The organism is Bacillus sp. ISL-7 (assembly GCF_018613065.1).
In genome coordinates this window covers 1-230,686 of the sequence record NZ_JAGGQW010000031.1, presented here as the reverse complement: position 1 = coordinate 230,686, position 230,686 = coordinate 1, and the positions used below count along the sequence as shown (strand labels likewise).

Here is a 230,686-nt window from a genome sequence, read left to right as displayed (position 1 = left end):
ACATTGGAAAGAATTTATCCGCCTCTGTCACTTTGCCAATTGTAGGAATTGGAGCAGCATCCGTTAAAACAGCGATGGAATTTGAAGCCCAAATGGACAGAGTAGGAGCAATTGCAGGTGCTACATCGGAAGATATGGATAGTCTCTCTAAAACTGCTCTTGATTTAGGTGCGAACACGTCAAAATCAGCATCAGAAGTAGCTTTAGGTATGGAAAATATGGCTGCTATGGGCTTTACAGCGAATGAAGTCATTGGGGCAATGCCTGGTGTCATTGCTGCTGCCGAAGCATCCGGGTCAGATATGGCTCAAACTGCAGATGTAATGGCGTCCTCGCTCAATATCTTTAGTTTAAAAGCAACTGACGCCACTAAGGTAGCCGACATTTTAGCGAAAACAGCTAACATATCAGCTGCGAGTTTAACAGATATGCAGTACGCATTAAAGTATGCGGGTCCACCAGCTGCAGCTCTAGGTATGTCATTAGAAGAAACGTCAGCAGCCATTGGTATTATGACCAATGCCGGGATGGATGGTTCTTCAGCTGGCACGACCTTGAGAGGCGCACTTTTAGGACTCTTAGATCCATCTGAAGAAAACTCTAAGCGAATGGAAAAAATGGGAGTTGCAATAACTGATTCTAAAGGAAATTTCGTTGGACTTTCTAAGTTAATTCAGAATTTAACAGAATCAATGGACGGCCAAACTGAAACGCAAAAGGCGGCAACTATATCGGCTCTGGTCGGAAAAGAAGCAGTATCAGGGATGCTGTCACTCATGAAAGCTGGGCCCTCAACAATCGACAAAATGACCAAATCATTAGAGGATAGCGGAGGGGCATCTAAAGAAGCGGCGGCTAAAATGAAAGACAATTTAAAAGGTGCCATAGATGAATTAGGCGGAACGATTGAAACAGCGGCAATAACTATTGGTACTACACTTAAACCGGCTGTATTAAAAATGTCCTCCACTATTCAGGGTTTAGTTGACAAGTTCCAGAAACTAACGCCTGAAGGTCAGAAAACAATACTTACTATCGCGGGGATTGCGGCGGCGGTTGGTCCTGTATTAGTCATAACTGGCACTCTCGTTAGTTCAGTAGGAACAATTGTAACAGCTTTTGGGGCGGCATCTACAGCCATTGCGGGCGCAGGAGGGTTAGTTGGAGCACTTACAGCACTTGCTGGACCTGTTGGTCTAACCATTGCTGGTGTAGGTCTTGTTACAGGAGCAGTGTTAGCTTTTAAAAATGGTGCCAAGGAATCTACCAATGTAAATCTTGATCATACAAAATCACTCATCGATCAGCAACAATCTCTTGAAACATTAACCGGAAAATACCAGGAATTACGCGATAAAAACAACCTCTCAAACTATGAATTATTACGGTTTCGGGACATTCAAAGCGAATTAAAAACAGCGAAATCCGCAGAAGAAATAGGGAAATTAAAAGATGAAGCGGAACATCTAAGAGAAAAATCAGGATTGTCGAATGCGCAGTTATCTGAAATGCTTAATCTTAATGATAAATTGATAGAAAAAGCTCCAACGGTAGGGCAAGCTTTTTCCGATCAAGGGAATAAAATCCTCACGAATGCGGACGATCTCCACCAGGCAAATAATAAATTAAGAGAAAATATTCAGTTAGAATTAGAACTGCAAAAAACAAAAGCGGAAGCGAAATTAGATCAAAATATTCGCAATCAATCAAACGATATTGAAGAGCTGAATAAAAAGGTTATTGAATTAAATAACGCAAAAATAGAAGCAGCGGCTAAAGAATACCAACTAGAAGCATTGAAAAAACAACAACAGAATGCCTATGCGGCAGGTCAAAAAGAAATTGCAGACGGAATGAATTTTCAAATACAAAATCTCCAACAAGAAGTAAATATTCAAAATGGCAACGTGGATGCGGTAGCTTCGGAAGTACAAGAAAAACAAAAAGCGGTTGAAAAAACAACCGAACAAATTACCAAAACTCAAGCCCTTTTTGATGAAATGATTAATCTTCAGTTAGCACAAGCAGGAATTAACACAAAAGGTCAAGAAGGCATTAGCCAATTAGACCAGGCGATTAAGAAAACAGTGGACCGTAAAGCTGAGTTACTAAGAATCCAAAGTAAATATGGCGATTTGGATGGAGCACAAAAGAAAGAATTACAAAACCTTGACGGATCTCTTGATAAATACCGAACTGCTAAAAAGTCAATCCAAGAAATACAAAGTGAACAGAAAACAGTTAATAAAAAAATCGATGATGGAACGATTAAGGCTGGCGAAATGTCTGAGGTTCTTTCTGCGTCAGAAGTGAAAAATATTAAATTTACTGGCGACGGATATAGTGAAGCGAAAATTATCAGTAACGAAGCAAATGCAAATGCAAAAAAAGAAATAAATGCCACTGATTATGGAAAAACGCATGCTATCCACCAGGAGGCGGGTAAAGGTGCCAGCAAGACTATCAGTATTGGCGCATCCATTTCCAATTCTTTTAAAAGTGCAGTTAAAGCATTTGAAAAAATGTCAGGGATTAATATTCCGGGCTTTGCAAGGGGCACAAGAAACGCACCGGGAGGGCTTGCTTGGGTTGGGGAAAATGGTCCTGAATTAACGTACCTCCCAAGGGGCGCAAAGGTTATTCCTAATCGGCAATCGGAGCAACTATTACGAAGTTGGAACATTCCAATGCTGGCAAATGGTGGCGAGGCTCTTGCTTCAGGCATCGCTCTAGTTGGCGAACGGGGAAGAGAGCTTGTGGATATGCGCGGGGCAAGAACAACTTCATTACCTAAAACTGTTCAGGACAATAACGGTTTACAGCCATTAGTCAATGCGATTGAAAAATTAGCGAGCCGGGACGTTAGCGTGATAATAAATGGTCGAGAGTTTGTAAGAGCAACCATTGACGATATTAGTAACGCACTTGATATATTGAGAGTAAGGGAAAATCGAATGGGGGGAGTAACGTGAGAACAGCATCATTAGGTGGTTTTCAAATTAGTGATTATTTTCGCATTCAAAAAGTTCACCGAAGCATTCTCCCTCCCCGCGAAATATCTTTGCTTTCCATTCCTGCTCGGCACGGAGCGTATTTTACAGGCGCAAGATACGGATTTAGGCAAATAAGTATAGATCTCACTGTCATCGCGAAAACAGCAACGGAGTACATGGATACAATAAGATTTTTAGCATATTGCCTAGATATCGAAAAACCTACGGAACTAATTATTTCTGATGAACCTAACAAACTGAATTATGCTATCTTGTCCGGGAACACCGATATGATAAATAATCTTATGAGAGTCGGTACTGGCACTCTTAATTTTCTTTGCCCTGACCCGTTTGCCTATAGCACTGAAGTAAAAACAATTGAACCAAGTGCAAATATGTTTCTATTTCATAATAAAGGTACGACCAAGACGTTTCCTAAATTCAACGTTAATTTTCAAAACGATGCGACTTTTGTTTCGTTCACAAGTCCTGACGGAATTATCCTCATTGGAAATCCGAACGACCCAGACCAAATCGTGCTGCCAAAAACGCAATACATCTTAAACGATATGATGACGAGTACTAGTGGATGGGCAAATGCCGGTGCGGTGCTCGATAGCGGAAGATTAAATTCAGGATCGGTTATCTCCGTAAATGATGGCATACAAGCATCGAGTTACGGCACAGGTACAGCGGGAGCGAAGACGTGGCATGGTCCAGCGGTTCGAAAGGATTTATCCCAATTAGTCCAGGACTTTGAAGTAAAAGCCCGAATTGATTTTACATCCGAAGATGGGACATCGAAACTAGACGGTGACAGGACGGGACGACTCGAAATTTATCTCTTTAACCAGTCGGGCGGTAAAATTGGGAAAATGGTTATGCGTGATTCATATACCCAATACGAATTTAACATTCCTGAAATCTTCATTGGTAATACAACGTTTCTGGAGAGTGAACCGAAAGCCCCAGCGGGCAAAAAGGTCACGCAAAGAAAATATACCACGCATACGGTGAAAAAAGGTGAAACCTGGGCAAGTATCGCTAAACAGCATGATATGAGTCCGGAAATATTGGCGGCAAATAATCGAATGCGGATCACCGACTCATTAAAAGTGGGTAAAAAGTTAACCGTGTATGATGGCACAAAATCAAAAATGGTCTACCCTACGCACGTCGGCACTTATAACGATTTTTACGGCGAGTTTGTCCTTTCACGCATTGGTGATAAATGGTATGCAGAAGTTTCCCGTGTGGTTAATAATAAGAAAAAAAATAAGATTAAAAAGACGTTTTATGATAAAGACGGAACCTTTACTACGTCGGCTCTTTCGTATGTCGTTATTCATTACGCACAATACGACACAACTCCCGTTGTTCAAAGGATGAGGGTGACAGACTTAAAAGTTCTAAAGCATAATACAGACACTGTGATCGATGTCCCTTCCATTTTTCAATCTGGGGATGAGTTGGAAGTGGATTTAACAGATAGCAGCGTATGGCTAAATGGAGAATCTTTATTACAAGAAGTGGACGTTGCCAGTACCTTTTTCCCTATTTCTGAAGGTATCACGCAAGTGAAGGTTAATACTGATGATCCTGCTGCCACCTTTACAGCTGAATTTACGGAAAGGTATTTGTAGGAGGTGCGGACGTGATTTTTTACATGGATAGGCATGAGCGAGTACAAGCGATATTCACAAACAATGGAAGCCCTGACTCTTGTCCTTATTACGATGACCTTTTAAAAGAAGACTTGGATACCGGAACATCTTCGTATGAGTTTCGTATACCATCCAACCACCCTAACGCTAATGAAGTAGTAGAGGGTGGTTTTATTGTGCGCAAAAATTTAGACGATGCGCTCGTCATGTTTACGGTAATGCGAATCGAGGATGCGCACTCGTTTACGAGTGATAAATATATTTACGCTGAAAACGCGGGTCTCGAATTACTTAATGATATTTTTCGACCTGCTACACATATGTCCAAGAATGTGAATCAAATACTGGATATCGTGCTTGCAGATACGAGATGGGTACGCGGAGACACGGAATATTTCGGGGTAGATAATTTTTATTTCGAAGACTATCAAACCGTTTTATCCGCCTTGCAGTACGTATCCGATAGATTTAACGGTGAGTTAAGTTTTCGTGTAAAAATGCAAAACAGCGAAATTGTTGGACGATATGTCGACCTTGTGCCGAAAAGAGGAACGGATACTAAAAAGCGGTTTACTTATAACAAGGATATCAGCTCTATCCGTCGAAAAGTCGATATGTCTAATTTAGTTACAGCTCTGATCGGAGTGGGTAAGGCAGACGCAAAAGGTCTTATCACCACATTTAAGAGTATATCGAAGAGTACGCCTTATAAACCGTTGAACCAAGATTGGGTTGGAGATCCCATCGCACAGCAAAGATATGGTATCAAAGGGAAACATCTTTTTGGAGTGTTTCAATATGATACGACAGATCCTAATACACTCCTAGATAAAACGTGGTCCGCATTGCAACAACGGAAGACACCTAAGATTTCGTATGAACTCGATGTGGCTTTGTTAGAAAGGTTAACGGGTGCGGAACATGAAAAAACGCGACTCGGAGATACTTTGTATGCGATAGACGAGACATTTTCCCCTGCTCTGTATTTAGATGCTCGTGTAAGATATTTGGAAACAAGCTTTAGCGACCCGTCCCGTGACAAATGTACGCTTGGTAACTTTAAGATAGCGAAGAGCAACATTACGAAAGATATGAGAGCCTTGCAGTCGAAATTACTATATAAAGAAGCACAATGGGACGATGTGTACGAACAAATATTCAAAGGTCCTCAACCGCCAGAACTTGTTAACTCTACATGGGCGGATGAAGATTTAAACCAAACTTGGGAAAGTGAGGTGTAAGAATGGGAACACCAACACCTAATTTACTTTTAAAGCAATGGCAAGCAACCGACACGAAGTTGCAAACATGGACAGATTACAATGAAACTCTAAATATACTAGACACCGAGATTACTACGATAAAAGCATATGAACAAAACGTGTTGTGGACAGGTGCGAGCTACCCGTCGGGGGCCCCAGCAGCTCCGGTCGTACCTACAAAGAAACTTTCTGAGTGCCGGAATGGGTGGATTATTTGTTGGTCTGATTATAATCCCGGTGAAGGAAGTAATGATTATGATTTTGTTACTAATGTTATTCCGAAATGGTACGGGGCGGCCATGAACGGGAAATCACACCTATTTACGATTCCAATCGGCCTTTCGTCCACCGAATACACGATAACGAACAAACGATTATATATTTATGATGATAAAATAGTGGGCCATGACGATAACTCAGCAGCGACTATCATCGCAAATGATGCCGTAATCCGTGCAATCCTAGAATGGTAATGGCGGTGATGGAATGAGTACCTGGGAAGATGATTTATATACGAATGTCTTGTGGTTAGATATCTCCGATCCTGCCGGCAGTGTATTGAAAAAGTTTAACGCAACCTTAAACGAATGGGTCCCGACAAGTGGAGCGTATTCGATAGCTGTAACAGATGAAAAGCTCGCTGCTTTAGAAGCACGAATTGAGGCTTTAGAATCTCCGTAAAGAACCGCTCATTGAGAAGGTTCTTTTTTTATTTTTAGGAAAGACAGGTGGTAAAATTGGCAAAAGAAAAAATATATAATGTCTTGCTAGATACGATGGCTTCTGTCCAAAATCCATCTTTTTCGATTAATACGAATGATTTAAAAACCGTTAAACTCAGTATCTTAATTAATCAAGACGGTGATCCGCTCGACCTGACAGATGCTACGGTGAGATTAGCGGTCAAAAAGCCGGACAGAAAAACAGTGCTGCAGGATGTAACCATTGTGGATCCTGTCGCTGGTAGTTGTGAGATCGTATTAGATACTCAGGCTTATGTCGTGGACGGGAGTTATACTGCTGAGGTGATGGTTTACTATACTACAGACACGGTATCTGTGACCAGCGGCTTTACCTACACAGCTAAAAAAGGAATATTAAGCGATGACACGATTGAAAGCACAAACGAGTGGCAATCCATTACCCAGGCGATTGCAGACAATGAGGCAATCTTAGAGGATTTGCGAACAAACGGTACTGGAGTAGACGCCCAAGCTAGGGCAGACATTGCAACTCATACGACGCAGTTGGCCGAAATTCCGAACCAAGCATATATAACTGATAAAGCAACAAAGACCGAATTAAATGCAGTAGCAAGTGGTTCTCCTAAAGGTGTCTATACAACTGTTACGGATTTACAAAATGCCTTCCCTACTGGTAACACGAATATTTATCTTGTTTTGGGGAATGTGAAAGAAGTTGATACATTAAGCGTCACTGCTTCTCCCACATCGGCAGGTAATGTAACTGTGACGTTAAATGGGGTTGCTGCGAATGTCGCTGTAACTTCAGGTGTTGCAGAAGTATCGAGTTTAACCGTGTCAGCAGTACCAACTACAACAGGAAACGTAACAGTTACATTGAATGGTGTGGCTACAACCATTTCACTTGATCCTGCTACAGATACAACAACAGATGCTGTTGCAACAAAGATTCGTAATACTGCATTTACTGGATGGACTACTGGTGGAACAGGTTCGACTGTTACTTTCACTGCAACAAGTGTTGGAATAAAAACGGATGCGACCTATAGCGCAGGAACTACTGGTGCTACTGGCACAATGTCTACTACTACCCAAGGGGTGGATGCTGATTCTACTACATCTATTGCAACAAAAATCAGAGGCACTTCATTTAGCGGATGGACAACTGGTGGTACAGGAACAACGGTAACATTTACTGCTACATCTGCAGGCGTTAAAACTACTCCATCATATTCTGCTGGCTCAACAGGGGTAACAGGAACAATGTCTGTAACTACAGCAGGAGTTAATGCAGATGGTCAATGGTATTATTGGAACGGTTCAGCATGGACAGCTGGTGGGGTTTACCAAAGTACGGTATTAGCCGATGGTAGCGTAACTTTGGATAAAACTAATTTTGCTCCAACCGATTCACAAAACACTTTTAACCCGTATACAGTAACAAATGGATATAGGTTAGACGTCAATGGAAACCCGTATGCAGACGCTGCGTACAGCTTATCAGATTTTATCCCAATCGTTAACGGTAAAACTTATGTAGTACAAACTAAAGGAAATCTATTGAGTAGAATCTGCGGTTATAACTCCTCTAAGGGATTTTTAAAGGTCGTAGTTACACCGTCTACACTTTATTTGGAATTTACAGCGGATTTCGATGGATTCATTCGTGTTCCTTGTAGCACTACAGATATATTACTTGTGCAAGTAGTCGACAAATCAATTTACAATGGTTTTGTTCCATATCAGCGATTAATTCCCGATTATGTTAAGTCGATTCCAAAAGACAATAGTGTAACACTTACTAAAATACCTAATTCAACAATCACTGCTGAAAAAACAACTTTTTTCGTTAAGGGTAAGAACCTTTTTAATCCAGCGACAAGAAAATTAGGAGTATTCGTTCAAGAGGCGAATGGTTCAGAAGCAGCATCATCTCTTTATGATACTTCAGATTATATTCCTGTAAGTGCTGGTGTCGCATACTCGTCCACAAAATGTAGAAAATTAGTTTTATATAATTCGAACAAAACTTTTGTATCTGGGTATGATGTGTCAAGTACTACAAAAACGGTAACCCCTACTGTAGATGGATATATGAGAGTTTCATTCCCGGTTGGGGACGTTCCAACATCACAAGTGGAAGTGGGATCAACAAATACCGCTTATGAACAATTTGGACATACAAGTGATCCGTTAAAGGGTCTTAGTTTAGTTGATAATTCAACCCCAGGGTCTAAACTAAAAGATAATGATGTTGATGGAACTAAAATTAAGGATTCTGCAATTTCAACTTCAAAAGTTAATTTCTTAATCCCAGGTAAAAATCTTTTCAATAAAGACATCCGAACAGTTGGAAACTATGTATCAGAGGTTACTGGGACTCTTGTGGTAAGTGCGAATTATGACACATCGGATTATATTCCTGTCACAGCTGGAACAACATATGCGTTTACTGCTGTGCGTAAAATTGTTTTCTATGATGCAAATAGAGTCTTTGTTCAAGGGATTGACGTAAGTAATAACTCGCCTCAAACAGCGACTCCAGCCCAAAACGGCTATATGCGTGTATCATTCAGTGGGGTTAACGTTCCTACATCACAAGCTGAAGTAGGGACCACACAAACGTCTTACGAACCATTTGGATTAAAGCCGAATTATAACCTTTTACTAAATGATAAAATCATATTTAAAAGATATCTAGAACAATCCGTTCAAGATTCTTTGAACAATGCAGATGCTTTAGCCGCTAGTGGCGGTTTTCAAATTATAAATATGGCTAATGTCGATAGAATTGGTTTTATCGGGGATAGTTATACTGAAAGCATTTATTCTGTCAAAGGTAAATCGTACATTAATAAATTGAGCCTGTTCTCAGACTATAACTTTGAAAACTTCGCTCAAAGTGGCGACACATACAGGGGTAATTTAGACAGAATCCGAAAGAAATCACCAATATATCATACGACCCTTAGTTGGCAGGATTTTAAACCAAAGTACGCGTTTTTAACAAGTTATACCAATGATTTAAAGTATATGGATAATGCACAATACGCTAATGATTTAAGAGCGATTGTTGAAACTGTGAAATCACTTGGGGCATTACCAATTATTGCTACTGAATATCACAGTACCTTTGGTGGTGGCATTCAAACATTGATGAGACAAATAGCAAGGGAGTATGATGCAGAATTTGTCGATATTATTCCGAAGGTTACACAATTAAGAGGTACTGATTACACAGACTTTTGGGGTGGCAGTCATCCTGGTACACGAAGTAATTCATTAGAAAGTGATAACCATGAAAAATATCTTCGCCAGCTACCGAGACCGAGACAAAGTTTGAAAGTATTTAGATTAAGAACGGGTCAAACTGTTTCAACCCTTGACGATTTGGTTTTCTTTACAAACACCGAAAGAGCAAAGAAATTCAAGGAAGTCGCAGTAGGTCATAATGCGTTAACTGATCCAAAATATGTTGATAAGGTTAATTCAGGTGCTTACTCAAGGGTAACTAGTGAATATTTAATGCTTCAAAATGGTGAAAATGTATCGTTCACCGATTATGTGTTAATTTCTGCTGTATTGCCTTCTACTGGATTAAAACTAAAAACATTACGGCTTTTATTAAACGATACTACCGTAAACGTTTATGTTAAAAACATTCTAGCTAGCCCGTATCCTAGTCCAACTTATTACCAACGATTTGATTTCACGGGTACACCGACAATAAATGTAGGAGACACTTATACTTCAAGTGATCCAGCATTTAGCGGAACAACATTTACGGTTTCACAAGTAAACGGAAATTCTATTCTAATGAGTCCGTACAAGGGTGGTACGAGTCAAGCTGGTACTTTAACAAAAGTAAGCGGTTCGGGTTCTGCTTCCATTTCTTATGGTTATACGGCTCCTGGATTCGATTCAAACTATCCTGTTGGAAAACAAAATGTAGGCCATTGGCAGCAAGTTTCATTGAGTAATGGAAAGTTTGATGTTCCAGCAAGTTTAATAGCTGATTGTGTGGATTATGATAAGGTTCACTTCTTAATTCAAAAGGCTGGTGCTTTCAATTTAAATAACATCAGTGTTGAATGGTCAGGAAAAGAAGATAAAGTATATAAGGTGAAAGATTTGAAACTAGAAGAACCTACAGGGGCAGAAAAATTAACGCAACCATTCACCGGGAATAGCTCCCAGCTTAGTTCCTGGACTGTTGACGGAACAGTTACACCTTATGTTCCTGCTGACAATAACTTACCGAGTGGTGCGGTAGGGTGTGTCGATATTACAACCTCAAATAAAGTAAAACAGGCGTTTACTTATTCTAATTCAGTTGACGATGTGGAGTGTGAAATCAAGGTATGGGCGAGATATTTCCCTGCGGTATCAGATCCAGCCGGAAGTACTTTTACCATTACGGAAGACAGTTACGATTATGCAGAATTGGCGGTAGATTTAATTCAAGGGACACAAGTGTTTACCATGAAAGACAGAGTAAATCTTCATTGGAAAGAAGTAACGTTTAGAGCATATTTACCTGCTGGAACAACTACTCAAACTATTAGAGTTTACTCCAACGATAATACAATACAACTTACTAAAGTATCTGTTAAACAGGTTTAGGTAATACACATTCGGAGAAAAGTGCGTCTTAACTGAGGCTGGTTAAAGCTAGTCTTTTTTTGTTTGCAAAAAAGATGTAAAATTGAGGAAAAGAAAAAGAACCTACATAAGGGCTGCTACCCTGTAGGTTCTTGATATAATAGGTGATTTGCTTATCCCTATTATATCAAATTTTAATTTAATATAGTAGGAGGATATTATGTCAATTGAAGTTAGTTATGTAGTTTTTTCCTTAGATGCGTATAACAAGGTGGGCATTGATTCATTGTTAGGTTATGTTATAGAATCTCCTCAGCCGAACATAGCACCAGTCAATGTGCCAGGACCTTTCACTTTTATAGTCAACATTATGTTGATTGGCTTAGAGGAAAATGAAGGATGTAGTTTAAGATTTATCATTGGTAAAGAAAATGAATTAGTAATTGATACAGGTGAAATGGTAATTCCAGCGGGTCAAAATATAGAAGATAATCATATCCCAAAAGAGTTAAAACCTCGTTTTATTAACTTTAAATTATATGATGTTCCTTTTCAATCAGAGGGGGAACACACATATAATGTAATAATTAACGGAGATGTAAAAAAGATAGGTAAATTTGGCGTATTCCAGATACCAAGAGGTGATATAAATGGTCAATAGAGAAAATGTAGTATTATTGTCCAATTTAACTGGTTCTGGATCTGCTAATAGACCTACTCCGAGCACAAATAGAAATGTTGAAACAAATACTGACGAAAGGGTGTCAAGAATGAATGAGAATGAACAAGTCACCCAAAGGGATCTTAACCATTTAGAAGAAAAAACAAATTTGAAATTAGAAAACCTTAAAACCGAAATAAAGGGCGAGATTACTAATTTAAATACAAGCATTGATGGAAAGTTTAACACTCTCGAACAGAAAATGGAAAGAATGTTTCTTCAGCAAAAAATAGATATTTCTACTGAAAGAAAAGAAAATATTAAGTGGATAGTTGGAACTGGTTTAGCCATTGTAGGTACAATAGCTGCTATTTTGGCTTTGTTTCCAAGTTTCAGATGATGGACACGATTTCTTAGTAAGACCATCTAGAGGAGATCCGGAAGAAGCGCTCATGATTATGAGCGCTTTTGTCGTATTAAATTGAAAACTATACCCTACTATCGGAATAGAGACGCTCCAATTATAATAATAGCTATTATGAAAAACACAACGTTAGTAATTGAATTAGGATCTTTTTGTCGGTTTTTCATGGTTTTCACCTCCAATCTATTTGAACTAGTAATATTATATTAGGGAAATGTTAATTTGAATGGGACAAGAGTCGTGCCAATTGTGAAAAGTCTCAGTATTACAGTGAAAATTGTTCAATTACCCTCTCTTTAAATAAAAAAGAAAAAGCGTCTAAATGACGCTTTAAGAAAGTGCTTGTGTAAATGAATAATATAATTTATTGAGGTACTGTATATTATGAAGGGTTGTCTTAGATAGCTATGGACAAACATGGAGTTATAGAAAAATATTTATGTCGTCTTTTTATCTACTCTTCTCTAAAAGTGGTTAGAAATGCTGATTTATCAACACTTTTGGATATATTGAACATGAGGAGAAAAAGACGCCGTAAATGAGAAATAAAAAAGGAGAGGGATATTTCATCCATCTCCTTACCTAATATGGAGGAAATTCTTAGGTGTATTTATAGTATGTGAAGTTATTGTAAATTTATGTAAATGATGAATAAAAATTAAAAAAGAGATTCCAGATTATTCTGAAGGCTCTTTTTTATATTCAATAATCTGATGGGACAAAGCAATCCATCAACAACTTTAGTTTATTCAAGCGTATCGGAATAACGAAAACAGCAAGCATTTAAAAGACATCATGTCATGTAGAGTCCTTTCCAGGGCTCTTTTTATTTTAAATCGAGAGGAAAGATGCTGAATGGATTTTCACTTACTTGCATTTCTGCCAAGAATCATTGTAACCATGCTACTTTTTTATTTTCTAGTGAAGGTGTTGGATTTCGTTTCCGGATTGTTAAAAACGTGGAAAGGGGTTGTAAAATACCAATCTCGTGTCATGCGCGATGGGATTATTCGTTGGATCGGAGAGTTAGTCGGAATAGTTTTTGTCCTGGCTATCGACTATGTATTAGGGCTCAACTACTACCTAACTGGCTTTACATTAGCTTTATTCATTTACAAAGAAGGTGGCAGCATCACCGAAAATTTGAAGGCAATTGAGGTTGATTTACCAAAGGAAGTAAGCGAGAAACTAAAAAGTTTTGATAAGGGAGAGGAAAAATAATGGTGTATGCTTTTGAAAAATTACCTCAGTTAGTGGACATGAGAGAAGGGCTCAAAGAAATTGGAGAATACAAAAATTATGGAGTGTCTACCAAAACTGTCCGGGTATGGCATCACTCTCTAACAAAAAAAGAGCTATCCGGTTCAACGGCTGAGGCTTTTGCTAATTATCATGTAAGCCTGGGCTGGCCGGGAGTAGGATATCATTTTATCATTGAGCCAAAGAATTTGGTCAGAGGTGCAGATGGAAAGGACCGAGCCAGAATCGTGTGGGCCCATGATCCCGGAGTCAGTTCCTATCATGTAGGAAACAGCAACAGGTTTTCACTGGGAATCTGTGTGGCGGGTGATTACAGATCAGAAAAGCTGGATGAGGCCACTTTGAAATCCATCTCTGAGCTTCATTTCGCTCTTGTTAAGGATGGCATAGGAAACGAGGACAAGTCTCACAGAGAAATGCCAGGATACAGCTGGAAAGAATGTTGTGTTTATGATTATCATGCTGCTACTGCCTACAAAGATCCTGCACCAGTGACAGCAAATCCGATTCCAGATCCACTGCCAGGAATGTACACCATCCAAGAGGGTGACACTTTCTGGAGCATTGCCGGCCGCGATGGGGCTCAGGGAGTGATAGTTGAGGATCTGATTACAGCAAATCCAGATGTGGATCCGACAAAACTTAAAGTGGGGCAAAAAATAAAATTAGGCAATGCGAAAAATGTATTTACTCGCAAACCAGAAGAACCTAAGAAGCCACAAGACCTTTACAGATTTCCAGTTCCTAATGGAAGCCTAAAGCCAGGAAGTAAAGGCAATGAAGTTAAACAGCTGCAAAGAGCATTAAATGCTGTTTATTTTAATTGTGGAAATGTAGACGGGATTTACGGTGATGGAACCGAGGACGCCATTAAACGTTTCCAAAAGGTTTACCTGCCATATGAAGTCGATGGAGTTTATGGACCAAATACTCGTAAAAAATTACAAGCAGTCCTTAAATCTAAAGGATATTAAAGTTTAAAAGCCCCCTAGCTCGATTGAGTAGGGGGCTTATTCCAATTTAAAAAGGCAAATTATCCTCGTTCATAACCTTCCGGATTATATCTCTTTCCAGATCCTTTACCAGTTGGGTGATGTCCTGGTCTCCATACACAATCACTTTTTCTAATTCTGCACGATGAGAGTTATCCTTCTGAATTTGCTTCCAAAACTCAATAGCAACTTGTTCAGGTTTTCTCCCTCTAAGAGGAAAGGATCCCGATTGTGTTATTCTATTTGAGCTCGATGTGTAATGTATTTCAATTAATATATTCATTTTCATCTTCCCACCCTCGTAATTAGGAATGGTTACTCACTTTCAACTCAGATAGCTGAGTATCTATTCTGTTTATTAACTGAGCAGTTTTATAATCCCGCTCATTTTTTTCTTTTAGTAGTTCGATAATCCTTGCAAATCCAATAAATAACAATCCAATTACGATTCCACCAAATAAAATCGACATAGCATAAGTAAATTGGACATTATAAATTTCTAGGGCAGCTTGGTAAGATGCCTGCGCCAATTCATTGTCCGGAATACTTTCGTATGCCTCTTTAGCGTTCTTATATGGCTCTTTATCAATTCCGAAATAGGATATGACTCCTAAAAGAAATCCTGCCACCATGAATATCCATCCTACAACATTTAGTATTTTATCAATTCGTTCTTTCATGATACTTCCCCCATTTATTTTGCTTTTTTTTGTATTACGATTATTTAGCGCAAAAGTTCCTCTTTATTTTTAATTGCCCAAATATCCTCTACTTTTAACCCCAATTCATTAGCAATTACTAAAGCGTAAGCTAATGTAGGCAATGATTCTCCCCTATATAAAGCGCTCAAGGTGGTTGCGCTCATTTTAAACTTTTTCACAAAATGACTTTGTTTAATTCCTCGCTCGTCTAAAATCTCTTTAAGTCGTGATTCTACTGCTATTTTCATTTATTTCACCTCGTGTATTAATTCTACATAAAAATAAATTTCCCTTTTTTATCAGCAGACAGGCAATTATATATCAGCATACACATAAGAATAGACTAACGAACAACGAAAGGGGGATACCGAATGGAACAACTTGGATTTAACGGTTTTGTTAAAGCGATATTTGATGGTTATCGCGAAGCAAAGAGTTATAATCACAATCCTTTCAACGACCTCGAAAAATCTCACCTACTATTTGATGTAGATGAATTAAATAATCTTTGTGACAAAGCAAAAAACAAAGAACAGCATGAAGTCATATTGGATCATATGTACCGTTTTGATGCAATTAGGGTCGATTATTACAAGAGAATTGAAAAGAAAATTATCGATTGTTACTGGGAGGGGTGAAATTGCAATCAATTAAATTCTTAGAGTACCTATTAACAGTAGCTACGCCAGCAGATGTGGAATGGATTGTTGCTCTTTTATTTGATTTAAGGAGGGATAACATTGAGTTTTTTTGATTCAATTATGTCTCACGAAGTTGCTAAACGGAAAGTGAAGGAAGAAGGATGGGACTCCTTTTTAAATAAGTTTCAACAAGAATATGAATCTTATAATCTCTATTCATGCTCAACTTATTGGTTTAATGCTGATGATCCGCATTACATTTGTAAGTTTAGGGGTACCGGGGGTGACATTGTGGTCGGATGGGAAGGAGTGCATGACAAATGAAAACTTGTAAAGATTGCGAAAAGGATCTAAATGATTATCATTTCACTAATAATGAGGATATTTGTGATTACTGTTGGGCAATGAGAGGTGGTATTTAGATGGAAATAAAGTTAACCATGTTTCCAGACTACGTCAATTGGGTTGAAGGATATGCAGATGGAACCTGGTTTCAAGCGAAGTTGTTTGATGAACCTTCACCATACGGAATTAACGAAGGAAGGGTAAGTAAGCTGCATATAGATGGTGGGATTAATTATGACCGCGGCTGGGACTCGGGTGAAGGTCATCCATTAGTTGGCCCTGTGGTTGATTTCTTGGAAACTACTCCTAACCGTTTTTACGGTCCTCAAGAAAGACTAACTATGACTGAAGCAATGAATCGCTATAAAAGAGAAAGGGGTTATTAAATGTTTAGTTTATTTTTCGGAGGTGTCGGCGTATTTATTGGGTATCAATTAGGCTGGGTTAAAGGTTATGACCAAAAGGATCAGGATGATAAAAGAATCGAGTATGAAATGAGTGATTTTTGGAAGGCAGTGAAAAAACATGGCATATGAAGTAATCCCTTTTAAAGTATTCATGGCGGGCCCCAGTGCAGCTGTCCTATCCGGTATAGATGGAGGCTTGATCTTCTTCTTAGGTCTAGGCTTGACTCTAATTATACTGATTGCTCTAGAAAAGCTTGGCGTGACCATTAATGAAACGCTTGTGCGGATGGTTAGTTACGGAGCTATGGGTATCGGGTTTGTGATGTTGTGCTGGAAGGTCATTCTGTTGGTGGGGTGATGTAAAGTATTTGCATCGGCATATGCTGATTTAAGTAAAATAAAGGTTTAATTCTTGTATAATGTCGTGCCGATTATTTGAAACTATTGGGTCCCTCCCCAATACTCCTTCGTCGTTTTTCGGGGCCCCTCCCAATTTTTGCCCAGCGGTAATTTTAAGGAGGTTAATTACAATGCTTGAATGGGCCATTGTTCCAGCTTTGATGGCAGGAGCTGCATTCATTCCTAAAGGTAAGCATAACGACCGGAAGAAAATTGAAATGATATTTAAGAATGTAGGTTATGGTATCCGAGATAAAAACGGTCAATTAAAAACCCCTCGTTACAAATCAAAAAAGCCCATATATGATGGAATAAAATTAATTGAATCTAAGTATGAAGGCAAATGCAAAGATTGTAATAACGAAGTAAAAATAGGGGTAGAGGTATATTGGGACCAAGGAGCCCAAACAGTCACACATAAAAAATGTTTTGATGCTTCAAAAGCAGTAAGACTTGGAACTGTTTATAAGTTTACTATATTACCAGGATTACCTGCTACCAACATGCAGAAAAAAGAAAAAGAAGCAAAAGTCTTTAGAGATGGCCTTCAAAAGCCTATAGAAATCGAGTTTAAACGAACCTTAAATATAAAAGTTTACGATGAGGAATTACCCACAATGTTCCCATATGCTAATGTCCCAAAAGATAAAAAGGGTTGGATCGTTCCAATTGGAAGAGCGGTTCATGGTATGGTGTGGCACAATTTAGACCACGTTCCACATATGACTGTGGCCGGAACTACTCGATTCGGTAAAACCGTTATGCTACGAATGCTGATGACGTATCTCATCGAAACCCATCCTGAGGACGTGGAATTTTACATTATTGATTTAAAAGGCGGGCTTGAATTTGGTCGATACGAATCAATAAAGCAGGTTAAAAAAGTAGCAGCTGATCCACTAGAAGCAGCATTATTATTAGATGAACTCGAAGAGCAATATCAAAAGGATTATGTATTTTTCCGTCAAAAGTTTTTCTCTAATATTGTAGATACAGGCATCAAAAAAAGAAGAATCATAATTGTCGATGAAGCTGCACAACTAGCACCTGAAAAGTGGATGCCAGAAAAGATGAAAAAACAACTTAATTATTGCCAGACTCAACTCGCAAAGATTGCTTATCTTACTGGGGCTTTAGGGTATCGTTTAATATTTGCAACCCAGTACCCAACAGCTGACACTTTACCACGCATGATTAAGCAGAATGCTGATGCAAAAGTCAGCTTTCGATTACCAAGCGGTTATGCTTCTGGAGTGGCCATAGATGATTACGGGGCTGAAGAATTGCCATCTGATGTAAAAGGAAGAGCCCTATTTAAAACCCATGAATTAAAAGAGTTACAGGTTCCATTTATCTCGCATGAGCAAATGTGGGGGATTTTGGAGAAGTACATGAAAGGGGTAAGTATTAATGAATCATCTAACTCAAGTGGAGAGGAAAAAGCTTCGTCAGGAACAGATATTATTAAGTTTGGAGGTAATGCGCTTCGCAACAAGGGAGCAAATACAAAAAAGACACAACCTAGGAAAAGACCGGAACACTCACAGGATCCTAAACGAAATGAAGGAGTATCTTCAAGTGAGAACTCACGAGGGCAGGAACATTTATTACCTAAGCGCAAAAGGAAGGGAGTTGGTCGGAAGCGACCAGGAGATGAAATGGAACCTACAGATAGACCATCATCTGATGAGAAATGACATGTATCTGTTTTATTACTCGCCTAAGGACTGGAGGGTTGAAGAACCTATTGAATTTAAATATAAGGACGGATTGACCTATGTGGATATCACCCTCATTCCAGATGCTACATTTACTCTAAAAGGAAATTACTATTTTTTAGAAGTTGACCGCACACAATCGATGGTTGAAAACAAAAAGAAAATTGAACTCTACTCTAAATTAAGCCCTCTAATCCAACAACAATTCGGACACTTACCCACACTCGTTTTCTATACTTTAACATCTCATCGTAAAGAAAAACTTAAGGAACTCTGTAAAGATTATGGTGTCACTTGTAGTGTATATACCAAAGAGGATATTAGATAAAAGGAGATGATTTTAATGTTTAAAGTGTTGATTGAAAAAGTGGAGTATAAACTATGCTCAAGGTGTGGAGTTCACAGAAAGCCGGAATCTTTTGTGGTAAAGAAACAGAAAAGAAAGTCTTGTAGCAGTTGTAGAGGGAATAAATAGTATAAAAAATAAACTCCTTTGATGTCATTCGCTACACCAAGGGCAGGAAGTCCTGCTCGAATCGCAACTGGAAGAAGGACGGCACCTAAAAGTGCAACAGCAGGGGAAGGCCAGAAGAACCAGGAAATAATCATCATTAGAATTCCTATTGTCCAATAGGCGAGAGTGGGGTTACGAATAAGTTTTCGAAAAGGTGAAATCATGACATCATTAATTCCGGTTACCGTTAATGTATTGCTCATCGCTACAATTATTGAAATAACAAGAATAGTAGATAATAATTCTGTAATGGCATAACTGAAACTGTTGAAAATACTACTTATCGAATGACTTAACGACCCGGTTGCTGTGATAGCAATTAGGAAAATACCGACGATACAAACAATGGATGTGTCCCTTCTCATTACCATAAACCCAATAATAAGAACAATAAAGGTCACATATATCCAATGAAGAGCAGTAAGCTCGACAATCATACAATTTCCTCCTTTCTTTCACCCAGGGGGGCTATAGCCCTGTTGGATGTAATACAGAATATGAATATTGCATCAAGTGGTGAGAGCTAAAAGTGAAAAAAATATTGGGAAGTCAGCCTGCAGATTTAACGAATTTTAAAACATAAAAACGACTTTTTTTTGACAGTTAATAGCGTTATCTATACACAAATAGGATTAATAGATATAGTAAATACAGTTTAGAAAGAATCAGTAAGTTTTAAATTCATGCTATATATATTAAAATGGACAACAGACATGTTTTCGAAAGGTGGACTACCCTAATGACAAGACCGATTAATGAAACATTTTTAAAAGCAGCCAGAGGTGAGAAAACTGACCATGTACCTGTATGGTATATGCGCCAAGCTGGTCGTTCACAACCAGAGTACAGAGAGATTAAAGAAAAGTATTCCTTATTTGAAATCACTCACCAGCCTGAGCTTTGTGCGTATGTAACGCGCTTGCCTGTTGAACAATATAACGTCGATGCAGCCATTTTATATAAAGATATAATGACACCCCTGCCAGCGATTGGCATGGAGGTAGAAATAAAAGGTGGGATTGGACCAGTTATTGACAATCCGATCCGTTCTTTAGCAGATGTTGAAAAACTTGGCGAAATTAATCCAGAAGAAGATGTTCCTTATGTATTGGACACCATTAAATTATTAACCCAAGAGCAATTATCCGTGCCATTAATCGGTTTTTCTGGTGCACCATTTACTTTGGCAAGTTATATGATCGAAGGCGGCCCTTCTAAAAACTATAATAAGACCAAAGCGTTTATGTACACCGAGCCAAAGGCATGGTTTGCACTTATGGAGAAACTTGCGGACATGATCATTACATATGTAAAGTCGCAAATTAAAGCTGGTGCAAGGGCCATCCAGATTTTTGATTCATGGGTGGGAGCACTCAATGTAGAGGATTATCGTTATTTCATTAAGCCAGTCATGAATCGTATCTTTACTTCATTAAAAGAGGAAAATGTTCCATTAATTATGTTCGGCGTTGGTGCTAGCCATCTTGCATTAGAATGGAATGACCTGCCACTTGATGTTGTAGGTTTAGATTGGCGTCTGCCAATTCACGAGGCAAGGGAAATGGGCATTCATAAAACCGTTCAAGGCAATCTTGACCCGGCTATTTTGTTAGCTCCATGGGAAGTAATCGAAGAAAGAGCGAAAGCAATATTAGACCAAGGAATGGCACAAGATGGTTACATCTTTAATTTGGGTCACGGTGTATTCCCTTCAGTTAACCCAGAAACGTTGAAAAAATTAACTTCCTTTGTCCATGAGTATTCAGCATCAAAACTCAGTCGTTAAGTTTCCATCTTAAGTCTTTAAATTGGTAAGCAGACCAATTTTTTGGCACAATAATATGGGCTGCTTGATAGTGGGTCATTTAGAGCACTCCAGCTTTTATTGGCCCCCAACCTAATCAGTCGTCCAACATTGAATACGGAAAAGCGAAGAGACTTGAAAATGAGGTGCGGACATGACAAGAAAGAAAATGGGTCTGCTGGTAATGGCATATGGTACCCCATATAACTTAGATGATTTAGAGGGGTACTATACACATATTCGCCACGGCCGGAAGCCAACTCCAGAAATGATTGAAGAGCTTCGCAGTCGGTATGAAGCCATTGGCGGGATCTCCCCTTTGGCAAAGATCACACTCGAGCAAGCAGAAAAACTCGAAGAACATCTAAACAAAATCCAACAAAATATAGAATTCAAAATGTATCTTGGTCTAAAACATATCCAGCCGTTTATTGAAGATGCTGTTCATCAAATGCATGCTGATGGAATCGAAGAGGCTGTAAGTATAGTTCTTGCTCCGCATTTTTCAACCTTTAGCATAAAATCCTATAATGGAAGAGCCCAAGAAGAAGCAGAAAAATTAGGCCGGCTAAAAATAAGAACAATTGAAAGCTGGTATCAGGAACCAAAGTTTATCGATTATTGGGCAGGAAAGATTAAAAAAATCTTTGACCAAATGCCTGAAGAAGAAAAGGCTGATGCTGTACTCATCATTTCAGCGCATAGTCTGCCAGAGAAGATTCTGCAGTTTGGGGATCCATATCCGAGTCAACTGAAAGAAACAGCTGACTTAATTGCTGAACAGGCAGGGGTAAAAAAATACGTTGTTGGGTGGCAAAGTGCTGGGCAAACTCCAGAGCCTTGGCTGGGTCCAGATGTTCAGGATTTAACAAGGGATTTATATAAAGAGCATCATTATAAGGCATTTGTCTTTGCACCTGTAGGGTTTGTATCTGAACACCTTGAAGTGCTTTATGATAATGATTTTGAATGTAGAAAAGTGACGGAAGAATTAGGTGTAAGCTATTATCGACCGGAAATGCCAAATGCAAAGGAAGAATTTATTGATGCATTGTCGACTGTTGTTCTTAAAATGACAGCTGAGTAAGATTCAGATTAGTGGAAGAAGGTGAGCGCCGTGGCGGAAGAAAAACAAAAGATTATCATCATTGGGGGAGGAATTGCTGGGCTCACATCAGCTTTTTATCTTCAAAAAGCAATTCAAGAACATAATCTCCCTTATGAAATTAAACTCATCGAAGCATCACACCGTCTCGGTGGCAAAATGCAAACCGTTGTCAGGGATGGATATACGATTGAGAGAGGTCCAGATTCATTTTTAGCACGAAAGACAAGTATGTCCAGGTTAGCTGCGGAAGTAGGGATGGATGATCAACTAGTCCATAATTCCACGGGAAAATCATTCGTTTTAGTTAACGAGAAACTTCACTCAATGCCCGGTGGTTCGATCATGGGAATTCCAACGGAAATAGGACCTTTTCTCACAACAGGTCTTTTTTCTATTCCTGGTAAACTAAGAGCTGCGGCAGATTTCATTTTACCTCGGTCCGAAAGCGGAAGAGACCAATCATTAGGAGAATTCTTCAGAAGAAGACTAGGCGATGAGGTTGTTGAAAATTTAATTGAACCATTATTATCTGGGATTTATGCCGGTGATATAGATCAATTAAGCCTCATGTCTACTTTCCCGCAATTCTATGAGGTAGAACAGAAATATAGAAGCCTGATCATTGGCATGAAAAAATCTACCCCTGCCCAACCCAGCAAACCTGAAAGTAAGGAAAAAGCTAAAGGAGCTTTCCTAACATTTAAAACGGGGCTTCAATCCTTTGCAGAAGGCATTGAAGCAAAATTGGATCCAATATCTATTTTAAAAGGACATCGTGTAGACAAAATCACCAAAGTTGAGAATAAGTATGAAGTTTATCTCAATAATGGGGAAACAATGGTGGCAGATAGCGTCATTGCAGCGACTCCTCATAAAATAACACAGGCGATGTTTGCAGAGTATAGTTTTTTTGATCCTTTGAAATCAGTCCCTTCTACATCAGTAGCAACAGTAGCTTTAGCATTTCCGGAAGAGGCAGTGAAAAATGACATCGATGGAACAGGTTTTGTTGTTTCAAGAAATAGTGATTATTCGATCACTGCATGTACTTGGACACATAAAAAATGGGATCATTCAACACCGAAAGGGAAAGTATTACTCCGCTGCTATGTTGGGAGGTCTGGAGATGAAACCATCGTAGACCTCTCTGATGACAGAATTATTAAGATTGTACTAGATGACTTGAAGAAAACGATGAACATCACAATGAATCCGGATTTTGCAATCATTTCACGGTGGAAAAATTCAATGCCCCAATATACAGTGGGACATAAACAACGTTTAGCTGACATTTTAAAGTATATGAAAACGGATCTACCTGGTGTATTTTTAGCAGGTTCTTCTTATGGTGGTGTTGGACTTCCGGATTGTATTGATCAAGGAGAGGCAGCTGTCAAAGACGTCCTGGAGTTTTTAACAGGAAAAGATTTTTCAACAGGAGCTGTTCATTGATAACAGCTTCTTTTTTCTGCTTGCAAACAGGCAGGAATCGTTGTATACTCTAAAAGTATTAAATGACCGAATTGTTCAAGTGGTCATAATTTAAGTAGGTTAATAGTCAATTTTAGGGTTGTCTATGGGATAGTCCTAATTTTTTAAACAAAAATGACTAAATGAACAAAATAGTCATAAATGAAAAAGGAGGGTCATAAGTGAAAAACATGCTATTTAAGGAGGAGCTCCTTGCTATTGTAAGAAATAAAAAAGTGTTAATCCCAATTATTGCTGTCATGTTTGTCCCCGTATTATATGCAGGAATGTTTTTATGGGCATTCTGGGATCCATACGCAAAACTTGATGAACTTCCAGTTGCCGTTGTCAACGAAGATGCGGGTGCAACACTCGATGGGACCCATTTGAAGCTTGGTGATGATTTAGTATCTAAGCTAAAGAAAAATAAACAATTTGGATTTGAGTTTGTCGATAAAAAAGAGGGCTACGATAACTTAAAAGAACAGAAATATTATATGGTTATCGAAATCCCGAAGGATTTTTCAAAAAATGCGACAACTTTATTGGATGAGCAACCGGAAAAGTTGGAATTGGTTTATACACCTAATGAAAGTTATAACTTCTTATCTGCGCAAATCGGCGGCACGGCCGCAGAAAAAATCAAAACAGCTGTTGCTGAAAAGGTAACTGAAACTTATGCTGAAACCATATTTGATAAAATCAGTGAGCTTGCCGATGGTGTTGTAAAGGCGAGCGATGGTGCAGTCCAGTTAAGTGATGGTTCTGTTGACCTTGAAAAAGGCTCAAAGGATTTAAATGAAGGACTTGCAACCCTTGCTGAAAAAACAAGTGAGTTTAACGGTGGAATGAAAGCAGCTGATGCCGGATCTGATAAGCTTGCAGTTGGTTCGAAGGATTTGTATAACGGACTTTCTACTTTAGCCAAAAAGTCGATTGAATTCGACTATGGTGTGAAAGCAGCAACTTCCGGCTCTAAACAAGTAGCCACAGGATCGAATGAGTTGAAAAAAGGGCTGGCAAAAGCTGATGCCAATCTTCCGTTGCTTATTGATGGAACGAAGGAGGTATCTACAGGTGCAGAACAATTAAAACGTGACCTTCCCGCAGGGATTGCTGCAGGAATTGAAAAAGAATTGACTGGAAGTGTTGGAGAACTTAATGCGGGTATTGATCAATTTCAATCACAGTTAACTAACACATTAGCATCCCAAATTGCGGATCAAACAATAACGCAACAAACAGAGAAAATGCAGAAACTAGCCCAAACCTTAATTGAGAACAAAGTGGATCCAGCACTTGTTCAAGGAATAATGGCTAATGAGAAAAATAATGCGCCAACGAAAGAACAGTTAGAGCAGCAAATTTTATCAGAACTTAACCCTAAAATGGAGGCTGGCTTTAACCAATTCAAAACAGGGGTAGATGAAAAATTAGCAGGTTCATCGAAGGGCTTAGAGGATAAAATTAAAGCACAAACAACTCCTTATTTTGATCAATTAATTGCCGGCATTGGCAAAGTCAATGGCGGTCAGCAGGAATTGCAAAAAGGGATCCATGATTTATATGCAGGTGCATCAAAATTAACAGATGGCACTAACAATCTTTCTGATGGGATGAGTCAATTGGCAGATGGTGCTGATAAAATTACCATGGGAACCGGACAATTAGCATCAGGTTCGGGAAATCTGAAAAAAGGGGCCGCGGATCTTACAAATGGTATGAATCAATTAACAGCGGGTGCGTCTGCCCTAACATCTGGAACGGGACAATTGGCAGATGGTTCCGGGAAGTTAAAAGACGGTACATCGAAACTTTCTAATGGGGCCAAGGAATTAGCAGATAAACTTTCAGAAGGTGGAAAAGAAGTTGCTAAGGTTCACTCAAATGAAAAGACTTATAATATGATGGCAGACCCGGTAAAGCTCGATAGTGAAAAAATTAATCATGTGCCAAACTATGGAACAGGATTTACACCATATTTCCTATCGTTAGGCTTGTTTGTGGGTGCACTTCTTCTCTCAATTGTCTTTCCACTTCGTGATACAGCGATTGCTCCGGCCAATGGATTTAACTGGTTTTCTAGTAAGTTTTCAATCATGGCTGGAATTGGAATTTTCCAAGCTATATTGGCAGATGTGATTCTTCTAGGAGGATTAGGTCTAGATGTACAAAGCTTACCAAAATTTATTCTTTTTTCAATAATAACCAGCTTAACGTTTATCGCGTTAATTCAGCTCCTTGTATCGGTATTTGCCGATGCTGGCCGCTTTATTGCGATTATTATCTTGATTTTACAATTAACTACCAGCGCCGGGACATTCCCGCTTGAGTTAATCCCGAACTTCTTACAGCATTTCAATGCCTATCTGCCGATGAGCTATTCGGTTCAAGGCTTTAAGGCCGTTATTTCAAGTGGCGATTACAGTTTCATGTGGCAAAATTTCATAATTCTAATAGGCTTTATGCTTACCTTCTCTATTGGGACCATCGCATACTTTACAATGAGATTTAATCACAAATATAAACACCAAATGAATAATTAATGAAAAACCAGCCGTTAAAAAAATGCGGCTGGTTTTTTGTACTATACTGAAAAGAAATCATTTTTTGAGTATATTAGGAATATAAACATTGAATTGGAGGAGTTTAATTTGAAACTTACGGTTATTGGTTTTTGGGGTGGATATCCGAAACAGAATGCGGCTAGTTCGGGTTATTTAATTGATCATGAGGGATTTCGGCTATTAATCGATTGTGGAAGCGGGGTGCTTTCTAAGCTCCAAAATATTATCCAGCCCGAAGAACTGGATGCTGTTTTACTTTCGCATTATCACCCAGATCACATTGCAGATATTGGTGTTTTGCAGCATGCAAGATTAATCCAAGGCTTTTTAGGAAAGAAGACCTCAACCCTACCTCTATATGGACATGATATGGATCCATATGAATTTAGCAAATTAACCTATAAAGAGATTACAAAAGGAGTAGCTTATAATCCTAGTGAGATTCTCACAGTTGGTCCATTTCAAGTTTCATTTCTAAAAACAGACCATCCAGTCCCTTGTTATGCAATGAGAATAGAGGCAGATGGAAAAGCAATCGTCTACACTGCTGACAGCTCCTTTAAGGATGAATTTATCGAGTTTAGTCGGAATGCGGATGTATTATTGTGTGAGTGCAACTTTTACGGGCATCAAAACGGTAAGTCGGCAGGACATATGAATAGTATCGACGCCGGAAAATTTGCGCAAAAAGCTGATGTTAAGCAATTAATTCTTACCCATTTGCCGCATTATGGCACAATATCTGATTTAATCACCGAGGCTGCCGGTGAATTTACTGGTATAATAATACTTGCAGAAGAATTTCAATCTATTTCACTATAAGAAGGGGAAGTAAACTATGTTATTCATCGATAATAAAGGGATCACCGATCCGCAGATAAATTTGGCAATCGAAGAATACGCACTGAAGAATCTTGATATTAATGAAACGTATTTATTATTTTACATAAATGAAGCTTCTATCATAATTGGAAAGAATCAAAATACAATTGAAGAAATTAATACGGAGTATGTGGAAGGTAATGGAATTAAAGTGGTCCGCAGGCTCTCAGGCGGTGGAGCGGTTTATCATGATCTTGGAAATTTAAACTTTAGTTTTATTACCAAGGATGACGGGGGAAGTTTTCATAACTTTCGTAAATTCACAGAGCCGGTCGTGGCAGCATTGAAAAAGTTAGGAGTAAATGCGGAATTAAGCGGCAGAAATGACTTGGAGGTTGGAGGTCGAAAAATCTCTGGTAATGCCCAATTTTCAACAAAGGGCAGAATGTTTAGCCATGGTACATTGATGCTTAATTCAGAAATCGAAAATGTGGTTTCAGCTTTAAAAGTAAAAAAAGATAAAATCGAATCAAAAGGAATTAAATCAGTCCGCAGCAGGGTTGCCAATATATCTGAGTTTCTTACTGAAAAGGTGGAAATTGATGAATTCCGGTCTTTATTGTTAAAGAATATTTTTGAAGGGCAAGATGAAATACCAGAATATGTTTTGACGGACGAGGATTGGGAAATGATTTACCAGCTATCAAAAGAACGCTATCGAAACTGGGAATGGAACTATGGGAAATCACCTAAGTTCAATCTACAGCACTCTCACCGCTTCCCAGTAGGTTCCATTGATGTCCGCCTTGAAGTTAATAAAGGTGTCATTGAAAATTGTAAAATCTACGGTGACTTTTTTGGTGTTGGTGAGGTAAGTGAAATTGAGGAGAAGTTAACAGGCACCCGCTATGGAAAAAATGAAATTGACAAGGCGCTTGCAGATATTGATACAACCCATTACTTTGGAAATGTTACGAAAGATGAGTTTTTAAACTTACTATACTAAGACCAGGGCACAGCGTTTATTACGCTGTGTTTTCCGTTTTGTGTGAATATTTAGTATTATACTTGAATAGATTACTTTCATTTAATATAATATATTTAGAAAATTGTAACAATTTTATGAATGAGCACTCATTCAACTTAGGGGGATAAATATGAATCTTTTATCACAGTTTGAAGAATCTGCGAAGAACTTTTCGACTAAACCGGCCTATTATTTTATGGACCAAGCATGTACTTATGCTGAATTGAATGGGGCCATTACGAAATTTGCATCGGGTCTTGAAAAATTAGGGGTGAAAAAGGGGGATCATATCGCATTATTGTTGGGTAACTCACCTCACTTTGTGATCAGCTTATATGGAGCTTTACGGTTAGGGGTAACTGTTATTCCCGTGAATCCCATTTATACTGCAGATGAGATTAGTTACATATTAAATAATGGCGATGTCAAAGTAGTGATCGCGCTTGACCTAGCTATCCCGTTAGTCGAAAAAGTGCATACTTTCCTGCCTAAAATTAAGAATTATATTTTTTGTGAAACGACCCCAAATAGCAGAATAGAGTCGAAAATTGAAAACCTCTCAGGCTCTTCAAAAATGAAATCGTTTACAGCGATCGTGGCTTCTGGAGAATTAAACTTTAAGGGACCAAATCTCGAAGACGATGATACAGCCATTATTCTTTATACCTCGGGTACAACTGGCAAACCAAAAGGTGCTATGTTAACCCATAATAATTTGTATAGTAATGCTAAAGATGTCAGCGAATATTTGAAAATGAATCCTGATGATAGAATAGTAACGGTTCTGCCGATGTTCCATGTTTTCTGCTTGACAGTCGCTTTAAATGCACCATTATTAAGTGGGGCGACACTATTAATTGCACCCAAATTTAGTCCAAAAGAAATTTTTGAACTTATCAAGAATAATCAGGCGACTGTTTTTGCTGGTGTCCCGACCATGTTTAATTTCCTCTTCCAATTTCCTGATGGTAATCCTGAAGACCTAAAATCCTTACGCTTATGTATTTCAGGAGGAGCTTCATTGCCTGTTGCCCTTTTAAAGAATTTTGAACAAAAGTTTAATGTTGTAGTATCTGAAGGTTATGGATTATCGGAGGCTTCACCTGTTACTTGCTTTAATCCGCTAGACCGCCCGCGCAAGCCTGGTTCCATTGGAACATCTATCCTGCGTGTCGAAAATAAAATTCTAAATGAGCTTGGTGAAGAAGTACCCGTTGGTGAGGTGGGTGAACTTATTGTTCGTGGTCCCAATGTAATGAAGGGGTATTATAAAATGGCAGAAGAGACGGCGGCGGCCATTCGGAATGGGTGGCTTCATACCGGTGACCTCGCTAGAATGGATGAAGATGGGTATTTTTACATTGTCGATCGAAAAAAGGATCTAATCCTTGTTGGCGGTTATAATGTCTACCCACGAGAAGTGGAGGAGGTTATTTATAACCATTTGGATGTTGTAGAGGTGGCTGTCCTCGGTGTTCCAGACCCAAATCTTGGTGAGGCTGTTAAAGCCTATGTTGTAAGTAAGAATCCAGGGCTAACGGCAGAACAATTACTCGATTATTGCAGGGAACACTTGGCCAAATATAAACTTCCATCTTCGATTGAATTTATCGAAGAACTTCCAAAGAATACAACTGGGAAAATATTAAGGAGGGCACTAAAGGAACAAGTAGCCAAAACTGTCAGTAACTAATTCTTAAATAGTTGGGCAGGTCACTTTTACAGTTCTAATTTGTCCTTTTTTAACTAAACTAAGTATAGAGAGTCTGTACACAAAGGAGGGACAAATCATGGCTAGAAAAATGGGTGTCTATGCGGTTATGGGCTACATTCTATATGGATTATTTTTTTATTGGTATTTATTCCATTTTGCCGCTACAAACCTGCCATTTGAATACGAAGGATCAAAGGCGGACCCGGCGACCTTTTTAAATGGCAGGGAACTTATGCTGAGCGAGGAGTATTCAAAAATAAGGAATTTATTATTTTTCCTATCTACTCCGTTTGAATGGCTTTTATATTTCTTAATTTTATTATTTGGTTTTTCCAAGACATTCAAGCGCTGGGCGGAAAACTCATCAAAGTATAAGCTGCTTCAAACAGCCATTTATCTTATTTGGTTATCGGTATTCGCTTATTTGGCGACATTTCCTCTAAGTTATATTAGTTTTTCATTATCAAAAACGTATAATATTTCAACTCAAACCTTTGCTTCCTGGATGAAGGATGAGTTGATTGACTTTTGGCTTAATTATGGGACATGGTTGATCATTGTCCCCGTATTATACTGGCTCATGAAGAAAAGTCAAAAGCGGTGGTGGCTATATGGATGGCTTTTATCGATTCCATTTACATTATTTATGATGTTTCTCCAGCCAGTTGTTATTGACCCGTTATACAATGACTTTTATCCATTAACAAATAAGGAATTGGAAACGAAGATACTGGCTTTGGCCGATAAGGCTGATATTCCAGCACAACATGTTTTTGAAGTGAATAAGTCAGAGGAAACGAATGCTTTAAATGCCTATGTTACAGGAATTGGCTCTAATGCTCGGATTGTCCTGTGGGATACTACCTTAAATAAATTAACAGATGATCAAATTTTATTTATCATGGCTCATGAAATGTGCCATTATGTCGAGAAACATATTTACTTTGGAATTGCAGGCTATTTGCTAATTTCGCTGCTCGGATTGTATTTGACCTATCGGATTATGAATTGGGCAACAAGACGCTGGGGCAAGGAGTTAAATATCTCAGACGTTAGAGATATCCGATCACTCCCATTATTTTTTATGATTCTTTCGATGCTCCTATTTGCTGCAAGTCCACTGACGAATTTTACTTCTCGTTATCAGGAAACTCGCGCTGACAAATATGCCATTGAGATGACCAAAAATCCAGAAGCAGCGATTACTTCTTTTCAGGAATTAACCCGCTCTGGATTAAGTCAAGTAAATCCACCGCTATTGGTGAAAATTTTCCGCTATACCCATCCTTCAATGCTTGATAGAATTTCGATGCTTGAAGATTATGAAGTTAAACATAGGAACAAATAAATACAATCCATGAGAAGGCTGAGACATTTTGATATGTCTACAGTCTTTTTTTTGTGTGTAAGAAATTTTCAAAACTTTTTTTACAAAAATATGTTATTTCATCAGACAAGCCTTCGGTCTCTTACATTTAATATATAAGACGTAAGATAAGGGGGTGATTATGATAAGCGAAATGACTAATACTCGTCCACCAGATGTTGTAGCAATCCTTTGGGAAGTAGTTACTAACAATGGCATTACAACTCGCAGAATTGTCGAAGCTGAAGTTGTTGGAACTGCAAATCCTTGCCAAAGACGCTTAGTACCGGGCCGCAGATTATCACGTGCTCGTGAGTGCCTTGTAGCAAATGGCTTTGACAGAGTGTTCCAAGAAAGATTTGGAGACTTTGGGGTTTCAATCTTCGTTCGTTCTTAATTACTGTCCTCTGATAATAGTTGTGATTTCCTTCGTTGTTTAGTTTCACAGCTACTAGAGATGATTGAAAAGTGCGGGTTTATCCTATTGTGGATAAATTCGCATTTTTTATTTATACAATAAAAAAGCCGTCAATCTATGACGGCTTTAACAAATTTCTACGTTCCAAATCGTTTGTTAATTTCATTGAGCTGTCCGGATAGAAGGAGGAATGACTTTTTGTCTTGACAATCAATGGCCACATCAATTTTCTGTAATAATTTTTCTTTTTCTACTTTTAGCTGAATTTCGGACAAAAGTATTTCGATGTATAAATCTTGGACGAAGTTCTCTTTCAGACGATTTCGCTTCATGGCTCCTAGTTTCATTAATTCCGTGTATGATTTTTCATTCATGAAAATCACCTCTGTTGCTTTTTAAAATTATATGGTTTTTTTTTGAAGAATATCATTAGTTTTTATAATTTTCTGATAAATATTTCTTTGACATGAATTTTGTGAATAAATTAGGAACAATTCAGAAAAGTGAGGGAATTAAAAACCAGTAGTGGTAAGATATGGTGGATAATAGGAAAAGGAGTTGAATGGGTTGAAGCATCCGGGGATCGAAGAATATGAGATAAATACGTGGACGATGTTTGTAGAACCGGTGACATATGGAGGGAAAATTTATTCACGTGCTGTAGAATTAGAAGATGAATTCTTGTCACCCTTTAAGCCATTGGATATCATCAAAAAAGGCTGCGTTTATTTTGGTGTTGATTACGAAAGCAGGAAAAAGGGAACAAGGCAACTTATTGGCTATTCTCGAAAAATCCCAATTGTTATTGAACCAACTAACCACATCTATTTTTTTCCTACCGTATCGCCGCTAACTCCTGAGTGTATATGGATTTCACTTGAGCATGTGGAGTGTTATCGTCGCGTATCCTCTAAGAAAACGATGATTATTTTCCGCAATAAGGAATCTCACGTTTTTCCAGTTCCAATTGGTACAATTGAAGGGCAAATGTTAAGAACCTCATTACTAAAAACAAAACTTTTGCAAAGAATAGAAAGTAATGGGAGAAAGTTATTTTATCAGCCAAACGGGCCCCAGTCGTTAAATGCCTTGGAAAGATCCCGTGAATATGATGCTGAATCCCATTCTAAAGACCCGAAATAAAGGGTTGAATTTTCTTAACTATTAACGGGACAGATGTTTTTTTAATAAATAGGCCTCCATTAATTCTTGGACTTTGTTGCGGATTCTTGGATTAAAGTAATTATGATTTTCTTCATAGCCTTTATAAATAAACCTGTATAACGTAAAAGCATCGTCCCGTTTTGTTTCAATCACCTGAAGTTTATTCTTTTTCATATATAGTTTTACCTCAGCAAGTTCCCTTTGGATCTCCTTCATCGTTTCCTCAATCAAATCCAAATATGGTTGTTTTAATTTAAACGGGCTATTTGCAACTACAGTTAAATCCCTGTTTAAGATAATTAGAACCATTGGTAAATACATAGCCTTTTCCATTATGTCTCGATCATCTTCGGGGATTCTGGTCATTTTTTCAGTCACACCTTTCCATATCAGTCGAACAAACGTTCTTCTTTATTTTACAAAAAAGAACCGTCAAAAGCAATAGGACTTTCCATTTACAAAAACTCGTCATTGGGCGAGTTTTATTTATTGAAATGTTTAGTTGATATATGAGAAAGTTTTTATTAATAGAAGGATATCTGATAGGGGAAAATGAATTAAATGAAGAAACCCTGAAAAAAAAAACAGGAGAATAAAAAACCTGGATGAATAGGTGATAAACAATGAGATCTGATAAATATCAAACCAAGAAAAAGAGAAGATGGCCATCCGTTTTACTTGTCTTCTTACTGCTAATAGGTGCAGGGGCAGGTTATGCTTATTATCAATACAAGCAGGGCGTTAACCAATCATTAAAAAAAATGAATAACAAAGCATCAAATGTTGTCTATGCTTTCGAAGGAAAAAAGGATCAGTATGGGGGGACAAATATCCTCGTGCTTGGTAGTGATGCTAGAGGAAAGGAAAAATCTCGGGCAGATACAATCATGATTGTTCATTATAATGAAGACAAAGGAACATTTAAACTAACTTCTATTATGAGGGACAGTTACCTTGAGATTCCGGGGCATGGACAGCATAAAGTTAACTCCGCATTCGCACGCGGTGGTCCGGAATTAATGAGACAAACGATTAAGCAAAATTTTGATATTGACCTCCAATACTATGTCATTGTGGACTTTCAAGGATTTGTGCAACTAATTGATGAAGCATTCCCCAATGGTGTAGAGATAGATGTGGAAAAGAAAATGTCAAAAAATATTGATGTCACTTTAGAACCAGGTCTGCAAAAATTAAATGGAGCAGAAATGCTCGGGTATGTCCGCTACCGTCATGATGCGATTGGGGATTTTGGAAGGGTAGAACGTCAACAAAAAGCGGTTAAGGCCATTGGGGACCAATTGATGGGCCTCCAAACGATTCCAAAACTCCCGAAGCTAATTGGAGTTGTCACGCCTTATGTGAATACAAATATGAGCACTTCCGACATAACATTTATGGCTAAAGATTTCTTTTCGAATGATCGAGGAAATATCGATACGTTACGGATTCCTGTTGAAAATAGCTATTCCGATGCTCGAATTTCAGGGGAGGGAGCCGTATTAGAGATCGATGTCGAAAAAAATAAAGAGGCACTCCATCAATTTATTACAAAGTAATCATAGGCACAGCTATTAGTAAAAATGAGGAGAAACCGGATGGATATTGAATCATTAAAAGCATGGTTTACACTTGAACATATTATGAGTCTTATTCAAGAATACCGAGCCCTTGGACCCATACCAGGCATATTGCTTATTGTCATTGAAGCATTCTTGCCATTTCTCCCATTGTTTTTATTTGTAATGGCTAATGCCAGTGCCTTTGGACTTTGGTTAGGATTTTTGTATTCATGGCTTGGAGCCTGTATCGGGGCAATGCTCGTATTTTCGCTTATTAGAAGGTATGGGCAAAAAAGGTTATTATCCTTTTTACCTAAGCACCCTCAAGTCCGTAAGCTAATGGACTGGGTAGATCGTCATGGGTTTGGCCCACTCTTTCTACTGCTTTGTTTTCCATTTACACCCTCGGCAGTTGTTAACATTGTCGCTGGTCTTTCCAAAATTCGATTTTCCCAATACATGCTGTCCGTGTGTATTGGGAAAATGGTGATGATTTTCACGATTAGTTTTGTTGGCTATGATATTCAGTCATTACTGACGAAGCCTCTTCGGACTGTTGTAGTTTTGCTTGTTATTTTCATTCTTTGGTATGTTGGTAAAAGAATTGAAGGCAGAATGAATAAGGGCAGGGAAACTGACCATAATGGTGAAATAGATAGAAATTATAAGCAGGAGAAACGGAGGAGCTTTAATGAAGATTGAATGGAAAAAGGAAGGCATGGAATGGGCGAAGGCTTTTGCGATTGGTATCATTATTTTTGCTTTTATTCGTACATTTTTCTTTTCAAATTATGTGGTAGAAGGCGAATCGATGATGCCGACGCTACAAGATGGTAACAAACTGGTAGTCAACAAGCTTGGTTATCAAGTCGGGGAATTGAACAGATTTGATGTCATCGTTTTTCATGCCAATGAAAAAGAGGACTTTGTCAAACGTATTATTGGGCTGCCAGGGGATAAAATTGAATATCGAGATGATCTATTGTATATAAATGGGCACAAGTATGAGGAGCCATTTTTAAATGTTTATAAACAAAAATCACCTGGAATCAGGATTACTGGAGATTTCAGTTTAAAGGAAATAACCGGTGAAAATATAGTTCCTGATGGGAAATTGTTTGTCCTTGGTGATAATCGATTAGGTAGTTGGGACAGCCGCCAATTCGGTTTTATCTCAGCTAGTCAAGTTGTCGGCAAAGTTGATTTACGTTATTGGCCATTAAATGAAATGGACGTCCATTTTTAGGTGAATAGTTTAAGGGAGGAGCACGATGATTAAATCGTGTTTTTTTCTGTCATAAAATTACCATTTCTGCCTCTAATCTGTTTTATGGCAATACAAACGTTTGTGCTTGTTTTATGATAGAATGGGAGTTATAAAGTTTATGAGTGGTTGTGGAAAGCGAGGTTTTTACATGTCATTAAGAATGGTAATCGGTCGGTCAGGAAGCGGAAAAACTGCTATGTTCCTTGATGAAATAAAGGGGCGGCTTGTGGAAAAACCAGATGGGACACCGATCATTTATATCGTTCCAGAGCAGATGACGTTTTTATCTGAATATCGCTTGGCAACTGACCCGGCAATTAGCGGAATGATTCGTGCCCAAGTCTATAGTTTTTCCCGCTTGGCGTGGCGTATCTTGCAAGAAACAGGCGGGATTAGCCGAACACATTTAAGTAGCGTCGGGATGAGTATGTTAATACGCAAAATCATCGATGAGCAAAAGGAACAACTAAAGCTTTTTCAGCGAGCTGCAGATAAGAATGGTTTTATCCAAAAGCTTGAGCAAATGATAACAGAATTTAAACGTTACTGTATTAGGCCAGAGGAGTTAATTCAAGGCTCATCCTTATCGGGTGAAGATACCAATGCCTTAAATGATAAACTTCAAGATTTAGAAATGATCTATAAAAAGTTTGAGGACGAAGTATTTGGTAAATATATCGATTCGGAGGATTACTTTCAACTCCTATCCGAGAAAGTATCCTTCTCTTCATATTTAAAAGATGCAGAAATATATATTGATGGTTTTTATAGTTTTTCACCGCAGGAATATCAAGTAATGATCGAATTGATGAAACATTGTAAAAACGTTTCAATTGCATTGACGACTGATCACCTCTCGATTAATTCTCCATCGGACGAGCTTGATCTGTTTCGCTTATCAGGTGAGACTAGTTATTCTCTCTATGATTTAGCTAAAGCTAATGGAATTGAAATCGAGCAGTCTGTTGTTCTAAAAGAACAAAGAAAATGGACAGAGCCGTCTTTAAGTCATTTTGAAGAAAAATTTGATGCCCGGCCTGCAGTATCATATGTTGGTGAGACAAAAATTAATATTTGCCAAGCCGTAAACCGTAGAGCTGAGATTGAAGGGATTGCAAGAGAGATTCTCCAATTAGTCAGGACAAAGGGATACCGGTACCGGGATATCGCTTTATTAATTCGAAATGGTGGGGACTATCATGAGATTGTTGAACCAGTTTTCGACGATTATCAGATTCCCTATTTTATTGACCAAAAAAGAACGATGCTGAACCATCCATTGATTGAATTCATTCGCTCAAGCCTTGAAGTCATTAATTCCTACTGGCGCTATGAGCCGGTGTTCAGAATGATCAAGACAGAATTGCTATATCCCCTGCAAGAAAAGCCAGCAAAAATGCGTGAGAAAATGGATAAACTAGAGAATTATTGTTTAGCTTACGGAATTAACGGAAGTAAATGGACGAAAAAAGAGCGTTGGAGCTATCGACGTATTCGAGGACTGGAATTAGAGGTAAACTCGCAAACAGACCTTGAAAAAGAAATGGAACAAGAGTTAAATGAATTAAAGCTTATGGTAACTGCACCCATTTTACGGTTATCAAGACGTTTGAAAAAAGCGGATTCAGGCCGAAAATTTTGTGAAGCCATCTATTTGCTGCTAGAGGAATTGGATGCCCCAACAAAGCTTGAAAAATGGAAAGCAGCTGCCGAAGAAAAAGGTAATCTTGTAAAAATGCGGGAGCATGAACAAGTATGGAATGCCGTGATTGATCTCCTGGACCAATACGTTGAAATTCTAGGGGAAGAGCAAGTCACATTAAAGGCGTTTGCTGCTGTTTTAGAGTCAGGATTTGAATCCTTACATTTTTCACTTATTCCGCCGGCACTTGATCAGGTACTGATTGGGGATTTAGAAAAATCAAGGCTAAATGAAATCAAAGTAGAATTCGTAGTTGGTGTTAATGAAGGAATTTTGCCTGCAAAAATATCTGATGAAGGAATCCTCTCTGATGAAGACAGGGAAATGCTCCTAGCAACAGGTGTCAAAATCGCACCAAGCAGCCGGACAAGTTTGCTGGATGAAAATTTTCTTGCTTATAAAGCTTTTACAGCACCATCAGAAGCCCTTTATGTTAGTTATCCACTTGCGAATGATGAAGGAAAAGCGTTAATTCCTTCTTCGTATATTAAGAGAATAAAAGATATGTTTCCTAATGCTAATGAGCTATTTTATGTGACAGACCCATCACAAGTTTCGGAGCCCAGTCAACTAGGCTTTATTTCAAATTTTACAACGACGTTATCTTTCCTTAATGCGCAGCTTCAATGGAAAATGCGAGGGTACCCCATTTCAAATTTATGGTGGGATGTATATAACTATTACCTTGGAAGTTCGGGAAAGGCCAAAGCTCAAAAAGTGTTTTCAAGCCTTTTTTATACAAATTCAGCCGTACAGCTCTCTAAAGACTCAGCGGATGAATTATATGGTGAGGCCATTCAAGCCAGTGTTTCTAGAATGGAATTATATAACTCCTGCGCATTTTCTCATTTCGCTCAGCATGGACTAAAGCTTCGTGACAGGCAAGTTTTTCGTTTGGAGGCTCCGGATATTGGGGAGCTGTTTCATGCGGCATTAAAGCAGATTGCAGATATTGTGAATGAACAAAACCTTTCTTGGGCCGAGCTATCGAGGAAACAATGTGAAACCCTTTCTAAGGAAGCGGTCAAGTCACTAGCCCCTAAACTGCAAAACGAAATATTGTTAAGCTCAGAGCGCCATCATTATATTAAACGGAAATTGGAGCAAATTATTACACGGGCTTCTGTCGTTTTAAGTGAGCATGCAAAGGTAAGTGGATTCTCACCGATTGGTTTGGAATTAGGCTTTGGACCCAATGGAAAACTGCCGCCACTAACATTTTTACTGAAAAATGGAAAGAGAATGGAATTGGCCGGAAGAATTGACAGAGTCGATCAGGCAAAAGCGGAAGACGACAGCGTCTTTTTACGAGTGATTGATTATAAATCAAGTGAAAAGGATGTCAATTTTAGCGAAGTATATTATGGACTTGCCCTGCAAATGTTAACCTACCTTGATATTGTCATGACCCATTCGAATGAATTGGTTGAGATGAAAGCTAGTCCTGCGGGTGTCCTCTATTTTCACGTCCATAATCCATTCATTAATACAACTAAAATGCTAACGATTGATGAAATTGAAAAGGAAATGATGAAAAAGTTTAAGATGAATGGATTAATGTTAAGCGATAAAAATGTGATCCGGCTTATGGATCAAACACTTGAATCTGGTGATTCGCATATTATTGCCGCAGGAATAAAAAAAGATGGAAATTTATCCAAAAAATCCAAGGTTGCCAGTTTATCGGAATTTGACGATTTGAAAACGTATGTCCGGAATTTATATCAGAAAACAGGTAACGCCATTATTGATGGTCAAATAGACATTGCTCCTTATAAATTAAAGGACAAAACACCTTGTACATTTTGTTCTTATAAATCAGTATGTCAATTTGATGAATCAATTGAAACGAATCAATTCCGGGTTCTCACACCACACTCGAAGGAAGATGTTTTAGAACTAATTAGGAAGGAGGTACGTCAACCTTGAGAAATTTCGTCATACCCCCTAAACCAGAAGACGTGACATGGACAGACGACCAATGGAAAGCAATTATGTCAAAGGATCGAGACATCCTAGTGGCAGCAGCAGCAGGTTCGGGAAAAACGGCTGTCCTAGTGGAAAGAATGATCCAAAAAATCCTGTCAAAAGAAGACCCGATGAATGTCGATGAATTATTGGTGGTGACCTTTACGAATGCATCTGCTGCAGAAATGCGCCATCGGATTGGGGAAGCATTAGAAAAAGCCATTGATGAAGACCCGTGGTCGCGCCATTTAAGAAAGCAACTGAGCTTATTAAATAAAGCATCGATTTCAACACTTCATTCCTTTTGTATGGAAGTGATTCGAAAGTATTATTTCTTAATCGATGTCGATCCTGGATTTCGAATTGCCGATGAAACAGAAGCACAATTAATCCGAGATGAAGTGATGGATGAGTTGTTTGAAGAAGAATACGGGAAAAAAGATAATGTGGCATTCTTCAACTTGGTCGATTCATTCACAAGTGATCGCAGTGATGCTGCATTAATGGATATTGTACGGTCGATATACGATTTTGCTCGCTCCAATCCCTTACCGGACCAATATTTAAAGTCAATCATTCGTATGTATGATGTTTCAGCTATTAATAATCTAGCCGAACTCTCCTTTATTCAGGCACTTCTTTTTGATATTGAGTTGCAACTAGAAGCTTCCAGAGAAATGATTAAGCGGGGATTAGAAGTAACAAAGCTCCCTGGCGGACCGGCACCGAGAGCTGAAAACTTTTTAGATGATTTAAAGATAATTGATACTCTTCTTCTTGCCAAGCAGGACTCATGGGAAACTCTATATCAAGCAATGCAGACCTGGTCTTTTTCACGGGCAAAGCAAGTGAAAGGTGACCACTATGATAAAGAGCTGACAGAGAAGGCCCAAAAACTTCGAGAAAAAGCGAAGAAAAAAATCCAAGATATCAAAGAAGAGCTATTTACGCGAAAGCCTGAAAGCTTTTTACGTGATATGGATGAGATGCGGCCGTTAATAGAAACGCTAGTTCATATTGTCAAAGAATTTTCTCTGCGGTTTGAAAAGGTAAAAAGAGAAAAAGGGCTTGTAGACTATGCAGATTTAGAGCATAACTGCCTTGCAATTTTGACAAAGGAAATCTCAGCAGAGGGAGAATTTCTTCCATCCGAGGCGGCACTCGCTTACCAAAGGCATTTTAAAGAGGTCTATTGCGATGAATATCAAGACACTAATATGGTCCAGGAAACCATCCTAAAGCTTGTAACTAAAAAGGATGAGTTGAATGGTAATATGTTTATGGTCGGAGATGTTAAGCAGTCGATTTATCGCTTTCGTTTGGCTGAGCCGAACCTTTTCTTAGGCAAGTATAATCGCTTTAAAGCCGACGGAGATTCTACGGGACTACGTATTGATCTAGCAAGAAATTTCCGAAGCCGAAAAGAAGTTCTCGATGCAACCAATTATTTATTTAAACAAATTATGGGGATTAAAGTTGGTGAAATCGAATACGATGAGGCGGCAGAGTTGCGTGCTGGCGCACCGTATCCAGACGATGAGCCCTATCCGGTAGAACTTTTGCTTATTGATCAAAATGCCCAGGATAATGGGTCGCCTGTAACGGAAGGCAAGACAGAGGTGTCAGAACTAGAAGAATTTGATGCTATCGGTCTTGAACAATCCCAACTCGAAGCGAGGATAATTGCTTCTAAAATAAAAGAGCTAGTAGCAAATGGAGCACCGGTATATACTACAAAAACCAAATCCAATCGGCCGTTTATGTATCGGGATACAGTTATCCTGCTCCGTTCAATGACTTGGGCTCCGCAAATTATCGAAGAGTTTAAGCAACAAGGGATTCCTATTTATGCTAATCTTTCAACGGGGTATTTTAATGCAACCGAAGTGGCAATTATGATTTCATTACTACGAGTTATTGATAATCCCTTCCAAGACATACCGCTTGCAGCTGTTTTACGCTCACCCATCGTTGGGTTGAACGAAGAAGAACTATCAATCATCCGCATTCATCAGAAGCGAGGTTCTTTTTGGGAGGCTGTTACCGCTTTTTGCAAGAGTAAAGAAGCCAAAAATACGGCCGAATTTTACGAAAAGCTGCGCCGCTTTTATGACTTTCTAACAGAGTGGCGCGGGGTGGCAAGACAGGGTTCGTTATCGGAGTTAATTTGGCAGCTCTACCGTGATACCCAGTTTTATGACTTTGTCAGCGGTTTACCAGGGGGAAAACAGCGCCAAGCTAATTTACGGGCATTATATGACAGAGCTAGACAATACGAACAAACATCGTTCCGTGGACTGTTCAGGTTTCTTCGTTTTATCGAGAGAATGATTGAAAGAGGGGACGATCTTGGTGCAGCAAGGGCACTTGGTGAGCAAGAAGACGTTGTTCGGATTATGACCATCCATAGTAGTAAAGGACTTGAATTTCCCGTTGTATTCATGGCGGGAATGGCACGGACTTTTAATATGGCTGATGTTCGGAAACCATATATGCTTGATAAAGAATACGGATTTGCATCTAAGTATGTAAATGCGGAAAAAAGGATTTCTTACCCATCCTTACCGCAAATTGCTTTTAAGCGAAAAAAGAAAATGGAGATGCTCGCGGAAGAAATGCGCGTGTTATATGTGGCGATGACAAGGGCGAAAGAAAAACTTTATTTAACGGCTACGCTTAAAGATGCGCAAAAAAAAATCGACCAATGGAATGAAGTTTCCTCCCATACAGAATGGTTGTTAAAGGATTATGAGCGGGCAGCGGTTTCAAGCTATATTGACTGGATTGGACCAGCGCTTGTTCGCCATCAGGACGCCAATGAACTAAGGCTTAGTGGTACGGGAAATGCCCTTGTTCCTGAGGAAATTACAAGTCATCCTTCTTCATGGAAAATTTCACTAATAAGTGCAGAAGAAATCAAAAAGACGGAATTAGAAATCGGAATGAATGAAGACCAATTTCTTGAAATGGTCCAAAAAGGGGAACATGTCCCAGCCACGTCGCCATTTGTTGAAGATATTAAGTCGCGCTTAGACTGGGAATATTCCTTCCCAAGTGCCGCAGCCCATCGCTCCAAGCAATCCGTTTCTGAAATGAAACGCCAAAGAGAAATGGCAGATGAACAAAGTGGGACGGACCTTGTGAACCATGTGAATCGCTATAAAAAGTCGATAGTTAAACGCCCGAAATTTATGCAGGAAAAGCAATTAAGTCCAGCTGAAAGGGGATCTGCCATGCATATGGTTATGCAGCACGTAGATTTAACCAATTCAGTTAGTCAAGAATCTCTCCAGGAACAGTTAACATGGATGGTAAACAACGAATTGTTAACCTCTGACCAAGCAGAGGTCATTGATAAAAATTTAATTGTTCAATTCTTTCATTCAGATTTAGGGATTAGATATTTTAACGCAAAAGCAATCAACAGAGAGGTTCCCTTTACCCTTTCCATGCCTGCTCGTGATGTGTACCCCACTTGGAAGGATGAAGAAGAATCTGTTTTTGTACAAGGGATCATTGACTGTGTCTTTGAGGAAGAAAACGGTCTTATTTTGGTCGATTATAAAACGGATCAAATTTCCGACAGGTATAAAGGTGGGTTTGACCAAGCAAAGTCCATACTTGAAGACCGTTACAAGATGCAAATTAACTTATATACAAGAGCAATTGAACAAATATGGAAAAGAAAGGTCACAGAAAAGTACTTGTTTTTCTTTGATGGAGCTCATATTTTGAAGGTTGAAAAAGATTAAACGAACAAAAAATGACATAGACCATTTAGGATGGTTTATGTCATTTTTTAATTATTCCCGACAATTGGCTGGTCAATTAACTTGGTATCAAGAACATTGGTTCCACTTAATCCGGAATTCGATACGATAAATCCACCAGTATTAAATGCACCTGAACCAGCATTTGTCTTTGAGGTGCTCTTAGGAGAGATATACACGGTATCTCCAAATTGCACTATACCTCCACTTACGTGAAGGATTTGGACAGGACCAATAATCGCTGGCATGACAAACATCCTTTTTAGTATATTCCCGGCATTTTCTCTTAAAGTAACTTATGCTTTTATCTTTGTCCCTGTTCTTCTACTACTTCTTCTTCTTCTTTTCTTTGAATAGGAAGTAACTGTCGAATATGCTTAACTCTAGCCTCCATAGAAACATGGCGGCTGTTCCCAACGTGTAAAAGGGAAGCTGATGATATCCCGATAATATCAATTTTACTTACCTTAATTAGTGGGTTTGGATTTTGACGGGAGTATGAAAAAGGTTCATTGATAGGTAGAAAAGGAATAGGTTCGGAAAAGACTCGATAAGAGGATAAATTCCCCTCATTTCCATAAAATACTTCAGCTTCCCTTTGGACAGCGATTGCTGTTGAAAGTCCATTAATGATACAGGAATCCCCTAGCTGTACCGTAGAGGAAAATGAGGCAATCCTAATATTAATAGTGTCTACACAAGAGGTTCTCTGCAACATGATGGTCACTCCGGTGATAGGGGAACAAACGGACCTATGATTAGCGATTCTGCAGGGGTATCAAAGGTTGAGGCCAATTGGATCGTTTCCGTATCTCCCACCATTACTAACGATGAGCTTGCCACCCCAGTGATTTTTATGTTTTGGACAAAGAGTTCTCGGTTATAAACCTCGAAGTTCATTCTGTTTTCATCCCTTTCATATTTTCAGGTAAATTGCTGAAAAAAACAAATACCCCATTTTGAATTTCCTTTTTTAATGCTTCAATAACTAAATCGTCCGAAGGCGCATTTTCAAAAGAGCGGCTGCCGGAGGAATGGGCGTTTATATGTTGTTCAATCCTGATAGGAAGCTGTTTAATGATGTCTTGTTTTATGAACGATAAATATTCATCATTCGGTTGAACGGTTAATTCCCTTTGGGCATTTTCAACTAATTGAGGTAAATCTGTTTCTAAATATCTGTAAATAGCTTCCTCGATTTTCATTGATCTTTGCATTTGATCCTTGGGTGATATTGGTGTTGTTAAGGATTGATTTTGTACTGCGAAGTCCTCGATTCCTGATAATTCTGATGGGTTTAGACCTATGTTTAATGTTCCTTCAAGAGTCTCAACTTTCAATTGATCAAATTTATATTCAATTTTATCAACATGGATGGCTTTTTTTTCATTTAATTGTTTGATATCTTCTTTCATTTTTTGGAGAGCGTTCTCTAAAGTTAGAATTCGCTGCTCCTGTGCTTGAATACACCTCTGCAGCCATTGAAGATATTGGGAATAATCCTGATACATGTAATCACCTCACAATTATTTCGCCAATAAGTTTATCGATTTCTATATGATAGGGAGCTTACCTATCTTGTTCTCTTACAGCAGCCTGTAATGGTACGGCTGGTGTCCCTAATAAAGAGCCTGAAGTTTTTGGTGCGGGTTGTGTAAATCCACCGGTATTATATAAATGAGATGTAGGTTTGATAATCCCCGCACTGCCTATTTGTAGGACGGAGGAATTGGTAATCCCGCCAATTTTAATAAAATTAATCTGAATGGACTGCTGGATATAGAAATTCATTTGAAAATCACCCATTCATTAAGCATTAAGTGCAATTCCTTGATCATATACATCTGGATCATTGGTATTCGTGGAACTAACATTATTATGGAGCCGTAAGCTATCCCCTGTGTTAAAGGAACCAGCACCGGAAAAGGTTTTTGCATTGGAAAATGGCATAATTTTATAAACATCTCCAATATGGAAAACAGAACTGCTGCCAAGTGTAATGACCTGTGCAACTCCAACAATCGCTGGCATTTTCAACACCCTTTTTTCATAGTATCTTCTACATCCTATGTATGGGCACAGGTAATGTGATTGATTCGCCCAAATATATTGGAAACCGAGGTCATTTAAGTTTATTTACACTTTTATTTATTTGTTTTTAGGGGTATGGATGAAAATAGTTCAATTAACCTATGGTTCACAATGCAAAATGATAAAATAGTAGGATATCCGATAAGGGTAAAACGTTCTATTATGTGATGATGAGATCAGTCGGAAAAATAAACACTGAGTCTCGATAAAGGCAAAGCTGATGAAAATCAGTGACGCAAAGCTACAGGGGCTAAGGTGCATTTGCACTAAGCCAGCCAGTTAACGAAAGATCAGGGTGTTTCAAAATAGATATTATATGTCTGCATAGGTTTTCTATGTATATATGGTTGTTCTATGAATTCTATCCCCCCTTTGGTAAAGGTGGGGCTATTTCTATTTCACGGAGGTGAAAATTGTTGAAGACACCTTTAATGGACGAGGAAAATGAAAAGGCGAAAAAAGCTAACAAACATCAGGAATTAAAGAATGTTCTTGATAAGAAAATTTTGCAAGAGTTAAAAGAGCAAGAAATTGAGGAAATCATTCCAAAGTTTGACGGAATGACAGTCGAAATAATAAAAGAAGATGAAGAATTCCGCGGGCAAATTGATCGAAAAAAAGTAGATGATGAGCTAATCAACGACCTAACTGGTTTCGGACCAATTAATTCCCTCCTTTTAGATGAAGATGTTTCAGAGGTAATGGTGAATGGACCCAACCAAGTTTACTGTGAACGAAAAGGGAAGTTGGTGTTAACGCCAGTTCAATTCCGAGACAATGAACATGTCATGAGTGTAATAGACAAAATCGTTGCCCCACAGGGACGAAGAATAGATGAAAGTTCTCCAATGGTAGATGCCAGGCTTCCGGATGGATCGCGTGTTAATGCAATCATTCCCCCCTTGGCATTAAATGGACCAACTATAACAATCAGGAAATTTTCAAAGGATCCCTACCAGATTGAAGATTTGATTAACTTAGGAACAGTCACAGAGGAAATGGCTATCTTTCTAGATGCTTGTGTGAAAGCACGGTTAAATATGTTTGTCAGCGGAGGAACAGGATCTGGCAAAACAACCACACTCAATGTTTTGTCAAATTTTATCCCAGATGATGAAAAAATCGTAACTATTGAGGATGTAGCCGAGATTCAATTAGGACAAGAGCATGTGATATCCCTAGAGTCACGTCCGCCCAATATAAAAGGTATAGGAGCCATCTCCATTAGAGATCTTGTCAGGAACTCACTACGGATGAGACCAGACCGCGTTATTATCGGGGAAGTACGTGGAGGAGAAGCGCTTGATATGCTGCAGGCAATGAATACGGGACATTATGGTTCATTGGCTACAGGGCACTCAAACAGTCCAAGAGATATGATTGCTCGGTTGGAAACAATGGTTCTTATATCTGGTGTAGATTTGCCGATAAAAGCACTACGTGAGCAAATTGCCGGGGCAATTGATGTGATTATACAGCAAACACGTTTAAAGGACGGAACAAGAAAAATTGTCAATATAACTGAGGTACAAGGGATGGAAGGAGAAATTATCGTTCTCCAAGATATCTTCTCTTTTAAACAAGAAGGACTTAACTCAGAAGGGAAAATAATCGGAAGGCTTGTACCGACCGGTGTCCGCCCTAAATTTTATGATCGTCTAGAGGCATCTGGAATTCAAATTCCGTCGTCCGTGTTTATAGACAATGAGGAGTGGCGGCAATGATTGGACTGCTCCTGATTTTTTTCTTATTAACGGCGATTATATTATTCTGGTCTATCTTTAAGGTGTTGTTTTTATCAGAAATTAAGGTTCAGGATCGAGTGCAGCATTACTTATCAATGAACGATGTAAAAAGAGAATGCCCGGGGAAAAGGAAGCAAAAAATTAGGACCAGCAATCATCCAATTTATTGATACTTTTAAAAATAGTTAAGGCTGATTCCATTTAATTAGGGTTCAGCCTTTTTTAATTCTTTTTATTTGTTCGGTTCATCTGTTTCTTTTAATATGGTAAGTGTGATTACTATAAATTGAGGTGAAAACATGAAATTTGTAACAGTAGAACGTAATCAAGAAACATTTGTTGGTTTATTAGACCAAGATGAATCAAAAGTCCTTTTACTAAATCCTGCTGAAGAAGCAAGGACAGGGAAGAGAAGTTTCCCATCTTCATTGCAGGAATGTATCGATTTAGGAGAAAGTTTTATCGAACAAGTCCAAGGTTTGCATGATTGGGTAATTAGTGGTGCGCATGCTGCATCTTTATATGTCTCCTTGGAGAAAGTTACCTTGCTAGCTCCTATTCCAAGACCAAACAAGAATATTTTCTGTGTAGGAAAAAATTATGCAGAGCATGCGATTGAAATGGGAAGTGAAGCAGATATCCCGGAACATGTAATGGTCTTTACGAAAGCCCCAACAACAGTTATTGGACCGAATGAAACAGTCCTAAACCATCAAGATGTAACGAATCAACTTGATTATGAAGGGGAGCTAGCTGTCGTCATCGGTAAAAAGGGAAGGGCGATAAAAAAAGAGGAGGCTCTCGACTACGTTTTTGGTTATACCATTCTGAATGATGTGACCGCACGAGACTTACAATCAAGACACAAGCAATTTTTCATTGGTAAAAGCTTAGATACTACCTGTCCGATGGGACCATGGATTGTCCATAAAAGTGTGATTGAAAATCCAAACCATTTACATATAGAAACAAGAGTAAATGGGGAAGTAAGACAGAACTCAAATACAAAGAATTTTATTTTTCCAATTGAGGAGGTTATCTCCGTTCTTTCAGCCGGAATGTCACTTGAACCAGGCGATATTATTGCGACCGGTACACCAGCAGGGGTGGGAAAAGGGTTTAAGCCTCCTAAATTTTTATCCCCTGGCGATCAGATGGAAGTCACCATTGAAAAAATCGGAACACTTAAAAATACCATTAAGCAATAGGCACTCTTTAAACACCTCAAAATAGTAGGGTAACATATCCATGTTTGTTACTAGATTGACTTACTTTTTTCGTTTTTATTAATGTTTTATGGTATGATAAGGTCGAAATAAATGAATTTCATTCATTAGGAGGTACTGTATTGATTCACGGTCATATCACTGCATGGGTTTTAGCTTTAATTTTATTTTTCGTTGCCATTTCCTTACATAAAAGTGGAAAAGCAAAAGGATTTAAAATTCTACAAATGATCTTACGAGTATTATACTTAGTTATAATAGCAACAGGTGTAGGACTTCTGTTTTCGGTTTACAGAATTGACGTGTGGTATATTTTAAAAGCGGTTGTAGGTCTATGGATAATCGGATTATTTGAAACGATCCTTGGACGTGTGGCTAATAACAGAAGAACTTCTGTATTCTGGATTCAGTTTATCATTGCATGGGTGCTTGTATTATACCTAGGCTTTGCAAAATTACCAATGTCATTTTTACACCCATAAACCTAATGTAACTAGTAAAGGCTGCCGAGCATATCGGCAGCCTTTTAAAATTTGCGAAAATGATAAACAACGTGACAACTGCTTAGTTTGGTTTTAATATTGAAATAAGTAGAGAGGAGAGATCCATATGCTCGTAAAAGTGTTTGCTAATCTCCGGCAAATATGCGGTGGGGTAACAGTAGCCGTTCAGCCTGATGGTGAACGGGTAATAGATGTACTTGATAAAATGATAGAAATGTTTCCACTATTAAAAGATGAAATCTTTACAACTGAAAAGGAACTGCTTCCATTTGTTCATGTCTATGTAAACGGAAGAAATATCATCCACCTTGATGACCTTCAGACTAAGGTAGAAGAAAAGGATCAATTTGCTCTTTTTCCGCCAGTTGCAGGGGGATGATATGGTTATTAGAGATTTAGAGTTTCGTGGTATTAGTATTGAACATCTTGGCATGTATTTTGAAGAACTTGGTGCTTTACAGAGAACAGATAGGTTCCCTTACGTCTATGAAGCGGATAACTGGAAGGGTCAAATACTCTCCGAAGAGGAAATTTCATTTACTTCAAGTTTTAAGGTGAATACCGTCCAAGTGCGTTTTTGTGCAAATGACGATCATGCTCTAGATGTGTTAATCAAAAATTACCGCTATAAAACAACCAGAATTGGCGGCTGATTAAGAATAGCGTTAGCGATGTCAAAAACCTACGTATTAAAAGAAAGCTTCTGCATAGGTGCAGAAGCTTTCTTAAAGTAATGTCTTAGACAGGTTGTTTTACTTCAGGATCGATAATTCCTAATTCACGAAGCTTTTCATCTGTTACGAGTCCGTCTTTCCAGCCGCGAACTTGATAATATTCTTCTAACATAATATCCATCCGGCTTACATGGCCCGCACTGTTTCCAGATGCCGGTTCTTCTGTAAATCGTTTTGGAAGGAAGTCATCTTCACGTGTATTAAAGCCCGCAAGGTTATTGTAATAACGTTCAAGATTATAGATTCTTTCCCCAGCCTTCATAACATCCTCAGCTGTTAGTTGAACTCCAGTCATTGCACTGTATTGCTCCGCATAATGCTCTGCGTTTTCCGAAAAGGATGAGAACTTACAAATATTCATAGAATCTGAGAATGCTAGCATATCTTGGAATACTTTTAGTAATTCGCCTTTTCCTTCTGGCTTTAAGCGGTCAGTTGGTTCAGGAATACCAGCAATTTCACTGGCTACAGTGTACCCACGAAGGTGACATGCACCGCGGTTACTTGTAGCGTAACCAAGTCCAATACCTTGAATGCCGCGAGGATCATAGGCAGGGATGGATTGGCCTTTAACAGACATTGATAATTCAGGTGCACCCCAAAGTGCAGTTGCACGTGCAGGCCCTTCAGCAAGTACGCCGCCAAATCCTTCACGGAAGGCGATTTTTTTGGTTAATTCAATCATAGAATCGGCGTCGCCCCAGATTAGTTCCTCGGTAATAATCCCTTTTTCAAAAGCTTCCATTGTAACGGAGAAACAATGTCCAAGTTCAATTGTATCAAGACCATATTCATTACAGCGGTCGATCATAAATGAAATCGCTTCTGCATCACTTAATAAACAGTTGGAGCCAAGTGACCAAGCGGATTCGAATTCAATGCTCTCTACTCGTGTTTTATACTTCCCATCTTTTACTTCTACTTCAATTTTACAACCAACCGGGCAGGCATGGCATGTCTTGTTAGCAACACGTAAATTAGTGTTGTAATATTCACCACTGTGTTTCTCGGCTTCATCCCAGTGTGTTAATTGGGAGTTCTTTGTTGGAAGCGCTCCCACTTCATTGATCAAGTTGGTTAATACATTTGTTCCATATACGGATAATCCGCCTTTATTAGGAGCCGTTAAGCCGCCATCAAGGATCGCCTTTACAGCTTTTTTATTGGCATCTTTGTAATTGGTATCTAATTTTGGTTGTGGCATATTGCCTTTTTGAGCGGCTTTGATAACAATTGCTTTTAATTTTTTATAGCCCGCAACAGCAGCTGTACCACCACGGCCTGCAGCACGGTCATGTTCATTAATAAATGCAGCAAAGCGGACGGTGTTTTCACCTGCTTGACCAATCGTCATAACACTTAGGTCTTCTTCACCGTGTTCGTCTTTCATTGCTTGAATAAAGGCTCGTGTGCTAGTTCCCCAAAGGTTTGAAGCGTCACGAAGCTCTGCTTTACCATCTTCAATAAATAGGTATACAGGCTTGTCACTTTTTCCTGAAAAAATAATATTATCCACGCCTGCCCATTTGAGACGCGCTGCAGTCCACCCGCCGATGTGTGAATCCGTTACAGTGCCAGTCAGCGGAGATTTAGTAACAACACAAAGACGTCCGCTCATCGAAGAACGTGAGCCTGTGACAGGGCCTGTCATAATACAAATGATATTTTCTGCTGATAATGGCTCGACTTCAGGGCCGTTATCTAAAACATACTTAACCCCTAGGCCACGACCACCTATGTACTTAACTGCATCATCTTGGTTGATTCCTCTGTAATCAACCACACCATTTGTTAAGTCGACTAATACTTCTTTGTTTTTAAAACCGCCTAGATTCAAAGTTTTTCCCCCTTCTTTCCCATATTAAAAAATATATACTAATCTCTTATAATATTAGATATTGTTATAAGAGATTCCTCCCAAATTATACTAAAACCCAATATTTATTATATCTCTTTTTCATTATTTTAAAAATTAAATTATTTATCAAAGACAATCAAAAATAATTTGGTAAGATAATAGTAATATAACTTTTTCTTTTGCGGTTCATGATTACAGTTTAACTTAGGAAAGAGGTGGATCATGAGTGATTTAGAACGCTATTCAAGACAGATTCTTTTTCAACAGATTGGGGAGTCAGGACAAATAAAATTGCAAAATAGCAAAGTGGCAATTGTCGGAGTTGGTGCACTTGGCACGGTAATCGCGAACCATCTGGTTCGTTCTGGGGTTGGCTATATAAGGTTAATTGATAGGGATTTGGTTGAACTATCAAATTTGCAGCGGCAGACACTTTTTGATGAAGAGGATGCAAGATTACAGCTCCCCAAGGTAATTGCTGCAAAAAAAAGATTAAATCGAATTAATTCTACTGTTACAGTCGATGCAGTAATCGCTGATTTAAACGTAGATAATGCGGAAGAATTATTAACGGATTTTAATTGTATCGTTGATGGCACTGATAATTTTATGACACGTTTTTTAATCAATGATGTGGCCGTAAAGTACGGAATTCCTTGGGTTCATGGTGCTGCTGTTAGTTCAAGAGGCATGTTTGCCTCGATAAAACCCGGAATTACCCCCTGCTACCGCTGTCTCTTTCCACATGTCCCAACTGGGACGGGGGAAACCTGCGATACAGTTGGCGTATTGTCACCATTGACGGATATTATCGGTTCCTTTCAAGTCATGGAAACAATGAAAATATTAATTGATGAAAAGACTACACCTAATCTAGAACAAATTGATATTTGGGATTATACCACCATGCAAATGGATTTTTCGGAGGGGAGAAATCCTAATTGTCCGACATGTGTGAATCATCAATTTGATTTTTTAGATCGATCCTCGGAACTTCAGGTGGCCTATACGACACTTTGTGGGCGTAATACAGTCCAAATCAATCCAAGAAATAATCGCGACTTAGATGTAAAAAAGTTGGCTGCGAATCTCAAGAAAAGTGGCAAAGTATCAGGAAATGACTACTTAATCCGTTTTACTCCTGATGAAGATATTTCTATTGTCGTATTTAAAGATGCACGTGTATTGATTCATGGTACAAATGATGTGGTCCAAGCAAAATTGCTTTATTCAAAATACATCGGGAACTAAATTGGTACCAAAAAAAAGGCCTGGGAGCTGCCCCAGCCTTTTTCTTATGATATCATTTTTTCGATCACTAATCGTTTTCCGGTATTTAATGTAAATTCAAATCGATCATTAACTTTTTCAAAGTAACAAAAGTGGTGCTGGACATTACAAATTTGCTCTTGATTATCGAAAACCAAAAAATTAACTCCATCCTTTCGATTTTCGTCCGATAAGAAGGATAAATGGTTGTAACAATAGATGCAATCGTAAATAGAAAAGTTTAAGGAGTTTAAAGTGGTCACAAATTGAAAAAAAGCATCATCATTGATTCCATCTAAAAGCCGCTCAAGTGAATAAATTAAATGTTTCCTAATTCTTACTAAATCATGGTTGCGAAGCATCGTTGCTTCGTTTCCAATTCGGACCTTTCCTGTTTCATACAATTTACCTTTCTTCCAACGATTCATTCGGAAGACTTCTATTTCTTGCTGAAGGTAATCATCTAACATTTCAGCTTCTTCTGTTTCCTCATCAAAAAAAATCCATTGTTCATTAATTTGTTCAACAGTTCCTTCTGTATATGCTCTTTCCTGAAAATCGTAAAGTCTCATTCGTTGTTGTCGATTCATTATTAACCTCCGTGCCCAGATGCTATCATATTCTTTTTAGACATCTTCATGAAATTTTATAACTGAAAGATAAAGTATTATCTTTTAAATCATATGAATTGTTGGCTTACTCCATCGACCTCCGCTTTTCTATTCGGACAATTAACCATTTCCCATGGGCTGAATACTATAAAAACATGAATTCATGTACAGCAGTTCTGTTAATGAGGAGTGTGATAGGAAATGTGTGGTATTACAGGCTGGATTAATTTTGATAAATCACTTAAGAACGAGGCGGGTACACTTACCAAAATGACAAATACACTGGCAAAAAGAGGACCTGATGAGACCAACATCTGGTCTGAGACACATGTCGCTTTTGGCCATAAGAGACTTATTGTTGTCGACCCTGAAGGGGGAAGGCAGCCAATGTCCAAACAAAAAGACGGCTTCGATTACACCATTTGCTACAATGGGGAATTATATAATACAGAAGATATCCGCAAAGTTCTCCATACTAAAGGGTATTCATTTAAAGGTCATTCTGATACAGAAGTTCTATTATCTGCCTATATAGAATGGGCGGAAGAGTGTGTAAATTACTTAAATGGGATTTATGCATTTGCCATCTGGGATCGTAAGAAGGAACAGCTGTTTATTAGTCGTGACCGCTTAGGGGTTAAACCATTATTTTTCAGAGAACACAAGAAGGGGCTTGTATTTGCTTCTGAAATCAAGGCTATTTTAGCCCATCCAGAAGTGAAAACAGAGATTGATCAAGAGGGGCTTGCTGAGATCTTTGGAATCGGCCCTTCCAGGTCACCGGGTTCTGGTGTTTTTAAAGGGATTAAAGAACTAAGACCAGCCCATGCATTAACATTTTCAAAAAATGGTTTGAAAATTTGGAGATATTGGAATGTAAAAAGTGGTGAACACAAGGATAATGTGGAAGAAACAGCAGAAAAGGTCCGTTATTTAGTCACCGATGCGGTAACAAGGCAGCTTGTTTCCGATGTTCCTCTAAGTACCTTTTTATCTGGCGGACTAGATTCTAGCATCATCACGGCCATTGCCGCAAAAGGATTCAAGGACCAAAATAAGGGGCAGTTACACACTTATTCAATCGATTATGAGGGTAATGACAAATTCTTTTCTTCAAATGAATTCCAGCCGGATGCTGATGGGAAATTTATTCAAATGATAACGGATAAATTTAATACAAAGCACCATAACAAAATTATTACTCAAAAGCAATTGGTCAATGATTTGGTGGAAGCTACACATGTCAGAGATCTTCCAGGGATGGCTGATGTGGATTCATCGTTACTGTGGTTTTGTAAGGAAATCAAACAGGATTTTGTTGTCAGCCTTTCAGGGGAATGTGCGGATGAAATTTTCGGGGGGTATCCTTGGTTCCATCGAAAACAAGACTTAGAACGTCCAGGATTTCCGTGGATGAGATCTGTATCTGAAAGACAAAATTTGTTGAAATCGCATTGGCAGGAAAAATTAAAATTAAATGACTATGTCATGGAAAAGTATTATCAAGCGGTCGCCGAAACCCCGAGGCTAGAGGGTGAAAGCGGGGAAGATTCTAAGCGCAGAGAATTATTTTATATTAATATGATTAATTTTATGACGACATTACTTGATCGGAAAGACCGAATGAGTATGGGCGCAAGCCTGGAAGTCAGAGTTCCCTTTGCTGATCACCGTCTTGTAGAATATGTATGGAATATCCCATGGGAGATGAAAATGTATCGAGGCAGGGAAAAAGGGATTCTTAGAAAAGCCTTTGAAGGTATATTACCAGAGGAAGTATTGTACCGGAAAAAAAGCCCTTATCCAAAAACACATAATCCTGCCTATACCATTGCCGTTCAAAAACTGGTGGAAAATATATTACAAGATAAATCCTCAGCATTGCATGAATTTTTTAATAAAGAACAGCTTGAGAGTATCGTCAAGTCTGGTGGAAATTCATTTCAAGAACCTTGGTTTGGGCAGTTGATGACAGGACCACAGTTATTGGCATATCTTGTGCAGCTCCACACATGGTTTAAAGATTACAATATTAACATAGTAAATTAAAAAGGAATTTCCGATAAAACGAAGAATTAAAATTTGGAATAAGGACTTGATTAGATTAAAATGGTGTAGGGAAGAGGATATCCTCTTCTTTTTTTAGAGGAGGATATAACTTTATGAAAAAAATTACTTTTATTTTAATGCTATTATTACTAAATTCATCATTTCCTGCAAATGCTGCTGTTGAAAAAGAAGAACGTTTGTGGCAGGATGAATCCGTTTATTCTATCATGGTAGATCGTTTTAACGACGGGGATAGAAAAAATGACATCGATGTTAATGCCAAAGACCCATTAGCATATAACGGCGGTGATATCCAAGGTATTATTGATAAATTGGATTACATCCATGATATGGGATTTACTTCGATTCGACTAACTCCGATAGTTGACAATGTGAAGAATGGCTACCATGGTTTTTGGGTGAATGATTTTTACAAAGTAGACGAGCATTTTGGCACAATTAAGACTTTCCAAACGCTTGTAAAAGAAGCGCATAAGCGAAAGATGAAGGTTATCATGGATTTTGTGACGAATAATGTAGCCGCGGACCATCCATGGTTAAGTGATACTAATAAGCAGGACTGGTTTCATGAAAAAAAGGATACCCTAGCTGGAAATGAAAATCAGAAGGAGCTTGAAATGGGCTGGTCGGAGGGCCTGCCTGACCTTAATCAGGACAACCCTGAAGTAAAAAAGTACTTAATTGATGCAGCAAAATGGTGGATTAATAAAACGGATATTGATGGTCTTAGTCTACCAGAAGTAAATTATGTTCCAGTAAGCTTTTGGACAGATTTTTCAACTGAAGTTAAGAAAGAAAACAAGGATTTCTTTCTGTTGGGAGTCATGTCAAAAAATACTTCAACTAATCTGAAAGAGTATGAAAGTGCTGGAATAGATAGTGTAGTTGATTACTCGTATAGCGAAAAGTTAAGAAAAACGTTTGCAGGTACGGATCAATCTTTCAGCACACTTTATTCGGATGCTGATAATGGTCTGAACTCCTTATTAAGGGCAAATTTTATGGATAATGAATATACGTCAAGATTTACGAGTGACATTGTGGCAAAGAAACAATTCCCTGGCTCACGCTGGAAAACTGCATTGGTTTATCTTTACACGACACCTGGAATCCCCTTCTTTTATTATGGAAGTGAAATTGCTTTAAATGGGGGAGAAATCCCGGATAACCGTGGGCAAATGAGCTTTCGAGCGGAAAAGGACCTGATTGATTATATTACCAAGGTGAGTGAATTAAGAAATCAGCTTCCATCGCTAACAAGAGGGACAATGGAAATGCTCTATGATCAAAAGGGAATGGCAGTTTATAAACGAGTTTATAAAGGTGAAACGTCAATAATTGCAATCAATAATTCGAGTAAATCCCAAAGTGTTACGTTAACAAATAGTCAAATTGAAGGTGGAAAAGAGCTGCGGGGCCTGTTGGCAGGAGATAAAGTTCAAAGTGAAGATAATAAATACATGATCATCCTTGATCGGGATAATTCAGAGGTATATGTTTTAGCTGAGAAAAGTGGCATCAAATTCTCATTAATTGCAAGCTTAGCCGTTGTATACCTGTTGTGTTTCTTATTTCTTTATAAAATAAGGAAACGAAGAAGATAAAATGTCGGGGAAATCCCCGACATTTTTTTAACTATTGATAATTTCTCCGCCATTTACATGTATCATTTGCCCGCTTACATAGGAGGAGTCATCTGAAGCCAGGAAAACATAGCTTGCGGCCAATTCAAATGGTTGTCCTGCTCTCCCCATTGGGGTAGTTGATCCGAAAGCTGCAACCTGGTCTGCGGGGAAAGTCGATGGAATGAGTGGTGTCCAAATGGGACCTGGAGCCACACCATTAACACGAATCCCTTGAGGTGCTAGAGACATCGCTAAAGAGCGGGTAAAGGAGACAACCGCACCTTTTGTAGCTGAATAGTCCAATAATTGTTCATTCCCCTTGTAAGCAGTAATCGAGGCAGTATTAATGATGGATGCCCCTTGTTTTAAAAAAGGCAGAACCATTTTAGTCATATAAAAAAAGGAGAAAATATTCGTTCGGAACGTTTTTTCCAATTGATCCGAAGTAATAGACAATAAGCTTTTTTGCGGATGTTGTTCCGCTGCATTGTTGACGAGTATATCTAAATGGCTAAACTCAGAATGAATCTTATTGACAGTCTCCTTACAAAAATCTTCATTGCCAATGTCACCCGAATAAAGAAGACATCTTCGACCCTCGGCTTCAATCATTTGTTTAGTTTCTTCTGCATCTTGATGCTCTTCTAAATAGACAATAGCAATGTCTGCACCTTCTTTGGCAAAATAAATTGCAACTGATTTTCCTATACCACTGTCGCCACCGGTAATAATCGCTGTTTTACCTGCTAATTTTCCTCCAGGCTTATAATTAGGATCAACTGAAATAGGCCGAGGATCCATTTCACTTTCTATGCCAGGTTGATGGTTCTGATGCTGAGGTGGAAAGATATTCTTTTGTTTATTTTGATTGTTGCTCATTTACTAAAACCTCCAAGTGTTTACTCACAATTAGTTTTAGTTAAATGGGTTAAATTATGAAAAATAAAGATAATAAAAAGCGAAAGGATTTTAAATCCTTCCGCCGTTTTGTTTTACCGATAATTAATAAACTGGACATCTACAGTTAAGTCCGCTTCGCGCACGAGGGAGATTATTTTTTGTAAATCATCGCGGTTTTTACCGCTAACACGAACTTGGTCGTCCTGTACCTGACTTTTTACCTTGACGCCACTATTTTTAATAATTGTATTGATTTTTTTTGCATTTTCTTTATCAATACCTTGAACAAGCTTGGCTCTTTGGCGAACAGTTCCACCTGATGCTTTTTCGACTTTCCCATAGTCAAGATTTCTAACGGGAACGCTTCGTTTCATCAATTTGCTAAATAAAACATCTTTAAGCTGGTCCATTTTATATTCATCATCTGAAATAAGAACAAGCTCTTCTTTTTCTTTATCAAGTGAGACTTCACTTTTACTGCCTTTAAAATCATAGCGAGTGCCAATTTCCTTCATGGTTTGGGCAATCGCATTTGAAACTTCAGATAAGTCTACTTGAGATACAATATCAAATGAGCTATCTTTTGACATAACAAAACCTCCATTTAATAACGATTTGTGAAACCCAGCCTGCTAAAGTTTCCCTTTATGGGTACATTATAGTAAAATATAGCAGTTGTAACAACTGCTTAGGAAAATTCTCCGAAAAAGAAAGAAGGAGTTATATATGTCTTTAAATGAACTTATTGGTCAAACAACCACATTAACAGTCGCCCGTAAAGCATCCTTTGGCTATTTTTTAACAGACGGTAATGAAGATGTTTTGCTGCATATAAATCAAGCCAATCAAGAATTAGAAGAAGAGGATCAGGTTGAGGTGTTTCTTTATGTTGATTCAGAAGGTCGAATCTCTGCATCAACCACAATTCCTGAGGTTGCGATTGGACGATATGCTTGGGTTAAAGTAACGGACATAAATCCCAGAATTGGCGTCTTTATCAATATAGGACTTCCAAAGGATATTTTGTTAGGAATCGATGATTTGCCTGTGCATAAGTCCGTATGGCCGAAGCCAGGAGATTTAGTCTACATAACTTTAAAGCTAAGCAGCAATTACCTTCTTTACGCGAAGCTTGCCAGTGACCAAGTAATTGAATCCATTTCCGTAAAAGCAACAAGAGAAAATTTTAATAAAAATGTGCAGGGACATATTTATCGCACAGCTAAAGTAGGCAGCTGGATCTATACAATAGAAGGGTTCAAAGGTTTCATTCATGAATCACAAAGACCAGAAGAGCCACGGATAGGTGAAAAGGTTGAGGGAAGGATTATTGACGTTAAGGAAGACGGAACAATTAATGTTTCTTTACTGGCAAGGAAAGAGGAATCACAGGATCTAGATGCGGAACGGATATATGAATATCTAATGAGCAGAAATGGAGCCATGCCCTATAACGATAAAAGCATGCCTGAAGATATTAAGGATCGTTTCGATTTGAGCAAAGGTGCCTTCAAGCGGGCACTTGGAAAGCTCATGAAAGAGGGCAGGGTATACCAAGAGGGCAACTGGACATATGTAAAGAAAGATTAATGTGTTTTTACATACTCTTTTCAAATTGACAGAAACTAAAGTGAATCTATTTGAAAGGGGTAAGGATATGCCACACACATCAGACAACGATAAAAAAGCAAAAGACAACAATGCCCTTCGCCATGAAAAGAATATGATGCGCGAAAAAAATCGTCAAGCTGGAAAAAATCAATACTCCAAGCTGACAGACCATAAATAGAAAAATGAGTGAGGTGCGCACCTCACTCATTTTTTTCTTATTAAGAAGGCATTTGATTTAAGAAAAAAATGGCGATTGTTCCTGCACCTGTATGTGACCCAACGGCAGAACCAATGGAAGAAATGAATACCTCTTTCGGATGGAATTCTTCTTTAATCAGTGCTTTCATTTCTAATGTAGTTTCTTCACAATCAGCTTGGCTAATCCCAATCACTTGGTCTTTCATATTTGCCCCGCGTTCCTTCATGATTTCGATGATACGGCGCATTACTTTTTTCTTCCCACGTATTTTTTCAATTGGAACAAGTTTTCCGGCTTCTACATTTAAGATGGGCTTAATGTTCAATAATCCGCCGAGGAAGGCAGATGCTTTTGATACTCGGCCACCCTTTGCTAAATAATCTAAATCTTCAACAGTAAAAAGATGTTCCATGTGTTGGCTTCTAAAAACAACATCTTCTAAGATTGTTTCTTTACCGACACCTTTCATGGCGAGTGATGCTGCTTCTATAACTACAAGACCAGATCCAAGCGATGCACATTTTGTATCGACAATTGTTAATTTAAAATTTGGATATTTTTCCTTCACTTGGTCAAGAATCATAACAGCGGTTGAATATGTACCAGATAATTCTGAAGAAAAAGCTATGTATATCCCATCTTCATCTTTTTCTGCCATTTCGGTAAATACTTCCTCAAACAGAAGTGGGGAGACTTGAGATGTTTTTGGAACAACACCATTACGGATTGCCTCATAGACGGTGTTTGGATCAATTGATTTTACATCTTCAAATTCTTTTCCATTAATCTCGACTTTTAAAGGAAATAAAGTAACATGATTCTCTTCATAAAAACTTTTTGGTAAATCGCATGCGCTATCAGCTAGTATTCTTACCTGCATGAAGCTCACCTGCTTTCAGGCTAATTTATAGTTTCAGTTTATCGGTTTCACCATAAAAATACAATTAGCAATCACGACAAAAGTATTAATGGACTGACAATCAAATAAAAAGGGGGAAATTGAAATGATATGGCTCCAGGCGCAAAAACTGGCAGTGGTGGCAGCGGGTTCATTGTTAGGTGCATTAGCAATGAATTTATTTTTAATACCTGCAAATATTTATTCAAGTGGATTTACTGGAATAGCGCAACTACTTTCAAAGGTGTTAAGTGACTATTCTCCTATCCATGTTTCACTAGGGTTCTTATTATTATTGCTGAATATTCCTGTGGCCATTTTAGGCTGGAAAAAGGTAGGGAAATCCTTTACCGTCTATAGCTTTATAAGTGTTGCCCTTTCCTCGTTGTTTTTAATACTAATTCCTATTAAACAAGTTTCGAATGATATTCTTCTAAATGCTGTTTTTGGTGGCGTTATCCAAGCTGTTGGCGTCGGGATTACGTTAAAATGGGGGGCTTCAACAGGCGGAGTAGATATCATTGCAATGGTTTTATCGAGAATGAAAGACAAGCCGATTGGACCCTATATGTTGGTTATAAATGGAGTGATTATTATAACAGCAGGATTTTTGTATGGCTGGGAGAAAGCACTTTATACACTTGTCACTTTATATACTTCGACTAGAGTGATTGACGCCATTCATACTAGACATGCAAAACTCACTGCAATAATTATTACCAAAAAGGCTGATGTCATGAAAAAGGCGATACAAGAAAAACTTGTAAGAGGAATCACGATTCTACCAGCAAAAGGTGCGTTCTCAAACGAAGCAAGAGAAATGTTGATGGTTGTTATTACCCGCTATGAGCTCTTTGATTTGGAAAGGATCCTTAAGGAAGTGGATCCCAATGCCTTTACAAATATCATTCAAACAACCAATATCTATGGATTTTTTCGCAAGGAATAGAGTTAAAAAGGAAAGCAGAAGCGCCTTGTTCAGGGGCGACAGGCATAAGACGAGCCGGCTTGAAGGTTGCTTTTTAACCTTCAGTACGGATTGGCTTATGACCCCGAGCCCCTAGGCTCTGTAGCTAGACAAAAAGAAAAGCGGAAGCGCCCTTAGGTGCCTCCGCTTTTCCTTTTAACTCATCTGTTCAAGCTCTTGTTGCATTTGTTGGAGCTGTGCTTGCTCTGCTACAGTCGAATTTGCATAAGCAGAACTTAATGCATTTTTAGCTTTCGCGACAGCAGAATCAAGATCAGCTGGGTCGGCAGACTTCGCCATCTCAACAAATCTTCGTGCTTCTTGGAACAATTGGTTTCCCATGTTATATTCCTCCAAGCGAGGATTCTTGCACATTGGACATCTTCTGAGCTTCCGCTTCAGCGTATGTCATGTGATAAGGAATACGTTCAGCATGCTTACTGACCGTATCCACTCCTTGCTGGACAAAGCGTTTTGATTTGTTTCGTTTACCCATTCGAATCCCTCCAATATGCTCATAGCTCATATTGAAACAGCAACGCTGCCTCAAAAAATAGTATGTACCAAAAGGGGGCGGTTCATTTAGGTAAACAATGGTGAAATGAGTGTTAATATTTTATATTTAACAAATCCGCCAAATATTGAGCAACACCATCTTCTTCGTTACTTAAAGTGACGTCATTAGCAATATTTTTCACACTGTCGATTCCATTTCCCATGGCAATTCCATGACCAGCATATTCAAGCATTTCAAGGTCGTTGTCTTCATCGCCAAACGCAATAATTCTATCAGCGGGAATACCATAATAATCAGAAGCCTTTTTTAACCCCACGGCCTTACTTAAGCCAACCTTTATAATTTCAACCACATGCCATGGAGCGGCCCAACTGCGATGATCGATAACTTCTGCATGGACAGCCGATAAGTGTTCGCGAATTATCTTTAATTGATCCGCCTCCGTATGAATTAATAAACTCGTGGGTGAATCATTTAGATAATTTGCCAGGTCTCCCGTAGTGATTTTTGGATTGCCAAAGTTGAAAATATCTAACAGCTTTTCATCATGGTAATGGAAGTAAACATCATCGATCACTTCGGCAATTATATTATGGAAGTGGAAACTTCTGCACGCTTCCACAATTTCTTTTGCAACCTTTATATCAAGAGGTTCATGATAAAATCCCCAGTCAGGTTTTCGAGGGTGATGCATAAATGCTCCATTGAAATTGACAATCGGAGTGTCCAAATCCAATTCCCGATAGTACATCTCACTGGAACGATAAGGCCTTCCTGTTGCAATCATAACGATATGACCTTGTTCTCTTGCTTTTTTAATAATTCCGTGTGTTTTTAATGATATCGTTTTATCATCTTTTAATAATGTCCCATCCAAATCTAATGCAATTAAGTGTCTATCTGTCATAATAACTCCTTCTAATTATAATTTTCATCGCTAATAAAGTGCGTCGCTTTAGGAAAAAATTTATATACATGTTACACTGCAATTATGAATTTAATACTTAGTGGAATTATTAATTCCTATATTTACTATGTTAACAATTTTATATCTAAACTGTAAAAAAATTCACACCAAATGATATAAAAAAACTATATACTTTTTTAAACTAAGTCTCAATCTTGGCATGCTTGATAATTTGCTATAATAGAGTGGGACAAAGATAATGAAGGAGTGGATCAAACATGAATGAAGAACTAAAAGAAAATATCATGGGTGCCTTAGAACTAGTAATCGACCCTGAACTAGGAGTAGATATTGTTAATTTAGGATTAGTATATAATGCTGAAATGGATGAAGAAGGAAACGTAACGATTACCATGACGTTAACTTCAATGGGCTGCCCACTTGCTGGAACAATTGTTGACCAGGTTAAACGGGCATTGGCCGACATTCCGGAAATCAAAGAAGTAGAAGTAAATATTGTTTTTAATCCTCCATGGAATAAAGAAATGATGTCACGTTATGCGAAAATCGCATTAGGAATTCGCTAAGCTTAATTAGAGGCTTTTGAACTCTCAGTAAAATAAGCGTATTTTTTAGAAACAGCAGATTTTCTGCTGTTTTTTTATTTCAAAATAAGAAAGTTGAAAATTTGAACTTAGATAACTGTCTAGCTCCAGCGCCCAGCGGCTAGTGTACTTCGCCCTTTTCCCTACGATAAGTCAACATCGGATCGCTAACGCCCTCCGTGTTTCCTTTATCTCAGACAAAGTGCTCCAGTCCATACGCAGCTAACCGGGCGCTTACGCTTTTCTTATTCTTCACGATTCAGACATATCTAGCTTACAGAATGTGAGATAGTTCACTTTTTTCAAATATAAACACCTTTATAATACAGATAAATAAGGCTGTTGGATTTGAATAGCCGTTATTAGGAGGCGTTTTATATGGCTATTAGCCGAGATTTTAATAAAGACCCTTTTATCGTAATATGGGAACTCACTAGAGCTTGTCAATTAAAGTGCCTGCACTGCCGTGCCGATGCACAGTATAAAAGGGATCCACGTGAACTATCTTTTGAAGAAGGAAAAAATCTAATTGATCAAATATATGAAATGAACAATCCGATGCTTGTTTTTACTGGCGGAGACCCGCTGATGAGAGAAGATGTTTTTGATATTGCGAAATATGCAGTTGAAAAAGGCGTACGGGTATCAATGACCCCAAGCGCGACATCAAATGTAACAAAGGAAGCAATTGAAAAAGCAAAAGAAGTTGGTCTTGCTCGCTGGGCATTTAGTATTGATGGTCCTAGGGCTGAGATTCATGACCATTTTAGAGGAACAGCTGGATCATTCGACCTTACCATGGAAAAAATAAAATATTTGCATGAAGTTGGATTACCCATTCAGATTAATACGGTGATTTCCCGTTACAATATTGACTATCTTGATGAAATGGCAAAAATGGTTGAAGATTTAGAATGTGTGTTATGGAGTGTCTTTTTCCTAGTGCCAACAGGAAGAGGTCAACAATCAGATATGATTTCTCCAGTTCAACATGAAAAAGTATTCAGATGGCTATATGATTTAAGTAAGCGCGTATCTTTTGATATCAAAACAACAGAAGCTATGCACTACAGACGTGTTGTGATTCAACAAAAAATGCGCGAAGCGAAGGAAACAACAGATGAGATTGAGTATTTAAGCGCATTAACAGAAAAAGGATTAACAGGCTCTATCGATGGTTTAGGACGAGCACCAAAAGGTGTTAATGATGGTAATGGTTTTGTTTTCATCTCCCATATTGGCGATGTATATCCAAGCGGACTATTACCCGTTAAAGCTGGTAATATTCGGGAAACGCCATTAGCTGAAATTTATCGTGAATCACCAATTTTCCAATCACTAAGAAACCCAGATCTTTTTAAAGGGAAATGTGGTGTCTGTGAATTCCGTTATGTTTGCGGGGGATCAAGGTCTAGAGCTTATGCAATGACTGGAGATTATCTAGAAAGCGAGCCATTCTGTGTTTATATTCCTAAATCATTATGGGAAAAGCAAGAACAGTAATTAAAACCGATAATAAAAGGCTACCTCATTAAAGTGAGACAGCCTTGCCTATATTGATAACTGCAATAAGTAAAGGCCAGCCTATTCGATACTGCAATAAACGGCAGAACAATTTTCACAGTCGATTTCATTTTTTAAGTATTGTAAATCCAATATTGAGATCTTTCCTTTTTTAACTGAAATGATTTTATCTTTCTTTAGTTCACTAAGTATACGGTTTGTACTCTCCCGCGAAGTACCGCAGAAGTTGGCAAGTTCTTGGTTAGTTAACGGCAGATCTATTAAGATTTCATTATCTTTTTGAATACCATAACTATTCGACATACGGATAAGAGTTGAGAAAAGGCACCTCGTTTTCCATTTAAAACGAGGTCGCGAAATTTTGTTTGTGTTTTCCGGAAATGATCACTCATCCATTTCATAAATTCAAAAGCCAGCTTACTGTTTTGGAAAATTTCACTTTCGATTATATCCTTTTTTATTGCTACGATTTCTCCTTCTTCAAGAACCATTGCACTTAATAAATATCTGGGGTTATCAGTAAATAGGGTTAATTCCCCGCATATATCATTTTCTCCACAAATTCTTAATGAAAGTTCACGGCCATCTGAAGTAATTTTACTGATTTTTAATCATGTTTATTTATTTTCTTTTTGAATTTTAGGTTAAATGAATAAAATCTGTAGAGGAAAATTTTTACCAAAACAGTTATTTATAGATTGTAAAACTTCTGCTAAGATAAGAATTGTATTTAAAAGTATTGTTATAGTGAATAAAGTAACAGTTTTTTTATCTAAAGACTGGTACACTGGATATCATTAGGTTCCTTAAAATAATGGAGTTGATATGGAATGGAAAAAACCATTATTAAAGATAAATTAAATAGACCATTGCATGACTTAAGAATTTCTGTGATTGATCGATGTAATTTCCGTTGCCAATACTGTATGCCAGCAGATCAATTTGGTCCTGATTTTGAGTTTCTTCCTAAAAGTGCTTTGCTATCCTATGAAGAGATCGAACGACTAGCGAAAATATTTGTTAGTTTGGGTGTGGAAAAAATTCGCCTAACTGGAGGAGAACCTCTTCTTCGAAGAGATATGCCTATTCTTGTTAAGAAGCTGTCAGCTATTGAGGGCTTACTTGATATCGGATTAACGACGAATGGTGTGCTCCTGCCGAAATTTGCCCAAGATTTAAAGGAAGCAGGACTCAAAAGAGTAAATGTCAGCCTTGATACCTTGAACGATGAATTGTTTGGCCAAATTAACGGGCGTGGGGTTGGAACTGGGCCAGTTTTGGAAGGCATTGAAGCAGCGAAACAAGCAGGTCTTGGGGTCAAAATTAATATGGTTGTCAAAAAAGGTTTGAATGATACTGAAATTATTCCAATGGCAGAGTACTGCAAGGAGAACAGTCTGGAGCTTCGCTATATAGAATTCATGGATGTTGGCTCCACGAACGGCTGGAAAATGGATGATGTTATTACAAAAAAACAGATATATTATTTGTTAAAAGAACAATTTGATCTTGAACCCGTTGACCCAGCCTATTACGGAGAAGTGGCAAAGGTGTACCGCTATAAAGATAAAGATGTGAATGTAGGATTTATCACATCTGTTTCGGAATCGTTTTGTTCTAGTTGCACTCGTTCTCGACTTTCAGCGAATGGTCAGATTTTTACTTGTTTATTTAATGGGAATGGGCATGATATCCGTAATTTTATGAGAAACGGTGCCTCTGACGCAGAAATCCGTGAGCGGGTGAGCGCCATTTGGAATGGACGAGATGACAGATATTCAGACGAACGAACAGCCGAAACGCACAAAAACCGTAAAAAAATAGAAATGTCCTATATTGGTGGTTAAACTCTCTTCCAGGAAGAGAGTTTCTTTGTACAAAAAAACAGGCCGCTTTAAGAAAAGCGGACTGTTGATTTTATTAAAGATACCTAGGAAATAGGATGTTGTTTTCAAGATGCACATGCATAAAGGTTAATCCTTCTAATGCTTCCAAGCGTGCATATACTAAACGGTACGTACCGCATGCATCCAGAGGTAGAGTGTAGTCAGAAGTTACTGCACGGATTTCTCTTAAAATTTCACCGGCATGGTCATGTTCCTTTTCTAATTCAACAATCATTGCAATTGCTTCTTCACGATTCTCCACGGTTCCATCCGCGAGCTGCTTAATTAATGGAAATACAACAGCTTCCTCTTTCGCCATATGCTCCATCAATTCTTTTTTGAATTCATAGAAGAGTTCGTAAACCTTTAGTAACTCTGGATGGATATCTCCATGGACACGTGAAACCTTCGTTACATAGGGACTTAGCATAGTTAGTTCCTCTTCAGATACACGATGGTAGTTGGAAATGACATGATCAATAATTGTAGTTGAATCAGAATTAGTCCAAACCTCAACATCTTTCTCGGTGTTTTCGTATTTTTCAAATACCTCTTTTAATTCATCTAACAAAGTTTCAAGGTTAAGCTTATTTTGAGCAACTGCTTCAGTTAACGGGATATTACCACCGCAGCAAAAATCGATTCGGTTCTTTTTGAAAACATCACTTGTTTTAGGTAATTCGTTAACAATATCTTTAATTAATGAATTGGCTGTAATTGTAAAACTCATCTTTAATTTCCTCCCAAAGTCCAAGATTAAATCTAACCTAAGCATAATGTAAAATAGAAAAAAACAAGGTGACCTAAATCACACATTCCCTATGATCTTATATTTTTTGGCAAGATTCTTTTATTTTGTGACATTTGATATGTTAGTTAGTTTTTAATAAGCTTATAATGTTGATTAGTCGATGACTATTAGTACATATCACAAGGGATAGATATTTGTTTAAGGCAGGAGCTGATTATTTTGTTCGAAAGAAGAAGACCGATTCCAATTGGAGAAGCGGTCAAAAGCATAATGGAATATCAATTACTTGGTGTGACCGAACAAGTTTCGATAAATGAAAGCTTTGGCCGCTTTTTATCGGAGGATTTGATCGCAACTAGCGATGTGCCCCATTTTGACCGTGCACCGTATGATGGCTTTGCTGTCAGGTCAATCGATACACGTGAGGCATCGCTATCCAATGTAGTTGAATTTGAAGTGGTCGATCACATCGGCGCGGGAATGGTTTCTACTAAAGTAATTGGGGAGCACCAAGCTGTTAGAATTATGACTGGCGCAATGATGCCAGTGGGAACAGATGCTGTCGTTATGTTTGAGGTGGCAAAGGCCTACGAAAAGAATGGAATCCCATATATGTCCATTAAACGCAGCTTTAAAAAGGGTGATAATGTTTCGTTCAGTGGTGAAGATGCCAAGCAGGGTGAAGTTTTGGTGAAAAAAGGAACATTGATAAATCCTGGAATTCAAGCAATGCTTGCAACGTTTGGATATGAACGAGTGTCCGTTGCGAAAAAGCCACGTATTGGTTTGTTTGCAACAGGGACAGAGCTTTTAGAAGTAAATGAAGCCTTGGTTCCAGGAAAAATTCGTAATAGTAATTCACATATGATTGCAGCCCAAATTGAAAGAGCGGGAGGCATTGTTCACTATTTTGGAAAGCTTCCTGATGAATTTGACACTTGCTTTGAAGCAGTTCAAAAAGCAATAAATGAAGTAGACTTATTAATTACCACCGGCGGGGTGTCAGTTGGGGACTTTGATTATCTGCCTGCTATCTATGAAAAGCTTGGGGCAGAGGTTTTCTTTAATAAAGTTGCCATGCGCCCTGGAAGTGTGACGACGGTTGCACAGCACAATGGGAAGCTTCTCTTTGGACTTTCGGGTAATCCTTCGGCTTGTTATGTAGGCTTTGAATTGTTTGCCCGTCCAATTATCCGTAGGTTGCTTTTTTCAGAAAAACCTCACCTTCGTAAAGAGCAAGCTCTTTTAGAAGTAGATTTTCCTAAAGCCAATCCATTTACAAGGTTTGTCCGAAGTTCTACATTTATAGATGCGGGAAGACTAAAGGCAACACCGAGTGGACTTGACAAGTCTAACATTATTATGAGCCTTTCTGGAGCGAATTCGTTGATGATTCTTCCAGGCGGAACTAGAGGCTTTACAGCCGGAAGTGAAGTGGATGTCCTCCTGCTTGAAGACCAGGTTGGCAGTGTGTGGCCTTGGTAAAGCCTGTTATCTTTCAGGTGGTTGGTTATCAAAATAGTGGTAAAACAACCATAACAGCCAAAATGATCGAAGACTTAGTAAAAAAAGGACTTAAAACAGTTACGATTAAGCATCATGGTCATGGAGGAAGGCTCGCAGCGCTACCGCAGAAAGATACAGAAAAACATCTAAATGCAGGTGCTCTTGCCTCGATTGTGGAAGGAGATGGAAGTTTAATGTTACAGGCTGACAATTTCTATCCATCACTAGAAGATCAGATTGAGTTAATGAAATTCTTTCATCCAGATGTAATATTAATCGAAGGCTATAAGTTTAAGTCCTTCCCGAAGTTACTCCTATTAAGAGATGAAAGTGACCTTACTTTGTTAGATACCGTAAGTAATGTTTCAGCTATTGTGTATTGGAAGGAAGTAATGCTAGAGCAAATCACATCAAGAATCAATGTGCCCAGCTTTCATATCAACGATGAAGGTGCATTAATCTGGACTGCGCAAGTACTTCAGGAGCTTGTTCATAATATTGATCAAAAAAGTTAATAAAATTGTCAAAGCTGTTACTTTTGTCACAGCTTGAAATATGGATATACTCTACAATACAAATTAGGGGATATAATGTTTGTTAAAATAGAATTATGGGTCTTTAATGGAAATACAGCAATCACTCATCAGATAACCGACCTAGAGATGATTGAAGTTACCTAGTAGATGAGATAGATTTGCTGTACTTCCATTTTAACCTAAACAAATTTGTCACAAAAAGAAGGCGGAGTCCTTCTTTTTTACTGTAATTATGTGATGTGTTTCACTTATTTTTCCGCTTAGCTGGCTTATATTTAGGTTAGTCAAGGAAGAGGAGTGAAAATAATGGAGTTATTTTTACCGAAACAACATGGTGCGTGGGCAATGCTAATCATCCCTTTTTGGCTTGGTGTCATTGGCAATTCAAATAATCTTATTAAAATAAAAAAATCGGTCGATATGACCGATTTTTTTGCTTTATTTTAAGTTGTTTGCCAGCAGCAATCCTAATCAACTTTACAGATTTCGGTTGGACAATCTTCACAATCAATTTCCCGTTTTAAATACTCTAAATCATGAATAGTAATTGTTCCTTTATCTATTGACAGGATACCGGCCTTACGTAAATCGCTCAACAAGCGATTTACTACTTCTCTTGATGTACCACAAAAATTGGCTAACTCTTGATTGGTTAATGGTAATTCAATTAATATTCCTTTATTGGTTTTAATTCCATAACTATTGGTAATTCGAATAAGTGTGGAATAAAGAGCCCCTTTTTTTCCATGAAGAACCAAATCACGAAACTTGGTTTGTGTTTTTCGATATTGTTGACTCATCCACTTAATGAATTCAAATGAAAGTGCCAGATTTTGCGAGAGTTTTTCTTCAAGCATGTCTTTCATAATAACGGCTACTTCACCACTCTCGACAACACGTGCACTTAATAAATATCTTGAAGAAGGGGAAAATAAGTTTAATTCACCAACAAAATCACCACGCGAGCACATTCTTAACGTAAGTTCTCTTCCGTCAGGGATGATCTTGCTGATTTGAAGAATGCCACTTTGAACAATATACAATTCATCGGCTACAGAGCCTTCTTGAAATAAAAAGGTACCTTTTTCAACTTTTTTTATATGGTGAACGGTATCAAAAAGATGGGACAGTGTTACCGGCATTTCTTTTACTGACTGCATACTCATAACCACCTTTAAAGGTACGAATTCAATGCTCATTTGATTTAAAAAAATGACAGTCAAGGTTTAATTTGCTAGATAATACTATAATTATATTGTTAACAAAGAATAATTAGCAACAAATGAGCAATAAGTTCATACAATCGTCAAAAGTTTGAAGAATCTTTGCGTATTTCTTAGGAAATAATGTCGACTAATAAGATAATTTGCAAAAAAATTCCAATAATGGGCCGCTAACAAAAAGGTAATAATAAAGATGTAGAAGAGAAGGAGGGAAAAAAATGGGCCAAAATCATCAGTTTAAATCAGGAAAAAAAGCACCTAATAATGGGGTGTATGTTGAAATCGGTGACACGGAAAGCAATGTTAATAATCCCAAAAAAATAAGGCTAAAAGCAGGGGATCCATTTCCTGAAACATCAAATGATGAACGTGTTTGGACATATCAGCGGAAACCATAAATAAATAAGGAAAAGGTCATCCATAGGGTGGCTTTTTCTTTTGCCTGCGCCTTGGCGTTTGTGGGCAATTTTTGCTGTTTTTCTTCTTTGCAAAAATTTACTTTTTATATTTGACGTTTTATAATAAAAGAAAAGGTCAAAATTGGTCAAAGAGGTGTGATGAAAAATGGATATGAATCGAATGACAGAAAGGTTACAAAAGGGGCTAATGGATGCTCAGTCGCTAGCTGTAAAAAAAAACCATCAAGAGATTGATGAACCCCATTTGTTTTTATGTTTAATGGATCAAGAAGATAGTCTCATTTCTTCTATATTAGAAAAGTCAGGTGTCCCTCCCGAAAAAATTAGAAAGAACCTTACTGCTGCTCTTGCTAAAAAACCAGAGGTTACGGGAAGCGGGGTTGAACAGGGAAAACTTTATATCACAGCCAAGCTGCAAAAAATTTTTGTCAGTGCCGAGGAGTTTGCCAAAAAGTTTTCTGATGAGTATTTATCGGTTGAACATATTCTGTTAGCTGCTGTCTACGCGAAGGATTCAGAAATGCGAAAGATTTTACAAAACGTTGGAATTCAACCAGACAAAGTTTTGCAAGCAATTAAAGAAATCAGGGGGAACCAAAGAGTGACATCACAAAATCCAGAAGCAGGATACGAAGCACTAAAAAAATATGGACGGGATCTTGTTGCTGAGGTTAAAGAAGGAAAAATGGATCCAGTAATTGGCCGTGATTCTGAAATCCGCAATGTAATTCGGATATTATCAAGGAAGACAAAGAATAATCCTGTTTTAATCGGTGAACCTGGTGTAGGGAAAACTGCAATTGTGGAAGGGTTGGCACAAAGGATAGTTAGGAAAGATGTACCGGAAGGACTCAAAGATAAAACAATTTTCTCATTGGATATGAGTGCACTAATTGCTGGAGCCAAGTTTAGAGGTGAGTTTGAAGAAAGATTGAAAGCAGTCCTAAATGAAATCAAAAAAAGTGAAGGACGAATATTGTTATTTATTGATGAAATTCACACGATCGTAGGAGCCGGTAAGACGGAAGGCGCGATGGATGCAGGTAATATGTTAAAACCAATGCTGGCCCGTGGTGAACTTCATTGTATTGGAGCAACTACTCTAGATGAGCACCGAAAATATATTGAAAAGGATCCAGCGCTTGAACGTAGATTTCAGCAGGTACTGGTTCAAGAACCAAACGTTGAAGATACCATTTCAATCTTAAGAGGGTTAAAAGAACGATATGAAGTGCATCACGGTGTTAAAATTCATGACCATGCCTTGGTTGCTGCAGCCACATTATCTGATCGTTATATCACCGATCGTTTTTTGCCTGATAAAGCAATTGATCTAGTCGATGAGGCTTGTGCGTTAATACGTACTGAAATAGATTCAATGCCTACCGAATTAGATGAAGTAACACGCAGGGTTATGCAATTGGAAATTGAAGAAGCTGCCTTAAGTAAAGAGGTTGATGAGGGGAGCAAGTTGAGGCTGGAGGCACTCCTAAAAGAACTAGCTGATTTAAAAGAAACAGCCAATGAAATGAAGGCGAAATGGCTTCAAGAGAAACAAAGTATACAGAAATTGCAGGAGAAAAGAGAACAACTGGAAAAACTTCGCAGGGAGCTTCAACAAGCTGAAGATAAATACGATTTAAACCGAGCGGCAGAGCTTCGCCACGGTCAAATTCCGTTAGCAGAAAAAGACCTAAAGGAACTCGAAAAAGCAACTGCTAAGGATGAACGTTTGCTTCGTGAAGAAGTTACTGGAGAAGAAATCTCCAATATCGTATCAAGATGGACAGGAATACCCCTTTCTAAGCTAGTAGAAGGGGAGAGAGAAAAGCTGTTAAAATTGGAATCCATCCTACACGAAAGAGTCATCGGCCAGAATGAGGCAGTAAATTTAGTGGCAGATGCAGTACTCAGGGCGCGTGCTGGAATTAAGGATCCTAATCGACCAATTGGATCATTTTTATTTTTAGGTCCGACAGGTGTTGGGAAAACGGAGCTAGCGAAAGCATTGGCCGAGTCTTTATTCGACAGTGAGGAACATATTATACGTATCGATATGTCTGAATATATGGAGAAGCATGCTGTGTCCCGCCTAATTGGAGCCCCTCCAGGCTATATTGGCTATGAAGAAGGCGGACAATTGACGGAAGCAGTAAGGAGAAGACCATATTCTGTTGTTTTAATGGATGAAATTGAAAAAGCTCATCCTGAGGTATTTAACATTCTCTTACAAGCGCTTGATGACGGAAGAATTACAGATTCAAAAGGGCGTGTCGTTGACTTTAAAAATACAGTTATTATAATGACTTCTAATATTGGCTCACATTTTTTACTAGAAAGAAGTGAAACCGAGGTTGAAATCTCTGAAGAGGTAAGGGAGAAAGTGATGAGTCAATTACGGGGACATTTCCGTCCTGAGTTCTTAAATCGAATCGATGAGACGATCCTCTTTAAGCCGCTATCATTGGATGAAATTAAGAATATCGTTGCCAAAATGATGAGAGAACTTCAAAATCGGTTAAAACATCAACAAATTGATATAATCATTAATGAGGAAGCAAAAGAATTCATTGCCGTAAATGGATTTGATCCAATTTATGGGGCAAGGCCTTTAAAACGATTTATTCAAAGAAACATTGAAACCAAGCTAGCCCGTGAAATTATCGCTGGCAAGTTACATGATCAGTCTAGAGTGGAAATAAATATTAACGACGGTGAGATTACTTTATCGGTTCATTAGATACCTATAGAAAAAGGTCATCCATTTGATAGGATGACCTTTTTCTTAATGTTTTGTTGCAGGCTCGTTAGGAATTATTGCAGCAGCAATGTAAATCAAGATTGTTACCCCAACTGAAGCAATAGCAGCAGGCATAAATTCATATTTAGCACCTGCAGTCATTGAACTCACTACATATGTAAGCATTTGCACTAAAAGAAATGACCAGAAAAAGGTCCAAAAAAATCGCACTATTTTTCACCTCTAACCTATTTTACATCTTCATTTATATTATCATATGATTCTGAAATGATAAAGTGAAACTTCCGCCAGTGGTAAGTAATACCACTCAGGCTATTCCGGCCATTTTCCGTTTTTAAAAGGGTAATTACTAATTTTCCAGCTGAGCTTAATAAAATAGGCTAACCCCCCTTTCATCTTTAATAAGGCGGCATACAATACTGTGAGGAAATATGTAAAAGGAGATTTATCTATGGAGAATCGTAATTTTCAGATGGATACCCAATGGAATATTATTCACTACCCTGAAAAGCCTACCGGATTTGGGATCTTAATAATTGGAGATGAAAGGCATTTTGTCGATGAAAGTAAATGCTTTTGGACACAAAATGAAGGAAGGTTAGCTATTGTTAACCAGCTTAAAGAAAAAGGGTACACCATTTTTTCCTCAAATCTATATGGGCGAAACTGGGGAAGCAATAATGCAGTTGAGCTTGCCGAGAGGTTATACCAGCATGTTATAAGAAGTGAAATATTAAATAACAAAATCCATATCTTAGCCGAAGGTATGGGGGCGCTGGTTGCCATAAGTTTAATGGAGAAAATGAAAGGGCGAATACGGTCAATTATTCTGCTCAACCCCATTATTTCCTTGAAAAACCATCTTGAACAAGAAAAGGAACATAAATTCTTTTATAAAAAGTTAATGAGGGAATTAGTAGTAGCACATCAAATGGACCAATATGTACTCGAAAACCATATTTTCAGTATGGATGATAAAATAAATCTTCAATTTGGATGTCCAGTTAAAATTATTCATGTCCTTTCAGGGGGGAAATCGTATAACCAATCTAAAGTGTATCACCAAATAATCAGTGACCCAGAAATAAACCCTACTTTCATTCTACCTGAAAAAAAACAACAGCTTGGCAATATGATGTTAAAGTTTTTCAACAACCATGAATCGATCCTCTAGGCTGGTCCTCCCCAAAAAGAAATAATTCCTTAGCGATACGCATAGGATTCATTAAGGTAAGTATGGGGAGGAATATTTTATGGACAAGGCAATTATATTTGGGATGTTTGACTTTGTTGGTTTTCACGTTGGCAAAAACCTGCTCAATAAAGGAATAGAGGTCAATGGCGTTCATATAGATGAGGTTGATAATATAGATTTTCTTGATGAAAAAAGACTTGAAGTCGGTAGAAATGCAAACTTTCTGGAAAAATCATTATTCGAGTTGGAGAATAGTCCTAGAGAAGACATGAGTAATACAAGGATTATATTTTCTATATATGACTTATTTATGCTTAAAAAGGAACAAATTTTACAAAATGAAGAGGTAACAAAGCCGATAATTCAGTATATAGAGGACAATAACAAACATGCGAATATCGTTTTTATTCTTCCGATTCAAATGCTTACCAGTACATTTAGGGGAAAAGAAATTGAGGGATTCCTAAGTAAGATAAACGGATTAGTAAAGAATACACAGATATTGTATTTACCTGCTATTTATGGTCCATGGCAGCCGTTAACTTTTTTGTTTCAAAAAGCTATTGTTTCTAAATATAAAACGACAGATATAACTCATGAAGAACGGGAATGGATAAACGATGTCATATTTGTTGATGATGCCATTAAATCAATTTTAGAAATCATAGAAAAAGGAAAACCTGGGAGTTATTTGATTGAAAGTGGAAGGGATGACCAATGGTTCAGGTGTGCTTCTTTCCTAAAAATCAATGAAAATCAGGCTCGGTTAAGTAACTTATCATCAATACAAGGTGATCTTCCAGTATTAAAAATAACAGTTAGAAAGGTAACCCCAATTACAGATTCTATCCTGGCACAAATGGAACATGTGCAGCGATTGTATGATAATCGTTTATAAGGCAATTGGCATACTGATTGAAAGAATCATGAAATATATGAACATAAAAAAAGATCCAGATGTGTTGTGGTTTTTAAAATTGTCTTTTCATTTATTTGTTGAAAGGTTAGAATAAAATTGGAAAAAGCAGTCATAGAATTATTTTCCTTTGTTCTATAAATTAATAATGTAAAGGAAACGTGTTATAGAAATGGCAACAGTACGAAGGAGATGCATGAAATGATAAACCGTTTCGGAATCATACTTTTATGCCTTTTTTTGCTTGGGGCCTGCGGAGAAACAAAACCTAGAGGTAAAATAAAAAAGGTTGGATTGTTAGTACCTGAAACGGTCAATGACCAAGTATGGGGGACGAAGGGCTTTAAAGGTTTGTTAAAGATACAGTCAAAATTTAATGTGGATGTGTTTTATAAAGAAGGAATGAATTCAGAAGCAGTTGTCGAACGTGCAGTAGAAGAGTTTGACCAAAAAGGGGTAAATCTAATATACGGCCATGGGTCTGAATATGCTGAATACTTTAATAATCTTTCTAAAGATTATCCTGAAATCCATTTTATTAGTTTTAATGGTGATGCTAAAAACAAAAACACAACTAGTCTGAATTTTAAAGCTCACGCGATGGGTTTTTTTGGAGGAATGGTTGCTGCACATATGTCAAAAACACAAAATGTCGGTGTTATAGCTGCCCATGAATGGCAGCCAGAGATTGAGGGCTTCTATCAAGGGGCTATGGCTGAAAATAAAAACACGAATGTTAGTATAGAATATGTTGGAAATTGGGATGATGAAATAAAAGCCGTTAGATTAGCAAATGACATGATGGAAAAGGGAATTGATGTGATTTATCCTGCTGGTGACGGGTTTAATGTGCCAGTAATAGAAACAGTAAAGGAACACGGCATGTATGTAATCGGTTATGTTTCTGACCAATCTGATTTAGGTGAATCTACGGTATTAACAAGTACCATACAGCAGGTAGATATTTTATATGAAAAAGTTGCAGATCTATACAATAAAGGGGAACTAAAAGCAGGTAACCTTTCCTATGATTTTCAAGACAATGTTATTTCACTTGGTAAATTTAGTCCCCATGTAAACAAAGAATTCATTCAGGAGATAAACAATCAAATTGAAGATTATAAAAAAACAGGAAACTTGCCAAAATGAAAAATTGAAGGAGTACATATGAACAGTCAAGATAAAACTTTTCAATTTATGCAGATCGCGATGAAATACTTACCAGAAGCAAAGGAACAATTGGACACGGCCGGTGTGGAATTATCAATGGAATTAATCGAGCCATTCATGAATCTTTTTACAAAGGTCATGCAAGAAGCATATGAACTCGGTCTAGCTGAAGGTCGAAAAGAACTATAAAAAGGAAGTAAGCTCTCGTAATAGGGGGCTTATTTATTTTTTTTGCTATGTTAAGGATTATTTGTTGATTTTACAGCCAAGTTTTATTGGAGAGAAGCGCCTGAAGTGTAAATCAACTGCAAAGTTTAATTAGCCATTTTTTTTAATGGAATATACTTATTCGGAGAGAGAAATAAGAAGAAACAGTTGCTTAAAATAGGCTTTATTTGATAAAATTAGTACCAAGTCATAATAATTGATATTAAACTTTAGGATATAGAGAATCTTGCGAAAAAAAAGGAGTTGGAACTTGTGAAAGCAGGTATTGTTGGGATTGGCAGGTATTTACCAGAGAAAATTGTCACCAATAAAGATTTAGAAAAAATAATGGATACCTCTGATGAATGGATTCGTACGATGACAGGTATCGAAGAAAGAAGAATTGCTGCCGATGATGTTAATACATCAGATATGGCATTTGAAGCAGCAAAACAGGCCATTCAAGATGCTGGAATTACCGCGGAAGAGATTGATTTAATTTTGGTAGCTACCGTTACACCTGATACACCTTTTCCATCGGTTGCCTGCAGAATTCAAGAAAGGCTGGGGGCAAAAAAGGCGGCAGCGATGGATGTCAGTGCAGCATGTGCTGGCTTCATGTACGGAATTGTGACAGCGAAACAATTCATTGAAACCGAAGTTTATAAATATGTCCTAGTCGTTGGCGTGGAAAAGCTTTCGAAAGTTACTGACTGGAGTGACCGCAATACGGCAGTATTGTTTGGGGACGGGGCTGGTGCCACCATAATTGGACCTGTTTCAGAAAATCGCGGAATCCTTTCCTTTGAGCTTGGAGCAGATGGGACTGGATCAAAACACCTTTACCAGGATGAATATATTATTATGAATGGTAGAGAAGTGTTCAAATTTGCTGTAAGGCAAATGGGGGAAAGCTGTATCAATGTTCTCGAAAAAGCAGGTTTAACAAAGGATGATGTTGATTTCCTTATTCCTCATCAGGCCAATATTCGTATTATGGAAGCATCTAGACAAAGATTAGAGCTGCCAGTCGAAAAAATGTCCAAAACGATTAATAAATATGGTAATACTTCTGCTGCATCGATTCCAATTTCGATTGTGGAAGATTTAGAAGAGGGAAGAATTAAAGATGATGACCTCATTGTCATGGTTGGCTTCGGCGGAGGCTTAACTTGGGGAGCAATTGCCATTAGATGGGGAAAATAAAGAGATTTTTTTTGATAAATAACCATACGAAACAAGATACGAAATGAAGGAGATAGATAAAATGGAAAAGCGCAGGGTCGTTGTAACAGGCGTAGGTGCAGTAACCCCACTTGGAAATGATGCTGAAACAACATGGAAGCACATATTAGAAGGTAAATCAGGGATTGGGCCATTGACAAGAGTTAATGCAGATGAATATCCTGCAAAAGTTGCCGCAGAATCTACTGATTTTAACCCAGAAGCCTTTATGGATAGAAAAGATGCACGCAAAATGGACCGTTTTACACAATTTGCAGTTGCATCGGCATTAATGGCAGTAAAAGATGCTAATTTAACTATTAATGAAGATAACTCCCATCGTGTTGGAGTATGGATTGGTTCTGGCATCGGCGGAATGGAAACATTTGAACAGCAATACGAAATATTTCAGAAGAGAGGCTACAAGCGTGTAAGCCCATTCTTTGTACCAATGTTGATTCCTGATATGGCAACAGGACAGGTTTCAATTATACTTGGGGCAAGAGGGTTCAATTCTTGTACAGTAACTGCCTGTGCAACAGGAACTAATTCCATAGGTGATGCCTTTAAAGTAATTCAACGCGGTGATGCAGATGCAATGGTGACCGGCGGAGCGGAAGCACCAATTACAAAAATGTCTGTCGCAGGCTTCTGCGCGAATACGGCTCTTTCAACAAATCCAGACCCGAAGACAGCTAGCAGACCATTCGATAAAAACCGCGATGGCTTTGTTATAGGTGAAGGTGCCGGGATCATTGTTCTGGAGGAACTTGATCATGCCTTAGCACGTGGTGCTAAAATCTATGCCGAAATTATTGGTTATGGGGCAACTGGTGATGCTTATCATATAACTGCACCAGCACCTGGTGGTGAAGGTGGTGCCCGTGCAATGAAAATGGCTATTAATGATGGCGGATTAAAACCTGAGGAAATTGATTATGTGAATGCGCACGGGACTAGTACTGAATATAATGACAAGTTTGAAACCCTTGCGGTAAAGGAAGTATTTGGCGAACATGCATATAAATTAGCAATCAGCTCAACTAAATCTATGACAGGACACCTTCTAGGTGCAGCAGGTGGTGTCGAAGCGATTTTCACTGTTTTAGCAATAAGAGACAGCATCCTTCCTCCAACAATGAATTATGAAACACCTGACCCTGAATGTGACTTAGATTATGTCGTCAATAAAGCACGTTCGAAAGAAATTAAAGCAGCCATGAGTAATTCGCTAGGCTTTGGCGGCCACAACGCAACGATTGTTTTCAAAAAATATGAATAAGTAAAAAATTCGGCCAGAGATATTTTCTGGTCGAATTTTTTTTGAGAAATAATACCTCAGAAATACATGAACCACTTTTGTTACGTTTAATAAACTGATCAGAGAGTGAGTGAAGTTAAATGGGGTGAAGTAATGGGAATCATTCGAACAGAGCAATGGTTAGAGGAGGAGATTGACAGACCCGTTAAGATTTGTAAAAGATTAGAGCCATATTTTAAAAAACAAACCGCAAAGGAAATTTATAATCAATTGATGGGTTTTGGGATGTATCGGCCGTCTAGGGCCGCAAGGAACAATCTTGTTCAGATGAAGGAACAAAAAGCATGGGATAAAGTAGAGCGTCTATTTAATAAATATAAACATAAATGGAATGGCCCTGACATACCAATTTTTCTCTTTCCAGTAGCACAGTCAGGAGGTTTTTTTATCAGAGAAGCTAAAAGCAAGGCTGGTGTTTCGTTCCCTGATAAAATGTTTCTTTTTCTCTCTACTTATGATGACCCAAAAGAAGTAGAGGCACTTTTGATTCATGAATACCACCACGTCTGCCGGCTTAGGTTGTTAGATAAAAGGCTGGAAGACTATACTTTGCTTGATTCCATTATCATAGAAGGACTGGCAGAATATGCAGTTTTAAAAAATTGTGGACGGGAATATTTAGCTCCATGGTGCCGTATTTATAAAGAAAAGGAGTTATTAAATTTTTGGGAGAAATATTTGAAAGAACAGCTAAACACAAAAAAACATGAAAAGAAACACGATGAATTACTTTATGGAGGAGGAAGACTGCCAAATCTATTAGGTTATGCTGCAGGATATCATTTGATTGAACATTTTTACAAAAACAATAATTATTCTACAAAACTATCTTTTATAAATCCTGCAATAAAATATCTAGAATACTATAATAAGACCTTCGAAAAAAGCCAGTGAAATAAGGCTTTTTTTAATGATGAAATAACATATATTAGAAATTGTGCAAAAAAATCTTGCAATTGTAACAATTCTGTAATAGAATTTTATTGAATATATAGAATAAACTGAATAATTAAAAAAAGTTGGAAGGTGTACTATGAGCGCAAAAAAATCGCTGCACAAAGAGGCACCATTGCTTGAAGTGAAAAATTTACAGACCGCTTTTGATATTGACGGAACTGATTATAATGCAGTAGAAAATGTTTCGTTCAATGTAATGCCAGGGGAAATTATCGGTATTGTTGGAGAATCTGGTTGTGGTAAGTCTGTTTTGAGCCTTTCGATTATGAAGTTACTCCCGAAAGGAAGTGGAAAAATAAAATCAGGTGAAGTCATTTTTGATGGAGTAAATCTTGAGAAAATGTCCGAATCACAAATCAATAAAATCCGTGGGAAAGACGTCTCCATGATTTTCCAAGAACCAATGACCTCATTAAATCCAGTCTTTACAATTGGATATCAACTCCAAGAAGTCCTTTTTAACCATACAAAGATTACTAAAAAAGAGGCTCGGTTAAAATCGATCGCCTTATTGAAAAGTGTTGGAATCTCCCGGCCAGAAAAACTCGTTGATGAGTATCCGCACCAATTATCAGGCGGGATGAGACAACGCGTCATGATCGCCATTGCCATTGCTTGTCAGCCTAGATTATTAATTGCTGATGAGCCAACCACTGCCCTCGATGTTACCGTTCAAGCCCAAATTCTCGAACTTTTAAAAGATATACAAGCCGTAAATGATATGTCTGTTATTTTGATTACACATGATTTGGGTGTAATTGCTGAAATGTGTGACGAAGTAATGGTGATGTATGCTGGAAGGATTGTAGAACGGACCGATGTGGATACACTTTTCCATAATCCTAAACATCCATATACAGGTTTGCTCTTAGGGGCAATCCCGAAATTGGATGGACAAGAAGAACGGTTAAGTTCGATTAAAGGTATCGTCCCATCGCTTATAAATATGCCGAAAACTGGCTGCCGATTTGCCCATCGATGTCCAAACGCCATGCCTGAATGCACTAAAATTACCCCTTTGCTTGAAGATGTTGAACAAGGCCATGAGGTTGCCTGTTTGCTCTTTGAAACTAGCAAGCCAAGGGAAGGGGTGAAAAAATGAGTACCATTTATATACATAAAAAGGAAGTCCATTCTTCCTCTCAATCTGAAAATCTATTAGAGATTAAAAATCTTAAAACCTATTACCCAGTCAAAGGTGGGTTCTTCAAGCGCACTATTGGAAATGTAAAAGCGGTAGATAATATCTCTTTTGAGATAAAAAAAGGAGAAACTCTTGGACTAGTAGGTGAATCCGGATGTGGCAAATCTACGGCAGGGAGAACCATTCTTCGTTTACTTAAACCAACGGGGGGACAAATTCTCTTTAATGGAAAAGACATTACCAAAGTAACTGGTAAATCACTTCGAGAGATTCGCAAAGATATGCAGATGGTCTTTCAGGATCCCTATGCTTCCTTGAATCCCATGCAAATGGTTGGAGATATAATTGCAGAACCCATTTATAATTTTTCAAAAAAAGATAAAGCTGAGTTAAAACGGGAAGTCATGGATTTGTTAGATAAAGTAGGCTTGCCGCCCGATGCCTATTACAAGTATGCCCACGAATTTTCTGGGGGACAGCGCCAAAGAATTGGAATAGCAAGAGCTCTAGCATTAAAACCCAAATTAATTATCGCCGATGAACCGGTTTCAGCACTAGACGTGTCCGTCCAATCACAGGTATTAAACCTGTTAAAGGACTTACAGGAAGAATTTGATCTTACTTTTCTTTTCATTGCGCATGACTTAAGTGTTGTTAAACACATGAGTGACCGAATAGGTGTTATGTACTTAGGGAATATGGTTGAGGTTTCGGATAAAGACAACCTATACGCTAAACCTCTCCATCCATATACACAGGCATTAATTTCAGCTATTCCAACTCCAGATCCCAGGGTGAAAAGGGAGCGGGTCATTTTAAAAGGTGATGTGCCAAGCCCTATCAGTCCTCCATCTGGATGCACATTCCATCCCCGCTGCCCAATGGCAATGGAGGAATGTTCTAAAAGTAAGCCAGTATTAAAGGAGGTGAAGCCCTCTCATCGAGTAGCTTGCCACCTTTACTAGAAAAGTGAAAGTGACTAGGGGCTGGAGCTAGTCTGTTGCAAAAGGATAAATATAAAACAATTAGGGGGGAAACAAATGAAGAAGAGAAGTATGCTTATGTTAGCAGCATTAATGCTGGTTCTGTCCGCATTTTTAGCAGCTTGCAGCGGCGGTGAAAAAGCGGGTACAAAGAAAAATGAAAATGAAGGTAAAAGCGGCGAAACAGCCGGAAAACCACAGGATGGCGGTACACTAGTCTATGCATTGGATTCAGCACCTGAAGGTAAATTCAACTACTCTTTTTATGGTACACAAACTGATGCATATGTAATTGATTTCTTTGATGAAAACTTAATTGATTATGATGAGAACCTAAAGGCACAACCACATATCGCCTCATGGAAAACAGCAGACAATAAAGTGTTTGACTTCGAAATCAAACAAGGTGTTAAATGGCACAACGGGGACGAATTATCAGTTAAGGACTGGGAATTCGCTTTGAAAGTTGTTGCTGACAAGGATTATGAAGGTCCGCGCTTTGATAACGTAAGAAACATTATGGGTGCACAAGATTATCATGATGGTAAAGCAAAGGAAATCGCTGGTATTAAAGTAGTCGACGATTACCACATTCAAATTACATTCGATAAGGCCCGTGTAAACAACTTGGATAATCTTTGGACATACCCTATGAACCGTACAGCATTTAAAGGAATTGCTGTAAAAGATATGATGGGGTCTGAACAGGTTCGTACAAAGCCAGTTGGTTTAGGACCATTTAAAGTTTCTAAAATTATCCCCGGTGAATCAGTTGAAATGGAGCGCTTTGATGATTACTTCGGAGGCAAACCGCATATCGAAAAAGTCGTTGTTAAAGTGATCGACCCATCTCTTTCTGTAGGAGAACTTAAAAACGGAACGCTTGATATGACTTCTTTCCATCCTAGTATTATTGATCAAGTTAAAGCGCTGGATAATGTAAACGCAGTAACTTATCCTGGCGTAAGCTATTACTATGTTGGTTTCAGATTAGGTACTTGGGATGGCGAGAAAAATGTCATGAACGAACCAAAATACCAAGAGAAAAAGCTTCGTGAAGCAATGTATTATGCAATCAATCGTGAGGAATGGGTTAAGGCGTTCTTCTTTGGTGTAGGTAAACCTGTGAACCGTCCAATCCCGACAAACCATTGGATTGCAGCACCTAATGAAGATTTAGAGCAATACAAATATGATCCGGAAAAAGCTAAATCACTATTAGATGAAGCAGGCTACAAAGACATTGATGGCGATGGATTCCGTGAAGATCCAAACGGTAAGAAATTCGTTGTAAACTTCAGCCACTATGCAACGGATAACCCAACTTTTGAATCTCGTGCCAAAGCAATGACTCAATATTGGGAAGCTGTTGGATTGAAAACTAAATTAACGATGACTGACGTAAATCTTTACTATGAAATGCTTGAAAAAGCGGACAAATCAATGGAAGTATTCTTCGGAGGCTGGTCAACTGGTGCAGATCCAGATCCAACGCCACTTTGGGGCTCAAAAGCACTTTGGAACTATCCACGCTGGGTAAATGCGGACAGTGATAAATTGTTGGATCAAGCACTTGATATCAGTGTTGTTGGAACAGATAACGAAAAACGTAAGGATCTTTATGTACAATGGCAAAAACTATTCATGCAAGATCTTCCCGTATTACCAATTGCTGAACTAGAAGAAACAATGGCTGTTAGCAAGCGAGTTCAGGAAGTTAAATTTGACGTATCTGGTATGAACCGTCCAAACGAATGGTGGATAAAACAATAGTACAGTTTTCTAAAAAGTTAATACAATTTGTTTTAAGGGCTTACTAATACTGACAACTCAATTTTGAACTTCAAATGGGAGAAGGCTTTGCTTCTCCCATTTGAACAAATTAGTCGAGATATACAGCTTGTGGTTACCAAAGCTTATAGACAAGGAGAATGCACATGTTGAAATATGCATTTCGTAGAATATTGGGAATGATTCCAATGTTACTCCTTACTTCCATAGTAGTGTTTTCCTTGGCAAAATTCATGCCGGGGGATTCTCTTAGTGGAGAGATTGATCCAAGAAATACAAATCCAGAATACATCGCAGAAATGCGTGAGAAATTGGGATACAATGATCCGATGCCTCAGCAGTATTTCCGTTGGATTAGTGGTTTCGTGGAGGGGGATTTTGGGAAATCAACACGATTCAAAATTGCTGTATCTGAGGTTATTGGAGAACGTCTCCCTAACACCATACTATTAGGCATTTCAGCTATCTTAATAACATACGTCCTTGCATTTTTTATGGGTTCATATGCAGGTCGAAAGCCGTATACCTTAATGGATAACCTAATAGGAGGATTAAACTACATAGGCTTGGCAATTCCATCCTTTATTGCAGGGGTATTCGCCATCTTTTTCTTTTCATTTAAGTTAGGCTGGTTTCCATCTAATGGCTCAGTAGACATTGGTGTTACAGATGGAACCTTAGAATGGTGGCTAAGCCGTTTTCACCATGTTTTTTTACCAGCTATCGTACTTGGATTATTAAGTACAGCAAGTTATACACAATTTTTACGTAACGATATTATTGAAAATAGTCGTAAAGATTATGTTCGTACTGCTCGTGCAAAAGGGACTCCGGAAAGTAAGATATACAATGTTCATATTTTAAGAAACTCAATTATCCCACTTATAACCTTTTTAGGCTTTGATATTGTTGCCATTATTAGTGGTGCTATTATCACCGAGACGATTTTTACATATCCAGGTCTTGGACAATTATTCCTGCAGTCTGTCGGGACAAGAGATTATCCAGTATTAATGACATTGACCATGTTTTTCTCTTTCTTAACACTTATCGGCAATTTAGTAGCGGATGTATTATATGGTGTTGTAGATCCGAGAATTAGGCTAGATTAGGGGGAGAAAAAATGAAAGTCGTAACACAATACGAAAAAAATGTTATCGTAACACCCCCGAAAAAAAGTTTATCTCCTTTTGCCATTGCTCGGAAGAAATTTGTAAAAAATAAATTAGCAATGGTCAGCTTTACCTTTTTATTAATTGTTACTATTGTTTCGATACTAGCTCCTTTTATTACCACTGCAGATATTACGAGAATTAATATTGGCCAAATGTCGTTAGAACCATCGGGTGATCATTGGCTTGGAACGGATAAAGCCGGGCGGGATGTTTTTACGAGATTACTCTATGGGGGCCGCATATCGTTATTAGTTGGAATGAGTTGTACATTATTTGTCATTTTACTTGGAACATTGATCGGCTCTATTTCAGGTTATTTTGGTGGAGCAGTAGATAGTATATTAATGAGATTTACTGATTTTATCTTAAACTTTCCATTTCTAGTATTTGTAATAGTCCTTAATGCCATTCTTTTTGGAAAAGTAAATGGGTTATGGGTATTAATCGGAACCATTAGCTTGTTAAGCTGGGGGGGAATCGCCCGGATTGTCCGTAGTAAAATCCTCGCTGAAAAAGAAAATGAATATATTACGGCAGCTATTTCAATTGGTTGTTCACCAGCCAAAGTAATTATGAAACATCTATTACCAAACATTTTATCTACTATTATCGTGCAAGCGACGATTACATTTGCGACAATGATTGTCGCTGAAACAGGATTAAGTTTTCTTGGCTTTGGTGTCCCTCAGGAAATTCCAAGTTGGGGAAATATGTTGAATTCGGCAAACGAGCCGGATGTTCTCCAATTTAAGCTTTGGATATGGGTACCGCCGGCATTAATTATAACGATTACTATTTTATCGATAAACTTTATCGGAGAAGGACTAAAGGATGCTTTCAATCCAAAATCAAAAAGATAAAATCTGCCATTAATGTGGTAGATTTTTTTGTTATTCTCTTCATTCTGGAATAACCAATATCATATACCCATATACATTAAGATATATAATAGGACAAGTGCTAAAAAATTAGGTCAATCATTGAAATTGGAGCAAAATATATATAAAGGAATAATTTAACTAAGGTCTGCCCATACTGATTTACAAACAGTTTCTTGAAGTGAGGGGTTGTAAAATGTTGTATCTTCATGATGTATGGGTAAATTGGTTTGAAGGGGAAGAAAACGGTTATAATGTATGTCACTTTCATGAATGGCGTAAGGATGACGGGGTGGAACTGTTAGATCAGGTACCACTGATAAAAGTTGAGCCTGTTTTGTTTAAGTACATTGAAAACGATTTGTCGGAATTACCTCAACAACTTCTAGATGATATTTATCAGAAAGCCTATTTAAGAAAAAACCATGAAAGAGTTCAACTTGACTATTGCTTCGTGGTAACGGATGGAATTGGGATCTTAGCAATTGATACCATAGGCTATAATATCCCGATTCGAAAAAGTCGGTTAATTCCTAGACAAGAGCAATTGGTGTACGAAATGATTGCCCAACACGAGGCTACTAAATATCATTTTTATGAGCAGGAAAAAATGAAGGACTATCATATTCTCTCACCTGAACCAGAACTAATGAGAGGTTTAACAAGAAAAGAGCGTCAATTAAAACAACTGTTATTTATGGCTTTAGATCAATTGCTCTCATCTAGTAATGAAGCAGAAGTTAGATATTGGTATACCGAATGGTGCCCGGAGCATTATTCAACCATTCAAGAATTAAATTTTGAAGCTGCATGGGAACAATTGTTTGAGGAAACAAAGTATGGGTGGTCTAAGCGACATGAGACATTTTGTGAAAATTTAATAAAAGGACAGCCGTTTTTTGAAAAGCTTTGGGAAATGGAGCACGGTCCGAAAGTAAATTAAAAGCCTGACCCAAAAGATATGTATTCCATATCTTTTGTGGGTCAGGCTTTTTGTTGTTATCTTTTTTTTCTACCAAGTCCCATTGCATTTTCCATTTTTTTAAGAGTTCTAGCTGCCACTAGATTTGCCTTTTCTGCACCTTCATCTAGAATCCGGTCGAGTTCTGATGATTCGAGTAAATCATAGTATTTTTCTTGGATAGGCTGAAAGAAATTTACGACGACATCTGCTAAATCGCCTTTAAAATCACCATATCCTTTCCCTTCATACATTCCTTCAATTTCTGTTATTGATTTACCACCTAGGATAGAATAAATCGATAATAAGTTAGATATACCAGGTTTGTTTAATTTATCGAATTTAACAATTCCTTCTGAATCGGTGACAGCACTCTTAATTTTCTTCTCAATCTGTTTCGGGTCATCTAATGGTGTAATAATTGCCTTTTTATTTGGATCTGATTTGCTCATTTTTTTTGTTGGTTCTTGCAATGACATAATTCTAGCACCAATTTTAGGAATACTAATCTCAGGGATAGTTAATATGTCCCTGTATTTTTTATTAAATCTTTCAGCTAAATCCCGTGTTAATTCTAAATGTTGCTTTTGATCTTCACCTACAGGTACAAGATTCGTGTTATATAAGAGGATATCTGCAGCCATGAGTGGCGGGTAAGTTAAAAGACTTGCCTGCACAGCCTCTTTACCAATAGATTTATCCTTAAATTGTGTCATTCTTTCAAGTTCACCAATATAGGCAACACATTGCATAATCCATCCTGCCTGTGCGTGAGCAGGGACCTCTGATTGGATAAATAAAGTAGCTTTTTCTGGATCAATTCCAACTGCTAGATACAATGCCGCTAAACTTCGAATATTTTTGCGAAGTGTTATTGGATCCTGTGGAACCGTAACGGCATGCTGGTCAACGATACAAAAGAAACAATTGTATTCGTTTTGCATTTCAACAAACTGTTTTAATGCCCCGATATAGTTACCAAGTGTTATTGTTCCACTCGGCTGAATACCAGAAAAAATCGTTTTCATGATTAATTTCCTCCTAAAAATATATAAAAAAAAACCATTCATCCCCATAAAACTAATAGGGACGAATGGTTCCGCGGTACCACCCTAAATTACTCAATAAAGAGTCACTCAATTCCACAATCATCCACAATGACGATCAGGAGTCCTTTTAACGCAAGGAAAACGTCAAATCCTACTTTTATATGTTCAGACAGAGGCTCCAAAGTCCATTCCGTATTTATTCGTGTTTGTTTACACCAGCCACAAACTCTCTGAAACGAAGGAAAATACGTACTACTCTTTATCATAGCCTGTTAAGCAACTATACAATTGTTCTTATTATAAATGAACTGTATATTTAATTTCAAGTCCGTAAAAAATAATATAGGCAACAGGAGATTAACATCAGTAGACCGTTAGCTAATCCATGAAATAGAAGGGGTGATGGATTGAATGTAATGAGCTCTGATAATGCAGGAATATCTTCCAACCTTCTATTGTTTTGCCCTCTTGAAAAAGCCAAATTAAATGATTTACCAATGGCATCGTAAAAGCCAGAATTTATCGTATAAAGTAGTAAGGATGTAAGAAGAAGCAGAGAAGAAACATAAAACGATATATCGATATAACTAAATAATGAAAATCCTTTTTTTGAAAATGAAGAAATTATTAGTATAAGCAACTGTGTTAGTGCCAATATTAAAAGTCTTTTCCTTAATCTGTAATTCACAGTATAACCTCCAAAACATAGATTTAATAAGGGTAGACACTTAATATTATACAAATAAATTATTATAAGTGTAAATTATAACACAGGAATTTGTAACGAATACGTAACGAATGTTTCAATCCTGTAAATAAAATTCTAAAAAATAATGTACAATTAATTTAAAATATGTATAATAGAGAATGTAGTAATTTTTCAGAATAATAGAAAAGGGAGGTCTACTAGTGAAGAAATCAAAACTTTCACTACTTTTAGTACTATCACTAGTTCTAAGCATGTTTCTAGCAGCATGTTCAGGCGGAGACAAGAATGAAGGCAAGGAAAAGAATGAAGGCAAAACTGGTGCTGATGAAACTGCTTTAGCTGATGAGCAAGTTCTAAATGTTCTTGAGTCTGCAGAAATTCCTTCTATGGACAGTGTAATGTCTCAAGACGCATTAAGTTTTACAACACTTAATGCAACAAACGAAGGTCTATATCGCTTAGATCCAGACCAAAAAGTTATCCCTGGCGTTGCTGAGGGTGCACCAACTTACAATGATGACAAAACTGTTATTACAATTAAATTAAAACAAGATACAAAATGGTCTAATGGTGACCCTGTTACTGCACATGACTTTGTGTTTGCATGGCAACGTGCAATTAATCCGAAAGTTGCTTCTCCATACGGTGCATACTTTATGGAAGGAAAAATCAAAAATGCATCTGAAATTGTTGCTGGTAAAGCAAAAGTGGAAGATTTAGGTATTAAAGCATTAGATGATTATACTGTCGAAATCACTTTAGTGAGAGCGCTTCCATACATCGAATCTTACCTAACATTCCCATTGTTCTACCCACAAAACAAAAAGTTTGTTGAAGCAGAAGGCACTAACTATGCGAAAGATGCTACTCACCTACTTTACAATGGTCCATTTAAAATGACTAAGTGGGATGGTCCTACTGGTACTGAGTGGGTATTAGAAAAGAATGCTGATTATGTAAATGCAAAAGACGTTACTTTAGAAAAAATTAACTTTAACGTTTCTAAAGATCCACAAGCATCTGCAAACGCATATACTGCTGGTGAAGCTGATATCACACCGAAGCTTGCACAAGCTGCAATCCTTTCTCAATTTGAAGGACAAAAAGATTTACTTCGCTACCAAGAGCCATCTATTTGGTGGTTAAAAATGAACGAAAAGAACAAAGCGTTGAAGAATGTTAATATCCGTAAAGCAATTGCTTTATCTGTTGACAAAAAAGCTTTAACAGAAGATGTATTAGCAAACGGATCTATCCCTGCTGATTTCCTAGTACCAAAAGGTTTCTCATTCTTAGACGGTAAAGATTTCCGTGATACTGCAGGAACTTACCTAAGTGCTAATAAAGAAGAAGCTAAAAAGCTTTGGGAACAAGGTCTTAAAGAAACTGGACTTAAAGAAGTTAAATTTACTTATGTAGGTCAAGATACTGAAACTTCAAAAGTAACTGACGCATTCATTAAAGATCAGTTAGAGAAAAACTTACCAGGATTAAAAATTACAATCGAAGCAGTTCCTTTCAAAATTCGTATCGCTCGTGAAGATGCTATGGATTATGATTTATTAATGGGTGGTTGGGGACCTGACTACGCTGACCCAATGACTTACATGGATCTATGGGTTACTAACGGCGGACAAAACCACATGAACTACAGCAATCCTGAATTTGATAAGTTAATTAAATCAGCTAGTGAAGAACTTGTAGCTAAGCCACAAGATCGTTGGAAAGCTCTTCAAGATGCAGAAAAAATCTTGTTAGAAGATGATGCGGCAATCGCACCACTTTACCAACGTTCAGTTAACCTTCTAATCAATCCTAAGGTTCAAGGTTTTGCTCACCATGCATTTGGTCCTGACTATAGTTACCAGTGGATTAAAATCACAAAATAGTAACTATAACTAATCAAATAAAAAGAGAGTATATTTACCAATATACTCTCTTTTTACCTGTATGAGAATTGTCGTAAGATGTCGAAAATTCAATTAATTAGGAGGTGTAGGCATGGTCAAATATATACTAAAACGTGTTGGCTATATGATTATTACACTTTTTGTCGTAACATCGCTTACCTTTTTCCTCATGAAGCTAATTCCAGGTAGTCCCTTTAATAATTTCGAAAAGCTATCTGAAGTTCAGCGTACTATTTTGCTAGATAAATATGGCTTGAATGACCCCCTGCCTGTTCAATATTTTAACTATATGGTGAGCTTGGTAAAAGGGGATTTAGGAGTTTCTTTCCAATTTGATAATACCCCTGTGACAGAACTTATTGCTAATCGACTTGGACCTTCTGCACAATTAGGTTTTCAAGCAATGGTTGTAGGTTCAATTTTAGGTATCTTATTAGGTGTAGTTGCAGCTCTAAAGCAAAACACTTGGATAGATTACGGTTCAACATTTATCGCAGTAGTTGGTAAATCTGTACCATCATTTATTTTTGCTGGATTAATGCAATATTTTATTTCGGTTAAATTAGGCTGGCTTCCGGTAATGTTATGGAAAGGACCTGAATATACAATCCTTCCTACTATTGCACTTGCGATGTTCCCAATCTCAATTGCAGCGCGTTTTATGCGTACTGAAATGGTTGAGGTTTTAGGAACTGATTATATTACTTTGGCGAGAGCTAAAGGTGCGAGCCGCTGGCAGATTAGCTTTAAGCATGCTTTGAGAAATGCCTTAATTCCTGTTGTAACTGTCTTAGGACCATTAGCTGTTAGCTTAATGACTGGGTCACTTGTTATTGAGCAAATTTTTGGAATCCCAGGAATTGGTGAGCAGTTCGTTAAATCGATTAATATGAATGATTATCCCGTTATTATGGGAACTAACATATTATTTGCTGTATTATTTATCGTAGTTATCTTAATTGTTGATATTCTTTATGGAATCATCGACCCACGTATTCGTGTATCGGGGGGGAAAACAAAATGAGCAACAAAGACATAACAATTTCAAAGGATATGTTTGCTCCTGTCCATATTGATCCATCAAAAAGTGAAAAAATTGCTAAACCAAGTTTAAATTTCTGGCAGGATTCATGGCTAAGAGTCCGGAAAAATAAAGGTGCTGTGGTCAGCATGATAATCCTGGTTATTATGATTATCATGGCCTTTGTTGGACCAATGATTACGCCATATTCCTACGATACGCAAAACACGAAACATAATAATTTGCCACCGCGAATTCAAGGTTTAGAGGATGTTCACTGGCTTCCGTTTGATGGTACCTTGTCAAGAAGAGATGGTATCGAATATAACGCTTATGAAGTTCGTAAGGTGGATGCCTATTATTGGTTTGGTACCGATAATTTAGGCCGAGACCAATTTGCACGTGTTTGGAAAGGTACACAAGTATCGTTATTTATCGCTTTTATGGCTGCGTTAATTGATATGGCTATTGGAGTTGCATATGGAGCCATCTCAGGTTATTTAGGTGGTCGTATAGATAGTGTAATGCAGAGGATCATAGAGGTTATAGTTGGTATACCGAACCTGATTGTTGTTGTATTGATGATTCTCGTGTTAAAACCCGGTATTATCCCAATTATTCTCGCCTTAACCATTACGGGATGGACAAGTATGGCCCGTGTGGTACGTGCGCAAGTATTAAAATTTAAAGGCCAAGAATTTGTTCTGGCAGCTAAAACCTTAGGTGCTTCAAATTCGTCTATTATTTTTAAACACATGATTCCGAATATGTTTGGTGTAATTATTATTAATACGATGTTTTCCATCCCGAATGCAATTTTCTTTGAAGCATTTCTAAGTTTTATCGGGTTAGGATTACAGGAACCTCATGCATCTTTAGGAACATTAGTCAATTCAGGATTTAAATCAATGATTGCTTTTCCGTATCAAATGATTATTCCTTCTATTATGATTGCATTAATCATGGTATGCTTCAACCTTGTTGCAGACGGATTACGTGATGCGTTGGATCCAAAAATGCGTGATTAGAAGGCAGGTGGATGTAAATGGAGAAAATTTTAGAAGTAAAAGATTTAAATATTTCATTTCATACTTTTTCGGGTGAAGTTAAAGCTATTCGTGGCGTAAGTTTTGATTTATATAATGGTGAAACCTTAGCCATTGTGGGTGAATCAGGTTCCGGTAAATCTGTAACAACCAAATCAATCATGCGTTTACTTCCTGAGCAAAATTCAGAAATTAAAAGCGGCCAGATTCTATTTGATGGCAAGGATTTAACAAAATTAAAAGATAAAGAAATGCAAAAAATCCGTGGAAAAGATATATCAATGATTTTTCAGGATCCGATGACTTCTTTAAATCCAACGATGAAAATTGGCAATCAGATTATGGAACCGCTTATCAAACACCAAAACATGAGCAGACACGCTGCAAAGGAAAGAGCAATTGAATTATTAAAGCTAGTTGGTATTCCTAAGGCAGAGTTACGTGTAGATCAATACCCGCATCAGTTCTCAGGTGGTATGAGGCAAAGGGTTGTTATCGCTATTGCTTTGGCATGTAACCCGAAAGTTCTCATTGCAGATGAACCGACAACAGCGCTTGACGTTACCATTCAAGCACAAATTCTTGAATTAATGAAAGATCTTCAAAAGAAAATCGATACATCGATTATCTTTATTACACATGATCTTGGTGTAGTTGCTAATGTAGCCGACCGTGTTGCTGTTATGTACGGAGGGAAAATAGTTGAAATTGGAACTGCTGATGAGATTTTCTATAATCCCAAGCATCCATATACATGGGGATTAATCAGTTCAATGCCTGATATGGACACCCAAGATGATGAACTATTCTCGATCCCGGGAACACCACCGGATTTATTAGATCCACCAAAAGGGGATGCGTTCGCGCCACGTAATCCATTTGTTATGAAAATTGATTTAGAGCAAGAGCCGCCTTTCTTTAAAGTTTCTGACACACATTATGCAGCAACATGGCTGTTACATCCTGATGCACCAAAGGTTAACCCACCTGAGGCTGTAAAAAGACGCCAAAATCAATTTGCAGGAAATACTCCAGTAGCTACTCTAGAGAAAACGAATCAAGGTCAATTCCCTGGAATAAAGGAGGGGAAATAAATGGCTCAAAGAGAAAAATTACTTGAGATTAAAAATTTAAAGCAATATTTTAATGAAGGTAAAGTGAACGAAGTAAAAGCAGTAGATAATGTCTCTTTTGATATATTTAAAGGTGAAGTAATGGGATTAGTAGGAGAGTCTGGTTGTGGTAAATCAACAACAGGTCGAACAATAATCCGTTTATACGATGCTACTGGCGGCGAAGTTTTATACGATGGAGTTAACGTCCACGGTAAAAAGTCTAAAAAACAATTAAAAGATTTTAATCGGAAAATGCAAATGATATTCCAAGATCCATATGCGTCATTAAATCCGAGATTAAAAATAGCTGATGTTATTGCCGAGGGAATTGATATCCATGGCTTGGCAAATTCAAAAAAAGATCGGATGGAGCAAGTATATGAGCTCTTAGAAACCGTTGGCTTGAATAGAGAGCATGCGAACCGCTATCCTCATGAATTTAGTGGTGGTCAGCGTCAGCGAATTGGTATTGCACGTGCCCTTGCTGTTCAACCAGAATTTATCATTGCTGATGAACCTATTTCAGCGTTGGATGTTTCTATCCAAGCGCAGGTTGTTAACTTAATGAAAAAACTTCAAAAAGAGAAAAACTTAACCTATCTCTTCATTGCCCATGATCTTTCAATGGTAAAATACATTAGTGATCGTATCGGTGTTATGTATTTTGGTAAAATGGTAGAACTTGCACCTGCCGATGAACTTTATAAAAATCCACTGCACCCGTATACACAATCACTTTTATCAGCGATTCCTGCTCCAGATCCAATCAGTGAACGGACACGGAAACGGAAATCATATGATCCAGCTAGTCATAACTACGAGCCTAATGAATCAGTTGAATTTAGAGAGGTGACTCCTGGTCACTTTGTTCTATGCTCGGAAAAAGAGTTCAAACAATACAAAGTACAATCTAAATAAAACAAAAAAAACGATCTCGCTGCGAGATCGTTTTTTTTTGTTTATTATTTCTTATTGCCCCCGACAGTTTTCCATCCAGTCTGGTATTTAGCACTTTCATCAACAAATTCACTTCGATTTTTACCACCAAACACTTTTTCACCAAAACTGTTTGTAATAACACCCATTAGGGCAGTAATTCCTACAATTAGTAAAGCAACAATAGTTAAATCCAATATGTATGCTCCCATAGTATTAACCCCCTTCATTATCAGCTGATTTGAATATTCGTAGCACGATATTAATATCCCTCCTTTATTGTAAAAGAACTTACCGTTTATTTAAAGTGGAAATTAAATAACTTTCGATTTGATTTTTAAAATAAATGAATGCGTTTTCACTGCAAATTTTTAATTGAGAATAGAATTTTGGTTTATCGTTTTTTGCCGTAGAGAAATAAAATTATTAAAGTAGTGAAAACAATTTATTTCTGGATGACAAACTCTTAATTACACATTATAGACGAACATTATAGGAAGAGGAATAATGATTATTGAAAAATTTCAAGATGAAATAATAAAAAAATATGAAACTTTTAGGAGAATTATTCGTCTAATATAGTGATACAACAAATTTTTGAATTGTTTTTCGTCTTACAATATTTTTTGAAAAAAAGATACCCTTTTAAGAAACAGTGGTGTATAATCAATGATATAAATTACTTATTTATAATGATTATTGAAAGATGATTTAACTTGATTATAATAAATTGGTTTAATAATTCAATATACGGGATATATCAATAAATAGACGCAAATAAAAGAGGAGTGTGAAGATCGAATGGTTACACTATACACTTCACCAAGTTGTACATCATGTAGGAAAGCCAAATCATGGTTAGAAGAACATGAAATACCATACACAGAGAGAAATATTTTCTCCGAACCATTAACAATGGAAGAGATAAAAGAAATACTTCGGATGACTGAAGATGGTACGGATGAAATTATTTCAACAAGATCAAAGACATTTCAAAAATTAGACGTTAACTTAGATGCAATGCCGCTTCAGGATTTATTTGGATTAATAAAAGAGAATCCTGGTCTCTTGCGCAGACCGATTATAATCGATGAAAAACGTTTACAAGTTGGATATAATGAGGATGAAATCAGACGATTCCTCCCAAGAAGAGTCCGAACGTTTCAGTTGCGCGAAGCACAGCGTATGGTTAATTAAATAAATAGGCCTTCTTTTTGGAGGTCTTTTTTTGTATATAAAAAATAATATCGTTGTGGTTTCTATTCCACTTTGCTACAATATAATGAAAATCTTAACTAAGTTGAATAGGTATTAACACGGTTTTTTAGATTTCAGCCTTTTTTATTTCCCTTATTAGTACTTTTAACATAAAATAAAAGTACACAAGTATTTACTTTTTTACACCCTTATGAAAATTTTTTTGAAATTAAGTAAATGCTAAGGCAGTATCTGCTTGGGGGTATTTAGTCCCTTCAATCTGGAAAACGGAAGGGAGAGGTTTTTAATGGAGATTGAACGCATTAATGAAAATACAGTGAAGTTTTACATTTCATATGGTGATATAGAGGAAAGAGGCTTTGACCGTGAAGAGATTTGGTACAATCGCGAACGTAGTGAAGAACTCTTTTGGGAAATGATGGATGAAGTCCATGATGAGGAAGAATTTGTTATTGAAGGTCCTCTTTGGATTCAAGTCCAAGCACTTGATAAAGGCTTAGAGGTTCTGGTTACCAAAGCACAGTTGTCAAAAGATGGAGAAAAGTTTGAACTCCCCATTCCTAATGAAAAAATAAAAGATTTTCCTGCTGATGATAAGATTGAAGATCTTTTGGATCATCATTTTAATCGCAATCATTCAGATGAGGAAGATATAATTCTTGAGGAAGAAACGTTAGAATTCCTCATTGGCTTTAAAGACTTTGAGGATGTTATTAGCTTATCTAATCGTTCAGGATTGGATGATTTAGTGACAATGCTGTATCATTTTGAAGGAAAATACTATTTATATATTGAATTTCCTGAAGACTTATTTGAAGAAGATGAAATTGACGATATATTAAGTATTTTGCTTGAGTACGGTTTTGAAACACAACTTACCATTCATCGTATTCAAGAATATGGTAAAGAAATAATTTCTGGAAATGTTTTTACTGAATTACGAAAACATTTTCGCTAATTAATGTACCGATTTCAATATTGAAATCGGTATTTTTAACATTAACTGTTTCCTGAAAAAACTCGGGTAGGTGAGGGCACTGAAAAACACAGTAAGGGTTATTATATTTTTGGCGGTATTATCCGTACTATTGTTTTTCTTTAAGGATCGATTAGCAAGTGGGATCTTTGGAGTCCTAAGTGTTTTGGTTACACTGTCAGTTATTTTTATTGGCTTTGTTATTTTCCTTGAGAACCGCCACCCAACTCAAACGATCACTTGGTTAGTAGTTCTAGGTAGCTTTCCTTTGGTTGGTTTTATTTTTTACCTCCTTTTTGGCCGAAATTATCGGAAAGAAAAGATGTTTAGGAAGAAGTATTTCTTAGATAAGCAAGCGTTTTTGACAGTTGAAGGTGAGGATGATCCAAGAAGTGATGAAAAGCTTAGCTTAATGGGGGAACACCAAGGTAAATTATTCAATTTGGCTCAAAAACTGGGGAATAGTCCAATTTCCTTTGATACCTCCACAAAAATCTTAACAAATGGAGAAGAAACATTTCACCATATCTTAGAACAACTAAAAAAAGCTAGGCATCATATCCATCTTGAATATTATATTGTTCGTCACGACCATATTGGTCAAGAAATTAAAAATATTCTTATTGAAAAGGCCCATCAAGGTGTAAAGATTCGTTTCTTATATGACGCAGTGGGTTCTTGGCAGTTGTCCAAGTCTTATATAAACGACCTAAGAAATGCAGGGATAGAAATGGTGATTTTCGGGCCTGTAAAACTGCCTTTTTTAAATAATAAATTTAATTTCCGTAATCATCGTAAAATGATCATAATAGATGGGACGATTGGATTTGTTGGCGGGCTCAATATTGGAGATGAATATTTAGGAAGAGATAAGAACATTGGTTTTTGGCGTGATACGCATTTAATGCTTCGTGGGGAAGCTGTTCGAACACTTCAGCTAATTTTTTTACAAGACTGGTATTACATGACTAATCACAGTTTCCTAACAGCCGAATACTTATCACCCCAAAATGATAATGAAAGTCACGGTGGTGTTCAACTCATCGCTGGAGGGCCTGATAACGAATGGAGTGTTATCAAAAATATCTTTTTCTCAATGATTGCAAGTGCGGAAAAATCAGTTTGGATTGCTTCACCGTATTTTATTCCAGATGAAGATATCTTTTCAGCAATAAAAGTTGCAGCACTAAGTGGTATAGACGTACGCCTCCTAGTACCCAATAAACCTGATAAACGGATCGTCTTTCATGCATCAAGATCTTATTTCCCAGAGCTTTTAGAAGCAGGCGTTAAGGTATATGAATACCAACGGGGCTTTATGCACAGTAAGATTGTTATCGTTGATCATGAACTAGCCTCGATTGGAACATCCAATATGGATATGAGGAGCTTCCATTTGAATTTTGAGGTAAATGCATTCTTATTCCGTACTAAAAGTACTCAGAAGCTAGTTGATGAATATATTAATGACCTTGAATATTCTAAACAGCTGGATAAAACAATTTTTCATGAAAGACATCTGGGTTTAAGAGTACTTGAATCAACAGCTCGGTTACTATCGCCCTTACTCTAAGAAGCCATGATAAAAAACTCGTCGAATTGGCGAGTTTTTTTTGCTATTAAAAGGAATTAATGATAATTATAGCGAATTATGATAGTTGAAGGAGGCGAGAAATAATTGTTAACAGCACAAACAAAAATTGGTGAAAAAATCTGTCTAGGGCTTGATTACAAAAAAGACACTCTTTTGGCCCTTCGCAGCAAAGAAGAATTTTTTTGCCCTATTTGTGGGGAAAGTGTTTTGCTAAAATTAGGAGATCAGCGGATTTTTCATTTTGCCCATAAGCAGGGGGGAGCTTGCCGTGATTTTTATGAAAGCGAATCGAATTACCACATGAAGGGAAAACGTCAACTCTATCAGTGGCTGATAAGACAAAAGATTCCTTCCGATTTAGAGTACTATGATAGGGATATTCAACAGCGACCTGATATCATGTTCAATTATAATGGAAAGAAATACGCGTTAGAGTTTCAATGCTCAACCATTCCAGAGAGCATTTTTATTAAGCGGACGAATTCATATCTTCAGAATGGGTACATTCCACTATGGATTCTTTCTAGCAACAAAATAATCATTAAAAAGAGGAATATCGTTGCATTGTCAAACTTTCAGTACTTATTTTTACGGACCACTACTTCTGGAAAGTTCTATATTCCATCATATTGCCCCGAAAAACAACAATTTCATTTGGTTGAATCAATCACTCCCTATTCCACAAAAAATGCCTTCGCTAATCATTCCTTTTATCCTATAAAAAAAATAGACTTAAGTGATTTATTGGAACCCAAAATGGGCAATGAGTTTAATCTATCAAGCTGGAATAGTGAAAATGAAAAATTTAATCTAAATTGGGCTCTTCATCCAGGGAATCAGCATAAATCTTTTTTTCATGAAATATATAACAAAAACCTTAATCTTTTCTTATTACCGCCAGAAATTGGTCTTCCCGTCCATCACGCACTACTTCTCCAAACACCACCGATCATTTGGCAAACGTATTTTTTATAGATATAATCGCCGACAAAAGCCCCGATGATTTAATATCCCTATATGAAATTAAATGCCATTTAAATAAGAGAATTAAGAAAAATGAAATCATTGTAAGAAATTTATCACAGCTTGAAAAAGTGAATCCGATATTAGCCATTTTCGATTACCTTTTACTGTTAGAGCAATTGGGTTTGATATCAAGAAAAGGAGATACTAGTTACCAATTGAAACGGAAGATATCGATTCCAAAGTCCAATCGAGAAAGAGAGGGAGCGAAGCTGATATTTTTTCAAAAATATCAGCGAATCCTTTTAAATAAATAAATGAAAATATGTATAAGGGCATACTATATAAAAGTGTAAATAGTTTCCTAGCTGCTAATTGTGAAAAGGAGTTTGAAAAGATAAGGAGAATATAATGTAATGATCATTTCTTTAAGTAGGGCGAATATAGAATGGAGGATGAAAGATGGCAAATGAAACTGCAGTAAAATCGCTGCCAGCACGAAGCGAAATCCCTGAACAAGATACATGGAAATTAGAAGATATTTTTTCGAGTGACCAGGAATGGGAAAAAGAGTTTCAAGAGGTAAAAGCTCAAATCCCAGGGATTAAAGAATTCGAAGGGAAATTAGGGGAAAGTGCAGAGACACTGTATCAAGCACTTCAGTTCCAAGACAAGCTGTTAGAACGAATTGGAAAGCTTTATACATATTCACATATGCGCTATGACCAAGACACGACGAACTCTTTTTACCAGGGCTTGGATGACAGAATGAAAAATCTATATTCACAAGCAGCCAGCCAGTTGGCTTATATTGTTCCAGAAGTTCTCTCGCAAGACGAGAGCAAAGTAACTAGCTTCTTAAATGAGAAACCAGAACTAAAATTATATGAGCATGCTCTAGCTGAAATTAATTTGCAAAGACCACATGTCCTAACAGCGGAGCAGGAAGCATTGCTAGCTGAAGCGAGTGAAGTGATGGATGCTTCTAGCAATACGTTTGGAATGTTAAACAATGCGGACCTTCAATTTCCATCTATCAAGGATGAAAATGGCGAAGAAGTAGAAATTACTCATGGCCGTTATATTCGCTTTTTAGAAAGCTCAGATCCTAGAGTAAGACACGATGCGTTTAAAGCCGTTTATAAAACGTATGGTGAATTTAAGAATACATTTTCAAGTACATTAAGTGGAAATGTGAAGAAGGATAATTTTAATGCACGTGTAAGAAAATATGATTCAGCTAGACATTCAGCCCTTTCCGCTAATAATATACCAGAGAGTGTTTATGATAACCTTGTAAATACGGTAACCGATCATCTTCATTTATTACATCGCTATGTAAAGCTTCGTAAAAAAGTGCTTGGGCTTGATGAGCTTCATATGTACGATTTATTTACTCCACTTGTGAAGGATGTAAAAATGGAAATTAAATACGATGAGGCTAAGGATTTAGTCATTAAAGGGTTAGCCCCATTAGGCGAGGAATATTCGAAAATATTAACAGAGGGCTTTGAAAATCGCTGGGTTGATGTGCATGAAAATAAAGGAAAGCGGAGTGGGGCTTATTCTTCAGGAGCATACGGTACACATCCGTATATTCTAATGAACTGGCAGGATAATGTAAATAATTTATTTACGCTTGCCCATGAATTTGGCCATTCTGTTCACAGTTACTATACACGGAAATCACAACCATATCCTTACGGTAACTATTCTATTTTCGTTGCTGAAGTGGCTTCAACCTGCAATGAAGCACTCCTAAATGACTACTTATTAAAAACAATTGATGATGAACAAAAACGAATATACTTACTCAATCATTATTTAGAAGGCTTTAGAGGCACCGTGTTCCGTCAAACCATGTTTGCGGAATTTGAACACATCATCCATCAAAAGGCACAAAATAACGAGGCATTAACAGCGGATGCATTAACGGAAAGCTATTACGAATTGAATAAAAAATATTTCGGTGATGAGGATATTGTGATTGATGAGGAAATCGGATTAGAATGGGCGAGAATTCCTCATTTTTATTACAATTATTATGTTTACCAGTATGCAACTGGTTTTAGTGCAGCCACTGCATTAAGCAAGCAAATTTTAGAAGAGGGCGAGCCAGCAGTCAAAAGATACATTGACTTTCTAAGTTCGGGAAGTTCAGATTATCCAATTGAAGTGCTGAAAAAAGCTGGTGTAGATATGACAAGTGCAGAGCCAATCAAAAATGCTTGTAAGGTATTTGAAGAGAAATTGAATGAATTAGAACAATTGTTATCAAAAGCATAAATAAAGGGGATGGTGCCTGTTGGCAGCCATCCCTTTTAAAATCCTCTGAATCGTTTTCTATCATTAAGGTAAAAAATGAAAATAAAAATGGATACAATCAATATTGGTGTACTAAGCAATAGAGGGAAGATCTTTAATAATGCGAGTACTTGGAGGAAAAAGGCAATCAAAATAAACAGTACCATAATAATGAAAGGGAATTTTCTCATCGAACATGGCCACCCTTTTAAAAAGTAGTTTTCATTCTTCGTACTATTATGTCTATTGTCCATTCCATGAAATTATGATATTTGACAATTATGTGAAATAAAGCACAAACTTATTGTCAGTATCTTTAACCCCATGCTATATTATATACGTGAAGTTGATCACAACAAACATATACCCCTTTGTTTGAACCGTGAAAAATTTCTCCCATCCCCTTTGTTCGTATAATAGAAAAATGCCTTGCAGTATAAAAGCTGCAAGGCATTTTCGTTTTTTTTATAGGATCTGTTAAATTTCAACTCCAATCAACTAGCTATAAAACCAACAATACCCCTTTAACATAGCCTTAAAATAAAAAAATGCCGTTTGCAAACGACATTTTCTATTCTTCGATATATCTCCAAAAGGTTCCATATTTAGCGGGGATTTGTTCAACCACTTGCTTTAATAGTAGTTTCTTCATCTCCCGCTCAATTTGTGAAATAGACATATTATAAACAACGGCAATTTCCTTTGAGGCAACAAATTTAAAAAATTTCATAAATGTTTCTAACGGAGGCGGGGGAGATTGCACTGGTTTTTCAGAGAGCATTTCCTCTAAAATTTGGACATATACCTCATATGGATAAGAACCAGTTATCTTAATTCCTTCATCCTCAACATTTTCATTGAAAAATACTAACGTAGGAATTTCTTGTACATCCATTTCAGATGTGATCTTCAAATCACATTGGAAGGCTTTCGCAGCACTTTCGGAATGGATATCATACATGAATTCCTCCACATCTAAACCTAAACTCTTAGCGCAATCCTTTAACACTTCAAGATTAGAAACATTTAGTTTCTCTAAAAACAAGCCCTCTTGTATTCTTCGCAGGAAACGAAGACCAGCACGTCTCCCTTGCAATTCAGCTGCTTTTAGAGCTATTGAAACTGTAAAAGGAGAATCGACGGGATTTTCTAACCATAGGCTTCCATCACATGACATTCCTGACCTGCTAGCAGTCTTTTCCCAAACTTGAGCGAGATTCTCAAAATTCTTTTTCTTACTCAAATTTAAATCGGCTAATCGACCACTCAAAATATGCTTAATTGAAAAATAACGGCCATATTCGATTTGAAGCTTCTTTAAAATGGGCTCTAATGCCCAACATTCCGGACATAATGGGTCAATAAACATATAAATCTCAATTGGTTTTTTCTCATTTCCGCCACATTGCTGCTTGGAGCCAGAAGATCTTGAACTATTCACGATCTTCACCTAAAACTTCGCCATCAGGCGTGTTAATCATGTGTTGGGCAGTAAGATGAAGTCTTGAATAAAATTCGTCCCTTATTGGACCATTTAAGCCAATTTTGTCCATTGCTTGAGTCATGCAAGATAACCATGCTTTCGCACGTGTTGGAGTAACTGGAAAAGGCAAATGGCGAGCACGCATCATTGGATGGCCATGTTCTTCTGTATACAATGCAGGGCCGCCTAAATATTGAGTTAAGAATTGCTTTTGTTTACGAGCAATTTCTGTAAATTGATTTGGGAATATTGGAGCAAGATCAGGATGTTGTGCAACAAGTCCATAAAAAGTGTCCACAAGATGGTGTAATGTATCTTCACCAATGGATTCAAATGGTGAAAGCTTTCTCTCAATCATGTTGACAACTCCTTTAAAGTATTATGTAGATTTATTTTAACAATGCCTATTTCATATCTCAAATTAATTGCTTTGAAAATGTGAATTTGTCACTCTGAACACATTATTAATGTGTACCAAGTGAGCAATTCTTAATAGAAGAAAGAGGCAGTAGTATGTTGGAAAAAATTCCAAATTGAAACTTCCCTTTAGCTAATTTAAAGAATTTAATCACGGTTTGTTAGTTCGTATTTTTTGCTATAGAAACGGCGGATTTTATTTTCTGTTTTTCGTGTAGGAATCTTAAATTGCTTAAGAAATTTAAGAAAAATTTTTTCTCCAACCTGATAGTTTTCAACCTCATATTCTAATTCATAATCCTCTTCAGTTAGATAAATACTATGGTCCAATACCAGTAAGCCTTGTTTGTAATTGAATTCTACTCTCTCCGTAATTAATGATCCAAAATATTTAATAGTTGAAAAAGAAATTTGGTAGTCCTCGATGAGACGCTGAATGATCCCTGTTGGAAGTCTCCCATGGTGAATGGCGGTAGAGGCTTCCTCTTCCCCTATTATCTGATTCGTCTCTAGCAGCCCTACAGATGCCGGCTGTTTTAAGGTCATTTCGTAGGCCCCGCCCTTTTTACGAATTCTTAGTGCAGAGTCTTTACCTTTTAAATCAAATTCAGGTGTATCAAAGTAGTGGTTTTCTTGTGAGAATATTTGGCTTTTGTCTATCTTGAAATACTTAAGAAGGCCTTCATATTCTAATCTTGTTAGCATATTTTTAAATTCAATTTCAATATTTTGTGTCATACCGTACTTCCTTTCAACTGAGTGTTTTCTTTATTATCTCACTTCCAACTTAAACATCAATCCTTGGGAGAAATGGATGAATTATGCTAAAATAGGTAGGTGAACAATGGAGGTATAGAGATGAAGAAAAATATTGCAATCCTAAAGGCATACATAAAAGAAGATAAACTAATGTTAGAAACAAATGAGCCAATTCTTGAATTGGTTCCTGGGGAACAGATTCTTGTAGATTCTGCCCAATACTCTTTCATTTACTTAATGGAAGATAAAAATGATTATACATATATCGTTTTACATGAACAAATCTGGCCGCTTTTAAAAAATGCACAGGAAAACAAGGTACCTGTCTGGGCTACCTTTAATGATGAGCAAAAAGAACTAATAAATTTTCATGATGAATTTGATTATCTCTTAACAAATATTAAAGGTAATAGTAATTATGGAAAAGAATTGGTTACAAAAGTAGAGGGTATTTTCTTAACTTAATTTGTTTTGAGGTGAAATCATGAAGCATTGGGACCAATTTTTAGCTCCATATAAACAGGCTGTTGCAGAATTAAAAGTAAAATTAAAGGGGATGAGAGGTCAATTTGAACTCGATGCTACTCATTCACCGATTGAATTTGTGACGGGGAGAGTCAAACCAATCGCAAGTATTCTTGACAAAGCGAATCAGAAAGGAATACCACTAGAAAGATTGGAAGAGGAAATGCAAGATATTGCAGGTATGCGTATTATGTGTCAGTTTGTCGATGACATTCATACAGTTGTCGATTTATTACGAAACCGGAATGATTTTGAAATCGTAGAGGATAGAGATTATATATCCCATAAAAAGACAAGCGGGTACCGGTCCTATCATGTTGTCATTAGCTACCCCGTTCAAACGATACATGGGGAAAAGAAAATCTTAGCGGAAATTCAAATACGAACTTTGGCAATGAATTTTTGGGCGACCATAGAACATACGCTAAGCTATAAGTATAAAGGTGTTTTTCCAAGTGATATTCAAATGCGTTTGAAAAGAGCAGCTGAAGCGGCATTTCGGTTGGATGAGGAAATGTCATTGATTCGTGGTGAAATTCAGGATGCTCAGGCCTTTTTTACAAGAAAGAAAGAATTAAAACAAGAAGAAAAGGATTAATTGTCATAACCGTCTTTTGAAAAGCCATTCAAGTCACAAGGAGCAAAAATACTATGAAATTTGCGATAACATCAAAAGGAGATCAAAAATCAAATATTTTAATGCACAAAATGAGGACCTATTTACTTGATTTTGATCTTGTGTACGATGAGGACCAACCAGATATAGTTGTTTCCATTGGTGGTGACGGGACACTCCTTTATGCCTTTCATCGCTATAGCAGCCGTTTGGATAAAACAGCCTTTGTAGGAATTCACACAGGCCATCTCGGCTTTTATGCAGATTGGATCCCAGATGAAATTGAGAAGCTAGTGATTGCGATTGCTAAAACACCCTATCAAGTCGTGGAATACCCATTGTTAGAAGTGATTATCCGTTACTCACATGCAGGGAAGGAATCAAGGTATCTTGCCTTAAATGAGTCAACTGTTAAAAGTGTCGAGGGGACACTCGTCATGGATGTGGAAATCCGCGGACAGCATTTCGAGCGGTTCCGTGGGGACGGCTTATGCGTTTCAACACCTTCGGGTAGTACCGCCTATAATAAGGCACTTGGAGGGGCGATTATCCATCCGTCGATTTCTGCACTCCAAGTGGCTGAGATGGCATCGATAAATAACAAAGTCTTTAGAACAATAGGCTCGCCGCTTATTCTCCCTGCACACCATACATGTATGCTTAAACCGGTAAATCGGTCTGATTTTCAAGTGACCATCGACCATCTGACCTTGCTTCATAAGGATGTAAAATCAATCCAATTTAGGGTGCCAGAAGAAAAAATTCGCTTTGCCCGTTTCCGGCCGTTTCCTTTTTGGAAAAGAGTTCATGATTCCTTTATTTCAGATTGACGAGAAGGGGCCATTATAATGACTTCCCCGTTTCAAATGAAGTGGAAAATTAGTGAAAGCGATAGTGGAAAACTTTTAAGAGAATTTTTAAAAAAGGAAGAGATTTCTCGAACGGCCTTAACGGATATTAAGTTCAAGGGCGGTAGTATCCAAGTAAATGGAGAAGAAGTAAATGTTCGATACAGGTTGGCATTTGGGGATGAAGTAATGGTTATTTTTCCCATGGAGAGTCCTAGCGAGGGACTAAAGGGCGAAGAAATCCCGTTAACGATTCTATATGAAGATAAGTATTTGTTGGTTGTTAATAAACCCGCAGGAATGAATACGATTCCGTCTCGAGAACACCCCGTAAACAGCTTGGCAAATGCTCTTGTAGGCTATTATCAGCGCAGTGGGATACAAGCAACAACGCACATTGTAACTCGGCTTGACAGGGATACTTCAGGGATTGTTCTAATTGCTAAGCATCGCCATGTCCATCACTTGTTCAGTTTGATGCAACGGGGCGGGCAGGTGAAAAGGACATATGAAGCTTTTGCTGGAGGCAGGATTTCACTAGATAGTGGCACGATTACAGCGCCCATTGGCCGCAAAGACGACAGCATTATTGAGCGGGAAGTTCGTGCGGATGGTCAATATGCCTGCACTCATTATCAAGTGATCGAGAAACATATTGCATTTACCTATTTGGAGCTCACACTTGAAACCGGACGAACCCATCAAATTAGAGTCCATATGTCTTATTTAAACCATCCTTTGCTTGGTGACGATTTGTATGGGGGAGACCGATCATTAATTGCTAGGCAGGCTCTTCATTGTAAAAGAATAAAATTTATTCATCCATTTTCAGGAGAGGAAATGATTTTTACTGCACCATTACCGAGGGATATGGGTGAAATTTTAGAGGCTGACTCGCTTTTATAGGAGGCAGCCTTTTTAATTTGAACGTGCGTGCGATCCCGCTTTTTCAATTTCAATCAAATTGCTTAAATTTTTCCTCTACATATGGCATAGTAGATTTAATCGAAACCAATTCCATTTCAGGATATCTTAAGGCGGTTAGGTTTCCTCCGAAGACTGCCCCAGTATCAATATTATAGGTATTATTGATGATTCTTGGCTCATTCACAGGAGTATGTCCGTAAACGATACATGCTTCACCGTGATACTCTTTGGCCCAATCTCTTCTTATCGGTGACCCGTCAGGGTGTTTTTTACCTGTTATATCGCCGTAAAGGACAAATTCTTTGACCTTAGCATGGGATTGTCCGATAAATTCCTGCTTAATCCCTGCATGGGCAATAATAAGCTTTTTGTTGTCTAATACTAAATATAATGGAGCCCTTTCATAAAGTTCGGTGAATTTTTTTCGAATGGATTGCTGCTCTTTTTTATATAATGATTCATATTCGGCAACTGTTGTTTCTAACCCGTGGGCAATCTGAACTTTGTTGCCAAGGAAGAAACGGTATAACTTATTACAATGATTCCCTGGTGTGTAATAGCCTGTTTTTTCTTTAATGACTAACTGCCATACAATTTCGATTACGTTAAGTGAAGCAGGTCCCCGATCTGTTAAATCACCGAGAAATCCCAGCACTCTATTATTGGGATGTCTTGGGATACCGTTCTCCCATTTATAACCAAGTGTAATGGTAAGTTCCTTTAATTCCGTTAAACACCCATGAATATCACCGATTATATCAATTTTCATAAATTCAACTCCCTTATATCGATATTTTTTGCCTAAGAGTTAGTTTTTATAAAAAGGATTCTAATCTAAAACTTTTTTGAGAGGAGTTACACGAATGGAGCAGCAGGTTTCAGTTATTTCTTTATTAATTGTTGTTACAATGGCATTTTTAACACCGATTCTTTTACATCGGTTTAAATTGAATTATATCCCTGTGGTCGTCGCTGAAATTATTATGGGATTGGTAATCGGTAAAAGCGGTTTTGATGTGGTTCATGAAGATATGTGGCTCTCAACCCTATCGACCTTAGGGTTTATTTTTCTCATGTTTTTAAGCGGACTTGAGATAGACTTCACGGCCTTTGCTGGGAGGAAATTGCGTAAAAAGCTTTCCAATGGAAAAAAAGAGCCCAATTCATTTGTAGTCGCGGGGCTAATCTTTGCAGGTATCTTTATTTTCTCCCTGGGTTTATCCTTTTTGTTTGTGATAGCAGGTTTTATTGAGAATGCCTTTTTAATGACGCTGATCATTTCGACCATATCATTGGGTGTTGTTGTGCCTACTTTGAAAGAGGCACATCTGATGAAAACCGTCATCGGACAAATTATCTTATTGGTTGCGGTTATAGCCGATTTAGTGACGATGATATTGCTTGCTGTCTTTGTATCGCTATATGAATCAGGACATGGAAATACGTGGCTGTTACTTATTTTGTTTGCCGCAGGTATCGTTCTTTATTTTCTTGGCAAAAGATTTAAAAATCGAACCTTTATAGAAACACTTTCAACAGGGACCGTTCAAATAGGGACGAGGGCCGTGTTTACACTGATCATCGTATTAGTAGGTCTTTCTGAAACAGTGGGTGCAGAAAACATCTTAGGAGCGTTTCTAGCAGGTGTCCTTGTTTCGTTGTTATCACCGAACCAAGAGCTTGTACATAAGCTAGACTCATTCGGGTATGGATTTTTGATTCCCATCTTTTTTGTAATGGTGGGAGTAAATCTTGATATTTGGTCCCTTTTTAATGAAAAAAAACTCTTATTAATGATACCGCTGCTATTACTGGGGCTGCTTTTATCAAAACTTATCCCCGTGTATATTTTGAAAATTTGGTATGAGTTGAAAACAGTCATTGCAGCGGGTTTTTTACTTACTTCAACACTTTCCCTAGTCATTGCAGCGGCGACAATAGGAGAAAGGTTAGAAATCATAACCCCGCAGATGAGTGGCACATTAATATTGGTTGCTGTAATTACGTCTATTATTACACCGATTGTTTTTAAAAAGTTATTCCCTAAAGAAGTGGTCGCTAATAAAAGGGTAAGCGTGGCATTCTTAGGTGCCAATCAGACCACATTGCCCGTCTCACGAGAATTAAAGTCAGGCTTGTATGATCCAATCTTGTATCATACTCAAATGGAGAAATCAGAAAAGCAAATTGCTAATTCTCTTTTTGACATAGTTGAAATTCCTGATTATTCCATTGAAACGTTGGAGAATACAAACGTCTTTCAATCAGAAGTTGTAGTGATTTCAACAGGTGATGAAAGAGTAAATGCAACACTTTCTGTAGCTTCGAAAGAAAAAGGAGTTTCTAGGGTCATTGCCCGAATAGAAAGTCCTGATTTAGAGGAAAGTTTACGGGAGCATAATATAGAAGTGTTTTCTGCGTTTATGTCAACCAAAGTATTACTCCGGGCATTAATTGAATCACCAACCTTGTTAAATATATTAACAAATCAGGAGACAGGACTTTATGAAATTGTTATGCTGAATAGGCAATTTGATGGGATGTCTTTACGGAGATTTCCTTTTACAGGAGATATCATATTTGTCCGAATTTTCCGTGGTAAGGATTCCATCGTCCCACATGGAGATACAGAGCTGCAAACGAATGACCGCTTGATTGTTACTGGATCGAAGGAATATGTGGATGAACTGAAAAGAGAGTTAGAATTCTGCGAAACCTGTTAAAGTATTTTTGAAAAAATGTTGTTTGATGTGTTGAACTTTTCATTTGTCGTAAATTAGTGTAAAATTAGTACCAAGTACTAATAACTCATGTAATAGTAGGAGGACTTTTTCAATATGAATCTTTCTTTATCTGGAAAAACTTATGTAGTAATGGGTGTTGCCAATAAACGCAGTATTGCATGGGGAATTGCCCGCTCATTGCACAATGCAGGAGCAAGATTAATTTTTACCTATGCAGGTGAAAGATTAGAAAGCAGTGTTCGTGAACTTGCTAATTCGTTAGAGGCTGAAGGTACACTTGTTTTACCGTGTGATGTTACACGCGATGAAGACGTTGCGAAGTGCTTTGCTGAAATCAAAGATTCAGTTGGGGCAATTCATGGGGTAGCACACTGCATCGCATTTGCTAATAAAGAAGAACTAAGTGGTGAGTATATGAACACTACTAGAGAGGGCTTCATGCTCGCTCATAATATCAGCTCATATTCCTTAACAGCCGTAGCGAAAGAAGCACGAGGATTGATGGTTGAAGGTGGAAGCATTGTCACGTTGACGTACTTAGGTGGAGAACGTGCAATCCAGAACTATAATGTTATGGGTGTAGCCAAAGCTTCTCTAGATGCTAGTGTTCGTTACTTATCCGCAGACCTTGGAAAAGATAACATACGTGTAAACTCAATTTCTGCAGGTCCAATTCGAACATTATCCGCAAAAGGAATAAGTGATTTTAATTCAATTTTAAAAGAAATTGAAGAAAGAGCTCCATTACGTAGAGCTACCACTCCAGAAGAAGTTGGAGACACTGCTTTGTTCCTTTTCAGTGATCTTTCACGAGGAATTACCGGCGAAAACATTCATGTTGATTCCGGATATCATATTCTATAAGGATGATGATGAAGGCCCGCATTTGATGCGGGCCTTTTTGCTTGCAGTAAATTTCTTATTTTCCTATGAACGCGTATGGGCCTCTAGCATAAATATAATGTGTAGGATTACGTAAATGGAGGTACAGAGCATGTCGGAAAAGAAAAGTAAAGGACCATTACTCTATATACACCAGCCGTTTGCAAGGACTCCTGCAACTAACATGCAGGACATTTATACGAGCAGACTGGAAGAAGAAGAGCTGATTGAGAAAGAAATGCTGTTAGAGGCTGAAAGCAAAAAGAAAATCTCTCTTTTAAAAAAGGAAATAGTTCAAGATCCAATAGGGACGGAAGGATCTAGATCAGATAATCCAGCAACAAAATCACCAACATCGATTCAGGAAAGACAGCGTTCTCCCTTTAACAGGGTGAAACCCTTTAAAGAAATGGATATTAAAGAACGATTGAATTATTTAATCAACTATCCAAAAGTCCTTCCGCCTCCACCATGCGTTTTTATTACCGAAGAAAAAAACTATCAGGGATACTTAACTGTGTACGATGGTGACGAAGTAACGATTCGATTTCATGATCAATCAACAAATACAGTGCCAGTCCAGGCACTTAAAGGGGTTATCTTGATTGGAATCAAAAAATAGAGACAACAAAAAAGCCAGCCGATTATACCGACTGGCAATATTTTTAATTGCAAATTCCTAAGTTAACATCCGCAATACATTGAACAGCGCAGAAGCATCTTAAGTCAACTGTTATGCAATCGTTACTTGCGCGGAAACGTTCAACTTGACAAACCTTATCGAGGTCAATACAACACTTATCTCCACCTGAAACTAAGTTTACTGGGGTGAAAGTTCCACCTTCACGGCGACCAGGTACTAATACACGAAGTGTAGCACAGCAGTTATCAAATACATCTTCGACACGGAAGTAGATGGATACACATGCATTGTTTTCGGTACTAAAGAAAGCGTGGAATGGTGAACCATCCGCAGTACTTAAAACAAACACTCGAGTATCAACTGGATCTCTCCTTGCTGGTGAAACCAATGTACCAAGTGGCTCATTGAAACAACTGGAACATTCAGGACATTCATCTTCTTCTACAGCATTATCTTGGATATCCTTAATTGCACGGACGACTTCGCAAACACAATTACCTTTATGAAAATCATGATCATTATTTCCACAACCCATTTATTTTTCCTCCTTAATCCGATATACATCTTACATTATTAACATATTTCACAAAGCACTTTTGGGTAACGGACAATAGCCTTGTTTGAGTAAATTAGGCGACAAAAATGTCTATGAAAGGAAGCATGGATACACAACATGAAAATAACTTTATTAAACCTGATTATTCTATCACTTGCGTCTTTTAGGCTAACAAGATTATTTGTTTTTGATAAAATAACCGAATTTATTAGGGGGCCTTTTTTCAATGAAATCAAAGAAGTAGATGAGTATGGTGAAATCGAGGTTTATTATTTACCAAAGGAAAAAGGGGTCAAAAAGTTCTTCGGTGAACTTCTTAGCTGTTATTGGTGTACAGGGATATGGACTTCTATAGGAGTTGTCGGTATATCACTTCTATATCCAATCGTTTCCTACCCTATTATATTAATTTTAGCGGTTGCTGGCATAGCATCAATATTGGAGTCAATTGTACAGTATTTTATCGAAAAATAAGGTGTTTGCTGAGACAAGACCTACATCTTAGTCATATTCTAATACTAGTAGGTATGAATTGATAGCAAGGGAGAGAGAATTAATGAGTCAGAAAAAAAGGAGAAACCAATATACAACCACAACACAAGGTACAGAAACAACACAAGATATAGAAACAACACAATCAACTCACACTTATCAACCGTCAAAATCCATAAAGCAAAAAGGTTCAGGTTGTGGCTGCGGAAAAAAAACTTCTAAATAGGCTTAAGGGGACTGCCAGATTGACTGGCAGTTTTTTTGTTTTACGAAGGAATAAAGATAAATTACTCTTAACTAGTCATAATTTTAGACAATATCGAAAAAACTACCTATAGTGATGGTTAAAAAACGGAATAAGGGATGGGAATCAAATGAAAGCTATTCATCATTGGGTATTATTCGCTTGTTTATTATTACTCTCCTCCTGTAGTCAAAATCCACAGGTTAAGGATAGTCAAATAGCCCTTATGAAAACAACGAATCCTAATCCGATCGTAACCGGGAAAAACATAAGTAAAAATCATGTGAAAGAAATTGAGCATGATGTAAGCGCGTTTCCAGAATTATATGATGTGGCCGTTATAAAAGGGAAAAAAGATACACTAGTGGTATATAAGGTTAAGCATATGCATCGTTTTAGAATGAAAAAAATTGAAAAAAACATCAACAAAATGCTTAAAGAAAAATATCCCAATGATAACTTTACCATTTCAAGTGACTACAAAATTTTCCTCGAAGCAGTGAGACTTGATGAGAGAATGAAAACCTCCTCTAAATTTTCTCATCAAAGGGCTGAAAAACGCTTTAACGACATTGTTAAAATGACGAAAGAAATGAAGTAAGAAAGGAAGAATGTAGATGCCAACGGAAAAGCAGAAAAACATGACGCCTCAGCAGCGCAATTACCAACAGCTTCAGCAGAAACATGAAATTAAAAGGCCTGTTTTGAAGAATTGTATTAAGGCATTTTTTGTTGGTGGACTTATATGTGTTATCGGCCAAGCCATCAGTTACTTTTATATTTACTTTTTTGATTTTACCGAACAGAGTGTAGGAAATCCGACCGTGGCAACAATGGTCTTTTTATCAATGTTACTCACTGGCTTCGGAATTTACGATCGTCTAGGACAATTTGCTGGTGCAGGAAGTGCTGTGCCCGTTACCGGCTTTGGTAATGCCGTAATCTCGGCATGTATCGAACATCGAACAGAAGGCTTTGTTTTAGGTGTAGGTGGAAATATGTTCAAGCTAGCAGGATCGGTCGTGCTCTTCGGTGTTTTCTCAGCTTTTGTTGTTGCGCTTGTTAAAACGCTGCTAGTGATTTGGGGGGTTTTGTAATTGCTAAAAGGGCATCAATCTTGGATATTTACAAATCGGCCAATGATCACAGCTACCGGGGTTACTGGTGGTCCATTTGAAGCCAATGGAAATTTAGCCAATGATTTCGATTTATTATATGAGGACTTATGGATGGGAAAGGAGTCTTATGAAAAAGCCCACCGTTTACTATTAGAAGAAGCAATTAAAACAGCTTTACAAAAAGGGAATGTTGAGAAAGAGCAGATTCAATTTTTATTTGCTGGAGACTTAATTAATCAAATTACGCCAACCAGTTTTGCGGCAAGGACAATGCAGATTCCATACTTTGGTCTGTTTGGGGCTTGCTCAACGTCCATGGAAGGGCTGGCCTTAGCCTCTTTTGTGGTAAATTACCAGGGAGCAAAATACGTACTTACGGGTGCTTCAAGCCATAATGCAGCAGTCGAAAAACAGTTTCGATACCCAACAGAGTATGGAGGTCAAAAGCCTCCGACTGCACAATGGACGGTAACAGGTGCAGGGGTAGCACTTGTGCAACCAAATGAATCTGGAAAGATGCACCCAGTAACAACTTCGGCAACGATTGGAAAAGTCATCGATATGGGATTAACCGATCCGTTTAATATGGGCGGCGCGATGGCACCAGCAGCAGCTGATACAATTATGGCCCATTTCCGCGATCTTCAATTAGAACCCTCATATTATGACTTGATTGTCACTGGTGACCTTGGCCGAGTTGGTCATGATACAGCTTTCGAGTTAATCAATAAGAGTGGACTTCAATTAGAACGAAAACAATTTCAGGATTGTGGTTTATTAATGTATAAGGATGATCAGCCTGTACAATCGGGGGGAAGCGGTGCGGGTTGCTCAGCCACAGCCTTGTATGGGCATTTCCTGAACCAAATGAAAAAAGGTACATATAAACGAATCTTAGTAGTTGCGACGGGGGCTCTGCTATCCCCGCTCAGCTTTCAGCAAAACGAATCGATACCATGTATTGCACATGCTGTAGCCATTGAAATGAATGGAGATAAGGGGTGATCCTATGCTAGCGATGTTTTTCTGGGCATTTGTTATTGGTGGGCTAATCTGTGTTCTAGGGCAGCTTTTATTTGATGTTGCCAAGCTTACACCTGGTCATACACTAAGTTTGCTCGTTGTCATTGGAGCTATATTAGATGGTTTTGGACTGTATGAGCCACTAGTTGACTTTGCAGGGGCAGGTGCTACCATTCCAATTACCAGTTTTGGAAATTCATTAGTCCATGGGGCACTTCAGGATGCAGAGAAACATGGGCTAATAGGAGTACTGACCGGGATGTTCCAAGTGACAAGTTCCGGTATCTCTGCAGCGATTATTTTCGGTTTTATTGGTGCACTCATTTTTAAACCTAAAGGGTAAATGAATCATTTTTAAAACTCAAATTACTGAAATAGATGTCGCGCCTACACACAGTATAAAGTAATTTCATATGTTATTAATGAGATTACAGAAGTGAGGTGACATTCTATGTGCTTTGGATATGGCGGCTACGGCTACGGTGGTGGATACGGGTACGGTTCAACTTTTGTGTTAATCGTCGTATTATTCATCCTTTTAATCATTGTTGGTGCAAGCTTCTATTAATAAACAGTAAGCTTGTATTAATAGAAAGGGTTGGCCAAAAAAAGTGGCCAGCCCTTTCTTTACTTGTTTAGCGTATGCGCTTAAGGGCTCGTACGCTTTTCCTATTTAATTCACCATTTTCCCTTTCCTTCATACAATAAAGTAGTTTATGAAGGAGCGTGATCTTTTACCATGGATAATGGATTTTTTAAAAACATTGAAAAGAAAACGGGCGTTAATATGAAAGATATCTTAGATTTAGCCAATTCATTACAAAATGCGAATTTTAAAGATGAAAAAACAGTCCGTAATGTAATTCGTCGGGTTTCTCAAATTGCCAATAAACCGGTAAATAAAGAAATGGAAGATCAAATTGTAAAATCAATCATTAACGATGGAAAGCAGCTTGACCTTAATACAATTTCGAATATGATCAATAAAAAGTAAAAGAAGAAGACCACTTTCCTAAGTTTTAGGAATCGGTCTTCTTCTTTTTAGTAAGAGAAACTAGGAACCTTGAGCGATTTGCTTTTTTCCCTCGTCTATTTTGCGGAATAGAAATAAACAGCTGCTCTTTTGCACGGGTCATCGCCACGTAAAATAGTCTTCTTTCTTCTTCGAGTGCAGTAAAGTCTCCATTTCGATAGGCTTCCAGGGCAAAATCATGCGGAAGGCTGCCATCGACTGAGCCGATCATATATACGGTATTGTATTCAAGGCCTTTTGAGCGGTGGATTGTACTTAGGTTGATTGCTTCATGAAAATGTTTACTCAAATTTTTGATTTCTTTGTTCATCGCCGACATATGCTCGGAATGAGCTAGAAATGCTTGAATTTTGTCGAAACTTTTTGCAGCTACCTTTAAATCCTTAAGATCGTCCGATCCTTTTTCAAGTTTATTCGATTCATTTCCGCGTTTTTTCAGAAAATCAAGAAAGCCGATATCTTTCTCAACCCTTTCAATCGCAGTGTGAGGTGAAGAATGCTTTAACCCTCGAATAATCGTGACAGCTTTTTTTAATTTCTTTTCCTGAAATGCATGGGCTGTCGTTAAGTGTGCGAGTGCCTCAAGAAGACTGCAGTCTTTTAGGATACTTTGTGCTTTTAATTCTTTTAGGACTGCCTGCTTTAAAAATAATAATGGTAAAATGTCTGACATTGCTTGCGTGTCATCTTCATTTAAACTCACCTTTAGAAATGCAAGGGCGCTTCTCACAATATAGCGTTCGTAAAAAGCCTCTGCATCCAAATCGATTTTAAAAGGAAGGTTGGAGCCAGCCAGTCTTTCAAACACCGCGCGAGAACCTGCATTGGTCCGATAAAGAATGGCAAAGTCTGAAGGATTTGCACCAAGTGAAATCCTCTCCTGTATATCGGTAATAATCATTGTTGCTTCTTCCTCTTCATCATAGGGGAAAAATAACTGTGGGAGTTTTTCTGATGAAAACTGTGCTTTCATTTTCTTTATTCTTCTCATTTTATTAGCTGCAATCATTTGATTAGCAGCCGAGACAATTTCATGAGACGATCGATAATTTTGATCAAGTGTGACCATTTTGGCATAGGGAAAATCTTTTTCAAATTCTAGCAAATAGCTTGGGTCACTACCCCGAAACGAATAGATCGCTTGATCATCGTCGCCAACGGCACAAACATTTTTATGTTTTCTGGATAAAAGTTTGATCAGCTCATACTGGACCTTATTAATATCCTGAAACTCGTCAATTAAAAAATAATGAAACCGATTTTGATATTGTTCAAGCAGGGAAGGGGTGGTGGTAAACAGTTGATAGCAGCCTATTAGCATATCGTCAAAATCAAACAGACCTTCTTTTCTCTTATAGTCTTCATATCTTTTATATAAAAAGACTGCTTTTTCTTCCCATTCGGTGGTGGGCTTTACTTCATCTGGCATCAGCAGAGAGTTTTTCCATAATCCGATTTGCTGAAGAGCTAAATCATAGGCAAATTCTTTTTCGGACAAGTCGAGTTCTTTGCCAGCTTCCTTCAGGATTTTGTCTCGCTGCCATTCTTTTTTTAGCAGCTTATTTGAAGACCAATTAATTGAATCATGGAACATTAGAATGCGATAAAAAATACTGTGAAAGGTTCCGGTAACAAGCTGATTGATTTTATCTCGTTTCATTAGCGGATAGGAAAGCAGACGGTTCTTCATTTCAGCAGCAGCTTTTGACGTGAATGTAACGAGCATGATTGTCCTAGGGTCGATGTGTTTGTCATCTAGCATAAACGCTGTTCGTGCTGTTAACACTCGAGTTTTGCCACTCCCTGCACCAGCAAGGACTAATAAGGAGCCTTCTGTCTCCATAACAGCAGCAGCCTGACTTCCATCAAGAACAACTCCACTGTCTGCAAGTTGCTGTAAATACGGTGAGCGCTCCTCATGCTTGTCACTAATTGTTTGTTTAAACGCAACCGTATATTCAATATTTATAGACTTTTTGAAAAGATCCACGCTTTGCGGGATCTGTGTAATGGTTCTACCCTTTGGGATGTTAAATCCGTTCACTTCGGAAGATTGTTGTGAATCTACTTTTTCCATTATTACAGTGGGTTCTGGGCAATGTATTTCAGGTGAATGTGTATGGAAAAAATGGGGGTTCTTCTGAATTCCTAAAAACAATCGAACGTTCCCTTTGCATACAGGGCAGCTCAGTTGACCATTTTTTCCGGCGAGAAATATTTTTTGATATTGATCCCTGCTTAATTGTTCAAGGACAATATTCTGATTTTGATAAATTGCTGTTTTCATAATTTTTACCCTCTATATCAAAAAATCAAGACATGTTCTATCATATCAAAACCTGAGGGTAACTAAAAGGGTTTCACCGACATTGCTGGAATTACCAAAAAGCACTTGCCGCATAAAGCGCCAAGTGCTTCCTTAATTTATATTTCTTTTACCATCGTTTTATGAGGAATTCCAGCATCCATAAATTCCTCTGAGACAATCTCATAACCAAGTCCTGCATAAAAGGGAATGGCATGTGTTTGAGCATTTAGCTTTAATTTATGAATATCTTTTTGAAGAGCATAGTTCTCGATTGCATTCATAATCGTTTTTCCTGCACCAGTTTTCCTTGCCTTGTTCAATACACAAATTCGTTCAACTTTTCCATAGCCATCAACGAAACGAAATCGACCGGCTCCTATTGTAGATCCTTCATCGTACATGACAAAGTGCTTTGCCTCGTCCTCGTAGGCGTCAATTTCCTCTTCGAGAGGGACATTTTGTTCCTCAACGAAAACGATTTTCCTAACTGAATAGGCATCTTCATGTTCTTTTTGATTTTCTACAATCTTGACTTTCACTTAAACTATTCCTTTCCAAGACGAAATGTTTCATAAACGGTCCAGGAACCATTTTCTAATTGATAAAGTAGATGGAAACGGTCAACCGTTTCTTCATGATTAATCTTAGTCATACGCAGTGATCCAAGAACATCAGAATGCTCATCATTAGATAGCTCTTGACCAATCGTGATATGCGGAACAAATGCATATTCTAAGTTTTGCTCCGTAAACTCTTGATTGACCTCATTATGCAAGGCGGAAAGTTCATCTGTCTTGTCTACTTTGAAATAAATAACATTATTTACAGGCTGAAAAGAGCTGATTTTTGAAGTCTTTAATGTAAATGCCTTATGGCTAGCAGCTACTCTCCGTAACTTTTCAGCGTATTCCTTTGCTTCTTCTTCAGACGCTTCAAATCCAGTTTTCAATGTTAGGTGAGGTGTAATTAAAGCATAATGCGGGTCATAACGTTTTCGATAGGAATTAGCTAAGTCCTGTAGTTTTTTTGATGGAAAAATAACAACTCCAAATTTCATACGTATACCTCCGTTTTGATGAACTGACCTTTTTTAACAAAAACAAAAAATTAACCTTCCTGATATTATAGCAAATTTTCAAAAAATATTAAACGACTTATCTTGATGTATATTCTAATAAGATTAAAATAGCATTTTAAGAGCCCGTCTTAAATCTGGCTGCCAGTAGGTCCAAGTATGATTCCCGTTAAATTCTTCATAAAAATATGTAATAGGTTTTTCTGAAATTATTTTTGAAAGCTTCCGGTTAGGGGTCAGGAAATCTTCAATTTTGCCATTCGTAGTCTGAACTTCAGTTTCTTGATTACCTATTACGTGATAGAGTTGTAAAAGCTGTCCATCCGAGAAGTTCTGGACCGAATTCAATACATTTTCATCCACATATGGAGATTGTAGAAGGACTTTTCCAAATGTATGAGGATATTGAAGGGCAGCCATTAACGAAACAGTTGCGCCCAGAGAATCTCCTATAAGCGCTCTGGTCAAGCCCATTTGATAAGTTGGAAGCTCTTGATCTAAAGACGGAACTAATTCATGGGCAAGAAAGCGAATGTATTGCTGATTCTGTTCGCCTTCAGGATGGTATTTCCTGCGGCGGTCCTCTACATTCCTATAGGGTACCCCAATAATAATTAAATTTTCAATTTCCTTTTCAAAAAGATACTCGTCTGTTAATCGGCGAATTCTGCCAAGTTGAAAATAATCCCTGCCATCCTGGGCAATCAGCAACGAATACTTATATAACGGTGAGAAATTTGCAGGGAGATAAACGAGAAGCTGTAAATCTTCTCCAAGCTCCCTGCTGTGAAAGGTAAGTTCTTTCATTGTGCCTTTTGGAAATTCCATGCAATGATTCCCCCAATAATTCGATCTTTACCACTGCATTATAACAAAACTAAAGTGGAAATGCTTTTAAAGATAGTTGGGAAGAATGATATGTGAATGTAGGTAAGAGAAGGATTAGTGAAGGTAGCGTTGTTTGGTGCGAGAATCAGGCATAATCGATAATATATTTTCCCGTTTAAAGGTGCGCATTTGTTTGCGCAGCAAACAATACGCACGAATGTATTCGTCGTGAACTTCCTTCACAATCAACTTCCGTTGTGAAAGTTCTTGGTTGTCGGCTAAATAAATCATTTCTAATGGAATATTTTCCTCGATTGAACGGATGAAAAGCCCATCCATGTGAATCGCCCCTTTCTTTAACATATGTTATTATTATACCCAAACATTTGTTCTTTATTCAAAGTGAATGGAACGAATGTTCTTTTTTAGGGTTATAAGAGAAATGTAATTCATTGAATTTAATTAAACTATTGACATTACCGAAAAAATTTATATAATTAGAAATGTAGTTTAATTAAATATGACTTGTTAGCTCAGTGGGAGAGCACTTCCTTGACAGGGAAGGGGTCGTGGGTTCGAATCCCTCACAGGTCATCAAAAAATCCTAACATCTATATGGTGTTAGGACTTTTTTCATTTTCTGTAGTTTCTAATTTATATTTCATTTTCCGAGTTCTAAGACTGTTAACTTTAATAGTGTTGCGAAAGAAGCTGGTGTAGCTAAAGCTACTTGCATCTTTAAAATGAGTCTTTCTAAAACAATCAGTTTTGTTGTAGCAATAAAAGAACTTACTGCCTTTTTATATGCCTATTATTTTTTGCACTTTACAAAGATACTACCTAATCGTACAATAAAAAAGACCGAATGGTCTTACAAATTTCGTAAATCTTTTTCAAACGGAGGCAAATAGATTCATGGTTAATCGCAAGGGAGAACAGACTAAAGCCCTGATCTTAGAAAAAGCATCGAAACTTTTTAATAGCCAAGGATATAGGGCATCTTCTATTTCCGACATCATGCACGAGACTGGTCTTCGAAAAGGAGGGATTTATAACCATTTCGAAAATAAAGAGGAAATAATGTTGAGCGCTTTTTCCTTTTCCATTGACACGATGAGTCATTTTTTCTCTGAAGCAATGGCAGGCAAACAAGGATGCATGGAACGTCTTCTTTCCATTGTTTCCGTATTCGAGGGGATTGCTGAAAGAGAATTGTTCCCGGGAGGTTGCCCGATTATGAATGCTGCCATTGAGGCAGATGACGCAGACCCATTGCTTAAAGATAAAGTCCGTGAAGCAATGGATGGCTTGCTCGGAATGGTTCGTAATCTTGTTCAGGAAGGCATAAAGAAGGGTGAGGTTAAACCAGGAGTGGATCCCGAGTTTGTGGCGACCGTGTTTATCTCCACGCTGGAGGGGGCGCTAGCACTTAGCAAACTTTACAAGAACCAAGAGTACATGAAAAGAGCTGTGCATCATCTTAGATCGTTTCTTGCTCAGAACTGTGCCTAGCAGTCCTAAAAAAGAAGCAGGTGATGGCTTTTTTTTCACTCTAAAAGAGACCGATCGGTCTCTGTAACTATCTATAATACTTAGAAGGGGACGATACTACGAAATCTGACAAGGATGCTGTCATAGTGGATGTCGTCTGATCATCGATGAGCAAGAAGAAAGAAACTTTAAGTCTTGACCGTGCCGATAAGCTTTCCTTACAAGTTCCGTGAGCCTTGGTAAGAAAGCTTCACGACGGCGTACATTGCGATGCTACTGATACAGCGATGAGAACAGCCTACGCATCTACCCTCAGCGAAGGGGAGACATTCACAACGCTAGAACAAAAATCAATTTTACGAAGTCTGTATGAAATGCACGACTTCGAATGAGTGGGCAGGCCATCAAACAGGGTAGTACTAACGGATGGGCCTTAAATTGAACGACTAAGGAGTTGAGTGCCATGAAAAAGGTGACAATAAATGATCATCCTACCGTAAAACAATATTACAAGAAAAAGGAAATTATGCAGGGAACTGAAGGTGGGCGCATAGATACACAATGGTTGCGGAATTTATGTCTACATGCAGGAGCCGACGATGTTGGATTCGTCTCTATTGACCGAAACGAACTTGAGGACCAACGAAAAGAAATTTTAAATCTGTTTCCTGAAGCTAGGACGCTTATTAGTTTCGTCTGTAAAATGAACCGCGAGCCCTTGCGTTCGACAGCTCGATCCATTGCAAATACGGAATTTCATCATGTTGTCGATAACGTAACGCATATCGGACATGAAATCGTGAAAGAGCTTGAAGAGCAAGGCATCAAAGCATTGAATCCGCCAGCAGGATTCCCGATGGAGCAGGAAAGTACCGGAAAAGCATGGGTCATCTCGCATAAACCAATTGCGGTTGCGGCTGGACTCGGGCAAATCGGCATCCATAGAAATGTCATTCATCCCAAGTTCGGCAACTTTATTTTGTTAGGTACGATCCTTACAAATGCAGATATGACTTCGGAAAGTCAGCCCATTGATTATAATCCGTGTTTGGAGTGCAAATTGTGCGTAGCTGCCTGCCCGGTAGGAGCCATTGGCGCTGATGGTCATTTTAATTTCTCCGCCTGTTATACGCACAACTATAGAGAATTTTCCGGCGGCTTCACCGATTGGGTGGAGAAGATTACCGACAGCAAAAATTCTAAAGCATACAGGGACAAAGTAAATGATGGAGAAACAGCATCTATGTGGCAGAGCCTTTCTTTTGGGGCTAGCTATAAAGCGGCCTACTGTTTGTCCGTTTGTCCTGCTGGAGAAGATGTAATTGGTGAGTTTCTTGACGATCGTAAGAAATTTTTGAAGGACGTTGTCAAACCATTACAGGATAAAAGCGAAATGGTGTATGTTGTGCCGAATTCCGACGCTGAGGATCATGTCAAAAAGCGTTTTCCCCATAAACAAGTTCGGCCGGTAAGCAACGGCTTACGATCGAAATCAATCCGGGCGTTTTTGCAAGTGCTTCCTCATATGTTTCAAAGAAATCAAGCAAAAGATTTAGCTGCTACCTATCATTTTACATTTACTGGAGAAGAAAATGCTCAAGCAACGGTTAGCATTAAGAACAAGACCCTTACTGTGGAAAAGGGACATATCGGGGATGCAGATTTCCAACTTATTGCAGACAGTCAAACATGGATTCGGCTGTTAGCCAAAGAAACAGGGATATTATCAGCCATCATGTCTGGTAAAATTCGCACAAAAGGCCAGTTAAAGCTGTTCAAGGCTTTCAGCAAGTGCTTTCCGTCATAAAAGATGAGAAGATTTTAATAAAAGTGGGAAATAACATAAACATTTTGTTAGGTTCGATACATTATTTCTTTACCGATACAGTTCATAGAAAAATCTCTTAAAAAGCTGCCTCCTAATTTACTTTGTTTCTTAGCTGCCTACGACAGTTGTGTCTTTGAAATAAAGTCACGATGTTTATAAAAAAGTCACACTGTTTAGAATAAAGTTTGATAATTTACAAAGGTTTGATCAAAAATCCTGTATTGATATGCAGGATTTTTTTGTTCTGCAATCGGGCCAGATTCTTGAAGATTAATTTAAAAATGAGAAATTTCTAAATGATAAAGATTTAATTTTTATTTTGGTTATAATGACTGATGAGAAAGTTATCGATTTTTGAAGGACTGATTATCCATGGAAAGAATCATTTTATGGTCACTACTTATAATAGGAATCGCCTTATTCTTTTATAGTTTAAGAAAACCACCAATTAAAGATTTGATTTTAATTTTCTTATTGACCTCTTTTTTCTCAACATTTCTTGGTGTTCTTGTTGTTGAAAGAAAAATGATTGAATATCCAATAAGCTTTTTAAGTAACTATTTCAGTTCTAGCATTCTTTATGAAAATCTTTTATTTCCAGTTGTCTGTATTTACTTTTATCAAGCAACTTATTATTCAAGATATCCTAGCATTATTCTGAAATGTGCATTGTATACTTCTGTTTTAACGAGCATTGAGGTTCTTTTGGAAAGATATACTGATTTAATTGAATATCATACTTGGACATGGAAACACACGTTTATCAGTACCTTTTTTCTAATGATGTTTATCCGTATCCTTATAAAATTAATTAACAGACATGAAAGATAAATTGAAGACTATCCATAATAAAGACCGCTCATAAACCATAAGTCTTTAAGACGGATATATTAATAGGCTTTCAACGTTTTTTTTTTCATATTAAATAGGGACTAGATCCATTTTAATCATATTAGCCACGAAATTGCGTCTGTAGTATTGATTAACTATAAAGATGTTTAAAAACGCCAGTCATGTTACTCCATTGAAGGGCGCTTTTATAAAGTTCCACTGAGATTAACGTAAAAAGCAGAACTTTGGGGTCTGTGTAGCAATGGAACCAAATCATGCAATAAGCATTAGCAGACATTGATTTTAGGTGTTATTGGGCATTACTTCATTGGAGAGTAATGCTTTTTCTTATCTAGGTAATGGGCTTATTCGAAATAAAAAATCGTAAAGGTAAGATTGTGAATAATTGACTTAAAGTAACAGGGGCTTATTTTCAATAAGATCTTCCATAATCGAGGCGATTGTGGAACAACATGGGTAGAAAATGATCAAGTCGAATGGCGATGATGAATTTCATTCAGAAAACATGCACAACTTTGCATCCAGTAAATATGAGATCAGGCAACGCGAGAAAGCTATTCAAACATGATTCAATAAACAAAAAACGTACAGAAAGGTACGTTCAGATTGTCGAGAAAGGGTATTTTTCTCGGCAATTTTTTATTTTGATATCTTCTATGAGCAATAACTCCAAAGATTTTTCGGTCAGAAAGTCCCTTACAACTAGGCCTAGTGAGATAACCTGAATCTAGTGCTACAGCTTCTACCCTAAATCCAAATCGTTGGACATGACGGTCCAACCGTTTCAGATAAGGAACAGAATCATGAACATAACCAGGTGTAATATGTACATCCTTAATAATATTGAACTTCATGTCTGTAGTTCGGTGATCAAGATAACAGAACATTTACTGAGTTACACCTAATTATGGAATTTGACATGGAACGCGTTTCATAATTTACACTCATAATAAATAACAGAAAGCGAGGAGACAATTGAATGTTTGAATTAAATTTTACTTTGCTTTTTAATCTATATCGCAGCTTTCTATTGCTTAAAGTCATCTGAACAACGGATAAAAGTGGAACCAATCCAATCCTTTGATGATTATTTCATCGATTCTACTGTAAAAAAAACTTATACAACTAATCAAACCCAATTAAAAAATTAAGAAATTAAATTGAGACACAAATAAAAAGTAATTACCTAGAAGGTTTAAAAGCAAAATTTTTGTTCTGTATTGCTAATGCAAATAGCGGGGATGTTACAACCAAAACAACATTTTTCGAAAAAATTAGGTGAAATGTTCGAGCAACTAAAAGATTGAAATGTAAGTCGACCTGTGAACATCTAAAAATTGATGATGATTACTATCGTATTTTGGAAAAGGTGAGAACATGGCAAATATAAAAGACTTGGCCAAAATGGCTGGAGTTTCCAAAACCACTGTTTCCCGTGTATTAAATAATCACCCATATGTTAGTGAAGAAAAAAAGAATGCAGTTTTAGATGCTATTAAATTGACCAATTTTCATAAAAACATAAATGCTGTTCATTTAAGTAAGGGAAAAACACAGTTGATGGGAGTGGTTCTACCATTCTCCGATCATCCATATTTTGCTCAGTTATTAAAGGGAGTAGCAAAGCAAGCATTGGAAAATAACTATAAGTTGGTCTTATTTCAAACCGACTATATGGAAAGCAGGGAAAGGGAAGCTTTACAAATGTTGCAACAAAAACAGATTGATTCACTAATTATTTGTTCGAGATCCTGCGATTTGTCTGTTATTGAAGAGCATTTGCAATTTGGACAAATTGTATTATGTGAAATTATTAAAGGGAAAAAGTTTTCATCCACTTATGTTAACCACTACAAAATCTTTTTTTGTGCATTAGAATATTTGTATCATAAAGGTCATAGGAAAATTGGGTATTGTATAGGTAGAAAAGCAGGGACAAATAGCATTGATCGGGAGAAAGCATATAGGGATTTTGTTAAGAAATATAATTTGCATTTCCAGCCCAATTACATTATAGATGAGTGCCTCTATTTTGAAGACGGTGAAAAAGTCATTAAACGATTAAAAGAAATGGATACACCGCCATCGGCATTGTTGGTGACGAGCGATCAAGTTGCAGCTGGAATCGTTACCTTTTGTCAAACCCAGAATATATCTATTCCAGATGAACTTGCAATCATTAGATTCGATAATCAACCAATAGCTAAAATGATGAATATTACTACAATAGAAATCCCACTTGAAGAGATGGGTAAAAGCCTTTTCCTTCAAGCGGTAAATAGTGATATCTTAAATAAGGAAATATCGGTAAAACTAATTGAAAGAGGAACAGCTTAAGCGTATTCGTCTCTTTTTCTGGTTGTGATTTATTTGAAACAATTTAATTGCCTTTTGCGTGGGTTCATTGTTAAAAAAGCCACTTAAACAATATAAATGAAATTAAATTTAAAAAAATACACATTGAAAGTTGGAAGCAAAAATGACTCATAGAAGCATTATATTCTTTGATATAGATGGAACTTTGCTAACTCATGATAAAGAATTGCCTCTTTCAACGAAAGAATCAATTTTTAAATTAAAGGAACTTGGACATGAAATAGCAATTGCAACTGGGCGAGCTCCTTTTATGTTTGAGGATTTGCGAAAAGAATTGGATATTAATACATTTGTTAGTTATAACGGGCAATACGTAGTGTTAAAAGGAGAAGTGTTATATAAAAATCCATTAAAGATCTCTTCTCTTGAAAAGCTAACAGAAGCAGCTCTTCAAAATAATCATCCTGTAGTCTTTATGGATCACGAAGATATGAAGGCTAATGTTCCAGAGCATAGATACATAAAAGAAAGTATTGCTACATTAAAAATTAGCCGTTTTCCTACGCATGATCCGCATTATTACAAAGGACGCGAGCTGTTTCAAACTCTCCTTTTTTGTCCAGAAGGGGAGGAGAAACAATATGAACAGGAATTTCATGATTTTGATTTAGTAAGATGGCATCCTGTGTCAGTCGATGTAGTTCCAAAGGGAGGCTCAAAAGCCAAAGGTATTGAAAAAATAGTTGAAATACTAGGTATTCCAAAGGAACGCCAATATGCCTTTGGTGATGGGCTTAATGATATGGAAATGCTTTCCACTATAAGGAATAGTGTGGCAATGGGGAATGCCGAAGAAAAAGTAAAGTCAGTTGCAAAATATGTAACAACATCTGTTGAAGAAAATGGAATTTTCCAGGGGCTCCAAATGGTCGGCCTGTTATAACTTCATACCGATTAACTTTAAAGAACCGAAAAAAAATAAGTTTCTTTTCGAAACTTTATATTTTCGGTTTATTTCATATGCATAAGTAGTGCTAAAATATTTTTTGATTTTGGAGAATGTAACGGCAATCCTATGAAGCAATACAATTTAAGGATTCTTATGATAAAATAGATTTTTTTTATGGTTTTCTTTAAATTGTTTGGGTGTTTCACCGGTCATCTTTTTAAAAAGTAACGTAAAGTAATTTGTGTTATCGTAACCCATAATTATCGCAATTTCCCTTATTTTTAACTCGGTCGATACCAAAAGGTTCTTAGCTTCTCCGATTCGTCGATTAATCAAGTAATTAATAGGTGTGATTTGCATTTGTTCTTTGAATACATGGGAAAGGTAATACTTGTTTATATATAATGCATCAGCGATGTCCTCAAGTTTTATGTTTTTCTTATAATTTTTATCAATAAATTCTTTTATACGATAGGCGAGTGTATTGGATTCTTTAGTTTCATTCCTCAAATTTTGCAATTTAATAGCCCGGTGTATTAATGCGATTGAGGATGTGAGTAAACCTTGACATATTATTTCATAACCAGCTGCTTTAAGAGAGGATTCTTCAAATATATGTGAAAAGTAGAGTCCAATTAAATCAGAATATTTATTTTTTTGTATAATCGGTTCAAGATCAAAAGGTATAATACAAAGTTCCTGCAATTGATCAATAGCTAAATTGGAGATTCCACAAAAGTAAGTTACTAGAGGGTTGGATGGATTCGAATATTCTTCATGGATGACCCCTGCATTGTATATGAGAATATCCCCTTTTTTTGCAGTATAACTTTTATTATTAATAATAAAGGTTCCTTCTCCATCACAAATATAAATAATTTCACATAAATCATCATGCTTGTGGCTTGGAAAATTCCAATTGGGATTACCTCCGACCTGCCCTGCGTATGCAAGTACTGGGGGTTTCTTGAATTTTAAAGGTGTATCCAAATATTCCATTTCAAAATCTTTGTTGTTTGAGCTCTCCATAATCATCCCCCTTACTTATAAGTTTTTCCAGGATAATATTCTTTATAGCAAGATATTATAGTTTTTTTCTTCGTTGATAACAATATAGTAAAGATTTTTGGATTTTAAATTTTGTGGAATTGTTTTGCCTTTTTTTATTTTATATCAATATATTCATTTGCGAAATAGTTATTTTTATGTAATTTATTCTATACAATCCTTCTTTTTTAGAAGGTCGCTTTTTAATTAATCATATTAGTTAACCTTCAAGAGTTTAATAAATTACATTCAATAGCAAGATATTATAGTTTTTTTTCTAATTCAGCACGATAGTTAATTGTTTAAACACTATGGCAATAGTAATATTCTAAATAGTCAGATTACTGAAATAAAAGTAATATTGATAATAAATTTAGATAAAGGGGGAAATTTTTTAGGTGGAAAACAAAGATGTGTTCGCTCTTGAAATGAAAGGAATTTCCAAGTCATTCCCTGGTGTGAAAGCTCTTGATAATGTATCTCTTTTCGTGAAAAAGGGGACAGTCCATGCACTTATGGGAGAAAATGGTGCAGGAAAATCTACCCTTATGAAAATCCTTGCTGGAATTTATAAACCGGATAAGGGTGAGCTATTTCTAAAAGGGAACAAAGTGGGGTTTACCAATCCCCGTGATGCTTTACATTATGGAATCAGTATGATTCATCAGGAGTTAAGTTTTATTTCCGAACTAACCGTTGCGGATAATATCTTTCTTGGCAGAGAACCATGCTTGGGCAAGTCCAAGGTAATTAACAAGAAGGAACAGAGAGGAAGAGCTCTTAAACTTTTTAACCAATATAAGATTGATTTGGATCCAGATAAAAAAATGTCTGCTCTATCCGTCTCAGATAGACAAATGGTCGAAATTGTGAAAGCGATTTCGAATAATGCAGATGTAATCGTTATGGATGAACCAACTTCAGCAATCACAGAAAGAGAAGTTGAAAAACTGTTTGAAATTATTAAAATGCTATCATCCCAAGGGAAATCTATTATTTATATTTCTCACAAAATGGATGAAATTTTTAAAATTGCTGATGATATCACCGTTTTAAGAGATGGATGTTTTATCGATAGTAAACCATCCGCAGAGCTAAATCAGGATCAACTTATTTCCTTAATGGTGGGAAGAGAATTAAAGGATGTCTATCAATCAAAAACTGCCAAAAATGAAACCGTCTTCATGGGGGTAAAAAATCTTACTCGAAAAGGCAGTTTTGAAAATATCTCATTTAACGTCCACCAAGGAGAAGTGATTGGAATTGCAGGTCTCGTTGGCGCAGGACGAACGGAAGTGGTTGAAAGTATTTTTGGGGTTCACCCTCCTCATAGTGGAGAAATTTATATCAATCAAAAAAAGGTGGTCCATAAGCACCCAAAACAGGCTATCAACAACGGAATAGCATTAGTAACAGAGGATAGAAAACAAACAGGCTTAAATTTAACAGGTTCGGTAAGAGATAATATAACTTTAGTTAATTTACGAAAATTTGCTTTCTTCAAGAATATTATTTCTCAAAAAAAGGAAAATCGTGTGGTAGATGAACAAATCCAATCATTAAAAATAAAAACTCCCAACCGGAACGTGGCCGTTAAGAATCTAAGCGGAGGTAATCAGCAAAAGATTGTTATCTCTAAATGGCTTATTAATAACCCGGATATTTTAATATTGGATGAACCGACTAGGGGAATCGACATAGGTGCTAAAGCTGAAATCTATAAAATTATTTCCGATTTTGCAAGTAGTGGAAAGTCTGTCATTGTCATTTCCTCAGAGATGCCTGAACTGTTTGGAATCTGTGACCGTATCATTGTCATGAGTGAAGGGAAAATGACTGGAGAGTTTACCCGAAAGGAGTTTGATCAAGAAAAAATCATGGCGTGCTGTGCAGGAATTATGAAAGGAGAAAAAATCGGATGAATGTTCAAAAAGAAGAAGCAGCAAAATTTAGTATAATGGGCATGGTTAATTCGCAATCGGTAATAAAGTCAGGGAGTACAGGAAAGATTCTTGCTAAATACGGCATTTATATTGCTTTTGCAATCCTGTTTATAATCTTATCGATCTCCTCAGAATCGTTTTTAACCGCCACCAATATGATCAATATATTGCGGCAAGTATCGATTATAGGTATCGTAGCGATTGGAATGTCCTTCATTATCATTACCGGAGGGATTGACCTTTCTGTCGGTTCCATTATGGCGCTTTCAGCCGTTGTTGCTGCAAGCTTTGCACAAACTGACAGTCATTATTCTATTTTTATTCCAATTATAACTGGGATAACAGTTGGTTTAGCATGCGGCCTGATTAATGGTGTCTTAGTTGCAAAATGGAAGGTAGCACCCTTTATTGCTACGCTAGGAATGATGACCGCTGCTAGAGGACTTGCTATGGTTTATACGGATGGACGACCCGTTATAGGACTTAGCGATACTTTTAACAATATTGGAAGCGGATACCTATTAGGTCTCCCAATTCCCGTGATCGCTTTTGTGGTTATTGTCATTATCGGAATTTTTATGCTTAATTTTACGGTTTTCGGAAGGCATGTATTTGCGACTGGTGGAAACGAACAGTCTGCTAAACTATCAGGGATTCGCGTTACCTCCGTCAAAATTAGCGTGTACGCGATTGCAGGACTGTTAGCGGGAATCGGGGGGATGATTCTCTCATCTCGAATCATGTCAGGATCCCCGGTGTTAGGTCAGGGATATGAACTTGATGCCATTGCAGCAGTCGTTATTGGAGGAACAAGTCTTTTTGGCGGAGTAGGAAGCATTATTGGAACCGTCGTTGGGGTATTGATTATTGGAGTAATGAATAATGGCCTTGACTTACTGAATGTCTCCTCCTACTACCAGCAAATTTTAAAGGGAGCGATCATCGTTATAGCCGTTCTTCTAGATAAAAAGAATCACCATTAAAAAAATAAGACTATAGGAGTGAGTGTATGAAAAAGGTAAAAGTTATAGCTGCAGTTTTATTCATGATTCTTGGTATCTTAAGTGGTTGTTCTGGCAAAGCGGAAGAAAAAACAAGTGGAACTGAGAATGGGAAAATAAAGATTGGTGTTTTATACCAAAATTTACAAAATGAATATATTGTTGGTTTACAAGATTCAATTAGAAAACATGCTAAATCTTCAGGTATTGAATTAATAGAATCAGATGGAGAAGGTAAGGCTGAAAATCAAATCAGCCAAGTAGAAAACCTTATTAATCAGCAAGTGGATGCCATTATATTAAACCCGGCCGACAAGGATGGCAGTGCCGCAGTGGTTGAACAGGCTGTAGCAGCAAATATTCCTATTATTACGGTACTTGCAGTGGTATCTAATGAAGAAAAGGCAACAGCGCATGTTGGATCTGACGATGTAGAAGCCGGAATTATAGAAATGAATCATGTTGCCGAATTATTAGGTGGAAAAGGTACAATCGCCATTATCCATGGGCCTAACGGAAATTCCGCCGAGGTTAATAGAACTAAAGGAAATAAGGCGGTCTTAAAAGATCATCCTGATATAAAAGTGGCTGCGGAGCAAACAGCGAATTGGTCACGAGAGGAAGCACTTTCATTAACAGAAAACTGGTTACAATCGCAGAAGCTCGATGCGATTGTCGCACAAAATGATGAAATGGCATTAGGGGCAATAAAAGCATTAAGTGCAGCAGGAAAATTAAAGGATATAAAAGTCATTGGTATCGATGCCATTCCAGATGCTTTGAATTCCATTCAAGCAGGAGAGTTAACGGCAACTGTGTTCCAGGATGTGGATGCACAAGGGGAAATGTCGGTGGATGTAGCGGTTAAGGCGGCAAAGGGAGAGAAAGTAGAAATAAATAACATGATTCCTTTCCAATTGGTTACAAAAGAAAATCTCGACCAATTTAAAGGTAAATAACCATTTGAATGCATAAAAGAAGGAGGAATTTAAAATGAAGGAAGAAAAAATACTAAATAATATCCTTGAAATCGTAACCCCATTAAATGAACGTATGAATAATGAACCGTTGAGGGTATTGAGTGAAGAAGATTGGAAGTTTTGGAAAGAAAATGGTTACGCTATTATTCGTAATGCAGTTCCAAAGGATCATATCGATCGAATTGTAAAATTGATCTGGGAGTTTGAAGAAAAAGACCCTAATGATTCATCCACTTGGTACACTCGTCAAGGCCGTGAAATGGCAATGAAGGAACTAATGAACACCGGTATGGTGGAGTTATATAACCATCAGTATCTGTGGGATAACCGTATGTATGAAAAAATTTATAATGCATTTGTAGATATTTGGGGAACAGAAAAATTATGGGTGAGTATTGATCGATGTAATCTAAATCTTCCAATCAAACCAGGTCATGAATATAAAGGATTTATTCATTGGGATGTAGATACTTCTTTAGATCCGATTCCTGTGAATGTCCAAGGTGTTTTATCCTTAGTTGATACGGATGTAGATATGGGTGGATTCCAGTGTATTCCGGAACTTTACAGAACTTTTGATGAATGGGTGAATACTCAGTCTGCTGATCGAGACCCATATAAACCGGATACATCAGGCTTTACGCCAACAAAAGTAGTAACTAAAGCCGGGGATTTGTTAATTTTCAATAGTATGCAGCCACACGGAATTCGACCAAACTATTCTGAAAAAGCACGATTGGCACAATATATCTCCATGTTTCCAGCACAAGAAAATAATCAGGAATTAACAGAGGTGAGAATCCAATCCTGGCAAGAAAGGATTAAGCCTGAGGGAGAGGCATTCCCAGGAGACACACGAAATTGGGAACAAGTGAAATATGATAGAGCCCAACTTACCGAATTAGGTGAAAAGTTATTGGGCTTGAAAAATTGGTAAATCGGCAATAAATTTCTAATTTGTTGAAAGAAAAAGTTCCAATAGGAAAAGGATAAGCCGCGGAAAAAGAGGGTGTTCTAATAGGGGAGAGTTCCTTTTAGGGCATTCTTTTTTTTTTTTTTCTTTTAGCAATATATTATAGTTTGTTAAAAGGTGTAGCAATATATTGGATTTTTACAAAATATGAGAAAAAAGGTTGTTTTTAAAATAGATTTTCTATCTTTCCTTCCAAGTTCCTGACAACTATTCCATGATTAAACCTACTATTAACATTGCCACATACAAATGATCAATATTAAATAGCAATATATTATACTTTTTTTCTTAACTAAGCACGATAGTTTATAGTATTAACACAGTGAAAATATTATATTTAAATTGTTAGATTATTGAAAAACAAAACCAAATAAAAATCGTTTAAACCTGATAGGAGGAGTTTTATTATGACAAAAACAAAAGTAAATAATATTCTTGAGATTGATATTCCTTTGAATGAACGTCCTAACAATGAACCATTAAGAGTGTTAACGGAAGAGGAATTTAAATTTTGGAAAGAAAACGGATACGTTGTCGTTCGTAATGTTGTTCCTAAAGAAAATATTGATCGAACAGTGAATCTCATTTGGGAGTTTGAAGAAAAAGACCCTAATGATTCTTCTACTTGGTACAGAGCACCACTTCGTGAGCATCAAATGCCAGAATTACGTGGAGCTGGAATGGTAGAGTTATATAACCATCAATACTTCTGGGACAACCGTTCCTATCAAAAAGTATACGATACATTTGTAGATATTTGGGGAACTGAGAAATTATGGACTAGTATTGACAGATGTAACTTGAGCTTCCCTAATAAACCTGGAACATTTGAATTTGAAGGGTTCATCCACTGGGATGGTGATACTTCATTAGATCCGCTTCCAGTTAATATTCAGGGGATTCTTTTCTTAACAGATACGGATGTAGAAAATGGTGGATTGAATGTCATTCCTGAGTTATTTAGAGATTTTCCTGAGTGGGTAAAAACTCAACCTGCAGATAGAGATCCTTATCACCCAGATTATACAGGCTATACACCAACGCCTGTAACTTTGAAAGCAGGAGACTTGTTAATTTTCCATGTCATGCAACCACATGGTTTACGTAAAAATGTTTCGATCACACCAAATATTCATCAATACATTTCTATGTTCCCGGCACAGGAACACAATGAAGAATTAAAACAATGGAGAATTACACAATGGAGAGATAGAGAGATTCCAGAAGGAATTGCATTCCTAGGAGATCCTCGAAATTTGGAGAAAGAAAAATACAAACAAGCTGAACTTACTGAATTAGGTGAGAAATTATTGGGACTTAAAAAATGGTAAAGAGAATTTAAAAAATATTTACCGATTCTACTAATCTTAACAAGTTAGTGGAGTCGGTATAAGTTTTAATATAAGAAAACCTTTTATTTTCTTAATAGTAATAATAAATAACAATTACTTTTTAAACAAAGAAGAAAACGCCTTAACAAAGGAAAACTCATTCTTGTTGTTAATAAAACATAACCATTGTGAGGGGTTTTTGAATGATAACAGTCTGTGAAAACCATTTAAAAGAAGCGTTAAATTTTTTTAATGTACCACATGTACAGAAATTATCTCATAAATATTGGGAACATAGCTGTATTTTATGCTCCAAACCAGCTCACTTTAAATTATTTTCTATTTTGCCATTAGATAAGTCCTTATTATTAAAAACAAAAGATAAATCTGCTGTTTAGTGAACATTATTATATTTAGTTTATAACTTAAGACCCAGAAGGAGGTAACAATCATGTTGACTAAAATGACAGAATTTTTGAGAAATTTACCAAATAAAAAATGTGAAATCTGCGGTAAGGTAATCGAAGAACAATATGAAAGCTATGTCAATAAGTGTAATAAACATTCTTTGATTTTTGAGGGGTTTCTTAGTAGACCAACATTTGAAAGGAAGCAATGAAAACCACGTGACAACAACCAAAGGGGGCAAAAAATGAAGTTTGAAATGATTTCTAAGCAAAAAGGCGCGTTTAATTTAGAAAATTATAAGGAAACTTACGAGACGTTTGACTGGTCTCAAGCAGAAGAAAATTTTTCTTGGAACATAACTGGTCTTGTAAATATGGCTTATGAAGCAATCGATCGGCATGTCAACTCGGAGAAAAAGAATAAAATAGCCTTATATTTTTCTGATACAGACCGTATTGAGCAGTACACATTTCAAGATATGAAGAATTTTTCAAATCGAGCTGGGAATGTTCTCAAAGAGGCGTCAGGTGTAAAAAAAGGTGACAGGGTGTTTATTTTTATGCCGCGCTCCCCTGAATTCTATTTTGTGCTATTAGGAGCGATAAAATTAGGGGCAATTGTTGGTCCGTTATTCGAAGCGTTTATGGAAGAAGCTGTTCGCGATCGTTTGGAAGATAGTAAAGCAAAGGTTCTTGTGACGACACCTGAGCTTTTGGGGCGTGTCCCAATTAATGATTTGCCGGATTTAAAGCACGTTTTTATTGTTGGAAATGGTGTTAAAGAAGAAGGGCCTTTTATTGATTTTAACAAAAGAATGGAAACTGCTTACGAAAATTTGGAACTTCAGTGGATGGATCGAGAGGATGGCCTAGTCCTTCATTATACTTCAGGTTCAACCGGAAAACCAAAGGGAGTACTTCATGTTCACAATGCGATGGTCCAGCACATTCAAACAGCTAAATGGGTTTTGGATTTAAGAGATGATGATGTGTATTGGTGCACGGCAGATCCAGGCTGGGTAACAGGTACATCATACGGTGTATTTGCTCCTTGGTTAGTTGGTGCTACAAACGTAATCCGAGGCGGGCGCTTTAGCCCGGAAGAATGGTATCAAACAATCAAAAATTATGGCGTAACTGTCTGGTATAGTGCTCCTACTGCATTCCGTATGTTAATGGGAGCGGGTGATGGATTGGTAACAAAATTTGATTTGAGTTCACTTCGGCACATCTTAAGTGTTGGAGAACCATTAAATCCTGAAGTTATTTTTTGGGGAAAGAAAGTTTTTGATTTGCACATTCATGATACATGGTGGATGACAGAAACGGGAGCGCAGGTTATCTGCAATTATCCATCCATGGAAATTAAACCGGGATCTATGGGTAAACCAATACCGGGAGTTCAGGCAGCCGTAGTTGATGACCATGGAGAAGAATTACCGCCTTATCACATGGCGAATTTAGCCATTAAAAAAGGCTGGCCGTCTATGATGAGAGCTGTTTGGAACAACCAGGAGAAATATGATTCTTATTTCTTACCGAATAATTGGTATATATCAGGTGATTCAGCCTATATGGATGAAGATGGATATTTCTGGTTCCAAGGCCGAATTGATGATGTTATTATGACATCTGGCGAGCGGGTTGGACCGTTTGAAGTGGAAAGCAAGCTTGTTGAGCATCCTGCAGTAGCTGAAGCGGGCGTTATCGGAAAACCTGACCCTGTTCGCGGGGAGATAATTAAAGCCTTTATTGCTCTGAGAGAAGGCTATACCGCATCAGATGTGCTAAAAGACGAAATCAGGCAATTTGTAAAAAAAGGTCTTGCTGCCCACGCTGCACCAAGGGATATTGAATTTCTGAATACCCTACCAAAAACAAGAAGTGGAAAAATAATGAGGCGCGTTTTAAAAGCCTGGGAGCTAAATTTGCCAACTGGTGATTTATCAACAATGGAAGACTAGAAAACCAGATAAATAAATGAACATGAAATCTAACTTTCATGTTCATTTATTTATGCTTAAGTGGTTAACATTCTCATTTGTTCTTTCCAGTCAATTCGAGTTTTTACGCTAATAAACATTACACAGAAGTGTTGCTTTTTCATTAACATTATAAAATTTCTATCAAAAAGGGATGAATCAGTTTGTATGAAAAATGGTTAGTGGGTGTAGACCTAGGTGGAACTACTATTAAAATGGCGTTTATTAATCCAAATGGCGGGATTATTAATAAATGGGAAATTCCTACAAACAAAAGTGAAAAAGGGAAGCACATCCCAACCGATATAGCAATATCAATTGATCAACAATTAGAAGTATTGAAGCAAAACAAAAATAAGTTAATTGGCATAGGAATTGGAGCACCGGGTCCTGTAAATGTTCAAAACGGATCGATTGAAGTGGCTGTAAATTTAGGCTGGGACAACTTCCCTTTACGAGACATTTTAAAACAGGAAACCTCCTTGCCTGTAGTTGTTGAGAATGATGCAAATTTGGCAGCAATCGGTGAAATGTGGAAAGGTGCGGGTAATGGTGCTAAAAACCTGATATTTATAACCTTAGGAACTGGTGTTGGAGGTGGCATTATCGTCAATGGCAAGATCGTTCACGGTGAAAATGGAGCTGGTGGGGAAATAGGTCATATTACATCCATCCCAAGAGACGGCTTTCTTTGTAATTGTGGGAAAAAGGGATGCTTAGAAACGGTAGCATCTGCTACAGGAATTGTCCGTCTGGCTTTAGAAGAGCTCACTCATTCTGAAGAATTTAGTAAATTAAAAGATTATTATACTAAACATCAAACGGTTACGTCGAAGCAAATTTTTGATGCAGTAAATGAAGGTGATCAAACGGCAAAACGTATTATTCACCAAGTAACATTCCATTTAGGATTATCACTGGCAAATTTAGCTAACAGCTTAAATCCGAAAAAAATTGTTATTGGTGGCGGCGTTTCAAATGGGGGCGATAGCTTGATGATACCTTTGAAAGAGCAATTTGCTCAATTTGCTTTTCCGAAAGTTGCTCAAGGTGTGGAACTAGTTATTGCAACATTAGGTAATGATGCTGGTGTACTTGGCGGAGCCTGGCTGGCGAAAGAAACACTTTCAACAAAAAATGGTGGTGAATTGTTTGAAATCAAAGGAAGAAACTCTTGAAAATTTAAAAAAAGAATTGCTTCGAATTGGTTCAACTACTCAAAGGGATTATGATTTGTTGAAGAAAAAAGGGCAAGTGTATAGTACAACGATTTGCCGTAGGTTAAAACTATGTTGGCCTGAAGTTATCAAACAGACAGGTCTAAATATCTAAACAGGAAGAAAGATGCGGAGGTCTACCCATGAATAAATTAAAAGTTGGGATCATTGGTTGTGGGGCAATTGCCTTACAGAAACATCTGCCGGCCTTAATAAAGTTAAGTGATAAGGTAGAAGTAGTTGCATTTTGTAGTGGAAATGAAGAAAGTGCACGTAATGCTGCAGAAAAATTCAGTAAAAATGCAAGGATTTACACAGATTACCGAGAGTTAGTGGCAGATAGCAATATAGATGTAGTCCATGTGTGTACGCCTAATGTATTGCATGCTCCTATTACAGTTGCAGCTCTCGATGCAGGTAAGCATGTCATGTGTGAAAAACCGATGGCTACTAGCTCAAAGGAAGCAAAAGAAATGCTAGATGCTGCAAAGCGATCAGGAAAAAAAATAACTATTGCTTATCAAAATCGGTTTAGAGTAGATTCGCTATTATTAAAACAGGCTTGTGATAGAGGAGATTTAGGAGAAATCTATGTAGCAAAAGCTCATGCTGTTCGACGTCGTGGTGTTCCAACATGGGGAGCATTCATGAATAAAGAATTACAGGGAGGAGGGCCGTTAATCGATATCGGAACACATGCGCTTGATTTGACATTGTGGTGTATGAATAACTATGAAGTTGATACGGTTACGGGAGTTACTTTTAACAAATTAAAAAACCAAAATCAAGCAAATCTATTCGGACCATGGGATCCGAATAGATTCGACGTAGAAGAATCTGCTTTTGCTTTTATAAAAATGAAAAACGGAGCAACCATTTATTTAGAGACGGCTTGGTTACTGAATACTTTAGATGAGCGCGAAGCAATGACCACTTTGTCAGGAACTAAAGGCGGAGCAGAAATGAGGAGAAACAATTTAACAAATAAACACGAATTAGTCTTTAACGGTGAAATGTATGGGCAGCTTATTGAGACGAAATTACAAAATGCCGCAGAGATTTCTTACCACTCACCAAATGAAGAATCAGATGCGGATCGTGAACTTGGTCAATGGATTAATGCTATTCTTGAAGACAAGGAACCGGTTGTCACTCCTGAACAAGCATACCAGGTTACAAGAATACTTGAGGCTATTTATGAATCTGCAGCAACAAGCAAAACGATTGAATTCACGAATGAAGAAGAAGTTCTCACAACATAAAGGTATTAAATAAGTATTGAATCAAAAAACTAGAATCAAAAGTATAAATTAAAAAATATTCGTTAAAAGGAAAAAGGAAAGGCTGCCCGAAAAGGTCATTAATTATAGACCTTTTTAGACAGTCTTTTTTTTATCTACGAGAATGCTATTACGAGAGTGTTCTATATGTCAGGAAAAAATGTTAACCATTTAAAAAGGGACAACATTTTTGTTGGAAATCTTACTCGGATAGCAAGATGTTATAGTTTTTTTAGTGCTACAACAATATATTGAATTTTTGAATTGATAATTAAAATTTCTCCCTATTAATTTTTTATACTAAGTCTTCTTTATTTCTTGTGATGTTTATTTTGCCTTTTCTTCTGAATTTTTGAAATCTCCATGATAAATCCGATTTTTAACCTGATCATTTTTCAAATGAATAACATCAAATAGCAATATATTGTAGTTTTTTCATCAAATCAACACGATAGTTAATAGTATTAACACTATGACAATAGTATATTTAAATTGTCAGGTTACTTAAAAACAATAGTGAAACTGACAACAAAAGATTAACCTATTTATCAAAGATGCTACTGCGTGTATCATCTTGGCAGCATTAGTAAGCGTTTTGGTATAGGGTAAGTGGATTAATTTAATATACAACATAAAACATCTAACCCCGATAGAGGAGGATTTTAAAAATGGCTAAAACAAAAGTCAATAATATTCTGGAGATTGATATTCCATTGAATGAACGTCCTAACAACGAACCATTAAGAGTGTTAACGGAAGAGGAATTTAAATTTTGGAAAGAAAACGGATACGTAGTCGTTCCTAATGTTGTTCCAAAAGAGTATATAGATCGAACTGTTAACCTTATTTGGGATTTTGAAGAAAAAGACCCTACTGATCCTTCTACCTGGTACAGAGCACCACTTCGTGAGCATCTAATGCCAGAACTCCGTGGAGCCGGAATGGTGGAGTTATATAATCATCAATACTTCTGGGACAATCGTTCCTATCAAAAAGTATACGATGCGTTTGTAGATATTTGGGGAACAGAAAAATTATGGACAAGTATTGACAGATGTAACATGAGCTTCCCTAATAAACCAGGAACTTTTGAATTTGAAGGATTTATCCACTGGGATGGTGATACTTCATTAGATCCGCTTCCAGTAAATGTTCAGGGTATTCTTTTCTTAACAGATACGGATGTAGATAATGGTGGATTGAATGTCATTCCTGAGTTATTTAAAGATTTTCCTAAGTGGGTAAAAACTCAACCTGCAGATAGAGATCCATATCACCCAGATTTTACAGGCTATACACCAACACCAGTAACTTTGAAAGCGGGAGACTTGTTAATTTTCCATGTCATGCAACCTCATGGTTTACGTAAAAATGTTTCGAATACACCAAATATTCATCAATACATTTCTATGTTCCCGGCACAGGAAAACAATGAAGAATTAAAACAATGGAGAATTACACAAATGAGAGATAGAGAGATTCCAGAAGGAATTGCATTCCTGGGAGATCCTCGAAATTGGGAGAAAGAAAAATACCAACGAGCTGAACTTACTGAATTAGGTGAGAAATTATTGGGACTTAAAAAATGGTAAATTGGATTTTAAAATATATTAGCTAGAATATACCGATTCTGTAGAATCATAACAGAATCGGTATAAAAATATATTTTTGTTAGAAACAGCAATGCTAGGTTTTTCTAAAACAAAAAAGAAAACGCTTTAACTACTGGGAGTAAAACTAGAGACAAGTGGAGGTAATGAAAATGCTGATTAAAATGACAGAATTTTTTAAGAATTTACCTAGTAAAACTTGTACAAATTGTGGTAAGAAAATAGAAGAACAATTTGAATCTTATGTCAACACTTGTGATAATTGTTCAAAATCGTTTACTTTTGAGATGGTGTCAAAAAAGGAAGATTCGGCATTTTCAGTAGAGTGTCTTAATTCAAAAAGAATGAAATGCACAATGAGTTGTTTTCACAAGCAGGAAAGAGAGGCTAAGGCATCTGCATCCTGCCACATGAAAAATGTATACAGAGTCCATTGATCGAATTACTGCTGTACACAGTTCAGATAAGTTTTATTGGCAAAACCCTGGTAATTTTATTAATAGGAGTGAAAAATTTGCAACGTAATTCATATATAATTACACGTCTCTCAGCAATGATGTTTTTTCAATACTTTACCCTAGGTACATGGTTGGCTACTTTGGGTTATATTCTTAGTAAACATGGACTATCTTCTATAATTGGTACTGCGTACTCGATTGGTGGTATTGCAGCTATTATTTCTCCGATTTTCATAGGTATGATTTCGGACCGATTCTTTCCATCTCAAAAAATGTTAGGGATTGTTAATATTGTTGGAGGTATCTTGTTATGGTTTCTTCCGGTACAAATCTATTCAAATAATGGAACCGCCTTTTTATGGCTAATGTTTCTTTATATGTTGTGTTTTAATCCGACTTATTCCTTAACGAATAATATAAGTTTTCATAATGTTCAAAACCCAGTTAAAGCCTTTCCATTTATCCGTGTATGCGGAACTCTTGGGTTTATCGTTGCAAGCGTTTTAATTGGAAGCCTTGGTTTTTCAGGTAGCCCAGTTGCTCTACAAATCGGTGCTGTTATGTCAATTCTGCTTGGCCTATACAGTTTTACCTTGCCAAACACTCCGGCGCCTGGTAAAGGGAAACCGTTATCCCTAAGAGACATATTTTGTCTTGATGCACTGCAATTGTTAAAAAATCGTTACTATTTAGTATTTATATTATGTACAACAGTGCTTTTCCTAGATCATGCAACATACATGTCTTTTACCTCAGTATTTCTTGGTGATACTGGAGTGAAAGATGTTTCATCCGTTATGACAATTGGTCAAATATCTGAAGTGATATTTATGTTGTTACTTCCTTTTTTTTATCGCAAATTAGGATTCAAATGGATGTTTTTAGTTGGCATGCTCGCATGGGTATTACGGATGTCGTTATTTGCGTTTGGTGCACCTGAAGGAATCGTACCATTAATGTATATTGGTATTGCCTTACACGGATTATGTTGGGACTTTTTCTTTGTTTCAGGATACCTTTATACTGATGAAGTGGCAGATGAAAAAATAAAGGGTCAAGCGCAAGGATTAATTATTATGTTTACTCAGGGTATTGGTATGTTTGTAGGATCCTATTTTGCTGGAAATCTCTTTAATCAAACAGTCACGGAAACTGGAACCGCTTCTCTTGCTCAATGGCAAGCTTTCTGGACTTATCCGGCAGTAGTTGCGGCAATCGTCGCAGTAGTATTCTTCTTCCTCTTTAAGGATAAAAGACAATCTTCCGTAAATGGTGAGCTAAATAATGAACTAGAGCGTTTAAGGGCTTGACACAATCTAAATTTAAATGTTTTCAAAGAGGTACTCAAGCAGTACTTCTTTTTTTCGTTAAAAGGATGCATTTATATCATATTACAAAATAACAGGTCACACCTTTGGTCACATATTGGTCACGTAATAATTAAAATTGGTGGCAGACTGGTGGCAAAATCTATTACCCCTCTAAAATTCAACGAAATTTTTGCGGTTTACCTGCAAAAAAAACAAGGATGGTGCCAATAAATTTTGCATGTTGTTTCCACAAATAGTGAACAAATAGGTGTTTTTAATATTGGCACGGTAATTGCAAGTTTATAAGTGAAAATTAAAGATTTTCCTGTTAAAAGAAGTAGGTACGTTTATAATCATCTAAGGAGGCTTAACAATGAAAACAGGTACGGATCGTGTAAAAAGAGGTATGGCTGAAATGCAAAAGGGCGGCGTCATTATGGACGTTGTGAATGCTGAGCAAGCAAAAATAGCAGAGGAAGCAGGAGCGGTAGCTGTAATGGCATTGGAGCGCGTTCCTTCTGATATCCGTGCAAGTGGCGGAGTAGCAAGAATGGCAGATCCACGAATTACTGAAGAAGTTATGAATGCGGTGTCTATTCCAGTTATGGCAAAAGCACGTATCGGACACATCGTAGAAGCCCGAGTACTTGAAGCAATGGGTGTTGATTATATTGATGAGAGTGAAGTTTTAACACCAGCAGATGAAGAGTATCATCTAAATAAAAATGATTACACTGTTCCATTTGTTTGTGGTTGCCGTGATCTTGGCGAAGCAGCACGCCGTATAGGTGAAGGTGCATCCATGCTTCGTACAAAAGGAGAGCCGGGAACTGGTAATATCGTAGAAGCTGTTCGCCATATCCGTAAGGTAAATGCACAAGTACGTAAAGTCGCTACAATGAGTGAAGATGAATTGATGACAGAGGCTAAGCTACTTGGAGCTCCATATGAACTTCTTCTAGAGATTAAGCGTCACGGACGTCTACCTGTAGTAAACTTTGCAGCTGGTGGAGTAGCAACGCCTGCTGATGCTGCACTTATGATGCAATTAGGTGCTGATGGAGTATTTGTTGGTTCTGGAATCTTCAAATCTGATAACCCCGCAAAATTCGCTAAAGCTATCGTGGAAGCAACAACCCACTATAAGGACTATAAACTAATTGCAGAGATTTCAAAAAATCTTGGAATTGCAATGAAAGGTATTGAGATTTCAACTCTGTCTCCTGAAGCGCGAATGCAGGAACGTGGTTGGTAAAAAATTCAAATTTTTCTAGAAGGATTTTAACATACAGGGGAGAATAATCTATTTATTGTGTATAGGTCTAAAAAATAGTCGTAAGCTCTTTCTTGTTAGTGAAAGCGCTTTAACATTTTTGAAAATTTAAAATATTCACATTGACATTGTTTATTCTGACCCGTATACTCGTGTTAGAAACATGTTCAGTGGATTTTTGAAAGGTGGATTATAGCATGCAAACACTGGAAACAGTGATTGTTACAGGATATGCAAAAGCTCCACAGGGAACTTCCATGTATGAAATGTATAAGCATGCGGGAATTGTTCTCGAAGTGAATCTGAAAGATCATAAGATTATCGGAGCTGAATTCACATTCGTAACTGAACTAACTAAAAATTATTTTCAAAAACTGCTGATAGGATACTGTCTTGAAGACGGTGTCGAGCAGTTGATTAAACGAATTCAAAGTTTTTATTTTGCTCCATCCCAGCAAGCGATCATTGTGGCTCTACAAGCTGCAGTTCAACGTTACTGGGATAATGTGAAGCAAATGAATACATAACGTTTGGTTATAATAAAGTGGGAAGATGACCTCTTCCCATGGTCTTATTAAAACCGGGCAAACATGAACTCTTTGTAAGGAATGTTCGTTGGAACGACATTCTTTATAGAGATTTATGTTTTGCTCGGTTTTTTATTTTAACGAATTGTTACACCCACAAAAGTCGATGGAGAGGCAGGGATAAAAAAACATGAGCAAGCTGATTACATGCGAAGAAGCTGTAAAAAAGGTTAAAAGCGGCTCTCGAATTATGGTAGGTGGATTTGGACTTGTAGGAAGTCCGCTTAGTTTAATAGCCGCTTTGGCGCAAACGAAAGTGAAAGACTTAGAGATTATTAGTAATAACCTTGGTGAACCAGGCAGAGGTCTTGGAGTTTTAGTACGGCAAAAGCAAGTGAAAAAAGCGATAGGTTCGTATTTTACAAGCAACCCGGAGGTGGTTAAGGCTTATCAGGATAAGGAAATGGAAGTGGAGCTTCTCCCTCAGGGAACGATGTCTGAAGCCATTCGAGCGGGTGGTGGGGGACTAGGAGGGTTTTATACACCGGTCAGCGTAGGAACAAAAATCGCCGAAAACAAAGAAGAGCGTACCCTTAACGGTAAAAAATATGTGTTCCAAGAGCCGCTTAAAGCCAATTTTGCTTTAATTAAAGCGAAAAAAGCGGATCAATTAGGAAATCTCATCTACAACAAATCGGCAAGAAACTTCAATCCGATGATGGCAACAGCTGCGGATGTGGTTATTGCCGAGGTGGACGAGATTGTGGAGGTAGGCCAAATTTCTCCTGAAGAAATTGTGACTCCTCATTTATACGTTGATTTTATCGTTGTGAAGGGCGGGAACTAGCTTGAACGTGAAACAATACATTGCTGCAAGAGCGGCGAAGGAATTGAAGGATGGGGATATCGTCAATTTGGGGATAGGGATTCCAACGCTGGTGGCTGATTACATTCCATCAGATGTTAAAGTTTTTTTACACTCTGAAAACGGCATTCTTGGAGTAGGTCCTACGCCTGATCCAGAGCATATTGACCAAAATCTTGTCAATGCAGGAAAACTTCCTGTCACAGTATTGGAAGGGTCATCCTATTTTGATAGCGCTTCCTCTTTTGCAATGATTCGCGGCGGACATGTAAGCGTTTCGATTCTTGGTGTGCTGCAAATCGATGCAATTGGCCGGATCGCCAACTGGGCCGTCCCAGGAAAAAGTGTTCTTGGTGTAGGCGGGGCGATGGATTTATTGGAAGGCTCCAAAAAGGTAATCGTAACAACAATGCATACTTCTAACCAGGGAGAGTCAAAAATTGTCAAGGAATTAACCTATCCGATCACATCGGAACGAATAGTGGATTTAATTATTACCGATTTGGCGGTGTTCGCTGTAAAGGAAGATGGACTTCATCTTATTGAGCTGTCCCCTGGAACTTCCCTTGAGGAAGTTCAACAGAAAACGGACGCACCCTTTCAAATTGCTGAATCTTTCAATAGAGGCAAAGAGGTGACTGCATAGTGGTTGTAATCGTAAATGCGTTTCGGACTGCTATCGGAAGCTTCGGCGGATCACTGGCAGATACGCCTCCAGAAGAGCTCGTATCTCTCATCATGAAAAATAATCTTTCTGCTTCCGGATACGGTGCCAATATTGTCGATGAAGTCATCGTCGGCCAAACAAAGCAGAGTGCGCATGCTCCGAATATTGCAAGAGTCGCGGCATTACAGTCCCATTTTCCAGAATCGATTCCTGCTTATACTGTTCATCGTCAGTGTGGTTCGGGCATGCAGGCTGTCATTAACGGGGCGATGTCCATTTTGACTGGTCAGGCGGAAGTCGTTTTAGCAGGAGGCGTCGAAAATATGTCGCAAGCGCCTCATTATATGGTTGGCACTCGTTTCGGCCACAAGATGGGAGATATGACGCTGTATGATTCAAATACGGAAAGTCAGCCAAAATCGCAGCCGGAGGAGATATACGGCCGTTTCACGATGGGGCAAACAGCTGAGTGGCTGGCTGAAAAATATAACATTAGCCGCCGTGAACAAGATGAATTTGCCTTCACGAGTCAGCAAAAATCGAAACGTGCAATTGAATTGGGCCATTTTGAAGAAGAAATCATTCCTGTTCCGGTAAAGGAAGGGAAAAAGGGGATTAGACACTTTGCGATAGATGAGTACCCAAGATTGACGGACATTGAAAAGTTAGGAACATTAAGTTCTGTGTTTCAAAAGAATGGTACGGTAACTGCCGGAAACTCATCCGGAAGAAATGATGGCGCCTCGATGCTGCTGTTGATGTCGGAAGAAAAAGCGAAACAACTTGGAGTGGTTCCGATGGCAAGGATTCGTTCCTTTGCTGCAGCGGGTGTATCACCAAAAGAAATGGGAATTGGTCCGGTTCCTGCATCCCAAATTGCTTTGAAAAAAGCGGGTCTTCTTTTGGAGGATATCGATTTGATTGAATTAAATGAAGCATTTGCCGCTCAAAGTCTTGCTTGTTTAAAAGAATGGGACATAAAAGGAGATAAAGTGAATGTAAACGGAGGAGCGATTGCCTTAGGGCATCCACTTGGGTGCTCCGGTGCAAGAATCGTCACTACATTATGTCATGAGCTTGAAAAACAAAAGCGGCAATATGGCCTTGCAACGATTTGTGTGGCAGGAGGATTAGGAATGGCAATGGTGGTGGAAAGATGGATGGAATAAAAAAAGACTACGTGTTTCATCGTGATTTAAAAAAGGAGTACCCGATTATTACCCACGGTGAAGGGGTCTATCTCATAGATGAGAACGGGAAAAAATATTTGGATGCTTGCTCGGGAGCGGTTGCAGCCAACTTGGGCCATGGGATTAGTTCTATAGGAGAGGCCATGGCAGAACAAGCAAAAAAAGCAGCTTTCGTCCATACAATGCGCTTCGAGACGAAAGCGTTGCATGAACTGGCTGAAACAATCGGAAAAATGGCCCCCGGCCATTTAAATAAAGTGTATTTTACAACCGGAGGCTCCGAAGCAAATGAAAGTGCTTTGAAGCTGGCGAGGCAATATCATAGGGACGCCGGGAGACCCCAAAAACACATGGTGATCGGGCGATGGCAATCGTATCACGGAAACACCATCGGCTCTTTATCAGCAGGAGGAGACGTTAAAAGAAGGCATGCATACACTCCTAATCTTTTAAACTATGCCCATGTCTATTCTCCTTACTGCCACCGATGTCCATACGATCGTCAAAAAGATGATTGTCTCTCCAAACAAAACTGGACGTGTGTAACGGATATTGAAAGAACCATTTTAGAAATTGGTCCTGAGAACGTGTCGGCATTTATCGCCGAACCGATTGTCGGAAGCCAGCAAGGTGCTGTTCCACCGCCGCTGGGGTATTTTGAGAAAGTTCGAGAGCTGTGTGATCGTTACGAAATCGTCTTAATTATCGATGAAGTGATGACTGGATTTGGCCGTACTGGTACCAACTTTGCGACAGAACAGATTGGAATCGAACCTGATATCATCACGTTTGGAAAAGGGGTTTCGGCAGGATATGCTCCGCTGGCCGGAATGATTGTTCATGAACGGTTAATCGATGGACTCATTCAAAACAGTGACGGGAAATTTATTCACGGCTATACCTATAGCGGGCATCCTGTGGCAGTGGCAGCGGGTCTTGCTGCATTAGACGTATATGAGCGAGATATGGTGCTGGAAAACGTCAAAAAACAAGGGACCTACCTTTTCAACCGTCTTATGGAACTGAAGCAAAAACATTCTTATATATCTGATGTTCGGGGCAGAGGGCTTTTAATCGGTATGGAGCTTGTGAAGGATCGTGAGCAGGATCTATTGTTCAATCCAACTGAAAAAGCTGCTGAAAGATTGAATGGAATTGCGACGGAACTCGGTGCGGTTTTTTATCCCGGTTCCGGTTCAATTGACGGCACCATGGGGGAGCACTTTATCATCAGTCCTCCTTTAAATGTCACGAAAATAGAAATTGATGAAATTGTGAGAATACTAGATGAATCATTATCGATATTCCAGGGCCAATTTAGAAAGGATGAGGCATATGAAATTACAAAGTAAAACAAACGAAATTCAAGAAAAAGCACGAAAGCATTTATCACCGGTCATGACAAGGGTAACGGAGCTTGTCATTGAAAAAGCGCATGGCGCCAAATTTTGGACAACAGACGGAAAGGAATATATCGATTTTGTTTCAGGAGTGGCCGTCAATGCAGTCGGGCATACGAACGAAAAAATGGTGGAAGCCATTAAAAAGCAAGCTGAAAATTTGATTCATCTTGGATTGAACTATGGTTATTATGAAACGGCAGCGAATTTGGCAGAAAAGCTTGCTCAAATCACACCAGGAAATCTAGACACTGTCTTTTTCTCCAATTCGGGAGCTGAAGCTATCGACGGTGCACTTAAACTAGCAAAGGCGGCCACAGGGAGACCCGCCATCATTGCTTTTGAAGGATCGTTTCATGGCCGTACATTAGGAGCAACAGCGATTACGGCATCAAGCTCTAAATACCGCCGTTTTTATGAACCGATTTTAGGTGAGGTGTATCACGTTCCATATCCGTATCCCAGCCAGCTGAAAAACATTAGAGAAGAAGAAGCTGAAGAGTATTGTTTGAATCAGCTTCAAAAATTGTTCGATCTACGCGTGGATCCTTCACGTGTGGCGGCTATCATCATTGAACCGGTAATGGGTGAAGGCGGCTATTATCCGGCACCGCCAAGCTTTTTGCAGGAGTTAAGAAAGATTACAGAGGAACACGGCATTTTACTTATCTTTGATGAAGTACAAACAGGATTTGGCCGTACAGGCAAGATGTTCGCGGCAGAGCATGCGAATGTGACTCCTGATATTTTAGTACTGGCAAAAGCCCTTTCCGGCGGAATGCCTCTTGGTGCCATTGTAGCAAGTCGTGAGCTTCATGAAAAATGGCCGACGGCCGGTCATGGTTCGACATTTGGAGGAAATCCAGTTTCTTGTGCTGCGGCATTGGCAAACATTGAGGTTATTGAGGAAGAGAAGCTAGTAGAACGGAGTGCTAAACTCGGTGCCGAGATTGTCGGTCGACTTCATAATTCGGTAGGACATTTACCGGGCATTGTTGAAGTTCGAGGAGTCGGCATGATGATTGGTATTGAATTTGATTCGCAATCTGCTGCTTTCTTAGTACCGAAAATTAAATCGAAAGCACTGGAAAATGGATTGCTCATTATGAACTGCGGTGTAAGCGGGCAAACGATCCGATTAATGCTGCCTCTTAATATTCAAGAAGATGTACTAGATATAGGATTAACGATTTTAGAAGATGTGATAACAGAAACTATTTCCGGAAACTAATTTCGATTCCTCGGAATACCACGAAAAAGGAGGTCAAGTTTATGTCTAGTCAAATCAAAACAGATATTCTTCAGGGAGATCTTTATATAAATGGAAAATGGGTAAGTGCCCCCGATCAGTCCCACTTTGAAAGCTTAAATCCGGCAACGGGGGAACTTGTCGGCGTATGTGCTTCCGCCACAACAGAGCAAGTGCATGAGGCTGTTGCAAAAGCGAATGAAGCGTTTTCACAATGGAAGAACACTCCCATTCCAGAACGAGCGGCTTATTTAACGAAAGCAGCCCAATTGTTTGAAATACGAAAAGAGGAACTTGCTAGCGTTATGACAATGGAGATGGGCAAAGTGCTGCCAGAGTCTATAGGCGAAGTCGGAGTGGTCATCGCGACTGCTCAATATATGGCAGGCGAGGGACGACGCCTCTTTGGAGAAACGGTCCCTGCGGGCTTCCCAGACCGGAACGTACGCATGGTTCGTGAACCTCTTGGAGTTGCGGCGTGTATTACCCCCTGGAACTTCCCAGTTGCGCTTGCTTCCTACAAAATCTTTTCAGCTCTGATTGCTGGAAATACTGTCGTATGGAAGCCTGCTTCAGAGGTTGCGCTTTCGGCAAAGATTTTTGTAGAAGTGTTAGATGAAGCCGGATTTCCAGCAGGAGTTGTGAACTTAATTACCGGTTCAGGAAGAACAGTCGGTCAAACACTCGCAGAGCATTCAGATGTTAAAATCATTTCGTTTACGGGCTCAACAGAAGTCGGACAAAAGCTGGCTGAAATGAGCAGTAAAACATTAAAACGTATTTCATTGGAATTAGGCGGAAAAAATGCAGTGGTCGTCTTGAAGGATGCGGACTTGGACAAGGCGGCAGACGGAATCGTAAAATCAGCGTTTACGACAACTGGTCAGCGCTGTACAGCGGCAAGCCGAGTAATCGTCGAGCGTCCAGTAAAGAAACTGCTCATACAAAAAGTAGTCGAATTAACACAGTCTATGAAAATAGGAAATGGACTGGAAGAAGGGAAACAAGTGGGACCTCTCGTAAATGAAGACCAGCTTCATATAGTAGAAAAATATGTAAAAACAGCGATTGAAGAAGGTGGGAAAATTGTATCAGGCGGTCAGCGAGTTAAAGAATTAGGCGGCTATTATTATGAACCGACAATAATTGAAAATGTGAAACCGAATGATACCATTGCCCAGGAAGAAATATTTGGTCCTGTTCTTGCCATCATTGAAGTAGATTCATATGAGGAAGCCATGGAGGTAAATAACGGGACAATTTATGGGCTATCAACTTCTATTTATACAGCGAGCCTTCATTATGCGAACCGTGCTGCGAAGGAAGCAGTAAGCGGACTTGTCTATATTAATAACGGAACATCCAATGCCGAAATGGGAGTTGCATTTGGAGGCATGAAAATGTCCGGAAACGGTCACCGTGAAGTTTCCCATCATGCATTCGATGTCATGACAGAGTGGAAGTCCATCTATACAAACTATTGATAAGCTAATGTCTAATACGAAGGGAGGGAGAACATGCGAAATTATCGCATCGGTATTGCATTCTTTTACCATGAATCCCACAGTTTCAGCCCGATGAAAACTGAAATCGAACAGTTTCGAAATGAAGGCTACTTTATCGGCGATGAAATTTATGATGCCTATATTGGTACGAAAACGGAAGTGGGCGGGTTTTTGGATGTATTGAAACAGGAAGAGGATGTAGAAATCGTGCCGCTGCTTTGTGCGGCAGCGGTCCCATCGGGCGTAGTATCAACAGAAGCGTATTCCATCATCGAAGAGCAAATGCTCCAGTCAATCCGGGAGGCTGGAAGGCTGGACGGATTATTGCTTGCACTGCATGGAGCGATGGTAGTGGAGGACCTCTTTGATCCAGAAGAGCATTTACTAGGGAAAATTCGTGAGCATATCGGACAGACTGTCCCGATTGCGACGACCCTGGATATGCACGCCAATTTAAGCAGAAAAATGATTGATTACACACCGCTTCATTTTGGATTTAAAACATATCCGCATATTGATATGTACGAACAAGGCATTCATGCGGCAATCGCTTTGTTAAAACAATTAAAGGAAGGTGTGACTTACTACGCTTCTTTTGAAAAATTGCCGATGATGCCTCCCTCTATCAATATGAGAACTGCAGAAGGGCCGATGCACCAAATGATCGAGTGGGCGAAACAAGCCGAAGAGGAAGAAGGAATTCATCATGTGTCCGTATTTGGTGGCTTTCCTTACTCGGATATTCCCATGGTCGGTGCAAGTGTACTTGTTGTTTCGCTCGATCCGCAAAAAGGAAAAGAGACTGCTCAAAAGATGGCTTCCTTGTTCTGGAGTGTCAGAGAAGAATTTATCATGGATTTGCCCGGTGTAACAGAAGGTCTAGATTTGGCGATGTCGATTGATGATGACAAACCGGTAGTGCTGGTGGACATCTCGGATAATCCTTTAAGCTGCGGGAGCGGGGATACAACAGAGCTTCTTCGAAAAATGGTAGACATGAATATTCCTGACACACTGTTTGGAGGACTCTACGATCCCGAATCTATTGAGGCATGCCTTAATGCAGGAGTCGGACACAAGGTATCGTTATCCCTTGGTGGGAAAGTATCTCCAGAATTTGGGGAACCCGTTCAGGTCGAAGCAACGGTCGTGGCTCTATCAGACGGTATATTTCACAATTCTGGGCCCTTCAATCAGCATTTAAAAGTGGATTTAAAGGGAACGGCACACATTCGCGTTGGCGAGATGGATGTCCTACTTATTGGAAGGCCGATGTCAGCGAATGATCCGGAAATGTTTCGTCATATTGGCCTTGAGCCGCAGGCAAAGAGAATTCTTGGGTTAAAGGCTAAAAATCATTTTCGGGCAGCGTTTGAGCCGATTGTTGGCCGTATCATTTATTTGGATGCACCTGGTGTTGCTTCCAATCGGTTAACAACTTTTACGTATCGTTACATTCCTAAGCCAATTTGGCCGCTGGATGATATCCAATATGAAGAAGAACGGAGGGGGACAGAAAAATGGAAACATTGAACAAAACCTATTATGTCGAAGTACCAGCTTCATTGAATCCAGAACAGCTAAAAATGATGATGGAGCTTGAGCAAGATGCGTTTCCGGGATTAGGAGCAGTAGATGAACAAGCCCTTGTCCCGCTTACACGCTACGGGAAACTCATTCAATACCGGCAGCAAAATGATCCAAGGCCGGTTGCGATTTGTGAAGTGATGAGAGCTTACAATGATATTCATAAAGCCTACATTTTTGGGTTTTATGTCCGCTCCGACCAGCAAGGGAAAGGAATCGGGAAATTATTTTTACAGGAAATTTATCCGCTTCTAAAGCAAGATGGTTTTCGTAAGGTTTGCTTAACGGTCAGTACTAAAAACAAGGCAGCCGTCAAGTTATATGAAAAATTAGGGTTTGTCATAAAAGAAACGAGATTCGATGAATTTGGTGAAGGGGAAAATCGCTATTATATGGAATACCTCATTTCTTAATATAGTAATGATCAGAGGAAAATTCATCAAAAATGGTCAATAGAAAATAGGCTAATTTTAGGAGGAGTTTATGATGAGAAACAATTTATTCAAACCAAAAAGACATTGGAAAGAAATCGAGCTTTGGAAGGATGTTACCGAGGAGCAATGGAACGATTGGGTTTGGCAATTGACGAATACAATCAAAAATTTAGATGACTTAAAGAAAGTAGTTAACTTAACACCAGAAGAAGAGGAAGGGGTTTTAATCTCAACAAAAACAATCCCATTAAACATCACGCCATATTATGCATCGCTTATGGATCCTGATGATTCAAGATGTCCGGTTCGAATGCAGTCTGTTCCGATTTCTGCGGAATTGCATAAAACAAGATATGATTTAGAAGATCCCCTGCACGAAGATGAAGATTCACCAGTACCTGGGTTAACACATCGTTATCCTGATCGCGTGTTGTTCCTAGTAACAAACCAATGCTCCATGTACTGCCGTTACTGCACAAGAAGGCGCTTCTCCGGACAAATCGGAATGGGTGTACCAAAGAAACAGTTAGACACAGCGATTAATTATATCGCATCTAACCCACAGATTAGAGATGTGTTAATTTCCGGAGGAGACGGGCTCCTTATTAATGACAATATTTTAGAATATATTTTAAAGAATTTACGTGAGATTCCGCATGTAGAAATTATTCGAATCGGTACAAGAGCACCTGTCGTATTCCCACAGCGTATTACCGAAAATCTTTGTAATATCTTGAAAAAGTATCATCCAGTTTGGTTGAATACACATTTCAATACATCTATTGAAATTACGGAAGAATCGAAGCGTGCGTGTGAAATGCTTGCAAATGTTGGTGTACCTGTTGGTAACCAGGCTGTTATTTTAGCAGGCATTAACGACAGTGTACCGATCATGAAACAGCTTATGCATGACCTTGTTAAAATTCGCGTTCGTCCATATTATATTTACCAATGTGATTTATCTGAAGGGATTGGCCATTTCCGTGCACCAATCAGTAAAGGATTGGAAATTATGGAAGGACTTCGCGGCCATACATCGGGTTATGCCGTTCCAACATTTATTGTTGATGCCCCGGGTGGAGGCGGTAAAATTCCATTGCAGCCGAACTATATCATTTCTCAAAGTTCTAATAAAGTCGTATTGCGTAACTTTGAAGGTGTCATTACATCCTATCCAGAACCAACAAATTATCAGTCAGGCAGTGCAGAGGATTACTACAAAAAGGTTTATCCTGAAGTGTTTGAAAAGTTTGAAAGTAATGGTGTGCTATCCATTATTGATGATACGAAATTTAACCTTACACCTGAAGGATTAAAACGGCTAGATCGCCGCAAAACGTATAAGGAAAATATTGAGCATAGTTCATTAAAAGATAAACGTGACAAACGTGACGAGTTAAAAGAGAAAAAATTCCAATCACAAATGAAGAAATATGAAACAGTGGGAGCAAAGGAGGAATAATTTTGATTTGTCAATGGTGCGAATCTGACACAGCACGTGAAACGAGCAATAAAGTGTATTGGGAACTTCCAGATGGAACAAATGCAATCGAAATTAAGGACACTCCATCCATTCATTGCTTGGAATGCGGTATGACCTATCAAACAGATCATACGGTGAAAGAAATTGAGGATCATCTATTTTTAATTGATTGCTCAAAGCTCGAAAAAAGTATGACGTTTGAAACACTTATGGCCGCTCCACGCTTATTGAAGCGAAACTACTTTGATTTTTCGAAATAATTAGCCTAGCCATCTCTCATTTTTCAATATTAAGTGGGAGATGGCATATATTTTCTAAAAAGTTAGATAGATGCTAATAGATGAAGAATTAAGGAGGACAAGAATGGAAGCAATCAACATCTATAATAATGACCAAAATAATCAGAAACATCAGAATAATAAGGAAAGTAAAGAGCATATTAAACGCAATCTAAAGGCACGTCACATGACGATGATTGCTATTGGAGGGTCAATCGGGACAGGGTTATTTTTAGCGACAGGGGCGTCCATTCAAACAGCTGGACCTGGTGGAGCGTTAATAGCTTATGGAGCTATCGGCATCATGGTCTACTTTCTAATGACAAGTCTCGGAGAAATGGCTACCTTAATGCCGGTTTCGGGATCATTTTCAACATATGGGAGTCGTTTTGTCGATCCGGCATTTGGTTTTGCGCTTGGTTGGAATTATTGGTTCAACTGGGCTATTACACTGGCGGTTGAAATAGCTGCATCAGCAATTATTATGAAGTTCTGGTTTCCGGATGTACCAAGTATCATTTGGAGTGCACTGTTTTTAGGCTTAATCTTTTTATTGAATGCATTGTCGGTTAAAAGTTACGGAGAATCCGAGTATTGGTTCTCCTTAATAAAAGTAGTGACAATCATCGTTTTCATTGGAGTCGGTTTGCTTACCATTTTCGGTATTCTTGGAGGACAGTTTATCGGGTTTAAAAACTTTACTATAGGAGATGCTCCGGTTCATGGCGGCCTTTTGTCCATTTTAAGTATTTTTTTCATTGCAGGTTTTTCCTTTCAAGGAACGGAACTCGTGGGGATTGCTGCAGGAGAAAGTGAAGAGCCGGAGAAAAACGTACCAAAGGCGATTCGACAAGTATTTTGGCGAATTCTTCTATTCTATGTCGTTGCCATTGCTGTCATTGGCCTTATTATTCCTTATACAAGTCCAAACCTTTTAGGCAGGGATGTCGACAGCATCGCTGTCAGCCCTTTTACCCTTGTATTTGAGAAAGTGGGCATTGCATTTGCGGCATCTGTGATGAATGCGGTCATTTTGACATCGGTCTTATCGGCAGGGAGTTCCGGTTTATATGCGTCGACACGCATGCTTTGGTCCATGGCAAAGGACAGTCAGGCTCCTAAATTTTTACAAAAGGTAAATAATCGCGGGATTCCGATGAATGCCCTTGTTATCACGACGATTATCGGAGGCTTTGCCTTTTTAACGTCCATTTTTGGAGATCAAGTGTATACATGGTTACTAAATGCGTCAGGCTTGACTGGATTTATTGCATGGCTAGGAATTGCAGTCAGCCATTATCGTTTTAGAAAAGCATATATGGCCCAGGGCAGGGACATGAATGATTTGAAATTTAAAGCGAAATGGTTTCCGCTTGGTCCGATTCTTGCTTTTGCGATGTGTGTCTTTGTTATTTTCGGCCAAAACTATCAAGCTTTTCTAGCAAGTGAGATTGATTGGTATGGAATAGCCGTGTCGTATATTGGTTTACCGATCTTTTTGGCATTATGGCTTGGGTATAAACTTGTTCATAAATCGAAGGTCGTTCCACTAAAGGAATGTTCTTTTGATGAGATATCATCAAAATAGAAGGTATAGAGGATGGGTATAAATTCTATAAGGTGAATTAAAATGGAATAGCTATGGACCTGCCAAAAAGCACAAGCTAAACCTAGCTAGTGCTTTTTGACTAGTAGAGAACTCGCCATAAATAGAAGGTTGCATAGGATTCCCAATTTGCCCACGGGATTGATAATGCAAGGATTTCTTCTTTGGTCGGCTTTCTATCCATATTTAACAGCGTTTTTATCGCATTAATTAGACCGACATCATCGATCGGGAAGGCAGTCGGAAAACGAAGGCAGCGCATCAGCACATAATTGGCTGTCCATGGGCCAATCCCGCGTATTTTAATTAAGCTTTTTTCGACCTCTTTAAAATGACCGGATTCCATTAATTTTTCCTTGGATAATTCGCCGCTCGCCATTAATTTGGCAATTCCAATAATATATTCACTCTTTTTGACGGTCATTTTAATATCTGCGAGATCCTTAGGTGTGAGCTGTGCAATTCGTTCATAGGAAGGGAATATCCAATAATTTTTGCCATCCCATTCGATGGACTCACCAAATTTTTCAACGAATTGTCTCTTTAATGTGTAAGCAAATCCTAAGTTAATTTGCTGGCCTAAGACCCCCCAGCAAAGAGCTTCAAACAAATCGGGAATGCCGATAAGGCGTAATCCATAAAAGTCTTTTACGGTCATTTTAAGTAAGGGATCAGCTTTGGCAATTTCATAAAAGGGAGTTAAATCGTTATTGAGGTCAAACCATTCAGTAATATAACGCACCACTTCAGCAATCTGCCAAGGTGTACTAGGTTGTGTACCTCCTAAAAAATGAACATGCAACTGCATATTAACGAAGGCTTCTATCTGTACTAGGACTCGAGTCTCACCAATTGCTATCACTCTTCTAATGGTTTCATTTTCGACTTCATACATACATTCATTATTATTACGTTTTAGGTAGCCAAGGTTTGCTTTCATATCAAACGCTTCAGGCAATGGAATGACAATATCTTCATTAAATTCGTTAATTTCTTCCCCCAGTGTGTTGGACAATCTATCCTCCCCCTCCTTTTTCTATATTCTATTATTATCACAAAAGTATAAAAAATAATTTTTTTATTTTGCTTTTACATTCAAAAGTTTTTAATGATTCACGCAATTAAGTGTATATTGATTATGTAGTAATGTTAATCGCTTAATGAAAGAGAATCTAATTCTGAATGTGAGGAATCTTGGATGAAACCAAAAGTTATTGTCTATAAAAAAGTCGATTCTACTGTTTTAGAATATGTACGTGAAACTTGTGAAGTTATTTATTTTGAAAAATTAGATTCGCAATCACTTCCTAGCTTTTATCAAGAATTAAAGGATGCTGAAGGGATTCTAGGCTCTGGACTAAAAGTGGATGAAAAGTTTTTGGAGCTTGCGCCTCATCTAAAAATTGTCAGCAATATCTCAGTTGGCTACGATAATTTAGATATTCCCGAAATAACTAAGCGAAAAATTATGGCTACTAATACTCCAGAGGTTTTAAATGATAGTGTAGCCGATACCATTTTTGGTTTATTACTAGCAACCGCTAGAAGAATGCCGGAATTAAATCAGATGGTAAAGTCAGGAAAGTGGACATCGCAAGTGGGTGAGAATCTTTATGGAGTGGATGTGCATCATAAGACATTGGGAATTATCGGAATGGGAGGGATTGGATCAGCCATTGCCAAACGTGCGCATTTAGGCTTTGATATGCCCATTTTGTATCACAATCGCTCACGAAATTTAGAAGCTGAACAAACTTATCAAGCAACCTACTGTTCCCTTGAAGAAATTTGTCAGCACGCAGACTTCATTTGCTTAATGACGCCACTATCACCAAAGACAGTTAAGCTAATTGGAGAAAAGGAATTTAAACTAATGAAGAAATCTGCCATTTTTGTTAATGGTTCGCGTGGAGCAACTGTGGATGAAGATGCCTTGGTTCAGGCCCTTCAGAATGGGGATATCTTAGCTGCAGGGTTAGACGTCTTCGCGCAGGAACCAGTAAGTCCAGATCACCCACTTTTATCAATGGACAATGTAGTCACCCTGCCGCATATTGGGTCAGCTACCCACGAAACTCGTTTGAAAATGGCCAAACTTGCAGCGGAAAATCTAGTCTTTGGATTGCAGGGTAAACAGCCGCTTTCGTTAATTTATCAAGATGTTTTAACTGAGGTTCGCTAAATGAACATGCGTGAAGAATCTTCTTAAACAAAGGATTACGCCTGTTTTATTAACGCACGATTAAAACATAGAGTATGGAGTTTTTGTAGAAAGGACAAGAGAATAATACTAGAAGTTCCAAATGGAAATATCCAACAGCCATTTTCAGGTGCCTGACACCGGATTTTGTGAGATAATCGAAATGTAGTATGATAGAATTATCTTTGGTTTGTTTGGAAGACTTCTTAGGAGAGGATATTAGATGACCAATAATGAGATACCTTCTCTACAGAAGGATGGAAAAGTTACGATATTGAATCAACGAAATACATCTAACATAATGACTGATCTAAAGTTACTTTTTAAAGCAAATGTATTAATCGCAAATGTTTTGCCTGTCTTTGCAGGATTCTGGTTAGCCTTACATTTTACTAATACTTCTTTTACAGCACACCTGGATCTATTTTTCTTAACAATTTTCGGAAGTACAATGGTAATGGCTGGGGCCCTCGCGCTCAATAACTGGTACGATGTTGATATTGACACTGTAATGGATCGAACAAAGGGGCGTCCAACAGTAACGGGGAATATTTCTTTGAACGCAGTTTTAACAATAGGTATTGCTCTAAGTGTATTAGGTCAAATCCTTTTACTCTTTACGACCGTTGAAGCGGCGATATACTCCTTTGTCGGATGGTTTACTTATGTTTTTTTATATACCATGTGGTCAAAGCGGCGGTATACAATTAATACAGTAATTGGAAGTATTTCCGGTGCCGTTACACCTTTAATAGGATGGACAGCCATCGCACCTGGTTTTCAAAGAGTCCCAATGATCTTGTTTCTTATCTTGTTTATTTTTCAAATGCCGCATACCTTTGCGATTGCAGTAAAGAAATATAAAGAATATAAAGCAGCTGGAGTAGCCATGCTTCCCGTTGTTCGCGGATTGACTGTGACTAAACGGCAAATGGTGATCTATATTGCATGCTTATTTCCATTACCATTTTTATTAACGATGCTTGGAACTACATTTATGGTGATTGCTACATTGCTTAACGTTGGATGGTTGGTTGTGTGTATCAGAGGATTTTTTACTAAAGATGATTTAAAATGGGCACATGTGAATTTTCTATATTCCGTTAATTATATAACTATATTGTTTCTCTTGATGGTAATTGTTACATTGCCGGTGTTTAGTTAGTCGAGATCAAATGAAACTCAAACTATAGATAAGTGAAGGCTGTTCCGAGAGTATGCAAGTTATTTGCAAACTAATGGAGCAGCTTTTTTGTGTTTGAAAAAGGCAGTTCCTTTTGGGTGTTCACGAAAAAAGCTGAGCAAATGTGATACAGTTCACTTCGATGATAATCATTCCCATCAATTATTAAGGTATGAAATATAAAGGAGTTGATTTTCAGTGGGGGACACAAAAGTTAACAACAAAAAAAAGCATGGTGAAGGGCAAGAGGCACCATTAAAAGGAACATGGATTTCTGTAGGAGTGGTTGGGGTCGTAATTCTCGCTACGTATTTAATATTATATGGCCTTTATATGGCTAGAGTATAGGAGGGTATGAAAGATATGAAAATGCATCTTGATGAAAAAATATGGCTTACCTTGAATTTCGGTATGATCATGTTATTCATGCTTATTACTGGCTATCAAGCATTTGCCTTGGAAATGGGACCGCCGAGTAATAATGAACTAATTGATTCACAAAAGGTAGACCAAACAGCACTTTTTGTGAAAAGGCTAAAATACGAGTGTAATTTGGTACTTTTTACAAATGATAACTGTTGGAAAAGGAAACTTTTTTGAAATTGAAATATACTATAAGGGAAGGGACGTGATGATTTTGAAAAAAGGTTATATGGTGATTGGAATAATTGTAGCAGTGATTGTTATTTTTGGTGCAATGTTAATTTCCAGCTATAACTCTTTTGTCAATTTAGAGGAAAATGTGGACCAGTCCTATTCTCAAATTGAAAACCAACTGCAAAGAAGGCTGGATTTAATTCCGAACTTAGTAAATACAGTGAAGGGTTTTGCTTCGCATGAAAAAGAAGTGATTGCATCAATCTCAGATGCACGTGCAAGACTAGCGGGTGCGAATACGCCGCAGGCACAAGCCACAGCAAACGCAGACCTTTCAGGTGCGTTAAGCCGTCTACTTGTAGTCGTAGAAAATTATCCCGATCTTAAAGCAAATCAGCAGTTTACCCAATTAATGGATGAACTTGCAGGAACAGAAAACAGAATAGCTGTCGCACGTAAAGATTATAATGATCAAGTGGCGGTGTATAATAAAAAAGTAAAAAGATTCCCTGGGGCAATTATTGCAGGCATGACTGGCTTTGATGAAAAAGAATATTTTAAAGCGGACCCTAGTGCCAAAGAGGCTCCAAAAGTTGACTTTGGGGACGATCAATAATGAAAACAAAACGGATCTTCAGCCTTTTGTTGGTGTTTATCACTTTTTTTCTCTGTGCTGTGAATGCACAAGCTGAGGATGTCCAAATTCCGGCACCTGTTGGAGACATTTACGTACAGGATTTTGCCAATGTATTAAACGAAACAGAAAGAGCAGAATTAATCAATTTAGGCAGGAACATTGAAGACCAAACAACGGCACAAATTGCTGTTCTAACTGTGGGTACTATCGGGGATCGACCGATAGAAGAGTTTGCAAATGAAGCTTTTCGGCAATATGGAATCGGAAATAAACAGGAAAACAACGGTGTATTGCTCGTCTTATCCATGCAAGAACGCAAAGTAAGGATTGAAGTAGGCTATGGAATGGAAGGCAGAATTCCGGATGGAAAAGCAGGTCGAATTCTTGATGAATATGCCATTCCATTTTTAAAAAATCAACAGCCAAATCGAGCAATTGTTGAAACCTATAAAGCTTTAGCAAACGAAGTCCTCGCCGAGTATGGCAAAGAAGGAGACGTTAGTAAGCAGACACAGGCAACCGGTGAAAAAGGATTGGGTATTCCCGGCTGGTTAATGGTCATTGTTATTATAGGCGTTGTGTTTTTAGATTTTAAGTTTTTTGGAGGAACGCTCACCTACCTTCTCTTATCTATCATCTCCAGAGGTGGAGGCAGAGGAGGCGGTGGTAGTGGTAGTTCTAAAGGGGGCGGAGGAGGTTCATCCGGTGGCGGTGGTGCAGGCCGAGGATGGTGATACCCTTGCCAGAAAATCGAAAAACTGTTAGGAGACCATTCTCCTAACAGTTTTTTATATTCTATTAATTTTTATTAATAAATTCTTATGGTTCGTCAGTTATCGTTGCCATTTTTCGAGCCCTTAGAAACTTTATTACATTTAAAACAATCGTTTTTACTACGGCATAGAACGGTACTGCCAACACCATCCCTAAGATTCCAGCTAAATTTCCTGCAGCGAGTAAAACAATAATAATTGTCGCTGGATGGGTATCTAATGATTTTCCAAGGATGAGCGGAGATAAGACATTGCCTTCAACCTGCTGAGCAATAACGATAATCACGATAACCAATAAGGCTTTGGTAGGTGAATCAAAAAGAGCAACAATCACAGCAGGGGCACCGCCGAGAATTGGCCCGACATAAGGAATTATGTTGGTAAACGCTACTATTAAGGCCATAACTAGCGCAAATGGCAAATCAATAATTAAGTAACCAACAAAAGCAAGAGTTCCTACTGACAGGGCTACAATAACTTGTCCCTGAATATAGGAGGAAAGTGTTTCACCAGTCTCTTTCAACATTATTAACCCGGCATCTCTATATGTAGCAGGAAGGAATTTAGTGAGGGCCTTAGGGAACTTATGTCCATCCTTAAACATGTAGAATAATAAAAAAGGAACGGTCGCTAAAATGACCGCAATATTAGCAAACACACCGAGTATATTTGTAATGCCACCAGTAACCCTATCCGGTAAGGTGTTTGCGTAGGCAATCAGTTTTTGTTTACCTGTTTCCAAAAGGTCATTCTGCTCTTTCATGATCCATTTGAATTCAGAACTGCGTGATAGCTTATCAAAATACTGCAAGGTCTTGTTAGCATAATCAGGAAGTGCATTCGCAAGGGCGGTGAATTGCTCTGTGATGGCAGGGACCAAGCTGCCAATCGCTAATACCAGAATGCCAATAAACACGACATATATGATGAGGATGGCAAGAATTCTCGGCACTTTTTGACGCTGAAGAAAATTAACGATTGGATTTAGTAAGAAAAATAGAAATCCGGTAATAAGAATTGGGAAAAAAAGAGTAGAGAAAAAGATCCCAATCGGCATGAATAAAAATGAAATCTTTGTTGAGACAAAGATGATGGTTAAAATTAATAGGATCTGGATTAACCCGTATTGGAATTTTCTTTTTGACATTATGTTCCCCTTTTTCTTTTATTATAGCTAAAATTATATCAAAAACATGGAACAGAAGACAAATTCTAGAATTTTTCTCGGTGTCAGGCACCACTCAAAAAAAATGAAACTTTCGCCTCATTTTATCGTATACTTAATAGGAATATTTTACATATGTGGATTAGGGGTGTTAAACATGGAATTGCAAAAAGAAGTGAATACTTTGAATGAGAGTCCGAAGTTATTGGGAATGTTTACAAGTCCAGGTCTGCAGTTTGAGAGGATTAAGCAAAGCCCGAAAATATGGGTACCGCTTATTATTATTAGTTTTCTCTATGTGATCGGAATGTCCTTTATGGCACTTTCTTTGGATGCGGATACTTTAATTGAACAGGGAGTGCCAAAAGACCAGATAGATTTGGTGTTAACCATTACAAAAGTAACCGTTATGGTAACAGGTATCATTACGCCTATTTTTGGTGTGCTAATCAGCAGTGCGATACAATTAGCGATTGCAAGAATCGCTAGTTCAACGGTTTCTTTTAAACAATTATTTTCTATGAATACTTATATCATGATAATCGGTGCAGCAGGTCTAATTTTAAATATGGCAATTAGCTTTGCAATCGGTGGAAACCCAGAAATATATATTACTAGTTTAGCAGGGCTGCTGAATCAAGAAAAGGCAGGTGTCTTAGGTTCTATCGAGGTATTTGGGATTTGGTCAGTTGTATTAACTGCACTTGGACTGAATAAAACAGCACAATTTTCTAAAGGGCTTGCATGGACGATTGCAATCATATTCTTCCTAATTAGTATTGGCTTTGGTTTGATAGGAACTCTATTGCAAGGAGCGCCGAAGTTATAATGAAAAAGAAAACTTGGATTGCGCTAGGTGTAATTAGTTTGGTCATCATTATGATTTCTGTCAGTGTCTACCGGCAAGTTTTTGCAAAAGGACCTTCCGTTAAAACCGCAGAAATCAGCCAAGAGGAGATCTCCTCACTTTTGATGATTCCCGGTACCGTGAAACTTCCAGAGGAACAACTTGTGTATGCAACTCCTGATAAAGGGGAGATCAAGGAACTGCTAGTAAAAGAAGGTCAAACAGTAAAGAAAGGCACTGTCTTGGCCAAATTGCAGAACGCTCAACTAGAGCTTGAAATTGAGCAAAATAAATTATCGATCCAATCAGCTAACCTAAAAATAAGCCAAATTGATAAAAAAATAGAGCAGCTAGAAGAGAAAGAAAAAACGTTGAGTGAGCAGGTTGGAGTAGGTAAAAAAGAAGCGAAAAAACAGCTTGCCCCTGAATTTGAACAGCTTGAGATGGAAAAAGAGTTAGCGAATATAGAACTAAAACAAACAGAGGTTCAAAAAGACCTGATTAGCAAGCGCCGGGGTGACTTAGAGATTAAGAGTACAATGGATGGAATTGTTTTAGCAGCAAAAAAGCCAGTATCATCTTCGATCGAAGCAGCAAACGAGCCTATTATACATATCGGTAAGTTAGAAGGAATGACTGCATCGGGCCTTTTGTCTGAATACGATACACTAAAAGTTAGTGGTGGACAAAAAGTGATGATCCGATCGAATGCAGTTCCTGGAAAAGAGTGGCACGGTGTAATTACCAAGACTGCTATTTTGCCAGAGCAGAACCCAAGCAGTTTGCAAAATGGCACCCAGGCTGTACAGTATCCCGTAACTGTAAAAATTTCCGGTGATACCAAAACGTTAAAACCAGGTTTCCAAGTCATTATGGAGATTGAAACGGACAAAAAGACAGCGATGGTCCTGCCTCTCGATGCATTATTTGATGATGGAGATAAGCCATATGTGTATCTTGTAAAGGATGGAAAGGCCAATCAGCAGAATGTCAAAACAGGCATCACATCAGGAAAGAAAATTGAAATCCTTGAAGGTGTTTCAAAAGGAGACCAAGTTATCGTTAATGGACCCGACAATATTAAGGATGGGTTGGAAGTGACAATCAAATGATCCGGCTAGAATCCATCACAAGATCGTTTTTGCTTGGAAAAGAGAGCGTTCATGTCTTAAACGGTATCAGTCTCACGATTCGTGAAGGTGAATTTGCTGCCATTATGGGTCCATCAGGTTCTGGGAAATCAACCTTAATGAATATTATCGGCTGTTTGGATAAACCGACTGAGGGAGAGTATTACCTTGGCGGGGAAAATGTATCGCATTATCATGACAAAGAATTGGCGAGAGTTAGAAATCAATCGATTGGCTTCGTCTTTCAACAGTTCCATTTGCTGCCGCGCTTATCAGCTTTAAAAAATGTCGAACTGCCAATGATTTATGCTGGAATCTCAAAAAAAGAGCGACAGTCCCGTGCTGAAGAGGCACTAATAAAAGTAGGTCTTGCGGATCGAATGAACCATCTTCCCAATTCCCTATCTGGGGGACAAAAGCAACGTGTAGCTATTGCGAGAGCAATTGTCAATACACCAAAGTTGATATTAGCGGATGAGCCCACGGGTGCTCTTGATTCGAAGACAAGCAAGGACATTATGGAACAATTTAAGGAACTTAATGAGGAAGGTGTAACCATTATCGTCGTTACCCATGAATCAGAAGTGGCGGAATACGCGAACCGAACGATTATGGTTAGAGATGGAATGATTCAATCTCCTTCTATGGGTGTTGGGGGGCCGGCCCTATGAGTTTTATGGAAAATCTTTTTATGGCTTTAAGCTCACTTAAAGCCCATAAGATGCGAAGTATTCTAACGATGCTTGGAATTATTATTGGTGTGGGTGCTGTCATAATCGTGGTAGCAATCGGACAGGGCGGAGAGGCGATGCTTAAATCACAGATTACTGGTCCAGGGAATACTATTGAGATATTTTATCAGCCTTCTGATGAAGAAATGCGCGCAAACCCTAATGTATTTCAGCAAGCTCCATTCAAACAGGAAGATATCAGGGCGCTTGAACAAATTCCGGAAATTAATCGTGTGGTTGCATCAAGCACAAAATTGTCTACTTTTCGATTTCAAAAGGAAACAGAAGATGTGTCTACCACTGGTATAAATCAAGCTTTCATCCATTTAAATGAGTTGAAAGTAGCAGAGGGAAGAAATTTTTCAGCTTCTGATTTTCTGGGCGGGCGCCGTGTGGGGTTAGTCAGTAATAAATTGCAGGAGGAATTATTTAAAGGGAAAAATCCAGTCGGAGATATTGTTACGGTAGCCAATCAACCAATTGAAATCATTGGGGTTTTAGAAAAACCAACCGGTCTTTTTTCCTTTGGATCAATGGAGGTCTATCTACCTTTCCAAACATGGAAAACTATTTTCGGAAGCAGCGATTTTACCAAAGTAACCCTTCAAGCAGCGTCAGCTGAGCAACTGCAGGTTGCAGGTAAAAAGGCAACTAAGCTTTTAAATAATCTCCATAATACGGAAAAATCGTACCAAGTTATTAATATGGAAGAAATTGCTCAAGGAGTAGGGCAGATTACAAAAATCATGACTTTAATTATAGGGAGTATTGCCGGTATCTCTTTATTTGTTGGCGGGATTGGTGTCATGAATATCATGCTCGTTTCGGTGACAGAGAGAACAAGGGAAATAGGAATTCGTATGGCATTAGGCGCAACTCGAGGCCAGGTATTGACCCAATTTTTAATAGAATCGATGACACTTACCTTTATTGGCGGCATCCTCGGAATATTATTAGGCTGGGGAACGTCAACTATAGTGAGTTTCTTTGCTGGCTGGCCAGCCTTGGTGTCTTGGCAAGTAGTGTTAGGCGGCGTTTTGTTTTCGATGGTAATTGGTGTTGTGTTTGGACTGCTTCCAGCAAATAAAGCTTCAAAACTCGACCCGATTGACTCATTGAGATATGAATAAACAGGGTCTTTTAAGGATCTAGTACATAAAGTCTACACTCTTTGTAGGCTTTTTCCTTTGTAACTGAATAGTTAAAATATTTGCAGAAAATGGACTGTATGGTAAAATAATTATAGGAATATTCAGTTAATATAATAAAATTGTGGCTGAGTTAGAATAATAGATTAGAAGGAGTCGAGCAGAGCATGGAGAAAGTGAATGTAGAGAATAAAGGCTATTTTGGAGAGTTTGGCGGAAGTTTTGTACCAGAGGATTTACAACTAGTAATGAACGAATTAGAAGAGCAATTTTTCCGGTATAAAGATGACCCGGAATTTATTGAGGAATTCAAATATTACCTAAAAGAATATGTAGGCAGAGAGAATCCGTTAACATTTGCTGAAAATTTAACCAAGCAAAATCAAGGGGCAAAAATTTATCTGAAACGAGAAGATTTGAATCATACAGGGGCACACAAAATTAATAATGCAATTGGGCAGATTCTATTAGCAAAACGAATGGGTGCAAAGCGAATTATTGCTGAAACGGGAGCAGGCCAGCACGGTGTGGCAACTGCAACCGCATGTGCCATGTTTGGGATGGAATGTATTATTTATATGGGTAAACTAGATACGGAACGCCAAGCGCTCAACGTCTTTCGAATGGAATTATTAGGAGCCAAAGTTGTACCTGTTGATAAAGGGCAGGGCCGCTTAAAGGATGCCGTCGATGAAGCCTTGGGCGACTTGGTGCAAAACTATAAAAATACCTTCTATCTATTAGGTTCGGCCGTGGGTCCTCATCCTTATCCAACAATGGTCAAACACTTCCAAGCAATTATCAGTGAAGAATCGAAACGTCAGATCCTAGAAAAAGAAGGCAGGCTGCCAACAGCTGTAGTTGCCTGTGCAGGAGGCGGGAGCAATGCTATTGGTGCCTTTGCCCATTATATTGACGAAAATGATGTGCGCTTAATTGGAGTTGAACCAGCTGAGGCACCGACGATGACTGAAGGGGTCCCAGCTGTGATCCATGGCTTTAAATGTTTAACATTACTAGATGAGAAGGGCGAGCCTAAACCAACGTATTCGATTGCTGCAGGACTTGATTATCCTGGTGTCGGTCCTGAGCACAGCCATTTGAAAACCAGTGGGCGGGCCGAATATGTAACCGTAACCGGGCAAGAAGCACTCGAGGCGTTTCAGGTATTAAGCAAGACTGAAGGCATTATTCCTGCGTTAGAAAGTTCTCATGCTGTAGCATACGCCATTAAGTTGGCAAAAGAATTGGCAAACGACGATGTGCTGATTGTTAACTTATCTGGCCGTGGCGATAAAGATGTGGAGCAAGTATTTAAGATGTTAAAATAATTTAACGGCATTAAAATATTGACCTAAAAAAGAGTCGTTAGCAACAAGTGTGAATTTGTTGCAGCGGCTCTTTTTTTATTCATTTGAGCTATAAAGAATTTTTCTCTATAAATTGAATATAATTTTAGAACACATGTGACCGCACTTTGGATTCAAAAGGGGACAAATATGTATAGGAAAAAAATAAAATTCTATACTGATTTTAGCAGGTCAGGTGGATTCCCTTTTTATCAGCGGGTTTTTATTATTTTCTTGGGGGCATCTCTGGTCGCTATTTCCTTACAATTATTTTTGGTAGAAAATCATATTATTGACGGGGGGATTATTGGAATATGCATCCTTCTTTCACATATTACAAGTGAAGAAATAGGATTGTTTTTGTTGATATTAAATACTCCTTTTTTCCTAATTGCTTATCGATTTCTGGGTAGAAGATTTCTCATGCTAAGCCTATTTGCTATTCTTGTCCTATCAATTGAAACCTATTTATTAGAACCGTTTCCTGTCATAACTGATAGCCCGATTGTAGTGATTGTCCTTGGAGGTATTAGTTTAGGACTCGGAGTTGGAATAACCATTCGGTTTGGCGGATGTTTTGATGGGACAGAGGTGTTGGCCATTCTGTTTAGTAAACGTTCCCCTTTTTCAATAGGGCAAATTATTCTGTTATTTAATATATTCATCTTTGGAAGTTCGATTTTCATATTTGGTCTTAAAGAGGCATTTTACTCTTTAGCAACCTTTCTCATAGCCTATAAGACTATTGATATTTCTATTCAGGCTCATTAATTTAATAGTAGCCTTTTGTAAATCGTAGAAATAGACTTATAGGCATACTCACTTCTTTTAAACGTGAGATGAAGAGATTGCGAAGGTAAAAGCTTAATTGAGAGTAGGAAAACCTTATCTTACCATACCAAAATGCCCAGTCACCTATGTGACCGGGCATTTTTTAGGTAACTAGAGAGCTATTGTTTCTTTAAAAATTCTAGCACTCTTTCATTCACTAAGTCATAGGCTTCGGTTAAATAGATATGACCTGCACCTTGTATAGTCAAAAATTCAGCACTCGGAATTTTCTCTGCTAATGTTACCCCATTTTGGTAAGGGACCAATTTATCTTCGTCCCCATGGACCACCAATGTAGGAACCTTGATTTGGTCAATCTCGCTGTAAGTATCATGGGCTAAGCAGGCCTGGAGCTGAAGTATATAGGCATAGGGAAGAACAGGTATCTCTATTCTTTTTTGGATGTCCTCTGCAACTAATTCCCGCTGATTTTCGATAAATGCTTGACTGTAAAGGATTGGAGCCGTGGCCCATGCCATTTCTTCTGGTGTTGCAATAGAGGAGCCCCTTGAAAGCATTAACATCGAGACATCGGCACTAGGTTGTACATGATTTACTCCGCCTGAGGTTGTACAACCTAGAACAAGCGAACGGACCCGTGTGGGATACATAAGTGCTAATCTTTGTGCAATCATCCCCCCCATGGATATGCCATATACATGGGCTGAGTCAACACCGGCAGCATCCAAGACACACCTTGCATCTTCCGCCATTTTCTCGATAGAGTAGGGAGTATCTGGTTTGTCGCTGAGACCAGTACCGCGATTATCAAAAATAATTACCTTAAAATGCTCGCTTAAAGCAGGTAGAGTTCTAAACCAAGATTTTGAATTTAGTGACAACCCCATAATTAATAGTAAGGGTTCACCCTCACCATGAATCTCATAATAAAGATTAATTCCATTCCCGTTGGTTATTGGCATTCTAAAAAACTCCTCCTTTACATAGATAACGGTAAATTATATGATAATGTGCAATAGTAAAGAACATAGAAGAAGGGAGGAACCATCCTCCCCTTAACTTACTTTTGAGTGTTTTTTCAAAAAGTTGCGAAGAATCCTGTTAAAGGCATCCTTTTGCTCTAACTTTGCAATATGACCAGTATTCCTTATAATGACAAATTCAGAGTGTTGAATTTTTTTATGCATTAAAAGCTGCATCCATACAGGTATTACTGAATCATATTGCGACCCCATGATTAATGTTGGGACTTTAATTTTAGGAAGCAAATTTAAATTGTTGACTTCTAGCCCTCCTTTACCTCTCCAAGACCATGAATAAAGACCAAAGGTTCACCTTCACCAAAACGTAAGTAAGGAATTTTAGAGCAACTAATAGAGACCTCACTCAAATTTAACCCCTCCTATTGCCTTTTATCATAAATTGGGTTTCCACTATTTGTAAAGTGGCATTTTTTATAAAATTCAGAATAATACAAATGCGCTATTTTTACCTGTCCTCCACGGATGGACAAGTGTATTTCTTTGGTGCCTGACACCACACTAGGAAATTTCTAATATAAGTGGAATTTTTATAGGAGAATACTGCTTTTTATTTTTGAGTTTCATTTGGACGTTTTGAGGGTAGTTGGTTTAATGTTTTGGTTTTACATATTTCACCATTTGGACAATGTTGGAATAAAAAATATTCCGACAATTTTCGCTATATTTTTAGTATTTACAAAAATACCTAGATCACTAATGTTTAGTATTTTAGAGGCTCGTCTTTGGTCTTTCGAGGAAACATGGATATTTGTTGAATTTTGTCGAGAGTGGGAGGTTTACAAATTTTCACTTAACTACAATAATCGTAACTATATTAATATTTTAATGTTCCAACCATGTATTTTGCATTATACAGTCAATCTGGTCTAGAAGAATGTGGATTTGATGATTTGAACTACATAAGTTGTGGTGGTGCACCTCTTCCTGTTGAAACTGTAAAAACCTTTGAGAAGAAAAAAGGTGATCTATTAGTATTTTTTCCCAACTAAAATGGCTAAAGCCATCTTGGACTATACAGGTGAAAGAATACTTGAGAGAACACCAGCAGGCTGTTTTGGTTCTGATGATGATATAAAAGGACCTGCACTTTTCTTAGCTTCGGATGCTTCTAACTATGTATATGGTCATGTACTTGTCGTTGACGGAGGCACGACTGCCAGTGTACAGTAAAAGGTAGATACTGACTGGCAGTTAAGAGGGGTATAAATGAAGTACACCCATCAAGAAATGGATGCTTTTTATAAAAAGCTTGAAAAAAAATGGAATGAAGAAATCCATGCCCGTACCAACAAACGCAGCTTTACTTTAGCTTTTGGGAAGGCATTGGAAGTACATGTGAAACAGATAAGAATTCACAAAAGGTTAACAACTAGGTGGTTAAAGCATTTAGATCTTCCGAATAAGGATGAAATAAGTGCTATTTCTGTAAGAATCGTAGATTATGAGGAAAAATTAGATTTTTTTGATGATGCGATCTACGAGATTAAACAAAGCCAGTTGAAGAACAACACCCAGCTAAGAATGGTTCGGAAGTCATGTGAAGACCTACTATCCGTTTTAGAAATGGAAGTAAAGGATATCCACGACTGCAAGATAAAAAGCCTAGAATCAGAGCTTTTAGAATTAAAACAATTCTTTATTACAAATCATTTAAATTTGGAGGAGAATAACAATGACGAAAAAAACTGAAACTGTACTAGAAGTTGAAAACCAAGAAACTGTGGTAGATGGGGAAAAGGATTTAACAAGTCTAGACCTTGTATGGAACCTTGGCTTTAATGAATTGGATGCCTGGGCAGAGCGCTTTAACAAACAGGATGAACTTTTCTTAGAGACTGTAAAGAACTATGTGGAAAAGCTTAAACAGAATCAGGAAAATGCAATCACGATTGCTGCTCAATTTGGCATGGAACTTAAAAAATGGGAGAAAGCAGCACGCGAAGAATTACTTATGACCACAACTTCACTACAGAACTTTTTTCCAGTGAAATCCTATGAAGAAATTAACCAAGTAGTAGATGACATTCAAAATAAAACTGCAAATCTATTATTAACACCTACTCAAGCGTTAATAACTGGTCAATTGGAAGCACTGGATAAATATTTGGAAACGGTTGAACAATATATTGCTTATCGAAAAAATGGCAGAGAAAAATATATTGAGAGTGTAAAGAAAACTAGCAATGTTTTATTTGAAAATCAAAAAGTATTTGTGAACATGTTGACTAAACAAGTCAAAACAGCGATGCTGCCATTTCAAAATTATATGAAGGACGTAACCGAGCAAGCTAAATAATAACAATATAGGAGTGTAAGTAATGTCAGGTAAAAAACCTTACGATCCATATGAATCCCTTCATAAGTTAAGTTTATTGTGGGAAAAACAGATTAATGATTTTATCTATCTGTTGACTAATAACAAAGATTTCGTGAAAATGTCCAAATTTGGGACTGAAATTAATTCCCGTTTTCTGGAGGAATTAAAAATGAATCAAGAAGCACTTGCTAGTGTACTAAATTTGCCTACTAAAAATGATGTCTCTAATGTTGCGACTTTAACGATCCAAGCAGAAGAGAAAATTGAAGCACTTGAGGGACAAATTTGGGAACTTCAAGATTCCATGAAGACGCAAAGCAAAGAGATTGAGAGTGTTGTAGAAATTTCCAAAGAAATTATTAAACTGACAAAGCAGCTTAAAATGGAATTAGTAAAAACGAAAAAAGAGCAAATAGACACAAAAGAATTACATGCAGAACTTCAAGAAATGAAGTTTGAAATCATGAAATTAACAAATTTTAAAGAAGAATTTGAGACTTTAAAGGGTCTTATTCTTAAAGGCACAAGTACGGAACAAGAGTTAACTGGATCAGGCTCATCCAAATAAAAATGAATCGGAGGTATGACATTGTCAACTGAAACACCATTAATGGGGTTCATTCCTGAATTGGATTATCAGAAAGAAATGGAACGTTGGTCTAATGTCTATAAGATTTTGAGTGAACCTGAGCCTAAGACAGGTCAGACTCCAAGAACTGAAGTATGGAAAAAAAATAAATCAGTTTTATGGTATTATCCTGCAAAACAGAAGAAGTATGAGATTCCTTTGTTTTTCGTGTATTCGTTATTTAATAAACCCTACATTTTAGATATAGACCCAAAGACAAGTGTTATTAAGAACCTAACCGAAATGGGCTATGATGTGTATTTATTGGATTGGGGTATACCAGGCTATGAAGATAAAAAAATCGGTCTTGACACCTATATCGAGAAATATTTAAAAACAGCGGTGAAGAGGGCTATTCGCCATTCTGGAGTAGAAGATATTACATTAGTTGGCTACTGTTTAGGCGGGACGATTGCCTCTATCTATGCATCGATTGCAGAAGAACCAATAAAAAATTTAATTGTTGCAACCGTACCAATTGATTTCTCTACATTTATCGGACAAGATAAATGGGCTGAGGGCCTCAAAGAGGGAGATTTTAACATTGATGATTTCCTTGATGTTTATGGGGTGGTCCCGCCTAAATATGTTGAAATGATGTTTAGAGCTGTTGGATCACCAATTTATTTCACTAACTATACGATGCTTTTAAATCGAGCCCACGATCAGCGGTATGTGGATAAGTGGCGTCGAATGAATAAGTGGACTCTTGATCAGGTTCCTTTTACTGGGGAGGCTTATAAACAATTAGGTAATGACCTAATTAGGGATAACAAGCTTGTTAAAGGGGAATTAGTAGTTGGAAACAAAAAGGCAGATTTACGGAATATTGATGCCAATCTATTCGTTATTTCTGGCTCTAGAGACAATTTAGTTCTCGAAGAACAAAGTAAGCCAATTATGGATTTAGTATCTAGTAAGGATAAAACGTATCTTTGCGTTGAATCAGGCCATGTTGGACTTGCATTATCTGGCATGTTTGCGAGTATTGTTGATCAATGGGCATCCAGTCGCTCAAATCCGCTTTCAAAATGATTGTGTAATAAAGTTTGGTACAAGGAAATATATAATAAATATAGGCAATGAAGAAGAGGAAGGAGAATCCTTCCTCTCTAACTTGCCGTTTTATGTTTGTTCAAAAATGTCCGTAGAACTTCGTTAAATTCATCTTTCGCCTCTAACTTAACAATATGGCCAGTATTCCTGAAAATAACAAATTCTGAATGGCGAATTTGTTTATGCATCATACATTGAATCCATATAGGGGTGATTGAATCATACTGCCCGCCAATAATTAAGGTTGGAACTTTTATCTTAGGGAGTAAAGTTATATTATTTACTTTTAGACATGCCTCCATTGCTTTAAAGAAAAATTCTTTGTTAGGCTTGTAAAATTTTGAAAAGTTTTCAAAATTTTCCTTTGACCAAGAATAGAGGCAGACCTTTGCTGAACTTTCTGTTATAGCCTCAAGAGCTTTTTTTTCTGCGCGTAATTTCCTGAATTTTATAAATAGTTTGCCCAGTTCTCTTGGAGCATAATGTAAAGTGCTTACCAGCATTAAGGAACGGCACATTTCAGGCGCTTGACGATATATTTCTTGCGCTACCACTCCACCCATAGACAATCCACAAATGTGCGCGCTTTCAAATCCAAGCCCTTTCACTAAACTGATTACATCACGAGCAAAGTTTTCTATCGATATCTCCCCAGGTGATATATACTCTCCATGTCCGCGTAAATCAGGGATAATTAAGTCAAACTGGTTCGCAAATTCAAACTGATGTGACCAACCCTCCTTCACCTCACCAAGACCGTGAATAAATACTAACGGCTCACCAGCACCAAGACGCAAATAAGGAATCTCGGAGTAACTTTTGAATATTTTACTCAACCTTCATTCCTCCTAGTTGTTTTATACAACATATGTTCCCAATATTTGAACGGTGTAAACATATATATATAATTCTGATTATTTTATTATATAATTACTTGTGGGAAAATATTACATATGAGTGTAAAACACATATATATGTACAGGTTGTCTCCTTATTCTTAAAAGTGAGAAAACAAGAGGAGGGAAAGTAAAGGGTAACTAAAATGAAAAAATGTTGTCAGGTTTAAAGGAGTAAAGTTTTTAGTTAAAATGAATGCTGTAAGGGAGAAAAATTAAGCTGCTTTGAGTTATGATAGGTAGATAAGAGGATTTTAAGTGAAAATGAGGTTTCGTTCATGATAAAAAAGTATATGACATTTCAAAAAAATAATGGTATTGCACCGTATATTTGGACGATTCTAGGTATATTACCGTTTTACTTTATTTTTCAATCACCTTCCACAATTGAAATTGTTGTAGGAATTTTACTCACGCTGCTATTCTTTATCTTTTACCGAATTGCGTTTATTTCAAAAGGCTGGCCGGTTTATCTATGGACGTTGATCTTGATCGGTATTTCGATTACTGCGAACAGCCTATTCAATTATGTTTATTTTGCATTTTTCCTTGCCTACTTTATCGGCAATATTAAAGATAGGATTGCCTTTTTGACCTTGTATTTTATTCATTTGTTTAGTACATCGGTATCAATTAACTTCAGTATCGTCATGCATGAAAAATTATTTCTACAGCAATTGCCCTTTGTAATCATCATTTGGATTAGTGTGATCCTTCTTCCATTTAGTATCCATAACCGGAAGGAGAGGGGGCAACTTGAAGAAAAGCTAGTGGATGCGAATAAACGGATTTCGGAACTAGTCAAAATAGAAGAGCGCCAGCGGATTGCCCGGGACCTTCATGATACACTCGGTCAAAAGCTTTCACTCATTGGTTTGAAGTCAGATTTGGCACGAAAATTAATCTCGAAAGATCCTGATCAGGCACGGAATGAATTGAAGGATGTTCAGCAAACAGCTCGGACGGCATTAAGTGAAGTTAGAAAAATGGTTTCTTCGATGCGTGGGATCCGCTTGAAGGACGAAATCCTCCGTGTTGAACAAATCCTAAATGCTGCCCAAATAAATTTTGTGCGTGAAGGGGATTTTACACCATCAAATGTCTCGCTGTTAACGGAGAATATTTTAAGCATGTGTTTGAAAGAGGCCGTAAATAATGTCGTTAAACATAGTGAAGCTAAGTCATGCTCCATATCGATCGAACAAACGTTGAAGGAATTGGTAATAAGAGTTCAGGATGATGGTATCTTTAAGGGGGAGAAGGAAAAGTTAGCAGAAGGTCATGGGCTGATTGGTATGAAAGAACGGCTGGAATTTATTAATGGCAGTCTAGATATTTTGACAAAAGATGGAACAACGTTAATCATAAGTGTACCTAATGATGTCAAACCTGGTTTGGATAAGGAGGATAAAAAATGATTAAAATCGTGATTGCTGAAGACCAGCAAATGCTTTTAGGAGCCTTTGGTTCATTACTAAATTTAGAAGATGACATGGAAGTTGTTGGAAAGGCCTCAAACGGAGAAGAGGCCGTTGCGCTGGTGAAAAAGTTTCAACCTGATGTCTGTATTATGGATATTGAAATGCCTGGCAAGAGCGGATTGGAGGCGGCTGAAGAGTTGAAGGGTCTTGGCTGTAAAGTTATCATTTTAACCACCTTTGCCCGGACCGGTTACTTCCAACGGGCATTAAAAGCTGGTGTGAGCGGCTATTTGTTGAAGGATAGTCCTAGTGAAGAGTTGGCTAACTCCATCCGAAGTGTGATGTCAGGAAAACGAATTTATGCTCCAGAATTAATGGACGATGTATATGGAGAAGAAAACCCGTTAACTGACCGGGAAAAAGAGGTGCTAGAGCTTGTAGCTGACGGAAAAAATACGAAAGAAATCGCAGAAGTACTTAGCATCAAAACAGGAACTGTCAGAAATTACATCTCGATCATCCTCGACAAACTTGAAGTTAAAAATAGAATCGAAGCAATTACTCAATCTAAAGAAAAAGGCTGGTTCAAATAAAGAGTGTTTTTACGGTGTCAGGCACTGTAAAAACACTTTTTTTTTCGCATGATCTAAGTAGGTCACACTTGGGGAAGTGTAAATCCTAAATAAATGATTAAAATTTTCTTGAATTATAATCGGGTGCTAATTCCCTATTAAGGTTGCAAATAAGTTTTATTTTTTTGAAAAGTGTAGTTTACTATAATAGAAAGTAAATATAGGAAGTTTATTACAGAAAGGGATTGATTTTTTGATGGGAGAATCAATAAAAGATGAGATTGATGGCAGCAAGGTAATGCCCCGCTCCCAACGGTTATGGATGGCTGGTATCCTCGGTACGTTAGCAGCATTCGGTCCCTTGTCGATTGATATGTATTTACCTGCTCTTCCTGAGTTAGCAAAAGATTTTCACTCAAATCCGTCACTGGTTCAATTTAGTTTAACCTTTTTCTTGCTGGGATTAGCTTTTGGTCAGCTGTTTTCTGGTCCACTCAGTGATGTTTATGGGCGCCGTAAGCCGTTGCTTATTGGATTGATCACCTATTTTGTTGTTTCACTATTATGTGTGTTTAGTCCCTCGATTTGGGCATTTATTATTTTACGATTAATTCAAGGGCTCGCAGGTTCCGCTGGAATTGTTATTTCACGGGCGGTTGTTCGGGATTTATATTCAGGTTCAGAATTAACCAAATTCTTTGCGTTGCTTGCATTGGTTAATGGCCTCGCTCCGATTCTAGCACCTGTTGTGGGTGCACAGTTCTTAAAAATTGTACCTTGGCAAGGTATATTTATCGTCTTAAGTATAATCGGATTACTGATGTCCATTGTTGTATATTTCTGGCTTCCAGAAACACATCCTGAAGAAAAAAGGGCTGCAGGAGGGTTGAAAAATACATTTATTACCTTTAAAAACCTCATTTTAGATCGCAGTTTCATGGGATATGCTTTAGTACAAGGACTTGTTTTTGCTGCTATGTTTGCCTATATTTCAGGCTCACCTTTTGTGGTGCAGAATATATATGGCGGCTCTGCCCAAATGTTTAGTTTGATCTTTGCTATAAATGGAATTGGAATCATGATTGCTAGTCAAACGACAGGAAGGTTGGCTGGTCGAATACACGAGTCAAAACTGTTTGTTTTTGGAATCGGGATGTCTTTTTTCGGTGGAATTATACTGCTGCTTCTTTTGATTTTACATGCTGACTTACTAATTGTCTTACTGCCACTATTCTTTGTGGTAACCAGTGTCGGGGTGGTTAATACGGCAGGATTTTCCCTAGCTATGCAAAAACAAGGGAAGTCTGCAGGCAGTGCATCTGCTCTTTTAGGAGTCATGTCTCTTTCCTTTGGAGGAATTGTTGCTCCCCTTGTGGGATTAGGAGGAGAACATACAGCGATACCAATGGGAATTGTCATCTCTTGTGCTGGTGGGGGAGCGGTCCTTTTATACATGCTTCTTGTGCATAACAGAAACCAAACAAATTGAGGTTATAAGGGTAAGTAAATTTCGGCTTCAAATTCTACTGTAAAAACGGCAGCTACGCTTCAGCTGCCGTTTTGTAATTATCAATAAAGCCTTTAATATATTCAAATACTTCCAAAGGGCGCTCTTCTGGAAGGGCATGGCCAGTATCTTTTAACACAATCAGCTCAGAGTTGGTTAGGTCTTTATTTAGCTTTTCTCCTACATTAAGCGGCATCGATTTATCATGATCCCCCCAAAGTAATAAACAAGGTGTTTTGATTTGGTTTAGGATCTCAACGGGCAAGTCTCCCTCACGGTCACGAATCATTCTTGTAAGCGCGACGAAAATCTCATCTTCTAAAAAAGGCTGTAAGTACCCATTTATCATTTCTTCGTTGATAATGGCATGGTTAAATAGTGTGTCTTGAAGATTTTTTTTTACACCAGTCCGTGCAAACCAATATTTTACGAAGAGATGGAAATAGGGAAGGTAGCTAGTCAAGATTAAGGGCAATTTTGAGCGTTTAAGATAAGCTGAACTGCAGAGTAGAATGGCTGTGTCTGCTAGCTCTGGCATCATATGAAGGATATTTAATACAATTTGCCCACCCATGGAATGACCAATAAAGGTCATTTTTTTTAACCCCAAAGACTCCGTAAGTTTTATGACAGTTTGGGCTAAATTCTTGTAGGAATAGACATAACGGTTACATTTCGCACTTTTCCCAAATGGCGGAAGATCAACAGATAGTACCTGGTAGTCTTTCTTCAATAATGAGATCAAATGGCGAAATGTGAAGGTGGAAGAAAGGAACCCATGTAATAATACAAACGTTTTTTCCGATGTTTGATTTGGATAAAATTCATAGTATACATTAATGTTATTAACTGGTCGATAACCTGATAAGACTGTTTGTTCCATCTAAATCCCTCACCTGCTCCGTCAATAAAATAGATGAGTATAATGTTCCCCAAAAATCGATACATACACAAAAAAACTGCAGATAGCAAAACAGCCCAAACATAGTTCTAAAATAAAAATTTTCAAAAAGTTAGTACAAAAAACCTATACAAATCTGATAATACTTAAAATAAATGAATATTTTTGATGTGCGTCCATCCGTCGTGGACAAATGGGGAAAGTGTCTTTTTGCGGTGCCTGACACCAGCTTTTTGTGTTTTTGGTCATTTGGTAAAAATTTTTTTTTGATTTTCGAAATAAAGTGTTTGAATTTTTAGAAAACTCCTTGTATAATTAAAAAAAACGTAAGGAGTTGATTTCCATGGAAAAGAAATTACTTAATTCACCACAACATTCGGATGAAAATACAGATGCTGTAGTTGCTGAGATGTTTCTAAACAATGCCCTGCTAGAGTTTAAGAGGGAGAAAATCCGCAAGGAAATCGACCAAACATTACAACATGGGGATAAAGAATTATTCCTAAGGTTAACAGAAGAGCTAAAGAAAATTTCTTAAATCATTAACTAACTAATCCTATTACTATTAAAAAAGAAGCCCTATCCAACCATTGGATGGGCTTCTTTCTGTTTTCAGCCCAGCTATTGTCGTCATCAGCCTTGTTATCGTCATCGCCGCTATGTCTGTTTGGATGAGCTTCATCACTGTATTTCCTTGCATTATCAAGAAAGATATACAGTAGCTGCTTTAGTTTCTTTTCATCATAAGTAAGCCTCCAGAAAAATCAACTAATTTATTACCAAATTCCATAGCAAGTTCAAAAAATCCTTCATTAATGACTAAATAAAAGTTCTCTCTCCGTTGGTGTCAGTTAGCAATTCTTCAGTGGTGCCTGACACCCATTTCAAGTATGATATAAAAAGAAAAACAATTAGGGGTGGAATGTTTGCATCAACTTCATTTGTACAGTAAAAAAATTCCTTATTCTTATTCAAAATTTTTCAGTCAGTTTCGTGTACTTGCTGAGAATAGCACCCATCATGTGCTATTGGAAAGTGGGCGTGGCGGGCGTTACAGTATTGCTGCGTTCCAGCCTGAAACGATTATCAAAGGTAAGAATCGTATTCTTGAAATTCACAATGATAAGGGTTCTGAGAGGTTGGAAGGAAATCCGCTTCACTTATTGAAGGAATGGATGAGCCAGTATCATGTTGATAAAATAGAAGGTCTACCAAGTTTCCTCGGCGGTGCGATTGGTTACATAAGCTATGATCATGCTCGTAACATAGAAAAACTGCCTGAGATAGCAAAAGATGATTTAGAAATGCCGGAAATTTACTTTTTCATAGTAAAGGAATGGTTTATTTACGACCATGAACAAGAACTATTATGGCTGTTGATAGTGGCTGATAACGGTCAGAATATTGATAATCGGTTAGCATTTTGGGAACAACGCTGGCTTCATGAATCATCATCTAATCCACCTCATAAAGCAGATAAGATTGACTTGGATCAATTAGAGGTTTCGATGACAGAAGATGATTTTAAACAGGCAGTAACAAAAGTACAACAATATATTTCACAAGGTGATGTGTTCCAGGTGAACCTAGCAGTCCGCCAATCAAAACCGATTGAAGTTGAGGCACTTAAAGTGTATGAACAATTAAGATCCTTAAATCCATCTCCATATATGGCCTATCTTCATACACCAGACTTTCAGCTTGTAAGTGGATCACCAGAACTGCTTGTTAAAAAAAATGGACAAGAAGTAAGCACCCGACCCATCGCCGGCACTCGTTCAAGAGGTAAGAACCACGAAGAAGATATCAAACTGGCCAATGAATTAATTGAAAACGAAAAGGAACGAGCGGAACATGTAATGCTAGTGGATTTAGAGCGGAATGATCTTGGAAGGGTATGTAAGTACGGAACAGTTGAGGTCAATGAATTTATGGTCATTGAAAAATACTCACATGTGATGCACATCGTCTCCAATGTAAGAGGGGAATTGGCGGAAGACAAATCTAGCATTGATATTATAGATGCTGTTTTCCCCGGTGGAACCATTACAGGTGCGCCCAAAGTACGAACAATGGAGATAATAGAAGAGCTTGAGCCTGTCCAACGGGGAATTTATACGGGATCACTCGGTTGGATTGATTTTAGTGGTGATCTAGAATTAAACATTATCATCCGAACCATGCTCATTAAAGATGGAATGGCACATGTTCAAGCTGGTGCCGGGATTGTTATTGATTCTAATCCAAAGCATGAATACAAAGAGTCTATGAAAAAAGCAGCTGCATTATGGAAGGCAAAAGAAATGGCAGAGGAGTAAGCAAAAATGATTTTTATGATAGATAATTATGATTCCTTTACCTTTAACTTAGTTCAATACTTAGGTGAACTTGGAGAAGATTTAGTGGTCAAGCGAAATAATCAAACGTCTATTGAGGAGATTTCAGAACTACAGCCTGAATTCTTAATGGTTTCTCCAGGGCCATGTAGTCCAAATGAAGCGGGAATCAGCTTGGATGCAATAAAAGCATTTGCAGGGAAAATCCCGATATTTGGTGTGTGTCTAGGTCAGCAAGCAATTGCCCAAGCTTTTAATGGAGAGGTTATTCGAGCAGAAAGACTCATGCACGGGAAAACATCCGATATGTATCATGATGGAAAGACGATTTTTCAAGGTTTACCGAACCCTTTTCCTGCGACACGATACCATTCATTGATTGTCAAAAGAGAGACTCTTCCAGATTGCTTTGAGATTTCTGCATGGACAAAAGAAGGGGAAATTATGGCGATTCGTCATAAGGAATTACCAATTGAAGGAGTCCAGTTTCACCCCGAATCTATTTTGACTACTTCGGGAAAAGAACTTTTGCGCAACTTCGTCCATCATTATAAAAATATTTTAATGCAAAAGGGTCATTAAGTATGGTGATCTATGTAAACGGACAATTTTTAAAAAAAGAAGATGCGATGATTTCCCCGTTGGATCATGGTTTTTTATATGGAATGGGAGTATTTGAAACGTTTCGAATGTATGAAGGGTTTCCCTTTTTATTAGATGATCATCTAGCACGTCTAAATCAAGGTTTAGAGGTGCTTAACATTAACTACCTATTTCATCGTGAAGAAACGAATAGAATCTTGCAGGATGTACTGAAAATAAACAATTTATCTAATGCCTATATCCGCTTGAATGTCTCAGCCGGAATAGGTGAGGTTGGTTTGCAGGTGGAACCTTACAAGGAACCGAACATCCTTATTTTTCCTAAGCCGTTACCGCTGGCAGGAGAATTAACGGAAAAAAAGGCTGTTTTATTGAAGTTGAGGCGGAACAGTCCAGAAGGAAATGAACGAGTAAAGTCACATCATTTTATGAATAATATCCTGGCAAAAAGAGAAATTGGAAATGCTGCTGATATTGAAGGGATTTTCCGAACTGAGGATGGATACTTAGCTGAAGGGATCGTCTCTAATATCTTTTGGATAAAAGGTAACGTCTTATATACTCCTTCAGTACAAACCGGTATTTTAAATGGGATTACACGGCAGTTTGTTATCGAATTAGCGAAGAAACATAATCTTTGTGTTAAAGAGGGATTGTACTTATTAAAAGACGTTCTTGAGGCCGATGAGATGTTTGTGACCAATTCAATACAGGAAATCGTACCAATTACTACATTTGAGGGTCATCAATTACCAGGTAAACAGGGACAAGTTGTTCAACAATTACATCACGAATATCGCCATTATTGTCAAATGCTGTGGTCAAGGAATGGTTTAGGGAGTGAATAACCTTGAAAGAAAAAATACTAACAGAAATCAAAAAAATAGAAGAAGAATATGGAGTAAGAATCTGTCTTGCTGTAGAGTCAGGAAGCAGAGCATGGGGCTTCCCATCCAAGGATAGTGATTACGATGTCCGGTTTATTTATGTCCATAAAAAGGACTGGTATTTGAGCATTGACCAAAAGCGAGATGTGATTGAACTGCCAATTAATGATCTCCTTGATATTAATGGCTGGGAGTTGCGTAAAGCCCTCCAACTTTTTAGAAAATCAAATCCCCCGCTAATGGAGTGGCTCCATTCGGGGATAGTTTATTATCAGGCTTTTTCGTTAGTAGATAAATTGAAAGCAATTCAAAATCAAGTGTTTTTGCCACAGTCAGCACTCTACCACTACTTAAATATGGCAAAAGGTAATTTTCGTGATTACCTCCGAAGCGATCAAGTGAAAATTAAAAAATACTTTTATGTCCTTCGTCCAGTTTTAGCTTGTATTTGGATTGAAAGATATAATTCAGTACCGCCGATTGAATTTCAGACATTGGTAGAGGAACTCCTTGTTGAGAGGCCACTTAAGAAGGAAATCCTTACCTTGTTAGAAAGGAAAATTACCGGGGATGAACTAAACCTAGAACCAAAGATTACTTCCATTAATGACTTTTTGGAGAAAGAAATCAACCGGATTGAAGAATACACCAAAACCCTTAGAGCCCCCAAAGAGGATATGACTCCAATTCTAGATGATTTATTCAGAGAAGTCCTCGATGAGGTTTGGGCTTAAATATTACTGTAAAAAGTTCAACAATTATTCACAAGTTGGTCCTATAAAGATATTGTTAATATTCTTATTTATCATTATTATAGTATCGATAGTGGAAACTTTATTGCATGTGATATATATCAACTACAACACGATTCTAACCATAAGGGAAGTGATGGATTGCAAATAAAAGAAAAAGTCAGCTCATTTCTTGTTATCCTGTCCCTTTTTTTACTTCTATTCCCATTTGTTTCATCAGCACACGCCTATATAAAAAAATCTACACCATTAGAAAATGAAACGGTGGAAAGAGCACCAACCGAAGTAACAATAAAATTTGATGAAACCATCCAGCCTGCCTTTAACTCAATTAAGGTTTTTGATTCAGAAGGAAATCGAGTCGATAAAAAAAATGGGCGGATTGACCCAAAGCAACCTTTTATCCTAAAGAGCGGATTAAAGAAGAACCTTCCAAATGGATCCTATCGAATAAAGTGGAAGGTGGTTTCAAGCGACGGCCATCCTGTTGAAGGTGTTATTCCTTTTCAAATAGGTGAAAAAGGTCAAGACTCTACCTCGTTAGATAATGAAACGAAAGGCTACACCCCTAAAGCGGATCTAATCATTATCCGTTGGCTGCAATATCTGAGCAATGCGTTCTATGTCGGGCTCATCTTTTTTTATATGGTTATTGTGCCCATGGAATTACGGGAAACAGGTTCAGTCGATAAGAAGTTCCGTAAGCTATTAAGCACAGGTTTGATTCTTCTATTTCTTAGTATTCTGTTAAGTCTGCCATTACAGGCAACGATTGAATCTGGTTATTCTTGGAGTGACGTGTTTAACTTCTCAATCATCGAAAATATCTTAATGAACACAAATTATGGTCAATTTTGGGTTATTCAAATAGCTCTCCTTATAACTCTTGCCCTGCTCACTTCTTTTATAGGCATGGCCGAGAGCACGAAACGAGGCATTTTGTGGACTTGCTTTTGTCTTGGGGCAGCCTTGTTATTGACAAAGGCATTGACGAGTCATGCCGCAGCACAACCAAATCATTTATTAACAATAGCAATGGATTTTCTTCATTTACTTGCTGCATCGATTTGGATCGGAAGTTTAACCGGTTTTGTCTCATTGCTTTCATTACGTAAGAACACAGAGATAAAGCAAAATTATTTGAAAATGATAAAAAGTTTCTCCAAATGGGGACTGATCCTTGTTCTTTTTTTAACTTTAACAGGAGTGTTTGCCAGTTTTTTATATATTCCAAACCTTTCAGCACTGGTCAAAACGAACTATGGAAAAGCCTTAATGTGGAAACTTATTTTATTTTTGGTGATGCTGCTCCTTGCAGCTGTGAATTTTATTAAAGGAAAAAGGGGAACCACTAAGGGACTGAAGGCATCTCTAAAGGGTGAGCTTACCCTTGGTTTGTTAATCTTAGTTCTATCCGTTGTTTTAACCAATTTACCAACAGCCATGCAGTCTCCGGGACCATTTAAGGAAACTAACATAGTGAACCAAGGCAGGCAAGTGACTTTAGAAGCAACGCCTAATATTATTGGAGTAAATTTATTTGAAATTACCTTAAAAGACCGAGAAGGGAAGCCAATTACAGATATTGAACAAATTCACTTAACCTTTACCATGCTTGAAATGGACATGGGAAAAGAAACCGTTAGTTTAACAAAAACGGCTGAAGGCAAGTATGAAGTGAAGGGTTTGCATTTTAGCATGGCAGGTCATTGGAACGTACATGTCCATGTTCTAACCAAGTCGTTAGAAAGTATCGACACTGACTTCAAAGTTTTAGTGGGAAGTCAATAAAAAACTTATCACTAATTTAATGAGGAATAGCTTCATTGCTTTCATTAGCAGCCTTGGTTATAGCAATCCGTAAAAATAGTAAAAAAACAGAAGATGCCATGTGTATCTTCTGTTTTTTTATAAGCTTTTCTTATATAAAGTAATTAAAATATTGTAATGGCAAATACTTTTATTTGTAAAAAATACTAAATTTTGCCTTAGAACTGTTATAATTCTAAATAAGAAAGAACTATAATAATATTATCAGTCCTTATCATATTAGAAGTATTTTGGATATTTATTTACATCCTTTTGCAAAAAAAGACTGTTCCTAAGGCTTAGGTCTTAGAAGAAATTAAATCTGCAGATTGTTTTCCCTTTTATTTGAATTAATTATGATTAACTTATAGAAAATATAAGGGTTAGAATTTACTATATTTTCCTCCCAATCGAATAGGGGGTTTTAAAAATGAGCAGGAAAGTTTATGTTCTTCTAACAGACACGGGTACAGTTTTAGGGAAAATGATTAAGTTCTATACAAAAAAACCACTTAATCATGCCTCAATTGTGATTGATGAACAATTCAACAAGGTTTATAGTTTTGGGAGAAGAAATCCAAGAAATCCTTTCTTTGCAGGATTTGTTGAAGAAAACGTCCGTGGTGGTCTTTTTAGGAATGCCGATTGTGCTATTTATTGCATAACGATTACCGAAAAACAATTTCAAAAAATGATCTGTAAATTAAGGGATATGGAAGACCATAAGGAAGAATACAGGTACAATCTCATTGGGTTAATTGCTGTGATGCTGAATATGGAGATGACCCGTAAAAATGCCTTCTTTTGTTCCCATTTTGTTGCAGCCATCTTGGAAGAGTCCGGAATTGATATCAAAAGTCAAAAGCCTCTATCCCTTGTAACTCCCCATGATATAAAGGAGTCGGCACCCTTAGAATTAATTTATGAAGGGAAATTGTCGGCCTTCATCACCGATTCCCATCGAAAATATTATAAAGAGTTTACTCCTGAGAGTGTCGAAGTTATTTAACTGAAATAACGGAAATTAAGTCACCACTTCCAACAGGTGCTTAATTTCCGTTATTTTAAATAACAATACCTTCTTGCGTTTTACTGTTTTTCCTTTTGACAGTTTCTACTAATGACTTAAATAGCTTAAGAGAATGATGAAAAATAGGACTTTGAATGAATGTATAAAGGAAAGTAGCAATAAATACAGGACCACTTAATAATAAACCGATCATTAATACAATGCTTTCAACTATGATGCGTGCTTGACTTACTGACAACTTTGTTTTATCAGAAATCGAAAGCATGAAGCCATCACGTGGACCAGCGCCAATCCCTGCTGCTACATACATGCCGCCACCAATTCCTGTAATCATGATTCCACTGAGGAGAATGAGGTAATCCAACCATGTGTCAGTTGCTTTTGGGAGAATATCCAACCAGAGAAAAAAGTCCATGATAGGTCCAATACATAGGGCATTTAGGATTGTACCTATGCTAATATAGCTTCGTGCAACAAAAAAGGAAATGAAGATCAGAATTAACCCGCAAATCACTCCCCAAGTACCAATAGTTAAACCAAAATGCTGATATAGGGCGACATTTAGTACTTCCCATGGGTGTAACCCAACATATTTAACCTTAACGGCAATCGCATTTCCCAAGCCGAAAAAGGTTAATCCTGCAAAAAATAAGAAATACTGAAAGAATTTCATCTTCAGTTACCTCCACTTACTCATCGTTTTTCGAATATTTAAACCTATCATAAGATTCTAAAGGATGAATCAATAATAATCAATTGTTAATTAGAAATATAGAATTGTAATCATTAGACTGATATAATTTGAAATATATTTGAATAGTTGAAATTATTATTTTACAAAATTGTGATTGAGGGGATATCTATGAATCTCGTTGCTTCTGAAAAAGTAAAAAGGATGTCGGCAAGTATTTTCCAAGAAATAGCTAATCGGAAACAAGAGGCTATCAAAGATGGTAAAGATGTAATTGATTTAAGTGTAGGGAGTCCAGATTTTCCACCGCCTTCATTTGTCGTGGAAACATTAAGTGACTACGCTAAAGACCCCAGTAAGTATGGCTACACACTGAAAGGGATACCTGAATTTAATGAGGCAGTTGGTTTTTTTTATAAGCAAAGATATGCTGTTGAACTTAAACCCAGTAGTGAGGTATTGCAGTTGATGGGGTCGCAGGATGGTCTTGCCCATTTGGCTACAGCCTTAATTAATCCAGGTGACTATGTACTGGTGCCGGATCCAGGTTATCCAATCTATGAGGCTAGCGTAAACATTGCGGGTGGTGTTATCTACCCAATGCCGTTATTAGCAGAAAACAAGTTTCAACCAGAGCTGGATGCAATCCCGTTAGAAGTTTTACATAAAACGAAAATGATGATTATCAGTTATCCTGGGAATCCAGTCACAGCATTAGCGGATAAATCTTTTTTTGAAAAGGTAGTTGAATTTGCTAAACTTCATGATATTTTGGTTGTTCATGATTTTGCTTATTCTGAGTTGATATTCGATGGGAATCCACAAATAAGTTTCCTGTCGGTTCCCGGTGCAAAAGAGGTTGGAATTGAATTCAATTCGCTTTCAAAGACCTTTAATATGGCGGGTTGCCGGATAGGCTATGTTGTTGGCAATGAGCAAGCTATCGATATCTTGGCTTCCTTTAAATCCCATATTGATTATGGAGTTTTTTATCCAATCCAAATGGCAGCTGTGATGGCATTAACTTCAGATTTTTCATTCCTTCAAACACAGGTGAATGAATATGAAATTCGTCGTGATGCGTTGATTTCTGGGCTTGAAAAAAGCGGCTGGCAAGTAACTAAGTCTCCTGCCACCATGTTTGTTTGGGCAAGAATTCCTGCAGGATGGAATTCCCGTGAGTTTGCCTTTGAATTAATTGACCAAGCGGGTGTGGCAGTGATTCCCGGGGATGCGTTTGGAGATCTTGGTGAAGGATATGTCCGAATCGCCATGGTACAACCTCCAGATCGCCTTTCACTGGCGGCAGAACGGATTCATGAATTCCTAATGGGATACTCATTAAAAAAATAATTAAAAAATCCTAACATCTTTAGTGTTAGGATTTTTCTGGTGAACTGCTACTTGCCTCTTCTATAAACAGAAAAATCCACATATATTTTTTAAAAGGACCTTCCGCACTTTGAAGGTCTTTTACTTTGACGACGAAAGAGGGATACAAATGCTAAGCGATTTGCAACATCTAGAATTAGATATCCCGATTGAAGTGATTTGGGACTTTATTCGAGACGAAAATAATTGGGCACCGCTTGTACCAGGTTATATTCAACATGAAAAAATAAATGAACGTCAAATCTGCTGGGAATTTAAAAGTGACCTCGGCGTTATGAAAAAGAAGGTTAGTTTATTGATTGATATTAAAGAGTGGAATGAACCTGCCAGGGTAAGTTTTGAATTAAAAAGGGCAAACGAAAAGTATTTGGGTGAAGGCTACTTTGAAGCAAAAGCATTAAATAGAAATAAAACTCGAGTGACAGGCTTTCTTGAAATCAATGCATCAGGGCCGATGGGCTCCTTAGCAAATTCGCTATTTAAAAAAGCGCTCCAAAAATCGGATGAAGAAGTAGCATCAGTAATCTCATCAAAGCTAGAAGAATTTCATCGCAGATAAAAATTAAACTTAAGATAAACTTAAGCTATGAATGATAAAGTTAGTCCAAATTCCACTATCTCCAAAGATAGTAGACAGGAGGATGGACTATGAAAGAACCGATTCAAAGCAAAGCCCTAAATGTAATGCTTGTAATTTCAATGGTATGGATGGGGGTTGGAACGTACATACCAACAGCATACGCTGAAACAAATACGTCTCCAGTCCAAGAGGACCAACAAGAAGGAAAACTATCAAAAATAGAGATAGAAGGAATTAAGCTAGACCAGCTGTTTTCAGCAGATTCAAAGGAATATTCTGCCACAGTAAAAAACGAGGTTCCATCGATTAAGTTATTAGTAGAAAGCAGCAATCCAGATTCATCGATTACAATAAATGGGCAGACGGTTATAAGTGGAGTTGTCGGTGCATATTCCCTTCAAACAGGTGAGAATAAATTTATTATTTCTGTGGATAATGGCAGTAACTCAACCAATACCTATACCCTGACTATAATGAGAGAGGAAAATGATAATAATCTCTTGCGAAGTATTATCCTATCAAAAGGGCAGTTATCACCAAACTTTTCTTCTACTGGTACAGACTACAAGGTAGTTGTTCCAAATGACGTTCCTGTGATTACCATTAAACCTGCATCTGTTGAAACAACATCAACTATTAAGGTGAATGAAACTATAGTAACTAAAGATGGTGCTGCAGTAGAACTTCCCGTCGGAGAGTCGGATATTATTATAGCGGTAACAGCTGAAAATGGTGAGAAAAGAATTTATACCTTACACATTACAAGAGCAGCTGCTGAGATAAAAACCAATACCAATGCCAATGCCAATGCCAATGCCAATGCTAATTTAAATCAGAATAATAAACCGGGTCTTTCCCAATCAACATCGCAAACAAATAATCGGCCCAATTCTACCCAACCAACATCACAACAGGCGAGTTCTTTGACCATAGAAAAAACAAGTAAAGCGTTACTTTCCTCACTGTCAGTTTCAGAAGGATCCTGGGATAGCACCTTTAAGAGTGATGAGTTTACCTACCATGTAACCGTGTCAAGTGATATGGACGAGGTAACTCTTAACCCGATTGCAAAATCCAGCAATTCAGAAATTTTGATTGAAGGCAGTACTAAGGAAACAATTAAGCTCGAAGACGACTCGAAAACGATTATTTCTATTATCGTAACAAACGAAGATGATCGAAAAACATATGTGCTAGTATTTGATAAAGAATCTTAAAATGAAGAAATTTTATATTTTTTTTTACTTGAAGAAACCTGCATTTGGCAGGTTTTTTTGAATCAGAATAAACTTTATTTTTAAAAAACTGCACTTATTTTCTAACATGATGCAAAAAATTATGTTATATTAATAAATAAAAAATTTACCGAATTTTCGATTAAGGGAAGGTGGCAGTATGACTATAGAATTGAAATTGAATGACAGCAGTCTTCCGTTGCGGCAAGACGTGAAATTACTAGCAAATATGCTTGGTGAGATTCTGCTCAATCACGGTGGGACCGAACTACTGGATAAAGTGGAAAAAATACGTTTAATGTGTAAGACATTAAGAGAACATTTTGATCAAGATATCTATGATGCATTAAAGGAAGAAATTGCTAGTCTAAGCGCACCTTTAAGGAAACAAGTTATTCGAGCATTCTCCATGTATTTCCACTTAATTAATGCTGCAGAACAGAATCATCGTATTCGTAGACGGAGGCAGTACCAACTCGAGGATGAAACTATTGTCCAACCCGCCTCAATAGAGAGTGCTATTCTTTCGCTTAAAGAGAACAATATTAAGGAAGAAGTCATTCAAGATCTCCTTAATACTTTGTCACTTGAACTCGTTATTACAGCCCATCCAACAGAGGCAACTAAGCGTTCAATTCTTGAAATTCAGCAGCGGATTGCTGTTATCCTAAAAAGTCTCGATCATCCGTTATTAACAAGTAGAGAAAGAAAAAAGCTTGAAGAGAGTTTGTTTAATGAAGTTTCAATTCTTTGGCAAACGGATGAATTACGGCAAACTAAGCCAACGGTTTTAGACGAAGTGAGAAACGGACTATATTATTTTGATCAGACCCTTTTCGAGGTTCTTCCTGAAATCCATCAAGAAGTGGCAGATTCTTTAGAGAAGAATTACACTCAAACACAATGGGAAGTTCCAAATTTTCTCCGTTTTGGATCATGGATCGGTGGAGACCGTGATGGGAATCCCAATGTTACACACGATGTTACTTGGGAGACTCTAAATAGGCAAAGAAGACTCGTCTTAAAAAAATATAAAAATGTTCTCGTTGATTTAATGAAACGATACAGTCATTCCACTTCAAGAGTGGAGGTAAGTAATGATCTTCTTAAGTTAATTGAACTAGAAGATACATATTTAACCGATGAGAAAAAATGGCCAATTCAAACGGAAGTGTACCGTCGAGCATTTGCTATCATTATTGAACGAGTAAAACAAGTAGGTAAAACGAACTTGGGCTATAAATCTTCCGATGAATTACTAAAAGACTTATTTATTATTAAAAAAAGTTTGAAACAGCATCATCCAGCAGCACATGAATTAATGACTATTCAAAAGCTGATTCGACAAGTTCAATTGTTTGGTTTTCATTTAGCGACACTAGATATTCGGAATCATAGTGGTGAACATGAAGCAGCCATGACCGAAATATTGCGCAAAGTCAGTATCTCTGAAAATTATGCAGAGTTGGCGGAAGAAGAAAAACTTAAAATCCTGCAAAATATCCTAAAGGATCCTCGCCCGCTTCTATTATTAAATGAAGATTATTCGGCGGAAACACAGGAAATGATTAAAGTATTCCAAATGATCAAGAAGGCACACGAAGAATTCGGGAAGCGGTCCATTTCCGTTTATCTTGTGAGCATGACAAAATCCCCAAGTGATTTACTAGAGGTGCTTGTTCTTGCTAAAGAGGCTGGGATTTATCGACTGCACGCAGATGGGACCTTAGAAAGTCATTTACATGTGGCTCCATTGCTGGAAACAATTGACGATTTAACCGCTGGGCCAAAAATTATGGAATCACTTTTCGAAATGCCTGTCTATCGAAATCATTTGCAAATTATGGGGGATCAGCAGGAAATAATGCTTGGTTACTCGGATGGAAGCAAAGATGGTGGTACATTGACAGCTAACTGGAAACTATATAAAGCTCAAATTGAAATTCATGAAATGGCGAAGAGGTACCAGATCGGACTTAAGTTCTTCCATGGACGTGGTGGTTCGTTAGGCCGTGGCGGCGGTCCATTAAATAAAAGTATCCTGTCTCAACCGGCAGAAACAATTGGCGACGGTGTTAAAATTACGGAGCAAGGAGAGGTTTTATCTTCACGCTATTTACTTGAGGATATTGCTTATCGTAGTTTGGAACAGGCTACTTCCACGCTGTTCTTAACGGCAACACATAAATCAAAAGAAGCGAAGCAAGGTTTTCAACGTGATCCAATATGGGTGGAGTCGATTGAAGAAATTTCAAGCTTGGCTTTGACCAAATATCAATCACTTGTATTTGGAGATCCAGATTTCCTTACCTACTTCACGGAAGCGACACCACTAAGAGAGCTCGGAGACTTAAACATCGGCTCAAGGCCAATGAGCAGAAAAAATCAGGGCCGCTTTGAAGATTTAAGGGCAATTCCATGGGTGTTTGCTTGGACTCAAAGCCGTCAATTGCTTCCAGCATGGTACGCAGCAGGTACTGGTTTGGCAGGATTTGCAGCTAAAGGAGAACAAAATTTGCAGATGCTTCAGCAAATGTATGAAAAATGGCCGTTCTTCCAATCAACGATTGATAACCTGCAAATGGCATTAATGAAAGCTGATATTACGACAGCCAGAGAATATTTATCCCTTGTGAAAGACCAGAACATTGCAGAACGGATCTTTACTAATATTCTTGAAGAATACGAAACAACAAAAGAAGTTCTCCTTAGAATTACAGGTGATAATGAATTGTTAGATCATACACCTAATATAAAGGAATCGGTATATAGAAGAAATCCATATGTCGATCCGCTAAACTTTTTACAAGTTGAATTAATAAAAGAACTAAGAAATCAAGAAGAACCTAATGAAGAACTATTAATTGAAGTTTTGCTGACAATTAGTGGGATCTCTGCAGGGTTACGAAATACTGGTTGATATTGAAGGACAAGCCATAAACTCTCTCGAAAGAAGAGTTTATGGCTTTTTTCATATATTTCTTCCTGTCAAAAGCGAAGGTGATGATTCCATTTCACACCACCTTCTTAATTTTTTTAAAATAAGGTAAAAGTAAACGTTGTTATTGTACTTTTATTCATATTTATTTACTGTGTTGACAAAATATTACTCATAAGTGTAAAATACATATATAGAGTGAGGTGATTAAGATATGGTGAATCAAGACAATCAAACAATTAATGCTTCGAAAAATTTTGTGCTACCATTTATTTTATTGCTTCTTAGTAAGGTTTCTCTTCATGGATATGAACTTAGCCAGAAGCTAGAGGCATTCGGGTTTAAGACACTTGATCAGGGAAATTTATACAGGTTGTTAAGACAACTTGAAAAGGACGAGCTGTTATCATCAGAATGGGATACTACCGGGAGTGGTCCTGCTAAAAGAAGGTACTCCATAACTAATGCCGGGATCACATACTTAAAGGGATATGCCAATCAACTAGAATCCTACCAATCATTATTGGATCAATTTTTCAAAATGTATTCCAGTTTCTTTGAGCTCTACATTCCTTCATTTCATAAGAAGGATTCCATAGAGAAAGTCAATAATAGTAAGAGGAGGAAAGACGATGGCACAGAAGAAGAATGAAACGGTTCTATCTGCAGTAGAAACAATTAGTCAAGCAGCAGAGGAATCGGTAGCCGTAGGTTCATTTGTTAACACATTTTGGGATCAATTCGAGCTATCACGTGAACGTGCAGAACAGTTACGGGAAAATGGCGAGGATGCATATATTAATGCATTAAAGGAAGTCATCAAATTTAATAAGCAATTTAGGAAATCCGTTTCAAATTTGTATCAACAGTCGAAAAATACTAACAAGGAAATGGTCTCAGAACTGATGCATCAATTACCATTCGGTAAAGAAGATGTCAAGGACGAGGTGTTACCAATACCCGAAACTGAAGAGCTTAAGAAACAATTTGTAGAGGTTTCAGGACAATTAGAGAACCTCGCTCTTACACCAATTAAATCTATCTTTCATGTTGTTGAACAAATGGAAGATAATTTTGAAAAAAGTGCAGAATCTAGTGTAGCTTATGGGCGTGAAAGTCGAAATGCATGGTTCCAGGTAAGGAAGGAATATGTTAAATTAGCAAGAGATTCTCATTTGAATCTTGTTGACAGAAGCAAATCCAGTTTTAAAGAATTCATTAAACCACAATAATTATTTTTACCGTCCTAGGGGAATTATCAACTTTGAGGATCCACATAGGTAAATTTTATTATATATTAGAACCACAATCTCTTTTCTTTAAGAAACAAGAGATTGTGGTTCTTTTATTTTTGTTGGCACTTTAGAGTTAAGCTAAAAATGAACACTTTGTTAAATCCCTTCCAAAAGTTACTAATGAAATGTTAATGTAATATTATTATTACCTAGTAGACAAATTTAGAAGTTATACTCTAATTAAGACAAAATAGGATGATACAGGGTTGCTTTATTGGAATTAAGAAGGCAGAGGTGTAAATTGAAAAAGAAGTTATTTGCACTATGTACCACAATTATTATGGGACTAGGGAGTGTTTTCTTGTTGCCAGTAGTAAACGCAAAGGCAGATAATCCTACAATTAAAAGTATAGAAGAGCAGCGTTCTGGTCTTCAGACAGATATAACAAAAGCAAATCAGGAAATTTCTCAAGTACAAGATGAATTAACAAAATTATCGGAACAAATTAAAAGAGTTGATGAGGCAATTAAAGATAATAATAAAATGATATTTCAAACAGAAGAAAAAGTAAAAGCATCACAGTCCAAAGTGAAAGTTCTTCAGCAAGAGGTTATGGATATACAAGAGAGAATCAATAAACGGAATGAAATAATAAAAAAACGTGCTCTATCCCTACAAGCAAGTGGTGGCAAGGTTAGTTATATTGACGTCATCCTTGGAGCTTCTAACTTTAGTGACTTCGTGGGTCGACTTGGCGCTGTTTCAACCTTGGTAGAAGCGGACCAAGATCTTGTAACGAAGCAAATAAAGGACCAAAAAGAAGTTCAAATGAAACAATCCTCCGTAGTAAAAAAGCTAAACGATTTGCAAAACATGAAAACGGAGCTTGTTGGAATGCAAGCACAGATAATAGAACAAAAAGTGCAAAATGATGCACTTAAAGAAGAACTAAAACTAAAAGAGCAAGAAAAACTTACTGTAATGGCAGATTTACAAATGCAAGATGGTACGCTTGCATCAAAGGAAGCACAAATAAAAAGTGTTACCTCTAAGGATGAGAATACCGAACCTGTTAATATTAATGTATCGATACCAACTACCACAAATGAAGTACATAATATTGTCATCCACGCAGGTGATAAGTACATAGGGAACTCTGTTTATGTGTTTGGCGGGGGAAGAAATTCTTATGATGTAGCCAATGGAAGATTTGATTGTTCTGGATTTGTTGCATGGGCGTTCAGACAGGCAGGGATTAAAGTTGGTGCCCATACCGATATTCTGAAAAATACTGGAACCAGAGTATCAATGAGTGAAGCACGACCTGGGGACCTTGTATTCTTTGATACTTATAAAATCGACGGACATGTGGGGATTTATCTTGGTGGAGGTAAATTCATTGGTTCACAAAGCTCGACGGGGATTGCGATTGCAGATTTAACGGGCGGTTACTATAAAAAGAAATTTAATGGACGTGTCATGAGAATCATCAACGACAAACAATAAAAAGAAGCGATGCATCGCTCCTTTTTATTGTTTGCTAATAATTAAATGTTGTAGAGGAAATTGTCGTTTGTGGCCATGTAATTTAGCGGATCACATTTTTGTTTATGGAGAAATGTAAATAAATGAAACTATTACATGAATTACTTCGTTATTAATAACGAGGTGTAAAAGTAAAAAAAGATATTGCAAAGTAGTTAGTTAATGAGTAAAATAAATAGGTTGTAAATCATCATGACTTACGATACTGTCGCAATAGGTTAGGAGAAAATCACAACATGGAATTACTTTTGATTATTAAAGCCATTATCCTTGGATTAGTAGAAGGTTTAACAGAATTCGCACCAGTTTCCTCCACAGGTCACATGATTATCGTTGATGATATGTGGTTGCAATCTGAAAAGTTTTTGACACAGCATGGAGCCAACACGTTTAAAATTGTTATTCAACTTGGTTCGATTCTTGCGGTTGTCGTCACCTTTAAGGACCGCTTCATTGATTTATTAGGTCTAGGCCGCATCAATAAGAAAGTTGTTAACGAGCAAGGCCGTCTTAAATTAACACAAGTTATTGTCGGTTTAATTCCTGCAGGTGTTTTAGGCGTTCTCTTTAATGACTATATTGATGACCACTTATTTTCAACCGCAACGGTTTTAATTGGTTTAGTTATTGGTGCTATATTAATGATTCTTGCAGATTTTATTGGTCCAAAACATCCGAAAACACAAACAGTTGATCAGATTTCCTATGGACAAGCTTTGGCTGTTGGTTTATTTCAATGTTTATCCTTATGGCCTGGATTTTCTCGTTCCGGATCAACTATCTCAGGTGGCGTATTACTGGGAATGAGTCACCGAGCTGCAGCGGATTTTACCTTTATCATGGCTGTGCCAATTATGGCAGGTGCAAGTTTACTCTCCTTATTAAAAAACTGGGAATATATGACGATTGATGCCTTGCCATTTTTTATTGCTGGATTTATTAGTGCCTTTATTTTTGCGTTATTTTCCATTCGCTTTTTCTTAAAGCTGATTAACAAAATTAAACTTTTGCCGTTTGCAATTTATCGCATTGTTTTGGCATTAATTCTTTATATTATTTTCTTTTAAATTTTAGCCAGCTTACAAAATGTAAGCTGCTTTTTTTTGTTTCAAACTTTGCAGCCAGTTTTATGTTTATTTACCCAAATAAACATAAAAGGGTAGGAACCTATCTAGAAATAAATAGTCATTTACCTGTTTTCCGTAAGAAAGTTGCCTATACCACAATTGCTGAATAGAATATTTTAAAATAAGTGGATTGTTCAACTGGACGGAAGGAGGGATAGACATGGAAAAAGGACGGTGCGAGGAGCATTGTTTATGTAATGAAATGGAACAGTTGCTTGATGAACAACAAAGATTATCCTTTGAAGGTTTTCGATTTGTATGCGATAAAATTGGGTTTGATACCATTCCCTTTGTCCTTTCTACTAGTAAATGTCCATTTGAGGTAATGGGGAAAACGAAGAGTGGTCTATTTTTTACTACTCAAGTATTCAGATTAGAAAGTCTTGATTCAAGGCATTGCTGTGCAAAGCTATCGCTGCTTTTGCCTGTAGATATAGATGGTTTTGCAGTAGACCTTTGTGACGAAGTATTTTCATTAATAAAAACGAATAACTGTATTTTAGTTGATCTATCTTGTTTTTGCAGTATTCAACCTTTATCCCCCAGATTAGTTAATAGGGGACTGCCAATTGTTGAACCCAAATGTTAATAAAAAGAGCAGATTAGGGTCTAATCAGGAAATAAAATATAGACCCAGACCCTAATCGATTTTCTTAACACAAATCTGGAAAGTCAGTAATAATACCTTCGACATGTAGATTTTTTAAAGTATTGACCTCATTCTTTTTTTTTGCTGTCCATATAATCGTTTTTAATCCATGTTGATGAATTCTTTTAATAAGCCTTTTATTAACCATGGTTATTTTAGGATTTACATAAGAAACATAACTTGCAAAAGACTTTAAATCTTTATTTGAAATAATATTTACACCCGAATTCTTTACTAAAACTCCAATCGGGATGGAAGGAAGCAGTTCATGAAAACGTTTAAGTGAACCACGATCAAATGATTGAATAATTATATGATTTTCTCCTGATGTTAAATTTCTTTTGATTAGTTCTTCGGCAGTCTTTTCCACCATTTGCGGGTAAAGTGAGGGTTTTTTTAATTCAAGTAAAATACCAATTTTCCCTGCAAACTCATCGAAAAACTCAGAGAGGGAAGGGACCTTCTCACCAGCAAATTTACTATGGAACCAACTTCCTGCATCAAGGTTTTGAATTTCTTGCAAGGTGAGGTCCTTTACCTTCCCTTTCCCATTCGTTGTCCTGTTAACGGTTGAATCATGAATCACGACCAATTCACCGTCTTTTGTCATTTGAACATCGATTTCAAGGTAATCTACACCTAAGTCTACGGCTTTCTTAAAAGAATGTATTCTCAGGGCAGTATCCAGCTGCACCTCTATGGCCAATTTTCAAGGGAGAGTGTTGTTTATCCTTTAAGCTTAACCGTGTCATCAATCGATAAGATACCATAAAAATCAGAAACAAAAGGGCTGCGGCATTCCTCAAGTTTGGGACTCCAATCTACATTTATTTGTGAACATGTTATGAAAAACAGTGGCAATTGTCAACTAAATGAAGAGATTTTTATAAAAGTGAATTCCCCTGGGTCATACTTTTCTATTTTGATAATTGCTTTTTGTTGCTAAGAATGGGCTTCTTCTTTTTTTTCAAAACTGGGTAATATGGATATGTGTCTATCGCACATTTTTATCTATGTGAATAGGATATATGGAAATCAGAAAAGGAGGTAATGTAAATGTCTGGTGCAGCTGGTGGCTACGGCGGCGGATTTGCCCTACTAGTCGTTTTATTTATTTTGTTAATCATTATTGGGGCTTCATGGTGCTACTAAGTTTTCTATTAATATAAAAAGGAGGTCATGAAAATGTTTGGATATGGTGGATATGGTGGTGGCTGTGGTGGATATGGATATGGTGGTGGCTGTGGCTACGGCGGCGGGTTTGCTTTAATCGTAGTATTATTTATCCTCTTGATTATTGTAGGTGCAGCTTGTTTTAGATAAGAATATAAATAGGTGAACCCGCTTGGTTAATCAAGCGGGTTTTCTTGTGCAAATATATTGGCTCTTTTCCATTTACTAAATGCATCTAATTCGCTGGAAATTTTTTTTACGGTAAAGCCAATCAAGGCGGCGTCATCCAATATGCCAAGCCCGATGATGAAATCTGGTACTAAATCAAGTGGTGAAACAAAATAAAGCAGGGTTCCGACAACGGTAAGAATTGTACTGGGAGAAACATTTTTATATTCACCCTTCGAATAAGATTTAACCAGATCAAAAAATAATTGCAATTTTTCCCAAACTTCTCCTAAGTTTTGTTTTTTCTCATTTGCCATTTTTATTGCTTTGTTTAGTAAGCCTTGTGTTTTTTGCTGATCATCGAGGAAATCTTTAGCTTTGACATTATATTTTTGCTGCTCTTTTTCAAAAATCTTCTCTTTACTTAACAACCTGTCCACTTCCTTTTTTAAAAGACCATCTTTAGTATTCCACCAAATTAAAAAAAACATGAGATAATAGATCACCAATAAAAACAAAAACCAGGCGCATGAGCACCTGGTTTTCTACTATTATATTAAACAATGCTTTCATTTAAATTAGTTTGCGTTCCCCATACAATATCTTCGATTTCAGTGCCTTCAAGGGTTTCTTTCTTTAATAAAGCCTCGACCAATTGCTGATATTGATTGTGATGACTATTAATGAGATTTTCTGCTTTTTCTAATGCTTTTCCAAATAGTTCCTGCATTTTTTCTTCTTTATCTTGTTTATTGAAGGTCAACTGGAACCCTTCTTGAAGCATTCCGGTATCCACCATTTGTTCAATGATTTGTTTTGCCTGCTGCACGTCTCCACCTACACCGATACTGTGTTCACCCAAATGCATTCTTTCGGCAACTCCTCCAGCTAATACCATTGCCACACGCTCTAGTAAGTCACTGGTTGTCGACAAGTGCAGTTCCTTTGGAATGGGTGCAACATAACCCAACGCCTCACCGCGAGGGATAATGGTTGCTTTTCTAACAGAACCTGGCTTCGTTAGCGATGCCACAATGGCATGACCTGCTTCATGGATGGCAACCCTGCGCTTTGTTTCAAGGTCTTGCAATGAGCGGGAGGTACTCCCTAAGATGGTTCTATCCAAGGCATAGTCAAGGTCATGCTTCTTAATCATATCCTGCCCGTTTCGAACGGCTCTCCTACTTGCCGTTTCAAAAAGGGACTGAAGCTCTGCGCCTGAGAAACCAGAGGTACTTTCTGCTAATTCATCTAATTTTGAAAGTACATCTTTAGCAAATGACTTACCTTTAGCATGAATACCAATGATTTCTCTTCTGCCTTTTGTATCGGGCAGCGGTACATGAAAAGAGAAGTCGATTCTTCCTGGTCGCAGAAAGGCTTCATCAAGCAAGTCTTTTCTATTGGTTGCAGCTATAAATAGAATTCCATCATTTGAATGTCCGCCATCAAGCTGGACAAGTAATTCAGTTAATGTTTTTTCTGCTTCCTCGCCACCATGTGCTTTTCTTTTAGCAGCTAGAGCATCTACTTCATCGATGAAAATAACAGCTGGACTTTGTTTTCTAGCCGTTTTAAACAAGGAACGGACCCGACTGGCCCCTACACCAATGAACATTTCATTAAAAGCTGATCCACTGGCTGTAAAAAATGAAGCATTTAGTTCACGAGCAATTGCTTGTGCAAGTAAGGTTTTACCAGTTCCAGGCGGTCCGTACAACAGTATGCCTTTCGGTGGCTTAATTCCTAATTTTGTTGCTCGTTCCGGTTCTTTAAGGGTAGTAAGTGTTTGTAATATTTCTTCCTTCATTTCGTCTCCGAGGCCACCTACATCTTTTAAGCTAATAGAAGGAAGCGCGCGAGAATTGGCAACACTATTTTTCATTGAATTATTTAATCCGAGGCTGCCCTTTGTTTTTTGAAGAGCAAATGCTGCTCCAGCCAGAAGAAGAATAACACCACCCAAAATCCACTTTCCATATTTACTGCTAGTGGAGTATGAATATTCGATATTATATTTTCCAACCAGTTTGTCTAACATTTGACTATTGGGAGGAACATGGGAAATAAATTCGCCTTCCCTTGTTTGAATATAAAGGCTCCCATCAGGTTTTTCAATTAGTTTAACTACTTTTCCTTGTTGATCTTGAATGGTTTTCTCAACAGAAGAGAAGGGAATAGCGACTTCATTATTTGTGGTCTGGACGACCCAGATTGTTCCTGCAATAACTAATATAAACGCTGCAATTAGCGGAATAAACTTTGAAACTTTTCGTATACTTTGATTCAATACCTTCATCTCCTTCAACAGAATACTACTCTATTATAAAGGGATTTCCAGAAAAATGGATGTGGGAATCGTTGGGAAACTCTTGTCGTAATGAAAAAACACCAGCACTTTTTTGAATAGGTGTGGTGTCTTTTATAAGATTAGGATAATAGACGTAGATGTGGAATAATTGGCATCAATACACTCTGAGCAATCACACCAATACTTGCACCTATACTCGATGCTTTACTCCATTTAAAAACATGAACTTTTTCGTCTTTTCCTTCATACAAAAATAATAGCTGTTCGCCTTCTTCAGCAATTCCAATTTTTTTATAAGAAATGTTGTTCTCCTTTAAAACAATATCAAAGGCTTTATGCAATAAATTTATGGACTGCTGATCAATTTTTATAATATTCATTTCCCGTTACCTCCGTTGTGGTTATGTATGAACGGTCCTTAATACAATGATTTCCGCGTACCTTCATTATATTCTTTCTGAATAAGGGATTAAAGAAATAATCGTTGCTGATCCAAATTGAATTATTGCAAAGTTAGCGTTTCAGAGATAAGATTGAGGTTATGGACAAAAATTTTTATTGTCAAAAGAGAGGAAAACGAAATGGGTAACAATTTTAAAGAAGATGTATTGTCACGCCGGACATTTGCGATTATTTCCCACCCTGATGCCGGTAAAACCACGCTAACTGAAAAATTATTATTATTCGGCGGTGCCATTCGTGATGCGGGCACTGTAAAAGCGAAAAAAACGGGAAAGTTTGCTACAAGTGATTGGATGGAAATTGAAAAGCAGCGGGGAATATCGGTAACCTCCAGTGTAATGCAATTTGACTATGATGGATTCCGTGTCAATATTTTGGATACTCCTGGCCACCAGGATTTCAGTGAAGATACGTACCGTACTTTGATGGCTGTAGATAGTGCTGTGATGATCGTCGATGCTGCAAAAGGGATTGAGGCACAAACACTCAAGCTTTTTAAAGTATGTCGGATGCGTGGTATTCCAATTTTTACATTTATGAATAAACTTGATCGCCAAGGCAAGCCGCCACTTGAACTTTTGGCTGAATTAGAAGAGGTTCTCGGCATTGAATCATATCCGATGAACTGGCCGATCGGGATGGGGAAAGAGTTCCTTGGAATTTATGATCGATTTAACAATAGGGTTGAACAGTTCCGTGTCGATGAGGAAGAACGATTTATTCCATTAAATGAAGACGGGGAAATAGCTGGGGACCACCCGCTAAAAACGTCGGGACTTTATGATCAAACACTTGATGAAATCATGTTGCTTAATGAGGCTGGAAATGAATTTTCAGCGGAAAAAGTAGCAGCTGGTAACTTGACACCTGTTTTCTTTGGTAGTGCACTAACTGCCTTTGGTGTCCAAACATTTCTTGAGTCTTACCTAGAGTTTGCTCCGCCCCCAAAGGCGCGTAATTCATCCATTGGGGAAATTGATCCATTAGGGAACCAATTTTCAGGTTTTGTCTTTAAAATTCAAGCAAATATGAACCCTGCACACCGAGACAGGATTGCTTTCGTACGAGTGTGTTCTGGGAAATTTGAGCGAGGAATGACAGTGAATATTCCGCGTTTGAATAAACAAATAAAGCTTTCTCAATCGACATCGTTTATGGCGGAAGAACGAAATACGGTAGATGAGGCAGTTAGTGGAGATATTATTGGCTTATACGATACAGGAACTTACCAAATTGGCGACACAATGACTTCTGGGAAGGATGACTTTCAATATGAAAGACTGCCTCAGTTTACACCAGAACTGTATGTCAGGGTTTCTGCCAAAAACGTGATGAAGCAAAAATCATTTTATAAAGGAATTCAGCAGCTCGTTCAAGAAGGAGCAATTCAGCTTTATAAAACAATTAAAACGGATGACTATTTATTAGGTGCAGTTGGTCAATTGCAGTTTGAGGTTTTTGAGCATCGAATGAGAAATGAGTATAATGCAGAAGTATTGATGGAACGGATGGGGTCGAAAATAGCTCGTTGGGTTGAAGGTGAAACCGTCGATGAAAATTTATCGAGTTCCCGTTCTCTTCTAGTTAAAGACAGATATGACCATTATGTATTTTTGTTTGAAAATGACTTTGCTCTCCGTTGGTTCCAAGAGAAAAATCCAACAGTTAAACTCTATAATCCAATGGATCAGGAGACTTAAGAAAAGTGGCGGGTTTGATACCTGCCCTTTTCCATGGATTGATAAAACAGAAAATTCAGACTAACTATCCATAGACGAATCTTTTCAAGGGACTTTACAATGATTACAATCGTCTATTTATAGACTAAGGAGGAGATAAGTTGGAAAAAGGGTATTTTTTCACTGGTTTTCCTGCGTTCATTTGTAATCACTTGCGCATTCTAAAAAGAATTAAGGTTTGGAAAAAATATTGAATTTATGGTATTTTTTTACATAGTTTGGAAAAGCTAAGTTGAAGTGTTCTTTAGCTTACAAAAATATGCCATGAGAAGCGGGATTGTACGATGAAAAAGATGAGCAAACTCGAAGCTGTTTTATGGAATATTGCTTTTCCTGGTTTTAGTCAATTGTTAATGGGTCAATATATCAAAGGAATATTGTTCGTTGCATTAGAAGTAATGATCAATGCCAAAAGTCACTTTAATATGGCAATTATGTTGAGCTTCTTAGGAGAAATTGACAAGGCAGGGGCTGTTCTTAACTATCAATGGCTTATGTTTTATCCGTGTGTTTATATGTTTTCCATGTGGGATGGTTATCGTTCTGCCATGCCTGCTAATGAAAAGTACACATTTTTACCATTTGTCTTCGGTGCTTACTTTGTCACTGTGGGATTAATGCTGTCACCAAAAATCACGATTCTAAAAGTTCACCCAGGTCCTGTATTTTTACCGATGTTATTTTTAATTCCTGGGCTGCTAATTGGCTTTATATTGAAATTTTTAATGTCTATAAAGCTTCGAAAAAAAATGATCGAATAAAAAGCTTCAAATCAGGATATATCTGGTTTGAAGTTTTTTATTGAGAAAATTTTTTTATAACCCCCACAAACTGATTCAGAAGAAACGTAACTATGTAGTGAAAAGAAAAAAGCATTAATCGCACTAAACAATAAAGAGGAAATGATAGCCATTCTTGGTGCTATCTTTTTCAAAATGCTAACCCCATAAAGTCAAATATAACAGTCTTATGTTATAATTGGTCGAATAGAGGTGAGCAAATGCTAAGTTTATTGTTTATGGCTAAAAAGAAAAAAAGAACTTTGGAAGAAACCGTTCTCTTAATTCAACAAGGTGAGCAATACCTACTTGACGAAATTATCAGGGCTTATAAGCCATTTATTGCAAAAACAGTGTCTTCAGTATGTAGACGATATATCTATGAATCCGATGATGAATTTAGCATTGGTCTCATCGCATTTAATGAAGCGATAGAGAAATACTCAACTGAGCGCGGAAGTTCTTTATTGAGTTTTTCCGAAGTCATAATCAAAAGAAGAGTTATTGACTATATCCGTAAACAGTCGAAAAATCAGCACCTAAGTTTTGATTTAACCAATGATACCAAAGACGAAGAATCAGCAGGAACAATCATTGTTAATGAGCTCTCACTTGATGACTACAATAAAAAGAATGATGATCAATTAAGGAAAGATGAAATCCTTCACTTTCAAAAATTATTAACTACCTTTGATTTAAGTTTCAGTGACTTAGTAGAGAATTCACCTAAGCACTTCGACGCCCGAAAAAATGCCATTATAATAGCGAAAATGTTAGTAGAAAATCAGGAGTTAAAAGAATTATTATTTACGAACAAGCGTCTACCCATTAAGCAATTAGAAAAAATGGTAGATGTCAGCAGAAAGACGATTGAACGAAACAGGAAATATATTATTGCCATTGCACTTATTTTATCGGGTGATTATATCTTTATGAAAGATTATATAAAGGGGGTGCTTGAAACATGAAAAAGGGAGTTGTAATGGAAATAGATGATGCATTCCTAACGCTTTTAACCCCTGAAGGTGAGTTTTTGCATGCCAAGAGACAAAATCAGCCATATGCAATTGGTGAAGAAATCCACTTTTTTCCGATTGAAAGTGTTAAAACTTCGAATCATTTTAATACATTAAAAAATGTTTTTAAATTAAAACCAGTTTGGGCGCTAATGGCAGCATTATTTATCTTCCTCGGTTTGTTTTTTCCCATGTATCAAAATAATAAGGCATATGCCTATATGTCCATCGATGTAAATCCAAGTATTGAGTTAAGTATTAATAAAAAAATGCAGGTTGTAGAGATAACTGGTTATAACAAAGAAGGAAAAGAGATTATTTCCCAATTGAACAAATGGGAAAAAGAGGATGTTTCTAAAGTAGCTCAAACAATTTTAGCTGAAATGGAAAAAGAAGGCTACTTGAATACTAAGGAAAACATTATTATTTCCACGGTCCGGACAAAAGAGGCTGAAGTTAAGATTGATAAAAAGCTTCAAGAGAATATTGATGAGATCAAGGCGTCAGTGAACAAACAAAAGTTAGAAATTACAGTTTTAAAAGCTACGGAAAGCGAATGGAAAAAAGCTCATAAGCTTGGTATCACAACTGGAAAATACAAGAAAAACAAAATTCAGGGTTCTATTAATCAAAATGTGAAGACAAAAGATAAGGGCGGAAAAATTGATAGGAAAGCTGTACCATTAAGTCCTGCTAACAAAATTCCCCCTGGCCAAGTAAAAAAACAAACAGAAAATAAGGCTATTCAAAACAAAGAGCTTGGTGGAAATAAAAAGCAAATTGAAAAAAAAGGATTGAATGGAAAAGTTATCGCACCTGACCAACTAAAAAGGATCGAAGCAGGTCAACTAAAACAGAAACAACCACAGCAAAAAAAACAAAATAATCAAAGGGAAAAATCATCCCAGAATAAAAAATCAAAAGTCAACGAAAAACAGGAGAAAGACAGTCAAAAAGTTGATGATAAAAATATTGGCCAGTACCAAGTAAAATATACTCCAAAATATAAAGATAAAAATAGCGAAAAACATGATGAAAAACAAAATGGGGAAAGTTACCAAAAGTATAATCACAATCAAAAGAATAAATAAAGTCCGGATATATTATCCCGGACTTTTTTCCATATTTATTAAATTATTTTTGAGTGAATTGTCCAGAAATTTGTGCTTGGGCTTGTTGAACAAGGCGTTTTGTAATTTCGCCACCTACAGACCCGTTTGCTCTTGAAACAGTATCTGAACCTAAATTAACGCCGAATTCTTGGGCAATTTCGTATTTTACCTGGTCTAAATATTGTTCAATCCCAGGCACTAACAACTTGTTACTGCTATTGGCCATTTTATTCAACTCCTTATTTTCGGTACAGAGATAATTTTACCTCTGTATAAGTATTATTTATTTATTTTTGTGATTTATAAGTGGTAATGTTTTTCGGTTTTGGATTTTAAATTTTTATAAGAATAAAGAATCCATCAAACAGCCGCTAAAAAAGGCAACATGATGTGTTTGTTTTCCAATTATAAGTTAATCGCTTCCTTTACTAACATCTTTTGTGGGATGCATAAAAGGATAAGCTTGTGGTTTCTTTTTACTTTCTAATAATTCACGATTTTCAGCTGTGTTCCAGCCAATATCATTTGTAGGGTGAACCCATTCATCTCCAGCCATGATAGCTGGGTCTGTATCCTTTGTCCAGGTTTCCAATGGTGAATTAGAAGAGGCGTATATACTATCACCAATAGTTACACCATGTCTATTTACAAAAGGAGGCTCCATCTTTATTCCAGTACCTTCAAAGCTTGGGGCATTAATTTGATGTGGCATTGTTTCATTCATGCTTACCTGATCTTCAAACCCTGTATTCTTCGCATTTTTTTTCATTTTTACATCACTCCTGTTTTTTCTTATTTTCTTCGAGTCATGGGATTTTATTTATGAAAAATAAGGAAAGGAATGATAACTCTATATTTGTTCAAAACTATGGTAGTAAGATTAATTTTTAAGGGAGGATTATTCCATGGCTAAACGCAAAGCAGAATTTGATGCAGTAGAAAAATATACAAAAACACCACATAAAAATGTTCAGGAAAGTGAATTTTCTGCGGAATTTACCGATAATAACAATGCTATAAGGTTTCAAAATCGAAATTCAAAATTAGGAAAAAAGGGAAGAAGCTAATGAAAAGCCGCCGTAAAACTCCACCCCGTATTCCGACTGAAGAATTCAGCATTGAATTTGGCGATGTTAACGGCACAAAATTATATGATATTCTCCAGGTTTCACAAAAAGAGAAGAAAAACAATAAAAAGAAATAAGCCGGCAATGCCGGCTTTAGTTAGTTCTCAATAAATGAAAATATTAGTGTACGGCCCTTTATGGGGTCAAAATAAGCTAATACACAGGAAGGCTGTTTATTAATCTTACCAGTTGTTTGATACAATGCTAAATCGAAGGATATTTCTTCCAACATGGTATGTTTATATAAGTCCTTTTCATCAAGGCCTAGATCAATAAACGATGGTCCTAACATCGAAGGGTGTTCAGAAATTTGTTTGTAAATTTGTGTTCTCTTTTCCTTATCAAAGCTAGCTTCCCACCAAGGTTTTCTCGGTTTATATTTATGGTTCTTTAGATAATCATATTTCATCAGGCCTATTATCACATCTAGGTCATTAACCTTTTGGTGGCCCAAAAACGCATGAAGTCTGCGAAATAAATCCTCAAGCTGATGACCAATTCTGGACCAGCCTTGTTTTTCCCAGTAGGAACCAAACTGTTGGAAGAAATCAAAAGGGGATGGAAAAACATTTGTTATTAAGAATTCAACTGTTTCATCCATCCGGTGATCATTCCAATACTTCTCCAAAACATCCTCAACTTGCTTGATTCTAACGATATCATTAAATGAGAGTACGTTATTACTTAATATTTCATATGGAGAATGATCCATATAAACATATTTTTGTTCAGCAGCACGTAGTCGGACTCCAGTTCCTCGAAGCATTTTTAAAAAACCTAACTGCAGTTCTTCAGGACGTAACTCAAAAACATCATTAAACGTTTTTCGAAAAGAAGCGTAATCTTCTTCTGGTAAACCAGCAATTAAATCAAGATGCTGATCAATTTTTTTACCTTCCTTCACCATTGTGACGGTTCTACAAAGTTTTGAATAATTTTGTTTGCGCATCACAAGTTCATTTGTAAAGTCATTAGTTGATTGGACTCCGATTTCAAAGCGGAAAAGTCCCTTAGGTGCTTCTTGGTTTAGAAATTCAATTACTTCAGGCCGCATAATATCTGCAGTGATTTCAAACTGAAAAACGGTACCAGGGAGATGTTCATCAATTAAGAACTGGAACATTTCCATAGCATAGCTCCTGCTAATATTAAATGTTCGATCCACAAATTTGATGGTTTTTGCTCCATGAGTCATTAAATACCGTATATCGTCTTTAATTTTTTCACGATCAAAATAACGGACACCCACTTCAATAGACGACAAACAAAATTGGCAGCTAAATGGACAACCGCGACTAGTTTCAATATAGGTGACTCTTTTGCCTAAATGAGCGATATCTTCAGGGAAGCGATAGGGTGACGGTAATTCCTTCAGGTCTAGCTTATTCATTTGGGGAGTAATGACAACTTGCTGATTATCACGGAAGGCGACACCAGGTACTTTTTTATAGTTACGGTTTTTTTGGATTTCAGCCAGAAGCTGTTTAAAGGTTTGTTCTCCTTCGCCCATAACAATAAAGTCAACCTCAGGGATCTTCTCCATCCATTCGCGGGTATCATAAGTTACCTCCGGGCCGCCTAGAACAATAATTATCGATGGATCCACTTTTTTTATCAAATTTACAACCTTAATGGTTTCCTCGATGTTCCATATATAACAGCTAAATCCAATGACTTCAGGATTCAGTTGATAAAGATCTGTTACGATATTTAAGACCGGGTCCTTTATTGTATATTCTTTGATCTGTATATTGAATTCTGGTGCTGCATAAGCCTTTAAATATCGAATCGCTAAGTTAGTATGTATATACTTAGCATTCAAGGTAGAACAAATAACATTCATAAAAAAACTCCTTTACATAAATGAAAACAATATATTATTATAACTTATTTTAGACCAAAAGGATAGGAAGCAAACAATCAAAAAGCCCATGCCGATTGGGCATGAGCTTTCATGTGTTGATTGGGTTAAGGTATCATCCAAGATAACACCCCGTTTTGTAGGAAGGTAAGAATTCCCACAATAATGACAAGGAAAAAGCTATGTTTAATAGTGAAGCGGAATAACTCGGATTCTTTTCCTGCTAATCCTACAGCTGCACAGGCAACTGCAATAGATTGTGGTGAAATCATTTTTCCAGTTACACCACCTGAAGAGTTGGCTGCAAGGGCAAGTACTGGGTCCATTCCGACGGAAGTTGCTGTGATTTTTTGCAGGTTACCAAATAATAAGTTTGCGGAAGTATCAGAACCAGTAATAAACACTCCAAGCCAGCCAAGGAAAGGTGAGAAAAACGGAAATAGTAATGAACCTGTTTTGGCAAGTGTCATTCCAAGAGTAGTGCTCATACCAGAGGCATTCGTGACATACGCAAAACCAACAACAGCAGCAATTGTAATAACTGGATACTTTAATTCATTAATGGTTTCTCCAAATGTAACGAGCCAATTTTTCCAAGAGATGCCAACAATGAATTTTGTCAAGAATGCAGCGATTAATATTGCAGTACCTGCGGCACCCAGAATCTCAAGTTTATAAATGGCAGGAATTGGAGCACCAGCACTGTTAATAATTTTATTATTGATTAATGGTACATTTGGAATAAAGGTTAATGCGTGTCCGATGGAATTAATAGCTTTTAAGATTGCATTTGCACCTTCATAATGACCAGTTAACGCTAGTTTAATAGTAGGCATACCCCATAAAGTTATGATTCCTGTTAACAATAAGAAAGGGGACCATGCCTTGAAAATTTGCCCTCCCGTATGTTTTACGTCTTGGGTTTTTAATTTCTTTGCGGTAGATGTAGCAGCAAGCTCTTGTTCAGAAGAAAAACGGAAAATAGTTTTTGGCTTCCAGAATTTCAAGAAGATGGCAAGTGCGAATAATGAAACTAGCGCTGATAAGATATCTGGAAGTTCTGGTCCCATAAAGTTAGAAGTAAAAAACTGTGTCAGGGCAAAGGCTACTCCTGAAACAAGAATGGCTGGCATTACTTCTTTCGTTTTTTTCCAACCTGCCATAATAAATACTAAGTAAAATGGGATAAAGACAGATAGAAATGGCAACTGGCGACCAACCATCTTGGAGATTTCAGTAGCAGCAACTCCAGTTGGGCCTTCCATGGCAATGATTGGCGCACCAATTGCTCCGAATGCAACAGGAGCAGTATTTGCAATTAGACAAAGCCCAGCAGCATATAAAGGATTAAATCCTAGACCGACTAAAAGAGCAGCTGATATTGCGACTGGTGCTCCGAAACCGGCTGCACCTTCAAGGAACGCTCCAAAGGAAAACGCTACCAATAGTGCTTGTAAACGGCGATCCTCAGTAATAGATACAACAGAAGTTCTGATAATATCAAATTGTCCTGTCTTTACAGTAAGTTTGTACAAGAATACAGAAGTAATGATAATCCAGCCAATTGGTAGGATACCATATACAGCTCCTTGAGATGCGGACATAAATGCCATCCCTGCTGGCATTTTATAGGCGACAATTGCAATTACTAAGGCAATGGCTAGAGTTGATAATCCTGCAAGATAGCCTTTCATCCGTTTAATTGCTAATGCCCAGAAGAAGTATAAAATTGGAATTAGTGCAACAACTGCGGAAAGCGCGAGATTATCCCCCACTGCGGTAAAATTTTGAGTAAATGTCATAATAGCTTAATCCCCCCTGAATTAGCTTTTTTTGATTTTTTCTTTCCTAAATAAATGGTATCTACCCTCCTTAATTTTGGCAACCGCTTTCAAATAGTGTTATGGTCATCTGATGACTAGATGTCTTGTGGTGCTAAAATGAATTATATGGACGAATTGGAAGAAATTCAATCTTTTTTTTAAAAATATCACTTTTTATTATTTCAACGGTAAAAATGATAAAGCCCTCTATTATTTAAGATAACGTAGATGTTAGATGCAGTTCTTTCAAAAAAATGTATAATAAAGATGCGTCCAAATTACGTAATGGTTGATAGGGGATGGATGGGTGAATTATAAAAAAATTAAACCAAAAAAGATATATGAAGAAGTAGCAGAAGCTATTTATGAAATGATTCGAACGGGTCAAGTAAAACCTGGTGAAAAACTTGATTCAGTACAACAGCTGGCGGAGAATTTTCAAGTGGGGAGGTCTGCCATTCGCGAAGCATTAACCTCATTAAGAGCGATGGGCCTCATTGAAATGAAGCAAGGAGAAGGTACATTTGTAAATGAGTTTGAAACAGATCAAATAACCTTTCCACTATCAACAGCTATGTTAATGAACAAAGAGGATATAGCCCAATTATTAGAGGTTCGTAAGATAATTGAAATAGGTACAGCAGCTGCAGCTGCTAAAAAGAGAACCAATCAGCAGCTCATAATTATGGAGAGAGCATTGGAAGAAATGAAACATGCAAATGGGGATGAGGAACTCGGTGAGAAAGCTGATTTACAATTTCATCTTGCTTTGGCAGATGCAGCACAGAACCCATTGCTGCTTAGCTTAATGAATCATGTTTCTGGATTAATGGAAGAAACAATGAAGGAAACTAGGCGAGTATGGCTTTTTTCTAAACAAACAACGGTAGAACGTCTTTATAATGAACATATTGCTATTTATGAAGCAATAAAAGAGCAAGATGTAGATAAAGCAAGCAAGTTTATGCTTATTCACTTAGAAAATGTTGAGGCATTACTACAAAAATATTTTCAATCCACCAATTTATCTAGGTAGTATGTTGGCGAAAGTGATTTATTAAAAACATGTGGCTCTAATTTATTAGGAACGCATGTTTTTTTAATAGCTCTGTTAAAGCTAATTGTTGATCTTGGTACTATGTTGATTGGAGCAGAAATCAGCAGCCAAGTTTATCATAACCACTTAATAATAAATTTTTTTTTGAAAGCACTTTCTTTACAGCGTGTTTTTTTGTATTGTAGTAAGGTAGATATTAATTAATATATATTTTTTATCCAAGTCATCTGATGACCAGTTCACCTGCATGATTTGAAGAAAATCAGATATTTAGGAGAGGAAGACAAACATGAAGGTTACACTTTTTGCGACTTGTATTGTAGATATGTTTCAAAGTAATGTAGGGAAAGCAACAGTAGAATTGCTTGAAAGGCTTGGATGTGAAATAGATTTTCCTGAATCCCAAGTATGCTGTGGACAGCCATCATATAATAGTGGTTATGTTAAAGAATCAAAAGAAGCAATGAAGCGTATGATTGACACTTTTATAGATGCCGAGTACATAGTATCTCCATCCGGTTCTTGCATCACAATGTTCCACGAATATCCACATATATTTAAGGGCGACCCTGTTTGGGAACCAAAAGCAAAAAAATTGGCGGAAAAGTCATTTGAACTTACACAATTTATTGTAGATGTCATGAAAATTGAAGATGTTGGTGCACGTTTTGAAGGAAGTGTAACATACCATACCTCTTGTCACATGACGAGATTGTTAGGAGTTAAAAAAGCTCCTATGGTTCTTTTAAGCAATGTAAAAGGCCTTAAGTTTACTGAATTACCTGGAAAGGAACAATGCTGTGGTTTCGGCGGAACCTTTTCGGTTAAAATGGCACAAATCTCAGAGCAAATGGTCGATGAAAAAGTTCGCCATGTTGAAGAAACCGGTGCTGAATACCTTATCGGTGCTGATTCAGCATGCTTAATGAATATAGGTGGACGGATAGATCGAGTAGGAAAGCCAATTAAAGTGCTGCATATTGCTGAGGTATTAAATAGCCGTGGATAGTTATTTACTTGTTTATAAATTTACTTGAGTGGAGGAATGGTCGTATGTCAATGAAGATTAGCACGGATCAATTTAAAGAACGTGTTGATAAAGGGATCCATGATGACTTCATGCGGGGTGCCGTTGCGGGAGCACAGGACGGTATGGGCGTAAAAAGGCGTGTTGCAACAGAAGAATTAGGAAACTGGGAAGAGTGGCGCTCACATGGGGAAGAAATTCGTCAACATGTGTTAGAGCACTTAGATTATTACTTAGAGCAATTAAGTGAAAATGTAGCTAAGCGGGGTGGGCATGTATTTTTTGCTCAGACCAAGGAAGAAGCTAATGATTATATTCGTGAAATAGTTAAGAAAAAAGAAGCAAAGAAAATTGTTAAATCCAAATCAATGGTAACAGAGGAAATCAGCTTAAATGCAATGCTGGAACAAGAAGGCTGTGAGGTAATTGAAACGGATCTAGGCGAATACATTCTTCAAGTTGATGATCATGATCCGCCATCTCATATTGTCGTGCCCGCCCTGCATAAAAATAAAGAACAAATACGTGACGTGTTTACTGAAAAGCTTGGTTATAAAAAGACTTCAAAACCAGAAGAATTAGCCTGGCATGCACGTGAAATGCTTAGGAAGGAATACCTATCAGCCGATATTGGTATAACCGGATGTAACTTTGCAGTGGCAGAGACCGGTTCTTTTAGTTTAGTGACGAATGAAGGAAATGCTGATTTAGTTACCGCGTTACCAAAAACACAAATTACCGTCATGGGTATGGAAAGACTTGTCCCAACCTTTGAAGAGATGGAAGTTCTTGTTAGTTTATTAACGAGAAGCGCCGTAGGGCAAAAATTAACCAGTTATATTACCGTGTTAACTGGACCGAAAGAAGCATTGGATGCGGATGGTCCGGAGGAATTTCACCTCGTCATTGTCGATAATGGCAGATCCAACATACTTGGCGGGGAATTCCAGTCGGTATTGCAATGTATCCGTTGTGCTGCATGTATTAATGTATGCCCTGTGTATCGTCATGTGGGCGGACACTCCTACGGCTCGATTTATTCTGGCCCAATAGGTGCGGTCCTGTCTCCTTTATTAGGTGGATATGACGAATTCAAAGAATTGCCTTACGCATCAACTCTATGTGGTGCTTGCACTGAGGTATGTCCGGTAAAAATACCGTTACATAACCTTCTCCACAAACACCGTGAAATCATTGTCGAAAAAGAAGGAAAGGCACCTATTTCCGAGAAACTGGCGATGAAGGCTTTTGGTTTAGGGGCAGCATCACCACTCTTATACAAGCTTGGTTCGAAAATGGCACCAGCTGCAATGCACCCGTTTACGGTTGGAGAGAAAATATCAAAAGGGCCAGGTCCATTAAAGGCTTGGACAGATATTCGTGAGTTTCCGGCACCAAATAAAGAGCGATTCAGAGATTGGTTTAAAAACCGTGAAAAAGGAGGCCAATAATCATGGTAGGGACGATTCAAAATCGGGATAAATTTTTAAATCAAATTGCCGGCCGCCTTGAACGCCCACGAATTTCCTCTGCGGTTGAAAGGCCGACTTGGAAATTCAAGCCCCAATATGAGGTGTTAAAGGATGCTACTCAGGACGATTTGTTAGAGGTATTAACAGAACAATGTAAGAAAATCCATACAAACCTCTATGTAACTGACAGTAAAGATTTAGCAACTACGCTTAACAAAGTGGTTTCAGGCTATGGTGGCGGCCCAATTGTAACCTGGAAAGATGAGCGCTTTTCTCAGTGGGGGCTGGATCCGCTATTTAAGCAAGAATGGCCTAGCCGGAAAATGGAAGTATTTGAATGGAATCACACCAAAGGGAAAGAAAATATCGCGAAAGCGGAAAAGGCTAATGTCGGGATTACCATAAGTGAAATAACACTTGCAGAATCCGGCACGGTGGTTTTGTTTAGCGATGAGAATAAAGGAAGAACAGTTAGCTTTTTACCAGCAACCTATATTGCACTTGTACCGAAAAGCACTTTAGTTCCACGGATTACGCAAGCTGCTCAAAAGATGAGGGAGATTCACAAGAAAACGGGGCATGTTGCTTCATGCATCAATTTTATTACCGGACCAAGTAACTCTGCGGATATTGAATTGAATCTAGTAGTTGGTGTCCATGGGCCAGTAAAAGCTTCCTATATTGTTATTAACGATCTTTAAACAAATGAAATGGTCTGTATCCTGAAATGGATGCAGATCATTTTTTTGTAATCTGTTATACAACATAAATTCACCTGTTATATAATTATGAAAGCTCTTTAAAGTCATATATGGTAACCCTTATTCAATAAAAATTTTATGTGTTTCAAAATAATTATCGTTATGTTTGACTTTTATCACAGCGTATTAAAAATAGTTGTCTTACAATAGTTTTTGGAAACCTTAAATTTTTATGTTATTTCGTGTTATTTTATTGAACGAAGTTAGGGAGGGACATTATGTCTATTTTACCGAAAAAAAATGAATTAGGATTTTTTGAAATCCGTCTTGAATCAATTGGGGGGCTGGGAGCTAACCTGGCTGGAAAAATGTTAGCGGAGGCTGGTGTTTTAAGTCTTGGCTTGAAAGGATCCAATTTTTCATCCTACGGCTCTGAGAAAAAAGGGTCTCCAGTAAAGAGTTTCATTCGCTTTTGTGAACCAGATGTAGAAATTAGAGATCATAGTCCAATTGAACAACCACATATTGTTGGTGTTTTCCATGAAGCCTTATATAGAACGGTTGATGTTGTTAGCGGTTTGAATGCTGATAGTATAGTCTTAGTAAATACAGCAAGGGATTTTGATGAAGTTAAAACGGATTTACAATTAGATTATGGTACACTAGCGATTGTTGATGCCTTCCAGATAGCCGTAGAGGAAAAAACTAAAGTAAATACGGCAATGCTAGGAGCATTATATCGTATTTGTGATTTTCTAGATCCTGAATCCATGAGAGACGTGATTCGGAAAACGTTTACGAAGAAAAACCCGCATCTTGTTGAACCAAATATCCGCACTTTTGACCGCGGTTATAATGAGGTTCAATTTAAAACATATGAAGTGCCAGAAGGGGCTGAAGGAAAAGCCTTCACACGCCCACTTCCTCAGTTTGGCTACTTGACTCAGGAAATCGGTGGTGTCATGGTTTCTCAAGCAAATAGTATTTTTAAAGATTTAAGTGGTTCACGCCAAGGATTCCTTCCGGAGTTCCAACAAGATAAATGTATTCACTGTGCTGCATGTGACAACGTTTGTCCTGACTTTTGCTTCGTTTGGGAAGAAGGAGAAGATAAGCGTGGAAGAAAACTAATGTTCCTTCAAGGTATTGATTACCAATACTGTAAAGGCTGCCTGAAATGCGTGGAGGCATGCCCAACCGACGCACTCGGTGATCTTCGTGAAATGCTTGGGTATGCAGATAATAACCGCGTAAAGCAAAACTTTCCTTATATTGCAGGAGGAATCCAAAAATGGCTATTTTAGAAGATAAATTAACAACAAAAGGTGTAGCAGAACAAATTTCTACTTTTGAATCTGGAAATGAAATGGCTGCTATGGCGGCAGCACAAATCAATTATCATATTATGGGATATTTCCCAATTACACCTTCAACAGAGGTTGCTCAATTTTTAGATCAAATGAAAACGCGCGGGGAGCATGATATTAAACTGATTCCTGCCGATGGCGAGCACGGTTCCGCAGGAATTTGCTACGGTGCTGCGGCAACTGGTGCACGTGTTATCAATGCAACCAGTGCAAATGGATTCTTATATATGCTTGAACAAATGCCTGTCCAATCAGGGACTCGTTTTCCAATGGTTATGAATCTAGTTACTCGTGCCGTCAGTGGTCCGCTCGATATTCGTGGCGATCACTCGGATCTCTATTATGCATTAAATACAGGCTGGGTAATCTTAACAGCAAAGACACCGCAAGCTGTATATGATATGAATATTATGGCGCTTAAAATTGCCGAACATTCAAAGGTCCGCTTACCAGTTATTGTTGCTTATGATGGCTTCTTTACATCCCACCAAAAGCGTCGAGTGGAATTCTTTAAGGACCGAAGTGTTGTACAGCAATTTGTAGGTGAATGTCCAACCGATTACAACTTTGTTAGAGACTTGAGGAAGCCGGTAACGATTGGTGCTCATATGAGTGGTGACGATTTCATTAACAATCACTACCAACAATCAGAAGCAATGTACAATGCTGGTGAAGTATTTAAGGAAGTGGCTGCGGAATATGCTAAGCTTTCTGGAAGAGAATATCCAGTTCTAGATTTATATAAAATGGAAGATGCTGATGTAGCATTATTCCTATTAAACTCTGCGGCAGAATCTGCTAAAGATGTAGTGGATCAACTTCGTGCAAAAGGAATTAAAGCAGGTGTAATTAGCCCGAATATTATCCGTCCATTCCCTGCAAAGGAAATTCGTGAAGCCCTTAAGAATGTAAAATCATTATTGGTTGGGGAACGTGCGGATTCTTACGGAGCAAATGGTCCTAACCTTACACATGAAGTGAAATCTGCACTTCAAGATGACAAAGACAACCAGACGATCGTGTTAAGCCGCGTATTTGGTCTCGGCGGTAAGGATTTCTATGCAACTGATGCACAGGCTTTCTTTGAAATGGCACTTGATGCAAAGGAAAAAGGCTATGCTGAAAAGCCCTTTGATTACTATGGTCATATTCCAGGTAATCCTGAAAAAATCCTTAAGCCTGTTATTTTGCCACAGCACGGGGATGTTTATAAAACAGGTTTAATTGATGTGAAAATGGATGAAGAAACCAATAAATTAAAGGTGAAAATTCCGCCGTTACGTGCTTTAACTGGTAAACCGAAACGGATTGCCTCCGGTCACGGGGCATGTCCAGGGTGCGGAATTTTTGCTGGACTCGAGTTATTCTTTAAAGGGATTGAGGGAGACATTGTTACTCTATTCCAAACGGGATGCGCTTATGTAACAACAACATCTTATCCTAGCACCTCCCATAAGCAAACGATGATGCACAATTTGTTCCAAAACGGTGCCGCAACGCTTTCAGGTACTGTTGAAGCATTCATGGAATTAAAACGACGTGGCGAAATTGAAGTATCGGATGACGCCACATTTGTTATGATTACTGGTGATGGTGGTATGGATATTGGTATGGGTTCAGCGATTGGTACTGCTCTTCGCGGACATAAACTGATTATGCTTGAATATGATAATGAGGGCTATATGAATACAGGCTCACAAATGTCTTACTCAACACCACTGGGTCATATGACAAGTACATCGGGAGTTGGAAAGGCACAGCGAGGAAAAGCCTTCCACCATAAGGATACTCCGCAAATTATGGCTGCTACCAATATTCCTTATGTGTTTACCGGTTCGGAAGCCTTTCCACAGGACTTAGTTAAAAAAGGTGCAAAAGCACAATGGTACGCACAAAATATTGGAACAGTATATGGAAAACTTCTCATTACATGCCCACTTAACTGGAAATCTGATGACCGTTTTGGTGCGAAAATTATCGAAGCTGCTGTAGATTCTTGCTTCTTCCCGCTATATGAAATAGAACAAGGTGTTACAACCATAACTTACAATCCAGAAGAGAAGAACAAACGAATTCCACTTTCTGATTGGTTAAAATATATGGGGAAAACAAAACACCTACTTAAAGATGAAAACAAGCCAAAGCTAGAAGAATTTGAAGCAGAAGTTGAGAAAAGATGGCAAAGACTCAAAGCAAAGAATTAAAATCCTATGCTGTAAAAAAAGCAATTCAAAAAAACACTTCATTGAGAAGTGTTTTTTTTTGTTGGTTATTGACAGGGTTATATAAATTTGATATACATCTAATTAGATGTATATCAAATTAGAGTGAAGAGGAGATAGTGCATTGATACAATTAGACCGTGTTGTTGCGTTTTATAAAACGATGGGGGATCCCACACGGATTAGAATCGTTGCTATATTAGCAAAAGGTCCACTCCATGGGCAGGCAATAGCGGGTAAGCTTGGCTTGTCCGCACCTACGATTACCCACCATTTAAAGAAATTACGAGATATCCATGTGGTGTATGACAGAAGAGTGAAGAATACGATTTACTTTTACTTAAATGAATCGTTGATTAACCAGCAGGCAAAGGTGTTTACAGAGCTGTTAGAAAAAAAGGGGAAGGAGTTGGATGAAATGGTCGAGTCAAGTATCGAGAGACAAAAAATTATCGAGAACTTCTTTATGAAAAATGGGAAGCTAAATAATATTCCTGCCCAAAGGAAGAAGAAATTAATCGTGTTCGAACACATGGTACGTGGGTTAAAAATAGGTGAAAAGTATGAAGAAAAACAATTAAACGAGTATATAAAACAATTCCATGATGATTATGCAACAATTCGCAGAGAGTTTATCATAAATCATTACATGTTCCGTGAAAATGGTATTTATGAACTAAATCCAGAAGAAATGTGGGCAAAACTTGACTAGAAAAGCAATCCGAAAGTTCGGATTGCTTTTCCTATTATAATGCTTCTTTTACAGTCGTTATGAAAGAAATACGGTTCTTTATTTCTTTTCGTTGTTTAATTAGGATTGTACCGAGTTCTAATGTTTTCTCCTTTGCAGTAATTCTAGTTTGATCCTCCTCGATCCCTTCTAAATCAGCAACATGAGCAAGACCAATTGTTCTTCTGATTAATTCGCAGCCGGCAAAGCCGATCGAGTCCTCAAAAAACTTAGTTAAATTATAGTTTAGAAAGGTAGAGGATTTAGCGTAATCGTCTTTATTCTCCGTATTCCATAATAGTGTAAATTGATCCTCAAATACACTCCATACCGTTTCAATATGATTGAGGAAAAGATCACGTTCTTCAACATTTGCTATTACCTGGAAGAGAAGATTTGCAATTACTTGGCCGATATCAAATCCAGCTGGTCCGTAGAAAGAAAACTCGGGATCGATTACTTTTGTTTCATAATTATCGGCAAAAACACTTCCGGTATGAAGATCACCATGGAGGAGAACTTCAGCCTCTGTTAAAAAGCGTTTCTTCAAAATATTTACATGAAACTTTAGTTCATCATCCTGCCAAAGCTCTTCGACGATAGGACGCAGTCCTTCCTCGAAATCGTTGGTTTCTGCATCAATAAAAGGATCTGTGAAGATTAAATCTTCAGTTATTTTGCAAAGCTCGGGATTGATAAACTGTTGTACATATTCCTTTTTTACGGAAGGGGTTAATCCGTAATCAGAAGTATAAAATAATGTTTTTGCAAGATATTCACCTAGATGCTTTGAAATTAATGGATAGGTTTCTCCTTTGATAAAGCCAGTTCTTGCGATTGAAAGATGGGAAAGGTCCTCCATTACGGTTACAGCTAGGACATCATCTGTGAAAAAAACTTGGGGCACATAATCTGGAGCAATCTGTCCGAAAATTTTTAAGGCATCCGCTTCAATCTTTGCTCTTTTCAAAGTTAATGGCCAGCTTTCGCCAACTACCTTTGCATAAGGGAGAGCTTGTTTGATAATAACACTTTTTCCTTCCAATTCATCAACAATATGAAAGACTAGATTGAGATTCCCATCGCCAATCTCCTTGCAGGAAAGTTTTGCATGCTGGTCAAAAATTTTCAATTCAAGTGCCAGTTCAACTGCACTCTCGTTTGTTAAAGGCTGGTATGTTTTTTGTTTTAGTAGACTCATTATGGTTCCTCCTCGTTTTTGGGAGGCTTAATTATGCACGCAGGCACTAAAAAAGCCTCTTTCTCATCTGAAAGAGGCTGATAGACAATATTGTCTGTCGCACCTCTTATCTCTCAGAAAGATAATCCTTCTGTTGGAATTAGCACCGTGCCTTAAAGGGGGGATCCCCAGCGCAAAAAGCGCCCCATTTCAATGGGTTTCCGGTCGGTTGCTGGGCTTCAAAGGGCCAAATCCCTCAGCCAGCTCATGATAAGAGAAAATCTATTTAACTGGTAAAAATCATATCAGTAACAAAGAGAAAGTGTCAATATTTTTTGAAAATTATTATTTATAGAATTCTGGTTTTCTATCCCTGAAAATAGGAATTTGCTTACGGACCTCCTTGACTAAGTCCATCTCAATTTCAGCCGATAGGATTTCTTCCTTCATTCCAGCCTCAGCAATGACCTCACCCCACGGGTCAATAATCATCGAGTGACCAGCAAACTGGTTATTTGGGTCATTTCCAGAACGGTTACAGGCAATTACATAACATTGATTTTCAATTGCTCTGGCAATTAAAAGGGCCCTCCAGTGGGACAATCTGGGTGCAGGCCATTCGGCCACAACAAACAGTGCTTCTGCACCTTCTGATGTGTGAGCGCGTATCCACTCTGGAAACCGGATATCATAACAGATCGACCCAGCAAACTGGTGATTATCAAGTTGGAAAAGTCCCTTCTCGGCACCAGGCTCTAAGAAAACATGCTCATTCATGAGTTTAAAAAGATGTAGTTTACTATACTTGTGCACCAGCGTGCCATCTTTATTGATGATGAGGAGAGTATTTTTTACTCCTGTTTCTTCACGGTTCGCAACTGAGCCGCCAACGAAATGAACCTGATTTTGTTGTGCTGCATTTCTCAGAAATTCAATCGTTTGTACTGCTTTTGGGTCTGCAATTTCATTCAGGCGGGTCAAGTCATATCCCGTTGTCCATAGTTCCGGAAGGACAATGATATCGGGTTGTTCAGTCAGTGCATTTTCAATGAGTCTTTCGGCAGTTTGGTAGTTTTTATTGGGATCACCGAAGACGATATCCATTTGCAGACATGAAATTTTTAATTTCACGAATCTTCACCTCGTTTGAAATTTCGGAATTTTTTCTTTACAAGCCGTTATAAAAGTTATATCATTTGTGACTAGAATTTCACAATGATTCTTAAAAAAAATTAAGCAGGTGAGAACAATGAAGCAATTTCCACCATCAGAATTATTAACTAGTCTTCCAAAGCAATTTTTTGCTTCACTTGTTAAAAAAGTGGGGGAATATATTTCACAAGGGTTTGATGTGATTAATTTAGGGCAAGGCAACCCTGATCAGCCAACGCCTTCTCATATTGTTAAAAAACTTCAAGATGCAGCAGCGAATCCATTAAATCATAAATATTCTCCTTTTCAGGGACATCGTTATTTAAAACAGGCTGCCGCTGATTTTTATTTAAGAGAATATGGAGTGACCATTGATCCGGATAAAGAAGTGGCGATTTTGTTTGGGGGTAAAGCAGGACTTGTCGAAATTCCTCAATGCTTATTAAATCCGGGGGATACCATCCTTGTACCTGACCCCGGTTACCCGGATTATTGGTCTGGGGTTGCTCTTGCAAAAGCTGAAATGGTTACGATGCCGTTACGAGAGGAAAATAACTTTCTACCGGATTATTGCGAACTGGATAAGTCTGTTTTATCAAAAGCAAGGTTAATGTTCCTCAATTATCCTAATAATCCAACAGGAGCTACAGCTACTCATGAATTATTTGATGAGACAATTAAGCTAGCTAGTGAACATGATATTTGTGTTGTTCATGATTTTGCCTATGGTGCTATTGGTTTCGATGGTGAAAAACCAATAAGTTTTATGCAGGTTGAAGGGGCTAAAGAGGTTGGGATAGAGATATATACTTTATCAAAAACCTTTAATATGGCAGGCTGGCGTGTTGGTTTTGCTGTTGGGAATGAGAGTGTGATTTCAAGCATCGAACTTTTACAGGACCATCTTTATGTTAGTTTATTTGGGGCTGTACAAGAGGCAGCGGCTGAGGCTTTAATGGGCCCTCAGGATTGTGTACGGGAACTTAACGATCTTTATGAGCGAAGACGTAATGTATTGATTGATGGGCTTCGTTCATTGGGATGGAATGTCACCGCGCCAAAGGGGTCCTTTTTCGCGTGGCTCAAAGTTCCTGAGGGCAAAACATCTGAGGAATTTGCTAACATTTTACTCGAACAAGCACATATCATGGTTGCACCGGGAATTGGCTTTGGAGAATTTGGAGAAGGATATGTCCGTGTTGGGTTATTAACATCAGAACAACGATTAGCCGAAGCTGTTGAAAGAATTAGTCGTTTGGAAATATTCTGTTAAATTGATTGACATTTTATATTTTTCTTGCGATAATGCAAATTAAAGTTAAACAACATTAAAACTTTATAAAATACGAATCGTTTTCTTATCAAGAGCAGGCGGAGGGAAAAGCCCGATGAAGCCCGGCAACCGACTTAAACCAGTTTTAGGCACGGTGCTAATTCTTGCAGCAACAAGCTGATAGATGAGAAGATGTTAGTTTGCGGCTAACCTCTTCTTTGTTGAAGAGGTTTTTTATGTTTTTTGAAAGGAAGTGTTTTTGAATGTCTAAAATAATTGCTACATATTTACTGCATGATGAAAAAAAACCAACCAAAAAGGCTGAAGAGATTGCACTTGGATTAACTGTAGGTTCATGGACGAACTTGCCTGAACTAGAGCAAAGCCAATTACGCAAGCATAAAGGTAGTGTGGTATCCGTTGAAACGATACCTGCAGAAAAAGGTGACCAATCTTTAATCCGCATAGCCTATCCAGCGATTAATTTTTCTAATGACCTCCCTGCTATTTTAACAACCGTTTTCGGTAAGCTTTCATTAGATGGAAAAATAAAATTACTAGATTTACAGTTTGATGACGGATTAAAGAGTCAGTTCCCTGGCCCAAGGTTTGGAATTGAGGGTCTTCGGAAGAAATTAAACGTTTATAATAGACCGCTTTTAATGAGTATCTTTAAAGGAGTGCTCGGTAAAGATCTCGCATTTTTAGTTGAGCAATTAAAGCAACAAGCCCTTGGTGGTGTAGATTTTGTGAAGGATGATGAAATCCTTTTTGAAAATGAGCTGACACCATTTGAAAAAAGAATTGTCGAAGGAAAAAAGGCATTGCAAGAAGTATTTGACCAAACAGGACATCGAACTTTGTATGCAGTTAACCTAACGGGTAGAACATCGCAGCTGAAGGAAAAAGCAAGGAAGGCTGCAGAGCTTGGAGCGGACCTCTTACTGTTTAATGTGTTTTCCTATGGCATAGACGTCCTGCAGGAATTAAGAGAAGACGATGAAATTGCCTTACCGCTTATGGCACATCCTGCAGTTAGTGGTGCTTTTACATCATCTCCAGTTTATGGATTATCCCATTCATTATTGCTTGGAAAGTTGCTTCGTTATGCTGGTGCTGATTTATCGTTGTTCCCATCCCCATATGGAACCGTGGCGTTAGAGAAGACGAAAGCACTGTCGATTGCAAGTGAGTTAACCGTAGAAGATGTCTTTAAAAAGTCATTCCCAGTTCCATCAGCGGGAATTCATCCAGGCTTGGTTCCTTTATTAATTCGTGACTTCGGTAATGATTCTGTCATTAATGCAGGCGGAGGGGTCCATGGCCATCCAGAGGGTGCACGCGGAGGGGGCCTTGCGTTCCGTCAAGCGATTGATACCAATCTTAAAGGAAAGTTATTAGCCGAAGGTGCAAAACAGCATCCTGAGCTCCATACGGCACTAAAACTATGGGGTAATGCAGAGGTGACCGTATGACAAAACCAGTGATTTTTTGTGATTTTGACGGAACGGTAACTGAAAGTGATAACATCATTAGCATGATGGAAAAGTTTGCTCCTCAAGGGTGGGAACGGATTAAAGATCAAATCCTCTCACGTGAGATTTCGATCAATGAGGGAGTTGGGAAACTTTTTTCCTTATTACCAAGTAAGTTAAAGGATGAATTGACTGAGTTTGCGATTGAAAATGCAAAGATTCGCCCAGGATTTGGAGAGTTTGTTGAATTTGCGCGTGCAAAAGGTATTCCATTTTATATTGTTAGTGGCGGTATTGACTTCTTTGTTTATCCAATCTTGGAGAAATATGGTCCATTTGATGGAGTTTATTGCAATGAATCGGATTTTACAGACGAGAGAATAAAAATTCTATGGCCGAATGAATGTGATTCATTATGTAACAATGATTGCGGATGTTGTAAACCAAGTATTATTCGTAAATTAAACACTCAGGAAAACCGTTTCAAAATTGTTATTGGAGATTCGGTAACCGATCTCGAGGCAGCAAAACATGCGGACTTTGTGTTAGCAAGAGATTTACTTCAGGAAAAATGTGTGGAGTGGGGAATCAATCATCAAGGATTTACTTCCTTTTTCGATTGTATCGAGGAAATTAAAAAAAGAATTGAGGTGGATGAACTAACATGCTAAATGAAAGATGGAACGAATTAGCCGAGGTAAAGGATGAGTTAGCTGAGCGTGATTGGTTTATGGGTACGAGCGGTAACCTGGCGATTAAAGTAAGTAATCATCCGCTTCAATTTTTAGTTACAGCAAGTGGAAAGGATAAACGGAAGCGAACAGATGAAGATTTTCTACTCGTTGATGAATTTGGCCGTGCAGTTGAAGAAACACATTTAAAGCCCTCAGCAGAGACACTTCTTCATGTCGAAATTTACCGTCGAACCAATGCTGGCTGCAGTCTCCATGTGCATACGATTGATAATAATGTGATCTCAGAAGTTTATGGTGATAAAGGTGAGGTTACATTTAAAGGGCAAGAGTTGATCAAGGCTTTTGATAAGTGGGAAGAGGACGCAGTCTTAACAATACCAATTATTCACAATTTTGCCCATATCCCGACACTTGCCAATAAGTTTTCTGAATATGTTTCAGGAGATACTGGAGCTATCTTGATTCGCAACCATGGGATAACAGTATGGGGTAGAACTGCCTTTGAGGCTAAAAAAATCCTTGAAGCCTCCGAGTTTTTATTCCGCTACCAATTACGTTTACTAGAGCATAAACCATATCAATTATTTAAAGTAGTGTAAAAAATATTAAAAATGAGAGGATGATGAAGAATGGCATATATTACTTTTCAAACCAGAGAAGAGCAAATTCATGAACAAGATGAGGTTGCAAGCTTTCTGGAGTCGCAGGAAGTTATTTATGAAAATTGGGATATTAGCAAGCTTCCCGCTGAACTCGTAGAAAAGTATCTTTTAAGCGATGAAGAAAAGGAAGAAATTCTAGCTGCATTTGAAGACGAAATCGCAGATATTTCTGCTAGACGGGGCTACAAAGCGCAAGATGTCATTTCTTTATCAGAAAATACTCCAAATTTGGATGTATTACTGACAAACTTTAAAAATGAGCATCATCATACAGATGATGAAGTTCGTTTCATAGTCAGCGGTCACGGTGTCTTTGTCATCCAAGGTAAAGATGGTGAGTTCTATGAAGTACATCTCAATCCAGGAGACTTGATTTCTGTACCTGAAAATACAAGGCACTATTTTACCCTTGAAGAAGATCGGAAAGTGGTTGCTGTTAGGATTTTTGTTACCACCGAGGGATGGGTACCTATTTACGAAAAAGAAGAAGTAAATAAATAAATAACAGATACTAAAACTGGCTGCAGATTATTGCAAGCCAGTTTTTTTATTATGTATGTAAGTATGGTGAAATAGAATAAAACGCTTGCAAACTAGAAGAATTTTGTCGTAAAAACAAGAATTTATTTGAGGAATTTGTCGAAAAACGAAAGAAATAGAATGTTTTGTCTACTTTTGCGATTGTGTTTACTTTTATAAAAATTCTTGTCATAATTCATCAAGTAGTCTAATTTTTCGTTGTTTACAGTAATAGAGTAAGAGGTAGGGGGATAATTGTGTGCGAGTATAGTAATACCCATAATGAAATGATTGAAGAGATAAAGGCTAAAAGGGAATTAATGATAAATAGCGCCAATACACAGGGATTTACCAATGAGATGACAATAAAATATAGCCAGGAGCTAGATGAATTAATAAATGAGTACCAAAAAGTAATGGACCAAATCTCCAGGCCAAATGAAGAAATTAAATTCGCCTTTAAACAAATGATCATGATTTGGCCGAAGGTTTTAGTCTAATGATAATTAGGTAAGAGAGTGATATTTTTTTTTGTTCAACCGATTAGTAAAATAATTACTTATGTAAAAATATCAATAATGTACACCATGACAAGCAACCCCAATATAAAAGCATAGGTGGAAACGCGCTCATTTCCGTCGCCATGGCTTTCAGGAATTAATTCTTTATAAATAATAAATAACATGGCGCCAGCAGCAAATGAAAGACCATAGGGGACAAGCCCTTGAACAAATGAGGTTAAAAAATACCCTAATAAGGAAGTAATGATTTCAATGGCTCCAGTTAAAGTTGCAATAATGAAGGCCTTCAGTTTACTAATTTGCTGATTGATTAAAAATAATGCGACAAGTAGGCCTTCCGGCGCATTTTGAAACCCAATCGCTAAAGCAATTAAATTTCCAGTATCCCCCTGTTCGGATGCATAGCTTACGCCAACTGACAATCCCTCAGGAATATTATGCAGTGTAATTGCAGATATAATTAACAACGCCTTCTCATCAAATTGAATTCCCTTTTTGTTATGCTGTAAGTCAATATGAGGGATATTTTTTTCCAAAAAAGTCAGCACCCATACTCCTAAACAAACTCCTGCAAAAAGTGAACCAAAGCCTCCTGTCCTTAATGCCTCAGGGATCAACCCAATCGTAGAAGCTGCCATCATAATTCCTGCACTAAATGCTAATAAAACATCCTTCCAACGATGTGTAATGGAATGAGGAATAAATAGTATAATTAGTGCCCCTGCCCCCGTTGATAACGCCGAAAGAACACTTCCAATAATAACTTCAGTAATCACACATCTCCTTTCTTGTCCAATTAATCCAAATCAAATATCTACAATATTAGACAGTAGCTGTGATTTTTATCATTGTTTATATCTTAATATTTCATATAGTTATATTAGTACTACTTTATCTAATATTCACATCACGATTAACTACATATCTTACCACGAACTGTAATAACTTCAACTTTTACAAACTACTACTTAGCTACTGCATAAGATTTTTAAGAATGGTAAATGATCACTAGTTTTAGGTTAAATCGAGAAAGAAAAAAAAGAAAACTATCACTGTTGTAACCGTCAAGTAGAATTAA

At 37.8% G+C, this 230,686-nt stretch carries 231 protein-coding genes, 1 tRNA gene, 5 pseudogenes, 3 riboswitches and 1 other annotated feature (1 of these 241 cut by a window edge); of the genes and pseudogenes, 181 read left to right on the top strand and 56 right to left on the bottom strand.

Annotation, left to right across the window (positions count from 1 at the left end; genetic code table 11):
- The 10 genes from J7E66_RS10340 to J7E66_RS10295 all read left to right on the top strand — a co-directional run.
- Window positions 1-2,972, top strand: the 3' portion of a protein-coding gene (locus J7E66_RS10340) for a phage tail tape measure protein (protein ID WP_214999770.1). Its footprint begins 451 nt before the window's first position; 2,972 of the gene's 3,423 nt are visible here — the last part of the coding sequence; its start codon lies beyond the left edge, outside the window; it ends in the stop codon at window positions 2,970-2,972.
- Complete coding sequence (locus J7E66_RS10335; RefSeq protein ID WP_214999768.1) at window positions 2,969-4,636, top strand: distal tail protein Dit; 1,668 nt, start codon at window positions 2,969-2,971, stop codon at window positions 4,634-4,636. Before J7E66_RS10340 ends, J7E66_RS10335 begins: the two co-directional genes overlap by 4 nt.
- A gap of 11 nt (window positions 4,637-4,647) precedes the next feature.
- Window positions 4,648-5,898, top strand: a complete 1,251-nt coding sequence (locus J7E66_RS10330; protein ID WP_214999767.1) for a phage tail spike protein — start codon at window positions 4,648-4,650, stop codon at window positions 5,896-5,898.
- Between the two features lie 2 nt (window positions 5,899-5,900).
- Complete coding sequence (locus tag J7E66_RS10325; protein WP_214999765.1) at window positions 5,901-6,392, top strand: hypothetical protein; 492 nt, start codon at window positions 5,901-5,903, stop codon at window positions 6,390-6,392.
- 13 nt (window positions 6,393-6,405) lie between these two features.
- Window positions 6,406-6,600: an accessory factor UbiK family protein gene (locus J7E66_RS10320; RefSeq protein ID WP_214999762.1), complete on the top strand. Its 195-nt coding sequence runs from the start codon at window positions 6,406-6,408 to the stop codon at window positions 6,598-6,600.
- Window positions 6,601-6,656: 56 nt separating this feature from the next.
- On the top strand, window positions 6,657-11,246 hold the full coding sequence (locus J7E66_RS10315; protein ID WP_214999760.1) for an SGNH/GDSL hydrolase family protein: 4,590 nt from the start codon (window positions 6,657-6,659) through the stop codon (window positions 11,244-11,246).
- A 199-nt stretch (window positions 11,247-11,445) separates the two neighbouring features.
- Window positions 11,446-11,886, top strand: a complete 441-nt coding sequence (locus J7E66_RS10310; protein WP_214999758.1) for a hypothetical protein — start codon at window positions 11,446-11,448, stop codon at window positions 11,884-11,886.
- The gene (locus J7E66_RS10305) at window positions 11,876-12,286 is read left to right on the top strand and encodes a hypothetical protein (RefSeq protein ID WP_214999756.1); all 411 of its coding nucleotides are present in this window, start codon (window positions 11,876-11,878) and stop codon (window positions 12,284-12,286) included. The genes J7E66_RS10310 and J7E66_RS10305 overlap by 11 nt, the downstream gene beginning before the upstream one ends.
- An 879-nt stretch (window positions 12,287-13,165) precedes the next feature.
- On the top strand, window positions 13,166-13,531 hold the full coding sequence (locus tag J7E66_RS10300) for a phage holin family protein (RefSeq protein ID WP_214999754.1): 366 nt from the start codon (window positions 13,166-13,168) through the stop codon (window positions 13,529-13,531).
- Entirely contained in the window at window positions 13,531-14,544 is a 1,014-nt protein-coding gene (locus tag J7E66_RS10295) for a peptidoglycan-binding protein (RefSeq protein WP_214999751.1), read from the top strand. The genes J7E66_RS10300 and J7E66_RS10295 overlap by 1 nt, the downstream gene beginning before the upstream one ends.
- A gap of 46 nt (window positions 14,545-14,590) precedes the next feature.
- Here the strand turns inward: J7E66_RS10295 and J7E66_RS10290 are convergent, their stop codons facing one another.
- From J7E66_RS10290 to J7E66_RS10280, 3 genes are read right to left on the bottom strand one after another with little or no spacing between them, the layout of a single operon-like run.
- Window positions 14,591-14,845, bottom strand: coding sequence for a hypothetical protein (locus J7E66_RS10290; protein ID WP_214999749.1), 255 nt, complete (start codon window positions 14,843-14,845; stop codon window positions 14,591-14,593).
- 22 nt (window positions 14,846-14,867) lie between these two features.
- On the bottom strand, window positions 14,868-15,242 hold the full coding sequence (locus J7E66_RS10285) for a hypothetical protein (protein ID WP_214999747.1): 375 nt from the start codon (window positions 15,240-15,242) through the stop codon (window positions 14,868-14,870).
- Window positions 15,243-15,286: 44 nt separating this feature from the next.
- Window positions 15,287-15,511 carry a helix-turn-helix transcriptional regulator gene (locus J7E66_RS10280; protein ID WP_214999745.1) on the bottom strand — a complete coding sequence of 75 codons (225 nt, stop codon included), beginning with the start codon at window positions 15,509-15,511 and terminating at the stop codon, window positions 15,287-15,289.
- A gap of 123 nt (window positions 15,512-15,634) precedes the next feature.
- Between J7E66_RS10280 and J7E66_RS10275 the strand changes: the two genes are divergently transcribed.
- From J7E66_RS10275 to J7E66_RS10245, 7 genes and pseudogenes are all read left to right on the top strand, one after another.
- A complete protein-coding gene (locus J7E66_RS10275; protein ID WP_214999742.1) occupies window positions 15,635-15,901 on the top strand; it encodes a hypothetical protein in 267 nt (88 codons plus the stop codon).
- A gap of 102 nt (window positions 15,902-16,003) precedes the next feature.
- Window positions 16,004-16,228 (top strand): hypothetical protein, encoded by a 225-nt coding sequence (locus J7E66_RS10270; RefSeq protein WP_214999740.1) that lies wholly within the window; start codon window positions 16,004-16,006, stop codon window positions 16,226-16,228.
- A gap of 98 nt (window positions 16,229-16,326) precedes the next feature.
- The gene (locus J7E66_RS10265; RefSeq protein ID WP_215000011.1) at window positions 16,327-16,635 is read left to right on the top strand and encodes a DUF7678 domain-containing protein; all 309 of its coding nucleotides are present in this window, start codon (window positions 16,327-16,329) and stop codon (window positions 16,633-16,635) included.
- A complete protein-coding gene (locus J7E66_RS10260) occupies window positions 16,636-16,785 on the top strand; it encodes a hypothetical protein (RefSeq protein ID WP_214999738.1) in 150 nt (49 codons plus the stop codon). It abuts the gene before it with no gap.
- Window positions 16,775-17,014: a hypothetical protein gene (locus J7E66_RS10255; protein WP_214999736.1), complete on the top strand. Its 240-nt coding sequence runs from the start codon at window positions 16,775-16,777 to the stop codon at window positions 17,012-17,014. Before J7E66_RS10260 ends, J7E66_RS10255 begins: the two co-directional genes overlap by 11 nt.
- Window positions 17,015-17,075: 61 nt before the next feature.
- Window positions 17,076-18,035 (top strand): annotated as a pseudogene (locus tag J7E66_RS32590) (FtsK/SpoIIIE domain-containing protein); the annotation flags it as partial.
- A 430-nt stretch (window positions 18,036-18,465) separates the two neighbouring features.
- A complete protein-coding gene (locus J7E66_RS10245; RefSeq protein ID WP_308162494.1) occupies window positions 18,466-19,101 on the top strand; it encodes a replication-relaxation family protein in 636 nt (211 codons plus the stop codon).
- Between the two features lie 176 nt (window positions 19,102-19,277).
- On the opposite strand, the pseudogene J7E66_RS10240 reads toward J7E66_RS10245, so the two are convergent.
- Window positions 19,278-19,724 (bottom strand): annotated as a pseudogene (locus J7E66_RS10240) (hypothetical protein); the annotation flags it as partial.
- Between the two features lie 302 nt (window positions 19,725-20,026).
- On the opposite strand from J7E66_RS10240, the gene hemE reads away from it, so the two are divergent.
- From hemE to J7E66_RS10195, 9 genes are all read left to right on the top strand, one after another.
- The gene (hemE, locus tag J7E66_RS10235; protein ID WP_088086010.1) at window positions 20,027-21,073 is read left to right on the top strand and encodes a uroporphyrinogen decarboxylase; all 1,047 of its coding nucleotides are present in this window, start codon (window positions 20,027-20,029) and stop codon (window positions 21,071-21,073) included.
- A 172-nt stretch (window positions 21,074-21,245) separates the two neighbouring features.
- Window positions 21,246-22,178 carry a ferrochelatase gene (gene hemH / locus J7E66_RS10230; RefSeq protein ID WP_214999726.1) on the top strand — a complete coding sequence of 311 codons (933 nt, stop codon included), beginning with the start codon at window positions 21,246-21,248 and terminating at the stop codon, window positions 22,176-22,178.
- Window positions 22,179-22,208: 30 nt separating this feature from the next.
- Window positions 22,209-23,651, top strand: a complete 1,443-nt coding sequence (hemY, locus tag J7E66_RS10225; RefSeq protein ID WP_214999725.1) for a protoporphyrinogen oxidase — start codon at window positions 22,209-22,211, stop codon at window positions 23,649-23,651.
- A 209-nt stretch (window positions 23,652-23,860) separates the two neighbouring features.
- Window positions 23,861-26,215 (top strand): YhgE/Pip domain-containing protein, encoded by a 2,355-nt coding sequence (locus tag J7E66_RS10220; protein WP_251032872.1) that lies wholly within the window; start codon window positions 23,861-23,863, stop codon window positions 26,213-26,215.
- A gap of 108 nt (window positions 26,216-26,323) precedes the next feature.
- Window positions 26,324-27,058, top strand: coding sequence for an MBL fold metallo-hydrolase (locus tag J7E66_RS10215; RefSeq protein WP_214999721.1), 735 nt, complete (start codon window positions 26,324-26,326; stop codon window positions 27,056-27,058).
- Window positions 27,059-27,074: 16 nt separating this feature from the next.
- The gene (gene lplA, locus J7E66_RS10210) at window positions 27,075-28,064 is read left to right on the top strand and encodes a lipoate--protein ligase (RefSeq protein ID WP_214999719.1); all 990 of its coding nucleotides are present in this window, start codon (window positions 27,075-27,077) and stop codon (window positions 28,062-28,064) included.
- Window positions 28,065-28,215: 151 nt separating this feature from the next.
- Window positions 28,216-29,778, top strand: coding sequence for a fatty acid--CoA ligase family protein (locus tag J7E66_RS10205; protein ID WP_214999717.1), 1,563 nt, complete (start codon window positions 28,216-28,218; stop codon window positions 29,776-29,778).
- Window positions 29,779-29,875: 97 nt separating this feature from the next.
- A complete protein-coding gene (locus J7E66_RS10200; protein WP_214999715.1) occupies window positions 29,876-31,147 on the top strand; it encodes a M48 family metallopeptidase in 1,272 nt (423 codons plus the stop codon).
- Window positions 31,148-31,307: 160 nt separating this feature from the next.
- Window positions 31,308-31,562, top strand: coding sequence for a hypothetical protein (locus J7E66_RS10195; protein ID WP_214999713.1), 255 nt, complete (start codon window positions 31,308-31,310; stop codon window positions 31,560-31,562).
- Between the two features lie 158 nt (window positions 31,563-31,720).
- Here the strand turns inward: J7E66_RS10195 and J7E66_RS10190 are convergent, their stop codons facing one another.
- Window positions 31,721-31,957, bottom strand: coding sequence for an IDEAL domain-containing protein (locus tag J7E66_RS10190; RefSeq protein WP_214999711.1), 237 nt, complete (start codon window positions 31,955-31,957; stop codon window positions 31,721-31,723).
- A gap of 193 nt (window positions 31,958-32,150) precedes the next feature.
- Here J7E66_RS10190 and J7E66_RS10185 point away from each other — a divergent pair, with 193 nt between their 5' ends.
- A complete protein-coding gene (locus tag J7E66_RS10185) occupies window positions 32,151-32,726 on the top strand; it encodes a competence protein ComK (protein ID WP_251032858.1) in 576 nt (191 codons plus the stop codon).
- A gap of 21 nt (window positions 32,727-32,747) precedes the next feature.
- On the opposite strand, the gene J7E66_RS10180 is transcribed toward J7E66_RS10185, so the two are convergent.
- Entirely contained in the window at window positions 32,748-33,113 is a 366-nt protein-coding gene (locus tag J7E66_RS10180; protein ID WP_088086020.1) for a YhjD family protein, read from the bottom strand.
- Window positions 33,114-33,370: 257 nt separating this feature from the next.
- Between J7E66_RS10180 and J7E66_RS10175 the strand changes: the two genes are divergently transcribed.
- The 5 genes from J7E66_RS10175 to addA all read left to right on the top strand — a co-directional run bounded on the left by J7E66_RS10175 (window position 33,371) and on the right by addA (window position 42,998).
- Window positions 33,371-34,306 (top strand): LCP family protein, encoded by a 936-nt coding sequence (locus J7E66_RS10175; protein WP_168242440.1) that lies wholly within the window; start codon window positions 33,371-33,373, stop codon window positions 34,304-34,306.
- Between the two features lie 39 nt (window positions 34,307-34,345).
- On the top strand, window positions 34,346-35,011 hold the full coding sequence (locus tag J7E66_RS10170) for a TVP38/TMEM64 family protein (RefSeq protein ID WP_214999708.1): 666 nt from the start codon (window positions 34,346-34,348) through the stop codon (window positions 35,009-35,011).
- Window positions 35,001-35,555, top strand: coding sequence for a signal peptidase I (lepB, locus tag J7E66_RS10165; protein ID WP_168242442.1), 555 nt, complete (start codon window positions 35,001-35,003; stop codon window positions 35,553-35,555). Before J7E66_RS10170 ends, lepB begins: the two co-directional genes overlap by 11 nt.
- A gap of 169 nt (window positions 35,556-35,724) precedes the next feature.
- A complete protein-coding gene (gene addB / locus J7E66_RS10160; RefSeq protein WP_214999706.1) occupies window positions 35,725-39,207 on the top strand; it encodes a helicase-exonuclease AddAB subunit AddB in 3,483 nt (1,160 codons plus the stop codon).
- A complete protein-coding gene (gene addA, locus J7E66_RS10155; RefSeq protein WP_214999704.1) occupies window positions 39,204-42,998 on the top strand; it encodes a helicase-exonuclease AddAB subunit AddA in 3,795 nt (1,264 codons plus the stop codon). The genes addB and addA overlap by 4 nt, the downstream gene beginning before the upstream one ends.
- A gap of 47 nt (window positions 42,999-43,045) precedes the next feature.
- Here addA and J7E66_RS10150 read toward each other — a convergent pair whose 3' ends face one another.
- The 6 genes from J7E66_RS10150 to J7E66_RS10125 are packed head-to-tail and all read right to left on the bottom strand — an operon-like array spanning window position 43,046 to window position 45,047.
- Window positions 43,046-43,264: a spore germination protein gene (locus J7E66_RS10150; protein WP_214999702.1), complete on the bottom strand. Its 219-nt coding sequence runs from the start codon at window positions 43,262-43,264 to the stop codon at window positions 43,046-43,048.
- A 56-nt stretch (window positions 43,265-43,320) separates the two neighbouring features.
- Complete coding sequence (locus J7E66_RS10145; protein ID WP_214999700.1) at window positions 43,321-43,734, bottom strand: spore germination protein GerPE; 414 nt, start codon at window positions 43,732-43,734, stop codon at window positions 43,321-43,323.
- Between the two features lie 5 nt (window positions 43,735-43,739).
- The gene (locus tag J7E66_RS10140) at window positions 43,740-43,916 is read right to left on the bottom strand and encodes a spore gernimation protein GerPD (protein ID WP_168242447.1); all 177 of its coding nucleotides are present in this window, start codon (window positions 43,914-43,916) and stop codon (window positions 43,740-43,742) included.
- Window positions 43,913-44,527 (bottom strand): spore germination protein GerPC, encoded by a 615-nt coding sequence (gerPC, locus tag J7E66_RS10135; RefSeq protein WP_214999698.1) that lies wholly within the window; start codon window positions 44,525-44,527, stop codon window positions 43,913-43,915. Before gerPC ends, J7E66_RS10140 begins: the two co-directional genes overlap by 4 nt.
- Before the next feature lie 58 nt (window positions 44,528-44,585).
- The gene (locus J7E66_RS10130; protein WP_214999696.1) at window positions 44,586-44,807 is read right to left on the bottom strand and encodes a spore germination protein GerPB; all 222 of its coding nucleotides are present in this window, start codon (window positions 44,805-44,807) and stop codon (window positions 44,586-44,588) included.
- Between the two features lie 18 nt (window positions 44,808-44,825).
- Window positions 44,826-45,047: a spore germination protein gene (locus J7E66_RS10125; RefSeq protein ID WP_214999694.1), complete on the bottom strand. Its 222-nt coding sequence runs from the start codon at window positions 45,045-45,047 to the stop codon at window positions 44,826-44,828.
- Window positions 45,048-45,307: 260 nt separating this feature from the next.
- A riboswitch (cyclic di-GMP riboswitch) is annotated at window positions 45,308-45,394 on the top strand.
- A 144-nt stretch (window positions 45,395-45,538) separates the two neighbouring features.
- On the opposite strand from J7E66_RS10125, the gene J7E66_RS10120 reads away from it, so the two are divergent.
- The 6 genes from J7E66_RS10120 (at window position 45,539) to J7E66_RS10095 (ending at window position 49,234) form a co-directional block, all read left to right on the top strand.
- Entirely contained in the window at window positions 45,539-46,831 is a 1,293-nt protein-coding gene (locus tag J7E66_RS10120; RefSeq protein ID WP_214999997.1) for a TadA family conjugal transfer-associated ATPase, read from the top strand.
- A complete protein-coding gene (locus J7E66_RS10115; protein ID WP_214999692.1) occupies window positions 46,828-47,022 on the top strand; it encodes a hypothetical protein in 195 nt (64 codons plus the stop codon). The genes J7E66_RS10120 and J7E66_RS10115 overlap by 4 nt, the downstream gene beginning before the upstream one ends.
- A 129-nt stretch (window positions 47,023-47,151) precedes the next feature.
- Window positions 47,152-48,060, top strand: a complete 909-nt coding sequence (locus J7E66_RS10110) for a fumarylacetoacetate hydrolase family protein (RefSeq protein WP_214999690.1) — start codon at window positions 47,152-47,154, stop codon at window positions 48,058-48,060.
- 140 nt (window positions 48,061-48,200) lie between these two features.
- Window positions 48,201-48,560, top strand: a complete 360-nt coding sequence (locus tag J7E66_RS10105; RefSeq protein WP_214999688.1) for a YisL family protein — start codon at window positions 48,201-48,203, stop codon at window positions 48,558-48,560.
- A 127-nt stretch (window positions 48,561-48,687) separates the two neighbouring features.
- Window positions 48,688-48,960 carry a ubiquitin-like small modifier protein 1 gene (locus tag J7E66_RS10100; protein ID WP_214999686.1) on the top strand — a complete coding sequence of 91 codons (273 nt, stop codon included), beginning with the start codon at window positions 48,688-48,690 and terminating at the stop codon, window positions 48,958-48,960.
- 1 nt (window position 48,961) lies between these two features.
- A complete protein-coding gene (locus J7E66_RS10095) occupies window positions 48,962-49,234 on the top strand; it encodes a MoaD-like domain-containing protein (protein ID WP_214713210.1) in 273 nt (90 codons plus the stop codon).
- 85 nt (window positions 49,235-49,319) lie between these two features.
- Here J7E66_RS10095 and J7E66_RS10090 read toward each other — a convergent pair whose 3' ends face one another.
- On the bottom strand, window positions 49,320-51,152 hold the full coding sequence (locus J7E66_RS10090) for an aldehyde ferredoxin oxidoreductase family protein (protein WP_214999684.1): 1,833 nt from the start codon (window positions 51,150-51,152) through the stop codon (window positions 49,320-49,322).
- A gap of 243 nt (window positions 51,153-51,395) precedes the next feature.
- On the opposite strand from J7E66_RS10090, the gene J7E66_RS10085 reads away from it, so the two are divergent.
- Window positions 51,396-52,424 carry a ThiF family adenylyltransferase gene (locus J7E66_RS10085; RefSeq protein ID WP_214999682.1) on the top strand — a complete coding sequence of 343 codons (1,029 nt, stop codon included), beginning with the start codon at window positions 51,396-51,398 and terminating at the stop codon, window positions 52,422-52,424.
- A gap of 44 nt (window positions 52,425-52,468) precedes the next feature.
- Here J7E66_RS10085 and J7E66_RS10080 read toward each other — a convergent pair whose 3' ends face one another.
- Complete coding sequence (locus tag J7E66_RS10080) at window positions 52,469-53,032, bottom strand: DUF2777 domain-containing protein (protein ID WP_168242466.1); 564 nt, start codon at window positions 53,030-53,032, stop codon at window positions 52,469-52,471.
- 222 nt (window positions 53,033-53,254) lie between these two features.
- Between J7E66_RS10080 and asnB the strand changes: the two genes are divergently transcribed.
- Both asnB and J7E66_RS10070 read left to right on the top strand, forming a co-directional pair.
- Window positions 53,255-55,102 (top strand): asparagine synthase (glutamine-hydrolyzing), encoded by a 1,848-nt coding sequence (asnB, locus tag J7E66_RS10075; RefSeq protein ID WP_214999681.1) that lies wholly within the window; start codon window positions 53,255-53,257, stop codon window positions 55,100-55,102.
- Window positions 55,103-55,215: 113 nt separating this feature from the next.
- A complete protein-coding gene (locus J7E66_RS10070) occupies window positions 55,216-56,727 on the top strand; it encodes an alpha-amylase family glycosyl hydrolase (RefSeq protein ID WP_214999679.1) in 1,512 nt (503 codons plus the stop codon).
- A gap of 27 nt (window positions 56,728-56,754) precedes the next feature.
- Here the strand turns inward: J7E66_RS10070 and J7E66_RS10065 are convergent, their stop codons facing one another.
- Both J7E66_RS10065 and J7E66_RS10060 read right to left on the bottom strand, forming a co-directional pair.
- Window positions 56,755-57,627: an SDR family oxidoreductase gene (locus J7E66_RS10065; RefSeq protein ID WP_214999677.1), complete on the bottom strand. Its 873-nt coding sequence runs from the start codon at window positions 57,625-57,627 to the stop codon at window positions 56,755-56,757.
- Between the two features lie 113 nt (window positions 57,628-57,740).
- Window positions 57,741-58,238: a YajQ family cyclic di-GMP-binding protein gene (locus J7E66_RS10060; protein WP_088086042.1), complete on the bottom strand. Its 498-nt coding sequence runs from the start codon at window positions 58,236-58,238 to the stop codon at window positions 57,741-57,743.
- A gap of 136 nt (window positions 58,239-58,374) precedes the next feature.
- Here J7E66_RS10060 and J7E66_RS10055 point away from each other — a divergent pair, with 136 nt between their 5' ends.
- Window positions 58,375-59,238: a CvfB family protein gene (locus J7E66_RS10055; protein WP_214999675.1), complete on the top strand. Its 864-nt coding sequence runs from the start codon at window positions 58,375-58,377 to the stop codon at window positions 59,236-59,238.
- 67 nt (window positions 59,239-59,305) lie between these two features.
- Entirely contained in the window at window positions 59,306-59,437 is a 132-nt protein-coding gene (locus J7E66_RS10050; protein ID WP_214999673.1) for a DUF3941 domain-containing protein, read from the top strand.
- A gap of 40 nt (window positions 59,438-59,477) precedes the next feature.
- Here the strand turns inward: J7E66_RS10050 and J7E66_RS10045 are convergent, their stop codons facing one another.
- Entirely contained in the window at window positions 59,478-60,338 is an 861-nt protein-coding gene (locus tag J7E66_RS10045) for a DegV family protein (protein ID WP_214999672.1), read from the bottom strand.
- Window positions 60,339-60,462: 124 nt separating this feature from the next.
- Here J7E66_RS10045 and J7E66_RS10040 point away from each other — a divergent pair, with 124 nt between their 5' ends.
- Window positions 60,463-61,305 carry a YitT family protein gene (locus J7E66_RS10040; RefSeq protein WP_214999670.1) on the top strand — a complete coding sequence of 281 codons (843 nt, stop codon included), beginning with the start codon at window positions 60,463-60,465 and terminating at the stop codon, window positions 61,303-61,305.
- A gap of 174 nt (window positions 61,306-61,479) precedes the next feature.
- On the opposite strand, the gene J7E66_RS10035 is transcribed toward J7E66_RS10040, so the two are convergent.
- The 3 genes from J7E66_RS10035 to J7E66_RS10025 all read right to left on the bottom strand — a co-directional run bounded on the left by J7E66_RS10035 (window position 61,480) and on the right by J7E66_RS10025 (window position 62,747).
- Window positions 61,480-61,665 carry a DUF3813 domain-containing protein gene (locus J7E66_RS10035; protein WP_214999668.1) on the bottom strand — a complete coding sequence of 62 codons (186 nt, stop codon included), beginning with the start codon at window positions 61,663-61,665 and terminating at the stop codon, window positions 61,480-61,482.
- 1 nt (window position 61,666) lies between these two features.
- Window positions 61,667-61,819, bottom strand: coding sequence for a hypothetical protein (locus J7E66_RS10030; protein ID WP_168242474.1), 153 nt, complete (start codon window positions 61,817-61,819; stop codon window positions 61,667-61,669).
- A 112-nt stretch (window positions 61,820-61,931) separates the two neighbouring features.
- The gene (locus J7E66_RS10025) at window positions 61,932-62,747 is read right to left on the bottom strand and encodes a Cof-type HAD-IIB family hydrolase (protein ID WP_251032857.1); all 816 of its coding nucleotides are present in this window, start codon (window positions 62,745-62,747) and stop codon (window positions 61,932-61,934) included.
- A 278-nt stretch (window positions 62,748-63,025) separates the two neighbouring features.
- On the opposite strand from J7E66_RS10025, the gene J7E66_RS10020 reads away from it, so the two are divergent.
- Window positions 63,026-63,334, top strand: coding sequence for a metal-sulfur cluster assembly factor (locus tag J7E66_RS10020; RefSeq protein WP_088086048.1), 309 nt, complete (start codon window positions 63,026-63,028; stop codon window positions 63,332-63,334).
- A 396-nt stretch (window positions 63,335-63,730) separates the two neighbouring features.
- Window positions 63,731-64,855 (top strand): TIGR04053 family radical SAM/SPASM domain-containing protein, encoded by a 1,125-nt coding sequence (locus J7E66_RS10015; protein ID WP_214999666.1) that lies wholly within the window; start codon window positions 63,731-63,733, stop codon window positions 64,853-64,855.
- Window positions 64,856-64,936: 81 nt separating this feature from the next.
- Here the strand turns inward: J7E66_RS10015 and J7E66_RS10010 are convergent.
- Window positions 64,937-65,487 (bottom strand): annotated as a pseudogene (locus J7E66_RS10010) (Crp/Fnr family transcriptional regulator); the annotation flags it as partial.
- Between the two features lie 219 nt (window positions 65,488-65,706).
- On the opposite strand from J7E66_RS10010, the gene moaA reads away from it, so the two are divergent.
- A complete protein-coding gene (gene moaA / locus J7E66_RS10005) occupies window positions 65,707-66,723 on the top strand; it encodes a GTP 3',8-cyclase MoaA (RefSeq protein WP_214999664.1) in 1,017 nt (338 codons plus the stop codon).
- A 73-nt stretch (window positions 66,724-66,796) separates the two neighbouring features.
- On the opposite strand, the gene ric is transcribed toward moaA, so the two are convergent.
- Window positions 66,797-67,492, bottom strand: a complete 696-nt coding sequence (gene ric, locus J7E66_RS10000) for an iron-sulfur cluster repair di-iron protein (RefSeq protein ID WP_214999662.1) — start codon at window positions 67,490-67,492, stop codon at window positions 66,797-66,799.
- A gap of 240 nt (window positions 67,493-67,732) precedes the next feature.
- On the opposite strand from ric, the gene J7E66_RS09995 reads away from it, so the two are divergent.
- From J7E66_RS09995 to J7E66_RS31715, 3 genes are all read left to right on the top strand, one after another.
- Entirely contained in the window at window positions 67,733-68,998 is a 1,266-nt protein-coding gene (locus J7E66_RS09995) for a molybdopterin molybdotransferase MoeA (protein ID WP_214999660.1), read from the top strand.
- Entirely contained in the window at window positions 68,986-69,534 is a 549-nt protein-coding gene (mobB, locus tag J7E66_RS09990; protein ID WP_214999658.1) for a molybdopterin-guanine dinucleotide biosynthesis protein B, read from the top strand. Before J7E66_RS09995 ends, mobB begins: the two co-directional genes overlap by 13 nt.
- A gap of 327 nt (window positions 69,535-69,861) precedes the next feature.
- A complete protein-coding gene (locus J7E66_RS31715; RefSeq protein WP_251032856.1) occupies window positions 69,862-70,002 on the top strand; it encodes a YwiC-like family protein in 141 nt (46 codons plus the stop codon).
- Window positions 70,003-70,022: 20 nt separating this feature from the next.
- On the opposite strand, the gene J7E66_RS09980 is transcribed toward J7E66_RS31715, so the two are convergent.
- Window positions 70,023-70,715, bottom strand: coding sequence for a Crp/Fnr family transcriptional regulator (locus J7E66_RS09980; RefSeq protein ID WP_374103840.1), 693 nt, complete (start codon window positions 70,713-70,715; stop codon window positions 70,023-70,025).
- A gap of 281 nt (window positions 70,716-70,996) precedes the next feature.
- Between J7E66_RS09980 and J7E66_RS09975 the strand changes: the two genes are divergently transcribed.
- Together J7E66_RS09975 and clpB are read left to right on the top strand one after the other, a co-directional pair.
- A complete protein-coding gene (locus J7E66_RS09975) occupies window positions 70,997-71,176 on the top strand; it encodes a YjzC family protein (protein WP_214999654.1) in 180 nt (59 codons plus the stop codon).
- Between the two features lie 166 nt (window positions 71,177-71,342).
- Window positions 71,343-73,937: an ATP-dependent chaperone ClpB gene (gene clpB / locus J7E66_RS09970; protein WP_214999652.1), complete on the top strand. Its 2,595-nt coding sequence runs from the start codon at window positions 71,343-71,345 to the stop codon at window positions 73,935-73,937.
- 45 nt (window positions 73,938-73,982) lie between these two features.
- Here clpB and J7E66_RS09965 read toward each other — a convergent pair whose 3' ends face one another.
- On the bottom strand, window positions 73,983-74,168 hold the full coding sequence (locus J7E66_RS09965) for a YjzD family protein (RefSeq protein ID WP_168242484.1): 186 nt from the start codon (window positions 74,166-74,168) through the stop codon (window positions 73,983-73,985).
- Between the two features lie 241 nt (window positions 74,169-74,409).
- Between J7E66_RS09965 and J7E66_RS09960 the strand changes: the two genes are divergently transcribed.
- The 13 genes from J7E66_RS09960 (at window position 74,410) to J7E66_RS09900 (ending at window position 87,862) form a co-directional block, all read left to right on the top strand.
- On the top strand, window positions 74,410-75,132 hold the full coding sequence (locus J7E66_RS09960) for an alpha/beta fold hydrolase (protein WP_214999650.1): 723 nt from the start codon (window positions 74,410-74,412) through the stop codon (window positions 75,130-75,132).
- A 79-nt stretch (window positions 75,133-75,211) separates the two neighbouring features.
- Complete coding sequence (locus J7E66_RS09955; protein ID WP_214999648.1) at window positions 75,212-76,051, top strand: Rossmann-fold NAD(P)-binding domain-containing protein; 840 nt, start codon at window positions 75,212-75,214, stop codon at window positions 76,049-76,051.
- A gap of 219 nt (window positions 76,052-76,270) precedes the next feature.
- Window positions 76,271-77,218 (top strand): BMP family ABC transporter substrate-binding protein, encoded by a 948-nt coding sequence (locus J7E66_RS09950; protein ID WP_214999646.1) that lies wholly within the window; start codon window positions 76,271-76,273, stop codon window positions 77,216-77,218.
- An 18-nt stretch (window positions 77,219-77,236) separates the two neighbouring features.
- Window positions 77,237-77,428: a ComZ family protein gene (locus J7E66_RS09945; protein WP_088086062.1), complete on the top strand. Its 192-nt coding sequence runs from the start codon at window positions 77,237-77,239 to the stop codon at window positions 77,426-77,428.
- A gap of 291 nt (window positions 77,429-77,719) precedes the next feature.
- Window positions 77,720-78,652, top strand: coding sequence for a beta-ketoacyl-ACP synthase III (locus J7E66_RS09940; RefSeq protein ID WP_214999644.1), 933 nt, complete (start codon window positions 77,720-77,722; stop codon window positions 78,650-78,652).
- A 61-nt stretch (window positions 78,653-78,713) separates the two neighbouring features.
- Window positions 78,714-79,952: a beta-ketoacyl-ACP synthase II gene (gene fabF, locus J7E66_RS09935; RefSeq protein ID WP_214999642.1), complete on the top strand. Its 1,239-nt coding sequence runs from the start codon at window positions 78,714-78,716 to the stop codon at window positions 79,950-79,952.
- 306 nt (window positions 79,953-80,258) lie between these two features.
- A complete protein-coding gene (locus tag J7E66_RS09930) occupies window positions 80,259-80,885 on the top strand; it encodes a DUF2268 domain-containing putative Zn-dependent protease (protein ID WP_251032855.1) in 627 nt (208 codons plus the stop codon).
- A 139-nt stretch (window positions 80,886-81,024) separates the two neighbouring features.
- On the top strand, window positions 81,025-82,050 hold the full coding sequence (locus J7E66_RS09925; protein WP_214999638.1) for an ABC transporter ATP-binding protein: 1,026 nt from the start codon (window positions 81,025-81,027) through the stop codon (window positions 82,048-82,050).
- Window positions 82,047-83,057 carry an ABC transporter ATP-binding protein gene (locus J7E66_RS09920; RefSeq protein WP_214999636.1) on the top strand — a complete coding sequence of 337 codons (1,011 nt, stop codon included), beginning with the start codon at window positions 82,047-82,049 and terminating at the stop codon, window positions 83,055-83,057. Before J7E66_RS09925 ends, J7E66_RS09920 begins: the two co-directional genes overlap by 4 nt.
- A 75-nt stretch (window positions 83,058-83,132) precedes the next feature.
- Window positions 83,133-84,848, top strand: a complete 1,716-nt coding sequence (opp4A, locus tag J7E66_RS09915; RefSeq protein ID WP_214999634.1) for an oligopeptide ABC transporter substrate-binding protein — start codon at window positions 83,133-83,135, stop codon at window positions 84,846-84,848.
- A 164-nt stretch (window positions 84,849-85,012) separates the two neighbouring features.
- The gene (gene opp4B, locus J7E66_RS09910; protein WP_214999632.1) at window positions 85,013-85,978 is read left to right on the top strand and encodes an oligopeptide ABC transporter permease; all 966 of its coding nucleotides are present in this window, start codon (window positions 85,013-85,015) and stop codon (window positions 85,976-85,978) included.
- Between the two features lie 11 nt (window positions 85,979-85,989).
- Window positions 85,990-86,901, top strand: coding sequence for an oligopeptide ABC transporter permease (opp4C, locus tag J7E66_RS09905; protein ID WP_214999630.1), 912 nt, complete (start codon window positions 85,990-85,992; stop codon window positions 86,899-86,901).
- Between the two features lie 214 nt (window positions 86,902-87,115).
- A complete protein-coding gene (locus J7E66_RS09900; RefSeq protein ID WP_168242495.1) occupies window positions 87,116-87,862 on the top strand; it encodes a YjbA family protein in 747 nt (248 codons plus the stop codon).
- Window positions 87,863-87,918: 56 nt separating this feature from the next.
- On the opposite strand, the gene trpS is transcribed toward J7E66_RS09900, so the two are convergent.
- Complete coding sequence (gene trpS, locus J7E66_RS09895; RefSeq protein WP_214999993.1) at window positions 87,919-88,911, bottom strand: tryptophan--tRNA ligase; 993 nt, start codon at window positions 88,909-88,911, stop codon at window positions 87,919-87,921.
- 51 nt (window positions 88,912-88,962) lie between these two features.
- Window positions 88,963-89,204 (bottom strand) — a binding site (T-box leader).
- 634 nt (window positions 89,205-89,838) lie between these two features.
- On the opposite strand from trpS, the gene J7E66_RS09885 reads away from it, so the two are divergent.
- The 5 genes from J7E66_RS09885 (at window position 89,839) to J7E66_RS09865 (ending at window position 95,648) form a co-directional block, all read left to right on the top strand.
- Window positions 89,839-91,527: a peptide ABC transporter substrate-binding protein gene (locus J7E66_RS09885; protein ID WP_214999626.1), complete on the top strand. Its 1,689-nt coding sequence runs from the start codon at window positions 89,839-89,841 to the stop codon at window positions 91,525-91,527.
- Between the two features lie 112 nt (window positions 91,528-91,639).
- Window positions 91,640-92,572 carry an oligopeptide ABC transporter permease gene (gene opp3b, locus J7E66_RS09880; protein ID WP_214999624.1) on the top strand — a complete coding sequence of 311 codons (933 nt, stop codon included), beginning with the start codon at window positions 91,640-91,642 and terminating at the stop codon, window positions 92,570-92,572.
- Window positions 92,569-93,597: an oligopeptide ABC transporter permease gene (gene opp3C, locus J7E66_RS09875; protein WP_214999622.1), complete on the top strand. Its 1,029-nt coding sequence runs from the start codon at window positions 92,569-92,571 to the stop codon at window positions 93,595-93,597. Before opp3b ends, opp3C begins: the two co-directional genes overlap by 4 nt.
- Before the next feature lie 17 nt (window positions 93,598-93,614).
- Window positions 93,615-94,709: an ABC transporter ATP-binding protein gene (locus J7E66_RS09870; protein ID WP_214999620.1), complete on the top strand. Its 1,095-nt coding sequence runs from the start codon at window positions 93,615-93,617 to the stop codon at window positions 94,707-94,709.
- Window positions 94,710-95,648: an ABC transporter ATP-binding protein gene (locus J7E66_RS09865; protein ID WP_214999618.1), complete on the top strand. Its 939-nt coding sequence runs from the start codon at window positions 94,710-94,712 to the stop codon at window positions 95,646-95,648.
- Between the two features lie 44 nt (window positions 95,649-95,692).
- Here J7E66_RS09865 and J7E66_RS09860 read toward each other — a convergent pair whose 3' ends face one another.
- Window positions 95,693-95,878 carry a hypothetical protein gene (locus J7E66_RS09860; protein WP_088086078.1) on the bottom strand — a complete coding sequence of 62 codons (186 nt, stop codon included), beginning with the start codon at window positions 95,876-95,878 and terminating at the stop codon, window positions 95,693-95,695.
- Window positions 95,879-96,467: 589 nt separating this feature from the next.
- Here J7E66_RS09860 and spxA point away from each other — a divergent pair.
- The 5 genes from spxA to pepF all read left to right on the top strand — a co-directional run bounded on the left by spxA (window position 96,468) and on the right by pepF (window position 102,703).
- Window positions 96,468-96,863 (top strand): transcriptional regulator SpxA, encoded by a 396-nt coding sequence (gene spxA, locus J7E66_RS09855; RefSeq protein WP_026566143.1) that lies wholly within the window; start codon window positions 96,468-96,470, stop codon window positions 96,861-96,863.
- A 307-nt stretch (window positions 96,864-97,170) separates the two neighbouring features.
- The gene (gene mecA / locus J7E66_RS09850) at window positions 97,171-97,842 is read left to right on the top strand and encodes an adaptor protein MecA (RefSeq protein WP_214999616.1); all 672 of its coding nucleotides are present in this window, start codon (window positions 97,171-97,173) and stop codon (window positions 97,840-97,842) included.
- 79 nt (window positions 97,843-97,921) lie between these two features.
- The gene (cls, locus tag J7E66_RS09845; RefSeq protein ID WP_214999991.1) at window positions 97,922-99,433 is read left to right on the top strand and encodes a cardiolipin synthase; all 1,512 of its coding nucleotides are present in this window, start codon (window positions 97,922-97,924) and stop codon (window positions 99,431-99,433) included.
- A 105-nt stretch (window positions 99,434-99,538) separates the two neighbouring features.
- Window positions 99,539-100,429 (top strand): competence protein CoiA, encoded by an 891-nt coding sequence (locus tag J7E66_RS09840; protein ID WP_214999614.1) that lies wholly within the window; start codon window positions 99,539-99,541, stop codon window positions 100,427-100,429.
- Window positions 100,430-100,879: 450 nt separating this feature from the next.
- A complete protein-coding gene (gene pepF / locus J7E66_RS09835; protein WP_214999612.1) occupies window positions 100,880-102,703 on the top strand; it encodes an oligoendopeptidase F in 1,824 nt (607 codons plus the stop codon).
- A 589-nt stretch (window positions 102,704-103,292) separates the two neighbouring features.
- On the opposite strand, the gene J7E66_RS09830 is transcribed toward pepF, so the two are convergent.
- The 3 genes from J7E66_RS09830 to J7E66_RS09820 all read right to left on the bottom strand — a co-directional run bounded on the left by J7E66_RS09830 (window position 103,293) and on the right by J7E66_RS09820 (window position 105,359).
- Complete coding sequence (locus J7E66_RS09830; RefSeq protein ID WP_246869707.1) at window positions 103,293-104,162, bottom strand: ClpXP adapter SpxH family protein; 870 nt, start codon at window positions 104,160-104,162, stop codon at window positions 103,293-103,295.
- Window positions 104,155-104,562, bottom strand: a complete 408-nt coding sequence (locus tag J7E66_RS09825) for a globin domain-containing protein (RefSeq protein ID WP_168242505.1) — start codon at window positions 104,560-104,562, stop codon at window positions 104,155-104,157. The genes J7E66_RS09830 and J7E66_RS09825 overlap by 8 nt, the downstream gene beginning before the upstream one ends.
- 206 nt (window positions 104,563-104,768) lie before the next feature.
- Entirely contained in the window at window positions 104,769-105,359 is a 591-nt protein-coding gene (locus tag J7E66_RS09820) for a CYTH domain-containing protein (protein ID WP_214999610.1), read from the bottom strand.
- Between the two features lie 120 nt (window positions 105,360-105,479).
- Here J7E66_RS09820 and J7E66_RS09815 point away from each other — a divergent pair, with 120 nt between their 5' ends.
- The 4 genes from J7E66_RS09815 to J7E66_RS09800 are packed head-to-tail and all read left to right on the top strand — an operon-like array spanning window position 105,480 to window position 108,275.
- The gene (locus tag J7E66_RS09815) at window positions 105,480-105,845 is read left to right on the top strand and encodes a UPF0738 family protein (RefSeq protein WP_214999609.1); all 366 of its coding nucleotides are present in this window, start codon (window positions 105,480-105,482) and stop codon (window positions 105,843-105,845) included.
- Window positions 105,846-105,864: 19 nt separating this feature from the next.
- On the top strand, window positions 105,865-106,503 hold the full coding sequence (gene yjbM, locus J7E66_RS09810) for a GTP diphosphokinase (RefSeq protein WP_214999607.1): 639 nt from the start codon (window positions 105,865-105,867) through the stop codon (window positions 106,501-106,503).
- Window positions 106,504-106,556: 53 nt separating this feature from the next.
- On the top strand, window positions 106,557-107,351 hold the full coding sequence (locus J7E66_RS09805; RefSeq protein WP_168242509.1) for an NAD kinase: 795 nt from the start codon (window positions 106,557-106,559) through the stop codon (window positions 107,349-107,351).
- Between the two features lie 18 nt (window positions 107,352-107,369).
- On the top strand, window positions 107,370-108,275 hold the full coding sequence (locus J7E66_RS09800) for an RluA family pseudouridine synthase (protein ID WP_214999605.1): 906 nt from the start codon (window positions 107,370-107,372) through the stop codon (window positions 108,273-108,275).
- Window positions 108,276-108,324: 49 nt separating this feature from the next.
- Here J7E66_RS09800 and prpE read toward each other — a convergent pair whose 3' ends face one another.
- Window positions 108,325-109,065, bottom strand: a complete 741-nt coding sequence (gene prpE, locus J7E66_RS09795; protein ID WP_214713168.1) for a bis(5'-nucleosyl)-tetraphosphatase PrpE — start codon at window positions 109,063-109,065, stop codon at window positions 108,325-108,327.
- A gap of 94 nt (window positions 109,066-109,159) precedes the next feature.
- Between prpE and J7E66_RS09790 the strand changes: the two genes are divergently transcribed.
- From J7E66_RS09790 to J7E66_RS09780, 3 genes are all read left to right on the top strand, one after another.
- Window positions 109,160-111,019 (top strand): monovalent cation:proton antiporter family protein, encoded by a 1,860-nt coding sequence (locus J7E66_RS09790; protein ID WP_214999603.1) that lies wholly within the window; start codon window positions 109,160-109,162, stop codon window positions 111,017-111,019.
- Window positions 111,020-111,133: 114 nt separating this feature from the next.
- Window positions 111,134-111,904: an enoyl-ACP reductase FabI gene (gene fabI, locus J7E66_RS09785; RefSeq protein WP_214999601.1), complete on the top strand. Its 771-nt coding sequence runs from the start codon at window positions 111,134-111,136 to the stop codon at window positions 111,902-111,904.
- 130 nt (window positions 111,905-112,034) lie between these two features.
- A complete protein-coding gene (locus J7E66_RS09780) occupies window positions 112,035-112,544 on the top strand; it encodes a CotO family spore coat protein (protein WP_214999599.1) in 510 nt (169 codons plus the stop codon).
- Between the two features lie 43 nt (window positions 112,545-112,587).
- Here the strand turns inward: J7E66_RS09780 and J7E66_RS09775 are convergent, their stop codons facing one another.
- Window positions 112,588-113,100 carry a CotY/CotZ family spore coat protein gene (locus J7E66_RS09775; RefSeq protein ID WP_214999598.1) on the bottom strand — a complete coding sequence of 171 codons (513 nt, stop codon included), beginning with the start codon at window positions 113,098-113,100 and terminating at the stop codon, window positions 112,588-112,590.
- A 138-nt stretch (window positions 113,101-113,238) separates the two neighbouring features.
- Here J7E66_RS09775 and J7E66_RS09770 point away from each other — a divergent pair, with 138 nt between their 5' ends.
- From J7E66_RS09770 to spoVIF, 8 genes are all read left to right on the top strand, one after another.
- The gene (locus J7E66_RS09770) at window positions 113,239-113,595 is read left to right on the top strand and encodes a DUF1360 domain-containing protein (RefSeq protein ID WP_214999596.1); all 357 of its coding nucleotides are present in this window, start codon (window positions 113,239-113,241) and stop codon (window positions 113,593-113,595) included.
- 82 nt (window positions 113,596-113,677) lie between these two features.
- The gene (locus tag J7E66_RS09765; RefSeq protein ID WP_214999594.1) at window positions 113,678-113,839 is read left to right on the top strand and encodes a hypothetical protein; all 162 of its coding nucleotides are present in this window, start codon (window positions 113,678-113,680) and stop codon (window positions 113,837-113,839) included.
- Between the two features lie 148 nt (window positions 113,840-113,987).
- On the top strand, window positions 113,988-114,458 hold the full coding sequence (locus J7E66_RS09760; RefSeq protein WP_214999592.1) for a sporulation protein: 471 nt from the start codon (window positions 113,988-113,990) through the stop codon (window positions 114,456-114,458).
- A gap of 16 nt (window positions 114,459-114,474) precedes the next feature.
- Window positions 114,475-114,954 carry a stage V sporulation protein AC gene (gene spoVAC / locus J7E66_RS09755; RefSeq protein ID WP_214999589.1) on the top strand — a complete coding sequence of 160 codons (480 nt, stop codon included), beginning with the start codon at window positions 114,475-114,477 and terminating at the stop codon, window positions 114,952-114,954.
- Window positions 114,955-115,980, top strand: a complete 1,026-nt coding sequence (gene spoVAD, locus J7E66_RS09750) for a stage V sporulation protein AD (protein ID WP_214999587.1) — start codon at window positions 114,955-114,957, stop codon at window positions 115,978-115,980.
- A 4-nt stretch (window positions 115,981-115,984) separates the two neighbouring features.
- Window positions 115,985-116,341 carry a stage V sporulation protein AE gene (gene spoVAE, locus J7E66_RS09745; protein ID WP_168242521.1) on the top strand — a complete coding sequence of 119 codons (357 nt, stop codon included), beginning with the start codon at window positions 115,985-115,987 and terminating at the stop codon, window positions 116,339-116,341.
- A 108-nt stretch (window positions 116,342-116,449) separates the two neighbouring features.
- Complete coding sequence (locus tag J7E66_RS09740; RefSeq protein WP_098528384.1) at window positions 116,450-116,566, top strand: YjcZ family sporulation protein; 117 nt, start codon at window positions 116,450-116,452, stop codon at window positions 116,564-116,566.
- Window positions 116,567-116,737: 171 nt separating this feature from the next.
- Complete coding sequence (gene spoVIF / locus J7E66_RS09735; RefSeq protein WP_214999585.1) at window positions 116,738-116,992, top strand: sporulation-specific transcription regulator SpoVIF; 255 nt, start codon at window positions 116,738-116,740, stop codon at window positions 116,990-116,992.
- A 25-nt stretch (window positions 116,993-117,017) separates the two neighbouring features.
- Here the strand turns inward: spoVIF and J7E66_RS09730 are convergent, their stop codons facing one another.
- The 5 genes from J7E66_RS09730 to J7E66_RS09710 all read right to left on the bottom strand — a co-directional run bounded on the left by J7E66_RS09730 (window position 117,018) and on the right by J7E66_RS09710 (window position 121,581).
- On the bottom strand, window positions 117,018-119,318 hold the full coding sequence (locus J7E66_RS09730; protein WP_214999583.1) for a UvrD-helicase domain-containing protein: 2,301 nt from the start codon (window positions 119,316-119,318) through the stop codon (window positions 117,018-117,020).
- 137 nt (window positions 119,319-119,455) lie between these two features.
- The gene (locus J7E66_RS09725; RefSeq protein ID WP_214999581.1) at window positions 119,456-119,878 is read right to left on the bottom strand and encodes a GNAT family N-acetyltransferase; all 423 of its coding nucleotides are present in this window, start codon (window positions 119,876-119,878) and stop codon (window positions 119,456-119,458) included.
- A 5-nt stretch (window positions 119,879-119,883) separates the two neighbouring features.
- Window positions 119,884-120,396: a YjcG family protein gene (locus J7E66_RS09720; protein ID WP_214999579.1), complete on the bottom strand. Its 513-nt coding sequence runs from the start codon at window positions 120,394-120,396 to the stop codon at window positions 119,884-119,886.
- 123 nt (window positions 120,397-120,519) lie between these two features.
- Window positions 120,520-121,242 (bottom strand): alpha/beta hydrolase, encoded by a 723-nt coding sequence (locus J7E66_RS09715; RefSeq protein ID WP_214999577.1) that lies wholly within the window; start codon window positions 121,240-121,242, stop codon window positions 120,520-120,522.
- A 114-nt stretch (window positions 121,243-121,356) separates the two neighbouring features.
- Window positions 121,357-121,581: a hypothetical protein gene (locus tag J7E66_RS09710; protein ID WP_214999575.1), complete on the bottom strand. Its 225-nt coding sequence runs from the start codon at window positions 121,579-121,581 to the stop codon at window positions 121,357-121,359.
- 183 nt (window positions 121,582-121,764) lie between these two features.
- Between J7E66_RS09710 and J7E66_RS09705 the strand changes: the two genes are divergently transcribed.
- The 4 genes from J7E66_RS09705 (at window position 121,765) to J7E66_RS09690 (ending at window position 125,392) form a co-directional block, all read left to right on the top strand.
- Window positions 121,765-121,836: transfer RNA gene (locus J7E66_RS09705), tRNA-Val, on the top strand.
- Between the two features lie 321 nt (window positions 121,837-122,157).
- Window positions 122,158-122,754: a TetR/AcrR family transcriptional regulator gene (locus J7E66_RS09700; protein ID WP_214999573.1), complete on the top strand. Its 597-nt coding sequence runs from the start codon at window positions 122,158-122,160 to the stop codon at window positions 122,752-122,754.
- Between the two features lie 442 nt (window positions 122,755-123,196).
- The gene (locus J7E66_RS09695; protein WP_214999571.1) at window positions 123,197-124,540 is read left to right on the top strand and encodes an SCP2 sterol-binding domain-containing protein; all 1,344 of its coding nucleotides are present in this window, start codon (window positions 123,197-123,199) and stop codon (window positions 124,538-124,540) included.
- A gap of 393 nt (window positions 124,541-124,933) precedes the next feature.
- The gene (locus J7E66_RS09690) at window positions 124,934-125,392 is read left to right on the top strand and encodes a CBO0543 family protein (RefSeq protein ID WP_214999569.1); all 459 of its coding nucleotides are present in this window, start codon (window positions 124,934-124,936) and stop codon (window positions 125,390-125,392) included.
- Window positions 125,393-126,048: 656 nt separating this feature from the next.
- On the opposite strand, the pseudogene J7E66_RS09685 reads toward J7E66_RS09690, so the two are convergent.
- Window positions 126,049-126,300: pseudogene (locus tag J7E66_RS09685) on the bottom strand (IS5/IS1182 family transposase); the annotation flags it as partial.
- A gap of 490 nt (window positions 126,301-126,790) precedes the next feature.
- Between J7E66_RS09685 and J7E66_RS09680 the strand changes: the two are divergent.
- Complete coding sequence (locus J7E66_RS09680) at window positions 126,791-127,750, top strand: LacI family DNA-binding transcriptional regulator (protein ID WP_214999567.1); 960 nt, start codon at window positions 126,791-126,793, stop codon at window positions 127,748-127,750.
- A gap of 142 nt (window positions 127,751-127,892) precedes the next feature.
- Window positions 127,893-128,672 (top strand): Cof-type HAD-IIB family hydrolase, encoded by a 780-nt coding sequence (locus J7E66_RS09675; RefSeq protein WP_214999989.1) that lies wholly within the window; start codon window positions 127,893-127,895, stop codon window positions 128,670-128,672.
- Window positions 128,673-128,819: 147 nt separating this feature from the next.
- Here the strand turns inward: J7E66_RS09675 and J7E66_RS09670 are convergent, their stop codons facing one another.
- On the bottom strand, window positions 128,820-129,677 hold the full coding sequence (locus J7E66_RS09670; RefSeq protein WP_214999565.1) for an AraC family transcriptional regulator: 858 nt from the start codon (window positions 129,675-129,677) through the stop codon (window positions 128,820-128,822).
- Between the two features lie 446 nt (window positions 129,678-130,123).
- Between J7E66_RS09670 and J7E66_RS09665 the strand changes: the two genes are divergently transcribed.
- The 27 genes from J7E66_RS09665 (at window position 130,124) to J7E66_RS09535 (ending at window position 158,263) form a co-directional block, all read left to right on the top strand.
- Window positions 130,124-131,647 carry a sugar ABC transporter ATP-binding protein gene (locus J7E66_RS09665; protein WP_308162493.1) on the top strand — a complete coding sequence of 508 codons (1,524 nt, stop codon included), beginning with the start codon at window positions 130,124-130,126 and terminating at the stop codon, window positions 131,645-131,647.
- A gap of 35 nt (window positions 131,648-131,682) precedes the next feature.
- Window positions 131,683-132,651 carry an ABC transporter permease gene (locus tag J7E66_RS09660; protein ID WP_214999985.1) on the top strand — a complete coding sequence of 323 codons (969 nt, stop codon included), beginning with the start codon at window positions 131,683-131,685 and terminating at the stop codon, window positions 132,649-132,651.
- A 26-nt stretch (window positions 132,652-132,677) separates the two neighbouring features.
- On the top strand, window positions 132,678-133,628 hold the full coding sequence (locus tag J7E66_RS09655; RefSeq protein ID WP_214999563.1) for a substrate-binding domain-containing protein: 951 nt from the start codon (window positions 132,678-132,680) through the stop codon (window positions 133,626-133,628).
- 34 nt (window positions 133,629-133,662) lie between these two features.
- A complete protein-coding gene (locus J7E66_RS09650; RefSeq protein ID WP_214999562.1) occupies window positions 133,663-134,586 on the top strand; it encodes a phytanoyl-CoA dioxygenase family protein in 924 nt (307 codons plus the stop codon).
- Between the two features lie 443 nt (window positions 134,587-135,029).
- Window positions 135,030-135,953, top strand: a complete 924-nt coding sequence (locus J7E66_RS09645; protein WP_214999560.1) for a phytanoyl-CoA dioxygenase family protein — start codon at window positions 135,030-135,032, stop codon at window positions 135,951-135,953.
- A gap of 203 nt (window positions 135,954-136,156) precedes the next feature.
- A complete protein-coding gene (locus J7E66_RS09640) occupies window positions 136,157-136,351 on the top strand; it encodes a hypothetical protein (RefSeq protein ID WP_214999558.1) in 195 nt (64 codons plus the stop codon).
- A gap of 53 nt (window positions 136,352-136,404) precedes the next feature.
- Window positions 136,405-136,572 carry a protein YhfH gene (yhfH, locus tag J7E66_RS32825; RefSeq protein WP_214999556.1) on the top strand — a complete coding sequence of 56 codons (168 nt, stop codon included), beginning with the start codon at window positions 136,405-136,407 and terminating at the stop codon, window positions 136,570-136,572.
- A gap of 33 nt (window positions 136,573-136,605) precedes the next feature.
- Window positions 136,606-138,324: an acetate--CoA ligase gene (acsA, locus tag J7E66_RS09630; RefSeq protein ID WP_214999554.1), complete on the top strand. Its 1,719-nt coding sequence runs from the start codon at window positions 136,606-136,608 to the stop codon at window positions 138,322-138,324.
- 182 nt (window positions 138,325-138,506) lie between these two features.
- Window positions 138,507-139,520, top strand: coding sequence for an ROK family glucokinase (locus J7E66_RS09625; RefSeq protein WP_214999553.1), 1,014 nt, complete (start codon window positions 138,507-138,509; stop codon window positions 139,518-139,520).
- A complete protein-coding gene (locus tag J7E66_RS09620) occupies window positions 139,495-139,674 on the top strand; it encodes a hypothetical protein (RefSeq protein WP_214717082.1) in 180 nt (59 codons plus the stop codon). Before J7E66_RS09625 ends, J7E66_RS09620 begins: the two co-directional genes overlap by 26 nt.
- A gap of 28 nt (window positions 139,675-139,702) precedes the next feature.
- Entirely contained in the window at window positions 139,703-140,821 is a 1,119-nt protein-coding gene (locus J7E66_RS09615) for a Gfo/Idh/MocA family protein (protein WP_214999546.1), read from the top strand.
- 686 nt (window positions 140,822-141,507) lie between these two features.
- Entirely contained in the window at window positions 141,508-142,431 is a 924-nt protein-coding gene (locus tag J7E66_RS09610; protein WP_214999544.1) for a phytanoyl-CoA dioxygenase family protein, read from the top strand.
- Between the two features lie 164 nt (window positions 142,432-142,595).
- On the top strand, window positions 142,596-142,886 hold the full coding sequence (yhfH, locus tag J7E66_RS32820) for a protein YhfH (RefSeq protein WP_374103839.1): 291 nt from the start codon (window positions 142,596-142,598) through the stop codon (window positions 142,884-142,886).
- Window positions 142,887-142,963: 77 nt separating this feature from the next.
- On the top strand, window positions 142,964-144,217 hold the full coding sequence (locus J7E66_RS09600; RefSeq protein WP_214999541.1) for an MFS transporter: 1,254 nt from the start codon (window positions 142,964-142,966) through the stop codon (window positions 144,215-144,217).
- A 373-nt stretch (window positions 144,218-144,590) separates the two neighbouring features.
- A complete protein-coding gene (gene pdxS / locus J7E66_RS09595; RefSeq protein WP_214999539.1) occupies window positions 144,591-145,472 on the top strand; it encodes a pyridoxal 5'-phosphate synthase lyase subunit PdxS in 882 nt (293 codons plus the stop codon).
- A gap of 215 nt (window positions 145,473-145,687) precedes the next feature.
- Window positions 145,688-146,017, top strand: coding sequence for a DUF3870 domain-containing protein (locus J7E66_RS09590; RefSeq protein ID WP_168242528.1), 330 nt, complete (start codon window positions 145,688-145,690; stop codon window positions 146,015-146,017).
- A gap of 190 nt (window positions 146,018-146,207) precedes the next feature.
- Entirely contained in the window at window positions 146,208-146,864 is a 657-nt protein-coding gene (locus J7E66_RS09585) for a CoA transferase subunit A (RefSeq protein WP_214999537.1), read from the top strand.
- Between the two features lies 1 nt (window position 146,865).
- Entirely contained in the window at window positions 146,866-147,528 is a 663-nt protein-coding gene (locus J7E66_RS09580; protein ID WP_214999535.1) for a 3-oxoacid CoA-transferase subunit B, read from the top strand.
- Window positions 147,528-148,718 carry a thiolase family protein gene (locus J7E66_RS09575; RefSeq protein WP_214999533.1) on the top strand — a complete coding sequence of 397 codons (1,191 nt, stop codon included), beginning with the start codon at window positions 147,528-147,530 and terminating at the stop codon, window positions 148,716-148,718. The genes J7E66_RS09580 and J7E66_RS09575 overlap by 1 nt, the downstream gene beginning before the upstream one ends.
- Window positions 148,706-150,091 (top strand): aminotransferase family protein, encoded by a 1,386-nt coding sequence (locus J7E66_RS09570; protein ID WP_214999530.1) that lies wholly within the window; start codon window positions 148,706-148,708, stop codon window positions 150,089-150,091. Before J7E66_RS09575 ends, J7E66_RS09570 begins: the two co-directional genes overlap by 13 nt.
- Window positions 150,075-151,370: an aspartate aminotransferase family protein gene (locus tag J7E66_RS09565; protein ID WP_214999529.1), complete on the top strand. Its 1,296-nt coding sequence runs from the start codon at window positions 150,075-150,077 to the stop codon at window positions 151,368-151,370. The genes J7E66_RS09570 and J7E66_RS09565 overlap by 17 nt, the downstream gene beginning before the upstream one ends.
- 41 nt (window positions 151,371-151,411) lie before the next feature.
- Complete coding sequence (locus J7E66_RS09560) at window positions 151,412-152,872, top strand: aldehyde dehydrogenase family protein (protein WP_214999527.1); 1,461 nt, start codon at window positions 151,412-151,414, stop codon at window positions 152,870-152,872.
- A 33-nt stretch (window positions 152,873-152,905) separates the two neighbouring features.
- Complete coding sequence (locus J7E66_RS09555; RefSeq protein WP_214999525.1) at window positions 152,906-154,426, top strand: M81 family metallopeptidase; 1,521 nt, start codon at window positions 152,906-152,908, stop codon at window positions 154,424-154,426.
- Window positions 154,414-154,893, top strand: coding sequence for a GNAT family N-acetyltransferase (locus tag J7E66_RS09550; protein WP_214999523.1), 480 nt, complete (start codon window positions 154,414-154,416; stop codon window positions 154,891-154,893). Before J7E66_RS09555 ends, J7E66_RS09550 begins: the two co-directional genes overlap by 13 nt.
- A gap of 73 nt (window positions 154,894-154,966) precedes the next feature.
- Window positions 154,967-156,376 (top strand): lysine 2,3-aminomutase, encoded by a 1,410-nt coding sequence (gene kamA / locus J7E66_RS09545; RefSeq protein WP_214999521.1) that lies wholly within the window; start codon window positions 154,967-154,969, stop codon window positions 156,374-156,376.
- A 2-nt stretch (window positions 156,377-156,378) separates the two neighbouring features.
- Entirely contained in the window at window positions 156,379-156,657 is a 279-nt protein-coding gene (locus tag J7E66_RS09540) for a YokU family protein (RefSeq protein ID WP_214999519.1), read from the top strand.
- A gap of 103 nt (window positions 156,658-156,760) precedes the next feature.
- Window positions 156,761-158,263 carry an amino acid permease gene (locus tag J7E66_RS09535; RefSeq protein WP_214999517.1) on the top strand — a complete coding sequence of 501 codons (1,503 nt, stop codon included), beginning with the start codon at window positions 156,761-156,763 and terminating at the stop codon, window positions 158,261-158,263.
- Window positions 158,264-158,363: 100 nt separating this feature from the next.
- Here the strand turns inward: J7E66_RS09535 and J7E66_RS09530 are convergent, their stop codons facing one another.
- Window positions 158,364-159,221 (bottom strand): DNA-3-methyladenine glycosylase family protein, encoded by an 858-nt coding sequence (locus J7E66_RS09530; protein ID WP_214999984.1) that lies wholly within the window; start codon window positions 159,219-159,221, stop codon window positions 158,364-158,366.
- 258 nt (window positions 159,222-159,479) lie between these two features.
- On the opposite strand from J7E66_RS09530, the gene J7E66_RS09525 reads away from it, so the two are divergent.
- From J7E66_RS09525 to J7E66_RS09500, 6 genes are all read left to right on the top strand, one after another.
- Window positions 159,480-160,463, top strand: coding sequence for a 2-hydroxyacid dehydrogenase (locus J7E66_RS09525; protein WP_214999515.1), 984 nt, complete (start codon window positions 159,480-159,482; stop codon window positions 160,461-160,463).
- 241 nt (window positions 160,464-160,704) lie between these two features.
- Window positions 160,705-161,646 carry a heme o synthase gene (cyoE, locus tag J7E66_RS09520; RefSeq protein ID WP_214999513.1) on the top strand — a complete coding sequence of 314 codons (942 nt, stop codon included), beginning with the start codon at window positions 160,705-160,707 and terminating at the stop codon, window positions 161,644-161,646.
- A 216-nt stretch (window positions 161,647-161,862) separates the two neighbouring features.
- Window positions 161,863-162,012 (top strand): hypothetical protein, encoded by a 150-nt coding sequence (locus J7E66_RS09515; protein WP_168242539.1) that lies wholly within the window; start codon window positions 161,863-161,865, stop codon window positions 162,010-162,012.
- 15 nt (window positions 162,013-162,027) lie between these two features.
- The gene (locus J7E66_RS09510) at window positions 162,028-162,264 is read left to right on the top strand and encodes a hypothetical protein (protein WP_308162492.1); all 237 of its coding nucleotides are present in this window, start codon (window positions 162,028-162,030) and stop codon (window positions 162,262-162,264) included.
- Between the two features lie 52 nt (window positions 162,265-162,316).
- Window positions 162,317-162,877 (top strand): LemA family protein, encoded by a 561-nt coding sequence (locus J7E66_RS09505; RefSeq protein ID WP_374103842.1) that lies wholly within the window; start codon window positions 162,317-162,319, stop codon window positions 162,875-162,877.
- Entirely contained in the window at window positions 162,877-163,632 is a 756-nt protein-coding gene (locus J7E66_RS09500; protein WP_214999509.1) for a TPM domain-containing protein, read from the top strand. The genes J7E66_RS09505 and J7E66_RS09500 overlap by 1 nt, the downstream gene beginning before the upstream one ends.
- Window positions 163,633-163,717: 85 nt before the next feature.
- On the opposite strand, the gene J7E66_RS09495 is transcribed toward J7E66_RS09500, so the two are convergent.
- Window positions 163,718-164,818 carry an AI-2E family transporter gene (locus tag J7E66_RS09495; RefSeq protein ID WP_214999507.1) on the bottom strand — a complete coding sequence of 367 codons (1,101 nt, stop codon included), beginning with the start codon at window positions 164,816-164,818 and terminating at the stop codon, window positions 163,718-163,720.
- A 175-nt stretch (window positions 164,819-164,993) separates the two neighbouring features.
- Here J7E66_RS09495 and yknW point away from each other — a divergent pair, with 175 nt between their 5' ends.
- From yknW to J7E66_RS09465, 6 genes are all read left to right on the top strand, one after another.
- On the top strand, window positions 164,994-165,665 hold the full coding sequence (gene yknW, locus J7E66_RS09490) for a YknW family membrane protein (RefSeq protein WP_214999505.1): 672 nt from the start codon (window positions 164,994-164,996) through the stop codon (window positions 165,663-165,665).
- A complete protein-coding gene (locus tag J7E66_RS09485) occupies window positions 165,665-166,795 on the top strand; it encodes an efflux RND transporter periplasmic adaptor subunit (RefSeq protein WP_214999503.1) in 1,131 nt (376 codons plus the stop codon). Before yknW ends, J7E66_RS09485 begins: the two co-directional genes overlap by 1 nt.
- Window positions 166,792-167,484: an ABC transporter ATP-binding protein gene (locus J7E66_RS09480; protein WP_214999501.1), complete on the top strand. Its 693-nt coding sequence runs from the start codon at window positions 166,792-166,794 to the stop codon at window positions 167,482-167,484. The genes J7E66_RS09485 and J7E66_RS09480 overlap by 4 nt, the downstream gene beginning before the upstream one ends.
- On the top strand, window positions 167,481-168,674 hold the full coding sequence (locus J7E66_RS09475) for an ABC transporter permease (RefSeq protein WP_214999499.1): 1,194 nt from the start codon (window positions 167,481-167,483) through the stop codon (window positions 168,672-168,674). Before J7E66_RS09480 ends, J7E66_RS09475 begins: the two co-directional genes overlap by 4 nt.
- Before the next feature lie 185 nt (window positions 168,675-168,859).
- Window positions 168,860-170,023, top strand: a complete 1,164-nt coding sequence (trpB, locus tag J7E66_RS09470) for a tryptophan synthase subunit beta (RefSeq protein ID WP_214999497.1) — start codon at window positions 168,860-168,862, stop codon at window positions 170,021-170,023.
- Window positions 170,024-170,191: 168 nt separating this feature from the next.
- Window positions 170,192-170,812 (top strand): YitT family protein, encoded by a 621-nt coding sequence (locus J7E66_RS09465; RefSeq protein WP_214999495.1) that lies wholly within the window; start codon window positions 170,192-170,194, stop codon window positions 170,810-170,812.
- A gap of 179 nt (window positions 170,813-170,991) precedes the next feature.
- On the opposite strand, the gene J7E66_RS09460 is transcribed toward J7E66_RS09465, so the two are convergent.
- A complete protein-coding gene (locus J7E66_RS09460) occupies window positions 170,992-171,795 on the bottom strand; it encodes an alpha/beta fold hydrolase (protein ID WP_214999493.1) in 804 nt (267 codons plus the stop codon).
- A 93-nt stretch (window positions 171,796-171,888) separates the two neighbouring features.
- Window positions 171,889-172,101 (bottom strand): alpha/beta fold hydrolase, encoded by a 213-nt coding sequence (locus tag J7E66_RS09455; RefSeq protein ID WP_285289206.1) that lies wholly within the window; start codon window positions 172,099-172,101, stop codon window positions 171,889-171,891.
- Between the two features lie 765 nt (window positions 172,102-172,866).
- Between J7E66_RS09455 and J7E66_RS09450 the strand changes: the two genes are divergently transcribed.
- Genes J7E66_RS09450 through J7E66_RS09430 form a run of 5 tightly spaced genes read left to right on the top strand, consistent with a single transcriptional unit; the run spans window position 172,867 to window position 175,856 of the window.
- Entirely contained in the window at window positions 172,867-173,046 is a 180-nt protein-coding gene (locus J7E66_RS09450) for an SDR family oxidoreductase (RefSeq protein ID WP_285289205.1), read from the top strand.
- A 36-nt stretch (window positions 173,047-173,082) separates the two neighbouring features.
- On the top strand, window positions 173,083-173,565 hold the full coding sequence (locus J7E66_RS09445) for a hypothetical protein (RefSeq protein WP_214999491.1): 483 nt from the start codon (window positions 173,083-173,085) through the stop codon (window positions 173,563-173,565).
- On the top strand, window positions 173,549-174,172 hold the full coding sequence (locus J7E66_RS09440) for a hypothetical protein (protein ID WP_214999489.1): 624 nt from the start codon (window positions 173,549-173,551) through the stop codon (window positions 174,170-174,172). Before J7E66_RS09445 ends, J7E66_RS09440 begins: the two co-directional genes overlap by 17 nt.
- Before the next feature lie 22 nt (window positions 174,173-174,194).
- Window positions 174,195-174,761 (top strand): polyhydroxyalkanoate biosynthesis repressor PhaR, encoded by a 567-nt coding sequence (locus tag J7E66_RS09435; protein ID WP_214999488.1) that lies wholly within the window; start codon window positions 174,195-174,197, stop codon window positions 174,759-174,761.
- Between the two features lie 21 nt (window positions 174,762-174,782).
- The gene (locus J7E66_RS09430) at window positions 174,783-175,856 is read left to right on the top strand and encodes an alpha/beta fold hydrolase (RefSeq protein ID WP_214999486.1); all 1,074 of its coding nucleotides are present in this window, start codon (window positions 174,783-174,785) and stop codon (window positions 175,854-175,856) included.
- Window positions 175,857-175,933: 77 nt separating this feature from the next.
- Here J7E66_RS09430 and J7E66_RS09425 read toward each other — a convergent pair whose 3' ends face one another.
- Window positions 175,934-176,713: an alpha/beta fold hydrolase gene (locus tag J7E66_RS09425; RefSeq protein WP_214999484.1), complete on the bottom strand. Its 780-nt coding sequence runs from the start codon at window positions 176,711-176,713 to the stop codon at window positions 175,934-175,936.
- Between the two features lie 338 nt (window positions 176,714-177,051).
- Here J7E66_RS09425 and J7E66_RS09420 point away from each other — a divergent pair, with 338 nt between their 5' ends.
- The 3 genes from J7E66_RS09420 to J7E66_RS09410 all read left to right on the top strand — a co-directional run bounded on the left by J7E66_RS09420 (window position 177,052) and on the right by J7E66_RS09410 (window position 180,255).
- Window positions 177,052-178,191, top strand: coding sequence for a sensor histidine kinase (locus J7E66_RS09420; RefSeq protein ID WP_214999482.1), 1,140 nt, complete (start codon window positions 177,052-177,054; stop codon window positions 178,189-178,191).
- Window positions 178,188-178,787: a response regulator transcription factor gene (locus tag J7E66_RS09415; RefSeq protein WP_214999480.1), complete on the top strand. Its 600-nt coding sequence runs from the start codon at window positions 178,188-178,190 to the stop codon at window positions 178,785-178,787. Before J7E66_RS09420 ends, J7E66_RS09415 begins: the two co-directional genes overlap by 4 nt.
- A 235-nt stretch (window positions 178,788-179,022) precedes the next feature.
- Window positions 179,023-180,255, top strand: a complete 1,233-nt coding sequence (locus J7E66_RS09410) for a multidrug effflux MFS transporter (protein ID WP_214999478.1) — start codon at window positions 179,023-179,025, stop codon at window positions 180,253-180,255.
- Between the two features lie 52 nt (window positions 180,256-180,307).
- Here J7E66_RS09410 and J7E66_RS09405 read toward each other — a convergent pair whose 3' ends face one another.
- Window positions 180,308-181,156, bottom strand: coding sequence for an alpha/beta fold hydrolase (locus tag J7E66_RS09405; protein WP_214999476.1), 849 nt, complete (start codon window positions 181,154-181,156; stop codon window positions 180,308-180,310).
- A gap of 361 nt (window positions 181,157-181,517) precedes the next feature.
- Between J7E66_RS09405 and J7E66_RS09400 the strand changes: the two genes are divergently transcribed.
- The 7 genes from J7E66_RS09400 to J7E66_RS09370 all read left to right on the top strand — a co-directional run bounded on the left by J7E66_RS09400 (window position 181,518) and on the right by J7E66_RS09370 (window position 188,570).
- Window positions 181,518-181,712: an IDEAL domain-containing protein gene (locus J7E66_RS09400; protein ID WP_098933134.1), complete on the top strand. Its 195-nt coding sequence runs from the start codon at window positions 181,518-181,520 to the stop codon at window positions 181,710-181,712.
- Window positions 181,713-182,100: 388 nt separating this feature from the next.
- The gene (pabB, locus tag J7E66_RS09395) at window positions 182,101-183,492 is read left to right on the top strand and encodes an aminodeoxychorismate synthase, component I (protein ID WP_214999474.1); all 1,392 of its coding nucleotides are present in this window, start codon (window positions 182,101-182,103) and stop codon (window positions 183,490-183,492) included.
- Between the two features lie 6 nt (window positions 183,493-183,498).
- Window positions 183,499-184,092 carry an aminodeoxychorismate/anthranilate synthase component II gene (gene pabA / locus J7E66_RS09390; RefSeq protein WP_214999472.1) on the top strand — a complete coding sequence of 198 codons (594 nt, stop codon included), beginning with the start codon at window positions 183,499-183,501 and terminating at the stop codon, window positions 184,090-184,092.
- A 2-nt stretch (window positions 184,093-184,094) separates the two neighbouring features.
- Entirely contained in the window at window positions 184,095-184,961 is an 867-nt protein-coding gene (gene pabC, locus J7E66_RS09385) for an aminodeoxychorismate lyase (RefSeq protein WP_214999470.1), read from the top strand.
- Window positions 184,962-184,963: 2 nt separating this feature from the next.
- Window positions 184,964-185,734 (top strand): nucleotidyltransferase domain-containing protein, encoded by a 771-nt coding sequence (locus J7E66_RS09380; RefSeq protein ID WP_214999468.1) that lies wholly within the window; start codon window positions 184,964-184,966, stop codon window positions 185,732-185,734.
- A gap of 159 nt (window positions 185,735-185,893) precedes the next feature.
- Entirely contained in the window at window positions 185,894-187,543 is a 1,650-nt protein-coding gene (locus J7E66_RS09375; protein WP_251032853.1) for a copper resistance CopC/CopD family protein, read from the top strand.
- A gap of 448 nt (window positions 187,544-187,991) precedes the next feature.
- Entirely contained in the window at window positions 187,992-188,570 is a 579-nt protein-coding gene (locus J7E66_RS09370; protein WP_214999466.1) for a hypothetical protein, read from the top strand.
- A 55-nt stretch (window positions 188,571-188,625) separates the two neighbouring features.
- Here the strand turns inward: J7E66_RS09370 and J7E66_RS09365 are convergent, their stop codons facing one another.
- Window positions 188,626-189,270, bottom strand: a complete 645-nt coding sequence (locus J7E66_RS09365) for a YczE/YyaS/YitT family protein (RefSeq protein ID WP_214999979.1) — start codon at window positions 189,268-189,270, stop codon at window positions 188,626-188,628.
- A gap of 183 nt (window positions 189,271-189,453) precedes the next feature.
- On the opposite strand from J7E66_RS09365, the gene J7E66_RS09360 reads away from it, so the two are divergent.
- From J7E66_RS09360 to J7E66_RS09320, 9 genes are all read left to right on the top strand, one after another.
- The gene (locus J7E66_RS09360; RefSeq protein WP_214999464.1) at window positions 189,454-190,635 is read left to right on the top strand and encodes an LL-diaminopimelate aminotransferase; all 1,182 of its coding nucleotides are present in this window, start codon (window positions 189,454-189,456) and stop codon (window positions 190,633-190,635) included.
- A gap of 148 nt (window positions 190,636-190,783) precedes the next feature.
- On the top strand, window positions 190,784-191,233 hold the full coding sequence (locus J7E66_RS09355) for an SRPBCC family protein (RefSeq protein ID WP_214732286.1): 450 nt from the start codon (window positions 190,784-190,786) through the stop codon (window positions 191,231-191,233).
- Window positions 191,234-191,322: 89 nt separating this feature from the next.
- A complete protein-coding gene (locus J7E66_RS09350) occupies window positions 191,323-192,471 on the top strand; it encodes a cadherin-like beta sandwich domain-containing protein (protein WP_214999462.1) in 1,149 nt (382 codons plus the stop codon).
- A gap of 178 nt (window positions 192,472-192,649) precedes the next feature.
- Window positions 192,650-195,409: a phosphoenolpyruvate carboxylase gene (ppc, locus tag J7E66_RS09345; protein WP_214999460.1), complete on the top strand. Its 2,760-nt coding sequence runs from the start codon at window positions 192,650-192,652 to the stop codon at window positions 195,407-195,409.
- A 232-nt stretch (window positions 195,410-195,641) separates the two neighbouring features.
- Window positions 195,642-196,079: a poly-beta-hydroxybutyrate-responsive repressor gene (gene phaQ, locus J7E66_RS09340; RefSeq protein WP_214999458.1), complete on the top strand. Its 438-nt coding sequence runs from the start codon at window positions 195,642-195,644 to the stop codon at window positions 196,077-196,079.
- Complete coding sequence (locus tag J7E66_RS09335) at window positions 196,060-196,659, top strand: hypothetical protein (protein ID WP_214999456.1); 600 nt, start codon at window positions 196,060-196,062, stop codon at window positions 196,657-196,659. The genes phaQ and J7E66_RS09335 overlap by 20 nt, the downstream gene beginning before the upstream one ends.
- A 367-nt stretch (window positions 196,660-197,026) precedes the next feature.
- Window positions 197,027-198,169, top strand: coding sequence for a coiled-coil domain-containing protein (locus tag J7E66_RS09330; protein ID WP_251032852.1), 1,143 nt, complete (start codon window positions 197,027-197,029; stop codon window positions 198,167-198,169).
- 275 nt (window positions 198,170-198,444) lie between these two features.
- Window positions 198,445-199,275, top strand: coding sequence for an undecaprenyl-diphosphate phosphatase (locus J7E66_RS09325; protein WP_214999452.1), 831 nt, complete (start codon window positions 198,445-198,447; stop codon window positions 199,273-199,275).
- Between the two features lie 220 nt (window positions 199,276-199,495).
- Window positions 199,496-199,924, top strand: coding sequence for a CotY/CotZ family spore coat protein (locus J7E66_RS09320; RefSeq protein ID WP_214999451.1), 429 nt, complete (start codon window positions 199,496-199,498; stop codon window positions 199,922-199,924).
- A 64-nt stretch (window positions 199,925-199,988) separates the two neighbouring features.
- On the opposite strand, the gene J7E66_RS09315 is transcribed toward J7E66_RS09320, so the two are convergent.
- Window positions 199,989-200,594 carry a glycerophosphodiester phosphodiesterase gene (locus J7E66_RS09315; RefSeq protein ID WP_251032867.1) on the bottom strand — a complete coding sequence of 202 codons (606 nt, stop codon included), beginning with the start codon at window positions 200,592-200,594 and terminating at the stop codon, window positions 199,989-199,991.
- Window positions 200,595-201,040: 446 nt separating this feature from the next.
- Here J7E66_RS09315 and J7E66_RS09310 point away from each other — a divergent pair, with 446 nt between their 5' ends.
- Complete coding sequence (locus J7E66_RS09310; protein ID WP_026566235.1) at window positions 201,041-201,136, top strand: YjcZ family sporulation protein; 96 nt, start codon at window positions 201,041-201,043, stop codon at window positions 201,134-201,136.
- Window positions 201,137-201,169: 33 nt separating this feature from the next.
- Window positions 201,170-201,307 carry a YjcZ family sporulation protein gene (locus J7E66_RS09305; RefSeq protein WP_214999447.1) on the top strand — a complete coding sequence of 46 codons (138 nt, stop codon included), beginning with the start codon at window positions 201,170-201,172 and terminating at the stop codon, window positions 201,305-201,307.
- Window positions 201,308-201,333: 26 nt separating this feature from the next.
- Here J7E66_RS09305 and J7E66_RS09300 read toward each other — a convergent pair whose 3' ends face one another.
- The 3 genes from J7E66_RS09300 to J7E66_RS09290 form a co-directional block, all read right to left on the bottom strand.
- A complete protein-coding gene (locus J7E66_RS09300; protein ID WP_214999445.1) occupies window positions 201,334-201,816 on the bottom strand; it encodes a YkvA family protein in 483 nt (160 codons plus the stop codon).
- 65 nt (window positions 201,817-201,881) lie between these two features.
- Window positions 201,882-203,615: an AAA family ATPase gene (locus tag J7E66_RS09295; protein ID WP_251032851.1), complete on the bottom strand. Its 1,734-nt coding sequence runs from the start codon at window positions 203,613-203,615 to the stop codon at window positions 201,882-201,884.
- Between the two features lie 140 nt (window positions 203,616-203,755).
- Window positions 203,756-204,016 (bottom strand): hypothetical protein, encoded by a 261-nt coding sequence (locus J7E66_RS09290; protein ID WP_214999443.1) that lies wholly within the window; start codon window positions 204,014-204,016, stop codon window positions 203,756-203,758.
- Window positions 204,017-204,217: 201 nt separating this feature from the next.
- Here J7E66_RS09290 and J7E66_RS09285 point away from each other — a divergent pair, with 201 nt between their 5' ends.
- The 5 genes and pseudogenes from J7E66_RS09285 (at window position 204,218) to J7E66_RS09270 (ending at window position 208,723) form a co-directional block, all read left to right on the top strand.
- Window positions 204,218-205,798 (top strand): peptide chain release factor 3, encoded by a 1,581-nt coding sequence (locus J7E66_RS09285; RefSeq protein ID WP_214999441.1) that lies wholly within the window; start codon window positions 204,218-204,220, stop codon window positions 205,796-205,798.
- 323 nt (window positions 205,799-206,121) lie between these two features.
- Window positions 206,122-206,598: a hypothetical protein gene (locus tag J7E66_RS09280; protein WP_214999439.1), complete on the top strand. Its 477-nt coding sequence runs from the start codon at window positions 206,122-206,124 to the stop codon at window positions 206,596-206,598.
- Between the two features lie 239 nt (window positions 206,599-206,837).
- Complete coding sequence (sigI, locus tag J7E66_RS09275) at window positions 206,838-207,584, top strand: RNA polymerase sigma factor SigI (protein WP_214999437.1); 747 nt, start codon at window positions 206,838-206,840, stop codon at window positions 207,582-207,584.
- Window positions 207,581-207,649, top strand: a pseudogene (locus J7E66_RS33080) (anti-sigma factor domain-containing protein); the annotation flags it as partial. The gene sigI and the pseudogene J7E66_RS33080, both read left to right, overlap by 4 nt.
- 174 nt (window positions 207,650-207,823) lie before the next feature.
- Window positions 207,824-208,723, top strand: coding sequence for an anti-sigma-I factor RsgI family protein (locus tag J7E66_RS09270; RefSeq protein WP_251032850.1), 900 nt, complete (start codon window positions 207,824-207,826; stop codon window positions 208,721-208,723).
- 43 nt (window positions 208,724-208,766) lie between these two features.
- On the opposite strand, the gene J7E66_RS09265 is transcribed toward J7E66_RS09270, so the two are convergent.
- The gene (locus tag J7E66_RS09265; RefSeq protein ID WP_088086184.1) at window positions 208,767-208,970 is read right to left on the bottom strand and encodes an alpha/beta-type small acid-soluble spore protein; all 204 of its coding nucleotides are present in this window, start codon (window positions 208,968-208,970) and stop codon (window positions 208,767-208,769) included.
- 186 nt (window positions 208,971-209,156) lie between these two features.
- The gene (locus J7E66_RS09260) at window positions 209,157-209,513 is read right to left on the bottom strand and encodes a DUF3905 domain-containing protein (protein ID WP_214999433.1); all 357 of its coding nucleotides are present in this window, start codon (window positions 209,511-209,513) and stop codon (window positions 209,157-209,159) included.
- 136 nt (window positions 209,514-209,649) lie between these two features.
- Here J7E66_RS09260 and J7E66_RS09255 point away from each other — a divergent pair, with 136 nt between their 5' ends.
- Both J7E66_RS09255 and J7E66_RS09250 read left to right on the top strand, forming a co-directional pair.
- Complete coding sequence (locus J7E66_RS09255) at window positions 209,650-209,811, top strand: hypothetical protein (RefSeq protein WP_166257651.1); 162 nt, start codon at window positions 209,650-209,652, stop codon at window positions 209,809-209,811.
- Window positions 209,811-209,948: a hypothetical protein gene (locus J7E66_RS09250; RefSeq protein WP_168242602.1), complete on the top strand. Its 138-nt coding sequence runs from the start codon at window positions 209,811-209,813 to the stop codon at window positions 209,946-209,948. Before J7E66_RS09255 ends, J7E66_RS09250 begins: the two co-directional genes overlap by 1 nt.
- Window positions 209,949-209,968: 20 nt before the next feature.
- Here the strand turns inward: J7E66_RS09250 and J7E66_RS09245 are convergent, their stop codons facing one another.
- Together J7E66_RS09245 and J7E66_RS09240 are read right to left on the bottom strand one after the other, a co-directional pair.
- A complete protein-coding gene (locus tag J7E66_RS09245) occupies window positions 209,969-211,714 on the bottom strand; it encodes a B12-binding domain-containing radical SAM protein (RefSeq protein WP_214999431.1) in 1,746 nt (581 codons plus the stop codon).
- Window positions 211,715-211,839: 125 nt separating this feature from the next.
- Window positions 211,840-213,534: an L-lactate permease gene (locus J7E66_RS09240; RefSeq protein ID WP_214999429.1), complete on the bottom strand. Its 1,695-nt coding sequence runs from the start codon at window positions 213,532-213,534 to the stop codon at window positions 211,840-211,842.
- A 328-nt stretch (window positions 213,535-213,862) separates the two neighbouring features.
- On the opposite strand from J7E66_RS09240, the gene J7E66_RS09235 reads away from it, so the two are divergent.
- From J7E66_RS09235 to J7E66_RS09205, 7 genes are all read left to right on the top strand, one after another.
- Window positions 213,863-214,591, top strand: coding sequence for a FadR/GntR family transcriptional regulator (locus tag J7E66_RS09235; RefSeq protein ID WP_168242605.1), 729 nt, complete (start codon window positions 213,863-213,865; stop codon window positions 214,589-214,591).
- 310 nt (window positions 214,592-214,901) lie between these two features.
- Window positions 214,902-215,621, top strand: coding sequence for a (Fe-S)-binding protein (locus J7E66_RS09230; protein ID WP_214999427.1), 720 nt, complete (start codon window positions 214,902-214,904; stop codon window positions 215,619-215,621).
- 44 nt (window positions 215,622-215,665) lie between these two features.
- Entirely contained in the window at window positions 215,666-217,090 is a 1,425-nt protein-coding gene (locus tag J7E66_RS09225; RefSeq protein ID WP_214999425.1) for a LutB/LldF family L-lactate oxidation iron-sulfur protein, read from the top strand.
- Window positions 217,091-217,092: 2 nt separating this feature from the next.
- Window positions 217,093-217,812, top strand: coding sequence for a LutC/YkgG family protein (locus tag J7E66_RS09220; protein ID WP_251032849.1), 720 nt, complete (start codon window positions 217,093-217,095; stop codon window positions 217,810-217,812).
- A gap of 278 nt (window positions 217,813-218,090) precedes the next feature.
- Window positions 218,091-219,116, top strand: a complete 1,026-nt coding sequence (locus tag J7E66_RS09215; protein ID WP_214999423.1) for a 2-oxoacid:acceptor oxidoreductase family protein — start codon at window positions 218,091-218,093, stop codon at window positions 219,114-219,116.
- A complete protein-coding gene (locus J7E66_RS09210; protein WP_214999422.1) occupies window positions 219,104-221,383 on the top strand; it encodes a transketolase C-terminal domain-containing protein in 2,280 nt (759 codons plus the stop codon). The genes J7E66_RS09215 and J7E66_RS09210 overlap by 13 nt, the downstream gene beginning before the upstream one ends.
- Before the next feature lie 145 nt (window positions 221,384-221,528).
- Window positions 221,529-222,113 carry a DUF2087 domain-containing protein gene (locus J7E66_RS09205; protein WP_214999973.1) on the top strand — a complete coding sequence of 195 codons (585 nt, stop codon included), beginning with the start codon at window positions 221,529-221,531 and terminating at the stop codon, window positions 222,111-222,113.
- Window positions 222,114-222,147: 34 nt separating this feature from the next.
- On the opposite strand, the gene mtnK is transcribed toward J7E66_RS09205, so the two are convergent.
- A complete protein-coding gene (gene mtnK, locus J7E66_RS09200; RefSeq protein WP_214999420.1) occupies window positions 222,148-223,332 on the bottom strand; it encodes an S-methyl-5-thioribose kinase in 1,185 nt (394 codons plus the stop codon).
- Between the two features lie 103 nt (window positions 223,333-223,435).
- Window positions 223,436-223,588: riboswitch (SAM riboswitch) on the bottom strand.
- Between the two features lie 68 nt (window positions 223,589-223,656).
- Complete coding sequence (locus J7E66_RS09195) at window positions 223,657-224,442, bottom strand: carbon-nitrogen family hydrolase (protein ID WP_214999418.1); 786 nt, start codon at window positions 224,440-224,442, stop codon at window positions 223,657-223,659.
- A gap of 118 nt (window positions 224,443-224,560) precedes the next feature.
- Here J7E66_RS09195 and J7E66_RS09190 point away from each other — a divergent pair, with 118 nt between their 5' ends.
- The 6 genes from J7E66_RS09190 to J7E66_RS09165 all read left to right on the top strand — a co-directional run bounded on the left by J7E66_RS09190 (window position 224,561) and on the right by J7E66_RS09165 (window position 229,587).
- Window positions 224,561-225,736: a pyridoxal phosphate-dependent aminotransferase gene (locus tag J7E66_RS09190; protein ID WP_214999416.1), complete on the top strand. Its 1,176-nt coding sequence runs from the start codon at window positions 224,561-224,563 to the stop codon at window positions 225,734-225,736.
- A gap of 82 nt (window positions 225,737-225,818) precedes the next feature.
- Window positions 225,819-225,927, top strand: a riboswitch (SAM riboswitch).
- Between the two features lie 72 nt (window positions 225,928-225,999).
- A complete protein-coding gene (gene mtnW, locus J7E66_RS09185) occupies window positions 226,000-227,211 on the top strand; it encodes a 2,3-diketo-5-methylthiopentyl-1-phosphate enolase (RefSeq protein ID WP_214999414.1) in 1,212 nt (403 codons plus the stop codon).
- Window positions 227,208-227,882, top strand: coding sequence for a 2-hydroxy-3-keto-5-methylthiopentenyl-1-phosphate phosphatase (locus tag J7E66_RS09180; protein WP_214999412.1), 675 nt, complete (start codon window positions 227,208-227,210; stop codon window positions 227,880-227,882). Before mtnW ends, J7E66_RS09180 begins: the two co-directional genes overlap by 4 nt.
- Window positions 227,876-228,505 carry a methylthioribulose 1-phosphate dehydratase gene (locus tag J7E66_RS09175; RefSeq protein ID WP_214999410.1) on the top strand — a complete coding sequence of 210 codons (630 nt, stop codon included), beginning with the start codon at window positions 227,876-227,878 and terminating at the stop codon, window positions 228,503-228,505. Before J7E66_RS09180 ends, J7E66_RS09175 begins: the two co-directional genes overlap by 7 nt.
- A gap of 30 nt (window positions 228,506-228,535) precedes the next feature.
- A complete protein-coding gene (locus J7E66_RS09170) occupies window positions 228,536-229,069 on the top strand; it encodes a 1,2-dihydroxy-3-keto-5-methylthiopentene dioxygenase (protein ID WP_214999408.1) in 534 nt (177 codons plus the stop codon).
- Window positions 229,070-229,344: 275 nt separating this feature from the next.
- Complete coding sequence (locus J7E66_RS09165) at window positions 229,345-229,587, top strand: aspartyl-phosphate phosphatase Spo0E family protein (RefSeq protein WP_214714701.1); 243 nt, start codon at window positions 229,345-229,347, stop codon at window positions 229,585-229,587.
- 59 nt (window positions 229,588-229,646) lie between these two features.
- Here J7E66_RS09165 and J7E66_RS09160 read toward each other — a convergent pair whose 3' ends face one another.
- Window positions 229,647-230,381: a ZIP family metal transporter gene (locus tag J7E66_RS09160; RefSeq protein ID WP_214999971.1), complete on the bottom strand. Its 735-nt coding sequence runs from the start codon at window positions 230,379-230,381 to the stop codon at window positions 229,647-229,649.
- Between the last annotated feature and the right edge of the window lie 305 nt (window positions 230,382-230,686).

Bases quoted from the DNA above. Each gene is read 5' to 3' on its own strand.
- J7E66_RS10325 (WP_214999765.1), top strand. From the start codon at position 5,901: ATGGGAACACCAACACCTAATTTACTTTTAAAGCAATGGCAAGCAACC.
- J7E66_RS10320 (WP_214999762.1), top strand. From the start codon at position 6,406: ATGAGTACCTGGGAAGATGATTTATATACGAATGTCTTGTGGTTAGAT.
- J7E66_RS10310 (WP_214999758.1), top strand. From the start codon at position 11,446: ATGTCAATTGAAGTTAGTTATGTAGTTTTTTCCTTAGATGCGTATAAC.
- J7E66_RS10305 (WP_214999756.1), top strand. From the start codon at position 11,876: ATGGTCAATAGAGAAAATGTAGTATTATTGTCCAATTTAACTGGTTCT.
- J7E66_RS10300 (WP_214999754.1), top strand. From the start codon at position 13,166: ATGGATTTTCACTTACTTGCATTTCTGCCAAGAATCATTGTAACCATG.
- J7E66_RS10295 (WP_214999751.1), top strand. From the start codon at position 13,531: ATGGTGTATGCTTTTGAAAAATTACCTCAGTTAGTGGACATGAGAGAA.
- J7E66_RS10290 (WP_214999749.1), bottom strand. From the start codon at position 14,845: ATGAATATATTAATTGAAATACATTACACATCGAGCTCAAATAGAATA.
- J7E66_RS10285 (WP_214999747.1), bottom strand. From the start codon at position 15,242: ATGAAAGAACGAATTGATAAAATACTAAATGTTGTAGGATGGATATTC.
- J7E66_RS10280 (WP_214999745.1), bottom strand. From the start codon at position 15,511: ATGAAAATAGCAGTAGAATCACGACTTAAAGAGATTTTAGACGAGCGA.
- J7E66_RS10275 (WP_214999742.1), top strand. From the start codon at position 15,635: ATGGAACAACTTGGATTTAACGGTTTTGTTAAAGCGATATTTGATGGT.
- J7E66_RS10265 (WP_215000011.1), top strand. From the start codon at position 16,327: ATGGAAATAAAGTTAACCATGTTTCCAGACTACGTCAATTGGGTTGAA.
- J7E66_RS10260 (WP_214999738.1), top strand. From the start codon at position 16,636: ATGTTTAGTTTATTTTTCGGAGGTGTCGGCGTATTTATTGGGTATCAA.
- J7E66_RS10255 (WP_214999736.1), top strand. From the start codon at position 16,775: ATGGCATATGAAGTAATCCCTTTTAAAGTATTCATGGCGGGCCCCAGT.
- J7E66_RS10245 (WP_308162494.1), top strand. From the start codon at position 18,466: ATGAATCATCTAACTCAAGTGGAGAGGAAAAAGCTTCGTCAGGAACAG.
- hemE (WP_088086010.1), top strand. From the start codon at position 20,027: ATGACAAGACCGATTAATGAAACATTTTTAAAAGCAGCCAGAGGTGAG.
- hemH (WP_214999726.1), top strand. From the start codon at position 21,246: ATGACAAGAAAGAAAATGGGTCTGCTGGTAATGGCATATGGTACCCCA.
- J7E66_RS10220 (WP_251032872.1), top strand. From the start codon at position 23,861: ATGCTATTTAAGGAGGAGCTCCTTGCTATTGTAAGAAATAAAAAAGTG.
- lplA (WP_214999719.1), top strand. From the start codon at position 27,075: ATGTTATTCATCGATAATAAAGGGATCACCGATCCGCAGATAAATTTG.
- J7E66_RS10205 (WP_214999717.1), top strand. From the start codon at position 28,216: ATGAATCTTTTATCACAGTTTGAAGAATCTGCGAAGAACTTTTCGACT.
- J7E66_RS10200 (WP_214999715.1), top strand. From the start codon at position 29,876: ATGGCTAGAAAAATGGGTGTCTATGCGGTTATGGGCTACATTCTATAT.
- J7E66_RS10195 (WP_214999713.1), top strand. From the start codon at position 31,308: ATGATAAGCGAAATGACTAATACTCGTCCACCAGATGTTGTAGCAATC.
- J7E66_RS10190 (WP_214999711.1), bottom strand. From the start codon at position 31,957: ATGAATGAAAAATCATACACGGAATTAATGAAACTAGGAGCCATGAAG.
- J7E66_RS10180 (WP_088086020.1), bottom strand. From the start codon at position 33,113: ATGACCAGAATCCCCGAAGATGATCGAGACATAATGGAAAAGGCTATG.
- J7E66_RS10175 (WP_168242440.1), top strand. From the start codon at position 33,371: ATGAGATCTGATAAATATCAAACCAAGAAAAAGAGAAGATGGCCATCC.
- J7E66_RS10170 (WP_214999708.1), top strand. From the start codon at position 34,346: ATGGATATTGAATCATTAAAAGCATGGTTTACACTTGAACATATTATG.
- lepB (WP_168242442.1), top strand. From the start codon at position 35,001: ATGAAGATTGAATGGAAAAAGGAAGGCATGGAATGGGCGAAGGCTTTT.
- addB (WP_214999706.1), top strand. From the start codon at position 35,725: ATGTCATTAAGAATGGTAATCGGTCGGTCAGGAAGCGGAAAAACTGCT.
- J7E66_RS10150 (WP_214999702.1), bottom strand. From the start codon at position 43,264: ATGCCAGCGATTATTGGTCCTGTCCAAATCCTTCACGTAAGTGGAGGT.
- J7E66_RS10145 (WP_214999700.1), bottom strand. From the start codon at position 43,734: ATGTTGCAGAGAACCTCTTGTGTAGACACTATTAATATTAGGATTGCC.
- J7E66_RS10140 (WP_168242447.1), bottom strand. From the start codon at position 43,916: ATGAACTTCGAGGTTTATAACCGAGAACTCTTTGTCCAAAACATAAAA.
- gerPC (WP_214999698.1), bottom strand. From the start codon at position 44,527: ATGTATCAGGATTATTCCCAATATCTTCAATGGCTGCAGAGGTGTATT.
- J7E66_RS10130 (WP_214999696.1), bottom strand. From the start codon at position 44,807: ATGAATTTCTATATCCAGCAGTCCATTCAGATTAATTTTATTAAAATT.
- J7E66_RS10125 (WP_214999694.1), bottom strand. From the start codon at position 45,047: ATGCCAGCGATTGTTGGAGTTGCACAGGTCATTACACTTGGCAGCAGT.
- J7E66_RS10120 (WP_214999997.1), top strand. From the start codon at position 45,539: ATGGACGAGGAAAATGAAAAGGCGAAAAAAGCTAACAAACATCAGGAA.
- J7E66_RS10115 (WP_214999692.1), top strand. From the start codon at position 46,828: ATGATTGGACTGCTCCTGATTTTTTTCTTATTAACGGCGATTATATTA.
- J7E66_RS10110 (WP_214999690.1), top strand. From the start codon at position 47,152: ATGAAATTTGTAACAGTAGAACGTAATCAAGAAACATTTGTTGGTTTA.
- J7E66_RS10100 (WP_214999686.1), top strand. From the start codon at position 48,688: ATGCTCGTAAAAGTGTTTGCTAATCTCCGGCAAATATGCGGTGGGGTA.
- J7E66_RS10095 (WP_214713210.1), top strand. From the start codon at position 48,962: ATGGTTATTAGAGATTTAGAGTTTCGTGGTATTAGTATTGAACATCTT.
- J7E66_RS10085 (WP_214999682.1), top strand. From the start codon at position 51,396: ATGAGTGATTTAGAACGCTATTCAAGACAGATTCTTTTTCAACAGATT.
- J7E66_RS10080 (WP_168242466.1), bottom strand. From the start codon at position 53,032: ATGAATCGACAACAACGAATGAGACTTTACGATTTTCAGGAAAGAGCA.
- asnB (WP_214999681.1), top strand. From the start codon at position 53,255: ATGTGTGGTATTACAGGCTGGATTAATTTTGATAAATCACTTAAGAAC.
- J7E66_RS10070 (WP_214999679.1), top strand. From the start codon at position 55,216: ATGAAAAAAATTACTTTTATTTTAATGCTATTATTACTAAATTCATCA.
- J7E66_RS10065 (WP_214999677.1), bottom strand. From the start codon at position 57,627: ATGAGCAACAATCAAAATAAACAAAAGAATATCTTTCCACCTCAGCAT.
- J7E66_RS10060 (WP_088086042.1), bottom strand. From the start codon at position 58,238: ATGTCAAAAGATAGCTCATTTGATATTGTATCTCAAGTAGACTTATCT.
- J7E66_RS10055 (WP_214999675.1), top strand. From the start codon at position 58,375: ATGTCTTTAAATGAACTTATTGGTCAAACAACCACATTAACAGTCGCC.
- J7E66_RS10050 (WP_214999673.1), top strand. From the start codon at position 59,306: ATGCCACACACATCAGACAACGATAAAAAAGCAAAAGACAACAATGCC.
- J7E66_RS10045 (WP_214999672.1), bottom strand. From the start codon at position 60,338: ATGCAGGTAAGAATACTAGCTGATAGCGCATGCGATTTACCAAAAAGT.
- J7E66_RS10040 (WP_214999670.1), top strand. From the start codon at position 60,463: ATGATATGGCTCCAGGCGCAAAAACTGGCAGTGGTGGCAGCGGGTTCA.
- J7E66_RS10035 (WP_214999668.1), bottom strand. From the start codon at position 61,665: ATGGGAAACCAATTGTTCCAAGAAGCACGAAGATTTGTTGAGATGGCG.
- J7E66_RS10030 (WP_168242474.1), bottom strand. From the start codon at position 61,819: ATGGGTAAACGAAACAAATCAAAACGCTTTGTCCAGCAAGGAGTGGAT.
- J7E66_RS10025 (WP_251032857.1), bottom strand. From the start codon at position 62,747: ATGACAGATAGACACTTAATTGCATTAGATTTGGATGGGACATTATTA.
- J7E66_RS10020 (WP_088086048.1), top strand. From the start codon at position 63,026: ATGAATGAAGAACTAAAAGAAAATATCATGGGTGCCTTAGAACTAGTA.
- J7E66_RS10015 (WP_214999666.1), top strand. From the start codon at position 63,731: ATGGCTATTAGCCGAGATTTTAATAAAGACCCTTTTATCGTAATATGG.
- moaA (WP_214999664.1), top strand. From the start codon at position 65,707: ATGGAAAAAACCATTATTAAAGATAAATTAAATAGACCATTGCATGAC.
- ric (WP_214999662.1), bottom strand. From the start codon at position 67,492: ATGAGTTTTACAATTACAGCCAATTCATTAATTAAAGATATTGTTAAC.
- J7E66_RS31715 (WP_251032856.1), top strand. From the start codon at position 69,862: ATGGAGTTATTTTTACCGAAACAACATGGTGCGTGGGCAATGCTAATC.
- J7E66_RS09980 (WP_374103840.1), bottom strand. From the start codon at position 70,715: ATGCAGTCAGTAAAAGAAATGCCGGTAACACTGTCCCATCTTTTTGAT.
- J7E66_RS09975 (WP_214999654.1), top strand. From the start codon at position 70,997: ATGGGCCAAAATCATCAGTTTAAATCAGGAAAAAAAGCACCTAATAAT.
- clpB (WP_214999652.1), top strand. From the start codon at position 71,343: ATGGATATGAATCGAATGACAGAAAGGTTACAAAAGGGGCTAATGGAT.
- J7E66_RS09960 (WP_214999650.1), top strand. From the start codon at position 74,410: ATGGAGAATCGTAATTTTCAGATGGATACCCAATGGAATATTATTCAC.
- J7E66_RS09955 (WP_214999648.1), top strand. From the start codon at position 75,212: ATGGACAAGGCAATTATATTTGGGATGTTTGACTTTGTTGGTTTTCAC.
- J7E66_RS09950 (WP_214999646.1), top strand. From the start codon at position 76,271: ATGATAAACCGTTTCGGAATCATACTTTTATGCCTTTTTTTGCTTGGG.
- J7E66_RS09945 (WP_088086062.1), top strand. From the start codon at position 77,237: ATGAACAGTCAAGATAAAACTTTTCAATTTATGCAGATCGCGATGAAA.
- fabF (WP_214999642.1), top strand. From the start codon at position 78,714: ATGGAAAAGCGCAGGGTCGTTGTAACAGGCGTAGGTGCAGTAACCCCA.
- J7E66_RS09930 (WP_251032855.1), top strand. From the start codon at position 80,259: ATGAAGGAACAAAAAGCATGGGATAAAGTAGAGCGTCTATTTAATAAA.
- J7E66_RS09925 (WP_214999638.1), top strand. From the start codon at position 81,025: ATGAGCGCAAAAAAATCGCTGCACAAAGAGGCACCATTGCTTGAAGTG.
- J7E66_RS09920 (WP_214999636.1), top strand. From the start codon at position 82,047: ATGAGTACCATTTATATACATAAAAAGGAAGTCCATTCTTCCTCTCAA.
- opp4A (WP_214999634.1), top strand. From the start codon at position 83,133: ATGAAGAAGAGAAGTATGCTTATGTTAGCAGCATTAATGCTGGTTCTG.
- opp4B (WP_214999632.1), top strand. From the start codon at position 85,013: ATGTTGAAATATGCATTTCGTAGAATATTGGGAATGATTCCAATGTTA.
- opp4C (WP_214999630.1), top strand. From the start codon at position 85,990: ATGAAAGTCGTAACACAATACGAAAAAAATGTTATCGTAACACCCCCG.
- J7E66_RS09900 (WP_168242495.1), top strand. From the start codon at position 87,116: ATGTTGTATCTTCATGATGTATGGGTAAATTGGTTTGAAGGGGAAGAA.
- opp3b (WP_214999624.1), top strand. From the start codon at position 91,640: ATGGTCAAATATATACTAAAACGTGTTGGCTATATGATTATTACACTT.
- opp3C (WP_214999622.1), top strand. From the start codon at position 92,569: ATGAGCAACAAAGACATAACAATTTCAAAGGATATGTTTGCTCCTGTC.
- J7E66_RS09870 (WP_214999620.1), top strand. From the start codon at position 93,615: ATGGAGAAAATTTTAGAAGTAAAAGATTTAAATATTTCATTTCATACT.
- J7E66_RS09865 (WP_214999618.1), top strand. From the start codon at position 94,710: ATGGCTCAAAGAGAAAAATTACTTGAGATTAAAAATTTAAAGCAATAT.
- J7E66_RS09860 (WP_088086078.1), bottom strand. From the start codon at position 95,878: ATGGGAGCATACATATTGGATTTAACTATTGTTGCTTTACTAATTGTA.
- spxA (WP_026566143.1), top strand. From the start codon at position 96,468: ATGGTTACACTATACACTTCACCAAGTTGTACATCATGTAGGAAAGCC.
- mecA (WP_214999616.1), top strand. From the start codon at position 97,171: ATGGAGATTGAACGCATTAATGAAAATACAGTGAAGTTTTACATTTCA.
- pepF (WP_214999612.1), top strand. From the start codon at position 100,880: ATGGCAAATGAAACTGCAGTAAAATCGCTGCCAGCACGAAGCGAAATC.
- J7E66_RS09825 (WP_168242505.1), bottom strand. From the start codon at position 104,562: ATGATTGAGAGAAAGCTTTCACCATTTGAATCCATTGGTGAAGATACA.
- J7E66_RS09820 (WP_214999610.1), bottom strand. From the start codon at position 105,359: ATGACACAAAATATTGAAATTGAATTTAAAAATATGCTAACAAGATTA.
- J7E66_RS09815 (WP_214999609.1), top strand. From the start codon at position 105,480: ATGAAGAAAAATATTGCAATCCTAAAGGCATACATAAAAGAAGATAAA.
- yjbM (WP_214999607.1), top strand. From the start codon at position 105,865: ATGAAGCATTGGGACCAATTTTTAGCTCCATATAAACAGGCTGTTGCA.
- J7E66_RS09805 (WP_168242509.1), top strand. From the start codon at position 106,557: ATGAAATTTGCGATAACATCAAAAGGAGATCAAAAATCAAATATTTTA.
- J7E66_RS09800 (WP_214999605.1), top strand. From the start codon at position 107,370: ATGACTTCCCCGTTTCAAATGAAGTGGAAAATTAGTGAAAGCGATAGT.
- prpE (WP_214713168.1), bottom strand. From the start codon at position 109,065: ATGAAAATTGATATAATCGGTGATATTCATGGGTGTTTAACGGAATTA.
- J7E66_RS09790 (WP_214999603.1), top strand. From the start codon at position 109,160: ATGGAGCAGCAGGTTTCAGTTATTTCTTTATTAATTGTTGTTACAATG.
- fabI (WP_214999601.1), top strand. From the start codon at position 111,134: ATGAATCTTTCTTTATCTGGAAAAACTTATGTAGTAATGGGTGTTGCC.
- J7E66_RS09780 (WP_214999599.1), top strand. From the start codon at position 112,035: ATGTCGGAAAAGAAAAGTAAAGGACCATTACTCTATATACACCAGCCG.
- J7E66_RS09775 (WP_214999598.1), bottom strand. From the start codon at position 113,100: ATGGGTTGTGGAAATAATGATCATGATTTTCATAAAGGTAATTGTGTT.
- J7E66_RS09770 (WP_214999596.1), top strand. From the start codon at position 113,239: ATGAAAATAACTTTATTAAACCTGATTATTCTATCACTTGCGTCTTTT.
- J7E66_RS09765 (WP_214999594.1), top strand. From the start codon at position 113,678: ATGAGTCAGAAAAAAAGGAGAAACCAATATACAACCACAACACAAGGT.
- J7E66_RS09760 (WP_214999592.1), top strand. From the start codon at position 113,988: ATGAAAGCTATTCATCATTGGGTATTATTCGCTTGTTTATTATTACTC.
- spoVAC (WP_214999589.1), top strand. From the start codon at position 114,475: ATGCCAACGGAAAAGCAGAAAAACATGACGCCTCAGCAGCGCAATTAC.
- spoVAE (WP_168242521.1), top strand. From the start codon at position 115,985: ATGCTAGCGATGTTTTTCTGGGCATTTGTTATTGGTGGGCTAATCTGT.
- J7E66_RS09740 (WP_098528384.1), top strand. From the start codon at position 116,450: ATGTGCTTTGGATATGGCGGCTACGGCTACGGTGGTGGATACGGGTAC.
- spoVIF (WP_214999585.1), top strand. From the start codon at position 116,738: ATGGATAATGGATTTTTTAAAAACATTGAAAAGAAAACGGGCGTTAAT.
- J7E66_RS09730 (WP_214999583.1), bottom strand. From the start codon at position 119,318: ATGAAAACAGCAATTTATCAAAATCAGAATATTGTCCTTGAACAATTA.
- J7E66_RS09720 (WP_214999579.1), bottom strand. From the start codon at position 120,396: ATGAAATTTGGAGTTGTTATTTTTCCATCAAAAAAACTACAGGACTTA.
- J7E66_RS09715 (WP_214999577.1), bottom strand. From the start codon at position 121,242: ATGGAATTTCCAAAAGGCACAATGAAAGAACTTACCTTTCACAGCAGG.
- J7E66_RS09710 (WP_214999575.1), bottom strand. From the start codon at position 121,581: ATGGATGGGCTTTTCATCCGTTCAATCGAGGAAAATATTCCATTAGAA.
- J7E66_RS09700 (WP_214999573.1), top strand. From the start codon at position 122,158: ATGGTTAATCGCAAGGGAGAACAGACTAAAGCCCTGATCTTAGAAAAA.
- J7E66_RS09695 (WP_214999571.1), top strand. From the start codon at position 123,197: ATGAAAAAGGTGACAATAAATGATCATCCTACCGTAAAACAATATTAC.
- J7E66_RS09690 (WP_214999569.1), top strand. From the start codon at position 124,934: ATGGAAAGAATCATTTTATGGTCACTACTTATAATAGGAATCGCCTTA.
- J7E66_RS09680 (WP_214999567.1), top strand. From the start codon at position 126,791: ATGGCAAATATAAAAGACTTGGCCAAAATGGCTGGAGTTTCCAAAACC.
- J7E66_RS09675 (WP_214999989.1), top strand. From the start codon at position 127,893: ATGACTCATAGAAGCATTATATTCTTTGATATAGATGGAACTTTGCTA.
- J7E66_RS09670 (WP_214999565.1), bottom strand. From the start codon at position 129,677: ATGGAATATTTGGATACACCTTTAAAATTCAAGAAACCCCCAGTACTT.
- J7E66_RS09660 (WP_214999985.1), top strand. From the start codon at position 131,683: ATGGGCATGGTTAATTCGCAATCGGTAATAAAGTCAGGGAGTACAGGA.
- J7E66_RS09655 (WP_214999563.1), top strand. From the start codon at position 132,678: ATGAAAAAGGTAAAAGTTATAGCTGCAGTTTTATTCATGATTCTTGGT.
- J7E66_RS09650 (WP_214999562.1), top strand. From the start codon at position 133,663: ATGAAGGAAGAAAAAATACTAAATAATATCCTTGAAATCGTAACCCCA.
- J7E66_RS09645 (WP_214999560.1), top strand. From the start codon at position 135,030: ATGACAAAAACAAAAGTAAATAATATTCTTGAGATTGATATTCCTTTG.
- J7E66_RS09640 (WP_214999558.1), top strand. From the start codon at position 136,157: ATGATAACAGTCTGTGAAAACCATTTAAAAGAAGCGTTAAATTTTTTT.
- yhfH (WP_214999556.1), top strand. From the start codon at position 136,405: ATGTTGACTAAAATGACAGAATTTTTGAGAAATTTACCAAATAAAAAA.
- acsA (WP_214999554.1), top strand. From the start codon at position 136,606: ATGAAGTTTGAAATGATTTCTAAGCAAAAAGGCGCGTTTAATTTAGAA.
- J7E66_RS09615 (WP_214999546.1), top strand. From the start codon at position 139,703: ATGAATAAATTAAAAGTTGGGATCATTGGTTGTGGGGCAATTGCCTTA.
- J7E66_RS09610 (WP_214999544.1), top strand. From the start codon at position 141,508: ATGGCTAAAACAAAAGTCAATAATATTCTGGAGATTGATATTCCATTG.
- yhfH (WP_374103839.1), top strand. From the start codon at position 142,596: ATGAAAATGCTGATTAAAATGACAGAATTTTTTAAGAATTTACCTAGT.
- pdxS (WP_214999539.1), top strand. From the start codon at position 144,591: ATGAAAACAGGTACGGATCGTGTAAAAAGAGGTATGGCTGAAATGCAA.
- J7E66_RS09590 (WP_168242528.1), top strand. From the start codon at position 145,688: ATGCAAACACTGGAAACAGTGATTGTTACAGGATATGCAAAAGCTCCA.
- J7E66_RS09585 (WP_214999537.1), top strand. From the start codon at position 146,208: ATGAGCAAGCTGATTACATGCGAAGAAGCTGTAAAAAAGGTTAAAAGC.
- J7E66_RS09570 (WP_214999530.1), top strand. From the start codon at position 148,706: ATGGATGGAATAAAAAAAGACTACGTGTTTCATCGTGATTTAAAAAAG.
- J7E66_RS09565 (WP_214999529.1), top strand. From the start codon at position 150,075: ATGAAATTACAAAGTAAAACAAACGAAATTCAAGAAAAAGCACGAAAG.
- J7E66_RS09560 (WP_214999527.1), top strand. From the start codon at position 151,412: ATGTCTAGTCAAATCAAAACAGATATTCTTCAGGGAGATCTTTATATA.
- J7E66_RS09555 (WP_214999525.1), top strand. From the start codon at position 152,906: ATGCGAAATTATCGCATCGGTATTGCATTCTTTTACCATGAATCCCAC.
- J7E66_RS09550 (WP_214999523.1), top strand. From the start codon at position 154,414: ATGGAAACATTGAACAAAACCTATTATGTCGAAGTACCAGCTTCATTG.
- kamA (WP_214999521.1), top strand. From the start codon at position 154,967: ATGAGAAACAATTTATTCAAACCAAAAAGACATTGGAAAGAAATCGAG.
- J7E66_RS09535 (WP_214999517.1), top strand. From the start codon at position 156,761: ATGGAAGCAATCAACATCTATAATAATGACCAAAATAATCAGAAACAT.
- J7E66_RS09530 (WP_214999984.1), bottom strand. From the start codon at position 159,221: ATGAAAGCAAACCTTGGCTACCTAAAACGTAATAATAATGAATGTATG.
- J7E66_RS09525 (WP_214999515.1), top strand. From the start codon at position 159,480: ATGAAACCAAAAGTTATTGTCTATAAAAAAGTCGATTCTACTGTTTTA.
- cyoE (WP_214999513.1), top strand. From the start codon at position 160,705: ATGACCAATAATGAGATACCTTCTCTACAGAAGGATGGAAAAGTTACG.
- J7E66_RS09510 (WP_308162492.1), top strand. From the start codon at position 162,028: ATGAAAATGCATCTTGATGAAAAAATATGGCTTACCTTGAATTTCGGT.
- J7E66_RS09505 (WP_374103842.1), top strand. From the start codon at position 162,317: ATGGTGATTGGAATAATTGTAGCAGTGATTGTTATTTTTGGTGCAATG.
- J7E66_RS09500 (WP_214999509.1), top strand. From the start codon at position 162,877: ATGAAAACAAAACGGATCTTCAGCCTTTTGTTGGTGTTTATCACTTTT.
- J7E66_RS09495 (WP_214999507.1), bottom strand. From the start codon at position 164,818: ATGTCAAAAAGAAAATTCCAATACGGGTTAATCCAGATCCTATTAATT.
- yknW (WP_214999505.1), top strand. From the start codon at position 164,994: ATGGAATTGCAAAAAGAAGTGAATACTTTGAATGAGAGTCCGAAGTTA.
- J7E66_RS09485 (WP_214999503.1), top strand. From the start codon at position 165,665: ATGAAAAAGAAAACTTGGATTGCGCTAGGTGTAATTAGTTTGGTCATC.
- J7E66_RS09480 (WP_214999501.1), top strand. From the start codon at position 166,792: ATGATCCGGCTAGAATCCATCACAAGATCGTTTTTGCTTGGAAAAGAG.
- J7E66_RS09475 (WP_214999499.1), top strand. From the start codon at position 167,481: ATGAGTTTTATGGAAAATCTTTTTATGGCTTTAAGCTCACTTAAAGCC.
- trpB (WP_214999497.1), top strand. From the start codon at position 168,860: ATGGAGAAAGTGAATGTAGAGAATAAAGGCTATTTTGGAGAGTTTGGC.
- J7E66_RS09465 (WP_214999495.1), top strand. From the start codon at position 170,192: ATGTATAGGAAAAAAATAAAATTCTATACTGATTTTAGCAGGTCAGGT.
- J7E66_RS09460 (WP_214999493.1), bottom strand. From the start codon at position 171,795: ATGCCAATAACCAACGGGAATGGAATTAATCTTTATTATGAGATTCAT.
- J7E66_RS09450 (WP_285289205.1), top strand. From the start codon at position 172,867: ATGGCTAAAGCCATCTTGGACTATACAGGTGAAAGAATACTTGAGAGA.
- J7E66_RS09445 (WP_214999491.1), top strand. From the start codon at position 173,083: ATGAAGTACACCCATCAAGAAATGGATGCTTTTTATAAAAAGCTTGAA.
- J7E66_RS09440 (WP_214999489.1), top strand. From the start codon at position 173,549: ATGACGAAAAAAACTGAAACTGTACTAGAAGTTGAAAACCAAGAAACT.
- J7E66_RS09435 (WP_214999488.1), top strand. From the start codon at position 174,195: ATGTCAGGTAAAAAACCTTACGATCCATATGAATCCCTTCATAAGTTA.
- J7E66_RS09420 (WP_214999482.1), top strand. From the start codon at position 177,052: ATGATAAAAAAGTATATGACATTTCAAAAAAATAATGGTATTGCACCG.
- J7E66_RS09415 (WP_214999480.1), top strand. From the start codon at position 178,188: ATGATTAAAATCGTGATTGCTGAAGACCAGCAAATGCTTTTAGGAGCC.
- J7E66_RS09410 (WP_214999478.1), top strand. From the start codon at position 179,023: ATGGGAGAATCAATAAAAGATGAGATTGATGGCAGCAAGGTAATGCCC.
- J7E66_RS09405 (WP_214999476.1), bottom strand. From the start codon at position 181,156: ATGGAACAAACAGTCTTATCAGGTTATCGACCAGTTAATAACATTAAT.
- J7E66_RS09400 (WP_098933134.1), top strand. From the start codon at position 181,518: ATGGAAAAGAAATTACTTAATTCACCACAACATTCGGATGAAAATACA.
- pabA (WP_214999472.1), top strand. From the start codon at position 183,499: ATGATTTTTATGATAGATAATTATGATTCCTTTACCTTTAACTTAGTT.
- pabC (WP_214999470.1), top strand. From the start codon at position 184,095: ATGGTGATCTATGTAAACGGACAATTTTTAAAAAAAGAAGATGCGATG.
- J7E66_RS09370 (WP_214999466.1), top strand. From the start codon at position 187,992: ATGAGCAGGAAAGTTTATGTTCTTCTAACAGACACGGGTACAGTTTTA.
- J7E66_RS09360 (WP_214999464.1), top strand. From the start codon at position 189,454: ATGAATCTCGTTGCTTCTGAAAAAGTAAAAAGGATGTCGGCAAGTATT.
- J7E66_RS09355 (WP_214732286.1), top strand. From the start codon at position 190,784: ATGCTAAGCGATTTGCAACATCTAGAATTAGATATCCCGATTGAAGTG.
- J7E66_RS09350 (WP_214999462.1), top strand. From the start codon at position 191,323: ATGAAAGAACCGATTCAAAGCAAAGCCCTAAATGTAATGCTTGTAATT.
- ppc (WP_214999460.1), top strand. From the start codon at position 192,650: ATGACTATAGAATTGAAATTGAATGACAGCAGTCTTCCGTTGCGGCAA.
- phaQ (WP_214999458.1), top strand. From the start codon at position 195,642: ATGGTGAATCAAGACAATCAAACAATTAATGCTTCGAAAAATTTTGTG.
- J7E66_RS09335 (WP_214999456.1), top strand. From the start codon at position 196,060: ATGGCACAGAAGAAGAATGAAACGGTTCTATCTGCAGTAGAAACAATT.
- J7E66_RS09325 (WP_214999452.1), top strand. From the start codon at position 198,445: ATGGAATTACTTTTGATTATTAAAGCCATTATCCTTGGATTAGTAGAA.
- J7E66_RS09320 (WP_214999451.1), top strand. From the start codon at position 199,496: ATGGAAAAAGGACGGTGCGAGGAGCATTGTTTATGTAATGAAATGGAA.
- J7E66_RS09315 (WP_251032867.1), bottom strand. From the start codon at position 200,594: ATGACAAAAGACGGTGAATTGGTCGTGATTCATGATTCAACCGTTAAC.
- J7E66_RS09310 (WP_026566235.1), top strand. From the start codon at position 201,041: ATGTCTGGTGCAGCTGGTGGCTACGGCGGCGGATTTGCCCTACTAGTC.
- J7E66_RS09305 (WP_214999447.1), top strand. From the start codon at position 201,170: ATGTTTGGATATGGTGGATATGGTGGTGGCTGTGGTGGATATGGATAT.
- J7E66_RS09300 (WP_214999445.1), bottom strand. From the start codon at position 201,816: ATGTTTTTTTTAATTTGGTGGAATACTAAAGATGGTCTTTTAAAAAAG.
- J7E66_RS09290 (WP_214999443.1), bottom strand. From the start codon at position 204,016: ATGAATATTATAAAAATTGATCAGCAGTCCATAAATTTATTGCATAAA.
- J7E66_RS09285 (WP_214999441.1), top strand. From the start codon at position 204,218: ATGGGTAACAATTTTAAAGAAGATGTATTGTCACGCCGGACATTTGCG.
- J7E66_RS09280 (WP_214999439.1), top strand. From the start codon at position 206,122: ATGAAAAAGATGAGCAAACTCGAAGCTGTTTTATGGAATATTGCTTTT.
- sigI (WP_214999437.1), top strand. From the start codon at position 206,838: ATGCTAAGTTTATTGTTTATGGCTAAAAAGAAAAAAAGAACTTTGGAA.
- J7E66_RS09270 (WP_251032850.1), top strand. From the start codon at position 207,824: ATGTATCAAAATAATAAGGCATATGCCTATATGTCCATCGATGTAAAT.
- J7E66_RS09265 (WP_088086184.1), bottom strand. From the start codon at position 208,970: ATGGCCAATAGCAGTAACAAGTTGTTAGTGCCTGGGATTGAACAATAT.
- J7E66_RS09260 (WP_214999433.1), bottom strand. From the start codon at position 209,513: ATGAAAAAAAATGCGAAGAATACAGGGTTTGAAGATCAGGTAAGCATG.
- J7E66_RS09255 (WP_166257651.1), top strand. From the start codon at position 209,650: ATGGCTAAACGCAAAGCAGAATTTGATGCAGTAGAAAAATATACAAAA.
- J7E66_RS09250 (WP_168242602.1), top strand. From the start codon at position 209,811: ATGAAAAGCCGCCGTAAAACTCCACCCCGTATTCCGACTGAAGAATTC.
- J7E66_RS09245 (WP_214999431.1), bottom strand. From the start codon at position 211,714: ATGAATGTTATTTGTTCTACCTTGAATGCTAAGTATATACATACTAAC.
- J7E66_RS09240 (WP_214999429.1), bottom strand. From the start codon at position 213,534: ATGACATTTACTCAAAATTTTACCGCAGTGGGGGATAATCTCGCGCTT.
- J7E66_RS09230 (WP_214999427.1), top strand. From the start codon at position 214,902: ATGAAGGTTACACTTTTTGCGACTTGTATTGTAGATATGTTTCAAAGT.
- J7E66_RS09225 (WP_214999425.1), top strand. From the start codon at position 215,666: ATGTCAATGAAGATTAGCACGGATCAATTTAAAGAACGTGTTGATAAA.
- J7E66_RS09220 (WP_251032849.1), top strand. From the start codon at position 217,093: ATGGTAGGGACGATTCAAAATCGGGATAAATTTTTAAATCAAATTGCC.
- J7E66_RS09215 (WP_214999423.1), top strand. From the start codon at position 218,091: ATGTCTATTTTACCGAAAAAAAATGAATTAGGATTTTTTGAAATCCGT.
- J7E66_RS09210 (WP_214999422.1), top strand. From the start codon at position 219,104: ATGGCTATTTTAGAAGATAAATTAACAACAAAAGGTGTAGCAGAACAA.
- mtnK (WP_214999420.1), bottom strand. From the start codon at position 223,332: ATGAGTCTACTAAAACAAAAAACATACCAGCCTTTAACAAACGAGAGT.
- J7E66_RS09190 (WP_214999416.1), top strand. From the start codon at position 224,561: ATGAAGCAATTTCCACCATCAGAATTATTAACTAGTCTTCCAAAGCAA.
- mtnW (WP_214999414.1), top strand. From the start codon at position 226,000: ATGTCTAAAATAATTGCTACATATTTACTGCATGATGAAAAAAAACCA.
- J7E66_RS09180 (WP_214999412.1), top strand. From the start codon at position 227,208: ATGACAAAACCAGTGATTTTTTGTGATTTTGACGGAACGGTAACTGAA.
- J7E66_RS09175 (WP_214999410.1), top strand. From the start codon at position 227,876: ATGCTAAATGAAAGATGGAACGAATTAGCCGAGGTAAAGGATGAGTTA.
- J7E66_RS09170 (WP_214999408.1), top strand. From the start codon at position 228,536: ATGGCATATATTACTTTTCAAACCAGAGAAGAGCAAATTCATGAACAA.